The organism is Nocardia brasiliensis (assembly GCF_011801125.1).
Taxonomy (GTDB): domain Bacteria; phylum Actinomycetota; class Actinomycetes; order Mycobacteriales; family Mycobacteriaceae; genus Nocardia; species Nocardia brasiliensis_C.
On the sequence record NZ_CP046171.1, the window covers coordinates 5,844,474 to 6,075,159 of the forward strand.

Sequence of the window (230,686 nt, forward strand, 5' to 3'; positions counted from 1 at the left end):
GGCCTGCACCTGGGCCGGATCGTCGGGGTCACCCGCGCCGCCGTAGCCGGTCGCGAGCTCCGCGTGCCGGACGCGGAACCCCGCCTCATCGAATTCGGCTTGCGGTACCGGACTTTCGTGTTCGTCCCGGATTCCGGCCACACATTCCGGGATGCCCGACATCACTCCACCTTGATCGTCAACGAAAACGTCTGCGCCGGTGCGATGCCCTGCTCCCACGGGCGCATGTAGTCCATCGTGAGCTGGGTGACGCCCGCGCCCGCACCGACGAAGGTCCACTCCGAGGTGCCGCCCGCACCGGGCGCCACCGGCACCGAGGGGTCCTGCTTGAACGTCGGTTCGCCTTGCGCCCGAACCACATTCGGATCCAGGCCGGAAATCTGCCAGGAGAAGCCGGTGGACGGGTTCGCGGGCAGGCTCAGCACCAGCGACTGCCCGATGGTGAGCCTGCGCTCCTGACCGTTGGCCTCCTGCGTCGCGTTCATCACCGCGTACGCGGCGCCGGAGCTCGGCGTCGCCGCGGTGGTGGGCGTCGCGTCGGACGAGTCGTCCTTGCCGCATCCGACGACGGACAGTCCGACTAACAGCACCAGCAGTGTCTTGCGCACCGAAAGCTCCGATCGCCTGATGATCATGGTCGGCGTCAGCCTACCGACGACGCCGACCGGACCGCTCCATCGACACCGCCTCTTCGGCGCTCAGCTCAACGGCACGCGACGCAGCAGGCCGTCGCGCGCGTCGGCGGCCTCCACCTCGTGCCGGGTGACGCCGAGGACGTACAGCACCGCGTCCAGGAAGGGGTGCGACAGCGCCGCGTCGGCGACCTCGCGCAGCGCGGGCTTGGCGTTGAACGCGACTCCGAGCCCCGCGGCGTTGAGCATGTCGATGTCGTTGGCGCCGTCGCCGACCGCGACGGTCTGCTCCATCGGCACCCCCGCCTCGGCGGCGAACTTGCGCAGCGCGGTCGCCTTGGCGGCCCGGTCGACGATCTCACCGACCACGCGACCGGTGAGCTTGCCCCCGACGATCTCCAGGGTGTTGGCCTGCACGAAGTCCAGTTCCAGCTCGTGCGCGAGCGGTTCGATGACCTGCCGGAACCCGCCCGACACCACGCCGCAGCGGAAGCCGAGCCTGCGCAGGGTGCGGATGGTGGTGCGGGCACCGGGAGTCAGCTCGATCCGATCGGCCACCGCGTCGATCACCGACTCGTCCAGACCGGCCAGCGTCGCGACGCGCTGACGCAGCGACTCGGCGAAATCGATCTCGCCCGCCATCGCGGATTCGGTGACCTTGCGGACCTCCTCCTCGACGCCGGCGTGCGCGGCGAGCATCTCGATCACCTCACCTTGGATCAGGGTGGAGTCGACGTCGAAGACAATGAGGCGCTTGGCCCGTCGGGCCAGCCCGGCCCGCTCCACCGCGACGTCGATCTGCTCGGCCACGGCGATCTCGGCCAGCGCGGTGCGCAGCCGCGAGTCGGTGTCCGCGCCGGTGTCGGTCGCGGTGACCAGCAGTTCCATTCCGGTGACCGGATAGTCGGCGATGCCGCGGATGGTGTCGATGTTGGCCCCGAGCGCGGCGAGCTGCCGCGACACCGAACTGAACGCGTGCGCGGTGACCGGGGCGCCGAGCACGACCACCGCGTGGGTGGACATCGGCTGGCGGCCGATCTCCGCGTCCACCTCGACATCGACGTGCATGCCGACGGTGTTCATCGCTTCTTCGAGTTCGTCCTGCAGTGACTCGGCGTCACCCGGGCAGGTGACCAGCACGCCGAGCGTCAGCCGGCCGCGGATCACCACCTGCTCGACGTCGAGCAGGTCGACGTGGTGCCGCGACATCGCGGCGAGCAGCACGGACGTCACACCGGGACGGTCCGGTCCGGTGACGGTGACGAGAACGGTGGTGTCGGTCAACTGATGTGCTCCAGGGTCGTGGTACGCCGTCGCTGTGCTTGACCTCGTTGTCACGTCGCTCCGGGCGATAGTGCCCTGCGAAGAGCGTAGGCCGCTCCCGCAGAAACGAGCGTGCACCCGCTGGTGACCAGCAGGTGCACACTCTCGTCGTCGTAATTCTCCGGCGTCTACTACTTGGTCGCGACCGCGCCCTCGTGGACGTCGTGGGCGTGCTTGCCCGAGCCCCAGCCCACGTGCGCCTCGGCCCGCATGCGCTCGACCATGTGCGGGTAGTGCAGCTCGAAGGCCGGACGCTCGGACCGGATGCGCGGCAGCTCGTAGAAGTTGTGCCGCGGCGGCGGGCAGGTGGTGGCCCATTCGAGGGAGTTGCCATAGCCCCACGGATCGTCCACGGTGACGACCTCGCCGTAACGGAAGCTCTTGAAGACGTTCCACACGAACGGGAGCATCGAGGCGCCGAGGATGAACGCGCCGATGGTGGAAATCGTGTTCAGCGTGGTGAATCCGTCGCTGGGCAGGTAGTCGGCGTAGCGACGCGGCATGCCCTCGGCGCCCAGCCAGTGCTGGACGAGGAAGGTGGTGTGGAAGCCGACGAAGGTGGTCCAGAAGTGCCACTTGCCAAGGCGCTCGTCCATCATCCGGCCGGTGATCTTCGGGAACCAGAAATAGATACCGGCGAAGGTGGCGAACACGATGGTGCCGAAGAGCACGTAGTGGAAGTGCGCGACCACGAAGTACGAGTCGGTGACGTGGAAGTCCAGCGGCGGCGAGGCCAGGATGACGCCCGAGAGACCACCGAAGAGGAAGGTCACCAGGAAGCCGATCGACCACAGCATCGGGGACTCGAAGGTCAGCTGGCCGCGCCACATGGTGCCGATCCAGTTGAAGAACTTCACACCGGTCGGGACGGCGATCAGGAAGGTCATGAACGAGAAGTACGGCAGCAGCACGGCGCCGGTGGCGTACATGTGGTGAGCCCACACCGCGATCGAGAGCGCGGCGATACCGAGCGTCGCGTAGACCAGGGTGGTGTAACCGAAGATCGGCTTGCGCGAGAAGACCGGGAAGATCTCGGACACGATGCCGAAGAACGGCAGCGCGATGATGTACACCTCGGGGTGGCCGAAGAACCAGAACAGGTGCTGGTAGAGCAGCACGCCACCGGTCGCCGGGTCGTAGATGTGGCCGCCGAGGTGGCGGTCGTAGGCCAGGCCGAACAGCGCGGCGGTCAGCAGCGGGAAGGCGAGCAGAACGAGCACGCTGGTGACGGCGATGTTCCAGGTGAAGATCGGCAGCCGGAACATGGTCATGCCGGGGGCACGCAGGCAGACGACGGTGGTCAGCATGTTGACACCACCGAGGATGGTGCCCAGACCGGAGACGGCAAGACCCAGGATCCACAGGTCGGCGCCGACGCCCGGCGAGTGCAGGATGTCGGTGAGCGGGGTGTAGGCGGTCCAGCCGAAGTCGGCGGCGCCACCCGGGGTGATGAAGCCCGCGGTCGCCATCGTGCCGCCGAACAGGTACAGCCAGTAGCTGAACGCGTTCAACCGCGGGAAGGCGACGTCAGGGGCGCCGATCTGGAGCGGCAGCACGATGTTCGCGAAGCCGAACACGATCGCGGTCGCGTAGAACAGCAGCATGATCGTGCCGTGCATGGTGAACAGCTGGTTGAACTGCTCGGGCGAGAGGAACTGCAGACCGGGGCGGGCCAGCTCGGCGCGCATCATCAGCGCCATCAGACCACCGATGAGGAAGAAGCTCATCGCGGTCACCAAGTACATGACACCGAGCACCTTGGGGTCGGTGGTGGTGACCATCTTGTAGAGAAAAGAACCCTTCGGCCCGGTCCGTGCCGGATACGGCCGAGTCGCTTCCAACTGCTGGACTGGCTGGGGCTCTACCGCAGTCACTGATCCTCCTGAAGGTGCCTTTAGGTCGCTCCGCAGGCTCCGCTGCTTGCATCCATCCCCGGGTCGGAACAGACGACAGTTCGCTTGCGCTTCTGGAATCGTAAACCGTGCTGCCGCAGCAATCCGCACGGGTCCTACTCTGTGTCGTATTTCGTTGATCGGCACAGCGGCGATCGACACGGCGCCGATCCCGTCGAACCACCACCGCATCCCACGCTACCGAGGCGTCCGCCACGCGGTGGCGGTGACCTGTCCCCCTCAGGTCCCGTGCGCGCATGTACCCTCACCCGCATGCCGCTGAGCGCCTTCGTTCGTCCCCGAAACCGCACAGCTTCTCCGGGATCCGGCACCGCCCGTGCGGCGCGGCGCCGGGTGGTCGCCGTCGCCGCGCTCGCCGCCACCGTCCTCGCGGCGGGTTGCAGTAGTAAGGGCGACGACGCGAGCTCGATCGTGCGCACCACGACCAATATCGCGGGGGCCGGCGTGGTCGGCCTGGAGCGCGACACCACGCGCGCGTGCCCGCTGCCGAGCGCACCGGACCCGGCAAGCGGCAGCACCCGCACGGTGACGCACGCCGCGGGCGTCTCGGAGGTGCCCGCCGACCCGCAGCGCATCGTCGTGCTGACCACCTCCGCACTGGACGCGACCTGCGCGGTCGGCCTGTGGGAGCGCGTGGTCGGCGCGGTGACCATCGATGGCCCGAGTCCGCAGCCCGCCTATCTCGGCACCGGCGTACTGAAGATCCCCGGCGTCGGCACGGCGGCCCAGCCGAACCCGGCCCTCATCGCCGATCTGCATCCGGATCTCATCATCGGCGATATCCCCACGGCCACAGCGAGTTTCGACGCGTTGCAGGCGATCGCACCCACCGTGCTGGTCGGCGCGAACAACAGCTGGCAGGCCGAATTCACCGCGCTCGCAGCCGGTCTGGGGCGTAGCACGGCGGCCGACGCCGCGCTGGCGGACTACCGCGGCGCCGCCACCGACACCGGTGAGATGCTCAGCTCCGGGCAGACCCAGGCCTCGGTGCTCCGCTTCACCGGCGACACCAATCAGGTGCAGGGCAGCAACAGCTTCGCGGGCCAGGTCCTCGCCGACGCCGGCGTGCAGCGCCCACAGGCCCAGCGCGGCACCACCTTCGACGTGCGGCCCGAGGAGTTCGCCGACAAGGTCGAAGGCGATCTCATCTATGTGATCCTGGCCGGTGCCGACGGAAAGAAGCACGGCGAACAGGTGATGCGCACCGATGCCTTCAAGGATCTCGGCGCCGCCACCGACAAGCGGGTCTTCGCGGTCGAGGACACCGTCTGGCACGGCAGCGGCCTCACCGCCGCGCGTGCGCTGCTCACCGATCTGAGCGGCACCCTCAACGGTTTCGTCACCGACTGACCGATACCCCGGTACCCCCTTGGGTGAAAAACACCCACCCTGGGAGGGACACCGTCCAGCGCTTGGGTCGCTGTCGAAGTTCGTCCTCGTAGCCGAGATTTAGAGGCAGGCAAGAAACCTCTGCTCACCAGACTTCGAGGACGGACACCATGAACACGCTGACCGCACCGCAGACCGACAACCTCCGCCTGCTGCCGCCGGCGCGGCCCGTCGCCGTGGTCGATCCGCAGGCGGTCGTGGCGTCCACCATCGATTGCGCGCTCACCTACGCCGAGCTGGATCGCTGGTCCAACCGCCTCGGCAGGCTGCTGCTCGGCCTCGGCGCCGGTCTCGACTCCCGCGTCGCGATCGCGATCGACGACGAGATCGAGGCGGTGGTCGCCGAGCGCGCGACCGTGAAGATCGGCGCCGTCCCGGTCCCGGCCACCGGCGACGACTCCTATGCCCTCGGCACCACGGTCGGGGTCACCACCAAGGCCCGCAGGCCCGGGCTCACCGACGCGATCGACTGGCTGGTGCTCGACGACCGCTCGACCCTGCAGCGCTACCTGGCGGGTTCCGACGCCCCGCTCACCGCCGCCGACTACCCGCTCGCGGCCTGAGCTCGACGGGCGCGTCCGACGTCGCTCGGGCGCGCCTGTCGCGTGTCCGGGTACCGCATGTCGGCAAACACCCATCGGTGTGCACCCCATCGGTTCAGAATGAACCTGTCGCGAAGCTGTGCGGCAGGTACTACCACTACCGCGGAACCCAGCGGCGGTCACAGCCGCGCAGCTGTGAGCGGTAAGAACGTAGGACTATTCATGCAACAGCCTTCCCTCGCTTCCCCCGGGACCGCCGCCGGTCTGCCCGAAGGCGCCTTCCCGCTCTCCGCGGCCCAGCGCGGCATCTGGTTCGCCCAGCACATCGCCGGCGACACTCCCATCTCGATCGCCCAGTACGTCGAGTTGCGGGGACCGATCGAACTCGACCTGCTCGCGCAGGCGGCCAGGCAGGCGGGCCGTGAGTTCGGCACCGGATACCTGCGGTTGGTCGAGGTGGACGGGCATCCGTTCCAGTTCGTCGACCCCACCCTGGACGACAACCTGATCACGCTGGACCTGCGCGCCGAGCCGGACCCGGAGGCCGCCGCGCACGCCTGGATGCGCGCGGAATACAACGCCCCGCTGGAGCTCACCCGCGATCGACTGGTCCGGGTGGTGATGCTGCGGCTCGCCGAGGACCGTTGGTTCTGGTACTCCCGCATCCACCACATCGTGCTGGACGGCATGGGCGCGTTGACCATGGTGCAGCGCACCGGGGAGTTGTACAACGCGGCCATCGCAGGCGCGCGACCGCCGCAGGCCAAGGCCGAGGATCTGCGCAAGATCGTCGAGGCCGATCTCGCCTATCGCAGCTCGGATCGGTTCGCCGCCGACCGCGAGCACTGGATGGCGCACCTGGACGGAATGGCCGACCCCGTGAGCCTGGCCGGCCGCACCGCCGAGGTCGACGCGCACCCGAGCCGGGTCGCGGGCGCCCTCCCGCCCGAGACCGCGGTGCTGCTGGAATCGGTTGCCGCGGCGGCCGATTCCGGCGTCGCGCCGACCGTGGTCGCCGCCTTCGGCGCGTACCTGGCGGCAATGACCGGCGCCGCCGAAGTGGTGCTGAGCCTGCCGGTTTCGGCCCGCACCACCGCGGTGCTGCGACGCTCCGGCGGGATGATCGCCAATGTGGTGCCGCTGCGGCTGCGGCTGGCCCCGGCCACCACGGTGGGTGCGCTGATCCGGGCCGCGCAGGGCGAGCTGACCAGCGCGCTGCGCAGACAGCGGTACCGACAGGAGGACATCTTCCGCGACCTGGGCTGGTCGATGGACGAGACCGCCTCGTTCGGCCCCTCGGTGAACCTGATGATGGTGGACACCAGGATTCAGCTCGGCACGGTGACCGGACGGTTGCACGTACTGACCTCGGGCCTGATCGATGACCTGTTCCTCAATTTCTATCCCGGCGTCGGCGGGGAAAGCACCCACATCGACTTCCAGGCCAACGCCAACCTCTACAGCGACACCGAGCTGGCGGACCAGCACGGGCGCTTCTTGCGCTTCCTGCACGAGTTCCTCAGCGCCGGAACGGATGCCGCGCTCTCGACGGTCTCGGTGGTGTCCGCGGCGGAGCGCGCCGAGCTGGCGCCTGCCACCGGCGCCGCGGGCGTCCCCGCGCGCACTCTGCCCGAGATCCTCGCCGCCGGAATGCGACTCGATCCCGACGCGGTCGCATTGCGCGCCGGGGACAGCGCACTGACCTACCGTGCGGTCGACGAGCACACGAATCGGCTCGCCCGGATTTTGATCGCCGCGGGCGCCGGGCCGGAAAGCGCGGTGGCCGTGTCGATCCCGCGCTCGGCGGAGTCGGTGCTCGCCACCATCGCGATCGCGAGGACCGGGGCGGCCTTCGTCCCGATCGACCCGACCTATCCCGCCGACCGGATCGAGCACATGATCGGCGACAGCGGGGTGGTCGCCGGGGTGACCGTCACGAGCGCGCGCGCCGCGCTGCCGGATCGGGTGCGCTGGCTGGTCCTCGACGACGCGGACACCAGCCGCATCGTGGCCGAGCAGGACCCCGGGGCCGTGACCGCCGCCGAGCGCACCGGCGCGCTGCACCTCGACCAGATCGCCTACATCATCTACACCTCGGGGTCGACCGGACTGCCCAAGGGCGTGCTTGTCTCGCATCGCGGGCTCGCCAACCTGGCAGGCGGTTCCGCCGCGGGGTTCGGTGTCACGGCCGAATCCGTGGTGGCCCACGCGGTTTCACCGAGTTTCGACATCTCGGTCGAGGAGATCCTGGTGGCGCTCGCGACAGGCGCCACCCTCGCGGTCGTACCGCCGACGGCCTACGCGGGCGAGGAACTTGCCGAGATACTGCGCGCGCATCGCGTCACGCACCTGAATGTCACACCGGCCGTGGTCGGTTCGCTGGACCCGGCGACCCTGCCCGACCTGCGCACGGTGATCGTCGGCGGCGATGCCTGTCCGCCGGAGCTGGTGGCCAAGTGGGCGGGCCGTACCCTGCTCAACGGCTACGGCCCCACCGAGACCACGGTGACCGCGACCCTGAGCGGGCCGATGGCGCCCGCCGCACCGGTCACCATCGGCGGGCCGGCGCGCGGCGTGCGCGCCGTGGTGCTCGACCCCTGGCTGCGACCGGTGCCGCCCGGCACCCTGGGCGAGCTCTATCTCGCGGGCCCCGGCCTGGCCCGCGGGTATCACCGGCGCAACGGGCTCACGGCGGGCCGGTTCATCGCCGATCCGTACGAGCCGGGTGCGCGGATGTATCGCACCGGCGACCTGGTGCGCTGGCACCGCCATGGCGACCGGCTCGAGCTGGAGTACCAGGGCCGCAGCGACTTCCAGGTCAAGGTGCGCGGCTTCCGGATCGAACTCGGCGAGATCGATGCCGCGCTGCAGCGGCTGCCCGAGATCGACTTCGCGATCACCCTCGGTGTGCAGACCGGCGCGGGCGCGACCGCCCTGGTCTCCTATGTACTGCCCGCGCCGGGGGCGCAGGTGCATCCGGAGGCGTTGAAAGCGGCGCTCGGACAAACGCTTCCGGCCTACATGGTGCCCGCCGCGGTGCTGGTGCTGGACACCGTCCCGCTCACCCCGCTCGGCAAGGTCGACCGCAAGGCCCTGCCCGCACCGGATTTCAGTGCCCGCGCCGTGGTCAGCCGGGCGCCGTCCACACCGCGCGAGGAAACGCTGGCCGCGTTGTTCGCCGAGGTACTCGGCCTCGAGCAGGTCGGGGTCGACGAGAGCTTCTTCGCGCTCGGCGGCGACAGCATCATCTCGATCCAGCTCGTGTCACGGGCGAAGGCCGCGGGCATCGGGCTCAGCGCGCGAGATGTCTTCGAGCGCAAGACCGTTGCCGCGCTGGCGGCCGTCGCCACCGAGGTGCCGACGCAGGTGGTGCACGAGCTGCCCGGCGGTGGCGTCGGCACGATCGAGGCGACCCCGATCGTGCACGCCATGCTGGCGCAGGGCGATACCTGGCCGCGCTTCGGTCAGGCGGTGCTCGTCGGCCTGCCCGCGGGCTTCACCCGGGCACAGGTCGTCACGGCGGTGCAGGCGCTGCTCGACCGGCACGATCTGCTGCGCTCCGCGCTGCGCCGGTCCGAGGACGGCTGGGCGTGGACGGTCGCCGAACCCGGCGCCGTCGACGCCGAATCGCTCGTCGAGGCGGTGCGGGCGGACGCCGACCTGGCCGCGACCACCGAGCGCGAATTGCGGCGCGCCGCGGACCTGCTCGATCCGGCGGCGGGTGTGGTGGCACGGTTCGTCCTGATCGAGGCGGACGAGCCCGTCCTCTGGCTGGTGCTGCACCATCTGGTGACCGACGGCGTCTCCTGGCGCATCCTGCTGCCCGACCTCGCGACGGCCGCCATGGGCGCCGAGCTCGCACCGGTCGGCACCTCGTTCCGGCGCTGGGCGCACGGTCAGGCCGAGCAGGCCGCGCGGCGGGTCACCGAACTGCCGCGCTGGCAGGAGATCCTGGCGACACCGGACCCGGCCATCGGCGCCGAGGCGCTGGATCCCGCCGTCGATGTCGTCGCCACCATGCGCCGGCGGCAGACCGTGCTCGCGCCGCGGCTCGCGGCCACCGTGCTCACCACCGCACCGGACCGATTCCATTGCGGCGCAGACGATGTGCTGCTTGCCGCGCTCGCGCTGGCGGTCGGCCGCTGGCGGGGCCGGTACACGGGGCTCTATACCCTCGAAGGCCACGGCCGTGCCGAGCAGATCCTGCCCGGGGCCGATATCGCGCGCACCGTCGGCTGGTTCACCAGCGTGTACCCGGTGGCCATCGATCTGACCGGGATCGACCTCGACGACGCGTTCGCCGGCGGTCCCGCCGCGGGCGCGGCCATCAAGGCGACGAAGGAGCAGCTGCGGACGGTGCCGGACAAGGGCATCGGCTTCGGCATGCTGCGCTATCTGCACGCCGAGTCCGCCGCTGCGCTCGCCGCGGCGCCGACCCCGCAGCTCAGCTTCAATTATCTGGGCCGGGCGACCACCGGAGCGGACACCGGAGCATGGCTGCCCCAGCGCTTCGAGGCCACCCAGGACGATCGCGCGCCGCTGGCCGCCGTCATCGATATCAACGCCGTGCTCACCGACTCCGGCCTCGAGGTGACCTGGGCCTACGCGTCGCGACTGCTCGCCGCCGCCGAAGTGGATCAGCTGGCCGAACTGTGGACGCAGGCGCTGCACGGGCTCGCCGCGCACGCGAGCGCCGCCGACGCGGGCGGACGCACGCCGTCCGACTTCGGTCTCGTCCCGGTCACCCAGGCCCAGATCGATACGTGGGCGGCCGACTACCGCGATCTCGTCGATGTCTGGCCGCTCTCCCCGCTGCAGTACGGACTGCTCTTCCACGCGCTCTACGACTCCGACACCGCCGACGGCTACACCGTGCAGTCGCTGCTCACCCTGGCGGGCACCGTCGACGCGGCCCGCCTGCGCGCCGCCGCACAGGCGCTGGTCACCCGGCACGAGAACCTGCGGGTCGCGTTCGTGGAAACCGACGACGGGCCGCGCCAGCTCGTGTCGGCCACGGCCGAGATCGGCTGGCACGAGGTAGATCTCACCGGTATCGCCGATCCCGAGACACGGCAGCGCGAACTCGATCGGGTGATCGCGCTGGACGCGCGCACCCGCTTCGAGCTCACTCGGCCACCGCTGATCCGCTGCACCCTGATCCGGACCGAGGCCGAGGCGTATCGGTTCGTGCTCACCAATCACCATCTGGTGCTGGACGGTTGGTCGACGCCACTGCTGGTGCGCGAGCTGCTCACGCTCTACGTCACCGCGGGCGACGCGACGGCGCTCGCGCCCGCGCACTCCTACCGTGAGTTCCTCGGCTGGTTGCGCGAACAGGACCTCGACGCCTCGCTCGCGGCGTGGCAGCAGTCGCTGGCGGGCATCGACACCCCCACCCGCGCGGTGCCCACCCTGGTCGGCATCGAGTCGACCGAGACGGGGATGGTGTCCACCGATCTGTCCGCGGACACGGTCGCCCGCGTGGAGACGACCGCGCGCGAATCCGGCGCCACCGTCAATACCGTGGTGCAGGCGAGCTGGGCCATGTTGCTGGCCATGCTCACCGGCCGCGACGATGTGGTGTTCGGCGGCACGGTGTCCGGGCGTCCGCCGGAGCTGGCCGGGGTCGAGGAGATGGTCGGCCTGTTCATCAATACGCTGCCGGTGCGGGTGCGGCTCGACCCGGCCGAGAAGGTCACCGATCTGCTCGCCCGGCTGCAAGCCGAACAGGCCCGGCTGCTCGACCATCAGCATGTCGGGCTGGCCGCCATCCACCAGGCCGTCGGCCTCGCCGAATTGTTCGACACCCTCACCGTTTTCGAGTCCTACCCGATCGACCGCGAGGCCCTCTCCCAGGCGCTCGACATCGCGGGCATGCGGGTGCTCGACGTGGCGGGCACCGATGCCACCCCGTATCCGTTGAACCTCATGGTCATTCCGCTGCGCGGCGACGACGGCCGCGACACCCTGCGAATCACGTTGAAGTTCATGGCCGATCAGCTCGATCCGGCCGCCGCCCGCCCGCTGCTCGACCGGTTCGTCCGGCTGCTCACCCAGCTCGCCGCCGAGCCGAGGGCCCTGGTCTCGCAGGTGCAGTACTGCGACGAGACCGAACGCGCGGCGCTGCTGCCGGTGCGCGGGCCCGAATCGCTGGCACTCAGCACTCTTCCGGAGATCCTCGCCGCGGGCGCGGCGATCGACCCGGACGCCATCGCGGTCAGCGCGGGCGAACTCACCATGTCCTACGGCGAACTCGACGCCTGGTCGAATCGCTTCGCGCGGCTGTTGCTCAGCCGTGGCGTCGGCCGGGAAGTGTTCGTGGTGCTGGCGCTCACTCGGTCGCTGGAATCGGTGGTCGCGGTGTGGGCACTGGCCAAATCCGGCGCGGCCTTCGCCCCGCTGGACCCCAACTACCCGGTCGAGCGGATCGAGCACATGCTCACCGATTCGAAGGCGCCCATCGGCGTCACCGTGACCGCCACCGGCGAGACGCTGCCCGGCAGCATCGACTGGCTGCTGCTCGACGACCTGAACACGATCCGCCGGGTGATGACCGTGTCCGCCGACCCGATCACCGATGCCGAGCGCGGCGGGCCGATCGACCTCGACCAGACGGCCTACCTCATCTACACCTCCGGCTCCACCGGCAAACCGAAGGCGGTGCTGCTCAGCCATCGCGGCATCGCGAATCTCGTTTCCGCCCAGCGGGAAACGCTCGCCCTCGACCCGACCGCGAGCGCACTGCAGGTGGCCTCGCCGAGCTTCGACGCCTCGGTCTTCGAACTGCTCACCGCGCACGGGGCGGGCGGCAGGCTCGTCGTCTCGCCGCACGACGTGTACGGCGGCACCGAGCTGGAACGGCTGCTGCGCACCGAACGGGTGACCCACGCGGTGATCACGCCCTCGGCGCTGGCCACCATGGAACCAGCGGGCCTTGACCACCTGCGGGTGCTCGCGGTGGCCGGTGAGGCGGCCACCCCCGAGCTCATCGAGCGCTGGGCGAGCGGGCGGCGGATGGTGAACCTGTACGGGCCGACGGAGTTCAGCATCTGGGCCACCGGACCCGCCGAACTCGTCGCGGGTGCACCGATCACCATCGGCGGCCCGATCCGCGGCGCCGCCACCATGGTGCTCGACACCTGGCTGCGCGCGGTCCCGGTCGGCGTCGCCGGCGAATTGTATTTGGCCGGACCGGCACTCGCGCGCGGCTACTTCAACCGCTTCGAGCTGACGGCCAGCCGATTCGTCGCCGACCCGTACGGCGCGCCCGGCGCCAGGATGTACCGGACCGGGGACATGGTGCGCTGGGTCAGCGGGCCGAACGGCGAGTACGAGCTGGAGTACCTGGGCCGCAGCGACTTCCAGGTCAAGATCCGCGGTCTGCGCATCGAACTCGGCGAGATCGACGCGGTGCTCGCGCGCGACGAGCAGGTCGAGTACGCGGTGACGATCGGGCGCGCCGGGCCTGCCGGCGCGACGGTGCTGGTGTCGTATGTGCTGCCCGCCGCGGGCGTGCGGCTGGACACCGAGCGGCTGCGGGCGCGGGTGGCGGGCGAGCTGCCCGGGTACATGGTGCCCGCCTACCTGGTCGTGCTCGACTCGATACCGCTCACACCGGTCGGCAAGCTGGACCGCAAAGCGCTGCCGGTGCCCGACTTCTCGGACACCAACCGTCCGTATCTGGCACCCCGCACGCCGGTGGAGCAGGCGGTGGCCGCGGTGTTCGCCGAGGTGCTCGGCAGCGAGCGGGTGGGCGTCGATCAGTCGTTCTTCGAGCTCGGCGGCAACTCGTTGAGCGCGACCAAGGTTGTCGCCCGGGTCAATTCGGCGCTCGGCTCGACCATCGCCCTGCGCGATCTCTTCGACGCACCCACCGTCGCGCAGTTGTCCGCCCGGGTCGTGCCCGCCACCGACACCGCGCGGGGCCGGTTCGCGCTCGCGCCGCGCATCCGCCCGGACCGCATCCCGCTCTCCCCCGCACAGCAGCGGATGTGGGTGCTGAACCGGCTCGATCCGGGCTCGTCGGCCTACAACATCGCCGTGGCACTGCGCCTCACCGGCACCCTCGATGTCGACGCCATGCGGCAGGCGCTGGCCGATGTGGTGCGCAGGCACGAGAGTCTGCGCACGATCTATCCGGCCGACGCGGACGGTCCGCGGCAGGTGATCATGGACGCCGACGCGGCGGCACCGGCGGTGGCCGTCGTCGACACCGAAGACGGGCGCGCCCTGCGTGATCGGATCAACGCGCTCGCGGGCACCGGGTTCGACATCAGCCGCCAACCACCGCTGCGGGTCGGATTGTTCCGCATCGCAACGGGTTCCGATGCCTCGTCCGACGGTGTGGCCGAGGCGGGCCGTCCGGTTTCCTCCGGTGCCGGAGCGGGGCTGCCCACCGTGGCACCCGGGCACGCCACCGCCCAGACGGCTACGGCCGCCCGGGATGATTCGGTGCACGTCGTCGTCCTGGTGGTGCACCACATCAGCGCGGACGGCGCGTCGATGGCACCGCTGGCCACCGATCTCGTCGCCGCCTATACCGAGCGCGCGGCGGGCGCCGACACCACGCGGGCGCCGCTGCCGGTACAGTACGCCGACTTCGCGCTGTGGCAGCGCGAGGTGCTCGGCAGCGAGTCCGACCCGGATTCGGTGGCGGCCCGCCAGATCCGCTACTGGACCGAGACCCTCGCCGACGCACCCGACGTGCTGGAGCTGCCCGCCGATCGCCCGCGCCCCGCGGTGCAGTCGATGCACAGCGCCGACGTCGAGTTCACGATCGAGGCCGAACTGCACCGGGCCCTGGTCGAATTCGCGGCCGCACACCAGGCGAGCCTGTTCATGGTCGTGCACGCGGCCCTCGCGGTGCTGCTGGCTCGGCTCGGCGGCACCGACGACGTGGTCGTCGGCACCCCCGTGGCGGGGCGCGGGGAGGCCGCGCTGGACGAGTTGGTCGGCATGTTCGTCAACACGCTCGCCCTGCGCACCACCGTCGATCCCGGTCTCGGATTCGCCGAGTTCCTCACCGCCGTGCGTGCGGCCGATCTCGACGCGTTCGCCAACGCCGACGTCTCCTTCGAACGGCTGGTGCAGGCGCTGAATCCGACCAGGTCGACGGCGCACCACCCGCTGTTCCAGGTGTCGCTGTCGTTGCAGAACTTCGTCGAGCCGATACTGGAGCTGCCGGGCCTGCGGCTCGAGGTGCAGGACTTCGACCGGCGCGCTTCGCAATTCGATCTGACCCTCGATCTGCGCGAGCGTTTCGCGGACTCCGGCCCGGCCGGCCTGTCCGGTGTGCTCACCTACGCGACGGACCTGTTCGACGCGGCGACCGCGGCCTCGTTCGCCACCCGCTGGCGCCGGGTGCTGACCGCCGTGGTGGCCAGGCCGGATGTGCGGCTTTCCGATATCGAACTGCTCGACGAGCGGGAACGCGCGCGACTGGTTCCGGTGCGCGGCTTCGACAGTGTCGGCACGACAACGCTTCCCGCCTTGCTCGCCGCCACCGTCGCGCGGCATCCGGACCGGCCCGCCGTCATCGCCGCCGGTGACACCACGACCTATCGCGAACTCGACGCCCACGCCAGCCGCCTGGCCCGGCTCCTGCTCGCGGCGGGCGCCGGGCCGGAAACCGTGGTGGCCCTCGGGCTGCCGCGCTCACCCGATCTGCTCACCGGGATGTGGGCGGCCGCGAAGATCGGCGCGGCGTTCCTGCCGGTCGACCCGAAACACCCGATCGAGCGCATCGATCACATGCTCACCGACTCCGGTGCGCGCGTAGGCCTCACGCTGCGCGCATACCGAGAGTTGTTGCCGGACAGCACCGAATGGCTGGTGCTCGACGACCTGAGCTTCGTGCAGCGGTGGTCGGCGGCGAGTGCGCGGCCGTTGCGCGAGCACGAACTGCCGCGCCCGATCCGGCTGGACAATCCCGCCTGGCTCATCTACACCTCCGGCTCGACCGGCACCCCCAAGGGCGTGTCCGTCACGCATCGCGGCGTCGCCGACTTCGTTGCGGCGCAGGGCGATCTGCTCGACCTGGACGAGGAGTCTCGGGTGCTGCATGTCGCCTCACCGAGTTTCGACGCCTCGATCCTCGAGGCGCTGATGGCGTTCGGCTGGGGTGGCGCTTCGGTCGTCTCCCCCGCCGAGGTGTTCGGCGGCGACGCGCTGGCCGAGCTGATCGACGCCGAGAAGGTCAGCCACGTGATGATCACGCCGTCCGCGCTGGCCACCCTCGATCCCGCCGAGGTGCCAGGTGTGCGGGTACTGGCGGTGGGCGGCGAGGCGGTCGGCGCCGAACTCGTCGAGCGGTGGTGCGGCCGCCGGCGCGGCCTGCGCATGGTCAACCTGTACGGTCCGACCGAGTTCACGGTGGTGGCAACGGGTTCCGCGGTGCGGGTGGGCGCGCCGGTCACCCTCGGCCCGCCCATTCGCGGCGCTGCCGCCCTGGTGCTCGACGCCGGGTTGCGGCCGGTCCCGGTCGGTGTCGCGGGCGAACTCTATCTCGCGGGGCACGCGCTGGCCCGCGGCTACCACGCCAGGCCGAGCCTGACCGCGGGCCGCTTCGTGCCGAATCCCTATGGCGCGCCGGGCGAACGGATGTACCGCACGGGCGATCTCGTGCGGTGGACGCACGCGTCGCAGGACGGGACTCCGGTGCTGGAGTACCTCGGCCGCACCGACTTCCAGGTGAAGGTGCGCGGACAGCGGATCGAGCTCGGCGAGATCGACGCGGTGCTCGGCCGCGCCGACGGCGTCGAGTTCGCGCTGACGCTCGGCGTCGCGGGCCCCGCGGGCACGACCGCGCTCGCGGCGTATCTGGTCCGGCAGCCGGACGCCGAGCTCGATATCGCGCGGATCCGCGACTTCGCCGCCGACGCGCTGCCCGGCTACATGGTGCCCTCGGCGTTCGTCGTCCTGGACACGATCCCGCTCACCGCGGTCGGCAAGCTGGACCGAAAGGCGTTGCCCGCACCGCAGTTCAGCGCCGTGGAGACCGAATATCGGGCACCGCGCACCGCGACCGAGCACGCGCTGGCCGAGATCGTCGCCACGCTGCTCGGACGCGACCGGGTCGGCATCGACGCGTCGTTCTTCGAGCTCGGCGGCGACAGCATTCTCGCGATTCAGCTGGTGTCCCAGGCGAAGCAGCGCGGCATCGAGTGCACGCCGCTGCAGGTCTTCGAGCACCGCAGCGTCGCCGCGCTGGCGGCGGCCGTGGACGCTTCCGGCGCTGTCGCACCGCTCACGGAGCTGCCCGGCGGTGGCGTCGGTGACCTGCCGTTGCCGCCCACCGTGCGGTACCTGCTGGCACAGCGCGGCGAATTCCACCGGGCCGCGCGCATCGCGACACTCGAGCTGCCGGTCGGCATCGAGCGCGCTCAGCTGATCGCCACCCTCGCGGCGGTGATCGACCGGCACGACATGCTCCGGGCACAGCTCGCGCGCGACGGTGACGACTGGCGGTTGCGGGTACGCGCACCCGGCTCGGTCGACGTCGGCGCGCTGGTGCGCCGCGTCGAACTCGACGCCGCCGCCGACCCCGTCGAGCTGCGCGAATATGTACTGGCCGAACTGGATTCACCGCTCAACCGGCTGGACCCGGCCGACGGCGTAGTGCTGCGTTTCCTCTGGTTCGATCCGGTCGGCGCGGCGGGCAAGCGGACCAGCGCCGGTCGGCTGCTGGTGCTGGCGAGCCGGCTGCTCATCGACGAGAGTTCCTGGGACATCCTGCTGCCGGATCTACTGGCGGCGTGGGCGCAGGTGCGCGCGGGCACTACGCCGGTGCTCGCCGAGACCGGCACCTCTATGCGCCGGTGGGCGCACGCCCTGACCGACGAAGCACACAGCCCCACCCGGATTGTCGAGCTCGGCTATTGGCGGGGCGTGCTCGCGGGCACGGACCCGGTACTCGGCACGCGCGCACTGGATCCCGCCGTCGATCGGTCGCGGCGGCTGCGCACGGTGCGCTGCGAAGCATCGGAGCAGGTCACCGCGCAGGTGTGCACGGAGCTGCCGCGACTGTTCGCCGCGGACACCGAGCACATCCTGCTGACCGCGCTCACCTTGGCGCTGTCGCGTTGGCGGGCAAAGCGTTCCGGAGAAGCGGCCACCGAGGCACCGCTGCTGCGGCTGGAAAGCCCCGGCAGGCAGACCGACGCCGTGCCAGGAGCCGAGTTGTCGCGCACCATCGGCCCGTTCGCCGGACACTATCCGGTGCGAATCACGCTGGCACACGACGAGATCGACGCGGCGTTCGCGGCCGGGCCCGCGATGGGAGCGGCGATCCGCGCGGTGAAGCATCAATTGATCGCGGTGCCGGACAACGGAATCGGGTTCGGGCTGCTCCGGTACCTCAACCCGGATACCGCAGCACAGCTGCGCACCACCGCGGGCGCACCGGGACAGATCAGCTTCCGCTTCGGCGGGCACAAGTCCCCCGGCACGGTCCCCGCCGGACTCGAAGGCCTGGGCTGGACGCCGACCGACGCGTTCGGCGAGCTGCCAGCGGGCGACCTCGACCTGCCCGTGCTCTCGGTGCTCGAGGTGCACACCGCCGTGCTCGACGGCAGGCTGCGGGCGGACTTCACGTTCCCGCAGACCCTGCTGCACCGCGCCGAGATCGCCGAACTCGCGGGCGGGTGGCTCGACGCCCTCGGTGCCGCCGCCGAATTCGCGCGCACTCCGGCCGCGCGGCTCGCCGCTGCCGACGAAGCGGCGGCCGTCGCGGCCGCCCGACCCGCGCCCGAGAGCGCGCTCGGGTTGGACGTGGTGTTGCCGATCCGGACCGACGGCACCGAGCCCGCGCTGTTCTGCGTCCACCCGTCGTCCGGAATCTCCTGGAGCTACCTGGGATTCGCGCAGTCGCTGCGCCAGGGGCGGCCGATCTACGCCTTGCAGGCGCCAGATCTCAGCGGTCGGGAGCCGGCGTTGCGCTCGATCGAGGAGTTCGCCGACCGGTATGTCCGCGAGATTCGCGAGCTCCAGCCGACCGGGCCGTATCACCTGCTCGGCTGGTCGTTCGGCGGGCTGATCGCGCACGCGATCGCGGCCCGGCTGCAGGCGGACGGGCACCGCGTCGGCCTTGTCGCCCTGCTCGATTCCGATACCGCCGACGTCGACAGTGCCGACGTCGAGCAGCTCACGCCGGGCGCGTTCGTGAACAGTTTCGGCGCGATCTTCGGGATCCACGATGTGCCTGCCGAGGCCACCGCGAGCGAAGCGGCCGAACGCATCCGGGCTCGGCTCGGCGGCCACACGCTCGTCGACGCGGACATGATCGAGCGGCTGACCGCGTCCTACAACGCGGCGGCCCGCTCCCGCGCCGGGTACCAACGGCCCGTCTTCGACGGTGACCTGCTGTATTTCAGTGCGACCGTGGACAGTTCCGACATCGTCGGCCCGGACGGCTGGCGGCCGTACGCGACCGGCACGGTCGTCAATCACGACATCGAGGTCACCCACAACGAGCTGACCGCACCACACGTGCTGCCGATCATCGCGCGCGTGCTCGACGAACATCTGGAAGGACGACAATGAATTCCGAACAGGGAGTCGTGGTCGAGGGCATCGAGAAGGCGTTCGGTGCGGTGACGGCATTGCGCGGCGTCGACTTCGTCGCGGCGCCGGGCGAGATCCTCGGCATCCTCGGGCCCAACGGCGCGGGCAAGACCACCACGGTGAACATCCTGTCCACGCTCATCGCGCCGGACCGGGGCCGCGCCCTCGTCGCCGGGCACGACGTGGTCACCGACCCGGCGGCCGTGCGCCGCTCGATCATGCTGACCGGGCAGTACGCCGCGCTCGACGACATGCTCAGCGGCTACGAGAATCTCGTGATGTTCGGCAGGTTGATGGGGCTGCGCAAACGCGCCGCGCGGGCCCGCGCCGACGAACTGCTCGCCGAGTTCGATCTGGTCGGCGCGGCGGACCGACGGGTCGGCACGTATTCCGGCGGCATGCGCCGGCGCATCGATATCGCGTGCGGCCTCGTCGTGCGGCCGGACGTGGTGTTCCTCGACGAGCCGACGACCGGCCTGGATCCGCGCAGCAGGCAGGGGGTGTGGGATCTGGTGCGCAGCTTCAAGAAGGCGGGCATCACGACCCTGCTCACCACCCAATACCTCGAGGAAGCCGACGCACTGAGCGACCGGATCATCGTGATCGACCACGGCGTGGTGATCGCGCAGGGCACCGCGGACGAGCTGAAATCCCGGACCGGCGGCAGCTATTGCGAGGTGGTGCCGCTCGATCTGACCGATCTCGACCTCATCGCCGCCGCCCTCGGCCCGCTGCTACCCGCCGAGCACCGGGCCGCGCTGACCCCGGATTCGGACCGCATCACCATCCCGGCGCCCGACGGGGCGAAGACACTCGCCGAGGCGCTGCGCCGGTTGGACGGCGCCGACGTGGAACTGGTCGACATCGCGTTGCGCAGGCCCTCGCTCGACGATGTGTTCCTGCGCCTGACCGGACATCTCGCGACCACCGACGCCACTGTGGCGAAACCCGTTGCCGCGGAGGTGGTCTCATGACGACCGGGGCCTGGCTGGCCGAGGCGGGCGCGACACCGGCGCGCGCCAGGCAGTGGTGGGTGCTCACGTCGCGGTTGATCGTGCCCTCGGTCAAGACCGGCGAGGTGCTGACCTCGATCCTCGCGCCCGCGACCTTCACCGCGGGCTTCTACATTCCGCTGAAAACGGTGATGACGTTCGCGGGCACCGGATTCAGCAGCTACGCGCAGTTCATGATGCCGCTCGTCGTGCTCCAGGCCGCCGCCTTCACCGCCATCTCGGCGGCCTTCCGGGCGGCCACCGACTCCGTGGCCGGACTCAACCGGCGCTTCGGCTCGATGCCCGTCGGCAGACTGGTGCCGGTCTCGGCGCGGATGTCCGGCAACATCTTCCGGCTGGCGCTGTCGCTGTGCGCGGCCATCGTCTGCGGGCACGTCATCGGGTTCCGGTTCTATCTGGACACCGCGCACACCGTCGGGTTTCTGGCCTTGTCGATGCTCATCGGCACCGCGTTGACGCTCGGCGCGGACGTGATCGGCACGCTGTCGCGCAGTCCGGAGGCGACCACGCAGGCATTGGTGTTGCCGCCCTTGATCTTCGGCATGCTGTCGACGGGATTGGCTCCGGCACACCAGTTTCCGTCCTGGGTGCAACCGTTCGTCCGCAACCAGCCCGTCTCGCAGTTCGTCATCGGCCTGCGCGCGCTGGCCGGCGACACGCTGGGCAACGCGGGCCAGGTCAGCTGGGCGCTGCTGGGGCCGTCGCTGGCCTGGACCGCCGCGATGCTGCTGGTGTGCATACCGCTGACCATCCGGTTGAGCGCGGGGAGGGCATGATGGCGCTGCTGGCCGATCGACTCGAACACGTCCGCGACTCGGAGGTGTCCGCCGCAGCGCTGGTGCGGCACACGCTGATTCAGACTCAGCGGTTGTTGCTGCGCTGGGCGCGCAACCCGGTCACACTACTGGAGGCGCTGATCATCCCGTGCCTGTTGCTGATCATGCTGGAAACGGTGGTGGGCGGGCAGATTCGACGGTTCACCGGTGAGAGCGCGCTCTACGGTTCGGTGCCGATGGTCACCATCGCCGGTGCCGTCTCCGGGGCGGTGGCGTGCGGCGTGCTGCTCGGGCGGGAACGCGAAGCGGGTCTGCTCGCGCGCTTCTGGGTGCTGCCGGTGCACCGGGCCTCGGGACTCGCCTCCCGCATCATCGCCGAGGGCTGCCGGATCTTCGTGGGCACCATGGCCATCATCCTGGTCGGGTTCCTGCTCGGCTTCCGCTTCCATCATGGCGTGCTCGCCACCCTCGTATTCCTGCTCATCCCGGTGCTTTTCGGCCTCGCCTTCGCCACCGTGGTCACCGCGGTCGCCGTCTTCAACGCCAAGGCCGCACTGGTAGAAGGGATCACCATCCTCACCTCGCTGATGATGTTCTTCAGCACGGGCTTCGTCCCCCTCGCCGCCTACCCCACCTGGATCCAACCGGTGGTGCGCAACCAGCCGATGTCGGTCGCCGTAGACGCCATGAAAGCCCTCGCGCTCGACGGCCCCCTCGCCCGCCCCCTCACTCTCACCCTCACCTGGTCCCTCGCCACCATCCTCCTCTTCGCCATCCCCGCCACCCTCGGCTACCGCCGAGCCAGCCGCCGCTGACCCAAGCCGAGGCGGAACGAGAAACGGCGGCAGAGTGTGCTCTGCCGCCGTTCGGGTGGGGTGGGTCAGAACTCCCAGTCTTCGTCTTCGGTGTTGACGGCCTTGCCGATCACGTAGCTGGAGCCGGAGCCGGAGAAGAAGTCGTGGTTCTCGTCGGCGTTGGGGGAAAGTGCCGACAGGATGGCCGGATTCACCTCGGTTTCGTCCTTCGGGAACAGTCCCTCGTAGCCGAGGTTCATCAGCGCCTTGTTGGCGTTGTAGCGCAGGAACTTCTTGACGTCCTCGGTGAGTCCGACCTCGTCGTAGAGGTCCTGGGTGTATTCGACCTCGTTGTCGTACAGCTCGAAGAGCAGCTCGAAGGTGTAGTTCTTCAGCTCGTCGCGCTCGGCCTGGCCGACCAGCTCCAGACCCTTCTGGTACTTGTAGCCGATGTAGTAGCCGTGCACGGCCTCGTCCCGGATGATCAGCCGGATCAGGTCGGCGGTGTTGGTGAGCTTGGCCCGCGAGGACCAGTACATCGGCAGGTAGAAGCCGGAGTAGAACAGGAAGCTCTCCAGCAGGGTCGAGGCGACCTTGCGCTTGAGCGGATCGTCGCCGTTGTAGAACTCCAGCACGATCTCGGCCTTGCGCTGCAGGTTGCGGTTCTCCTCCGACCAGCGGAACGCGTCGTCGATCTCGCGGGTGGAGCACAGGGTGGAGAAGATCGAGCTGTAGCTCTTGGCGTGCACCGACTCCATGAACGCGATGTTGGTGTACACCGCCTCCTCATGCGGGGTCAGCGCGTCCGGGATCAAGCTCACCGCGCCGACGGTGCCCTGAATGGTGTCCAGCAGCGTCAGGCCGGTGAAGACCCGCATGGTCAACTGCTTCTCTTCGGTGGTCAACGTGCCCCACGAGGGGATGTCGTTGGACACCGGAACCTTCTCGGGCAGCCAGAAGTTGCCGGTCAGCCGATCCCAGACCTCGGCATCCTTCTCGTCGGGCACCCGATTCCAGTTGATGGCCGATACCCGATCGATCAGTTTCATGCTGCCTCCACACCTTTCCCGAGCCCGCGGCCGTCACGGAATTCCTCTCCCCTGGACACTACTCCTTGGGGGTGACAAGTCCGTGCAGCACAACACCTTGTGTCGCAGCGATGTGAGTCACCCGAGCCGGAACCGTCGGGAGCCACCGCGCGCGGCCCCTATTGTGCGCCACCGGCAACCGAACGACCACATCGATGCTGGCGCGCCGCACGAGATCGCCGAAAGTTTGCCACCGCACGTCGAATCCGCCGATCGCGTCGGTTTCGCCTGATCAGGGGCTACGTTGCACCGAGAGGCGGACCACGCGTTTCGGGCTTCGGCCGCGTCACCGGCCGCACCTGGGGTTACCTGGCGGACATCGCCGTTGCGACGATCAGCATTCTCGACAACTTCCTGTTCGCTCCCATCGAGCCGTTCTGGGCCCTGGTGATCATCGCGAGCGACGTCCTGGTGATCCGAGCGCTGGCCCGGCAGCTCGCCGCGCAGTGGACCCGACGTCCCGCGACCCCGGCATTCCCCCGCGAATGCCGGGGTCGCGACGTTTCGGCATGGCACGTGCGTGGCCCACAGCGGGTTTCGCGACAGGCGCAATAGCGATAGGAATGGCCGCATTGGAACGTTCCGCCTACGTACCGACTTTCGGCTGAACATTTATCCATAGACAGCGATAAACGCGGTTACCGCGCCTCGACCCCGCACAGCAAATGCTGGCAATAACCTATCCCGGGGCAGGAATCGCCATTCTGGAATGTTCCAGTTGGAACGCGATTCTTCCGTCCCGGCGGGGTCGATTCAGTTGACGCACTGAGCAATTCGGCCAAATGGCAATCCTCCTATACAGTCGCCTGGTTGGATGTGTACGGAAACCGAAACGGGATGGCGGGCCGATCGAGTTTCCGCGAGCACCAGCAATGCAACAGCACAGCCACTTGAACGGAACCTCGCACCACCGAGTTCGTCGGTACTTTTCGGCAAGGTTCCACAGTCGGCGCCCTATTCAGGTTCCAAAACGGACCCAATCCATTAGCAACCCTTCGGAGATGCTGCCCATGACGACTGGCTCGACCCTGCCCCGCCGGCTACTGGCCCGCGAGCTCCGCCGCGCACGCCTGCAGGCATGCGTGACCGCGGAGGTCGCGCGAAACGAAATCGGCGTCAGCAAACAGACCTTCTGGCGGATGGAGAACGGCATCCAGATCCGCCTGAACCCGCTGTACATCAAGCGGTTGTGCGAGATCTACGAGTTGCCGCCGAACCTGGCCAGAATGCTGCTCGGTCTGATGGAGGAGTCGCAGGCCAAGGCATGGTGGCATGCCTGCGACGACGCGCCGCCGTCCCACGCCGGACTGTTCGCCGGGCTGGAAGAGGCCGCCCATCACGCGGTTTCGTACCAGCCGAACCTGCTGCCCGGACTGGTGCAGACCGCCGAGTACCGCCGCGCGATGACCTGGATGCGGCACCCCAACTGGCCGACCGTCGACGTCGAGACCAACGTCGAGGTCATGGCGCGGCGGCAGGCGAGACTCACCGACAGCGCCGACCCGCTCGCGTTCGACGCGTTCATCGACGAGATGGCCCTGCGCCGGTTGACCGGCAGCACCAGCGTGATGGCCGACCAGCTGACCCACCTCGCCGAACTGGCCCAGCTGCCCACGGTTTCGGTGCGGGTCCTGCCCCGCTCGGCGGGCGCCTACCGGGGCCTGCAGGTCGGCGCGTTCGTGCTGCTGGAGTTTCCGCCGCATCCGACCTCGTACCTGTCCGAGCCGCCGGTCGTCTACGTGCACGGACTCACCGGCGACCTGTATCTGGAACGGCCCGAACAGATCGCCGCGTACCGGATGGTGTGCACCGACCTCAAGCGCCTTGCCATGAGCGAGACGGCCAGCCGTGCGCACATCCTCGACGTCGCCAAGGAGTTCGCCGAGTGACCCACTGACTCCCGACCCCGATTCCCGTCCTGGACAACCGATCACCAGGTAATGGTGGCGTTGGCCTCTCGACCGATGCCGCCACCATCACCTGGTGATCAGTTGACCAGGTCCGTCCGTCGCCCGCGCTCGCTAGCCTGACCGGTATGGAACTGGTTGTCCGTGCTTACGACAGTCCGGATGCGCGGAAGCTGATCGCGGAGGTCCAGCAGGAATACGTCGTGCGCTACGGCGGGCCGGACGAGAGCCCGACCGATCCGGCCCAGTTCGCGCCGCCGCTGGGCGCGTTCCTGGTCGGATACGTCGACGGCACCGCGGTGGCCTGTGCCGGCTGGCGGGCGCGCGACGGCGCGGACCCCGAATTCCGCGACGGCGACGCCGAACTCAAGCGCATGTACGTGGCACCGCAGGTGCGCGGCCGCGGGCTCGCCCGGCTGCTGCTGGCCGCGATCGAAGACAGCGCCAGGGCCGCCGGACGCAGGCGCATGGTGCTGGAAACCGGAACACGGCAACCGGAAGCCATCGCCCTCTACCACTCGGCGGGCTATCAGCCCATCCCGGCCTTCGGCCTGTACCGCGACGAGTCCGGCAGCCGCCACTACGCCCGCGACCTGGTCTGACCCTCATCATCGATCAGACGCAGCCGCCGCGCGAGGTCGGAGACGAAGACCCGTTCCGGATCGACGGCATCGCGCACCCTGCGCCACGCGTCGAGCCGGGGGTACATGGCGTGCACCACCTCCGGTGTCGCGCGCGAGTCCTTGGCGAAGTAGAGGCGACCACCCGCGTCCAGTGCGCGCCGGTCCAATTCGACACAGAGCCGGTCGAGTCCGGGCGTGAGCACGAAGTCGAGGCTGAGCATGAACCCCGGATGCGGCCAGGACAGCGGCGCCTGGCTTCCCGGCCCCATCCGCTTGAAGACGTTGAGGAACGACCGATGCCCGGAATGCGCGATCAACCGAACCGCCTCAGCGAGTTGGTCTTCGGCACCGAACGGCATCGAGAACTGGTACTGCAGGAACCCGCTGCCGCCGTAGCCGCGATTCCATTCGCCGAGCAGATCCAGGGGGTGCAGGAACTGGGTGATGTTCTGGATCAGGCCGCGGCCCCGCTTGGCGAACGTGCGGTGGGTGACCGCACCGCCGATCCGGGTGGTCAGGTTGTTCACCCTGCCCGCCGGGACGATGTCGGGCACCGTGAACAGCTGTGGCGCACGGAATCCCAGCGGATCGCGGCGCAGCTTGGCCGGTAGCTGCTCGACCGTCGCGAGGTTCCCGCGACTGAACCCGGCCCGTCCCAGCTTGGCGTCGGTGCTGATCGTGTCGGGGACCGCCACCGAGTACTCGTAGCCCTCGTCGGACCCACCGGTCAGCAGTGCCATCGTCGCGTCGAGGTCGCCGGTGCGGTCGCTGTCGACCAGGAAGTACGCGGTTTCGGTGCGCTTCATCGCGATCCGGGCCCGCACCACGATCCCGGTCAACCCCATGCCGCCGACCGTGGCCCAGAACAGTTCCGCGTCAACGCCTTCCGGCGTCAGGGTACGCACCGTGCCGTCCGCGGTCAGCAGGTCCATCGACAGCACGTGGTTGCCGAAGCTGCCCCGCGCGTGATGGTTCTTGCCGTGGATGTCGGAGGCGATCGCGCCGCCGACCGTGACCTGCCTGGTGCCGGGCAGCACCGGAACCCACAGACCGTGCGGTAGCACCGCGCGCATCAACGCGTCCAGACTCACCCCGGCGTCCACGTCGACCACGGCGTTGTCGGGATCGATGGTGTGGATGCGGTCGAACGCGGTCATGTCGACGACGAGGCCGCCGCCGTTCTGCGCCGGATCGCCGTAACTGCGGCCGAGCCCGCGCGCGATGACCCCCCGCGTGGCCCTGCCGTTCGCACACTTTCGGCCACGATGCCCAGGTCCGGTGTCGAAAGCACCTGCGCGACAGTCGGTGCGGTACGGCCCCAACCGGTCAACGAGCGCTGGGCGAGCACGGATCCCCCTCTGGTGATTTGCACTCGGCCACGGTAGCGACCGATTGCTGAGGAGAGCCTGTGAAAGCCCGTAGGGTGCTGAGATGCGGGAGATCGGGGAACGAGCGCGCCAGCTGCCCGCACCGCCTCGGGTGGTGTGGGCGTCGTTGGCCGGACCGCGGCGACCGTGGTTGCGGCTGCTCGCGGACGAGGTCGAGCCGGTCGTGCTGGCGGCCGAGGAACCGAGGTTGGTGGTGTGGTCGTCGCTGTGGCCGAGCAGGCCCGACGACCAGGTGCGTATCGAGTTGACGGCCACCACGGGCGGGGCGACGGTGCTGCGCTTCGTGCTGCGCACTCCGAGCGAGGTGCCCGACCCGAGCAAGCTCGGGCATCTGCGGCGGCGGCTGAACACCATTCTGTTCGCTGACCTGCGGTTCTCCTACGGGCAATAGACGAGCGCGCGTTGCGTGTGCGAGTATGCTGAGGTCATATATAAGTTGAAACTTATTAAGGAGAGCGCGCATGGCCCTGCTGACCGATCCCGTCACCCTCGCCGGACTCGTGACCCGCGAGATCCGCACCGGCGCGCGCGACGGCGCGCCTACCAAGATCGCCGTGGCCCGGCGCACCTACCCGACCGATCAGGCCGACCTGTGGCAGGCGCTGACCGATCCGGAACGGATCGCGCGCTGGTTTCTGCCGATCCGCGGCGAGCTGACACTCGGCGGCCACTACCAGCTGGAAGGCAACGCGGGCGGGGTGGTCGAGGCATGCGACGAGCCGAAGCGTTTCGCGGTGACCTGGGAGATGGGTCCGCAGCTGTCCTGGGTTCAGGTCGGCCTCACCGCGACACCCGAGGGCACCCAGCTCGAACTCACCCACGAGGCGCCCGTCGATCCCGGCTTCTGGGCGCAGTACGGCCCCGGCGCTGTCGGCGTCGGCTGGGATCTCGCGTTCGTCGGTCTCGGGAACTACCTGTCGAGCGGGGAACCGGTCGACCAGAACGAGGCACTCACTCTGCACACCACGCCGGAGGGCCGGGAATTCATCGGCACGACCGCGGCGGGCTGGGCCGAAGCCGCGATCGGCGACGGGGACGATCCCGACGCAGCGCGCGCGGCGGCGGCGAATACGGTGATCTTCTACACCACCACCGAGGAGAACCCCGAGTCCTGATGGACCGTTGCACCGCACGTATTTTCGAGGCCCTCGGCGACCCGATCCGCCGCTACATCCTGGAGCTGGTGGCGACCGGCGAACAACCGGCGGGCGTGATCGTCGCCGCGGTGCAGGACCATGCGCGGATCTCCCAGCCCGGGGTCTCCCAGCATCTCAAGGTGCTGCGGGACGCCGGGCTGGTGCGGGTACGCGCTGCGGGCACCCGGCGCTTCTACACGCTGGACGAGACAGGCCTGCTCGCCGCCAAGGCCTGGCTGAGCACACTCGCCGACCCACTGCACCAACTCGCGCAACCGCTGGACGCCCTCGCCACCGAGATCGCCCGCGGCAAGCGCGCCCGGCGCACCGCCCGCCCGCACGACGGCAGGGAGCTCGACGGCGGGGAACGCGACGCCCGGCACGCCTGAAACCTCAGCCGACGACGGCCAGGTACTCACCGTAGAAGAGCATCAGCCCGACCGCGGCGGCGATGCCGGCGAGCAACCAGAACCGAATGATGACAGTGGTTTCGGCCCACTTGCCCAGCTCGAAGTGATGATGGAACGGCGCCATCCGGAACAACCGATTACGCGTGGTCCGGAATACGACGATCTGCAACAGCACCGAGAGGATCTCGGCGAAGAACAGCGCGCCGACGACCGCCATCAGCAGCTCGGTGCGGGTGGTGATGGACAACCCGGCCAGCAGTCCGCCGAGTGCGAGCGACCCGGTGTCGCCCATGAAGATCTTGGCGGGGGCCGCGTTCCACCACAGGAATCCGATGCACGCGCCCGCGCCCGCCGCACAGACCACGGCCAGATCCAGCGGGTCACGCACGGTGTAGCAGCCGGCGACCGGTGTGGTCACGCACGAGTTGGTGTACTGCCAGAAGGTGATGATCACGTAGGCGCCGAGCGCGAAACTCATCGACCCGGCGGCCAGCCCGTCGAGGCCGTCGGTGATGTTCACCGCGTTCGACCAGGCCACCACCAGGAACCCGACGACGATCAGGAACCCGATCACGCCGAACGACACGGTGGTCACGTCACGGACATACGACATGTGCCTGCTGGCGGGCGTGAGTCCCATATCGCCGGGAAAACGCAGGGCGAGCACGCCGAAGATGACCGCGGCGAGCAGCTGCCCGATGTACTTGCCGGTCGCGGTCAGGCCGAGATTGCGCTGCTTGCGGATCTTGATGAAATCGTCGAGGAACCCGACGACCCCGAGCGCGGTGGCCAAGCCCAGCACCAGCAGACCGGAGACCGAGATCCCGGCTTCGTCGCGTCGGCTGCCGAGCAGATGCGCCCCGAGGTACCCGGCCCACATGCCGATCAGGATGGCGATGCCACCCATCGTCGGGGTGCCGCGCTTGGACTGGTGGCTGGCCGGACCGTCGACCCGGATCTCCTGGCCGACATTGCGTCGCGTGAAAAGCTTGATCAGCAATGGCGTCAACGTGATCGACACCACGAGCGCGATCATCGCCGAGAACAAGATCTGTCTCATTCGCCCCTCATGTTGTTGTTCGAGCGCTCCGACGTTAGCAAGCTCGCGGGGGCAGTGCGGTAACGAGCGGTTGCGGTTACGCGACGATGCCGCGGCCACTCGCCGGGTGGCCGCGGCATCGTCGCGCCGAATCACCTGTTCCAGATGGCGGCGACGAACACCTGCCCCTTCACCGGGTACCGGTACTCGTGCACGAGCCGGTAGCCCTGCGCGGCCAGTTGGGCCGCGGTGCTGTTGTAGGCCGGTACCGAAATGTCGTGGCGCGCTTGCCAAGCCCGGCCGTCGTTGCGCTCCCAGATGCCGACGAAGCGGGAGGCGCCGTTGACCTCGTAACCGCGGACCAGGGTCAGGCGGTAGCCCTGCGCCAGCAGCTTGTCGAATTCGCTCTGGTAGGTCCTGGAGTCCAGGCCGTGCCGCGCCTGCCACGCGCGACCGTCGTTGCGGACCCAGGTGCTGGCGTAGCGCGGATCGTTGCCGCCGGTGACCCGGATATCGCTGATCCGGTAGCCCTGGGCCACCAGCTTGTCGAACTCGGCCTGGTGCTGTGCACCGTTCAGGTTGTCCCGGGTGACGGTCGCGGGCAGGACGGGCGGCGCGGTGGTGTTGTCGGTGGCGAAGGTGACCGTCCAGTGGCGGCGGTCGCCCTGGTAGATCACCGCGACGCCGACCTTGTTCAGCTTGCCGTCGAGGATGATCGCCCGGTGCCCAGGCGAATTCGACCAGAACCGCATGGCGTCGGCGGGTTCGACATTCGTGCCGTAGAAGTTGATCTCGGCGATTTTGGGCGCGTCGGCCGGGACCCCGCACTGCGCGAACCGGGTCTTGATGTCGCGGCCGAGGGTGTCGACGTGATTCGCGGGCGAACTGCCGCGGCGCGCGCTGTCGTTGCTTGCCCACTCCGCGGGGCGGGCCAGCACCTCGCTGTGCGCGACCGGGACGAGCCCGGAGTCCTTGCGCAGCTTGTTGATCTGGTCGAGTACCACGCCCTCCTCGCCGCGCAGGGCGAGCGCGGCGGGTTCCACATCGCAGTTGGTGTAGGTCGTCGCGGCGGCGGTGGGCAACGCGAAAAGGCAGGCGCCCGCGGCGATCGCGAGGGTGGCGGCGGTGGATTTGACGTTCATGGTGGGCTCCGTGTGCTGGTGTCCGGGTGGTGGCACACAGGGTCGCGTCGAGCCCTAACCGGAAATCAACGAAGCACTAACGAAGCCCACCCCGCGCCGAGCGGTGCCGCGGCTCAGATGCCGAGCACCAGCTTCGCGGTGGTGAAGTAGATGACCAGGCCGGTGGCGTCCACCAGAGTGGTGACCATCGGGGCCGACACCACAGCGGGGTCGATCCGCAGCTTCTTGGCGAGCAGGGGCATGGTGCCGCCGATCGTCGCGGCCCAGCCGCAGATCAGCACCAGGGTGATGCCGACGACCACCGCGACGCGCGGACCGACGAACAGCCCGCCGATCACCAGGCCCGCCGCGGCCAGCATGGCGCCGAGCACCAGCCCGACCCGGCACTCCCGCCAGATCACCTTGAACAGATCGGAGACCCGGACCTCGCCGACGGCGAGTGCGCGCACACACGCGGTGGCGGCCTGCGCCCCGGCGTTGCCGCCCGCGCCGATCAGCAGCGGGATGAACAGCGCCAGGTGCGCGGCCTGCTGGAGGGTGCCCTCGAACATGTCGGTGACGCTGACCGTCAGGGTCGCGGCGAGCAGCAACAGCACCAGCCACATCGCGCGATACCGGGCCAGCTGGAACACGCCCGCGGCCATGTAGTGGCCGGCCCACGGCGCCGAACCCGCCTGCCGGGCCACGTCCTCGCTGTCGGCGGCCTCGATCACCTCGACGGCGTCATCGATGGTGAGTAGCCCGACGAGCCGGTCCTCGCTGTCCACGACGGGCAGGTTGAGGTCGTTGGTCTCGCGCATCAGCCGGGCCGCCTTCTCCGCGGAGTCGGTCGCGCGCGCGAAAGCCGGTTCGGTGACGACCAATTCGTCGATCATCGTCTCCGGCTTGCTGAGCACCAGCTCGCGCAGTTCGACGATGCCGGTCAGCCGCCTGCCCGCGTCGACCACGGGCAGCGTGTAGACGGTTTCGGCGTCGGTGCCCTTGGCGCGCACCATGGTGAGCGCCTCGGCGACGGTGAGGTTGCGGGGCAGCGCCACCAGCGCGGGCGTCATGTACTGCCCGGCCGACCCTTCCGGGTAGCCGAGCAGCGTGGCGGTCATCCGGCGCTCGCGCGGGCTCAGCCCGGCCAGCACCTTCTTGGCCACCTTCGCGGGCGCCTCGCGCAGCATGCGGGCGCGGTCGTCCGGGGCCATGCCCTCGACCAGGTCGCGAAAGCTCTGGTCGCGCAGGCCCTGCAGGATCTGCTGCTGGTCGACCGGCTCGAGTTCCTCGAAGACGGCCAGCGCCAGATCCTTGTCGAGCAGCCGGAACGCCATGCCCGCCTGGACTGCGTCCATGCGGGCCAGCTGATCGGCGATGACATGCGGCGGGCGCTGGTCGAGCCAGGCCAGCGCGGCGTCGACCCGATGGGTGTCGACGACGTCCTGCAGGGACTCCGACAGCGTCGGACGAACTTCGATTACGTCGGTCTGCGACATGGGGGATCCTCAGCAAATACGCGTGAGTGAACAAGAGCGGGCGCGAAGAGTCACACCGCGGGCGCCTGCCCCAACCGTCGCTGACTACTCAGAAAGGCGAAGGGGCGGCGCCGCGCGGCCTTCGACTGGGAGGTTCGCTGCGCATGGCAACCCCACCTCCTCTTCGTCGCGGCCGCAGACCGGGGCGTCTACGCCAGTCTCACCATTGATCGGACGCGAATGCATCCCTGCGAAAGGATACAGGCATCCGTCCAGATTCTTCACCATCGGAGGCCGCGGTCGCCACTCGGGCGAGCGTCGCTGTGACCGCCGTCTCCGCGTCCGGCACCCAGCGGCCGCGGCATGGGCGCCGCGGCGGCGGACCAAAGCGGGGGGCGCCACCGCAGGACTCGCGTCGTCGCGCGAATTACGCTCGCGGGCAACGGGTCACACGGGCGGGGCGGGGTCGTACTGGATCGTGTGGCGCACCTGGCGGGCGCGCTCGGAGCCGGCCAGGCGGCGCACCAGATGCAGCGCCATGTCGATACCCGCGGAGACACCCGAGGACGTGACGATGTCGCCGTCGTCGACGAAGCGCTCGTCGCCGCTGACCGTGATGGTGGGATCCAGTTCGCGCAGGTGCTCGAGCGAGGCCCAGTGCGTGGTCGCCGGGCGATCGGCCAGCAGTCCCGCGGCGGCGAGCACCAGGGCGCCGGTGCAGACGCTGGCGATCAACGGCGTGCTCGCCCGCTGCGCGCGCACCCAGCCGAGGGTGGCCTCGTCCTTCAGCATCGGCCTGGTGCCCATGCCGCCGGGAATGATCAACACGTCCCGCCGCGGTGCGGTGTCGTAGGAGTACTGCGCCTCGATCCGCATCCCCTTCGCGCACTCGACCGGACCACCGTTCTCGGCGAAGGTGAACACGGTGTATCCGTCGTCGGGGAAGTACTGCGTCCACACCGAGAGCACCTCCCAGGGACCGACCGCGTCCAGTTCTTCGACGCCGGGAAACAACAGCAGGCCGATGGCGCTCGTCATGGTTCTTGCTTAGCACAACCGCAGCACCATCGATTTGCTCCATGATTGCGAATGGAACGTCAGCGGTTCATACCGAAGGCTTGTCCTTGTTGAACTTTCCAGTCGAAATGACCGGTAAGTACCGCCGCAACGGCCTCGACCTGAGGAAATATCGCGCAACACCGGTCAACCATCCACGTTCCGGCCGTGAGTAACGGTTCACCAACACCCTCTGCGCCGCTATTTGCTATAGGTTAGCGTGGGGCATGACCAAGATACTGGCCTTCACCTCACCGGCAAAGGGACATCTGTATCCGGTCGCGCCTGTTCTGTCCGAGCTGGTTTCCCGCGGCCATGCCGTCACCGCGCTGACGCTCCCCGGCAGCGAGCGGGAGCTCGGCCCCCTCGGCCTCACGGTGCGCGAGCTGCCACCGGCCCTGGCGCCGAACACGCTCGACGACTGGGCCACCACCACCGAGATCACGACCCTGCGCGCCGCGCTGCGCGCACTCGTCGCCCGCATCCCCGACGAGATCCAGGCGCTGCGCGGCGCGATCATCGCCGAACGCCCCGATGCCCTGCTGATCGACATCACGGCACCGGGCGCACAGATCCTCGCCGCGGCCAGCGGACTGCCGTGGGCCTCGTGGGCGCCGAAACTGCTGCCGCTCCCCTCGCCCGGCACACCACCGTTCGGACCGGGGCTGCGGCCGCGGACCGACCGGCTCGGCCGGATCCGCGACAACACCATGCACTGGTTCCTGGAGCGAAGAGCCAACGAGGTGCTGCCCGAGTTCAACCACATGCGCCGGTACTACGGCCTCGAGGCCCTGGACAGCATCGTCGACTATCTGCGCGTGCCCCCGTTGACCCTCAACTTCACCGCGGCGCCGTTCGACGACGCGCACCCGGACTGGCCGGAATCGGTCGCGCGGGTCGGCCCCGGCCTGTGGGATCCGGACGCCGAGCCGCCCGCCTGGCTCGCCGCGATCGATCGGCCGCTGGCCCTGGTCACCTGCTCGACCGCATTCCACGACGACGGCAGGATCGCCCAGCTGGCCATGGACGCGCTGGCCGACAGCGGGTACTACACCGTGGTCACCTCGGGCGCCATCGACCCCGAAACCCTCACCGCCGCACCGAATGCGCGAGTCGAACGGTTCATCCCGCATCACCTGCTGCTCGACCGCGCCGCCGTGGTGGTATCGCACGGTGGCATGGGTATCGTGCAAAAGGCCTTGGCCGCTGGGGTTCCCGTGTGTGTCGTGCCGTCCGGCCGGGACCATTTCGAGGTCGCGCGCCGGGTGGTCGGCAACAACGCGGGCAGCCGCGTCGCGGCGAAACGGCTCACCGCCGCGAAACTGCGCGCCGGGATCGAGCAGGCGGTGGCGTGCCGCGCGGGCGCCGCCCACGTTGCCACCGGCTTCCGCGCGGCCACGGGCACACTGCACGCGGCCAACCTGCTCGAACATCATTTCGCGGGAGTGGAGACCGGACACCCGGCCCGCTTCGGCTCCGTGCCGGTCTACGAGGCACACCACTACCCGACCAACGAGGTCGCCCCGGAGATCGTGCCCGGCGAGCCGGACCCCGTGGTGCTTCCGCCGAAATCCGCTCCGGCGCAAGAAGAACAGCGGCGACACGAGCGTTGACGAACTCCGGCGCGGATTAGAAGCACGCGGCGCGGAAGGGTTGTCCGGCGCGCGGCGGCACGCGAGAGTGTGTGGCAGTTCGATCGAGACAGCCAGGAGGGTTCGATGGCTTCCGCCGATCAGCCGCGTTCGGGATCTCAGGCCGTCGAGCGGGCGGTCCACCTGCTGAACTGCTTCGAAGGCGACGACCCCGAGTTCTCGATCAGCGAGCTGGCGCATCTGGCCGGGGTGCCGGTCAGCACCGGGCATCGCCTCGCCCAGGCGCTGGTCCGCGGCAGGCTGCTCGAACAGGACCCCACCACCGACCGGTACCGGATCGGGCAGGGCCTGGCCACGCTGGCCCGGCCCGCGCTGAGCAGGCTCGGCATGGATTCGGCCGCACCGCACCTGTACGCGCTCGCCGCGGGCATCAAGATCACGACGAGCCTCAGCGTCGTCGCAGAACGGGAAGCGCTCACGGTGCTGCAAGCGCGCCCGCCGGTGCACTTCTGTCACCATCAGCTGCCGCCCCCGCGCCAGCCGCTGCGGTCGAGTGCCGCGGGCCGCGCGCTGCTCGCCCATCTGCCCGCCGCGCCCTATCTCGAAACAGACCTGGATCTGGTGCGGCGCAAGGGTTTCGCGCTCGAGGAGTTCAAGGGAGAGGACGATCCGATCCGCTCGGTCGCGGTGCCGGTCTTCGGTGCCGACCGCCAGGTGTGGGGCGCGCTCGGGGTGCAGGCCAGAGCGGCGCGGCTGAACGACGAACTGGTCCGCGAGATACTGCCCGCCATGCGACAGATCGCGGTACGCATCGGCGGCATCGTATCGGCGAGCCCGACCACGGAGATGTCCACGCCGTAATTGAAATCACGGCGATTTTCACAATGTGGAATGCCTGTTGTCTGCCGCCGCGTGCGCCAAGACCATGGAGAACCACGGGAGCCACATTCGGTTCACACCACCGGCACGGAAGTCTCGAAGAGTTGATACCCACCATGCTGATCCGCCGCAGGGCGATCGATTTGATGCGGGTGCCGCACGGCATCTGTCGGCGCTGATCCCCGCACATTTCTCGCCAGCTCTTTTCTCGCCAAAGGACATCCTCCATGCCCTCGTCCGCTCCCCCGCGGCGTTCCCTTCGCGTGTTCGCCACCGCTCTCGCCCTGGTCACCAGCGTTTCGGCGCTGACGGGCTGCGGCAGGTCCGAACCGGGTAGTACCGCCGACGGAAAGACCGTGCTCCGCTATCAAGGCAGCACCGGTCAGGTCTCCCCCTTCGAATTGGCCGAGGATCTCGGCTATTTCAGCAAGATCGCACTGCGCTGGGAAGGCGACACCACCAGCGGTCCGGCCAACATTCAAGCCGCGGCGACGAATCAGGTCGAATTCGGTAGCGCGTTCAACGGCGCGGTCGTGAAATTGATCGCGGGCGGTGCGAAAGTCACTTCGGTCCTGAGCTCCTACGGCTCGGACGAACAATCGTTCAACGGCTATTTCGTGCGCGACGACTCCGGCATCACCTCGGCCCGCGACCTGATCGGCAAGAAGGTCGCCGTGAACACCCTCGGCGCGCACCACGAGTTCATCACCCGGGAGTGGCTGCATCAACAGGGACTGTCGGACAAGGAGATCGAGCAGGTCGAATTGACCGTGGTGCCACCGGCCAGCACCGAGGACGCGCTGCGCAAGGGACAGACCGACGTCGGCACCCTGGGCAGCGTCTTCCGGGAGACCGCGGTCGAGCGTGGCGGCATCCACCCGCTCTACACCGACAAGGCCATCTACGGCGCGCTCAACTACGGCACCTATGTCTTTCGCGACGACTTCATCGCCAAGAACCCCGAAGCCGTCAAGGATTTCGTGCAGGGCACCGCACGGGCCACCCGCTGGCTGCAACTCACCCCGCGCGCTGAGGTGCAGGCCCGATTCACCTCGATCATCGACAAACGCGGCCGGGCCGAGAACACCGGCCTGATCAAGTACTGGCGCAGCTCCGGGCTCCCGACGCCGGGCGGGGTCATCGCCGAGCGAGAAATCCAGATCTGGATCGACTGGCTGGTCCGCAACGGCGAGTTGAAGCAGGGCCGGCTGCGGGCCGCGGATCTGTTCACCAACAAGGACAACCCGTACGCCAACGGAACATACCCGCCCGAGAGCGGCCCGACCGGCGAGGCGGTGGCCGCGAAATGACCGCCAAACTCTCGCTCACCCAGGTACGCAAGCAGTTCCCGATTCGTGGAAAGCGCGAGGCGTTCACCGCCATCGAGGATATTTCGCTCGAGCTGCACGACGGGGAGTTCCTGGTCTTGGTCGGGCCGAGCGGCTCGGGCAAGTCGACACTGCTCGATCTGCTCGGCGGGCTGACCGAGCCGACCTCCGGCGCGATCCTGCTGGACGGCCGACCGATCACCGGGCCAGGGCTCGACCGCGGCATCGTGTTCCAGCAGTACGCGCTGCTGCCGTGGCGTACCGCGCGCGGCAACATCGAATTCGGTCTGGAGGCCAAGGGTTTACGCCGCAAGGAGCGGCGTGACGTCGCCGAGCACTACTTGGATCTGGTGGGGCTCAACGGTTTCGGTGAACGTTATCCGCACGAGCTGTCCGGAGGCATGAAGCAGCGCGTCGCGATCGCGCGCAGCCTGGCCTTCGATCCGGAGGTACTGCTGATGGACGAACCGTTCGCCGCGCTCGACGCGCAGACCCGGGAATCGTTGCAGGACGAGCTGTTACGGATCTGGCGCGCCACCGGCAAGACGGTGCTGTTCATCACGCACGGCATCGACGAGGCCGTCTATCTCGGGCAGCGGGTGGCGGTGCTGACCTCGCGCCCGGGCCGGGTCAAGGCGGTGGTCGACGTGGCCATCGATCGGAGCTCCGACCACGACATCCGCTCCTCGCAGCGGTTCCGGGACTACCGCCACGAGATCTGGACCCTGTTGCAGAGCGAGGTGCGGCGCGCGGCCTCGCTGGAACGAGAGTCGTTGTCCGACAGCGCCGAAACACCCACCGAGAGGCTGACCCATGTCTAGTGCAGTGGATCTGCAGCAGCGTCCGATCCCGGTACCGGCGAGCCTGCCCGACCCGAAGACGGCCGGTCGGATCCGGGTCACGGGCGCGCAGGCCGCGCGCGGCGTCGGCCGGTTCGTCTGGCGGGCCGTCAAACCCACCGTGGTGATCGCGCTGTTCCTGCTGCTCTGGCAGTTCGCGCCGACCCTCGGCCTGGTCGACGAGGTGTTCCTGCCACCGTTCTCGGTGGTCGCGCGGGCTTTTCTGGACCTGGCGGCCAGTGGGGAGCTGTGGACCCACGTCTCGGCCAGCCTGAGCCGCTCGCTGGCAGGCTTCGCCATCGCCCTTGCGGTGGCGGTCCCGCTCGGCATCGCGATCGCCTGGTACCGGCCGGTCGCCGAGTTCCTCAATCCGGTACTGGAGCTGTTCCGCAATACCGCCGCGCTGGCGCTGCTGCCGGTGTTCATCCTGATCCTCGGCATCGGCGAGACCTCGAAGGTGGCGCTTGTGGTGTACGCGAGCGCCTTCCCGATCCTGCTGAACACCATCACCGGCGTCCGCACGGTGGACCCGCTGCTGGTCAAATCAGCGGTCTCGCTGGGGCTTTCGCCGCTGCGGCTGTTCCAGAAGGTGATCCTGCCCGCCGCCATACCGTCCATTTTCACGGGGCTGCGCATGGCCGCGGCCAGCTCGATCCTGGTCTTGCTCGCCGCCGAGATGTTCGGTGCCCGAGCCGGACTCGGCTATCTCATCACCGCGGCGCAACAGAACTTCCAGATCCCGAACATGTACGCGGGCATCATCGCCATCTCGCTGCTCGGCCTCGCCTGCAACGGCCTGCTCGTCGCCCTCGAACGCCGGTGCTCGCGCTGGCGCGCCGAGCCGAATGCCTGACCGTCCCGCACCGACCAAGGAACCCACAATGGCTGGAAAACAGTTTCACCTCAACGCCTTTCTGATGGGCGTCGGACATCACGAGGCCGCGTGGCGGCATCCGCGCACCGAGGCGCACCGGGTGCTCGACGTCCGCCATTTCCAGGAGCTCGGCCGGATCGCCGAGCGCGGCAAACTCGACTCGGTGTTCTTCGCCGACGGACTCGCGGTCGGCCCGCGGATCAAGCGCAACACCCTCGCGGTCTTCGAGCCGATCACCCTGCTGTCCGCGATCGCCGCGGCCACCACCCACGTGGGGCTGATCGCGACCGCGTCGACCACCTATCACGAGCCGTTCAACCTGGCCCGCAAGTTCGCCTCGCTCGACCACATCAGCGGTGGCCGCGCCGGGTGGAACATCGTCACCTCGGCGGGCGAGGACGAGGCGTTCAACTTCGGCTACGACGGGGTGCCCGAGCACGCGCGTCGCTATGAACGGGCGAACGAGTTCGTCGACGTGGTCAACCAGCTGTGGGACAGCTGGGCGCACGACGCGATCGTGCTCGATACCGCGGCGGGCGTGTTCGCCGACCCGGACAAGGTGCACACCATCGACTTCGCCGGACCGCGCTTCAAGGTGCGCGGCCCGCTGAACTCACCACGCACCCCGCAGGGCAGGCCGCTGCTGGTGCAGGCCGGATCCTCGGAGAGCGGAAAGGAATTCGCGGCCCGGCACGCCGAGGCGGTGTTCACCGCGCAGCGCACGCTGGCCGAGGGCCAGGCGTTCTATCGCGACCTGAAATCGCGGCTGCCGAAGTACGGCCGCGGTGCGGACGAGCTGAAAGTGCTGCCGGGACTGGTGCCGTTCATCGCCGACACCGAGGCCGAGGCGCGCGCGCTCGAGCAGGAGTTCACCGAGCTGATCTCACCGGACTACGCGCTGCGCCAGCTGTCCACGATGCTCGGTGTCGATCTCACCGCGCACGCGCTCGACGCCCCGCTGCCGCCGCTGCCCGCCGAGAGCGAAATCGAAACGCACAAGAGCCGATTCACGCTGGTCAAGGAGCTGGCGACGAACGAGAACCTGACCGTGCGCCAGCTGATCGGCAAGCTCGGCGGCGGACGCGGGCACCGCACCTTCGCGGGCACGCCCACCCAGATCGCCGACGAACTGCAGAGCTGGTTCGACAACGGCGCCGCCGACGGGTTCAACATCATGCCGCCGTATCTGCCCGGCGGGCTCACCGACTTCGTCGACCGTGTGGTGCCGATCCTGCAGGAGCGCGGCCTGTTTCGCACCGACTACACCGCGGACACACTGCGCGGACACTACGGGCTCGGGCCGGTGCCGAGCAGCCACACCGGGCCCGCTGCCGAAGCGACCGCATGACGGTCGACGTCCTGGTGCTCGGCGGCGGTCCGGCGGGTACCTGGGCCGCGTTGCAGGCGGCGGCGAGCGGCACCTCGGTCGCCTTGGCCGACAAGGGTTTCTGTGGGAGCAGCGGGGAGCGGGCGATGGCGAGCCGGGAGGCTGGGCCGCTGGGCGCCGCGTCGCGATCGGCCCCGAGCTGCCGTGCGGCACGCCGCGCGATGATTGGTTAGGTTTGAGGGCAAACATACGAAGGAGAGATCTGTGCGCTTCGGCATCTTCATCCCGCAGGGTTGGCGGCTCGACCTCGTCGGTATCGACCCAGCCGACCAGTGGCGGGTGATGCGGGATCTCGCGCGACGCGCGGACGCCGCCGAACTCTGGGAATCAGTGTGGGTCTACGACCACTTCCACACCATCCCGGTGCCCACCGAGGAGGCGACGCACGAGGCGTGGACGCTGATGTCGGCGTTCGCGGCGTCCACCTCGCGGGTGCGGCTCGGGCAGATGTGTACCGCCATGAGCTACCGCAACCCCGCGTATCTGGCGAAGGTCGCGGCGACAGTGGACCTGATCTCCGGCGGCCGCGCGGAGATGGGCATCGGCGGCGGCTGGTACGAACACGAATGGCGCGCCTACGGTTATGGTTTCCCGTCGGCCGGTGAGCGGCTCGGCAGGCTCGACGAGGGCGTGCAGATCTTCCGCCAGGCGTGGACCACGGGCAAGGCGACGCTGGACGGCAAGTACTATCAGGTCGACGGCGCGATCGTGCAACCGCTTCCGTTGCAGCGCAACGGCATCCCGCTGTGGATCGCCGGTGGCGGGGAGAAGAAGACCCTGCGGATCGCGGCGAAGTACGCCCAGTACACCAACTTCAGCGGCGCGCCGGAGGAATTCACGGCGAAGTCGGAGATCCTGCGCGCGCACTGCGCCGACGTCGGCACCGATTTCGATGCCATCGTGCGCTCCTCGAACTTCAACGCGATCATCGCGAGCACCGAAACCGAAGTCGAGGAACGTCTTTCGGCGATCCAAGCCAAGATAGCGACCGTGACCGGCGACGATCATGCCAAGAGCTTCGTGGACGGCATGTTCCGCACCTCCGCGGCCGTCGGCACCCCCGAACAGGTCGCCGAACGGCTCTCCGCCGTGCGCGAACTCGGCCTCGGCTACGCCATCCTCAACTTCCCCGAGGCCGCCTACGACACCGCGGGCATCGACCTCTTCGAACGCGAAGTGGCCCCCGCGCTCGCCTGAGCGGATCGGACCGACCGCACGCGAAAGCCCCAGCGCCGTTGGGCGGCACTGGGGCTTTCGCGTCTTTCGGGGTCTTTCGATGCGCGGTCCTACAGCATGCAGGACACGCAGCCTTCGACCTCGGTTCCCTCCAGCGCCATTTGGCGCAGGCGGATGTAGTACAGGGTCTTGATGCCCTTGCGCCAGGCGTAGATCTGGGCGCGGTTGAGATCGCGGGTGGTGACGGTGTCCTTGAAGAACAGGGTCAGCGACAGGCCCTGGTCCACGTGCTGGGTGGCCGCGGCGTAGGTGTCGATGATCTTCTCGTAGCCGATCTCGTAGGCGTCGTCGTAGTACTCGAGGTTGTCGTTGTCCAGGTAGGGCGCCGGGTAGTAGACGCGGCCGATCTTGCCTTCCTTGCGGATCTCGATCTTCGACGCCACCGGGTGGATGGAACTGGTGGAGTGGTTGATGTAGGAGATCGACCCGGTCGGCGGCACCGCCTGCAGGTTCTGGTTGTAGATGCCGTGCTCCATGACCGAGGCCTTCAGCGCCCGCCAGTCGTCCTGGGTCGGGATGTGCACGCCCGCGTCGGCGAACAGCCGCGCGACCCGTTCGGTCTTGGGCTCCCACACCTGCTCGGTGTACTTGTCGAAGTACTCACCGCTGGCGTACTTCGACTCGGGGAAGCCGCCGAAGTAGGTGCCACGCTCCCGCGCGATCAGGTTCGACGCCCGGATCGCGTGGTAGACCACGGTGTAGAAGTAGATGTTGGTGAAGTCGATGCCCTCCTCGGAGCCGTAGTGCACCCGCTCGCGAGCCAGATATCCGTGCAGGTTCATCTGGCCGAGACCGATCGCGTGGGACTCGTTGTTGCCCTGCTCGATCGAGGGCACCGAGTAGATGTGCGTCTGATCGGACACGGCGGTGAGCGCCCGGATGGCGGTCTCGATGGTCTGCGCGAAATCGGGTGAGTCCATCGTCTTCGCGATGTTCAGCGACCCGAGGTTGCACGAGATGTCCTTGCCCACCTTGGCGTAGGACAGATCGTCGTTGAACACCGACGGCGTAGAGACCTGCAGGATCTCCGAGCACAGGTTCGAGTGGGTGATCTTGCCCGCGATCGGGTTGGCCCGGTTCACCGTGTCCTCGAACATGATGTACGGGTAGCCGGATTCGAACTGCAGCTCGGCGATGGTCTGGAAGAACTCGCGCGCCTTGATCTTCGACTTGCGGATCCGCTTGTCGTCGACCATCTCGTAGTACTTCTCGGTGACGTCGATATCGGCGAACGGCTTGCCGTAGATGCGCTCCACGTCGTACGGCGAGAACAGGTACATGTCCTCGTTCTTCTTCGCCAGTTCGAAGGTGATGTCGGGGATGACCACACCCAGCGAGAGGGTTTTGATGCGGATCTTCTCGTCCGCGTTCTCCCGCTTGGTGTCGAGGAACCGGTAGATGTCGGGGTGGTGCGCGTGCAGGTACACCGCGCCCGCGCCCTGCCGCGCGCCGAGCTGGTTGGCGTAGGAGAACGAGTCCTCCAGCAGCTTCATGATCGGGATGACGCCCGAGCTCTGGTTCTCGATCTTCTTGATCGGCGCGCCGTGCTCACGAATGTTGGTGAGCAGCAGGGCGACACCGCCGCCGCGCTTGGACAGCTGCAGCGCGGAGTTGATCGAACGCCCGATGGACTCCATGTTGTCCTCGATGCGCAGCAGGAAGCACGACACCGGCTCGCCGCGCTGCTTCTTGCCCGAGTTGAGGAAGGTCGGGGTGGCCGGCTGGAAGCGACCGTCGATGATCTCGTCGACCAGCTTGCTCGCGAGCACCTCGTCGCCCGCGGCGAGGGTGAGCGCGACCATGCAGACCCGGTCCTCGAACCGCTCCAGGTAGCGCTTGCCGTCGAAGGTCTTCAGCGTGTACGAGGTGTAGTACTTGAACGCGCCGAGGAAGGTGGGAAACCGGAACTTCTTCGCGTAGGCCTGCTGGAACAGCTTCTTGATGAACCCGCGGCTGTACTGCTCGAGCACCTCGGGCTCGTAGTAGTTCTCGGCGAGCAGGTAGTCCAGCTTCTCGTCCAGGTTGTGGAAGAAGACGGTGTTCTGATTGACGTGCTGCAGGAAGTACTGGTGCGCCGCCTCCCGGTCCTTGTCGAACTGGATCTCACCGTTCGGGCCGTACAGGTTCAGCATCGCATTGAGGGCGTGGTAGTCGAGTACCTCGCCTGTCTCGGCATTGCGGACCGGCGCCTGCTCTAGGCGAGCTGCTTTTCCGGTCGGTGCTGTCGTCGTTGTTGCCAAAACAATCCCAATCCCTCTCGGACGCGCTCGACGTCCTCGGCGGTTCCCATGAGTTCGAAGCGGTACAGGTAAGGCACCCCGCACTTACGCGAGATCACCTCACCCGCATAGCAAAAGGTGTCGCCGAAGTTCGTGTTCCCCGCCGCGACCACGCCACGCAGCAGCGCGCGGTTGTGCGGATCGTTGAGGAACTTGGCGACCTGGCGCGGCACGAAATCCTTGTCGGATCGGTGGCCGCTGATGCTGTTCGGCCGTTGCGCGTCGAGCACGTGCCGACCGCCCCCGTAGGTGGGGACGATCAGCACGTAGGGCTCCTCGACGCGCAGCGAGTCGGCGGTATGCAAAGGAATGCGAGTCGCCGGGATACCCAGCTTCTCGACGAAACGATGCGTGTTCTCCGAGGCGCTGGAGAAGTAGACCAGTGCGCCGGGCTCGGTGCTCGAGCGATCGTCGTTGTCGGACACGCTCACCTCACCTCTGTCGGAGGAACGGCGGCCTCAGGCCGCGACGGTCGCGAGCGACTTGATGCGGTCGGGCCGGAAGCCGGACCAGTGATCCTCACCGGCCACCACGACCGGGGCCTGCAGGTAACCGAGCGCCATGACGTAGTCACGGGCCTCGTCGTTCTCCGAGATGTCGATGACCTCGTACTCCACCCCGGCCTTGTCGAGGGCCTTGTAGGTGGCATTGCACTGGACGCAAGCGGGCTTGGTGTACACGGTGACGGTCATTGAGGTCCCTCTCTCCTTGTGCCTGATCCACAGCCTGTGATCCGTATGCCGGCCATTTCGGCCGACCTGCAATGCACGATCCGCGTTGCTGCGCAAACTCCTGGATCTGGCCTCGAACCCCCTGCTCAGCCCCTTCGGGCCGAGGAACGCAAGGCGGGATGTCATGCCGTGTTCCAGTAACGGAGACACTACACCTAGTGGCCGACAGATTCATCCAACACGACATGTTGCGAGTCACAAGGATGAAATTCGAAGGCGGTAAGTACCTGGACACTCGATTCGCAACCCGACACGTCCGTGGCGCAGATCACAATTTCGTACCGTAGCTGATCTTCAGCAAACTCCAGGGACAAGCGAAGAGGGCCACCTCTACCGGGAGAGATGACCCTCTTCGAGACCGGACGGGAAGCTTACACGGTGGCGAGTTCACCACGGGACGCCTCCACCAACTCGTGCACCGAGGCGCCGAGCTGAGTCAGCGCTTCCGCATCCTCGCGCGGGTGTGTCGCGGCGAACCGCTCGCCGATCGTCGCGAAGCTCAGATGCGCCGCCTCCACCACCTCGGCACCGGCGACGCCGAGCGACTTGACCGCGTCGCCGTGCGCCCACTGCGCGGCGCGCGGGCTGATCGACGCGCTGATCACGGCCGTCGGCTTACCCTTGATCGCGCCGACACCGTACGGGCGCGAGGTCCAGTCGATGGCGTTCTTCAGTACACCGGGCAGCGTGCCGTTGTACTCGGGCGTGACGATCAACAGCCCGTCGGCCGCGGCGACCGCGTCGCGCAAGGCCTGCGCCCGCGCGGGCACGGCACCCTCGACATCGAGGTCCTCGTTGTAGAACGGAATATCGGCAAGACCTTCGTACAGGGTGATCTCCACACCCTCGGGAGCGGTGAGGACGGCGGTCTCCGCCAGCCGCCGATTGATCGAGGCGGCACGCAGGCTACCGACGAGAGCGAGGATGCGGGTCTGTCCCATGACAACTCCTGGTGTACTGAGTGTGGTGTCCGAACTTTCACCTGAGACTAACCGGACTATGGTCCGATTACTTCCCGCGGAGACTGCGTGAGCGCTGTGAGCTACCCCACTTCGGACCGGCCGACGCCGGGACAACGACCGCTGCTCGGCATCGGCGCTCCGCTTCCCGGCACCGCCGAGCCCACCGAGCGCGCCGACGCCGCGCGCAATCGGCAGCTGCTGCTCGACGCCGCGCAGCAGCTGGTGCGCGAGCAGGACGTCGACAGCCTCACCATGGACGCGCTGGCCAAGCGCGCGGGCGTCGGCAAGGGGACCGTCTTCCGCCGGTTCGGCAGCCGGGCCGGACTGCTGCTGGCTCTGCTCGACCATTCGGAGCGAAAGTTCCAGCACGCGTTCATGTTCGGCCCGCCCCCGCTCGGTCCCGGCGCGCCACCGGTCGAGCGGCTCGTCGCGTTCGGCCGGGCCCGGCTGCTCGACATCGAGGTGGAAGGCGAGTTGTATCGCGCGGCCGAGGTCGGCGAGGCCGGTGACCGGTTCTCCGGCGCGCCCTATGGACTGCTCAAGGCGCACGTGGCGATGCTGTTGCGGGAGGCGAACGAACCGGGCGAGATCCCGTTGCTCGCCGACAGTCTGGTCGCCGCGTTGAATTCCCCGCTGGTCATGCATCAGATGCACGTCCAGGGGTACAGCACCGAACAGCTCGGGGACAACTGGGAGACGTTGATTCGCCGCGTTGTCTCGAGCTGAACAGTCAGTAGAGTGGGCTGCCATGCGGAACCTGCGCGAACAGATCATTGCGGAATTGGGCGTCCAGCCGAGCATCGAACCGAAGACCGAGGTGCGGCGCCGGGTCGATTTCCTGAAGGATTATCTGAACGCCACTCCCGCAAAGGGTTTCGTGCTCGGTATCAGCGGCGGCCAGGACAGCACGCTGGCCGGGCGGCTGTGCCAGCTGGCTGTCGAGGAACTGCGGGCCGAGGGTGGCGACGCCACCTTCCTCGCGGTGCGGCTGCCCTACGGCGTGCAGGCCGACGAGGCCGACGCACGCACGGCACTGCGCTTCATCCAGCCGGACAAGTCCGTGTCGGTGAACGTGCGCCCGAGCGCGAACGCGGCCGCCGGTGAGGTGGCCTCCGCGCTGAAGATCGACAAGCTGCGCGACTTCGTGCGCGGCAACATCAAGGCGCGCGAGCGGATGGTGATCCAATACGCCCTCGCCGGGCAGGAGAATCTGCTCGTGATCGGCACCGATCACGCGGCAGAGGCGGTCACCGGCTTCTTCACCAAGTACGGCGACGGCGGCGTCGACCTGACCCCGCTCACCGGCCTCACCAAGCGCCAGGGCGCGGCGCTGCTGCAGGAGCTGGGCGCCCCGGCCAGCGTCTGGTCCAAGGTGCCGACCGCGGACCTGGAGGACGACCGCCCCGCCCTGCCCGACGAGGAGGCGCTCGGCCTCACCTACCGCGAGATCGACGACTATCTCGAAGGCAAGGACGTCACCGCCGAGGTCGCCGAGCGGATCGAATCCCTGTTCCGCAACACCCGCCACAAGCGCGCCGTCCCGGTAACCCCCCTCGACGACTGGTGGCGCGCATAGGGCCGCCGGCCACGGGATTCCGCATTGGCGGACCAGTTCGGTGCGCTCGGCGGCATCGACGCCGACCCGCCCCGACTCCCCCCATGGCGTGCTGGGCGAAAACGGTGCTCACGAGCCCGGCGAGATCGCCATCCTTCCTCGACTGGTACCCCTCTATTCAGACGACGAAGAACTCGGTCCGTTCGCTACCTTGCTCAGCCGCCTGCGAACGGTGGCAGCACATCGACTCGCGGGGTCAGGGCGGTGGCGGGGTCGCGGGTGAGCTCGTCACCGACCAGGTAGGCGCACACCGACAGCATCTTGTCCAGATCGGGCCCGTACGACGCGGACAGGGTCGAGCGCAGGTCGCCGACCGTGGCGCCGACCGGAAAGTCCAGGTGCTCGCGGTCCTTGCCGACCGCGTCCGCGATCGCGGCGAAGTAGCGGATCTCAACCACCGATGGCTCCCATCGTGCGTTCGGGCGGGACGAACCCCTCGGCGTCGATGCCGTGGCCCGCCCACTTGTTCCACATCGCACCGCGCCACAGCGTGGCAAGCTCGTGGTCGTCGGCACCCGAGCGCAGCACCCGGCGCAGATCGTATTCCTGATCGCTGAACAGGCAGGACCGCAGCATGCCGTCGGCGGTGAGCCGGGTGCGGTCGCAGGTGTCGCAGAACTTGCGGGTGACCGAGGCGATGATGCCGACGGTGGCGGGCCCACCGTTCACCAGCCAGGTCTCGGCGGGCGCGGACGGGTCCGCGCGCCCGGCGGCGGTGAGCGCGAAGCGCGTGCCGAGCACCTCGAGCAGCTCGGCGGCGGTCACCATGTTGGCGCGGGCCCACTCGTGGTCGGCGTCGAGCGGCATCTCCTCGATGAAGCGCAGCTCGCACTGTTCGTCGAGGCACCATTGCAGCAGATCAGCAGCGCCGGAGAGGGTTTCGCGCATCAGCACGGCATTGATCTTCACCGGCGCGAGCCCGGCGTCGCGCGCGGCGCGGATGCCTGCCAGTGCGGACCCGAGCCGATCACGGCGGGTCAGCGTGGCGAAACCGGCGCGGTCGACGGTGTCCAGCGAGACGTTGACGCGGTGCAGCCCGGCGGCGGCGAGCCCGCGCGCGCGGTGCTCCAGCCCGACCCCGTTGGTGGTCATCGCCAGCGGCACGTGCGGCACCTGTTCGTGACAGCCCGCGATGATCTGCTCCAGATCCCGCCGCATCAGCGGCTCACCGCCGGTGAATCGGACCTCCTGCACGCCGAGTTCGCGCACCGCCAGCCGCACCAGGCGGACGATCTCCGCGACGGTCAGCAGTTCGTCCTGCGGGATCGCGGGCAGCCCTTCCTCCGGCATGCAGTAGGTACAGCGCAGCGAACACTTCTCGGTGATGGACACACGCAGATCGCGCGCCACCCGTCCGAAACGGTCCAGCAGCACGGGCGTGTCGGGGCGTCCGTCGAGCGAGGGACGCCCGGAACGCACGGCAGGTATCCCCATCTCGACCAGAGTCACCTGTCCATTATGACCTCCTGGCATCGATGGTCAGCAGCCGAAGGTACGGAAACTCCCGCTGAGCACCGGACATTTTTCTGAGCTTCGTACAAGCGGGACGGGCGCCTGGCGCCGCGGGGCACCGATTACGCTGGCTCGCATGAATCCAAGGCCCGCCAGCGTCTCGGCCCGGCCGGTCGACGAGTACCGCGACAGCATCGAGCAGCTGTTGCGGCCGTTGGCCGCGCGGGCAGTCGAGGATCTCGCGGTGCCGCACGCGTTGGGCAGACAGCTGGCCGACGATGTCCGCGCGCCCGTCGACCTGCCGGTGTTCCGCAACTCGGCGATGGACGGCTACGCGGTGCGCGCCGAGTCGGTCGCGGTCGCGCCGGTGACGCTGCCGCTGGCCGGCGTGGTCGCCGCGGGCAACGCGGGCCGGACCCCGCTGCCGCAGGGCGCGGCGATGAAGGTGATGACCGGCGCGCCGATCCCGCCGGGGGCGGACTGCGTGGTGCCGGTCGAGGACGTGCGGGCGGGCGATGGCACGGTGACCGTCGAACGTGGCCGCGGCGCAGGCGAATTCGTCCGCGAACCGGGCACCGACGTGCGGGCCGGAGATCTGCTGGTCGGTGCGGGCACCACGCTCGCGCCGCGGCACATCGCCGCGCTCGCCGCGGTCGGGCTGCCCACCGTCTCGGTGCTGCGCCCGGTGCTCGCCGCGGTGATCACCACCGGTGACGAACTGGTCCCGGCGGGCACCGAGCTGCGGCCGGGACAGATCTACAACTCCAATGGGATCGCGCTCGCCGCCGCGCTCACCGCGAACGGCGTCACCGTCGTCTCGGTCGAGCACAGCACCGACGATCCGGCGCAGTTCCGCAAGCTGCTGGCCGTCGCGACCGGCTCGGCCGATGTCGTGTTCACCTCTGGCGGGGTGTCCAAGGGCGACTTCGAGGTGGTCAAGGACGTGCTGGCGCCGCTGGGCGGGCAGTTCGGCGCGGTGGCCGTGCAGCCAGGCGGACCGCAGGGACACACCGTGGTCGACGGGGTGCCGGTGCTCAGCTTCCCCGGCAATCCGGTCAGCACCATGGTGTCGTTCGAGGTGTTCGCCCGGCCGATCCTGCGTCGGCTCGCGGGGCTGCCCCCGGCGCAGAGCTACGAACTGCCACTGCGCAACGCGGTGGCCCGCTCACCGCAGGGCAGGCGGCAGTTCCTGCGCGGCAAGCTGATTCACCCGGAATCCGCCGATCCCGCTGCGCCGCAACAGCTTCCGGTGGCGGTGGAGGTGGTTTCCGGCCCCGGGTCGCATCTGATCGCGAGCATGGCCTGGGCCGAGGTCCTGATCGATGTCCCGGCCGAGGTCACCACGCTGCCCGAGGGCACCGTGGTACGAGTGTGGACGCTGTGATACCCGTTGTCGCACAGCAGAGTTACCCGAGGAGTGGCGATGAGTGAGTTGTCCCATGTGGACGGCGACGGCCGGGCCCGCATGGTCGATGTGAGCGCGAAGACCGACACCACCCGGGTCGCGGTCGCGGCGGGCGAGCTGCGCACCACCGCCGAGGTGATCGCGCTGGTGCGCGCCGACGACATGCCCAAGGCCGATGTGCTGTCCACCGCGCGGATCGCGGGCATCGCCGGAGCGAAGAGGACTTCGGAGCTGATCCCCCTGTGCCATCAGCTGGCGCTGTCCTCGGTCAAGGTGGAGTTCGGTTTCACCGACACCGCCATCACCATCGAGGCGACCGCGAAAACCAAGGGGCCCACCGGCGTCGAGATGGAGGCGCTCACCGCGGTGGCAGTGGCGGGGCTGACGCTGCACGACATGGTGAAGGCGGTCGATCCGGCGGCCACCTTGACCGAAGTCCGTCTGCTCACCAAAGACGGTGGCAAACGCGGACATTGGGAGCGATCGGCGGCCACTGCCGCTCCGACTCCCGCGCCCGTCGCCAACGGCATCGAGCCCGAGTCCCGCTCCGCGGTGGTCGTGGTCGCCTCCACCGGCGCGGCCGCGGGCACCAGGGTCGACACGACCGGTCCGGTGCTCACGCAATGGCTTGCCGGACTCGGCTTTTCGGTGCGCGGCCCGCTGGTCTACGCCGATGCCGAGATCGCCGTCGGCCTGGCGGACGCGCTGCGGCTACAGCCGTCGCTGGTGATCAGCACCGGCGGCACCGGCGCCTCCCCCACCGACGCGACCCCCGAGGCCACCCTCGCGCTGCTCGATCGCGAGCTGCCCGGCGTCGCGGAGGCCATCCGCCAGCGCGGCACCGCGAAGTTCCCGCTGGCGGCGCTGAGTCGCGGCGTGGCCGGGCTGTCCGGCCGATCGGTCATCGTGAACCTGCCGGGCTCCCCCGGCGGCGTCAAGGACGGCATCGCGGTGCTCGAACCGCTGCTCGATCATCTGCTCGCGCAAGTAGCCGGAGGCGGCAACCATGACGACAACTGAACCCACCGTCCGGCTCGCGCGGATCAGCGACCAGCCGCTCGACGCGGCCGAGGTCGAGGCCGCGGTGACCGGACCGCACTACGGCGCGGTCGTGGTGTTCACCGGGAAGGTGCGCGACCACGACGGCGGCCAGGCGGTCTCCGCGCTCGAATACTCGGCGCACCCGGAGGCCGAGCGCTTCCTGCGCAAGGTCTGCGCCGAACTGGCCGCGGCGTCGGACCTGCCCGTGGCCGCCGTGCATCGGGTCGGCGAGTTGGGCATCGGCGACGACGCGATCGTCGTCGCCGTCGCCGCGGCCCATCGGGCGCAGGCCTTCACCGCGTGCGCGGAACTGGTGGATCGGATCAAACACGAGGTGCCGATCTGGAAACGGCAACTGTTCGCCGACGGGTTGTCCGAATGGGTCAATGCCTGTGGGGCGTAACCAGCCCGTGACGTGAATCCTATGACGAATCAACACACCGGGGTTAGCGTTTTCGCGCGCGCGGCGCATCGGCGGCGAATTCGGCCCGCCGAGCCCGCGTAGCGCCGCCGTTCAGCACAGCACCGGGGTTGCGGGGAGCCCGGCGAGACACGGGAGGACGCGTTGAGCACCGACCAGGTTTTGCTGCACCGTTTCGTCATCTCTCAACTCAGCGCGGCCGGGCTCGATCGCGACCGGCTGATCCGCGAGACCGGCCTACCGGAATGGGCGATGGCGGGCGAGGACGTGCATCTGCCCAGTCACACCTTCTCCCGGCTCTGGGAACTCGGCGAGCACGGCCTCGGCGACCCGGATGTCGCGTTGCACGTGGCCCGGCGCTACCAACTGTCCTCGCTCGGCCTCTACGACTACCTGTTCTCCACCGCGCCGACACTCGGCGCGGGCCTGGCCACCTGTGGGCCCTACGTCACCGCGGTCACCACCAATCACCGCTTCGACCTGGTCGCGGAGAACGACGAGGAGGTCACCCTTTACCTCGACATGATCAGGGGCGAGGGCCGTGGCCGCGACCTCACCCAGCTGTGGGGCCTGACCGCGGTGCTCAGCCGGGCCCGCCGGGTGGTCCGCGGCCCCCTTGCGCCGCTGCGGGTCTCGCTGCGCCAGTCGGCGCCCGCACAGGTGCGCACGTTCGTCGAGGTGTTCGGCACGACAGCAATCGAGTTCGACGCCCCGGTGGACGCGATGGTCTTTCGCGCCTCCGACATGGACCTGCCGCTCACCACCAGCGACCCGGTGCTCGCGGAGATCCTGCGACCGCTGGCCGAGGCGCTGCCACCGCCGCCCCCGCTGGCCAGCGCCTGGCCCGAGCGCGTCGCGGCGGCGCTGGCCGACGCGCTCGAATCCGGTGACGTGTCCCTGGATCGGGTGGCGCGCAGGCTGGCCACCAGCCCACGGACCCTGCAGCGGCGCCTGATGGAGGCCGGCACGACCTGGCGGCAGGAATTGGACCGGGCGCGCACCGCCCGGCTCGAAGCCGTGACGGCGACGGGCCGGGTGAGCCGAGCGCGCCAAGCCGAACTGCTCGGCTACTCGGACGCGGGCTCGATGCGGCGCGCCGCGCGCCGGTGGTCGGTCACGACTTGAGGAAACGCGCCACGATCGCCCAGAACGTGGCGTCCTCTATCCCGCGGAAATCCCAGCTGTTGGCGACGGCATGCGACTCGGCCACAATGCCGGGCACGTCGAAGTCGTAGCGCGTGGCGGTGCCTTTGGCCTCCAGCGCTTCGATCACATAAGCGGTGGCGCTCTCCTGCGAATTCAACACGGAAAACTCCCATCGGTCGCCTAACGAAACTGCTCGATCGTCAATCGGTGCGCCGACCTCGACACGTCGCGCGGCATGCTCGCTCCCTTGCGCACGTGCCGACGCGGCGGGCACCAGGACAGTCTCGTGTCCGCCCGACGCCGCCGCCACAACCGAACGCGCCAGTTTCGGGCCGAACGCGCCAACTGTCGCCGAATCGGCACCGCGCGGCGCGCGAACCGTGCCTACTCGCGCCGTAGGGCCTGGATCAGTGCGGCGTATAGCGCCAGACGCCGAGCAACGACTGCGGATCGAGCCAGTCTTCGACGGTGTGCACGGTGTCGTCGAGCCGTTTGCGCACCAGCTCGGCATCCATGCCGGCGCCGATCAGCACCAACCGCGTCACACGCGCCTCGCCGCGCGCCCAGTTCTGCGGCTCGAACACCAGGTGCCGCCCGACCAGATGCATGACGAACTTGCGGCGCTCCTCGGCGACGGCGAACGTGGCGAAGCCCTTGGCCCGGAACAGTCCGGGCGGCGGGTCCTCCAGGAATTCGATCAACCGGCGCGGGTCCAGTTCCCGCTCGCTGGTGAACGACACGCTGACGTAGTCGTCGTGCAGGTGCCGGTGCTCGGCCCCGCCGTGCTCGTGTTCGTGTTCGTGCAGCAGCTCGTCGAAGCTCAATTGCTCGGCGACGCGCGGTGTTTCGCGCATCGGTTCGTCGAACAGCAGGCCTGCTTCCAGCCTGCCGTGCGTGGTCGCGTACACCGGGACCTGCCCGACCAGCGTCGCGATCTCCGCTCGCAGCGCGGTCAGTGCGGTCTCGGGCACCCGATCGGCCTTGTTCACGACCACCAGATCGGCCAGCCGCAGGTGCGTGGTCAGCTCAGGATGCCGCGCGCTGCTCGCCGGGAACTGCTCGGCGTCGACGACCTCGACCAGACCGCCGTAGCGGATGCGCGGATTGTCGCTGCCGACCACCATGCGGATGAGATTGCGCGGCTCGGCCAGACCGCTGGCCTCCACCACGATCACGTCGATCTTGGCGCGCGGCTGCGCCAGGCGGGTGAACATCTCGTCGAGTTCGCTGACGTCGACGGCGCAGCAGACACAGCCGTTGCCGAGCGAGACCATCGCGTCGACCTGCCCGGCGACCAGCATCGAGTCGATGTTGATCGCGCCGAAGTCGTTGACAACCACCCCGATCCGGGTGCCGCGGCTGTTGCGCAGCAGATGGTTGAGCAGCGTTGTCTTTCCGGAGCCGAGAAACCCCGCGACGATCACAACAGGTATCCGGTCAGCCACGCCGACCACCATACTGCGCGGCGCGAGCCCCGCCGAAGCGCCGAACGGCACCCTCGTCGAGGGTGCCGTTCGATCGAGTCGAGGCCGCGCTAGTTGGCCGGTGCCAGGAACTTGGCCGCGAGCGCGTAGGCCAGATTGATCAGTTCCGCGGTGACCATGTTGTTGTCCACACCGAGCGCCTTGGCCAGCGGCATCACCAGTTCGAGCACCATGTCCATGATCTCACGCACGGCCGCCATATCGCTCGGCGTGTCTGTGGACGGGCTGGTGCCCGGCAGGCTCGGGGTCTGCTGTGTCCCCGGCGACTGCTGGGTCCGTCCCGGCGGGGTGAACGGCGAGGTCTGCCCCTGCGGCGCGGACTGCGCGTTCGGGGCCGTCTGCGCGTTCGGCGCGGTCTGGGCCTGCGGGTCCGGCGCGGTCTGGGCCTGCGGCACGCTCTGCGCCTGCGGTGCGGTCTGCGCCGGAAGCGGGGTCAGCGTCTGCGGCGCCGCCTGCCCCCCGGGCGGGTCGATCGAGGCCGGACGCGGTGCCAGCGGTGCGGGCGCCGCTGGGGCGGGGGCCGGATTCGGCTGCGCGGCAGGGGTGATCGCCTCGTTCGCCACCCCGGCCGGCGCGGGCGTGCTGCCCGGCGCACCGAGCAGGTACCCGACCAACCCGGTGGTGATGGTGATGGCGTGCTTCAGCTGGCCCTGCTGGCTTTCCAGCTGGTCCGCGTCATCGACGTTGGCCCCGTTGCCCATTTCGATGAACACGGCGGGGATCCTGGTGAGCGCGGGACCGGCGATGTCCCTGCGCGTCATGAGACCGTCGGCGCTCGCGTACGGCGCGGGCACGAAGCCCGACTGGATGTACGCGTCACGCATCGCCCTGGACGCCGCGAGACCCGCGCCCGACTGGACCTGATCGATCGTCGCGTCCGGAATCGGCAGTTCGGGCACGATCAGATGGAAGCCGCGCTGCTCGGCGGGGGCGCTGTCGGCGTGGATACTGACCGCGACATCGGCACCCGAGTTGTTGGCGGCGGCGGCCCGTTCAGTGATACAGCCACCCCAGCCCTGGTCGTCCTGCCTGCTCAGCACCACCCGCGCGCCGAGACTCTCCAACGAGGTCCGCACCAGCTGCGCGACATTCCAATTGATGGTGTGCTCAGGAACGCCGTGCACCGTGGTCATGCCGGTGGTCTGGCAGTCCTTCATGCCGCCGCGACCGTCGCTGACCTGTTTGGCCACGTTCTCACTGTGTCCTGGACCCTGATGGCCCGGATCGAGGAACACCGTTTTGCCCGTGAGCTTCTTCGCCATCTCCGGAAAGGCCGGTCCGGCTGTCGCGGTGACCGGTACGAGTCCGGCCAGCGTCACCGTGACCGCGGCCGTGACGGCGGAGGCTACTCCGGCCCTGATGATGCTTGGCTGCTTCATGTTCGGTCGGCACCCTGGGACCGGGCACCTCTCCCTTCCCATTAGTAACACCAAACCCAGTGGTTCACTCTGGCAACGCAAGCCTCAGGATAGCAACACCAGTTACTGAACCGTTATCCCCGAAGAGGTGTGTTCATAGTTGGTCATCCGCCCGATAGCGGGCGGTTCAGCAACTGGTCAGCCGGGCCGATCGATCGCGTGCGTCAAGCGCTGCGGGGCAGCCCGCGCAGCGAGCGCAGGGCGTAGTGCACCCGGGTTTTCACCGTGCCGACGGGGACGCCGATATCGTCGGCCACCTCCTGGTAGCCCCGGTCGCGCAGGATCACCTCGACCACCGCTTCGCGCTGCGCGGCGGGCAACCGGGACAGCAGCTCGGCGACCAGGAGTCCGTCGACGAGGCCGTCGGAGAAATCGGGATGCGCGTAGCGGACGTCGCTGAGCTCGCCGACCTCGTCCCACCCGGTGTCGCCGGGACGCGCGGCCCGCGACCGGACCATGTCGATGACGACGTTGCGCAGGATGGTCGAGAGCCAGGTACGGACACTGCCCTTGCTCGCGTCGAAGTACGCGCACGAACGCCAGGCCCGCAGCAGCGACTCCTGCACGGCCTGTTCGGCCAGGCCGCTGTCCCCCAGGGTCCGCATCGCGCGCCACTGCAACAGCGCCCGATCATTCGCCAAGACCGCCGCGAGCCCCGCGTCGGTACACAGCCCAGCACAGTGGGCGCCACAGGGGGCCGGCCGTCGAACGATCCGGCCGGAGTCGAGCCGAGCACACGTCATATCCGGGATATCGCGGCGGCCGGGACCGATGACAACAGCGGGGGCCGATCAGTCATGCACCACGACAAGAAAAAGCGAAACGCGCCACATCCGCACCGGAGCTCTGGTAGATCTTGGCCTCGGAGACTCGCCGATCTCCCAGGTCAAACGCTGCGCGGCAGTCGGAGCACGATTCGAGGAGAACATCACCATGCGTGCAGGCACGCTACTTGTCGCGGGTGCCATGGCGTCCGCGCTCACCCTGCTCGGCGCGGCGACGGCCGCCGCGGAACCCGCGAACACCATGCCGGAGGACGGCCTCTACCTGGTGGGCGTCGACATCTTCCCCGGCTGGTGGGAGGCCCCTGGCGCGCCCGACCGCGACCATCCGTGCGATTGGCGCAGGCTGCTGAAGGTCGAGGGCGACAACACCGACATGCGCAACATCATCGGCAACGACTACACCCGCGCCGGGCGCGCGCTCGCGGAGATCAAGCCGACCGATGTCGCGTTCAAGACGAAGAACTGCGGACCGTGGCGGCTGGTCCCCGCGCCGCCGCGCTCGGGATCCTTCGGCGGCTGAGCGCCCGGCTCCCGTTATCGTCGGCCCATGACGCGGACGAAGATTCTGATCACCGGGGCCAGCGCCGGACTCGGCGCGGCGATGGCCCGTGATTTCGCGAGCAAGGGCCGCGATCTGGCGCTGTGCGCTCGCCGGCTGGACGCGCTGACCGAGTTGCGCGACGAGCTACGCTCGGCACATCCCGGCATCACCGTCGCCGTGCGCGCGCTCGACGTCGACGATCATCAGGCGGTGCCCCGCGTGTTCGGCGAGCTGCGCGACGAGCTCGGCGGCCTGGACCGGGTGATCGTGAACGCCGGCATCGGCAAGGGCGCGGTGTTCGGCACCGGCCGCGCGAACGCCAACATCGCCACGGCGACAACGAATTTCGTGAGCGCGCTGGCCCAGGCCGAGGCAGCACTGGAGATCTTTCACGCGCAGCGGGCCGGACACCTGGTGCTGGTGTCCTCGATGAGCGCGGTCCGCGGCCTGCCGGGCAAGAAGGCCGCGTACTCGGCGAGCAAGGCCGGTCTCGCCGCGCTCGGCCAGGCCCTGTCCACCGAACTGGCGAAATCGCCGATCGCCGTCACCACGCTGCTGCCCGGATTCATCGCCACCGACATGGCGGCCAAGGCCGGTGACGCGCGCCTGGTGGCGCCGCTGGCGAAGGGTGTCGCGGCCATGGTCGGCGCGATCGAGAAGGAACAGCGCCGGGCGTGCGTGCCCGCATGGCCGTGGCGGTTGATCGATCTGCTGCTGCCGCGGCTGCCCGGCGCGCTCGTCACCCGCATCAGCTGAGTCGCCGCTGAAAAAGTGCTGTGTGCCACATAAATGGACACTGAGAGTTAACTGGATGTCCGAATTAATTTTTCTTTAACACGCTTCGCCGCTATTTGACGATTCCTTTGCAGTAGTTGTTACCTTCACGTAATAAACCCAGACGAACCTTTTGCGAAGGTTCGTATCTATGAGCCGCGCCGGCTCGAGCCCCGAGGGGGCCGAAGGTGCTCCTGCTGAGGAAAGTGTTTGAGGTATATGAGGGTCAAGAAGCTCGCTGCCGCGTCCACCCTGGTCATCGCCGCCATCGGGATCACGAGCGGTACCGCGTACGCGGCGCCCGCCGCCCCGGCGCCCGCCCCGGGGACGACCGTCCAGACCGACATTCTGCCCGGCATCCACTACACCGCGAACGTGGTGGACAACTCGGTCGTGTTGAAGACCGACGCCGGTTCGTTGACCACCCAGGGCACCCAATTCCAGGTGCTGGACAATCAAGGCAACCTGGTTGCGGGGATGCCGCTGACCTATCTCAAGGACGGCATGGAATGGCCGATCGCGACCCAGATCGACGGCAACACCGCCACTTTCACGCCGAGCACTGACGCGGCGGCGGCACGCCCGGCCACCATGCTGAAGCCGGCCGAGGCCAAGGACATCGCGGGCGCCGACTTCGACAGTGCCCTGAGCACCGCCGCCACCCAGTTCGGCCTGGCGACCGCGGTCGGCACCCTGATCGGCACGATCGTCGGCGGCGTGCTCGGCTGTGTCGCGGGCGCGATCATCGGCGCACCGCTCGTGGTGCCGACGTTCTTCGCGGGCCCGATCGGCCTGTGCCTCGCGGGCGCGGGCGTCGGCATCGCCCTCGGCGCCGCCGCGGGCATGGTGCTGCTCGGCGTTCCGGTCGGCATCGCCAGCGCGATCCAGTTCTTCAGCGCCGTCTACGGATAGTCCACGCTCCAGGGACAATTCCACAGCCCTTCCGATGCCCGGTACGGGACGCTCCCCGCGTCCCCTACCGGGCATCGTCGTCTTTCCGTGTGATGTGATCGCGCGGCGCCGGGAATACCAGTGCGCCCCAGGTCGTTGGCCATAATGTGCAAACCACCCTTGCGTGGTAAAGATCGGCCGGGTACTCTCGGCCAGGTCTTCCCCTTGTGGACGTAGGTAGCTCCTCCCACAGGAATTCCGAGATCCCTTTCCGAATCCGGCATGTATCGCCGTTGCGGTATCTCGAGGAATCAGTTTCCAGCGACCCCTCTCTCGTCGTCGCTCATCCGGCGTTCGCCGCACTCACTAATCCATCACCTGAAGGAAAACCCAATGAACACCAACACTTCTGAACAACACCCCGTCGATGACAGAGCGGCGGGACCGAGCGCGGAGCGCGCGGTCACCGGCATCCTCGACATCCTGGGAAACCGTGCCACGCTCCGCGTCGAGGGATACGCACCGAGCCCGCTCGACCTCACCGTGCCGCAGCGCCTGTTGCGCGCCCACCGCCTGCGCCGCGGCGACTTCCTCACCGGCACAGCGCAATCGGTGAGTTCGAACGACAAGCCACCGCTGCTGCTCACGGTCGGTACGGTCAACGGGCAGACACCGGGCAAACTCGCCGACCGCCCCGCCTTCGCCGACCTGGTGCCCATCCACCCCAACGAGCGCCTGCGCCTGGAAACCGAGCGGCACGCCCTCACCACCCGGGTGACCGACCTGATCACGCCGATCGGCAAAGGTCAGCGCGCGCTCATCGTCGCACCGCCCAAGGCGGGCAAAACCTCTGTGCTGCAAGCGATCGCGTTTGGCATCGCGAAGAATCACCCCGAATGCGAACTCATGCTCGTGCTGGTCGGTGAGCGCCCCGAAGAGGTCACCGATCTGAGCCGGACGGTGCCCGCCGACGTCGCCTCGTCCACGTTCGACCAGCCGGCCAAGGAGCACGTCGCGGTCGCCGAGCTCGCCATCGAGCACGCCAAACGCCTGGCCGAAATGGGCCGCGACGTCGTGGTGCTGCTCGATTCGCTGACCCGGCTCGCCCGCGCCTACAACCTGGCCAGCCCGTCCTCGGGCCGCGTGCTCTCCGGCGGCGTGGAAGCCGCCGCCCTCGCCCCGCCCAAGCGCTTCCTCGGCGCCGCACGCAATTTCGAGCACGGCGGATCGCTCACCATCATCGCCACCGCCCTGGTGGAGACCGGTTCGGTCGCCGACACGGTGATCTTCGAGGAGTACAAGGGCACCGGCAACGCCGAACTGAAGCTCGATCGCGCCGCGGCGAGCCGACGCGTCTTCCCCGCCGTCGACGTCGGCCAATCCAGCACCCGGCACGACGAATTGCTGTTCACCCCCGACGAGAAGGCCGCGGTCGACACGCTGCGCCGCACGCTCAGCACGCTCGACGGGCAGCAGGCGCTCGACCTGCTGCTGGAAGGCCTGCGCAAGACCGAGACCAACGCCGAGTTCCTCGCCCCCATGCGCGCCTGAGCGGATTCTCGCCCTCGATACGCTCCCGGCCGGAACCCGCCGGACCGGCGCGCCGCCCGCTGGTGCACTGGGCGATGTGTCCACGATTTCGCCAACTCCCGCAACGACATCCGCGCCTGAGGTGCGATCCGGAAGGCTCGCCGTCAGCGCGGTGACGATCGCCATCTTCTCGTTCGTCACCACCGAGATCCTGCCGGTCGGCCTGCTCACCGCGATCGGCGCCGACTTCACCGTCTCCGACGGCAACGCCGGGCTGATGATGGCCGCGCCGGGGCTGGTCGCCGCCGTCGCCGCACCGGTAGTGACCACCGCGACCGCCCGCATCGATCGACGAATCATATTGTGCCTCTGCATGTTTCTGCTCGTCGCGGCGAACGTGTTGATGGTCGCGGCACCCGCCTACCCACTGGTACTGGTGTCCAGGGTGCTCGTCGGCATCACCATCGGCGGCTTCTGGTCCATTGCGGCCGGGCTGGCCGCGCGCCTGGTGCCCGCCGCCGCGGCGGCGCGGGCCAACGCGGTCATCTTCGCCGCGGTGCCGCTCGGCTCGGTGCTCGGCGTGCCCGCGGGCACGCTGCTCGGCGAGATCGCGGGCTGGCGTGCCACTTTCGCGACGCTCGGCGTGCTCACCGCCGTGGTGCTCGGCATGCTGGTCGCGTTCGTGCCGCCGCTGCCCGCCCACCGGGCCACCGACACCGCCGTGCTCGGCACCCTGCTGCGCGGCACCACCCTCCGATTCGCGCTGCTGACAACGGTTCTCGTCGTCTTCGCGCACTTCGGCACCTACACCTATGTGACGCCGTTCCTCGAACAGGTGACTCGGCTCGATCCCGGCCCGATCACCCTCGTCCTGCTGAGTTACGGCACCGCGGGCATTCTCGGCAACTTCCTCGGCGGCGCCGCGATCGTCCGGTATCCGCACGCCACATTCGCGGGCGCGGCGGCGGTCATCGCGCTCGCCACCCTGCTGCTGCCGATACTCGGCCATACGCTGCCGGGCGCGCTGGGGCTGCTCGTGGTCTGGGGCATCGGCTACGGCGCTGCGCCCGTGTCCGCGCAGACCTGGTTCGCCGAGGCCGCGCCCGCGGCACCGGAAGCCGCCGCGGTGCTGTTCACCGCGGCGTTCCAGGCGAGCTTCGCCCTCGGCGCCCTGACCGGCGGCGCCGTGGTCGACCGGAGCTCGCCCGGCACCGTCTTGCTGCTCGGCGGGTTGATCGCGGCCTTCGTGCTCGCCCCAGTGACCGCGCACGCCCGCCGCCGCGCCGGGGTGGCCCCGGCGCCTTTACCTCGCGGGTAATCGCCGTGCCGTCGCGGCCCTGGGATGATCATCGCCATGAGTGACGAGGTGGGTACCGCGCTGTTCCATAAGACCATGCCGTTCACCGAGCGGCTCGGCATCGAGGTGCTCGAGCACGGCCCCGCCCTGGTGCGCAGCCGCATCGCCTGGGACGAATCCCTGTGTACCCTGGGCGGTGTCGTGCACGGCGGGGTGCTGATGTCACTGGCCGACGCGACCGGCGCCGTCTGCGCCTACCTCAATCTTCCGGAGGGCAAGCAGGGCACGACCACGGTCGAATCGAAGACCAATTTCGTGCGCGCCGTGCGTTCCGGTTACGCCACCGCCACGGCGACACCACTGCACGTCGGTCGCTCGTTCATCGTCGTCGAGACCGAAATCCGGGACGACGCCGGGAAACTCGCGGCCAAGGTGACCCAAACCCAAGCGGTGCTGTAACCCACGCGGCGGTCTGCGCTGTCGACGTGGCGCGGCCGTTCCTGCGTCGCACCGTCGGAGGCCCGCGCCCCCGACCGGCCCGTGAAAACAGCGAAGGCCCGTTCGCACACCGCCTTTCGAGGTGCGAACGGGCCTTCGCCGTACTCAGCCGAAGAGCACCGCGCTCAACGCGCCGATGAAGATCACCTGAACCACCGCGCGCAGCGGCAGCGGCATGGTCTTGATTCCGTTGCCCGCCTTCGCCGCCCGGATGTTGGCCGGGAACATCAGAACCATCATCGCGATCAGCGCCGCAGCGGCCAGAGCAGCGGTCGCCGGGATGAGCAGTCCGACGGCGCCGAGCACCTCCAGCACGCCGGTCAGGGTGACCAGGGCGGGCGCACCGGGCAGCCGCGGCGGCACCATGGCGATCAGGGCCTCGCGGCGCGGGGACAGAAAGTGCGCGCTCGCGGTGAGCAGGAACATCGCCGCAAGGCCGAGCGCGGTGGCATGCGGCCACGAGTCCAGCCACTGCGGCCCGGCCAGCAGGCCGATGAGCCGAGCCACCGCGGTGACGACGACGAGAACGATCAGCGGTGCCATCAAATCTCCTACACCTCTCGCACGGGCGCAGGCCCGCACCAAATCTTGACAGTGGAAAGATTAGGTCGATCCCGCAAACTTGTCAATGACTAGATTCTCGGGCACCATCGAACCATGGCGAAAACCGGCTACCACCACGGCGATCTGCGGGCCACCATCCTGACCGCGGCCGCCGCACAGATCGCGAGCGACGGCGTCGACGCGGTATCGCTGCGCGCACTGGCCCGCCGGGCCGGGGTCTCGCACGCCGCGCCCGCGCATCACTTCGGTGACCGCGCGGGGGTGCTGACCGCGCTGGCCGTCGAGGGCTTCGAATTGCTCGCCACCGCACTGGAAGCCGCGGGTCCGGACTTTCGCGAGGTCGCCGTCGCCTACATCCGCTTCGCGCGCGAGCACCCCGGCCACTTCGACGTGATGTTCCGCCACACCCTGTTACGCGGCGACGACCCGCGCCTGGACGAGGCACGACTGCGCGCGGCCGCGGCGCTGCGGGCCGGTGGCGTGAGCATCCATCCGGGCAACGTCGACCAGCAGCAGGCGACCCAGCTCGCGGCCTGGTCCCTGGTGCACGGCTTCGCCTCGCTGTGGCGGGAAGGGGCGCTGGACAATTCGAGCCTGGCCGCCGGTGCCGACCCCGAGACGCTGGCCCGCCGGATGCTGGCCACCGTGCGCTTCGACTGACCGGCAAACATCCCGGCGCGACAGCAAATCCCGGACAACGTGAACAACCACCGCGCCCGTACGGCACAGTGGGGCACCAGGATTGCGGAAAGGAGCTGGCGCCACACCGGTGGCCGCCGTCGACACGATGGACATCCATGCTTATCCGACCGAGTGCACCACCCCGGTGACCCCCGCCGAGGCAGAGCGACTCGCCGAGCGCTACCTGGCCTTCGACGAGGACACCGGGCCCGGTATCGCCAACCGGATCACCGAGTTCGACAGCTGTTTCGTCGTCGTCGCCGTCTTCGCGCCCCCGGCGCCCACCGAATCCGACACCGCGCCGAGCCCGCTGCCCATCGGCGGCACCGTGAGCACCATCGACAAGGCGTCCGGCGCCATCACCCTCTGGCCGACCTACCCGGTCGACGTGGTCGCCGGGCACCACGCCACCGCGGTCCACAACGGCACGCTCATCATCGAGGACACCTGGCCGAGCTGATCGGCGCGATGCCCCGAGCCGGGCGCTGTCGCGGCGCGGGAGTGCCGCGGCCTCATCCGTAAGGGTGAGGCGCGGATCAATCCGGAGGGTGAGGCGGCGCGGTCCGGTGCCGGGTGACACTGACCGCTGTGCACAGCAACGCGAGGGCCGCTGTCGTGCGGACGACGCGGCGGATGGTCGGGCGGATCGATCGGTTGCCGCCCGGCGTGGCCGATTTCGTCCTGACCGCAGTGGTCACCGGGGCGAGTGTCGGACCGGCCGTGCTGGCGGGCCTGCCCTGGTGGATCGTCGCGCTCGCGGCCGTGGCCTCCGTTCCGGTGTGGTGGCGCCGCCGCGCGCCCGTCACGACCTTTCTCGTCGTCGGCCCGGCGATCACGCTGCTCGCCTGCGCGCACGCGATGCCCGCGCTGCCCTACGGCACCATCGTCTGCGCCTACACGATCGCCGCCTACAGTCCGCCGCGCCGAAGGCACGCCGCCCTCGTGGCCGGCGCGGCAGGCATCCTCCTGTCGCTGATCATCCCCAACGAGAGCCCGGACTCCTACGCCTACGCGGCCATGTCCTTCCTCACCGCGTGGACGCTCGGCACCGGGGTGCGGGCGCGCCGGGACCGAATCGAGATGCTCGAGGAGCGCGCACGCAGGCTGGCGGAGGAACGCGGCGCGGCGTTGGATCGGGAACGCCTGCGCATCGCGCGGGACCTGCACGACATCATCACCCACTCGGTGGGCGCGATGATCGTGCAGGCCGAGACCGGTCCCCTGTTCACCGGCGCCGACCCGGCGCGCGCGGACGCGGTCTTCGCCGAGATCGCCGAAACCGGTCGCGGTGCGGTACAACAGCTTCGGCGCTCGCTCGGCACGCTGCGCGGCGAATCCGCCGACCCACCCCATCAACCCGGCATCGAGGCGATCGCCGACCTGGTCGCCCGGTCCGAGCGCACCGGGCTCAGCACCGAGTGGGAAGAACAAGGCCCGCGCAGGCCGGTGTCCGAGGAGATCGGGGTCACCGCGTACCGGGTGGTGCAGGAGGCGCTGACCAACGCGGCCAAGCACGCGCGCGCCTGCCAGGTCCGGGTGCTGCTGCGCTGGTCGGATCACGCACTCACCGTGCGGGTTTCGGACAACGGCACCGGTCCCGCCGCGCCGACGCGAGCCGGTTACGGACTACTCGGCATGCGCGAGCGGGTCACCGGCTCCGGCGGTACGTTGCGGCACGGCCGCGACCGGGACGGCTTCACCGTCGCCGCCGAACTTCCCCTAGGACAACGGAGTTGAGCGTGCGCGTACTGGTGGTCGACGACCAGGACCTGTTCCGCGCGGCGTTCGGCCTGATCCTCGCCGCGGCCCCGGACATCACCGTCGTCGGCGAGGCGGCCGACGGACTGGAGGCGGTCGACAAGGCGCGCACGCTCGCCCCCGACGTGGTCGTCATGGACGTGCGCATGCCGCGACTCGACGGCGTCACCGCCACCAGGCGCATCCGTACCGAAACCACAGCGAAAGTGTTGGTGCTCACCATGTTCGATCTCGACGAGTTTGTCTACGACGCCCTCCAGGCAGGCGCAGGTGGATTCCTGCTGAAGGACCTGCGCCGCGAGGAACTGGTCGACGCGGTCCGGGTCGTGCACGCCGGCGAGGCGCTGCTCGCACCCAGCGTGACCCGCCGCCTGATCGCCGAGTTGAGCCGGCGTGGCAGTCCGCGTCCCGAGCTGGCGCGCCGTCTCGACGAGTTGACCGAGCGCGAACGGGACACGTTGCGCGAGCTCGCGCGTGGTCTGTCGAACGCGGAATTGGCCGCGACACTGACCGTCAGCGAGCACACGGTGAAGACACACATCAGTTCGGTGCTGTCGAAGCTCGGCCTGCGCGATCGCGCGCAGGCGGTGGTGTTCGCCTACGAGGCCGGACTGGTGGTGCCGGGCGCTCGCCACTGCACGCCTCAGCCGTAGGAGCGAGTCGAGGACCGCTCCTATCGGCGATGTGCCCGCCCCCCTGGAGCTCGAATATCGAAGGGGTGAAACGCTTTTTCCTCGCCGCCGCGGCGCTCTCGACCTCGGCGCTGCTGTGGCATCTCGGCACCGGCCTGCGGCCGGCGCCGGTCCTGGCGATCCTCGCGCCGCTGCCGGTCCTGCTGCTCGTGCCTCGGGTTTCGGCCGCGACCGCATTTGTCGCCGGAGCACTGTCCTGGCTCGGCGTGGTGGCCCAGCTGTGGCCGTACTTCACCGCGACGCTGGAACAGCCGGTATCCGCGACGGTGCTGCTGCTCGGCGGGACCACCGTGCTGTTCGGCGGCGCCGTCCTGCTGACCCGCGCACTGCTGCGCCGCGCCCGCCCCGGCTTCGCGGTGCTTGCCCTGCCCGCGGTGTGGGTCAGCGTGGAATTCCTGCTGGCGGTGGCGGGTCCGTTCGGCGCCTGGTGGAGCATCGCCTATAGCCAGGCCGCCCTGCTGCCATTGATCCAGACCGCCTCGCTCACCGGCGTATGGGGCATCACGTTCCTGATGCTGCTGATGCCATCCGCGGTCGCGGTCCTCTTCGCACCGGAACTCACTCGGGCGCAACGTCTTCGCCCGACCGCGGCGGCCGCGGCCGGGGTGGTGGTGCTGCTCGCGTTCGGCTGCTGGCGACTGGCCGCCCCGGCCGAAAAGGGCACGGTCACCGTCGGATTGGTCGCGGTGGCACAGCCACCGGAGTATGTGCCGGTGGACTCCGCCGCAGGCCGCGATATGGTCACTCGCGTCGTCCACGAGATCGAGCGGCTCGCCGATCGCGGCGCCGATGTCGTCGTGCTCCCCGAAAAGTCTTGGCGTGCCGAGGAAACCACGGTGGCGCTGCTCGCCGAGCCACTGACCGATGTGGCGCGGCGGCGCGGGATCCACGTGGTCGCCGGCCTGATCCTGCGCACCGGCGCCGCCAGCTACAACGCCGCTATCGAATTCCCGTCCGGCGTGCGGTATGCCAAACACTTCCTGATCCCCGGTCTGGAGGACGAACACGTGCCGGGCACGCAGTGGCGACAGGTGCCCGGCCTGCCGTGGGCCTTGGCGATCTGTTACGACCTCGATCATCCCGACCTGGTCCGCGAGAACCAACGCCAGGGGGCACGGTTACTGCTGGTGCCCGCGCTCGACTTCACCGACGACTACTGGCTGCACAGCCGGATGGCCGTGCTGCGCGGCGTCGAGTCCGGACTCGGCGTCGCTCGCGCGCCGCAGCTCGGCGAGTTGGTCGCCAGCGACAGTCGCGGCCGGGTGCACGCCGCGGCGCGCACCGGCCTCGACCACACCGGGACCGCTCTCGCCCGGATACCGCTGACCGAGGACGCCACCGCCTACGCCCGGTTCGGCAACTGGTTCGGCTGGGTCTGTGTCGCCGCGGGTGCGGCCGTGCTCGTGGCGGCGATCCGACCTCGTCGGACGGGTCCGACGAGGGTCGCCCGGGAAACTGGCACGCGCCGCGAGACGGCAGTAGCCGTCGAACATAAACCCAACAATCAGAGACCGTTATAACTCTGTGACCATCTGCACAATTTCCCTCTTCGTCGCAGGTCACACCCCTCACAGCGCGAATTCGCGCGCGGCACTGCCTGTTTGCGCTGATTGAAACCTGGGTATCGGTCTAATTCGTGCCCAGTCTCTGGTGTCAGGACCCGGAGGTTGGAAGCGAGGTCAACGTCCGCGCGCGGACCGGAGAGGATATGCAGTGACTGATCAAAAACCGGAGAGTTTTCCGTTACGGCGATCGGTCGCCGCGTCCGCGATGGGCAACGCCACCGAATGGTTCGACTACGGCGTCTACGCGGCCACCGCCACCTACCTCACCGACGCGTTCTTCCCCGGCGAACTCGGCACCCTCGGCACCATGCTCGGCTTCGCGGTCTCGTTCGTGCTGCGCCCGCTCGGCGGCATGGTGTGGGGTCCGCTCGGCGACCGGATCGGCCGCAAGGCCGTACTGGCCACGACGATCCTGCTGATGGCCGCGGCCACCGGCGCCATCGGCCTGCTGCCCACGCACAGCAGCATCGGCGTGTTCGCCCCGATCCTGCTCATCAGCCTGCGGGTGGTGCAAGGCTTCTCGACCGGCGGCGAATACGGCGGCGCCGCGACCTATCTGGCCGAATGCGCCTCCGACAAGCGGCGCGGTTTCCTCGGCAGCTTCCTCGAATTCGGCACCCTGGCCGGCTTCGTCGGCGGCTCGGCGACCGTGCTCGCCTGCCAGCTCGCCATCGGTTCCGACGCGATGCACGACTGGGGCTGGCGCATTCCGTTCCTGCTGGCCGTCCCGCTCGGGCTGGTCGGCTGGTATCTGCGCTCGCGCCTGGACGAGAGCCCGGTGTTCACCGAGGTCGCCGAGCACAACGATGCCGAGCATCGGCCCGGCGGCCTGCACGGCCTGCGCGAACTGGTCACCACCTACCGGCGCGAACTGCTCACGCTGGGCGGGCTGGTCGTCGCACTCAACGTCGTCAACTACACGCTGCTCACCTACCAGCCGACCTACCTGCAGAAGACCATCGGCATCAGCGAATCCGGCACGACCGCGATGATGCTGATCGGACAGACGGTCATGATGGTGACGCTGCCGTTCTTCGGCCGCCTGTCCGACCGCGTCGGCCGCCGCCCGATGTGGCTGTTCTCGCTGGTCGGCCTCGCGGTGCTGGCGCTGCCCATGTATTGGCTGATGGGCCAGGGCACCGCATGGGCGATCATCGGCTTCATCGTACTCGGCCTGCTGTACGTCCCACAGCTGTCGACGATCAGCTCGACCTTCCCCGCCATCTTCCCGACCCAGGTCCGTTACGCCGGTTTCGCGCTGGCCTACAACGTTTCCACCGCGGCCTTCGGCGGTACCGCACCGCTGGTCAACGAGGCCGCCATCGAGTCGACCGGTTGGTCGCTGTTCCCGGCCGCCTACATGATCGGGGCCAGCCTGATCGGCCTGGTCGCCTGGTGCTACCTGCGCGAAACCGCGGGCACCTCGCTGCGCGGTACCGAGGTGCCCGACGCGGGCGAGGACGACCCGACCGTGCTGCCCGCCGGACCCACCGGCCCAGCGGGAGCCGCCCTGGCGCCCTAGCGCATCCGGCGAACGGCGCCCGGCCTAGGCGATTCCCGAATATCGCCTAGGTCATGCGTCGTTTCTCATGCTATTTCCGCAAAGGCGATTCCCCGTCGGCGGCGAATATTTGTTCGAATTCACCCGTCGCCGAAAAGCCGGTATTTCAGCGAATTTCGAGAAAATCGGACTTGCCAGCGTCACCGGCGGTGACGACATATTGCGAGCGACCCGCACTAGCGTGAGGCGAGTTGGATATCGACACAGATGTACCACTTCATCAGAGAAGGGGCTACACATGATCTACAAGCTAGGAACCGCGGTCGCCGCCGGAATGACCGCGGCATTGCTGTGCGCGGGCGGCGCCGGTGCGTACACGTTCGCACCCGACAACCCGTCCACGAACCCGCAGTGCGAGAAGAGCACCCCGTCGCAGGACCAGAACGGGCACGCTCAGCCCGGCACCCAGCAGAACGGTACTTCCGGTCCCCTCGACGGCATGCTCGACTCAGGCAGCTCGGGAGGCCCGGTCGCCGCGCCCGGCGGGACCAGCCCGAAGACGCAAGAGTGCGAGGACCAACAGAGCAACCAGGGCGACCTCGGCAACGGCAACGGCAACGGCAACGGCAACGGCAAACAGTCGACCCCCGAGGGCAACGGCAGCACACCGCAAGACCCCGGCACCGGCAACGGCACCTCCCAGGGCGCCGGCAACGGCGACACACGGACGAACCCTGGCGCCTCCAACGGCGCCCAGACCGACTCTGACCGCTCGGGTGTGCCCGACAGGGACGGCGACAACTAGGCCCACGAGCAAGTAGGCCCACGACCGGACCGCGGTGTCGCCGAGCTCAGCTCGGCGACACCGCCTTTTTGCACCGATTCGGCGACTTTTCCGCGTTTCATACCGACCAGTTTTGCCCAGAGTGATCTGAGCCACTATCGTGTTGAACGTTTGATCAGCAGTACGCATGTACCACTTCGCTACGAGAAGGGGCTTTACATGAAACGCATGATCGGATCGGCGGCCGCCGCTGGTGTAGCCGTATCACTCCTCTTCACCGGCGTCGCCGCAGCCGACACACCCCCAACCGGAGGCACGCCCAACGGCGGCGGCACCCAAGCGCCCAGCCTGGGCATGCAGGGCGGCGCCCAGGCCGGACCCGGCGGCGCGGGCGCAGGCGGTGGCCTGCAGGGACCCGGCGGCGCAGGCGCACAAGGCAACACTCAAGTCGGACCCGGCGGCGCGGGCGCAGGCGGTGACGTACAGGTGCCCGGCGGCGCAGGCGCACAAGGCAACACCCAGGTCGGGCCCGGCGGCGCGGGCGCAGGCGGCGGCCTACAGGGACCCGGCGGCGCAGGCGCACAAGGCAACACTCAAGTCGGACCCGGCGGCGCAGGCGCAGGCGGCGGCGTACAGGTGCCCGGCGGCGCAGGCGCACAAGGCAACACCCAGGTCGGACCCGGCGGCGCAGGCGCAGGCGGCGGCGTGCAGACTCCGGGCGGCAACTTCGGCGGCGACGGTCAGATCGGCCCGGACGGCCCGAAGGCAGAATTGGAGACTCCTTTCGGCAACTTCGCCGCGCCCGATATTCCAGGACTATCGGGCCCCGGCGACCTGCCGATACCCGGCGTCAGCGGCGGGGCTGCGCTGCCGAGCATGCCGGACCTGGGCCTGAAGCTGCCGTTCTGACTTCGGCAGCCAGGTGTCCCATCTGGGCGGTGCGGACCGCCCGACGGTTCCGCTGACGGTCGCCATGCGGCTCGCCCGGTAGCCGCGCCCTTGTCGGCGATCAGGGGCACGGATCGATAGCGGACCGGAGTCGTTCGGCGTCGTCGCCGGGCTCATCGCTCGGTGACGACGCCGTACGACGCACGTTCGGCAATGGCGCGAGAATGCCGACGGCCGCGCTTGTCACACACCGCGAAGGTGCAGCAAGACAGGTCTTTTTGCGCAATGTGCCGACCCGGTGGCGAGTTGAGCGTTTGATGTTCGAGTACGCATGTACCACTTCGAGGCGAGACATCGAGACGAGAAGGGGCTACACATGAAGCGCACGATCGGGATCGCGGCCGCCACCGGGCTGGCCGCGACACTCTTGACCGCGGGTATCGCCGCAGGCGCGCCCGACTCGGCCGCACCGGCCGCCCCCGCGCAGGCCGCACCCGCACAGACGGCACCGGCACCCGGCGCGACGCAAGCCGCACCAGGCGCGGCGACTCCGGCCGCACCGGGCGGCACGACACCCGCCGCCCCGGGCGGAACGGACACCCCCGGTGCGGCAACGCCGGGTGGCGACTCGAGCACCCTGGCATCCCCCAGCGGCACGGGGACGCAGAGCGACCAGAGCGCCAAACGCGACGCCATCCCGCAGGACAAGGGCCTGACCGGCAACCTGCGGGACTTCACCGACGCCATGTCCCAGCTGAACGAGTTGCTGAGGCCGCCCCAGCCGGCAGCACCCCCGGCGGAAGCCCCCGCGGCACCACAGCCCGACACCACCGCCCCCTGACCGCACGGGCACTGAATGCCGAACTCCCGCACCCACTTCGGCGAAAGGGCGCGGGAGTTCGGCGTCACCGGTCTACAGCGGCGTCACATAGGCACCGGAGATCCCGCCGTCCACCAGGAACTGCGACGCGGTGATGAACGAGGCGTCGTCGCTGGCCAAGAACGCTACGGCGGCGGCGATTTCCTCGGGTTCGGCGAAGCGCCCGGCCGGGATGTGCACCAGGCGCCGGGCCGCGCGCTCGGGGTCCTTGGCGAACAGCTCCTGCAGCAGCGGGGTGTTCACCGGCCCCGGGCACAGTGCGTTGACCCGAATCCCGTTGCGGGCAAATTGGACTCCGAGCTCACGGCTCATCGAGAGCACGCCGCCCTTGGACGCGGTGTAGGAGATCTGCGAGGTGGCCGCGCCCATCACCGCGACGAACGAGGCGGTGTTGATGATCGATCCCTTGCCGCGTTCCAGCATGTGCTCGATGGCGTACTTGCTGCACAGGTAGACCGAGGTCAGGTTCACCTCCTGGACGCGCTTCCAGGCGTCGAGGCCGGTGGTGCGGATCGAATCGTCCTCCGGCGGTGAGATTCCCGCGTTGTTGAACGCGATGTCGAGCCCGCCATAGGTGTCGACCGCGGTCTGGAACAGCGCCTCGACCTGGGCCTCGTCGGTCACATCGACCTTGACGTACAAGCCGCCGACCTCGGCGGCGGCCGCCTCGCCGCTGGTCGCGTCGATATCGGCGACGACCACCTTCGCCCCCTCGGCGGCGAAGCGACGGACCGTGGCGAGGCCGATGCCGCTCCCGCCGCCGGTGACGACGGCGACTCGATCCTGTAAGCGCTGCAAGGTATCTCCAATCAGGTATTGACGGTCGCTACTGGGTGGCGAGGAAGACGTTCTTGGTCTCGGTGAACGCGAGCGCGGCGTCGGGCCCGAGTTCCCGGCCGAGACCGGACTGCTTGAATCCGCCGAACGGCGTCCAATACCGCACCGAGGAATGCGAATTCACCGAGAGGTTGCCCGCCTCGACACCGCGGGACACGCGCAGCGCCCGGCCGACGTCGTTGGTCCAGATGGAGCCGGACAACCCGTACTCGGTGTCGTTGGCGATCCGGATCGCGTCGGCCTCGTCCTCGAACGGCACCACCGCGACCACCGGGCCGAACACCTCCTCGGTGAGCACCCGGTCGGTGGGCGAGTCCGGCAGCACCACCGTCGGCGGATACCAGAATCCGGGTCCGTCGGGGTGGGTACCGGTGAACGCCACCTTGGTCGACGGCTCTACGAACCCGGCCACCCGCTCGCGATGCGCGGCCGAGATCAGCGGGCCCATCTCGGTGGCCGCCGCGGTCGGATCACCGACCACCACCCCGCGCACGGCGGGCTCGAGCAGCTCGAGGAAGCGGTCGAACACTGTGCGCTGCACCAGAATCCGGGATCGCGCACAGCAGTCCTGGCCCGCGTTGTCGAAGACGCCGTAGGGCGCGGTGGCGGCCGCGCGGTCCAGATCCGCGTCGGCGAACACGATATTGGCGCTCTTGCCGCCCAATTCGAGCGTCACCCGCTTCACCTGCGCGGCACAGCCCGCCATGATCCGGGTGCCGACCTCGGTCGAACCGGTGAACACCACCTTGCGCACCGCGGGATGGGTGACGAAGCGCTGCCCGACGATCGCACCCTTGCCCGGCAGCACCTGGAAGACGTCCGCGGGCAGCCCGGCTTCGACGGCCAACTCCCCCAGGCGAATCGCGGTCAACGGCGTGAGCTCGGCGGGCTTGAGCACCACCGTATTGCCCGCCGCGAGCGCGGGGGCGAAGCCCCAGGCCGCGATCGGCATCGGGAAGTTCCACGGCACGATCACACCGACCACGCCGAGCGGTTCATGGAAGGTGATGTCGACCCCGCCCGCGACCGGAATCTGCTGGCCGAGCAGCCGTTCCGGGATACCGGCCGCGTAGTGCAGCACGTCGCGGACATTGCCCGCCTCCCACCGCGCGTTGCCGATGGTGTGCCCGGAGTTGGCGACCTCGAGTTGGGCGAGCTGCTCCAGATTCGCGTCGACGGCCTCGGCGAAGCGGCGCAGCAGCCGGGCGCGATCCCCCGGCGCCATCGCACGCCAGGCCACCGCGGCGCGCTGAGCCCGCTCGATCGCGGCGTCGGTCTCGGCGGCGCCTGCCAGCTCGACCGTCGCCACCACCTGCTCGGTGGCCGGGTTGAGCACCTGGGCTGTCGTCACGAATTCCGCTCCCTTCGATAGTCTTCGGCCGCGGCGACGAGTGCCCCGATCAGCCTGCGGTCCACCGCATCCACCTCCGGATGCCATTGCACGCCGACCAGGAACGGGCCGTCGGTCGTCTCGACCGCCTCGATCGTCCCGTCCGCGGCGTGCGCGCTGACCACCAGCCCCGGCGCCAGTCGGTCGATCGCCTGATGATGGTGGCAGTTGGCCTTCACGTGCGCGCCGGCGATCGCGGCGACCCGGCTGCCCGCCACCGGCACCACATCAGTGACGGTGAACCCGCCGGTCGTGCCCGAATGCTCGGCGTGCCCGAGCACCTCGGGCAGGTGCTGGACCAGCGTGCCGCCCAACGCGACGTTGACCACCTGCATGCCCCGGCACACCGCGAGCACCGGCAGTTCGGCCGCGCGGGCCAGCGCGAACAGCCCGAACTCCGACTCGTCGCGATCGGGCCTGGTATAGGTGTCCGGATGCGGCAGCGCGCCGTAGCGCTGCGGGGTGACGTCGGCGCCGCCGGTGAGCACCAACCCGTCTAGGCGGGACACCAGTTCCGCGCGGGCCACGCCGCCGGGCGGCAGCAGGACCGGGATGCCGCCCGCGGCCACCACCATTTGCACGTAGCTGTACTGCAATACGGCGCTGTCGACGTCCCATGAGCCGAACCGCGCGCGCTCGACATAGGTCGGCAGCCCGATCACCGGACGCAGCCGCGGTACGGCCGCGGCGGGCCCGGCGTCAGAGTCGTTCGAAGCCACGAATTCGCTCCCAGTCGGTGACGGCAGCGTCGAAGGCGTCCAGTTCCACCTGCGCCGCGTTGCGGTAGTGCTCCACTACATCATCACCGAACGCGGCCCGCGCCACCTTGCTGTCCCCGAACAGGCCCGCCGCCTCACGCAGCGTGCGCGGCACCCGCGGCCGCTCCGAGCGGTAGGCGTTGCCGTGGAACTCCGGCTCCAGCGGCAGCCGCTGCTCGATGCCGTGCAGCCCGGCCGCGATGGCTGCGGCCACGGCGAGGTACGGGTTCACGTCGCCACCTGGCACCCGGTTCTCCAGCCGCAGCGACGGCCCGTGCCCGACCACGCGCAGGGCGCAGGTCCGGTTGTCGCGGCCCCAGGCGACCGCGGTCGGCGCGAAGCTGCCCGAGACGAATCGCTTGTAGGAGTTGATGTTCGGCGCAAGCAGGTAGGTGAACTCGCGCAGGCAGTCCAGCTGTCCCGCGACGAAATGCCGCATCAACGGCGACCAGCCGCCCGGCTCGTTGCCCGCCAGCACCGGCTCGTCCGACTCACCGCGCAGGCTGATATGAATATGGCACGAGTTCCCCTCGCGCTCATTGTATTTCGCCATGAAGGTGAGGCTGCGCCCCTCCTGCGCGGCGATCTCCTTCGCGCCGGTCTTGTAGATGCTGTGGTTGTCACAGGTGGTCAGCGCGTCGTCGTAGCGGAAGGTGATCTCGTGCTGCCCGGGGTTGCACTCCCCCTTCGCCGACTCGCAATACATGCCCGCGCCGTCCATTTCGGTGCGGATGCGGCGCAGCAGCGGCTCGAGCCGGGCGGTGCCGAGCATCGAATAGTCGACGTTGTACTGGTTGGCCGGGCGCAACTCCCGATAGCCCGCCGACCACGCGGCCTCGTAACTGTCGTCGAACACCAGGAATTCGAGCTCGGTGCCGACGAACGCGCGCAGTCCGTGCTCGGCCAGCCGGGCGAGCTGCGCGCGCAACACCTGACGCGGCGAGACGGTGACCGGTTTGCCCGCAGGCTCCACCTGCTCGACATCGCACAGCACCAGCGCGGTTCCCGGCCACCACGGCACCAGCCGCAGCGTGTGCAGATCCGGCCGCAGCACGAAGTCCCCGTATCCGGTGTCCCAGGACGACATCCGGTATCCGTCCACCGTCGTCATGTCCACGTCGACGGCGAGCAGGTAGTTGCACGCCTCGGTCGCGTGCTCCACCACCTCATCCAGGAAATACCTTGCCGCACACCGCTTTCCCTGTAACCGACCTTGCATGTCGGTCATCGCGACCAGCACCGTATCGATGCGACCGGCCTCGACCTGCTCCCGCAACTGCGTCAGACTCAACATCCCGCTACGCATCAACAGCCCCTCTCGGCACCAACCGTGCTCACGCTAGAGCAAACTCGGCGGTTTTGTGATCGGACACACAAACCTGCTGGGTGCCGACCGGCCTCAGCGCGCACAGGACGGGATCGAGCCGCCGGGCAGAACCTCGACGGTAGGGACGAATCGTGGCCGATCCACCGACGGCGGCGCCGGGCACAGCCGCACGACGCGTGGCCCGGGTCCGGTGCGATTGCCGCTGTTGTCGAAGATGATCGGCCCACCGGCACCGGGCACCGCGATATCCGGCGCGGAGAACCCGCTGATGGTCGCGTTCACCTGGCTGCGCTGCACGGGCATGGTCGCGGGCAGGGCGCGCAGCGCGGTATCGATGGTGGTCACCGCGTCATAGGCGTTGACCGCCCAGCCGTCGCCGATATGCTCGAGCTCGAAACCCGCGGCACGGAAATGCTCTTCGAACACGGCCCAGTTGGGATTGCCCTGCTGCGGCCCGTCCGCGCCTGCCACCAGCGTGAAGAGCAGGCGCACCCGGCCGTCGGTGAAGCTTGGCGAGGACACGGCCTTGGTCCGCAGGTCTTCCAGCGACCGATCCGCCTCCCCGGTGCGCAGTCTGTTGCCGTCCGAGGTGCTCAGCACCGTGACCGAGTGCGCGGCGCACTGGCCGTTGACGTACGCCTCGTCGAGGCTGTACAGCAGCCTGCCCAGGTCGCGACCGCGCGCGATATAGGCGATCGTCACGTCCTTCGGCGTCGAGCACACCCGCCGCGCGGTCTGCGGCACGGTACTCGGTTCGCTGGTGTCGAACTTGACCTCCAGCACGTTGCCGCCGTATTCGCGCTGCAGGAACGGCAGGGTGGTGCAGGTGTAGGGGTCCGAGCCGCCGATCGGCACCATGATGAAGTCGGGGCGGGCCGGTGACACCGCACCGAGCGCGCGCACCTGCACCGCGACGCGGAAGGCGACGCGATAGAAGTAGTCCCGCGCGATCCCGCGCGGATAGGTGATGTTCTGGTCGCAGCCGTCGAACTCGGGCTCGTCGGCGCGCGAACCGTGCTGGTCGAACCCCTCGGCGGTCACCACGTCGGACACCATCGGGATCTTCGCCGCGGCAAGCACTTCCGCGACCTCGGCGGTGGTCTGATCGCTGAGGCCGATGCCCGCCACCGCGACCACGTCGGCGCGGTCCGCCATCGCGCGCGCCACGCCGAGCGGGTCACCGTCGCCTGCGTAGTCGCCGAGCTGGCCGACGACCAGCCGCATAGGGTGCAGGCAACCGGTCGCGTTGGCCCGGTGCTGGCCGGTCGCCATACCCTCCAGCTCGTGCACCGCCCGACTTCCCGCCAGCTCGTCGGTCATGGTGAGCAGCACCCCGACGGTCGCGGGCGTGCCGGGACACTGCTCGCCCGCCGCGCGGTTCTGCCGATCGATCTGGGCCAGCACCGGCGCGAACTCGTCGAGCCCGAAAGCGTAAGGGCCCTCGGACAATCCGACGCAATGCGCACCCACCTGCCAGGCGGCGCGGTCCGGCGTCCAGCCCGCGTTGCAGGTGAACCCGCGCCGCAGGTCCTCGCGCAGCACCAACCCGGCCCCGCCGCACACCAGCAGCGCGACGACGAGTCCCAGCCGCACCCAGTCGGTCCACGGGCGCGGGAACGACCGGTCCGGTTTGGGATAGAGGCCTAGCCGATATCGCGATGCCACTGGGGTCTCCTTCTGCCGCGCAGGTCACTCGAATTGGTCCGCGAGTCTGCGATAGCGGTTGGCGCGCAACAGGAACGGGCCGTCCGCCGTGACGTGCTCGGCCAATTGCTCGTAGCTGTGCGCGATGCGGCGGCACAGCTCGGCCTTCAGCTCCACCGGGGTGGCGATGTCGGACTCGAACGCGGGCACCAGCGCGACCAATGCCCCGATGTGCGCGCTCGGCGTGCGGGCGCGCGCCGAGCTGTCGACCAGCGCCCCGTCCCGTCGTGCCGGATCCGGTAGTTCGACCACGGCGTCGAACAACGTCAGCCACCGCGCGGACAGCTCCGGCAACAGCGCGGTGAGCTCGTCCACCACCGCCGCCGGGCCGTTGAGCAGGCGGACGTGCGCCAGCCTGCCCGCCCGGTCGTCGGCGGCGACCTGCGCGAGCAGCTCGCCGAGGACGCGCTGGAGGCCCGGCCCCTGATCGGAGCGGGTCCTGGCGGCCAGCGCGCGCAGCCCGAGCAGGCGCAGCAGCGCGGGCAGCCGTAGCTCACCCCCCGGTGTGTCCGCCGTCCACAGCGAGCGCGATTTGAACAGGACCGAATCGTGTTCGACGCCGGGCGGCAGCAAACCGACGAGGCCGAGCGCCTCGCTCTTGTGCCGCGCGGCCGACACCGTGACCAGCGCGGTCGCCAGCTCACGGCGGACCAGTTTGCGCGCACTCAAACCACGGCCGAAGATCCGCAGCAGGTGCTGCTCGACCGAAACGCCGGGCTCCGGGCCCGGACCGCGCAACAGCGCGTCGAGGTTCCCCAGCTGACCGGGCTCCTCCTTGATCAGCCGCAGCACCAGGTCGGTGGCCGCCGGGTGCCCTCGGGTGAGCCGATACACGATGTGCCCGATGTGCTCGGACTGGTACAGGTCGACATCCTTGGCCATCAGCCGGACATCGCTCTCGCTCAACTCGGGCAGCCGCACCCGCAGCCAGCGCGGTCCGACGAGTGACCGCGCCGCCGCATCGAACGGCGCCGACCACACCGCGGGGACGGGCACCAGCCCGGCCAGTTCGTCGACGAGCGCGCCGGAACTGGCGGCCACGATCGTCAACGGATCGGGCAGCTCCGCGCCGGTGGCCGCGATCGAACGCCGCACGCGCAGCACGGAACTCAGAAACGGCGTGGCGGCAAGTGCGTCGGCGTCGTCGATCAGCACGACGACGTTCGAGGTCCGCCGCTTGACCTTGGCGACGCTGTGTCGCAGGTCGGCAAGCAGCGCGCCGACCAGCACGTCGTCCACGTCCCGGCGCACCCGCGGGTCCACGCTTCGCGCGTTGTTGCTGAGCCCGATCAGCGCGCGCTCGGCGTCGAGGCGCAGGCCGAGATCCTGATGACCGAACCACGCGGCCTTCGGGCCCCACGTGACGCGGCCGAGCAGCCGGCCGCTCTGCAAACGGCCGACCACCGCGTCGGAAACCGTGTCGGCCACCGCCGGCGCGATGACGTCGACGCCGGGCACCTTGATATTGGCGGCCAGCGAACCAGCCAGCCTGATCATGTTCCGGACGAAGCCGATCAGCGCGGCGCGGCGTTGATATTTGTTGAGCAGCAACCGAAGCCGGGTCAATTGCTCGTCCGGGGGCAGGCCGTCGAAGTTCTCCGCGATGACGATCTGCGCGATCACCAGCCGGGGAAACGCGACCGCATAGCCGGGAATGTCGACACTGAGCCCGAGCATGACGGCGGCCAGCACAGTCCGCACCGGATTGTTCAGATCGAACGGCTGCTCCAGTGGCCGGACCAGCACCGAAGGGGTGTGCCCCTGCCATTTCGCCAGCGTCCTGCCCAGCACGGCACTGCGGCCGGATCCACCACAGCCTTCCAGCACCAGAACAGGTTTCGGCGGCGCCGTCGCTTCCGCGGCGCTTACTTCTACCAATCGGTCGATGAGCTCGAGTAGATCGGTGCGCCCCACGAACACCAAATATCGCCTCCCACGGCTGAATTGCCACCATAACAATCGTCCCAGGCGACAACCACCGTATTCAGCTCTTGGACAACGCAATTAGGGGACAAGTACAAACCGGCGGCAGGTATCGAAGCCGGAAGTGCCGACCGGTCGCTATCTTCGGACCGCCGCGATCGGGCGCGCGAAGAGCATACGGCCGAGCAGGCGGGCGAAACCGAGGTGCCCGGCCAGTGCTCGGCGCGAGAGCACCAGCGACCAGGTGGTTTCGGTACTCGCCGCGGGCAATTCGCGCCGCGCGAGCCGGTCGCCGAGCCAGTCGAGCATCACCGGCATGGCCGAGAACTGCAGCAGAAGATGGGTGCTCAGCCGGTCGCGCAGGTATCGGACGTGCGTGCCCGCCGCAGCGTAGCGGGTGACGAGCGCGTCGACGTCGGCGACGGCGATGACCTCGTCGTAGACGCCCTGCACCACCAGCAGCGGCATGGCGGGCGCGTGCGCGCCCGGTTCGATGTCGGCGAGCACCGCGCGCAGCGCGGGCGCGGCCAGCAGCGCCGCGAGCCCGCCGCGGCAATGCTCGTCGATATCGCGGCGGGCGAAGCGGTACAGCAGCGGGAAGGTCGCGGTGGTCTCGGTCGCCGCGAGCCATGCCAGGTACCGCGCGTCCAGGTGGGCGCGCAGCAGGCGGTCGAGGTCGGGGTAGGCACGGCGCAGTCCCGCGGTGAAAACCGCGGCGAAGCCGGCGAACCACCCGCCGTTGAGCCGGACGAACGCGGCCGCCGGATCGCCGACCGGCGAGGCGGCGACCGCACCGACCAGTGCCAACTCCGGCGCGTAGGCGGCGGCCAGCTCGGCGGCCCACGCCGTGGCCAGTCCGCCGCCCGAGTATCCCCACAGCGCGACCGGCGTAGCCGCCGAGAGGCCGAGCGGCCCGAACGCCAGCGCGGCCCGAATCCCGTCGAGCGCACGGTAACCAGGCTCGCGAGCCACCCCGAAGCGTCCGGCGGTACCGCCGTGATCGGGCACCGAGACCGCCCAGCCCCTGGTCAGCGCGGCGGCGATGAGCGGTAGTTCCAGTTGCGGAATCGAACCGGCGGCTCGGGCGCCATGGCGTAACGCGTAGGAGGGCAGGCACTTCGAGGCGACGGCGTCGATGGCGCACTGGAACGAGACCAGCGGCCGCGCCCCGTCCGGGGTGGCGTCCCACGGCAACAGCACCGTGGTGACCGCGACCTCGGGCACGCCGTGCAGATCACCGGTCCGGTAGAGCAGCTGCCAGGCCGAAATGCGCTGCCGGACAAGGCCGAACAGCCCGAGCTCCACCGTCCTGGCGCGCACCACCGCACCGAGCGGCAGCTCGTCCAGCCCCGGAGGCGGTGCGTAGAACGGATCCACCTCGGGCAGTAGCGGAGAACCGTCGCGCGGCGCGACGACCGGATCGGTCGCGCCGTGCACGGGATCGGCACTCATGGGCCTGTGTTCCTTTCGATCGCTCGTCGCGCCGCCGGCGCCGCGCCACGTCTGCGGCCACCATAACTACGGTGCGATTCGGAAAAGAATTGGTGCGGAGAACAATTCACCCGCCCACACTTTCTCCGCCGCGGATAGTGACAGCACGGCCAGAAGCTGCCACCGCCGCCGATCAGCCAGGGGTTGAACGTGCAATCCAACCTCGGCGCGGCGACCGGGTCGAGGGCGTGAGGTAGGCGAAGCTGTCGTAGGCATCGAGCCAGGTGCCGTGCGAAAGCACCACCGACTGTGCATGCGCGGCGCTCGAATCCAGGGTCGGCGCCGCGGCGGTGTCACTGCACGCCGGCGAGAACAATCGCACGGTGAAGTTGTCGCGCGCACCAAAGTTCGCGCCGATGTGCCGGTTACCTTGCCGCGCAACCTGTCGTTGGAAACAATCGGCACATGTCCGCCGCGCCTTCACCGACCGACCGCGCTCCACTGGTCACCCGGTTGCTCACCCACTGGCCGCAGATCTCCGAACGCATGCTGGCCGCCGGACTCGGCAGCACCGCGCCCACCGCGGATCTGCCGGAGGGCCACTTCACCGCCGAGGTGCTGCCCGCGATCTACGCGTGCGGCCGGGCGGTCCTGCAGGCCATCGGCGAACAGCGCGCGTTCACCAGAGCCGAGGTGGCGGGGTTCGTCGCGCCGGTCGCGCAGCGGCACGCGGAGGACCGTATTCCGTTGCCGCTGTTGATCGAAGCCATGCACGGCTCCGCGCAGTCGGTGCTCCAGGAGGCGGCGGCCATGGCGGGCCACACCGAGATGGACGAGTTGGTCGTCGTCGGCGGCAGGCTGCTCGAGCTGCTGATGCATATCGACATCACGGTGGTCGAGACCTACGCCGAGGTCGAGCAGTCCATCTACAACACCGAACGGGAGGCACGACGCGCACTGTGCGCGGCACTGCTCGGCGGGCTACCGGCCGAGGAACTCGCCGCGCGCGCCGATACCGCGCTGGCGGAGCGCTATACGGTGCTGGCGATCCACATCCGCCATGAGGACCGCCCAGGCACCGTCGCCGCCCTCATCAGCAGGCGGCGGATCAGAATCCTGCAGCGCACCCTGGACGCGCTGGCGGGCACGACGGCGCTGGCCACCTTCGACGGCTCGACCGGAATCGCCTTGTTGCCCACCGGCACCGAGCCCGACCCCACCGATCGACCGCACGAGCAGCTCGCGGCAGAGCTCGCCGCGCAGTTCGGGGTAGCCGTGTTCGTCACCGAATATCTCGGTGTCGCCAGGGAATCGGTGCCGCAGACCGCCCGCGACGCCACCGAACTCGCCGAATTGGCGCGCCTGCTCGGCAAACCCGCCGGCTGCTACCGCCTGGACGATTTGTTACTCGAATACCAGCTCACCCGGCCCGGACCGGCGCGGGATCGCCTCGCCGAACGGATCACGCCGATCCTGGACAGTCCCCACCTGATCGAAGCCCTCGACGCGCACCTGCGCCACGGCGCCGACCGCAAGACCGCGGCCGCGGGCATCCACATCCACCCCAATACCTTCAGTTACCGTCTGCGCCGCGTCGCCGAACTCACCGGCATCGATCCCGCAGAACCGAACGGATCCCGGCTGCTCGCCGCAGCGATGCTGATCCATCGGCTGTACCCGGCGGCCGCCGCGAACGCCGCGACGCCGCCGGGACAGCAGCTCACCTAGATCACGTGCCAGGCCTGCAGCAGGTAGGTGATGTTGGCGGCAATGGACGTGACAACGTTCGCCAGATTCAGCACGGACGAACCCAGATCGATAAGCGGCACCGAAATTCCTCCATCAGATGGGACTGCGAAATCCTCTTCAATGTAGTGATCGCCAGTGGCATCCGCGCTGCTCGAGCGGCCTGAGCCGGTCGGCGTTACCCGCGGTCCTCCCATGAAAAGTCGTGCCCGGACGACGGTTTCGGCGCCGGTGGCGCGAATCCGCCACCCACCCGCTGTGAGGGAGTTCACCGCGCCGCCGCCACAGCAACCCCAGCAGACCCATTCCGAAGCTGTCGGTCGCGGCCAGATTCCGGGCAATTGACCCTTGATTTCCGCAGATGCGGCAATAGACTGCGATTCATGTCGGATTTGCGGATCAGCGAGGTGGCGGTGCTGGCCGGTGTCAGCGACGACACCGTGCGCCGGTGGATCGATCAGGGCAAGCTGACCGCGATTCAGCTCGGCAACGGCCGCAAGGGGGTACGCGGCCGCGAACTCGCCGAATTCCTGCAGGCCACCGCCGAGACACCGGAAACCGGGGCCACGGTGGCGGCCTCGGCGCGCAACCGCATGCGCGGCATCGTGACGCGGGTACTCAAGGACACCGTGATGGCGCAGGTCGAGCTGCAGGCCGGGCCATTCCGGCTGGTCTCGCTGCTGAGCCGGGAATCGGTCGACGAACTCGGGCTCGAGGTCGGCAGCGTGGCGGTGGCCTCGGTCAAATCCACCCACGTCGTCGTCGAGATCCCGGAAAGCTGATGAGGTCGAACATGATTCGTTCGTTGCGTAGTGCCGCCATCGTCGGCGTCACCACGGTGGGTCTGGTCGGCTGCGGGCCGGGCGAGCAGAGCGCGCCCACACAGCCGGGCACGATCGGCGGCACCGTCACGGTGTTCGCCGCGGCCTCGCTGACCGAGACCTTCACCGAACTGGGCAAGCAGTTCGAGGCCGCGCACCCCGGCGTCAAGGTGGTCTACAGCTTCGGCGGAAGTTCGGCGCTGGCCGAGCAGATCAACCAGGGCGCCCCTGCCGACGTCTTCGCCTCGGCCGCGCCGAAGAACATGCGGCAGGTCCAGGACAAGGGCGAGGTGACCGTCGCGCCGATCACGTTCGTGCGCAACCGGCTCGAGATCGCGGTGCCCAAGGGGAATCCAGGCCACATCACCGGCCTGGCCGACTTCGGCAAGACCGAACCGAAGCTCGCGCTGTGCGCCGAGCAGGTGCCGTGCGGCGCGGCCGCGAAGACCGTGTTCGAGGCCGCGGGGGTCACGCCACGGCCCGACACCCGCGAAGCCGATGTGAAAGCCGTGCTGACCAAGGTCAAGCTCGGCGAGGTGGACGCGGCGCTGGTCTATCGCACCGATGTGCGGGCCGCGGGCGACCAGGTGGAGGGTATCGATTTCGCGGAATCGGGCAAGGCGATCAACGACTATCCGGTCGCCCCGCTCGCCCACGCCCCGAACGCGGCCGCCGCGGCGGCGTTCGTCGAGTTCGTACGCTCGTCGCAGGCCCGAGCGGTGTTCACCGCGGCGGGATTCGACAACCCGTGACCCGGACGGCACGGCGGTCGGCGACCGGGCGGCGACCGCTCGTGCTGCTGCTGCCCGCGCTGTGCGCGCTCGCCTTCCTGCTGGTTCCGCTGCTCGGGCTGCTGTGGCGCACACCGTGGCGCGGCCTGCCCGAGCGCCTGTTCAATGCCGAAGTCGGTCAGGCGCTTCAGCTTTCGCTGGTGTGCGCGAGTCTGGCGACGCTGCTGTGCCTGCTGTTCGGCGTGCCGCTGGCGTGGCTGCTCGCCCGTGGTGACCTGCCGGGACGCGGGGTGCTGCGCGCGCTGGTCACCGTGCCGCTGGTGCTGCCGCCCGTGGTCGGCGGTGTCGCGCTGCTGCTCGTGCTGGGCAGGCGCGGGTTGATCGGGCGGTATCTGTACGAATGGTTCGGCATCGCACTGCCTTTCACGACCGCCGGGGTGGTGCTCGCGGAGGCGTTCGTCGCCATGCCGTTTCTGGTGATCTCGGTGGAAGGCGCACTGCGGGCGGCGGATCCGCGCTTCGAGGAGGCGGCGGCGACGCTGGGCGCCTCGCGCTGGCTGACCTTCCGGCGCGTCACGCTGCCCGCGGTGCTGCCCGGCGTGGTCGCGGGCGGGGTGCTGTGCTGGGCGCGGGCCCTCGGCGAGTTCGGGGCCACGATCACGTTCGCGGGCAACTTCCCCGGCAAGACGACCACCATGCCGCTCGCGGTCTACCTGGCCCTGGAATCCGACCCCGAGGACGCGATCGTGCTCAGCCTGGTGCTGCTGACCGTGTCGGTGACGGTGCTGGTCGCCTTGCGCGAGCGGTGGATGCGCGGTGCGGTATGAGCCTGCACGCCGAATTGCGGGTCACCCGAGGACAATTCGAACTCGACCTGCCGTTGTCCGTGGCGCCGGGCACGGTCGTCGCCCTGCTCGGACCCAACGGCGCGGGGAAGACCACCGCCCTGCGGGCGCTCGCCGGGCTCACCCCGCTGACCAGCGGCGAGCTGCGGATCGGGGAGCACGTCTGGGACGCGCCACCGAAGGTGTTCGTGCCCGCGCAACGTCGCGAGGTCGGCGTGGTGTTCCAGGACTATCTGCTGTTCGGTCACCTCAGCGCGGTGGACAACGTCGCGTTCGGGCTGCGGGCGCGCGGGGTGGGCCGGGCCGCTGCCCGGGAGCGGGCCGCGCGGTGGCTGGACCGGGTCGGGCTCGCCGAGCAGGCCCAGGCCAAACCGCGCGCCCTCTCCGGCGGGCAGGCACAGCGCGTCGCGCTGGCACGGGCACTGGCCACCGAGCCCGCCCTGCTACTCCTGGACGAGCCGCTGGCCGCGCTCGACGCGAGCACCCGGCTGCGGGTGCGCGCCGACCTCGCCGGGCACCTCGCCGACTACCCCGGCCACACCGTGCTCGTCACACACGACCCGCTCGACGCCATGGTGCTCGCCGACCGGCTGGTCATCCTGGAGCACGGCCGGGTCGTGCAGGAGGGCGCGCCGAGCGAGGTCGCCCGGCGGCCGCGCTCGGACTATGTGGCAAACCTGGTCGGCCTCAACCTGTATCGCGGCCGGGCGCACGGCACCACCGTCGAGTTGGACGCGGGCGGCACCCTCACCGTCGCCGAGCCCGGCGCCGGCGCGGTGCATGTGGCGTTCTCACCGACCGCCGTCAGCCTGCATCCCGAACAACCCACCGGCAGCCAGCGCAACACCTGGCCGGTCACCATCGCGGGCCTGGAACAGCACGCCCACACCACCCGCGTCCGGCTCGACGGCGCACCGCCGGTCCTCGCCGACGTCACCCCCGCCACCGTCGCCGACCTGCGGCTGCATCCCGGCACCCAGCTCTGGGCGGCCGTGAAAGCCACCGAAACCCACACCTACCCGGCCTGATCGGTTACCCCACCCGGCCACACCCGGTCGGCCAGTTCCGGATCAAGGGCGGCACCGATGCGAATCCGTGTTAACTTAGACGAGAATCGCAGGTAACTTAAGCTGATCGGAGAGGGCTATGGGGTCCGCCGTAATCGTTGATGTGGTGCGCACACCGTCCGGGAAGGGCAAGGCCGGGGGCGGACTTTCCGAAGTACATCCGGCGACGCTGCTGGCCGGGGTGCTGCGCGAGCTGGTGGCGCGCAACGACCTCGATCCGGCGCTGATCGACGACGTGATCGGCGGCTGCGTGACGCAGAGCGGCGAGCAGGCGTTCAACATCAGCAGGACGGCCGCGCTGGCCGCGGGTCTGCCGGAGTCGGTCCCCGCCACGACGGTGGACCGGCAGTGCGGGTCGAGCCAGCAGGCGGCGCATTTCGCGGCGCAAGGGGTGATCTCGGGGGCCTATGACATCGCGATCGCCTGCGGCGTGGAGTCGATGAGCCGTGCCCCGATGTTCTCCAACGCCCAGGGCAAGGATCCGAATCAGGGCCCGCTGGCCCATCGGTACCCGGAAGGCCTTGTGCAGCAAGGAATCGCGGCGGAGGTGATCAGCGCGCGCTGGAAGTTCGACCGCGCCGCGCTCGACGAGTTCTCCGCGCGCTCGCACCGGCTGGCCGCCGCCACGGCCGCGGCGGGCGGGTTCGACAACGAGCTGGTCGCGGCGGGCACGCTGAGCGCGGACGAGACGATCCGCCCCAGCACCACCGCCGCGGGGCTGGCCGGGCTGCGCCCCGCGTTCGCCGATGACCGGTTCACCCAGCGCTTTCCGGAGATCGAGTGGTCGATCACGCCGGGCAACTCCTCGCCGCTGACCGACGGCGCCTCGGCCGCGTTGATCATGAGCGAGGAGACCGCGAGCAAGCTGGGCCTGCGCCCGCGCGCCCGGTTCCACTCCTTCGCCGTGGTCGGCGACGATCCGCTGCTGATGCTGACCGCGGTCATCCCCGCCACCCGCAAGGCACTCGCGCGTGCCGCGCTGACCATCGACGATATCGACGCCTACGAGGTGAACGAGGCGTTCGCCCCCGTGCCGCTGGTGTGGCAGCACGAGCTCGGCGCCGACCTCGCCAAGCTGAACCCGCGCGGCGGCGCGATCGCCCTCGGGCACCCGCTCGGCGCCTCGGGCACCCGCATCCTGGCCACCCTGGTGAACCATCTGGAACAGACCGGGGGCCGCTTCGGCCTGCAGACCATGTGTGAGGCGGGCGGACTGGCCAACGCCACCATCATCGAGCGCCTCGGATGACGCCCGCCGGCCTCGATCTCCCTGCGCTGCAACGCTATTTCGACAAGCACGTGCCCGCCACCGCGGGCCCGCTGACCGCGACGCTGCTCAAAGGCGGCAAGTCGAATCTCACCTACCGGCTGAGCGACGGTACGCACGACTGGGTGCTGCGCCGACCGCCGCTCGGGCCGCTGACGCCGACCGCGCACGACATGGCCCGCGAATACCGGATCGTCGCGGCGCTGCACGCGACAGAGGTCCCGGTCGCGCAGGCCATCGCGCTGTGCGAGGACACCGAGGTGATCGGGGTGCCGTTCGCGGTGGTCTCGTTCGTGGACGGGCTCGTGCTGCAGGACGGCGACCAGACGGCCACACTCACCGCCGAGCAGGCCAGGGCGACCGGCAACGCCCTCGTCGACACCCTCGCCGCCTTGCACGCGGTCGACTACCCGGCCGTCGGCCTCGCCGAATTCGGCCGTCCCGCAGGCTATCTGGGTCGTCAGGTGAAACGCTGGCGGGGCCAGTGGGACCGCGTCGCCACCCGGGAGCTCGACGCGCTCGACCGGCTCACCGAGGCGCTGCGCCGCGCGCTGCCCGAGCAGGCGGCCGAAACCATCGTGCACGGCGATTATCGCCTGGACAATACGATCGTGGATCGCACCGACCCGGGCCGCATCGCCGCGGTCGTCGACTGGGAGATGGCCACCCTCGGCGACCCGCTCGCCGATCTGGGCCTGCTGCAGGTCTATTGGGACAACCGCTGCGAGCCGGTGCTCGGCGTCCGGCACGCCCCGAGCGCGAATCCTGGCTTCCCGAGCAGCGACGAGGTCGCCGAACGCTACGCGGCCGCAACCGGTTTCGCGCTCGACCAGCTCCCGTTCTATCGGGCGCTCGGCTACTTCAAGCTGGCCGTGATCGCCGAGGGCATCCATCAGCGTTTCCTGGCGGGCAAGACCGTCGGCGACGGCTTCGCCACGATCGGCGCGGCCGTTCCGCTGCTGCTCGACATCGGTCTGGCGACCCTCGGATGACCGAGCAGACAATCGTGCGCAGCGCGCTGGTCACCGGCGGTTCGCGTGGGATCGGCGCCGAGGTGGCCCGCCGCTTGGCCGCCGAGGGCTACCGGTTGACCATCGCGGCGCGGAACCGGGACGTGCTAGAGGAGACGGCGCGACGCTTGCGGGCGGAAACGGGCACCGAGGTGAATCCCGTTGTCGCCCAGATGAACGACCCTGAACAGGTGCGGGACCTGGTGCAAGCGCACGCGCGGCGCTTCGACGGCCTGCACGCGCTGGTGCTCAGCGCGGGCACCGGCACCGCGGGCACGGTCGCCGACATGCCGGTGAAGACCTATGAGCGGATGCTGGACGTGAATTTCCGCGCGCCCATCACGCTAATCCAGGCCGCGCTCCCCTTGCTCCGCAAGAGCGCGGCCGACGAGCCGCGGCGTGGCGCGAAGATCATCGCACTCGCCTCGATCACCGGCGTCGCAGGCGAGGCGGGCCTGGCCGCGTACGGCGCGACCAAGGCCGCCTTGATCTCGCTCTGCGAGACCGTCTCGCTCGAGGAGTCCACCCATGGCGTCAGCGCGACCGCGATCTCACCGGGCTACGTCGACACCGAGATGACCGCGTGGAAACACGATGTGCTCGCGCCGTCGGCGATGCTGAGCACCGCCGACATCGCCGAACTGGTGCTGGCCGTCACGCGACTTTCACGTAATGCCGTGGTGCCCAACATCGTCGTCGCCCGCGCGGGCGCGCAGCTCTGGCGGGCGTAGCGGCGGCGTGATCTGGGCCTCAGCGGTCCGAGCGGGCGCTGTCGCGGCGTTACGCTCAGCGGGAGTTCGGTCGTGGGACGACCAGGAAGGAGCCGATGATGGCGAAGGTCTTCTCGCATCTGGACGACGCGCTGCGCAAGTTCATCGACGAGCAGTCGATGTTCTTCGTGGCGACCGCACCGTCGGAGGGCGGCCGGGTCAACCTCTCCCCCAAGGGGTATCGCGACACCTTCGCGGTGCTCGACGACCACACCTTCGCCTACCTCGATCTCTACGGCAGCGGTGCGGAGACCATCGCGCATCTGCGCGACAACGGCCGGATCACCATCATGTTCTGCTCGTTCGCCCGCACCTCGAAGATCCTGCGGCTCTTCGGCACCGGTCGCCTCGTGCGGCCGGACTCCGCCGAATTCGACACGCTGCGACCGCATTTCGGGCTCCAGCATCCTGGGCTGCGCGGGGTCATCGTGGTCAGCATCGACCGGATCGCCGACTCGTGCGGCTATTCGGTCCCCTATCTGGAACTCGTCGACGAACGCCCGGTGCTCGACGCCCTGCACGACCGCCGCGGTGACGACGAGTTCGCCCAACGCATCGTCGGCGACAACGCGACCAGCATCGACGGACTACCGGCCCTGGAACCGGACCACCCGCTGCCGTCCGCGATTCCGCGCTAGCGCGGTACGGACCGACCGACCGGCGCCGCCGCACCTGCTCGGCGGATTCGATGCCGGTCGATGACGGGTGTCACGACCGGCAGCGATTCGCGGTACGAGACCCGAACATGGCCCGGCTCGGCCGGTGCAACGAGATATCGGAATGCCCGCTACGCACACCCTGATTCGATATCGGGTAATGCGGCGACGCCGCGCTGATATCTCCGAAAGGGGCGGAACTTTCACCGCGCATCGCGGTCGCCCCGAAATAGCCCGGCGCCTACCGCGTTTCGCGGCAGGCGCCGGATCGACCTCAGAGGTGCGCGCCGCAGACCGGCCACGCGCCGGGGCCCTGGGTGGCGAGCACGTTCTCGGCCACCCGGATCTGCTCGGCCCGGCTCGCGTTGCTCGGCCGACCGGTACCGCCGTTGGCCTCCCAGGTGCTCTGGGTGAACTGCAGGCCGCCGGAGTACCCGTTGCCGGTCTCGATCGACCAGTTGCCGCCGCTCTCGCACTGTGCGACGGCGTCCCAGTTGTGCGCGGACGCGGTGGCGGTGGACAGGCCGAACGGGACGACGACCAGTGCGCCGAGCGCGGCGGTGAAGCCGAGGGCACGTGCGCGGAACTTGTGGTTGAACGACATAGGGAGTTTTCCTGCCCGCGCCCACCGGCACGACACGGATGTCGCGTCCCTGTCCCCAGGTCAGGTCGGGGATCCTCGGACCGCGGGACAGGGTTTCCGGCGTTCAACGATCCGAGTTCGAGCCCGTCTTCGATCGGGCTTCGGCGACGGTAGCGAAGAATTCGCTGCAAATCACGCGGCGATCACAGGGGAATTGCCGAGACGCATTGAGAGTGCCTTGCTATTTGCCGTTCCGAGCAGCTGGAAAGGTTCATACGGTCGTTCAGTTATCGTTACGTGATGTGCCTGAGATCACAGCGAAATTGTGTTTCGGCTCGCATCGACTCGCGGCGCGTCCCGGCGCGCGGGATGCCGCCGGGCCGACCGGAGTCGGTGCGGCGGGAAACGCGGGTGGCGCCGTCGCTGCCCTCGGCCCGCGCGCAGGCCCGCAGCGGGCCCGTCAGCGGCCCGGAATCGCCTTACTTGCCGTGGGCACGCAACTGGTAGAGACCCTCGGTCTCCGCGACGACCACCCCGGCCGCGTCGGTGACCACGGCCCGCAGCGTGAAGTCGGACTTCCCGTTCGCCGCGGCCTCGGCCTCGATCCGGGTGATCTCGGCCTCGGACAGGCTCGCCTCGGCACGGACGTCGGTCTTGGCCGGCTTGCGGAAGTACACGTGCAGGTCTTTCACCAGCGGGTAGTAGGCGGAGTTGTCGAAGGTGGCGATCGCGATCGCGCCGCCGAGGATCTCCGCGACGGTGAACAGGACCCCGGCGTACATCGCCCCGAAGTGGTTGCCGTTGCCCTCGACCGGCACCGTCGTCGCCGCGAAACCGCGGCGCACCTCGGTCGCCGTGACGCCCATCCGGTGCGCGACCGGAATGCTGAACTCCAGCGCTCCGTTGATGATCTCGGTGAACGGCGGGGTCGTCACGTCGTCGCTCATATCGCACCAGTCCCTTCACACGCCGGGCGCGACGCGCCCGGTCGCCGCTATCCGGCCTCAGAAAAGGGTAAACCGGACCTGGCGCGCCACCACCACCGACATTGCCCCCGCGCCCCGCGTGCCAGGCGCATACTGCGCAAGGTGTGGCCGACGGAGGACCGCACCGACGCACCCGTTGCGAGAGGGAGACCATGAGCGATCCGCGCAAGGCGGCGATGGCGTTGGCGGCGATGGCGTTCGCCGCGGCGTCCGCGGTGGCCGCGCCCGCGGCCGCTGCCGCACCGGTGTGCCAGGGCGCCGGCCAGCCGACCATTCCCGCCGCCACAGTGCCCGGCGCGCTCGAGGGACTGACCGTCGACCAGCGCGGCCGGGCCTACACCACCGACCTGGTCAGCGGCCGGGTCTACCGGATCGAGGCACCCGGCGCGGCGCCGGTGCCGATCGCCACCGTGCCGAGCGGCGGCGCGGGCGCGCTCGCCTGGACCCCGGAAGGCAAGCTGCTCGTCGGCTACGGCGCGGATGCCCGGGTGCTCGCCGGTGACGCGCTGCGGCACGCGGGCATCGTCGAACTCGATCCGGACACCGGCGCGCTCACCCCGTTCGCCGCCGGGCTCAGCGCGGCCAACGGCATGGACGTCGCGCGGGACGGCACGGTCTACGCCACCAACGATTTCGGCGCGCTGATCGGGCGGGTGGATCCGAACCGCTTCGTGCGGCCCGACTGGGCGTCGTTCCCGAGCGCGAACGGCGCGGTCCTCGGCACCGACGACGAATACCTGTATGTCAGCAGGACATTCGCCAACCCAGGGGTGAGCCGGATGCCGACCGCGAATCCGGGAGCCCCGCAGTCACTGCTCGACCTGGGCGGTGCCGACGCGCTCGCCGCACCGGACGGGCTGACGCTGGATTCGCTGGACCGGCCGGTGGTTCCGCTCAATACCGCGGGCCAGGTGATCCGCATCGACGCGCCGAATCAGTACTGCGTGCTCGGCGGTGGCAACCCGCTGACGAGCGTGCTCACCTATGGCCGTGGCACGACGGGCTTCTCGGCGGGCCGGTTGTTCGGCGCCACGTTCACCGGCGTGATCTACGAGATCCCCGGCGGTTTCGACCCGGACGCCACCACCGCGACCCCCTGACCCCGTTCGTCCGGACCGCCGCGGACGGACCCGCTCCTTGGCGCGACACTACGATGGGCCCCGTATCGCCGAGCACCACACGATCGTCCATGCGGCACATGGAGGTACGGGTTTTGGCTGCGCGCACCAGGTTCCTGATCGTCACCGCGTTCCTCGCCGCGGTACTCCTCGTGGTCTGCGGTGTGCGTTACGCCGTGCGGCACGGCGGCGACGCCGCGACCGCGCACGTGTGTCCCGGTGACGCGGCCGCCGCCGACCCCGGTTGGATGTCCGCGCATACCGAGGTGGACGCCGCGTTCGACATGCACCCGTTCGTCGGCAACGGCTATCTCGGGCTGCGCGTCCCGCCCCGAGGCGCGGGCTACGCGCTGACCGGCGAGCCGTCCGGTTGGCCGCTGTACACCCCGCGCTACGACGGCGCGTTCGTGGCCGGGCTCTACGGGCACACGCCCGGCCTGGCCGACGACAGAGAAGTCGCGGCGGCGATCCCGAACTGGTCTGCGCTGACCGTCGGGGTGGGCGCGGAGACGTTCTCCGCCGCGACGCCAGCCGCGCGGATCACCGCGTTCGCCCAGACCCGCTACCTGCGCTGTGGGCTGGTGCGCACCACGCTCACCTGGACCACCCGCGACGGCAAGGCCACCGATCTGGTGTACGACGTGCTCACCGACCGCGTCGACCAGCACGTCGGCGCGGTCCGGCTCACCCTGGTACCGCGCTGGTCCGGCGAGCTCACGGTGACCGACCTGCTCGACGGCGCGGGCGCGCGCAGGCTGACCCCCGTCGACAGCGGCGCGCGCGGTGCGGGCATCGGCGTCGGCTTCCGTACCGAGGGCACCGGGGTGACCGGCGAGGTCGCCTCCGTGCTGCGCACCGGGCACCCGACGCAACCGGGACCGGCCGACGCACTCACCGCACAACAGCAGAGCAGGTTCCCGGTCGAATCCGGGAAGTCTTACGAGATAACCAAATTCGTCGGCGTCGACACCCAGCTCAGCTCGCCCGACCCCGCCGCGGCGGCGCGCGACGCGGCCGCACGGGCCGCGGCCAAGGGCTGGGCGGACCTGCTCGCGGGCACGGCCGCGGCCTGGCGCGAACTGTGGCGCGGAGACATCGAGACGCCAGGGGCGCCCGAGGTGCAGAACTGGGTGCGCGGCGCGCTCTATTCGCTGTACGCGAGCACGAATCCCGCACAGGACAACAGCATTTCGCCGGTCGGGTTGAGCAGCGACGGCTACGCGGGCGCGGTGTTCTGGGACGCCGATATCTGGATGTTCCCCGCCCTGCTGCACTTCGCGCCGCAACTGGCGAAATCCGTGGTCGACTACCGCTACAAGACATTGCCCGCCGCGCGGGCCAACGCCGCGCAGCTCGGCTTGCGCGGCGCCTTCTATCCCTGGACCAGCGCGAGCCGGGGCGCACTCGCCGAATGCCACAGCTGGGATCCGCCGCACTGCCTGACCCAGATCCATCTGCAGGGCGATATCTCGCTCGCGGCGTGGCAGTACTATCTGGCCACCGCCGACACCGGCTACCTGCGCGAGCGCGGCTGGCCGATCATGCGAGATCTCGCCGAGTTCTGGGCATCCCGGGTGACACCGAACGACGACGGCAGCTATTCCATCGACAATGTCGCGGGCCCCGACGAATACAGCAACGGCGTGCGCGACGGTGCGTACACCAACGCGGTGGCCGCCTCCGCGTTACGCAATGCCACCCGCGCCGCCGAGCTCCTCGGCGCGCCCGCACCGCCCGAGTGGGTCGCCATCGCCGATCATCTGCGCATACCGTTCGACGCCGAACGGCAGATCTTCGCCCAGTACGACGGCTATCGCGGCACACCGATCAAGCAGGCGGACACCGTACTGCTCATCTATCCCCTCGAATGGCCGATGTCGCAGAAGGTTTCGGCCAAGACGCTGGAGTACTACGCCGAGCACACCGATCCGGACGGTCCGGCGATGACCGATTCGGTGCACGCCATCGACGCCGCGACCATCGGCGTTCCCGGCTGCACCACCAATACCTATCTCGAACGCGCCGTCCGGCCGTTCGTGCGGGCGCCGTTCGGGCAGTTCGCCGAGGCCCGCGGCACCAAGGCCGGCGTCGAGGACGCACTGGCGGGCGCGCCCGCGTTCACCTTCGTCACGGCCGCGGGCGGATTCCTGCAGACCTTCACCAGCGGGCTGCTCGGCCTGCGCCAGCGCGCCGAGGAGCTACGCGTCGACCCGATGCTGCCGCCGGAGCTGAGCACCGGGGTGCGGCTGCGCGGAATGAACTGGCAGGGAAGGACTTTCGACGCCGAACTGGGGCCGGAGCAGACCAGGATCGTGCTGCGGGACGGTGCGGCAATGCGTGTGCGGACCCCGACCGGCGTCGTGACGGTCGGCCGCGACGAGCCGCTGACCCTGCCGACCCGCCGCCCGGATCGCGCACCCACCGACAATCTCGCCCGCTGCACATCCGTCACGGCCAGCGCCGAGGAACCCGGCCGCTACGCCGACGCCGCGGTCGACGGCAGCGTCGGCACCGGCTGGTCGCCCGGTGCCGGACCCGCCGACCTCACCGTCGATCTCGGCGCCGAAACATCGATCGGCCGGGTGCTGCCGCGCTGGTCCGGCCCGGTGCCGACGAGCACCGTCGCGGCATCGCCGGACAATCACACGTGGACCACGGTGCCGCTCGATCCGGCCACCGGGGCGCCGACCCGCCCGGTCACCACCCGCTATCTGCGATTGACGTTGGCCCCCGCCGACCCGGCGGCCCGAGCGGATCTGCGCGAGCTCGAGATCTATGCCGCACCACGGTGAGCGGCGGCGCGTCCATTCGGTCGTTCGGCGGAAACCGACCATAGTGGAGGGCGATGGCTAACGATACAAAGAAGACATCGACCACGCCGGATCTGCGACTCATCGGCATCGGCGTCACCACGGTGGTGGCGGGCGTCGGATGGGCGGCCCTGGGCAAGGACAGTTTCGGCACCGCCTCCAAGACCGCACTGGACTGGGTGCTCGGCAACTTCGACTGGCTGTTCGTGGTGTCCGCCGACATTTTCCTGGTGCTCTGCGTGGTGATCGCGGTCAGCCGGTTCGGCCGGATCCGGCTCGGCAGCGACGACGCCGAACCGGAATTCAGCAACCTCGCCTGGATCGCGATGATGTTCAGCGCGGGCATGGGCATCGGCCTGATGTTCTACGGGGTCGGGGAACCGCTGCAGCATTTCGTCGCGCCGCCGCCGTCGACCGGCATCGCGCCGCAGAGCACCGCGGCCGCGGGCACCGCACTGCAATATTCGCTGTTCCACTGGACGCTCACGCCGTGGGCGATCTACGGCATCGTCGGGCTGGCCCTGGCCTACGCGGGTTTCCGGAAGGGGCGCGGCAATCGGCTCTCCGCCGCCTTCGTTCCCCTGCTCGGCGCCCGCAGGGCCGCGGGGTGGCAGGGGCAGGCGATCGATCTGCTCGCGGTGTTCGCCACCGTGTTCGGCACCGCGACCAGCCTCGGGCTGGGCGCGCTCCAAGTGGCCAAGGGCCTGCAGCTCACCGCTAACGCGCCGGACACGGTGACCGTGCAACTGATCATCATCGGCGCGCTGAGCGCCGCGTTCGTCCTGTCCGCCTTCTCCGGCCTGCACAAGGGCGTCAAATGGTTGTCCACGGTGAACATCGCGCTGGCCGCGCTGCTGATGGTGTTCGTCTTCGTGCTCGGCCCGACCGTCTATGTGCTGGACAGCATTCCGTCGAGCATCGGCAACTACCTGACCAACCTGCTGCCGATGGCCACCAGGACCGGCGCGTACGCCGACTCCGCCTGGCTCGGCAAGTGGACGATCTTCTATTGGGCCTGGTGGTTGTCCTGGGCACCGTTCGTCGGCACCTTCATCGCGCGGATCTCGCGCGGGCGCACCATCCGTGAGTTCCTGATCGGCGTGCTGCTGGTACCCAGCGGCGTCACCATCGTGTGGTTCTGCATCATGGGCGGCAGCGCCATTCGCCTGAGCAGCACCGGCATCGCCGACCTGGCCGCGAACGCCGCCGACGCGGAGGCGTCGTTGTTCGACATGCTGGACGCGCTGCCGCTGGGCACCGTCACCTCCTGGCTGTCGATGATCCTGGTGATGACCTACTTCGTCACCAGCGCCGATTCGGCCTCCCTGGTGATGGGCTCGCTGACCAGCCGCGGCGCGCTCAATCCGCCGTCCTGGCTGGTCGTCACCTGGGGCATCCTGATGGGTGCGGTCGCCGCCGTGCTGCTGGTCGAGGGCGGGCTCGGCTCCCTGCAAACCGCGACGATCCTCGTCGCGCTCCCCTTCGTCCTGGTGATGCTCGCCCTCTGCTGGGCCCTGCTGAAGGAACTACGCGAGGACCCCGGCGCCGGCCCCGCCGCCCACCACCCCCTCTACGGCCTCCGCGACGCGGTACGCGCCATGGTCGGCGAGGCGATCGACGACCACGACCGCAAACCCCGCCGCCGCACCCCACCCCCGTAGCCGGGCCGGGTATCCCGGGCGGGCGTTCAGTCGCGGAGGGCTTGTTCGCGCAGGGTGCTGAGGGTTTTGGCGAGGATGCGGGAGACCTGCATCTGAGAGACGCCCAGGTGGGCGGCGATCTGGTCCTGGGTTTTGGACTCGAAGAAGCGCATCACCAGCACCTGGCGTTCCCGCTCGGGCAGGGCCGCGATGAGCGGCCGCACCGCGAGGTAGTCCTCGACCGTGCGGTACCGCGGCTCCTCGGCGCCCAGGCTGTCCAGCGGTGAACGCGGCGCGTTCTCGTCGTCGCTGTCGGAGCCGGCATCGATCGAGGAGGTCTGGTAGGCGTTGCGCGCGATCAGCGCCTGGGTCACCTCGACGAGGTCGACGCCGAGTTCCTCGGCGATCTCGCGCGCCTTGGGCATCCGGCCGAGCCGCTGCGCGAGCGTTTCGATCGCGGGCGCGATGGTCTGCTGAATCTCCTTGAGCCGCCGGGGAACCCGGACCGACCAGGTGTAATCCCGGAAGTGCCTGCGCACCTCGCCCATGATGGTCGGCACCGCGAACGCCAGGAACGGCGAACCCTGGGTGGGATCGAACCGGTCCACCGCGGCGACCATGCCGACCCGCGCGATCTGCAGCAGATCATCGAAGTTCTCACCGCGCCCGGTGAACTTGCGGGCGATGTGCTCGGCCAGCGGCAGGCAGCGCTCGATCAGTTCCTCGCGCAGTGCCGCGCGCGCTGGATCGTCGGCGTCGAGCGCGGCCAGCTCCAGGAACTGCGGCTCGATATTGTCGTAGCTGTCGCCACCGCGTCGCCGCGGCTGCTGGCCCACACCGGACCGGGGCGCTTCATTGCTCATCGAGTGCGCCCCGGGCCCAGACGAATTCGACGACGGTCGGGTAGCCCGCCACCGCGGCATCGAACGGCGCCCTGGTCGCGGTGACCGAGTCGGTCAGTGTCTGCACGATGTGCCAGCCGAAACTGCCTGTGCCGACCTCGGTTTCGGAGCTGCCCACCGCGCGGATAGCGGCGTTGAGCACGCCATCGCGATAGGTGAAGGCGCAGGAGATGGTCGAGCCGGGCACCGCGTCCTGCAGCAGCACGGTCGCGATCTCGTCGAGCGCGAGCCGGATGTCGGTCACCTCGTCCAACCCGAAGTCCGCGATCAGCAGCACGGTTTCGGCGAGCGCGCGCAGCATGGTCAGCTGCTCCGGTGTCGCGGGAACGGTCACGGCGACCGTCGTCGTCTCCGTCACGGATTCCGATACCCGTTCACTCATTCCGCCACCACCCTCGTGCGCTACGTGCTCGACCGACGCGTCAGCCTACCCGGGGCGGGGTGGCCACCGCAGAGCCGCGCCGACATTATCCGACGGCGCGGCTCGCACGGGGGTTACTTCTCGATGTTCTCGAAGTCGAATTGGCCGTTCCAGGTGAGTTCGGCCTTCTTCACCTTCTCTCCGAGACCTGCGGTGGCGATGAAGTCGAGCACCGGGATGTCGGCCATGTCGCGCAACAGCAGGGTCTGCGCCTGCGCGACGAACTTGTAGGACTCCTCGAGCGACGGCGCGGCGAGCGCGGCATCGATGAGACGGTCGAATTCGGGGTTGCTGTAGTCGATGTTGTTGGTGCCCGCACCGGTGTAGTACTGCGCCGTCAGGAATTGCAGCATGGTCGGGTAGTCACCCTGCCAGCCGTAACGGAACGCCTTGCCGATGGTCCGCGCGGTGATCGCGCTGCGGATGTCCTTGAATGTCGGGTAGGGCGCGCCGATCGCCTCGATGCCGAGGGTGTTCTTGATGCTGTTGGCGACCGCCTCGATCCAGGCCTGGTGCCCGCCGTCGGAGTTGTAGGCGATCTCGTAGCGACCCGACCACGGGGACATGGCATCGGCCTGGGCCCACAGCTTCTTGGCCTCTTCCGGGTTGTACTTCAGGAACTCCGAGCCGGGCAGGTTCCCGTCGAAGCCGGGCAGCGTGATCGCGGTGAAGTCGCGTGAGGGCACCCTGGTGCCGTGGAAGATGTTCTCGCAGATCTGTTCCCGGTTGATCGCCATGGACAGCGCCTTGCGGCGCAGCACGCCCTCCGCACCGGACAGATGCGGGATATTGGACTGGCTGCTCACATGCTGGTTCTGCGCGGTCGGCTTGGTGATCGCCCGGTCGCCGAGGTCCTGTTTGTAGGAGGCCAGCGCGCTGTCCGGGATGGTGTCGAGCGCGTCGAGGTTGCCCGCGATCAGGTCCGCGTACGCGGTGTCGAAGGACTGGTACATGACGAACCGGATGCCTTTGTTCTTGGCCGGGCGCGCGCCCTTGTAGTCCGGATTCGCGACCAGATCGACCTTGACGTTGTGCTCCCAGGCGCCAGTGCGCGCGAACTTGTAGGGCCCGTTGCCGATCGGGTTCTCGCCGAAGGCCTTCATGTCCTTGAACGCGGCCTCGGGCAGCGGATAGAACGGGGTGAACGCGAGCGCCAGCTCGAAGTCGATGGACGGCCGGGACAACTCCACCGTGAAGGTGTGCTCGTCGACCACCTTCAGGCCCGACATCGTCTGCGCGGTGGGCTTTTCCGCGGCCACGGCGTCGTACCCGACGATCGGCGCGAAGACATAGCCCTGCAATTGCGCGTTGGTGCTGAGCGCGCCGTAGTTCCAGGCGTCGACGAAGGACTTCGCGGTCACCGGTGTGCCGTCGGTGAACTTCCAGTCCGGCTTGATGGTGATCCGGTAGTTCTTCCGGTCGGTGGTCTCGATGGACTGCGCCATGTCGTTGTGCGCTTCACCGTCGGCGTCGTAATACTTCAGACCCGCGAATATCCGGTCGGCGATCCGGCTGCCGTTGTTGTCGTTCGTGCTGGCCGGCTGGATCGGGTTCTGTGGCTCGGTGATATTGGTCGTCACGATGCCAGCGTCGGTGCTGTCCTCGGACGAGCACGCGGACAGCCCGAGGCTCGCCGCCAACAACAACGCCGCCGTCAACGCACCAGCTCTTGTGAATCTCACTGCGTTTCTCCCCATGTCGAGAAATGGAGGGAACCCGTGACACGCGTGAGGTCACCAGCGCGTGCCGACACGATCCGCCTTGAATGTCCTCGGACAGTAGCGATTCCGGCAAGCGCTGTCATCAGATCCACAACTTGCGGCCCACGGCGTGTTTTACAGCCAGTCCTTCTTGCGGAACAGCACCTGCAGGAATACCGCGAGCACGGCCATCGCGGCGAGCGCGACCGGATACCCGTACACCCAGGTCAGTTCGGGCATCGTCGCGAAGTTCATCCCGTAGATCCCGGCGATCAGCGCGGGCCCCGCGGCGGTGGCGACCCAGGCCGCGATCCTGCGGATGTCCTGCGCCTGCCGCAGCCCGACCTGGGTCAGATTGACGTCGAGCACGCCGTCGAGCAGGGCGCGGCGGCCGCGGACCCGGCTGTCGAGGTAGCGCACCTGCCGATCGATCTCGTGCAGCGCCTGCTCACCGACACTCGCGGCGCACGGGTCCATGCCGACCCAGCGCGGCAGGCGGCGGCGGATGAGCCGTTCCAGCGGTTCGTCGACCAACCGGCCGGTGGTCTGCTCCACCTCGAGCAGCAGCCTGCGCAGCCGATAGATCTCGGCGACCAGGTTGGTGCCGCGGCCCGCGAAGACCTCGCGTTCGAGCAGCCTGATCTCGCGATCGATGTCCTCGATCAAGGTCGCGAAGCTGTCGATCACCAGCTCGAGCATCCCGTGCAAGAGCGCGAGCGGACCGCCGCGCAACTCGGTCCTGCCGTCTTCCACTTCCGCACGCAGCGCGGCGAATCCGGGCAGGTCCGCGTCGCTGAGGGTGACCACGTAGTCGGGTCCGACCACCAGCACCAGGTCGGTGAGGTCGACCGTCATGCTCTCGGGACGGTAGTGGCCGGTGGTCAGGGCGAGCAGCACCGTGTCCCCGACCACCTGCATGCCGGGTCGTTGCAGATCGTCGTGTGCGGCCGAGATGGCCTGCGGGGCAACGCCCACCGTTTCGTGCAGGCGCGCGAGGTCGCCGTCGTCGGGCTCGCGCACGCTGACCCATGCGAAGGCGCCCGGTTGGCGCCAGTTCGGACCGTAGCCCGTCATCCCCACCTGGGTCACGCCGTCGAGATACACAGCAGCTTCGGTGATCATTGCGGCATCATGCGCAGGACAACCAACCGGTCCGGATGTTGCCGGCGTCGGGACAGCGACCACTGGGCGAACAGCGCGGCAACGGAGTTCAGTTTTCCCATTGTTTTCGCGGGGTCGCGCTAATCACCGGGCCCCGAAACCGAATCCCGCGCCGGCTGCGGCCGCGGCCGCGCTCGGTAACCTGCCCAAACGAGCTGTGCACCCGGCCGAATATCGAGTTTCCAGCGATATCAGGGCAACTCGGGAAATGGCGGCAGGAACCCCTGCGCTGCTGGCCATTTCGCGGTGTGACGCATCGGATTTCGTTGCGCGGAATTCGCGGAATCGATCACTCGGTTCCGGCCACCGCGCGAGAATGAAGACGGCCTGATCCGCTTTCACGCCGAACTACCGACCGTCGTGGCCGAGCAGAACATGTGGGGAAACACGATGAAAATCAAGGGATTTGCCACCGCGGTTCTCGCGGTAGGAGCTACCGGAATCACCGCGGGAACCGTCGCCGCCGAACCGCTGGCGACACCATCGGCCGAGGTCAGCGCGTACGGCGTCGATCATGGCATCGGCTTCACCACGACCACCGACGGGCGCGCGGTGCGCACCACAGTCGACGCGGGTGCGTTCACGCTGACCCGCGACGGCGCGGCGGTCACGCTGACCGACGACGCGGGCACCGTGATCGCCACGCTGCCCAGCTCGTTCGCGGCCAACGGCGCGCCGGTCGCGCTGCGGCCACAGCTGAGCGACGCGGGCCGCACCGTGACGCTGACTCCGATCAGCGCGCCCGAAACCAGCGCGCACCTGGCCCAACTCGTCGATCAGGCAGACGACACCATCGCGCGCAAGCAGTACAACGCGGGCATCGGCGCCCTGATCGGCGCGGGCATCGGCGCGGTGATCGGGTTCTTCCTCGGCGGCGTCGGCGCCCTGGTCACCATTCCGATCGGCGCGGGCATCGGCGCCCTGATCGGTTACTCCACACCGTAATTCGCGCACGGCGCGGCCGACGCGGCAGACCCCGCGTCGGCGCGCCGTTGCCGCACGCGCGGGTATCGCCCCGCCACCGCTGGGCATGATGGTCGCCATGACCGACCATGTGCTAGCGCTCGATCTCGGTAAGACCGGCTGCCGCGCCTCGCTGCGGCGCGACGGCCGCGAGATCGACTCCGCCACCGGTACCGGCGCGCCCGGCCTGGCCAATGCGGGCGGCGTCGAGGCGGCGCAACGAACGATCCGCGCCGTTGTCGCGCGCCTCACCCCGCCCGCCACCGGATTCGCGCTGCTGGTCGGGGCGGCGGGCGCGGTCGCCGCCCCGCAGGCCGCCGCGCTGCTGGCCCGCGCGCTGGTCGAGCTGCCCGGCGCGCGATCGGTCGCGGTCACCTCCGACGCGGTCACCGCGCACGCCGGCGCGCTCGGCGGCGGGCCGGGTGTCGTGCTCGCGGCGGGCACCGGCGCGGTGGCCACCGCGGTCGACCACGCGGGCCGCTTCACCAGGACCGACGGCTGGGGCCCGCTGCTCGGCGACGAAGGCAGCGGCGCTTGGATCGGCACCGAGGGATTGCGTGCGGCCCTGCGCGCGCACGATGGCCGCGCCGTGTGCACGGCGCTCGCCGCCGCGGCCGTCGAGACCTACGGGGTCCCGCTCGACGAACTGCCCAGGCACCTCGGCGAGCACGAGAACCCCGCGCTCCTCGCCGCACGCTTCGCCCCGGTCGTCGCGGCGGCGGCCGCCACCGACGACACCGCCGCGGCCGTCATGACCGCGGCGGGCCGGGCGCTGGGCCGCACCGTGCGCGCGGCCGTCGCGCGCTCGGGTCTGCGGCCGCCGGTCCCCTATGCGATCACCGGCGGACTGGTCAATCTCGGTGCGGCCCTGCTCGATCCGCTCGATCACGAGATCGCGCAGCTCATCGAGCGGCGGACCGCGCTGGGCGGCCCGATCGACGGCGCCGCCCTCCTGGCCGCCGACCCGGCTACGGTGTTGGAGAAATTGGTGGTACGAATCAGCTGACAATCATTGACAGAGACGATGTGACGGCTGACACTAAGTTGCAATCAGCACGCCGCGTCACCTAGGAGCTGCGATGAACGCACTCAACGTCGCCGTCATCGTCGTCTATCTGATCACCGTGGCGTGGATCGGCCTACGGCTGTCCGGCAAACAGAAGTCCAGCAGCGATTACTTCGTCGGCGAGGGCCGGATGCCCTGGTGGACGGTGTGCTTCTCGGTGGTGGCCACCGAGACCAGCGTGCTCACGGTCATCTCGGTGCCCGGTGGCGCGTACACCGACCAGGCCTTCGGCAACGTCGAGCTGGCACTCGGGTACATCATCGGCCGCACGATCGTGGCGACCGCCCTGATCCCGCTGTACAAGCGCGGCGGATTCGTCAGCGCCTATCAATACCTGGAGCTGCGATTCGGCCGCTATCTGCAGGGCGTGGCCTCGGTGACGTTCGTGTTCACCCGGTTGCTCGCCGAGGGCGTGCGGCTGTTCGCCTCCGCCATTCCGATCAAGCTGCTGCTCAGCGAGTTCGGTATCGACCTCGGTTACGACGTGATCATCATCGCGCTGACCCTGCTGACGGTCGTCTACACCTACCTCGGCGGCATCAAGGCCGTCATTTGGACCGACGCGCTACAGATGGGCCTGTATCTGTCCGGCGCGCTCATCGCCATCGGCGTGCTCACCGGTCACGTCGGCGCATCGGGGTGGGCCGATGCCCTGCACGCGGGCAAGTTCACCGTCTTCGACACCGATTTCGGCCTGGCGCACATCCTGACCAGCCCCTTCGCCATGCCGACCGCGATCGTCGGCGGCGCCATCTTCGCCATGGCCTCGCACGGTTCCGACCAGCTGATCGTGCAACGCATCCTGGCCACCCGCTCGCTGCGCGACAGCCAGAAGGCGATGATCGGCTCCGGCGTCTTCGTCGCCATCCAGTTCGCCGCCTTCTCCCTGGTCGGCGCGCTGCTGTGGTCCTACAACGACGGCAAGACACCCAAAGAACTCGGCCTCGCCACCACCGACAACATCTACCCGCATTTCATCCTGCACGGCCTGCCGGTGGTGATCTCCGGGCTGCTCGTCGCCGGAATCCTCGGCGCCGCAATGGGTTCGCTGTCCTCGGCGCTGAACTCGATGGCGAACTCGACGGTCGCCGACATCATCCGCAGCTTCGCCAAGCGCGAGATCTCCGACCAGGCCATGCTGAAGCTGGCCCGCTACATGACCCTCGCCTGGGCGGTGCTGATGGCGGTGTTCGCGATGGGCTTCAGCGCGACCACCGGCAACGTCTACCTGACCGCGCTCACCATCGCCGGATACACCTACGGCGCGCTGCTCGGCGCGTTCCTGCTGGGCCGGCTGGTCAAGCGGGCCAACCAGTTCGACGCCATCGTCGCCTTCGTGGTCACGGTGATCGTGATGACCTTCGTGGTGCGGGTGGTCAAGATCGACGTCATGGTGGCGGGCGTGGCCACCCCGAAGGGCATCGCCGCGCAGTGGCTGGTACCGATCGGCGTGCTCGTCACGCTGGTGGTCGGCGGCGTGAGCAGCCTGTCCCATCCCGCGCCTGAGCCGAAACCCGAGCCGGTCGAGGCGGTGGTCTAGTGCGCGTCGTCGGGTTGATGTCGGGCACCTCGCACGACGCCATCGACGCGGTCGCCGCGGCGATATCCCTGCGGGACAATACGATCGAGGTCCAACTCGCCGGCCTGCTGAGCCGCCCCTACCCCGCCGAGCTGCGGGCCGAACTCATCGCCGCGCTGCCGCCCGGCTCGATCGACCTGGCGACGGTGTGCAGGCTCGATACCGCGATCGGCCAGGAGTTCGCCGCGGCGGCCGACGCCGCGGTGCACGAATTCTTCGGTGGCGCCGCCGATCTCATCGTTTCGCACGGTCAGACGATGTACCACTGGGTGACCGATGGCCGCGCGCACGGCACCCTGCAGCTCGGCCAACCGGCCTGGATCGCCGAACACACCGGGCTGCCGGTGGTCAGCGACCTGCGCCCGCGCGATATCGCCGCGGGCGGGCAGGGCGCTCCGCTGGTCGCCCTGTTCGATCTGCTGTGGCTGGCCGGACGCGCAGGTCGGGCGGCCGCGCTGAACATCGGCGGTATCGCCAACGCGACCGTGACGGGCACGCCCGCGGTGGCCTTCGACACCGGACCGGGCAACGCGCTCATCGACGCCGCCGTCGCCGCGGCGACCGACGGCGCGGAACTGTTCGATCGCGACGGACGCCGCGCCGCGCGCGGCACGGTGGACGAGGCGCTGCTGAAAGCCCTTCTCGCCGAACCCTACTACCGGGCGGCCGCGCCGAAGACGACGGGCAAAGAGCTGTTCAACAGCGCCTACCTCGCACGCGTGTTGCGGGACCACCCGTTGTCCGGTGACGATATCGTCGCCACCGTGACCGCCCTGACCGCGCGCACCATCGCCGACGCGCTGGCCCCGTTCGCGCCGGACGAGGTGATCGTCTCCGGCGGCGGCACGCTGAACCCGACGCTGCTGGCGATGCTGCGCGCCCAACTGGGCTCGACTACGCTGCGCACCTCCGACGAACTCGGATTGCCTTCGGCCGCCAAGGAAGCCGCGGCCTTCGCCGTCCTCGGCTTCCTGACCGTGCACGGGCTCGCCGGCACCGATCCCGCGACCACCGGCGCGCGCCACGCGCGGGTGCTCGGCTCGATCACGCCCGGCGCGCGGCCGCTCGTACTTCCCGCCGCACCGGGTACCCCACCCCGGCGGCTGACGGTGGTGCCGCGATGACCGAAGCAACACAGCGCGTTTCGACGAAGGGTGGTGTCCGGGTGCCGGGTGGTCCGGAAGGTGACGACGTACGCACGCGATTACTGGGGGCGCTGCCCAGCCTCACCCCTGCCGGACTGCGGCTGGCCAGGGTGATCCGCGACGATCCCGCCGGGGTCGCGCACCTGACCGTGAGCGAGCTGGCCGCACGCGCCGAGACCAGCACCTCCGCGGTCGTCCGGCTGGCAAAAGCGCTCGGCTACGAGGGTTATCCACAGCTGCGTCTGGCCCTGGCGGCCACCGCCAAGGACGACGGGCAACCCGTGTTCGCCACCGACATCGATGCCGAGGACCCGCTGTCGAAGGTGTTGCAGAAGCTCACCGCCTTCGAAACCGAGGGCATGCTGGCCACCGCCGAGCTCGCCGATCCGGCGACGATGCTCGCGGTGGTCGAAGCCCTGGTGCACGCGCGCCGGGTGGAACTCATCGGCATCGGCGCGTCCGGACTGGTCGCGACGGACATGGCACAGAAGCTCGCCCGGATCGGAATGTGGTGCGACGCCTGCACCTCCGAGGACGAGGCGCTGGTGCTTGGCAGCCTGCTCGGGGCGGGCGATGTGCTCATCGCCTTCTCACATTCCGGGGAGACCGCCGCGATCGTCGATGCCCTCGAGCACGCCCGCGGCAGGCAGGCCACGACCGTGGCCGTCACGGCGGGCCCGCAGTCCAAGCTCGCCAGGGCCGCCGCGCACACGGTGCTGGTGGCCGGGCGCGAGGACGGCTTCCGCTCCGCCGCGATGGCGAGCCGGATGAGTCAGCTGCTCGTCGTCGACGCGCTCTACGTCGGTGTGCTGCAACGCACTCCGACGGCCGCGGCGGCGTTGCGGCGCACCTACGACGCGGTCGCCGACCGCAGGATCCCACGCGCACTCCGGAAATCTCCGTGAGCTCGGCTTTCGCTCGACCCCCGGAGTTGGCGGACCAGCAGGACAGAGGAGGCGAAGTGAACGAGATCAGCGCACTGACCACCGAGGAGGCCAATCCGCATACCGCCGCACTCGACGCCATGTCGGTCGAGGACATGCTGGGCATCATGAACGCCGAGGACGCGGGCGTGGCCACCGCGGTGGCACAGGCGCTGCCGCAGATCGCGCAGGCCGTGCACCGGATCGTCGCGGCCCGCGCGCAGGGCGGCCGTTTGGTCTACATCGGGGCGGGCACCAGCGGCAGGCTCGGCGTGCTCGACGCGGTGGAATGCCCGCCGACCTTCGGCACCGACCCCGGTGAGGTGCTCGGCCTGATGGCCGGTGGCACCCAGGCGTTCACCCGGGCGATCGAAGGCGCCGAGGACGATCCGGAACGCGGCAGGCAGGATCTGTCGGCCATCGCGCTCACCGCGCGCGATGTCGTCGTCGCGCTCGCCGCCAGCGGCCGCACGCCGTACGCGATCGGCGCGCTGCGCTACGGCAGGCAGCTCGGTGCGACGACCGTCGCGGTCTCCTGCAACCGCGGCGCCGAACTCAGCGCGCACGCCGACATCGGCATCGAAATCGACACGGGCCCCGAGGTTTTGACCGGATCGACGCGGCTGAAGGCGGGCACCGCGCAGAAGATGGTCTGCAACATGCTCTCGACCGCGACCATGGTCAAGTCCGGCAAGGTCTACGGCAACCTCATGGTGGACGTGCGGCCGACCAACGCCAAGCTGGTCGACCGGGCCTGCCGGATCGTCGCCGACGCCACCGGCGCCGACCTCGCCACCGCCGCCGCGCTGCTCGACGACGCGGGCGGACACCCGAAGACCGCGATCGTCATGCGGCTGGCCGGTGTCGACGCGGACGCGGCCCGCGCCCTGCTCGCCGGTGCGGGCGGATTCGTCCGGGCCGCGGTCGGCGACAACGGCTAAGAATTACGTAGGTGCCGCGCCGGAATTCCGGCGCGGCGCCCTTCGTTTACGAGCCGGTCGAACCCAGGGCAACCTTTTTCATCGTGAATGTGCCCAGATCGGTGTGTCGTTTGTCGGTGCCCGTACTGGTCACCGCGGCCACGAAACTACTCGGCTTGCCACCGTCACAGATCAGCCCGGAAATGGTGGCGTGCACCGTGCTGCCGTCGCCGATCAACTGCGTGCCGCTCCACCCGGTGAGCACATTCTTCGCGTCGACCACGAATTGTCCTAGATAGACCACGGGTTCCGCGCCCGCCCTGGTGTATTTCGTTTCCACGAAGTTGATCAGCCCACCGAATCCGCCGACCAGGGTATCGTCCTCACCGCCCTTCCACGCGCCGTCGTACGCGCTGCGGTCCGCCACCGAAGCACAGGTCGCGGCGTGTGCGACGGGCGCGACACCGGTCAAGACCCCGGCACCGAGCAGCCCCGCGCACAGCAGCACGACACCGTCAACCACCCACCTGGACATCCCCCTGGCAATACCTGGTCGCACAGTTTCGCATCCCTTCGATTTCGGTAGCCGACACCATCGACCAGCCAGTATCGCAAGGGAAATACGATTACTTCGCGCGGGCACGCGGAGGAAATTCCGGTATTGCCGTGCCGCGTCAGGAATCCGGGGTGGAATTCGTCCGGCGGGCGCGGGCGCGGCGTTTACCCTCGTGCATTGCCTGGACCCGGGCGATCGGGATGGTGTGGCCCTCGACGATGAGATCGGCGGGCAGGGATTGGGGCGCGGGCATTTCTTCGGCCCATGGGTCGCGGTCGCCGAGTTGCGCGACGGCATTGCGCACGGTGAAATCCTGCGGGGTGATCTGCTCGAGGTCCGACCAGGCGAGCGGGAAGGACACCGTAGTTCCCGGCCGGATGCGCGGGCTGTAGGCGGCGACGACGGTCGCGCCGCCGGCCCGGGTGGAGTCGAGGAATACCCGCCCGCCCCGGTCCTCCCGGATGAACGCGGTGGTCGCCAACGCCGGATCGATCCGCTCGGCGCGGGCGGCGATGGCCCGGGTCGCCGCCGCGACGTCGTCGATGGCAAGCCCCGGCGCCAGCGGCACGAAGACGTGCACCCCTTTGGCGCCACTGGTTTTCACCGCACCGGCGAGCCCGTCGTTGCCGAGGGCTTCGCGGATCAGCTGTGCGGCGCGCACCGCCTGCCCGAACGGCTGCTCCGGCGCGGGATCGATGTCGAGCACCAGGTGGGTCGGCCCCCTGTCGTGCTCGGCGGGCAGCAATGTCGTGTGGTACTCGATGGCGCGCTGGTTGCCGAACCACACCAGCGTGCGGACGTCATCGGCCAGCGCGTAGGTGACCTCGCGCCGCGAGCTCTCGGCCCACATCGTCACCCGGTGCATCCACCCCGGGGTGTACTTGGGCAGATTCTTTTGCATGAACGGGTCCTGCCCCGGCCGCACCCGAAGCACCGACAGCGGCCGGTCCCGCAGCTGGCGCACCATCCGTTCACCGACCGCCGCCAGGTAGTCGATCAGATCGCGCTTGGTCGCCTCGGCGCCGTCGAAGAGCGGTTTGTCGAGGTTGGTCAGCGTAATCCCCGCACGGACCTCCGCACTGCCCATCGGCCAACCATGCCCGTCGCACGCACCGGGGTCAACCCGGATGCTTCCCGGTCTGTACCGCAGCGAACGCGTCCGCCACGGTGCGGGCCTGCTGCCGTTCCCGCCCGCTCAGCGCAGGGTGACCGAGGTGGGCAAGGACGCGAAGCCGCGGTTGTTCGACGCGTGGATGCGGCGCACGCCGGCCGGGTCGATCTCGTACTCGGCGACCTTGCCCGCGATCTCGGTCAGCGCGACGCGCAGCTCCAGCTGGCCGAGGTTGGCGCCGAGGCAGTGGTGCCTGCCGCTGCCGAAGACCAGGGCGTCGCTGGTGTCGCGGTCCAGATCGAACGTGTCCGGCGCGGGGAAAACGTCCGGGTCACGGTTGGCCGAGCCGAGCAGCAGCAGCATCCGCGCGCCCGCGGGCACCTTGGTGTCGTGCAGGTCGAATTCCTCGGTGGCGGTGCGCAACACGGTCTGGGTGGCCGGGTCATAGCGCATCCCCTCGGCGATCCAGTCGTCGATGCGCCCGTCGAAGGCCTTGCGCCGCTGGTCCGGATGCCGCCACGCGGCGTGCCAGAGGTTGCCGAGGGTGAGCATGGTGGTCTCGATGCCCGCACCGATGAGCAGGATGAGCACACCGACGATCTCCTCCGGGGTGAGCCGGTCGGTGCCGTCGGCCGCGTCGAGCAGGCCGGAGAGCAGATCGTCGCGCCGGTCCTTGCTGCGTTCGATGGTCAGTTCGGTGTAGTAGCCGATGAGGGTGCCGATCGCCTGGATCGCCTCGGGCCGCAGGTCGGTGGACTGCTCGTCGGAATACATGATCTCCATGCCGAGCTTGCGCAGCATCTCGCGGTCGCGCTCGGGCACGCCGACCAGCTCGGCGACCACCTCCGTCGGGTACGGGCCGGCGAACTCGGCGATCAGATCGAATTCACCGCGCTCGAGCAGCGGCGCCAGCAGCCCGCGAGCGATCTCGCGCAGCCGCGGTTCCAGCGCCTGTACCCGGTGCTGGGTGAACGCCCGGACCACCAGCCCGCGCATGCGGGTGTGCCGGGGCGGGTCCATCGCGACGAAGGAGAACATCTGCTCGGCCTGCGGCCCCCAGAACGCGGGCTCCATCCGGATGGCACCGTTGGCGCTCGAGAATCGATCCGAATCCCGCAGCGCGGCAAGAATATCCGCGTGCCGGGAGAGCGCCCAGAAGTCGTCGGTCTCGTTCCGGTAGACCGGCGCCTCGGCGCGCAGCCTGGCGTAGGCCGGATACGGGTCCTCGTGGACGGCGAAGTCGTACGGGCTGTAGTGCAGTGGCATGATGGAGCCTCCCGGGGCGGCACGATGTCACCCTCGCTACTGGTTCGCAACTCGAGCTGACATGATGACCATAGTCGAGATGAATTGAGGGCGTTGTGGACTCGGAATCGACGGCGGCGAGAATCGATATCTCGAAGCCGCATCCGGCGCGTCGGTACGACTACTGGCTCGGCGGCAAGGACAACTTCCCGGCCGACCGCGAGTCCGCCGACATGGTCGCGCAGGCCTTTCCTACCATCCGGCTGGCCGCGCTGGAGAACCGCAATTTCCTGCGTCGCGCGGTCGGCTACCTGGCCGATGCCGGCGTCCGGCAGTTCCTCGACATCGGCGCGGGCCTGCCCACCGCGGGCAACGTGCACGAGATCGCGCAGGGCATCGCCCCCGAGTCCCGCATCGTCTACGTGGACAACGACCCGATCGTGCTCGTGCACGCCCGTGCGCTGCTGAACAGCTCTCCCGAGGGCGCGACCGCCTACCTCGACGCCGACATCCGCGACCCCGACCGCATCCTGACCCACCCCGACCTGCGACGGGTGCTCGACATGGACCAGCCGGTCGCCCTGATGCTGGTGGCCATCATGCACTTCATGACCGACGACGACGGCCCCTACGAGCTGGTCGGCAAGCTGTGTTCGGCGCTGCCCTCCGGCAGCTACCTGGTGATGACGCACGCGACCAGCGACCATCTCTCCCCCGACGAGCTCGCCGAGACCAACGCGGCCAACAAGCGCAGCGGCGTCCCGTTCCGCCTGCGCACCAGCGAGGAGTTCGCCCGCTTCTTCACCGACCTCGAGCTCGTCGCGCCCGGTATCGCGTCGGTGACCGCGTGGCGGCCAGAGGAGTACCGGCCGCACCCGAGGGCCGAGGCGGTCTCCATGCTCAGCGCGGTCGCCCGCATCCCCTGACCCGCGCGCCGGGGCCCGAAACCCTTGTGCGCTCGGCATTCCCGCTCCTGATCGACCGACCGGACGCGGGCGGCGACCGGCGCACGCGGTACCGTCCTCGCCATGACGCCACCACCGTCCGGACAGCAGTTCTCCATCGGCCACGGCGAGCAGCGGGCGGTGATCGTCGAGGTCGGCGGGGGCATTCGGCAGTTCCGGGTGGGCGATCGTGACGTGCTCGAGCCCTACCACGTCGCGGCGATGCCGGACGGCGGCCGCGGCGCGGCGCTGATCCCGTGGCCGAACCGGCTGGCCGACGGCAAGTACCGCTTCGACGGCGTCGACCACCAACTCGCGCTGTCCGAACCGGCCAAGCAGAACGCGATCCACGGGTTGCTGCGCTGGCGGCCCTGGTGCGCGACCGAGCACAAGCAGGACGAGGTCACCATGCGGACCACGCTGCATCCGCGCAAGGGCTATCCGTTCCACCTCGACGTCGCGATCCGCTACGCGCTCTCCGACGCGGGCCTGACGGTGACCACCACGGCGACCAATCTCGGCGACACTGCGGCGCCGTACGGCTGCGGCCACCACCCGTACCTTTCGCCGGGTACCGGACCGATCGATGCGGCCGTGCTGCGCTTCGACGCCGCGACCCGGATCATCGGCGACCCCGACCGGCAGTTGCCGATCGGCACCGAATCGGTCCGCGGCACCCCGTTCGACTTCGCCGCGGCGAAACCGCTCGGCACGGTCTCGATCGATCACCCGTTCACCGATCTGGCGCGCGCGGACGACGGGCGGGCCTGGGTCCGGCTGACCGGCGCCGACGCGGCGGTCGCCGAATTGTGGGTCGACGACTCCTATCCGGTGATCCAGCTGTTCACCGGGGACACGCTGGCGCCGGCACGGCGCAGGACGGGGCTGGCCGTGGAGCCGATGACGTGCCCGCCCAACGCTTTTCAGAGCGGCGACCGGCTCATCCGGCTGGCCCCCGGCGCTACCGTCGCGACCCGATGGGGCGCACGACTGACCCGGGCCTGACCGCGGCCCGCGTGGGCACCGCGCGTTCAGCTCTCGACGAACGCGGCGAGACCGCGCGGTCGGCAACGGGTAGCCTCGACGGGGCCCGCGCCGGGCGGAGGCACCGTGCGCACCGCGCCCACGAGGATGGTCTCTGTGAAGTACGTGCCCCGCGTTGCCCTGTTCCTGGCGATCCCCGCCGTGCTGTTCCTGCTGCCGTGGTGGACGCTGGTCGCCGCGCCGACCACCGGCGCCGGGCCGCTGTTCTGGCTCGGCACCGCGGTGTTCGGGCTCGGCTTCGCCGTCCTGCCCGCGTCGATGCTTCTCGGTCACGGCCCCGCGCAATCGGATGCCGCCTCGATCGTGGGCGACACCCTGCTCGGCGTGATGTGGGTGGTGTTCAGTTGGTCGGTGCTCGGCAATGTCGCGGGCCTGGCGCTGGCCGCGGGCGGGGTGCAGGATCCGGCGCGCTCGCGCGGGGTCGCGCTCGGCGTGTTCGTGATCGCGGCGGCGCTGGTCGCGTGGGGTGTGTACGAGGCGCGCCGGGTACCGCGGGTGCGCACGGTCGAGGTGCCGATCCGCGGCCTCGGGCCGGGGCTCGACGGGTTGCGCCTGGTGGTCGTCACCGACACGCACTTCGCCGCGCTCGATCGGCTGCGCTGGTCGGAGCGGGTGGTCGAGGTCGTCAACGCGCAGCGCCCCGATATCGCCTGCCACGCCGGCGATCTCGCGGACGGTTCGGTCGCGAAGCGGCACCCGCAGGTCGATCCGCTCGGCAAGGTGGACGCGCCGCTCGGCCGGTTCTACATCACCGGCAACCACGAATACTTCGGCGACGCGCAGGGCTGGATCGAGCACATGACCTCGATCGGCTGGCAGCCCCTGCACAACCAGCACGAGACGGTGACCCGCGGCGGCGACCGGCTGGTGATCGCGGGCATCGACGACCCGACCGGTGTCGGCCTGCCCGGGCACGGCCCGGATCTGGCCACCGCGCTGGCCGGCGCGGATCGCGAGCTGCCGGTGGTGCTGCTCGCCCATCAGCCCAAGCAGATCACCGACACCGCGGCGGCGGGCATCGATCTGCAGATCTCCGGCCACACCCACGGCGGCCAGATCTGGCCGTTCCACTACCTGGTCCGGTTGGATCAGCCGGTGGTCGCGGGTCTGACCAGGCATGGCGAGAAGACCCAGCTCTACACCAGTCGCGGCACCGGATTCTGGGGTCCGCAGCTGCGCGTGTTCGCCCCAAGCGAGATCACCGTGCTGGTGCTGCGCGCCGCCGCGACCGCCGGATAGCCGCGGCCGCCGCCCCCGCCGCGAAGATCCGCGATACCGCGCCAAGATCGGTTTCGCGGCCTAAACTCCTCCCACCACCGCAGTCCTCGGCAGGTTCGGTGAGTTGGGTTGCGGGGTATCGCGTTTCAGGAGGCAAGAATGGGCAGGTCGCTACGCACCCTCACCGCCGCCGGTGTGCTCGTGCTGACTGTCGGTGCGTGCGGTAGTCCGCCCGCCGAACAGGACAGCGCCGGTGCTCCCGGTGCCAAGGACTTCAAGGCGTGCATGGTCTCGGACTCCGGCAAATTCGACGACAAGTCGTTCAACCAGACCTCCTTCAAAGGCGTCTCCGACGCGGTCGCCGAACTCGGCATCTCGAAGGCGCAGCTGGAATCCAAATCCGACAACGACTACCCGACCAACATCAACACGATGGTCCGGCAGAAGTGCGACATCATCGTCACGATCGGGTTCAAGCAGGGCGATGCGACCTACGCCGCCGCGAAGGCCAATCCGGACATCGATTTCGCGATCGTGGACTACGCCTACACCGATACGCAGAAGAACCCGCCGCTGCCCAACCTGCAGGGCCTGACCTTCAACGCGGCCCAACCGGCGTTCCTGGCGGGCTATCTGGCCGCGGCGCAGACCAAGACCGGCAAGGTCGGCACCTTCGGCGGCATCAACATCCCCACCGTGGCGATCTTCATGGACGGCTTCGCCGAGGGCGTCGCGCACTACAACAAGGTGAAGAACAAGCAGGTGCAATTGCTCGGCTGGGACGAGGCGACCCAGCAGGGCGTGATCACCAACGACTTCCAGGACAAGAACATCGGCAAGACCAAGGCCAACGATCTGATCAGCCAGGGCGCCGACATCGTGCTGCCGGTGGCCGGTCCGGCCGGTCTCGGCGCGCTCGAGGCGGCGCATTCCTCGGGCGGCAAGGTACTGGCGATCTGGGTCGACACCGATGGGTGCGTCAGCGCCGCCGAGTACTGTTCCTCGCTGCTCACCAGCGTCGAGAAGGCGATGGACGTCGCGGTGCAGAAGGCGATCACCGACGCGTTCCACCAGCGGTTCACCAACCAGGCCTACGTCGGCACGCTGGCCAACAAGGGCGTCGGCCTCGCCCCGTACCACGAGTTCGACGCCACCATTCCCGCCGAACTCAAGAGCGAGATCACCGCGCTGTCCGAGGACATCGCGAGCGGAAAGATCACGCTGGCATCGAAGGCACAGCCCGCAGCCAAGTGAGCCGCGGCCGTCACAACGGGGAGCGATATGCGGCTCGAATTACGCGGTCTCACCAAAAGATTCGGTTCACCCTTACCCACCCCGCCGACTGCGTCGGCTGCCGTCCCCCTGGTGGCCAACGACCACATCGACCTCGTGGTCGAGCCCGGTGAGATCCACTGCCTGCTCGGGGAGAACGGCGCGGGCAAGAGCACGCTGATGAACATGCTCTACGGCCTGCTGCAGCCGGACGAGGGCGAGATCCTGCTGGACGGCGAGGCCGTGGTCTTCTCGTCCCCCAGCGACGCGATCGACGCCGGGATCGGCATGGTGCATCAGCACTTCATGCTCGTTCCGGTGTTCACCGTCGCGGAGAACATCATCCTCGGCCGGGAGCCGACCAAGGGCCCCGCGGTGCTCGACCGCGCGGCCGCCCGGCGGCAGGTGCGCGAACTGTCCGAGCGCTACGGGTTTCCGGTGCGACCGGACGCGCTGGTCGCCGATCTCTCGGTCGGCGAGCAGCAGCGGGTGGAGATCCTGAAGGCGCTGGCCAACAACGTCGAGGTCTTGATTCTCGACGAGCCGACCGCGGTGCTCACCCCGCAGGAGATCGACGAGCTGATCGAGGTGCTGCGCGCCATCGCGGCCGAGGGCACCTCGATCATCTTCATCACGCACAAGCTGAAAGAGGTCACCAGGATCGCCGACCGGATCACCGTCATCCGGCGCGGCAAGGTGGTCGGCACGGTCGAACCCGGCACTGCCGAAACCGATCTCGCGGAACTGATGGTCGGCCGATCGGTGGAGTTGGTGGTCGCCAAGTCACCCGCCGCGCCGACCGGGCCCACCCTGGTCGTCGACGGGCTGTCCGTGCTCGACGCGGCGGGCTCTGTCGTGGTCGACGACGTGTCGTTCCAGGCGGACGGGGGCGAGATCGTCGGCATCGCCGGCGTGGTCGGCAACGGTCAGTCCGAATTGGTCAGCGCGCTGCTCGGGCTGCGCACCCCGGCGGCGGGCACCGTGACCGTCGGCGGCTGGCAGGTGACCGGGCGCTCCCCGCGCAGGCACCTGGCGGCCGGGATCGGCTATGTCCCCGAGGATCGTTCGCACGACGGGGTCATCGGCACGTTCAGTGTCGCCGAGAACCTGGTGCTCGATCTGATCGACCGCCCGGAGTTCTCCCGGCACGGCGTGCTCTCCATCGCCGCGGTGAAACGCAACGCAGCCAAGCGGATCGAGGAGTTCGACATCCGCACCGCAACCATCGCCGATCCGGTGCGCACGCTCTCTGGCGGCAACCAGCAGAAGGTAGTACTGGCCAGGGAGTTGTCCCGGCCGCTCGAGGTGCTGATCGCCGGTCAGCCGACCCGCGGCCTCGACGTCGGGTCGATCGAGTTCGTGCACAAACGCATTGTCCGCGAACGGGATCAGGGCACCGCGGTGCTGATCGTCTCGACCGAGCTGGACGAGATCTACGCGCTCTCCGACCGCATCATCGTCATGTATCGGGGCCGCATCGTCGGCATCGTCGGCCCCGACACCCCGCGCGATCGACTCGGCCTGATGATGACGGGCGCCGCACCGGAGGTCGACGCATGAAGGCGGCGCCCACCGGCCGGACGGCGAGCCGCGCCTGGGTCCGCGAGGTGATCGTCAGCGCGCTGGCGCTGGTGCTCGCGCTGGCCGTCGGCGCGGTGCTGATCATCGTCAGCGATCCGAACGTGACCGCCGCACTGGGCTATTTCTTCGCGCGACCGATGGATACGGTGTCGGCGTCGGGCACCGCGGTCGGCGAGGCGTACCGGGCGCTGTTCCTCGGGGCGTTCGGCGGCACCCATCAGATCGCCGAAACCCTCGTCGCCGCAACGCCGTTGATCTGCACCGGGCTCGCGGTCACGCTGGCGTTCCGTACCGGCCTGTTCAACATCGGGGCGCAGGGGCAGCTCATCGCCGGGGCGTTGTTCGCCGGCTGGGTCGGCTTCGCGCTGCATCTGCCGCCGGTGCTGCACGTGGTGGTCGCACTGCTCGCGGGGGTCGCGGGCGGCGCGCTGTGGGGCGGTCTGGCCGGGCTGCTGAAGGCGCGCACCGGCGCGCACGAGGTGATCACCACGATCATGGGCAACTACGTCGCGCTCTACGCGCTCACCTGGTTGCTCACCACATCGACGTTGCAGCGCCCCGGGCGCAACGAGCCGATCAGCCCGGTGGTCGACGAGACCGCGCAGTTGCCCCGCTTCGGCGACACCAGACTGCATCTCGGCCTGCTCGTCGCGCTCGGCGCGGCCGCGCTGGTGTGGTGGCTGCTGTCGCGATCGACGCTCGGCTTCCGCCTGCGGGCCGTCGGCGCCAATCACGACGCCGCACGCACCGCGGGGATGAGCGTCGGCAAGGCCTATACCCTCGCGATGCTCATCGCGGGCGGCCTGGCCGGGCTCGCCGGAGCGCAACAGGTGCTCGGCACCGCGCTGCCGCTGACCAACGGCATCGCCGGATCGTTCGGCTTCGACGGCATCACCGTCGCGCTGCTCGGGCGCGGCAGTCCGATCGGGACTGTCTACGCCGCACTGCTGTTCGGCGCGCTGAACGCGGGCGGCAACGAGATGCAGGCCGCGACCGGTACCCCGCTCACCCTGGTCACCGTGCTGCAGGCGGTGATCGTCGTGCTGGTGGCGGCGCCCGCGGTGGTGCGCAGCGTGTTCCGGATCAAGGCCGAGCGCGCGGACGCCGTCCTCGCGAAAGGGTGGAACTGATGGTGACAACCGCGTCCGAGACCACCGCGACCGCGCTGGAATCACCGGAGAAACGCAATCGCCGACTGCGCCTCGGCATACTGCTGCTGGTGCTCGCGCTCACCGCGGTGGCACTGGCGCTGTACACGCGCTCGGGCATCGTCGACTTTCGTTTGGCCGCACCGGAGGCCGCGGGGCCTTCGGATATCGAGGTGCCCGCCAAACCGACGGCCCTGGTGCTGTCGGTGCTCGCGCTCGCCATCGCGGTCGCGCAGCTGTGGCGCGGTTTGTCCGGGCGCTGGGCGGCCCTGGCGTTCACCGTGTTCGGCTTCGCGTTCGTGGTGACGTTCGTCTGCTGGGCGGCCTCGGGCAAGATCTTTCCGCTCACCAATCAGATCCAGGGCACGCTGGCGCTGTCCACCCCGCTGATCCTCGGCGCGCTGGCCGGCGTGCTGTGTGAGCGCGCGGGCGTCATCAATATCGCCATCGAGGGTCAGCTGCTTGCGGGCGCGTTCGCCGCCGCGACCATCGCCACGGTCAGCGGCAGCTTCGTCGTCGGCGCGGTGGCCGCCGTGCTGGCCGGGGTGTTCGTCGCCTGGCTGCTCGCGGTGTTCTCGATCCGCTACCTGGTCAATCAGATCGTGCTCGGCGTGGTGCTGGTGGTGTTCGCCACTGGCATCACCGGCTTCCTGTTCGATCAGCTCGGCGATCTGTCGAACGGACCGGCGCGGTTCAACAACCCGGGTACCTTGCAGCCCATCGCGATTCCGGTGCTGTCCGCCATTCCGATCATCGGTCCGACCGTGTTCGACCAGACCGCGCTGGTGTACGCGATGGTCGTCGCGGTCGTGCTGATCGGCTACGTGCTGTACCGGACGCGCTGGGGGCTGCGGGTCCGGGCGGTCGGCGAGCACCCGCGCGCCGCCGCCACCGTGGGGATCAAGGTGCTGCGCGTCCGGTATCAGGCCGTGCTGCTCGCGGGCGCGGTGGCCGGCCTCGGCGGCGCCTACTTCACCATCGGCTCGACCGGCGGTTTCACCAAAGAGATGACCGCGGGCAACGGCTTCATCGCGCTCGCCGCGGTGATCATGGGCCGCTGGCATCCGATCGGCGCGACCTGCGCCGCACTGTTTTTCGGCTTCACCAAGGCGTTGCAGGGACAGCTGCAGGTGCTCGCGACGCCCATCCCGACCGAGGTGCTGCAGATGACGCCGTATCTGCTCACGGTGATCGCCGTGGCGGGTGCGGTCGGGCAGGTGCGGCCGCCGAAGGCCGACGGCGAGCCCTACATTCCGGGCTGATCAGCGGCCGAACAGCACCGACGGCACCGCGACGGCGGCAGCCGGCTTCGGCATGCGCCCGCTACCTCAGTTCCCGGTCAAGGCAGGGAGATCCCTGCATTACCGCCCTGTTTGAATCCGAGTTCTTCCTACAGGTAGTCTCCGGCAGCAAGTTTTCAGCAGCCGTAAATTCGGACAAAACGGACTTAAAAACTAAAAAGGACAAATGGCAACGGGCGGTGACACGTCACCGTTCAGTAAGCGAACACGAACTGTCGTGTTGCCATCGATTTACCCTTTGATGGCGTACTCTTGGCCAGCCGGTGACCGCCCGCCCGATCGCGCAGGACCCGGCTCCACGATCTCCGGAAAACGCGCAGTTCAACACGTTTCACGAAAGAAGAAGAGGCCCCGCCGGAATGGCGTCGGGTCCTTCTTCTGTGCACTTGCATTACAACGCGTTTGGTAACCAGAGGATATCTAGAACGCTTTTCAAGATCACCGGAATGCAAGATCAAAAACCTTGGTACGCAAGCAGGTTGAGATGTGTATGCTGTGGATCAATCACGACCCCCACTACAAGGTGGGCCGATGGACGAAGGCGGTGTCTGTGTGGACGTGAATAGGCTCCAGATACGGCGTTCGGCCATTGTCGCGATCGCTCTGGGTGTGCTGGCATTGGCCATAACCGGGATGATCGATCGACTACTGCTCGGCACATTCATCTGCGCCGGATTGTTCGTCGGTTGGCTGAACGCGCAGCTCACTCTCTGGGCCATCACCCGAATAGCCAACTCGACCGCACCGAGTAAGCAGCGCCTGGTAGGTTCTTCCGCCGTGCGACTGCTCGGCATCACGGCCGTAGCGATCCTGGTGGCTTTCCTCGCGCGCCCCAATGGCGTCGGGATCTTCTTCGGCCTGGCCCTCTTTCAAGTCGCCCTGGTCTTCAATACCGTTGTGCCTGAATTGAAAGGGCTCCGCCAAACGCCATGACGATCTCAGCCATTTCGTTTACCCAGATGGCCTCGAGCGTCACCTTGCTCGCCGAAGAGGCTCCCGCCGGTGAAGAACCGAAGATCAAGGTCGGCCACCACGCCGTGGCCCATGTCTTCGGCATGGACTTCAACGTCGACACCATCGTGTCCACGTCGGTCGCGGCGATCATCGTGCTCGTGCTCGCGTTCCTCCTGCGCCTGAAGCTGACCTCCGGCGTGCCGAACGGCGTGCAACTGTTCTTCGAGGCCGTCACGATCCAGATGCGCGGCCAGGTGGAAAGCGCCATCGGCATGAAGGTGGCGCCGTTCGCGCTGCCGCTGGCCGTGACCCTGTTCGTCTTCATCTTGTTGTCGAACTGGTTGTCCGTACTGCCGGTCCAGGTCGGCGACGGCGAATTGATCGCGCCACCCGCCTCCGACGTCAACTTCGTCTACGCGCTCGCGCTGTTCGTCTTCGTCGCCTATCAGTCGGCGGGTATCGCGCGCCGCGGTCCGTTCGGTCACGCCAAGCAGTTGTTGAAGGGCCATACCGGCTGGGGACCGATGGTGTTCATCAACATCATCGAGGAAGTGGCCAAGCCGCTCTCGCTCTCGTTGCGACTGTTCGGAAACATGTTCGCCGGCGGCGTCATGCTCTCGGTGATCACGCTGTTCCCCTTCTGGATCAGCTGGGGCCCCAACGCCGTCTGGAAGCTGTTCGATTTGTTCGTCGGCGCCATTCAAGCGTTTATCTTCTCGCTGCTGACCGTGCTGTATTTCAGTCAGTCGATGTCCCTCGAGCACGAAAATCACTGATCGGCAAGCGCCGAATCATACGCACACATCCGAGAATAGGAAGCAGAACATGGCAGACCCAACCACCGCGTCCATCGTCCAGGGCGCGCTCATCGGCGGCGGCATCATCATGGCGGGCGGCGCCATCGGTGCGGGTATCGGTGACGGCCTCGCCGGTGCCGCGCTGATCAATGGCGTCACGCGTCAGCCCGAGGCCGAAGGCCGGTTGCGCGGTATCTTCTTCCTGACCGTCGGTCTGGTCGAGGCGGCGTACTTCATCAATCTAGCCTTCATGGCTCTCTTCGTATTCGCGACTCCCGGCAAGTAACCGGGCATGTCTCCGAGAACAGATGTGGTGGCCGAGGGGAACTTCCTCATCCCCAATGGCACCTTCTTCGTCGAGCTGCTGATCTTTCTGATCGTGCTCGGAGTCATCTGGTTCTTCGTCGTTCCGCCGATCCGCAAGGTATTGGCGGAACGCGAAGAGCGCGTTGCCGAGACCTTGACGAGGACCAAGGAGGCTCGGCAGCTGTTCGCCGAGGCCGAGGCCAAACATCAGGCGGCGCTGGAAAAGGCGCGGACCGAGGCGGCCGCGATCCGGAATCAGGCGCGCGCCGAGGGCCGCGCCATTCTCGAACAGATGCGCGGCGAGGCGCAGCAGGAGGCCAACGCGATCGTCGCGGAGGCCGAGGCGCAACTGCGGGCACAGGCCGATCAGGTCGCCGCGGACTTGCGTGAGGCTGTCGAGCCGCTGGCCCAATCACTGGCCACCCGCATGGTCGGCGTCAACGATCGGCGCGCCGGCACCGGCCACGGCCATCAGACAGGACGGGCGTCGTCATGACCTACCGCAGCACCGACATCCTCGCCGAGGGCATCTATCAGATCAAGTTCGAATGGCCGGTCTTCGTCAGCCAGCTGTTCGGCTTCGTGGTTATCGTCTGGGTCATCGTCAAATACGTTGTGCCGCCGGTCAAACGGATGATGGCCAAGTCACAGGACACGATCCGCAAGCAGCTGGAGGAGAACCAGGAGGCCGCGGATCGGCTGACCAAGGCCAAAGAGGTCTACGACAACGGCATGGCCGACGCGCGCGCCGAACTCGCCCAGCTGGTCGAGGACGCGCACGCCGACGCCGAGGCCATCGTCGTGCAGATGCGCGAGGCCGCGGCCGCCGAGGTCGAGCGGGTGCGCAAGCAGGGACGCGACCAGATCGAGCTGGCCCGTAGGCAACTGATCCGCGACCTGAAAGACGACTTCACCGAACTGGTGCTGGTCCGCACGACCGAAGACGTCCGCGAACAGGTCCGCTCGCCCGAGATCAAGGCGGATGCGGTCGAGAAGTTCCTGGACGAGCTCGAAACCATGGCGAACGCGGGCGCCGAACTCCGGGCCCGCAGCCAATCACAGTGGAACTGATTGCTTTTCAGGTGAACTGAGCCCTGCCCCACAGGCAGGGCCCTCACTGTTTCTCCGATGTCGCTGTCCCCCGCGGGATTTCGCCCACGGCGAAGTGCGCACGGGCCGGTATACCCGATAGTCTGACGCTGTTCGAATCACAGCTTGTCGGATCGGAGTCGGCACAATGACGGAGGCAACTGGGGCGGCGGAGCAGACCGCCGATGCGGTGCCCACCCTGTACGAATGGGCCGGGGGCACTGCGGCTTTCGAGTCGCTGACCGAGGTCTTCTATCGACAGGTGCTGCAGGACGACCTGATCGGGCCGCTGTTTCGCGGCATGGATCCAGGGCATCCGAAGTACGTCGCGATGTGGCTCGCCGAGGTATTCGGCGGCCCGGAAACCTACAGCACCGAGCGCGGCGGCTACGCGCACATGGTCCGCCAGCATCTGGGCAGGGCGATCACCGAACCGCAGCGGCGGCGCTGGGTGAATCTGCTGATGGACGCCGCCGACGAGGTCGGGCTGCCCGACGACCCGGAGTTCCGCGCCGCCTTCGCCTCCTACATCGAATGGGGCACCCGGCTGGCCCACGCCAACTCGCAGCCGGACGCCACCCCGCCGCTGGAAGCGCCTATGCCGCACTGGGGTTGGGGCGTCGCGCCGCCCTATCGCCCGTAGGCATCGGCCGGTCCCGCCGCCGCGGGTGGCGGCGGGAAGTAGTCCTTGAACAGGATCTCGCCCACCTTGGTCACGGTCTTGCGGCCGACCTGGTAGCCGTTCTCGATCACCCGGGTGTTGTTCATGATCGCGACGGTGAACTGCTCCCGGGGACCGACGAAGCCCACCGAGTTCATCAGCCAGGAGCCGTCGTCGTTGTCGTCGGCCCAGCCGTTCTTGTTGCCGGGCAACGCGTCCGCACCCGCACCCCACACGCCCCACTGCTGGTTGGTGTCCTCGGAATCGCTGCCGTCGACCGAGCGCATCTCGCGCACGAGGTAGGCCCGATCGCGGGCGGGCAGATTCTCCAGCGCGTAATTCATCAGGCGTTCGAGGTCGTTCGCGGTGACCATCATCCATCCCCACGAGTCGGGGTGGCCCGGGGAGAAGCTGAACTCCGTCATGCCGAAGGAACGGAACCGTGGCGCGAACACCCGCTCACCGCCGTATCGCTCCCACAGCGTGGTGGCGGCGTCGTTGTCGCTGCTGTGCAGCATGCGGTGCATCAGCTCGCGATCGTCGGCACTCAGCGTCACGGTGCCCGCGTCGGCGCGCAGCAGCAGATCGACCACCATCGCCAGCTTCGGCGTCGAACACGCCGAAATCGGCGTCGCCGCATCGGCATTGCGCCACACCGCGCCGGTGCGCCGATCCCGGACGACGATCGCGGTGAAGCCGGGCCGCTGCGCGACGTAGGCCTCGGCCTGCGCGATCCGCGCGGTGAAGGCCGGATCGAAGCCGAGCGGGGCGCCGATGTCCGGCGGCGACGGCGGGGCAGGCCGCTCGGGTTGCGGCGGATCGTAGAGCAGGGCCGCGGCGAACACCGACGCGACGATCAGCACGCCGGACGTCACTATGGGAAACCGTCTCCTGACCAACCGCACGCGTTCATCCCTCGCTTCATATCGCAAAGGTCCTGCTCGGCGCTCTGCATCTTGCCCAGCCCGCGCCACGCGGGCAACCCGACACCCGGCACCGGCGCCGATTGATTGCCTGGCCCACCCGCGCGCCGCCCCGAGACCTGGGGGCACTATTTTTGAGGTGGACGAACATGTGTGAAACTTTGTAACAGCATTCGGGCGGCCGCCGATCTCCAGATGTCTCCCGAGCGCGCGGGAGTGGAGGCTTGCGCGCACTGACCCGGAACCGGGGCAGCGGAAGCACGCCATGATCCACCAACCGATTTCGGGGGTTTCGAATGAACGTCAAATCGTGGGGTTTCGCCGCACTGGCCGCGAGCGTGGTGCTCGGCGCGACCGGCTGTACCGACTCGAGCCCGGCGCCCCAGGCCACCAGAACGCCGATCCCGTCGCAAGCACCGTCGGCACCGGGCGGGACCACGCAGGCCTCCGCCGACCACAAGCCGCCCGCCGAACCGGCCGCGCCACAGCCGAGTCCGCCGCCTGCACCGGCACCGGCGCCGGCGCCGAACGATGCACCGCCCGCGGCCGATCCGCCCGCCTCGGATCAGGGGCCCAACGGCAGCGGGAACGGCCTGTGCTTCGACTCCGGTTCCGATCTCGCCCGCTCCGCGGTCGCCGGGCTGGCGCCCAACAAAGAGGGCTACCCGTGGGTGATCCGGGAGGCGAGCAGCGATCCGATCGCCGCGGGCTGCGCCGGCGTGCTGTCCTGGATGCTGGTGGACTGGAACGGCAGCCACCCCGGCTACCACGTCCTGTTCTTCACCAACGGCGCCTACCTCGGCACCGCGACCTCGAAGTACTACGGCTACACCACGGTGCTCGGCAAGACCAGGAACACGGTGTCGGTGCAGTACCGCTGGGTGAAACCACAGGACGCGCTGTGCTGCCCCTCCGGCGGCCCGAACGTGGTGACCTACACGCTGACCGACAACACGGTCCGGGCCAAGGGCGAATTCCCGCCGGATCCGGACAAATAGACCGAGCCACGAGTCCGGCCGACTGCCCCCGACCGGACTCCACCGGGCGTCGGTGCCCGCGCGGCCCGCTGAGCACGCCGCGCACCGACCCACCCGCGAAGCCCCTGTGCCTCCCCCTGCTCCGAAGCACGGGGGCTTCGTCTTGTCGCTGCCTTACGACTCAGCGGGCCAGGGCCGCAACCGCTTTCGGCGCTGCCAGCCATTCGCGAAGGTTGTTGCGCACCTTCGTGCGGCGGCGGCAGACGCAGCCCGCGGTGACGCCGTCGGCATCGATCCCCGCCGCGCGGCACAGGGCGACGGCCCGCGGCACGTGCCGGTACTGGGTGACCACGAGCGCCCGGTCTATGCCGAACAACCGCCTGGCCCGCTCCCCCGTCGCCCTGGTCGACAACCCGGCGCCGTCGGTGCGCACGACCGCGGGATCGACCCCGTGGTCCACTAGATACCTTGTCATCGAGGCGATTTCGTCACCAGACGTGCCCGACGCGTCGCCGGAGACCAGGATCTCGCGCACCGTGCCCGCGCGCAGCAGTTCGATCGCGACGTCCAGCCGCCCGCGTAGATACGGCATGGGCGTGCCGTCCGGGGCGACCTTCGCGCCCGGCACGATCACCACGGGCGCGCCGGGTGCCGTCGCCGCGTCGAACCGATGCCCGGCCGAGAGCCGCCACAGCCGGAGGTTCGCACCGGCCACCACGACCATCAGACCCGTCGCGGTCGCGGCCAGCAGACCGGATGCCCGCCATGACTGCACGCCGACCGCCCGCTTCGCATCACCCGGCACCGTCATCTCTTTCCGTCGACCTCCGCGCGCCCCGCATCCACACGGCGACCATCGTAGTGTCGTGCCCGCCGCACCGAGCCCGCGCTACCGTGCCGCCGGTTGCCCGCGAGCCACCTCGGCACACCGGTGGGAACCCACAGGTGCCGCGCTGCGCCGCTAGGCGATCCGCGCGTTGCTGCCCAGATCGCCCTCGAGCAGGGCAACGCCGAGGGTGGTGAGTTCGTGGCGCATGGCATTGCGGTGCCGCCAGCTCTCGATCAGCCCGGCCTCGCGCAGGATCGACGCGTGCTCGCTCGCCGTGGCGGGCGAAACCCCCAGGCTGCGTGCGAGTTCGGTGGTACTGCACCCTTCGGCGATGACCTGCAGCGCGGCCGCCCTGGTGCGGCCGAGCAACGCGGTGAGCGCTTCGTTAGTGCCGCGCGGTCCCCATGCGGCGGCGAAGTCGCCGATATTCCGCAATACCGGAACGACCAGCATCATCGGCGCCGCCTCGTCGACAGTGGAGTGCAGGGTGATCGGCTCGGGCCAGGCGAACAGCGACGGCACGATGAGCAGCCCGCGTCCGCCGAGATGCTCGTCGTGGCAATGCTTCGCGCGCAGCACCTCGAGCACCGGCGCACGCCAGCGCGCGTGCGGCATGAGCCCGGACAGCAGTCGTTCCACGCCCTCGGCCGCCATCGTGCGGGCCATCCGCTCGGCGGCGACCTCCAGGTAGGTCTGGATGTGCGTCCAGCGACCGGCGAAGGCCACCGAGTGGAACGCCTCGACGGCGCTCGCGACGCTCTGCCTGGTGCCGCTGTCGCGTTCGAAGAGTTCGGCGGTCCAGGCGGGCAGCGGGGACTCGCCGCCGATCGCACGGCGACGCACCACGGTCTCCACCTCGTTGCGCAACTCCACGCGGGAGGCCAGATGCAGCGCCTCGACGCCGCCGGACATCGTGCGCGCGCCGCGGGTCGGCGTGATCAGATCGAGGAAGTTCTCGTCGGCGGGGAAGATCTCGGCGATCCTGCCGAAATCGGCCGGGATCGCGGCGCTGACCTGCTGCCGCCAGCCGGCGTAGACGGCGACGTTCGAGCGTTGCAAGGCCCGAGTGGCAAGCATCGTCTCGCCGAGGGCGCCGAGCGGGGCCCCGATCCTGATCCGGATGAGATCCTCGGGCGTGAAGATGATCCGCTTCATGGGCGACTACCTCGTTTCGCTCGATCCGCCGCGGGACTCATCGAACCCCTTGCCACCGCACGGCCATGAAGGGATCGACTCCCTCCCACAGTTCCTCGCTGGTGGCCGGACGAGGCACGTCCCGGCGCGCCGGCTCGCCCCTGCGCGACCACATGATCTGCCACCGCCGCCTGCCCCGATTCCACTCCGTCGCCACCCCGTCCGCGCACCGCGCCACCACCAGCGCGACCTCGCCACCGCCGGGCGCCGCTACATCCTTCATCATCGCTGCACTCCTCATAGTTACTGCTCGGCAGCCTATGAAGCAGAGGGGAGGCGCCGCATCATGTTTCGGCCCAGGCCGAAACACCCCACGAATTCGGGGCTCAGGGCGCAGACGCGGCGATCAGCGCTTGTGCGCGATGTCGTACCACTGGTGCGGCACCGACCAATCCCACTCGTCGGTACCGAATTCGACCGGCTCCCCGGCGCGGGCCGCCTCGATCCGCTCGGCTTCGATGAAGCAGCGCACCGACCCGCCGACGCAGGCGCCGTACAAGAGCAAACCCCGGACGATATGCCGCCGGAACACCTGCCACGAGATGCGCCTGTGCATCGGTACCTCCTCGCCGAAGGTGCTTGCGGTACTACGGATTCCGAGCCTGAACCACCGCGCTGAGCAGGCTGGATCCAGTCACGATACCTCCGAGGTCGGCGATTTCGGACCGAAATCGGAACCGAATCCGGACGAACCGCAACGGTGGACCCGCAGCCCCGATGTCTCGGAAAAGATGCGGGCCCGGCGTCTTCCGACACCGGGCCCGCGTCCAGGCTCACGCGTGGGTGCGCACCGGTTCGCCGCGATAGCGCGACCGCGGACCATCGATCCGCAGTGCCCGCCAAGCCAGCTTGGCCACCGGATTCATCAGCCCGATCTCCTCGGCCAGCATCCTGGCCTCACCGAAGAAGTCACGCCGCCGGGCCCTGGCCTCGGCACTGCGCCAGAACAGTTCGCGCCGAATGCCCTTCGGGATGTCGAACTCGCGGAACAGCGAGCGCGGCGGTTTCACGATCAGGTCGCAGGCGATGAACATGATGACCGGGTAGGCCAGCGAGAGGGTCGCCCGCTGCACCGGATGCTGCCGCGGCACCCGGTGGCGCAGGTATTCGTGCGCGAAGGCGATGTGGCGGGCCTCCTCGGCGATGTGGATCCGCATCACGTCGCGCAAGATCGGATGCACGTCCTCGCCCGCGCGCAGCACCTGCTTCTGCACGTGGTCGATCGGTTCCTCACCGGCGAGCACCGCGACGAAGAAGGTGGTCGGGAAGAAGCGGCCGAGCAGCGGCACCAGCGGGCCGAGCACCCGCATGATCGAGCCCATGCCCGGCACGTCCGCGCCGATCCGGTTGACCATCTCCTGGAACATCTGTGTGTGGTTGACCTCCTCGGCGACCTCGTGATTGAGGTAGCGGAACTCGGCCGAACCGTTGGGCACCTTGGCGAACAGATAGTTCATCACGCCGCCGATCAGCAGCTGCTCGAACTGCAAGCCGACCTTCGCGACATTGGCCTGCCGCCACATGCCGATCTCGATCTTGCGGCTTTCCGGCAGGGCGAGATACCAGGGATGCGCACCGAGCGGATCGGTGGCGGGCGGGAGGATCCAGCGCGGGTCGTTCGAGATCACCGCCCATTCGGCGGACTCCCAGTCGATCTCGGTATACGGATCGAAGTGGCGATTGACCGAGCCTTCGGACAGCGTGGTCAGGATCGCGGTGTACTCGCCCTTTGCCGCGGTGCGAGACGGCGCCGTTGCCGACTGTGTTGCCATGACGTCTACCTCATATCGGGTCGAGGTTAATGTGACACATGTTTACAGTAACATCCCGTCTCACTCATTTCTAGATTGATCCGACCGCCGAGCAAACCGCTCGGCCGCGCTGCGCCCCCTGAACAAGGCCGCACACGCGAATCGCCCCCGAGCGGTAGCGCACTACCGCTCGGGGGCGATTCGGGAGCTGCGAGTCAGGCGCAGTTGCTCGGCGCCGGCTTGCCCGCGAAGCGGCCGTCGAGCCAGTTCATCATCGAGGGCAGCCCGAGTTCGGCGGCCGTCAGATGATCGGGCGTGGGGTACAGCTCCGCCTGCACCTTGACACCCGCGCGGCAGTATCGGTGCACTGTGTTGGTGATCGCGTCCAGCGGGATCAGCCCGTCCTGCGGCGAGTGCCATTCGAAGATCGGCGCGTCCGGCACACCGTCGTAGAGCTCGACGCTGTTCTCGTCCGCCACCGCCCAGGCCTTCGGATCATGGGCGAGCACAATGTCTTTCGCGTAGTCGTCGAAGCTGTGCCCGACCCCGCGCGCAATGAGATCGTTGGTGCAGCTGTTCGCCATACCCCTGGCCGCGGCGAGACCGCGGTCGTTCAGCGCGCTGGTGATCGGCAGCCGGTCCGGGTACTCCCGCTCCAGGCCGAGCACGGCGGCGAAGCCGAGCCCGAAGGCCGGATGCTGGTTGTGCCCGATCGCCCAGCCCATGGTGGTCAGGTTCATCGGCACCCCACCCTCGGCGGCGCCGACGAGATTCAGTTCCGGCGCGTACTTCGGGGCCAGCGCGGCGGCCCAGGCGGTCGCCATGCCGCCGCCGGAGTAACCGGCCACCGCGGCCGGGCTCTTGCCGAGGCCGAGCTGCGGCAGCCGCTGCGCGGCGCGGATCCCGTCGAGGGTGATCCGGCCGCCCAACTTCGCCGCGCCGTAGGCACTGGTCGGACCGAGGTGGTCGGGCAGCGCGACGCTCCAGCCGCGAGCCAGCGCGACGTTGAGCACCGGCGCGAACGGCACGATGAAGTTGGTGTCGTTGGCGTAGAGCCCGTGCGAGATCGCGCACTGGGTGCCGAGCCCGTTGATGATGTGCTGGAACGACAGCAGCGGGGCGTCCGGGCGGTGACCCAGCGGCGTGAGCACCGTCGTGGTCGCCGCGATCGGCTCGCCCTGCGAGTTGGTGGAACGGAACTTGATCAGCGTGACCGCGGCGCCGGGGAAGTAGAACAGCGGCGGCATCGGCCTGCTGTCGAGCACGTCACCGGGGGCCTTGCTCGCGATATCGGCGGGCGCGGCATAGAACGGATCCGGGTCCGCGACCGGCCAGATCGGCTCGGCGCTCGCGGTCGTCGTCCCGGTCGAGCCCATGGCCACGCTGATCGCCAGCGCACCGAGGATCGCGCGGATCGGTCTGATTTTCCGGCCACCGTCCGACCGGAAGAAACGTCTGCCCACTGGTGCTTTACCTCCACTGCTTCACAAGAATTGTCGGGCGATCGGCATTCAGCTGCTTCTACCGTAGTATTTCAGCTGCGCTTCACTCTTTTAAGTAATGCCTTGCAAATTGTGCACACTGCCGATCACCGGCCGATAGTAGCGCGATTCCGGTGAATTATCGCCGCGTACCGAACCGACGTTCCCGATCCGACAACGACCCGGCGGAGCATCGCCGTACCAGCACTGAACATGTTGCTATACAACGGTGTTCGAGCACGTCAAGGACGCGGCACACCACTGTCGGTTGGCCGGATCACCGAAGCGGATGCCCGATCATCAACCGGGCCGACCGCACTCGGCGAGTCTATCTCTTCGTTTCCTTCGCCCGGACAGCGTAATAGCGGCAACCATATCGGTCCATTCATAGGTCCGGCGTCACAGAGAATTCACACCAGCCTAACGAGGTACACCGAAGGAATTCATCGGGCGGGCGGCGCAGGCCGGCGCGGGAATAATGTACGGCCCGCGCGCGATGGACCCGGCATGACCAGTGCTGAGTTGTTGATCGATGCCTTCGGCCGCGTCCAGGAGAACGTGCACGGCGCCGTCGCCGACCTCACCCCCGACGAGCTGGGTGTGCGCCTGGATCCCGGCGCCAACTCCATCGCCTGGCTGCTGTGGCACCTGACCCGGGTCCAGGACGATCACATCGCCGATGTCGCGCAGCGGGACCAGGTGTGGACGACCGCGGGCTGGGCCGATCGGTTCGGTCTGCCCTTCGCCGACGCGGCGACCGGCTACGGGCACAGCTCGGCCGATATCGAGCAGCTCGGGCGGGTATCCGTCGAGCTGCTGCTCGGGTACTACGACGCGGTGCACGCGCAGACGATCGACTACCTGCGCGACCTCACCGACGCCGATCTTCCCCGCATCGTCGACACCCGCTGGGATCCGCCGGTCACCCTCGGCGTCCGGCTGGTCAGCGTCGTCGACGACGACATCCAACACGCCGGACAGGCGGCGTTCATCCGCGGAATTCTGTTGCGCCGCCGATGATCAGGCTCTACACACAGTGCTGAGCAACGTGTGGGTGGCTGTCGTAGCAGAGCGCGGATAACCGGGTACGCAACGCGGTGGGAGACCCGTGAGCGGTTCGATGCCGCGTCGGCCGAACTCGCCGCGCTGTTCCCGGAAACCGCGCGTCGCACCCGCGCCGGACCGCCCGAGCGCGCCTCGACCGCAGTAAGGACCAGCAATGCCCGACTGGATCACGACCCCGATCGAACCACTGATACACGGCGCGCTCGACGTCGAGCACACGGCCAACGGCCTGGTCCCGCACCGGCTTCCAGCCCGGGCCCGCAAGCAGTTCCCCGACGACTATCTCGCCTCGGTCGAGGCACAGCCCGCAGGCGTGCGGTTGCTGTTGCGCACCGAAGCGACCGACATCGCGCTGGACGTGCTCTCGACCCGGGCGTGCTATCCCGGTGTCCCGGCACCGTGCGCCGGAATCTACGAGTTGCTCATCGACGGCCGCCCGGCCGGCCAGGCGAGCGCGCCGGGCACCGGCCGCCTCGTCGACATGACGACCCAGGCGACCGTCACCGAGAGCCTCGCCCCCGACACTGTCCGGTTCACCGGCTTGCCCACCGGTGTCAAAGACGTCGAGATCTGGTTGCCGCACACCGAGATCACCGAGTTGGTGGCGCTGCGTACCAACGCTCCCGTCCGGCCGACACCGCAGCGCGACCGGAAAGTCTGGTTGCACCACGGCAGTTCGATCAGTCACGGCTCGAACGCCGACCGCCCGAGGGCGAGCTGGCCCGCGGTGGCGGCCGAGCACGGTGACGTCGCACTGCTCAACCTGAGCCTGCGCGGCAACTGCCTGCTCGATCCCTTTGTCGCCCGAACCATCCGGGACACACCGGCGGATCTGATCAGCCTCGAGCTCGGCATCAACCTGGTCAGCGGCGACGTGCTGCGCCTGCGCGCGTTCCTCCCGGCGGTGCACGGATTCCTCGACACTATCCGCGACGGCCACCCCGGCACGCCGCTGCTGGTGGTCTCGTCCATCCTGTGCCCCATCCACGAGGACACCCCCGGTCCCGGCGCGCTCGAATTCGACGGTGCGCAGGTGCGTTTCCGCGCGCTCGGGGATCCGGCGGATCGGGCGAACGGCCGACTGACCCTCAACGTCGTGCGCGACGAGCTCGTCGGCATCGTCAAACAGCGCGCGGCCGACGACCCGAACCTGCACTACCTCGACGGTCGATGCCTTTACGGCGAACAGGATTTCGCCGAGCTGCCGCTGCCGGATCGACTGCACCCGGACACCGCGACGCACCATCGCATCGGCACCCGCTTCGCCGAGTTCGCCTTCGGCGCGGCCGGGCCACTGGCCACAGCGGGCCGAACGCACCCGTGAATGGCGGATGCCGCCGGACACGTCATCGGTCCGGCGGCACCCTCGCGTGCTGATGCGAAGCCCCCGCGGGGTGCGGCCCTACCCGCGAAGACCCGGTAAACCGCCAAGCGAGTTTGGTGGCTTACCTAACGAATCAGCGAAGACTTGTCCGAGCAGCCAACTGCTCGAAGACATTTCGCACCGGAGCGTCGAACCCATCGCGCCACGGATCCCACGACGACGGCACACTGTCGCCCGAATCCCAAGGATCCCAAGACGATTCACCCCACGGATCCCAGGAGTCACCGGTGTCCTCGGCACCGTCGCCCCACGGATCCCACGAATCGCCGCCACCATCGGAGCCGTCACCCCACGGATCCCACGAATCGCCGATGCCATTGAACCAATCGCGCCACGAATCCCAGGGCGAGCCACCACCGGGCGTACTCCCACAGTCACCGTCGGACGGATCCCCGCCACCGGGTTGACCGGGCCGGCCGGGCTCGGGGCGGCCGGGCTGCTCGGGTTCACCCGGCTGCCCGGGTTGACCCGGCTGCCCGGGTTGACCTGGTTGATCGGGTTTTCCGGGCTGGTCGGGCTTGCCTGGCTGGTCGGGCTTGCCGTAATCCGGCGTGCTCGAGGTGCCGAAATTCTGCGTCCAGTAGGGAGTTCCGTTGCGCGCCTTCGCATACCCGACACCGATGTCACGCAGGCCGCAGTTCAGGATGTTGGCGCGGTGGCCGGGGCTGTTCATCCAGCCGTCGACCACCTCCGACGCGCTGCGATACCCGGCGGCGATATTCTCCGCCCAGGTCTGCGGCTTGTAGCCCGCCGCGCGAATCCGCGCGCCCGGATCACCCTTGGACGAGTTGTGGTCCATGAATCCGCCGGCGGCCATGTCCTCCGAATGCCCCTGAGCGGCTCGGGTGAGATGGGTTTCCGCCTTCAGGGCGGGGCAACCTGCCTTGGCCCGTTCATTGTTGGTGAGGGTGATCACCGAATCGGCGGGGGATTCGGCCGATGGCGCGGCGTGCGCCGCGGGGGCTCCGGCAAGGGCGGCCACGGCGATCGCCGAGGCGCCGACAGCGGTGGACAGAGACAGCATGGTCGCTGGCGAGAAACGCACAATTTCCTTCGTTAAGTTGTTGATTACCTTGCTATTCGGTTGTCAGCCGACGCTCGGCCCGAGGGCGAGCGGAAGCCACTCGGCATCGTCGTCGGTCACGTAGGCCGAATCGTCGGCCGCATAGGCCGAGTCCTCGGTCCGCGCTGCCGAGTCGTCCTCGGCGTCGGGCGAGTCCTCGGTCTCGTACGCCGAGTCCTCGGTCTCGTCGGCCGAATCGTCGGCCTCGTATGCCGATTCCTCGACGTCGTCGACCGATTCTTCGGTCTCATACGCCCACTCCTCGGTGTCGTCGGCAGCTTCCCCCGGGTCGGCCTCGTCGTCCGGCACGACGGCCGCGTGCCTAGGCGCCGGAGTGGGCGCGGCCGGTCGCGGTACGGCACGCGCGAGCAGCTGATCGATCCCCTTGGCCACCTCCGGACCGATCGTGGCGCCACTGGCGTTCAGCGCCGTCCGCAGTGCCTCGAGCACCACGCGCATCGGCTCCTGCAAAGCCGTGCCACCCAGGTCGAGCAACTGCTGAGCACTCTCGATCAGCGCCGTGGTGCCGCCGGCCACCGGCGCGTCCGGCTCGGCGCGCCGCGACCCGGGACGGTGCGGCTGCCGAGCGGGCGCACCGATCTCCGGCTGCTGCGTCCGCGAGTGTCGAGCGGCCACCGGAGTCGCCGAATGAGGCAGGGCCGCTAGCGGTTTCGGCGCGGTAGCGGCGCCATCGCCCACCGTTCCCCCTTGGTGCGGCACCGGCGCACCGGCACCCGCGTTGGCCGAGACCGCCATGCCGATCAGCGTCACCGTGGACAGCATCGCCATCCGGGCGGGGACATAGGTATTTCTCGGTGCGCTGTGCTTACCCAAGACGTGTTCCTTCGAAAAATCGCCGATCGTCCGTCGGAGCGGCCGAGTCGAATTGATCGCCGACACCGACCGGCCGCGACGCTGCGACCGGCCGGACCGGCTAGCCGCGACTCTGCGGTCTAGTACACGGTTCCAGTGTGCTGGCTTCCGATTCGAAGCCTACGAGCGCCACGGACCCGCAACAAGGCCGCTCGAGCATTCTTACAGCGAATCAAGATCCCAATTAACAGGGACTGGATCGGCGATCACAGACAGATCACGCCCGACGTGAAAACGGACATTTCCCCGATCACGACCGGATCACGCCGGACCGGCCGATTCATAGCCGTTCCGCTATATCACGAGAGTTGTCGAAAAGAACAAGCTCGATTGTCATCCGGCACAAGCTGTACATCGGTTGTTAGCGGGTCTAACATTGCGTTAAGTTTCGATTGAATAAGCACCCCACAACCCATACTTCGAGACCGACGCGGTTACGATCCAGTATCCGATGAGCACGGCGCAGGGGCGCGCTCGACGGACCCAGAAGGCGGTTCAGCAGCCATCACTCCAGGTAGCGAGAGCAAGCGAGTCAGTGTGCGAAGTGGCAAGGTGATCCAGATAACAGAACGATAAATACTTCCACGTTGACGTATCCTGCACCCGCGTAGATACTGACTCCGCGCAAGTCGGCACGATCTCCGAGTTAGTTCTTTCCCGGCCATCGCCGAACCATTCGAGAAATGAACGTACGGTAAACGGAAAGAGCTCGAAGTCGCCGCCGATCGACGCTGATCGGCAACTGCCACGACTCGGCGACGGATGCTCACTTAATTTTCAGTGATGGACCGCAAGTGCGGTAGATGAGCCGAAGGCTCGATATGAAGGTTGCCGATGTCTGATTATCCCTTGCTCACTTCCAACACGATCACGTTGCGGCAGTTCGATTACTTTGTGAACACGGTGCAACTGGGTTCGCTGTCCGCGGCGGCACGAAGGTTCGGAATAACGCCGTCCGCGATGTCGCAGCAGATCGACTCGCTGGAGAGTTCGCTCGGCCGGAAACTGTTCGACCCGCGATCTCGAAGATCCAGGCTCACCAAGTTCGGCCGCGAGTTCTTCACCCAGGCCTCCGATGTCGTCGACTCGGTCCGGCAGGCGATGGCCATGGGCCAGACGTTCGGCGACGGCGTCATGACCGTCGGCACGACGCCGACGATCGCCCAGAAACTGTTGCCGCCGCTGATCTATCGAATGCGCCTGGAACGCAATATCGACAATATCGAGGTCCGCTCGTTCACCGATATCCGCGAACTGCACTCCACGCTCGACGAGGGCGCGCTCGATCTCGCCGTCGGTCCGCTGGAGCGCTCGACCGCGAAGGTCTTCCACTGCTTCGGCGAGGAAGAGCTCGTCGTCGTGTGCCACCACAGCCACCGCAACAGCTTCGACGGTTCCTGGAAACAGCTGATCGAGGCGCCCTGGATTCGCTGCGGCGCGAATTCCGATCTCACCGATATCCTTTCGCGCGAGGCGGGCCGGGCCGGTGTGCATATCCGCTTCGCGGTGCGCGCCCCCGACGTGTCCACCGCGTTGAGCCTGGTGGAGCACGGTGTCGGCGTGGCGCTGGTGCCGCGCATGGCCCTGCACGGTTCCTCGCGCCTGGTGTCCATCGTCCGGCTGCCCCGCCCGATCCGGCGTGAGCTGACGGTGCATGCCAGGGACAAGTCTCCGTATGTGGAGAAGTTCCTGGACGCGATCACCGACACCGAGCTCGTCCGAAAGTTCGGGGCCGCAGGGTTGTTCGATATCCGGCGGCCGAAATTGGAATCGGCGTCGCGACCGCAGGTGCCTGCCCAGATCGGCGCCCGGGACGCGACGTTCATCCCGGAGGCCAAGGCGCAGTGAGGCGTTACGGCCGCACCATCGAGTTCGCCCAATCGATGACGGCCGCTTGGTAGTCGCGAGCGTTGCGCGCCAGATTGACCGAGTGCCCGCTACCGGGCAGTACGAAGGCGCGCAACTTCGCGGCCGGGCCGAAGTACGGGGACTCCGCGGCCAGCAGGGTGGCCGAGTCCGCGCAGATCGAATAGCCGGTGCCGCAGGACAACCGATCCTTGCCGCCGTTGACGAGCAGCACCGGTGCGGTGATGAGGCTGGACATGCCCGGCAGCGTGGAGGTCAGGCCGTCGGGGTACTCGGTGAGCGAGAAGACCTCCTTGTTCTGCTCATCGATGGCGAGGACCTGCGGGTCGACATTGTCCGGGTCGAAGAAGTCGTGCAGGCGGGTACCCGGTCGCGACACCAGGTACCCGGAGTCGAGGCCGCGCCCGGCGAACTTGGGGTCGTTGACCGCCGGGTAGTAGGTGGAGATCACGCCGAGGGTCTCCGGGATGTTCAGCGAGTGGGAATATCCGGTGAGCACAACGCCGTCCACGTCGTGGTGCGCGGTCGCCTCGATCACCGCGGTGCCCGAGGTCAGCGAGTGTCCGACGCTGATCACCTTCGCGAACGGCTGCGCGCCGGCGAGTCCGGCGCGCAGCGCCTGGACGATCTCGTGCAGCGCGTCCGCGGTGGCCGTCGCGGTGAGCGACAGACTCGGCGGATGCGTGCTGGCGCCGTTGCCGAGCCGATCGACCACCAGGGTCGCGAAGCCCGCCGCGTTCATCGCCCGCCGGAAGTTGTAGGTCTGTGGTTCGTACTGGAAATCCCAATAGGTGCCGTTGTAATTGGAGCCCGACATGAGCACCATGACCGTGTCGGCCGCGCCACCCGCGGGCATGCACAGGGTCGAGGCCAGCTGACCCCGGGCTACGTCGAAGGGAAACGATCGGCAATTGTCCGAGGCGGGCGCGGGATCAGCCTGCGCCGCCGCCGGAACAACGCTGAGCAATGCCGCTGCCGCCAACGCGGCCAATGTTCGAACCGAGATCCGCACGCGCCGAGCTCCTCGAAGTGAGATGCGAAGAACGCCCAACCGGCGTCCCTGTCCAGCCACTAGTCAGGCAGGCTATCGCCAGCGGCGAGCAGACCGCAAGACTTACCGCGGATTCGTGCGCCTCGACCGGGCAATTCGGCAGCCACCACCGTAATGCGCTCTCCGCCAAGCTGATCACGGCCGGCCACGGCGCGTCCCGATCCGGCACCGACCAGTTTGGAACGCGCATGTTTCGAGCCATGTTGCGGCGCAGATCCATCACGACGCACGGCACGGAAACCCTTGCGGGACAAGCTTCCCCGCACACCGGTCGCGAAAACGAACGAACCGCCCCCGAGCGACGGGGACGGTTCGTGTTCGACCTGGACCGAGTACTACTTGGCCGGGTTGAACGGCTGGTTGATCGTGGTGAAGTACTGGATCACCGCACCGATCGTCACCGGCGCGGTGATGAAGATCTGGCCGGCGACGGTGCCGAGCGCGCCCATGGCGGCCGCGCCACCGAGGCAACCCGCGGCGATGCCGCCGAGGAACGGACCGAACAGGCCGACGATGGTGCCACCGACCACGGCGCCACCGACGATGCCGCCGAGGACACAGCCGACGGCCGCGCCGCCGAGCCCGCCGACCAGGGTCGCGATGCTGGCGCCGAGGCTGATCGTGCCCGTCATGCGCGCCCAGGCGGCCTGCTCACGGTCGTATTCGCTCTTCCACGGGGCCTTGTCCTCGAACGGCAGCGCGACCGGCTTGTAGACGGCCTTGCTCATGTCCAGCTGCGGGGTCAGGGTCGCGGTGCGGCCCGCGATGTCGGCCGCGATGGGGAACTCGAAATCGTCGAGCCGGAACTTCAGCGGGGTGCCCGCCACGACATTTCCGTTGGCGGCCTTGATCTTCAGCGCGTCGTCCTCGACGACGATCGAGCCGGCGTCCAGGGAGACGATGGCCTGGGTGTCGGTGCTCTCGGCGGTGAAATTGATCGGCGCGTCGGCAGCGACCGGGTCGGCGGCCGCGGTGCCCGCGGCGACACCGAGTGCGGCGATCAGCATGGTGGCTGTCGCGGCGAGGTTCCTCATCAGCATTCTTCGAAGTCCTTCGTAGGGTGTGGTCGGGATGCCGAGAGCTTAGGATAGCCACACCTTATTTTGTCAACATGTTCGTTGTCACTGTTCAGTTTTGCTTAACTGCGCGCGAGCAGCCCGAATGCCAAGTCCGACATCGGGTTTCGTCTACGCCGCCAGACGGCACCGAGAACGCCGCGACTACCTCCCCGCGCGGTCGGCCGTGCGATCGGTCCGCGCACCAGTCCTCGCTCGAGCGACCGAGCGCACGATCTCGCCGGTGCGCACCGCGATATTGGACAGCAGCGACGAGGAGAGGCCGTGCGTGTGCTCGGTACCGCCCTGCAGATAGATGTCGCCGGGCAGCGGCGCGGTCGGCACCAGCTGATAGTCCCTGGTCACCTGCACCTGCCCGGCCTCGAACGCGACCGATTCGGCCAGTTCGCCGAGCACGGCGCGAACGTCGCCGGGCCGGAAGCCGGTGGCGCACACCACCGCATCGCACAGCAGGGTCTCGGTGAGGCCGGTCGGCCCGTGCGTCACGTCGACCCGCACCCCACTGCCGGAATCCTCGATGCCCGCGACCGTCGAGGCCCCGTGCATGAACAACCGCCGATCACCGGCGACCCGCTCGGCATACTCCTGCGCGTAGAGTCGCTCGATCAGCGAGGGCTCCACCGCGGAATAGTTGGTGCCGCGATGGTAGGTCAGCAACTGCTGCCGCAACTGCGGTGAGGCCGCGTAGAAGTCGTCCACGGCGGCCGGGTCGAAGATCCGGTTGGCGTACGGGCTGTCGTCGGCCGGGCTGAGCCCGTACTTGCCGAACACCGCGTGCACCCGCGCGTCCGGGTAGCTCTGATGCAGATGCCCGACCACCTCGGCCGCGCTCTGCCCCGCGCCGAGCACCACGAACCGGTGGTGGCGCGACCGCGGCAGCGCTTGCAGGCTCGGCAGCAGGCGATGACTGTGGAACACCCGCGTACTGGCCGTCACCCCCTCCGGCAATCGTGCCGAAAGGCCAACGGCCACCACGATGTTGCGGGCGCGCAGCACGCCGGGCGCGGCTCCGTCGAGCTGGATCTCGAAACAATCGCCCGCGGCCGCCACCGACACCGCGGTGGTACCGAAGGACACCTCGGCCGCCACCGTGCGCGCCGCCCACCGCAGATAGTCCTGGAACTCGAGCCGGGTGGGCCGGAAGGTGGACAGGTTGATGAAGTCGGTCAGCCGGTCGTGCTCTTTGAGATAGTTCAGAAAGCTGTACCTGCTGCGCACATTGCGCTGCGTGACAAGGTCTTTCAGGAACGAGATCTGCATCGTTGCGCCGGGCAGCAGCATGCCGGGATGCCACTCGAAGCGCGGTTTGGTCTCGACGAACCGGGCGCTCAGCCGCCCGTGCTCGCGGCCCTGGTTGTGCTCCTCCAGGGCGATCGCCAACGCGAGATTCGAAGGCCCGAAACCGATCCCGGCGATATCGACGATCTCGTCACCGGCGCCGCCCGTCATGCCCGATCCGCGTGACCGGGCACCAGGACATCGAGCCAGGCATCGAGCACCGGCTCGGCGGCCAGGGTGGCGAAGTCCGCCTCCGTCGCGCCGTTGGCCCGCCACTTCTCCACCAGCGACATCAACCGCACCGAATCCAGGCCCGCGTCGGTGAGATCGCCGTCCGCCGGCACCTCGTGCGGTGCGACACCCAGCGCCGCCGCGATATCGGCGATCACATCCTGACGGCCGATGGTAACCGGCTCGGTCATAACAACTCCTCCAACTTGTCCAGAGCCCGGGTCAGGCCGCATTCGATTGCCGCAGCGCGTAATCGAGCGCTTCGGTGGTGGTCACCGCGCCACAGCGGCGGGCGACGTAGTCCATGGCCATCACATGCTCGTCACGGCCGAAGTCGGCGGTCGCGTCCAGCACCAGGAACGGCTGGATGTCGTTCATGAACGCCTCGGCGGCGCTGAGCATGCAGCCCATGTGCGCGTAGACGCCGGTGATGATCAGCTGGTCGCGGTTGTAGTGGTTCAGCAACTCGCGCAGATCGGTGCGCTGGAACGCGGAGTAGCGCCACTTGGTGACCTGGATATCGGAGGGGCCGGGCGCCAGTTCGGCGACGACGTCGGCCTCGGGGCCCTCGCGCAGGCCGCTGCCCCAGAAATCGGCGAGAATGCCGCGCCGCGAAGGGTGCTGGTCACCGGGCTGCATGGTGAACACGACCGGAACACCGGCCGCGGCGCACTGCCCGCGCAGGCGTTTGATGTTCGCGACGGCGGTCGAGATCGGCTCCTGGTCGAGCTGGTAGGCGTCGATGAAGTACCGCTGCATGTCGTGGATCAGCAGCGCGGCGCGCGAGGGATCCAGCGACCATGGCACTCGATTGCTGGCGACGTCTTCGCGCGCCGGAATCGAATACGGTGCGATCGGCGGGATGGCCAACAGTTATCTCCTTTTGGGTCAGAACAACAGCTGTCATGCGTCGAACGTCGCGCCGCCATCCACCCGCAGATCGTGCATGGTGATATGCCGGGCGCGCGGTGAGGTCAGGAAGTAGATGCCCTCGGCGACATCCTCGGGCTGGGCGACGCGGCGCAGCGGGATGCCGAGCCGGAACCGCTCCGGGTCGCCGGCGAGCACCTGATCGCGTGCGGCGGCGGGCAATTCGGTCGCGGCGTGGTCCCACATGCCGCGCAGCATGGCGGTGTCGGTGGAACCGGGCGACACCATGTTCACCCGCACGCCCGCGGCGGCCACCTCGAGTCCGAGCGCCATCGCGAACGCGGCCGCAGCGGCCTTGGACGCGCTGTAGGCGGCCATGCCGACCCTAGGGGTGTTGGCGGCGTTGGAGGTGACGACGACGATCGAGCCGCCGCCACGCTCGGCGAGCAGCGCGGCGGCCCGGCGGGTGACGTTCATCGTGCCGGTGGCGTTCACGGCAAGGCACCGATCCCATTGGTCCCCGGTCAATTCCGCGATCGCGCCGGTCTCGAGCACGCCCGCGGCGTGCACCACCGACTCGAGCGGGCCGATCCGCGCGACGGCGGCGAAGGCGCGGTCGACGGACGCGGCATCGGTCACGTCGACCTGCTCGGCGTGCGCGTCGACCCCGTTCCGGCAGGCCCGGATCTCGTCCGCCGTGCGGTGCACCGCGGGATCGTGGTCCCATAGCACCACGGGCGCCGCGGACCTGGCCGCGAAAATCTGCGCCGCGGCCCGCCCGATGCCACCAGCAGCACCGGTGATGATCACACCGCCACCACTTTTACCATCTCGAGACATATGCTTAGCCTAACCTTAATTCTTGATGAAAGTAAACCAGGTGTGATCAGCACGTAAGGAGCTCGTCTTGTCCACGCAATCCGACCTAACCCCTTGGCCGGCAAACGAAGTCGAAACCTATCGGGCCCTGGGCTACTGGTCCGGAGAAACCTTCGGTGACATGCTCACCAGCCGCGCGGCCGCCACCCCGCAGGCCATCGCGGTGCTCGATGACCACAACCGCTGGACCTACGCCGAGCTCGAACACCGGGCCAGGTCGCTGGCCTCGGGTTTTCTCGATCTCGGTATCCAGCGCGGCGATCGGGTGCTCGTGCAGCTGCCCAATATCGCCGAGTTCGTCGAAGTGATCTTCGGCCTGTTCTACGCGGGCGCGCTGCCGGTCTTCTGCCTGCCCGCGCACCGGCAGGCCGAGCTGCTCCCGATCGCGCAGGCGAGCGGAGCGATCGCGATGATCACCTGCCATCACCACCAGGGCTTCAATCACGCCACGCTCGGCGCGGTGCTGCGCGACAGCGCACCCGAGCTGCGGCATCTGATCCTGGTGCCGGAACACCGCAAGCCCGCCGTGCCGCCGGGCGGCACCCACGGGCTCGACGACCTGCGCGCCACGCCGCGGCAGCTGCCCGAGGTCGACCCGTCCGGCGTCGCGTTCCTGCAGCTGTCCGGCGGCAGCACCGGCACGCCGAAGCTCATCCCGCGCACCCACGACGACTACCTGTACAGCGTGCGGCGCAGCGTCGAGATCTGCGGACTCGACGAGACCAGCGTCTACCTGGCGGTGCTGCCGGTCGCGCACAACTTCCCGATGAGCTCGCCCGGCATCCTCGGCGTGCTGTACGCGGGCGGCACCGTGGCGATGGCCATCGAGCCCTCCCCCACCACCGCGTTCGGCGCGATCCAGCGTTTCGGCGTGACCATCACCGGCCTGGTGCCGCCGCTGGCCCGGCTGTGGGTCGAACGCGCGGAAGCCGGGACCGACTACGACATTTCGAGCCTGCGGGTGCTGCTGGTCGGCGGCGCTCGCTGCCCCGACGAGTTGGCGCGGCGGATCGGACCCGCGCTCGGGGTCACCCTGCAGCAGGTGTTCGGCATGGCCGAGGGACTGGTCTGCTACACCCGTCTCGACGATCCCGAGGACGTGGTCCTGGCCACCCAGGGCCGCCCGATGTCGGACCACGACCGGATCGCCGTGGTCGACGAGCAGGGTGAGCCGGTGCCGCCCGGCACCGACGGCCTGCTGATCACCAAGGGCCCGTACACGATTCGCGGGTACTACCGCAATCCCGAGGCCAACGCGTCGTCGTTCACCGAGGACGGCTGGTACCGCACCGGTGACGTGGTCAACCTGCGCCCGGACGGCAACCTGGTGGTGAAGGGCAGGCTGGGCGATCGGGTCAACCGCGGCGGCGAGAAGATCTCGGCCGAGGAGATCGAGGCACATCTGCTGGACCATCCGTTGATTCGGGACGCGATCGTCGTTTCGGTGCCGGACGAGCGGCTCGGCGAACGCAGTTGCGTGTTCGTGCTGGCGACCGATCCGGCGACCCCGCCCGCGCTCGGCCAGATTCGTCAGTTCGTGCGCGAGCGCGGCGTGGCGACCTGGAAGATCCCGGACCTGCTCGAGGTGGTCGAGAGCTTCCCGGAGACCGGGGTCGGCAAGATCAGTCGCCGGTCCCTGCGTGCCGCGCTCACCGCGCAGGCGGCGCGGTCCGCCTGAGTCCTGGCCCGTCGGGGCGAGCTCGCCTGCTCGCCCCGACGGGCCCGCGGCGCTAACGGGATTCGGCGGCCTGTTGCTCGGCCGCCGAGGTGGCCAGCCACACCGGACGCGAGAGCGCGCACAGCAGCAGTCCGAAAACCGCCGCACCGCAGCCATAGACGAGCAGGGCGGTGTCGGGCGCGAAGTACTGCCCGAGCACGCCCGCGACCAGCGAACCGACGGCGGTGCCGGAAACCGCCTGCACCAGCCACAGACTCGATACCCGGCCGCGCAGCTCGTCAGGTGTGTGCTGCTGGAGCACCGCGAAGCGGAAGGTGTCGTTCACCGCGCGCCCCAGGCCGAAGCCGGCCAGGCCGAGCACCGCGAAAACGACTGTGCCGCCGAGCCCGACGACGATCAACGCGACCGGCAGCACCACCACCGAGGCGAGCAACGCCCGTCCGTTGCGGTGTACCCGCCCGGTCCAGCCGCTGGTGAACAGCCCGACGAGCGCGCCAGCCGCCGGCGCGCCGTACAGCCAGCCGAGCACGGCCGGGCCCGCACCGAGCACCGTGTCCGCGTACGCGGGCAACAGCACCAGCGGACCACTGACCAGCATCACGGCCAGCCCGACGAGCAGTGTGCCGCGCACGATCTGATGGCCGAGCGCGAAGCGCAGGCCGGTGCGCAGCGCCCGCAGCGGTGGCTCGTGTACCGAACCGCTCGGCGGGTGCGCGCCCACCTCTTGGAACAGCGTCACGGTGAGCGCCGTGGCGGCAGCGGCGACGAAATAGGTCACCGAAACCCCACTGGCGGCGATGATCACGCCCGCAATACCGGGCGTGACCACGGTGCCCAGCTCCGTGGTGAGCGTCATCAGCGCGCCCGCCGCGGCCAGCCGCTGCCTGCCGACCAGCGCCGGGGTCAGCGCCATCAGCGCCGAACTGCTCACCCCGCCCGCCACCCCGTCCAGCGCCGCGGCGCCGTAGATGACCCACAGCAGCGGATGATCCAGCAGCGAGTTCGCGCCGAGCACGAGGAAGCCGAGCCCGGCCAGCGACCGCGCCAGCTGGATGGTGCGCCTGCGATCGTGCCGGTCGGCCAGCACTCCGCCGGACAGGCTGCCCACGAACATCGCGACCGCGGTGACCACCGAGACGCCCGCGACGTGCAGGCTCGACCCGGTGAGCTGATAGACCTGCACCGGCAGGGCCACCATCAGCAACCCGATGCCGAGCAGCGAGATCAGCCGGGCCGCGAAGACATAGCGAAACGCCCGGCTGTCCCGCAACGGCGAGACATCGATGACGAGGCGACGCAGCACGCTCATCCGAACGCTTTCGCGATGCTGTCGAGCGTGGTCAACGCGCCGTGGTAGTCCGGGCGGTAGCTGGTCGCGGGCAGCTCGTAGACCTTGCCGTCACGGAACGCGGGCAGCCGCGCGTACAGCGGGTTCTGACCGAGTTCGGCCGCGCTCGGCCCGCCGACCGGGATGACCACGGCCACCGGCGCGTCGGCGACCTTGTCCAGCAGCTCGAGGCTGACCTGGAAGGAGTCACCCGAGCCGTACAGCGCCGGGTTGCCCGCCTTGGTCAGCACATCGTCGGCGACGAAACCCAATTCGCCCAGCTGGCTGGGCAGTGCCGCGGTCTGCGGCACCACGAACGGCTCCTTGTTCGCGACCGAGAGCAGGTAGACCACCTTGCCGGTCGGCACCTTGCTCGACGCCTTCACCCGGGCGGCCTTGTCCTGGTAGGCGCTCAGCAGCGCGGGCACCCGGTCGGCGCGGCCGGACGCGTCCGCGACCATCCGCAGCTGCTCCTGCCAGTCGGTCACCTTCGTCGGGACCAGCACGGTCGGGGCGATCGCGGTGAGCTTGTCGAACAGCTCCCCCGCCTGCACCGCGGTGATGCCCTGCCCGCCGCCGATGATCAGGTCCGGGTTCGCCTCGGCGACGGCCTCGATGTTCAGCTCCGCACCGGCCGGTAATTGCTTGGTGCCCTGGGCTTTCGCCTTGTCCGCCCAGTGCGGTGGGAAGCCGCCGTCGAGGTTGGTGATGCCGATGACCCTGGTGTCGGTGGCCACCACCGGCGCGTCCAGCGCGTAGAGGTAGTCGGCCAGGCTGCCGCTGAGCACCACGATGCGCTTCGCCTCGTGCGGCACGGCGACCGCGCCGCGGTCGGTGGTGATCGTCCTGGTCTGCTCGCTGTCCGCGACGGTGTCCGCCGTGGACGAGCAGCCGACCACGAGGCCGAGCGCCATGGTCAGTCCGGCGAGCAGGGCCCCTGCCCGCCGCATGCGGCCGGTGCGGCCGGACGTTCGGGTCGACATCATCGGTCTCCTTGTGTTGAACGGACTTTCTTCCCCAACTCCTGCTCGAGCAGCGGGGTGAGCTGTGCCCAGCCCGCCGTGGTGACGAGCCCGGCATGGTCGAAGGGCAGATGGTGCACCACCGGATCGAGCCCGAGCCCGCGCCAGCCCTCTGCCAGCGCCCGGCCGGGCGCCGCGCAGGCACCGCTCGGTCGATCGGCGGTGAACAGGGTCAGCGGGCCGGAGTAGTCCGGAACCGTGGACGCCGCGAGCAATCGCACGCACTCGGCGAATCCGGCACGCAACGCGGCCCGCAGTTCTGGGTCCGCGGCGCCGAGCCGCGGTGCGAGCACGGCCAGTAGTTCGTCGGCCTCCGCGTCGGCCTCGGGCGCGCCACCGGCCCGACGGCCGAGCGGCGCGCTATCGATCAACCCCGCGAAGGCGATCTCCTCGCCTGCCGCGCTGAGCTGAGCGGCCATGGCGTGCACGACATTTCCGCCGAACGAGTAGCCGAGCAGGTGATACGGCCCGCTCGGCTGGTGCGCGCGCACGGTCTCGACGTATTGCGCGGCGAGCTCATCGATCGTCGAGGCGGTCGACGGCGCTCCGCTCAGCGTGGGCAACTGCAAGCCGAGCACCGCGCGCCCCGCGGACAGCCGCGTCGCCAACGGCAGGAACTGCCAAGCGAATCCGCCTGCCGGATGCACGCAGAACAGCGGAGCCTCGGCACCGCCTTCGCGCAGCGCGAGCACGTGCTCGCGGCCGAACACCGGTGCTTGCGGCTCAGGCGCGACGCCCGACGTCTCGTCCAGATAGGCGGCCAGCTCGGCCACGGTCGGCCGCGCGGTCAGCGCGGCGAGCGAAATGGTCACGCCGAGTGCGCTGTCCAGCGCGCCGAGCAGGCGCATCGCGCGCAGCGAGTCGCCGCCCAGGTCGAAGAAGCTGTCCTCGATGTCCACCTCGGCGAGCTCGAGCACCTGCTCGAACACCGCGCACACCGCGCGCTCGCGCGCCGTGCGCGGCGCCCGCCGCACTGTGCGGTGAGCCGGTTGCGGCAGTGCCGCCCGGTCCAGCTTTCCGTTCGGAGTCAACGGGATCGCGTCGATCACCACGATCTGCGCGGGCACCAGCGCCGCAGGCACCTTCGCCCGCACCTCGGGACGCAGGTCCCGCGGCGGGCAGTCCGGGTCTAGAACCACGTAGCCGAACAGCCGTGCGGTGCCCGCGGCGTCGGCGCGCACCGTCGCGGCGGCGCGGCGGACACCGGGCAGCGCGGCCAGGGCGGTCTCCACCTCGGCCAGCTCGATGCGCACGCCGCGGATCTTGACCTGGTGATCGACCCGGCCGAGGTATTCCAGTTCACCATCGGCCCTGCGGCGCACCAGATCTCCGGTCCGGTACATCCGGCCGCCATCGGGCGCGAACGGATCCGCGACGAACGTGCCCGCGGTCAGACCCGACCGATCTCGATAGCCGATCGCGATGCCGTCGCCGGACAGGTAGAGCTCGCCCTGCGCGCCGACCGGCACCTCGGCCAGACCCGAATCGAGCACCCGTACTTTCGCATTGCGCACCGGCCGCCCCAAACAGGGTGTGGCGCTGCCGGATACCGGGGAGCCGAGCGCGTTGATGGTGAATTCGGTCGGCCCGTAGAGGTCGTAACCGGTGGCGACGGGATGCTCACGCAGCAGAGTCCACAGATCCGGCGGCACCGCCTCGCCGCCGAGCAGCACGAGGGCGGGCACGTGCGCCCCGGTGAGCAGGCCCGCCGCGAGCAATTCCCTTGCGTAGGAGGGAGTCACGTTGACCGCGTCGATGCCGACGTCCTGATAGTGCGCGACCAGCGCGGTGGGCTCCAGCCGAGCCTGTTCGTCGATGACGTGCACCTCGTGCCCGGCCAGCAGCCAGAACAGCTCCTCCCACGACATGTCGAACGAGAACGAGACGGTGTGCGCCACACGCAGCCTGCCCCGGTTCGCCCTGCGGTCGGTCGGACCGAAGATCTCGTCGAGGTGGTTGTGGTACATCGTGGTCAGGCCGCGATGCCCGATCATCACGCCCTTCGGGCGGCCGGTCGAACCCGAGGTGTAGATGACGTAGGCGGGTTGATCGGCATGACTCGGGCCGGCCACCGCGGGCGCGGCCACCACGGGCGGCGCCACCGCGCCGTCGAGCACGCTCGCCACCTCGGGCCGATCGATCAGCAGTTGCACCCGCGGCCCGCCGTCGCCCACGATCACGCTTTCCCGATGGACACCGGTGCTGATCAAACCAGACGCGGCGCTGTCGGCGAGCAGCTCACGCAACCGCGCCGGTGGATGCGTCAGATCCAGTGGCAGATAGGCCGCCCCGGTCCGCATGACCGCGAAGATCGCCACCACGTGATCGGCGATGCGCGGCAGCGCGAGGGCGACCACGTCCGAGACCCCGATACCCTCGCTCGCGAGCAACCGCGCCATCCGGTCGACCCGATCGTCGAGTTCCCGCACGGTCAGTGCGACCGGCCCGCATACCAGCGCACAGGCGTCCGGGGTCGCCGCCGCACGTTCGCGCAGCAGCGCGTCGACGCTGCCGCCGGGCTCGCCGGGCAGCGGCACGTGCACCCGCTCCGGGGTGAACTCCGGCGAAGCGGCAACCGGCACAGCGGTATCCGCGACGACGCCGCGCCCCGCCGCGGTCTCCGGCGCGGCGAGCTGTTCGAGGATCGCGACCAATCGCGCGAGCATGTCCTCGGCCAGTCCGTCCGGGATCAGATCCGTCCGGTGCTCGAGCGTGATCCGCAGCGGATCGGCCCCGACGCCGGGATCGACATCCAGCGTCAACGCGTAGTGCGTGCCGTCGACCGCTTCCCGGCCCACCACGCCGGTGCGGGCAAAGACATCCGCGGCGCCGCTCTCGTCGCGCGGCAGGTTGCGGAAGACGTAGAGCGTGTCGAACAGCGTCGGATACCCGGCCGCCCGCTGGATGCGGCCGAGGCCGAGCTGCTGATGGGCGAGCAGCCCGCCCTGCTCCCGCAGCATCCGGCGCAGCAGTTCCAGCAGCGACTCCCCCGGGCGCACCCGCACGCGCACCGGAATCGTGTTGAGCACCAGGCCGATCATCCGTTCCGCGCCGGGCACCTCGGGCGAGCGCGCGGACACGGTCGAGCCGAACACCACGTCGTCGAGCCCGGTGCTCGCGCGCAACGTCAAGCCCCACGCGGTGGACACCACCGTCGACAAGGTCACTTGGCCGTGAACGGCCAGCGCACGCAGCGCGGCGGAGGTCCGCGCGTCGAGTTCGATCCGGGTCCGGCCGGGCAGCGGGGACCGGTCCGTCGCGCCGGTACCGATCAGGGTCGGCTGACGCAGCTCGGACAGGTATGTCCGCCAAGCTTTTTCGGCGGCGCCGTGGTCCAAGCCGGCCAACCAGCGCAGTTGGTCGCGGAAGTCCGCGGCGGGCTCGAGCGTCGCGTCGAGTTCGGCGGCGACGCCTGCTTCGGCCCGCTCGTAAAGGGTGAACAGTTCGGTGAACAGCAGGGCCAGCGACCAGCCATCGATCAGCAGGTGATGCAGCGTGAAGACGGCGCGGCTGGTGCCGTCCGGCAACCGCACCAGCACCACCCGGATCAGCGGAGGCGCGCCGAAATCGAACGGCGTGCGGTACTCCTCGTCCGCCAGCGCCGCCACCGCGGCCGCGGCGTCCTCGGCCGCGCTCAGATCCACTTCCCGGCAAGGGGTTTCCCAGGTGCCCGGAATGAACTGCACGGGTGCGGCGAAGCCCGCGTTGGTGAATCCCGCGCGCAGATTGGCGTGCCTGCGCAGCACCGTGTCCAGCGCTACCCGCAGCAGGTCGGCGCGCGCCGGCCGGGCGGCCTCGAACACGAAGCTCACCTGCATGTGATACGCGTCGGAGCCGGCGGCGCGGTCGACCACGGACTGGAAGTACATGCCCTCCTGCAGCGGACCGAGCGGCAGCACCTCCTGCCACGCCGGGCACAGCGCGTCCAGTCGGGAGCGCTGTTCGGCGTCCACGGTGACGAGGTCAGCGGTGGCGGCCAACGGTGCTGTGGTGTCCTGGCGTGTCGCGGCAGCGGCCAGCTCGCCGAGGGTCGCGTGTTCGAAGACGTCCGCGACGGTGAGCACCAGGCCGTGCCGCCGGGCCCCGGTGACCAGCCGCACCGAGGAGATGCTGTCGCCGCCGAGCGCGAAGAAGGCGTCGTCCGGGCCCGGCATCGCGATGCCCAGCACCTCGGCGGCCAACCCGCACAGCGTTTGTTCGGCGGCCGTGCGCGGCGCGCGGCGCGCGGTGTCGGCGCGTGTCGGTTCGGGCAGCGCGGCCCGATCCACCTTGCCGTTGAGGGTCAGCGGCAATGCGTCGAGCACCGCGATCGCCTGCGGCACCATGTATTCGGGCAGCAGCGCCGCGACCGCGGCACGCACCGCGGCCGGGTCGAGCGTCCCGCCCGGCGCGGCGACGACGTAACCGAACAGCCTGCCGGTGCCCGCGCTGTCCGCACGAACGGTGGCCGCAGCTCTGGCGACCCCCGGCACCGCGCGCAACGCGGTCTCGACATCGCCGAGCTCGATCCGGAAACCGCGCACCTTCACCTGATCGTCGCCGCGACGCAGGTACTCCAGCCGTCCGGCCCGCTGCCGGACCACGTCTCCGGTGCGGTACAGCCGCAGGCCCGGTCGCTGCGGATCCGGCACGAAGCGCGCGGCGGTCAGTCCGGGCTTGCCGAGATAGCCGCGAACTACCTGGGCCCCACCGAGATACAGCTCGCCCGCGACACCAGGTGGCACCGGGCGCAGGTGCTCGTCCAGCACCCGGGTGTGCACATCGGTCCACGGCGCGCCGATGGTGACCTGATCACCGGGCCGCAAATCGCTTGCCGTCGCCCACACGGTGGCCTCGGTGGGCCCGTACACGTTGCGCACCGATCGGCAACTGGCGACCAGCGCCACCGCGAGGTCCGCGGGCAGCGCTTCACCGCCGACCAGCGCGCGCACGGCGGCGAGCCGTGCGGCGTCCTCGTGTTCGACCAGCACCCGCCACAGCGAGGGCGTCGCCTGCACGACGGTCGCGCCGCTGTCGGCGATCAAGGCGTGCAACGCGTCCGGATCACGCACGGTGGCCCGGTCGGCCAGCACCACGGTCGCACCGACGGTCAACGGCAGCAGCAATTCCAGAACGGCGATGTCGAACGAGACCGTCGTCACGGCGACGATCCGGTCGCCACGACCGAGCCAGCCCTCGCCGCCAACGGTTTCGGCGAACGCGGCGAGATTGGCCGCGCTGACCATGACGCCTTTGGGTTTACCGGTCGAGCCGGAGGTGTGGATGACGTAGGCCAGGCGCTGATCGGCCGGGCGCGGCTGCGGCAGGGCCGGTGGGTTCGGTTGCGCCGCGGCATCGGTCAGCACCGCGGGCGGACCGCCCGCGGGCAGCCGATCGGCGAGCTCGGAGCTGGTCAGCACGCACACCGGTGCGGCGTCGGCGAGCATGTACGCCAGCCGATCCGCCGGGTAGTCCACATCGAGCGGCAGGTAGGCGGCGCCGAGGCGCAGCACGGCGAGCAGACCGGCGACCAGATCCGTCGAGCGGGCCAGCGCGACACCGACCACCTGCTCCGGCCCCGCACCGGCCGCCAGCAGCCGGGTGGCGAGATCGTCTGCCCGGCTGGCGAGTTCGGCATAGGTGACCGTCTCCGCGCCACAGCGCAGGGCGATCGCGTCGGGGGCATGGCGCACCTGCTCGGCGAAGCGCACCGCGACACCGGGCGGCGTGGTCGCGCGACGCGCCGGATCACGCGCCGGATCCGGTGCGGCGAGGGCGGTTTCGAAGATACCCGCCGCAGGCTCGCGCACGACGCGGTCGAGCACGGCGATCAGTCCGTCGACGAGCGCGGCCGCGGTGGCCGGATCGAAGAGGTCGGCGTCGACCACCAGGCGCAGGTTCGCCGTGTCCGGCGTCGCGGCATCGGCCAGCCACACCGCCGCGTCGAAGCGCGCGGCGGTGGTGACCGGCGGCACCGGCTCGCCCGCGAGCCCACCGAGGGTCGGTGCGGCCGTGGCCGGTTCGTAGGCGACCATGGTCTGGAAGAGCGGGTGCCTGGCCAGCGAACGAGGCGGGGCGACGGCGTCGACGACCCGCTCGAACGGCACGTCCTGGTGTGCCAGTGCGGCCAGCGCGGCGGCCCGCACCCGCCCGAGCAGCTCCACGAAGCTCGGACGTCCGGTCAGATCGCAACGGATGACCAGCGTGTTGACGAAATACCCTACGGTGTCGCCATATTCGCCCGCGTCGTCGTCCAGCGCGCTGTCGCGATGGGACACGGTGCTGCCGAGCGGGATGTCGCGACCGGCGCCGAAGGCCGACCAGGTGGTGGCCACCGCCGCCTGCACCACCATCAACGGGCTGACGCCGTAGGCGGTGCACAGCTCGGTGATCGCCGCGCGCAGCCCGGCGGGCAGTGCCCTGAGCACCGTGTGGCCGCGGTAGGCGGCCCGCGCCGGGCGCGGCCGATCGAACGGCAGCTCCAGCTCGGCGGGCAGACCCGCGAGCGTTTCGCGCCAGTACGTCAATTGCTCGGCGTAGGCATCCTCCTGCTGCCTGCGGCGTTCGCGCGCCGCGTACTCGCGGTAGTCGGCGCGCACCGGACCCCGTTGCGGTGCTTCACCTTTCACCCGCGCTTGGTACGCGATGTCCAGATCGTCGAACAGCGGACGCAGCGAGGTGGCGTCGAAGGCGATGTGGTGCACCACGATGACCAGGACGTGGTCCGCCGGGGCGACCTCGAGCAGCGTGGCCCGCGCCGGCGCGGCGGCGGTGATGTCCACCGGCCGCGCGAGGCAGGACGCGATGGCCGCGTCGAGGCCCGCCGCACCGACCGCGTGCCGATCCAGCCCTGCCGCCGCATCGGCCGAAAGCAGCCGCAGCGTGGCCGATCCGGCCGCGTCCTGCGGATAGGTGGTGCGCAGCACCGGATGTCGATCCAGCACGTCGCGCCAGGCGGCGGCGAGGGCGGCGTAGTCGAGCGCACCGCGCAGCCGCACGACCACGGGCACGTCATAGGTGGTGGACGGGCCCTCCAGCCGGTGCAGGAACCACAGGCGCTCCTGGGCGGGTGACAACGGCGCCGCGGTACCCGCGCGGTCGAGCACGGCGGGGATGAACTCCGCTGGGGCCGTTGCCACTTCGCCGGTCTCGGCTGATCCTTCGACGCGCTCGGCTACCTCGCGCCCGAAACGCCGGGGATCGATCTGTGCTCGCGTGGCGAGAGTACGCGCCGTCGGCGCGTCGAACACGTCGGTGATCGCGACCCGCACACCGAGCCTGCGCAGCCTGCCCACCAGCCGCATGGCCGTCAGCGAATGCCCGCCCAGCGCGAAGAAGTCGTCGTCGGGGCCGATCGAATCGAGCTCCAGCACACCGGCCGCGCCCGCGCGAATCGCCGCGAGCACCGCCGCGTCGGCGGTGTCGGGAGCGGCGAGCGCCCGCGGCCGCTCCGGCGTGCGAGCCCGCGGCGCAGGCGCGACCCAGCCGGACATGTCGAGCAGCGCGCCGGCGCGGACGTCCTCGTCCTCGACCACCGCGCGCAGCACCCGCGTGATCCGATCGATGATCCGGCAGACCGTCGCGTCCGGGACAGCGGCCCGGTTGTGGTAGACCACCAGCTCCAACCGGTCGCCGGGCGGCGCGAGCAGCGTGACCGGGTAGTGCGTGAGCCCGTGGTTGTGGAAGCCCGCGACCCGCAGCTCGTGCGATTCGGGCTGGTGCGCACCGGAATTCGGGAAGTTCTCGAAAACGACCAGGGTGTTGAACAGCTGGCCGAGCCCGGCGGCGCGCTCGATCTCGGCCAGGCTCGCCTGCTCGAACTCCTGCATGGCGAACTGCGTTTCCTGCAGCGCGGCGAACAGGTCGAGCAGCGCGCGCTCGGGCGTGATCGCGCACCGCACCGGGATGGTGTTGGTGAACAGCCCGACCATCGTCTCGACGCCGGGCAACTGGGCGGGCCGCCCGGACACGGTCGCGCCGAAGACCACATCGGCCTGCTCGGTGAGTTCGGCGAGCACGATCGCCCATGCGCCCTGCACCAGGGTGTTCGGCGTCAGCCCGCGACGGCGGCCGAGCGCGACGAGGTCGGCGGACTGCGCCGCCGACAGCGGCACCGGCACCTGCCGGAACTCCGGCGTGCCGGTCGATGTCGTGGGGATCAGGCTGGGCGCGGCCAGCCCGGCCAGCCGGTCGGCCCACGCGGCGCGCACCGCGTCCCGGTCCTGCTGGGCGATCCACGCCAGGTAGTCGCGGTACGCGGCGGGCGTGGGCAGTTCGGCGCCGTGATAGAGCGCGAGCAGCTCGCGCAGCACGATCGGCGTCGACCAGCCGTCGGTGAGCAGGTGGTGCGCGTTGAGCACCAGCCGGTGTCGCGCGTCCGGCAGATGAATCAGCAAGGCGCGCAACAGCGGTGACCGGTCGACCACGAAATGATGTGCGGCGGCCTCGGTTTCGAGCCGGTCGGCCGCGGCAACCGCGGCGCGCACGGGCAGCGCCGACAGGTCGGCGTAGCGCCACGGCAGCCGCGGCGTCCGGGGAATGGCCTGCACCGGCCGGTCCAGCGCGGTGTAGTGGAACGCGGCGCCCAGGTTGGGATGCCGGGCGAGCACGGCGTCGAAGGCGCTCGCCAGCCGGGTTTCGTCGAGCGGGCCGGTGAGGTCGATCCGCGCGGTCAAGGTGTACACGTCGGCGGCGCCGTCGCGAATCGCGTGGAACAGCAGGCCCTCTTGCAGCGGCGAGAGCGGCAGCAGCGCGGCCAGCGGACCGTGCACGGCCTCCAGCTCGTCGATCCCGTCCTGCGTGGCCGAGACCTCGGGACAGTCCGATGGCGTCAGCCCGCCCTCGAACAGCACCGCGTGCGCGGCGAACGCCTCCAGGGCGAGTTCCCAATGGTGCTGCAGCGCGGTCACGGTGGCGGCGTCGAGCACCTCGCCCGCCGCCGTCCATTCCACGGCGAGCCGGGGCGCGCCCTGCTCGTGCACGAAGGCGTTGAGCGCGAGCACCTCCGAAAGGGCTTTACTCGCGGGCTCGCACACCGCGAACGGATCCTCGTGCGGCAGTTGCCAATCGCCGCCCGCCGACGCGGCGAACCGGCCGAGATAGTTGAGCAGCAGCTCCGGAGCGGGCCGGGCCGCGAGATCGGGTGCGGACGTCGGATCCAGGTGCCGCAGCACGCCGTAGCCGACACCGCCGTCGGGAACAGCGCGCTTGGCCTCCTTCACCGCACGCAGCAACCGGCCCGCCGCGGCGCCACCGGCGAGCGCCTCGGTTAGCCCGGCCGCGGTGTCGATGCCCTCGGCCGGAGCCCAGACCGGGTATTCGCTGGTGAACCAGCCCACGGTGCCCGCGAAGTCGGTATCCGCCGCCAGCGCGTCCCGCCCGTGTCCCTCGACCGTGATCGGCCTGCCCGCCTCCAACGCCTCGCCGCGGCTGTACCGCCACGAGTTCACCGCGAGGAGCAGGGCGGCGAGCAGCACGTCGTCGGCGCCGGCCCGATACGCCGCGGGCAGGGTGGTGAGCACTGCCTCGGTGAGCGTCGCGGACGCGAATGTCCTGGTGCGCACCGCGCTTCGCGCGTGATCGCGGGCCGGGTCGAGTGCCCGAGCACCCAGCGGCTCGGTCGCCTGGCCGAGCGCCGAGCGCCAGTGTTCGGCCTGCGCCGCGTAGCTGCCTTCGGCACCGGCTGCGGCGAGCATCGTGGCATGACGGCGCCACGAGCTGCCCTTCGACACCAGGTGAGCAGGCTGACCGTCGCGCGCCGCCCGGCATGCCGCATGGAGTTCGGGTAGCAGCACGCGCCAGGAAACCCCGTCGACCACAAGGTGATTGGCCACCACGAGCAGTCGATCCGGTGCGCCCGCCGGGGTCCTGGCCAGGGCGAGGGCCAAGCACCGGCCCGCACGCGGGCTCAGCCGATCCGCGAGATCCTGTGCCAGGGCGGGGATCCGGGCGGCGTCCTCGACGACCAGCTCGGTCAGCAGGTCCGCGGCCCGGACCGATCCGGGGACGCCGATGGTGAGCGTCGGCGGGGTCGCCCGCTGGTCGAGCACCGCGCGCAGCGCGTCGTGCCGATCGAGTATTACCTGTAGTCCGGTGCGCAGGTGCTCGAGTTCCACGTTCTCGTGCAGCCCGAGCACGGTCCACTGGGCGTACCCGGCGATCGCCGCCTCGTCCTGGTTCGCGGCGAGTAGCGCGCGCACGATCGGCGGCAGCGGGACGACGCCGACGGGCTCGTCCTCGGCCACCGTGTGCTCGGTGTCGACGAGACGGTCGGCGGTCGCGGCGATGGTGCCCAGATCGCCCTGGGCCAGTATCGCTTTCGGCTGGACGAGCAGGCCGTGCGCGCGCAGCCTGCTGCTGACACTGATCGCGGTGATGCTGTCGCCGCCGAGCCCGAAGAATTCGTCGTCGATACTCACCGCGGGCCTGCCGAGCACCTCGGCGACCACGGCGCACACTGCCCGCTCCCGGTCGGTGCGCGGGGTACGCCCACTCGAAACCAGTTGCGGCGCGGGCAGGGCCGCGCGATCCAGCTTGCCGTTCACCGTGGTCGGCAGGGCCTCGAGCACCACGAGCACGGCGGGAACCAGATGGTCGGGAACGGTTTTCGCGAGCCGATGGCGGATCTCGTCGACGCCGTCGAGCCGCTGCCCGGACGCGGGCACCAGATAGCCGATCAGCTGTGCCGAACCCGCGGTGCTGCGGATCACCGCCGCCGCGGCGGCCACACCGGGCACCGTGGCGAGAATCGCCTCGACCTCGCCCAGCTCGACCCGGTGACCGCGGATCTTCACCTGATTGTCGCCTCGGCCCAGGAATTCGTAGCCGTGGCCGGCCCGCCACCTGGCGCGGTCGCCGCTGCGATACATCCGCTCGCCGGGCGCGCCGAACGGATCGGCGACGAACCGCTCCGCCGTCACCAACTGACGGCCGAGGTAGCCACGCGCCAATTGCGGTCCGGCAAGGTACAACTCGCCGATCTCGCCGTCAGGGACCGGCTGGAGGGCGCTGTCGAGCAGGTAGGCGCGTGTGCCGGCCAGCGGGCCGCCCAGGTGCGGGATCGACCCGGTCACCGGCGTGCTCAGCGCGTCGACGGTGGCCTCGGTGGGGCCGTACATGTTTCGCGCGAACACCCCGGAGGCGACGATGGTCTCCCAGAGCGCGGGCGAGGCCGCCTCGCCGCCGAAGAGCAACAGCTGCGGGCGATGTCGCACACCGAGCATGCCGTTGTCGATCAGCGCCGCGGCCATCGACGGCGTGGTGTCGACCACGTCGATCCGGTCGGCGGCGAACGCGGCCACCTGTGCCGCGGCGTCGCGCTGCACCTCGGTGTCGTAGAGGTGTACGCGATGCCCGCACAGCAGCCACAGCAGCTGATCGAGCGCGGCGTCGAAGGCGAAGGAGGCGGTGTGGGCGGTGTGTAATTGCCTGCCGCCCACCTGATCCGCCGCCTCGGCGTAGATGGTCGAGCGGTGGTGGTGCAGCAGATGCGCCGCGCCGCCGGAGCGGACCAGGACGCCCTTGGGCCGCCCGGTGGAGCCGGAGGTGTAGACCACATAGGCCAGATGCTCGGGATCGCGCGGCGCCGCCAGTTCCGCCGCGGCAAGCGGTCCGTCCGCTTCGCTCTCGATCAGATCTCGAATGGCGCGGTCCGACAACCGGATCGGGGTCGGGCGGCCGTCGCCTGCGAGCACCTCGGCCAGGGCGTCGGCCGCGAGTACCTGCGCCGGGCGGGCGTCGTCGACGATATCGCGCAGCCGTTCGATCGGATGCTCGGGATCAAGCACCAGGTGTGCTGCGCCCGCCTGCTGCACGGCGAGCATCGCCACCACGATCTCGGTGGTTCGCGGCAGCGCGAGACCGACGATGTCGTCCGGACCGACGCCCCTGCCCCGCAGGTAGCGAGCCAGCCGATGTACCTGTCTACCGAGTTCCGCCGCGCTGAGCCGGGTTTCGCCGCCGACCAGGACGGTGCGCTCCGGGTGCGCCGCGAGCATGCGATCGAATGCCGTGGACAGGTCTTCCGGTGTACCGGGCAGCGCCGCGCCCGCCCGCTCGGCGAGTATCCGCGCCGCGGCCGGGTAGGGCGTGACGCGCCCGACCGCGCGATCTTGCCCGTCGGTGAGCCCGTCGATCATCCGGACCAGCCCGGCCATCCGCCGCCGCACCGTGTCCGCGTCGAGCGAGCGCGCGTCGACCTCGAAGCCGAGCTGGATCCGCCCGCCCGACAGCGGCGTCACGGTGAGCCCCAGGTCCTCGGGCGGGCCACCGGCCACATTCCGCAAAGTGCCGACGGCACCGGCGAAGTCGAGGGCGACGTCGAACGCCTTGAGGTTGATGCCGATGCCGTGCAGCAGCGCGCCGGTCTGCGCGGCGCCGAACTCGCGCGCCAGGTTCTCGCCGCGGTAGCGCTGATGGGCGCGCAGCCCGCGCAGGGCCTCGGCGACCCGCCTGCTCAACGCGCCGATGCGGTCGTGGCCGGACACGGCCAGCCGCAGCGGCAGCACGTTGACCGCCATGGACGGGGTGGTCAGGGCGGTGCGCCCGACCCGGGCCATCACCGGAAGCGCGATCACCACGTCGGTCTCGCCGAGCAGCCGGTGCACGAATCCCGCGTAGCAGCCGACCAATACGTCCGCCCAGGTGGTGCCGGTCGCCTCGGCCACCGCACCGATCGCGGCCATGGCATCGGCGTCCAGCACGGCGCGCGCCTGATGCGTCAGCTCCGCGGGACCGTCCGGCCGGCCGCCCCGCCCGTCCAGCGACGGCAGCGGGGTGAGCAGATCGCGCCAGTACGCGCGGTCCTTTTCGAACTCGGGGCCCGCCAGATACGCGGCGTCCTCGGCGACCAGCGTCGCCATCGCGCCCCAGCGCACCGGCGCGACGGTGGTACCGCGCACCAGCGCGGTGTAGTGCGCGGCGACCCGGCGCGACACCAGCGCCGCACTGTAGCCGTCGATGATCAGGTGGTGGTACAGCTGGATACACCACACCTCGGTGTCCGACAGGCGCAACAGGGTGTAGTTGAACAGTTGCCGGTCGACCATCCCCCGGCACGCCCGCGCGGCCCGCACCCGCTCCGCCTCGACCGCCAGATGCGCGGCGGCCGTCGGGTCCGCCTCCCCGCGCAGGTCGACGACAGGGCGCAGCTGCGCGGGGGCATTGGTGATCCGTTGCCGCGGCCCGTCCGGTCCCTCGCTGAAACGCAAACGCATGGTGTCGGATTCGGCGACGGTGCGGCGGATCGCGGTGTCAAGCAGATCGAGATCGATGGGCTCCGGTCCGGCGATCTCGAGCACCTCGCCGACCAGATAGCCGAGCGTGTCGGGATCGAGGCGTTGGGCGTTCCAGATCCCGAGTTGCGCTCCGGTCAAAGCAAGTTCAGCGTGCCCGTCCACCGCCGGGAGATCCGTCACAACCCATCCTCAATCTCTAGCCACACACGTTCAACGCCTGCCGCATACGAGACTCGGCGGCAGGCGGGTAAAGCCGAAACCGACGACCGCCGTTATCCGGCGTCGGCCTCGTGGTCCTCGTCGAAGTCCGCGTGCCCGCGCTTCCAGTAGGCCGTGACATCGGAATCACCGGGCTTGGCGCGCAACACTTCTCGTACCCAGCGACGCAGCGGGCGCACCACGCCCGCCTCGGCGGCGATCCAGGCGTAGATCCGTTCGCCCTCGGGCAGGGCCACCGCGCGGACCGCGCGCTCGAGCAGGTCCGAACACCCCGGCGCGACATCGCCCCGGTACAACCAGTGCACCTCGACACCGGCGGGCGCGCTCAGCTCGATCTGCTCCGACTCGTCGGTCACCTCGATGAAGGCCCAGCCCGCCGCGTCGGCGGGCAGCGCCTCCAGCCAGCGGGCGATCGCGGGCAGCGCGGTGATGTCCCCCGCCATCAGGTACCGGTCGTAGGTGAACGGCACCACCAGTCCGCCGGGCGGACCCGCGATGTACACCCGCGTCCCCGGCGTCGCCGCCGCGGCCCACTCGGCCGCGTGACCACCGGGATGCAGCGCGAAGTCGATATCGAGCTCACCGGCCGTCGCGTCGTAGCGCCGCACCGTGTACTCGCGTGAAATCGGCAGCGGGCGCGGCCATTTCAGGGCCAGATCGACCTGCTCGGGCAGGCGCAGCGTGCCGTCGGGATCGGGGTAGATCAGCCGGACGTGTTCGGTCGGGGCATGACTTTCGAAACCGGCCAGCTCGGGGCCGCCGAAGGTCAATCGCCGCAGCCCGGACCCGACCATCCTGGCGTCGAGCACGGCCACTTCGCGCAGTCCGATCGGGTACGGCACCTTGGCGCCGCCCGCCTCGCCGTCGAGCACCTCGGCGATCCGTTCGAGATGAGCCGCCCGGTTCATGCGAGCGCGCCGATATTCGTCATTGTTGCGACATCCCTTGCGTTCCATGGAGATCCATCGGCCGATCGGGCCGACGTGCACCACCTCCGGCGCAAAGTCTGAGGTTAGCCTAACTTAATATTCGGAGCAACACCAGCGTTTCAGATCGGCCGTAGCGGGCGCTAGCGGGCGTCCTGCAACAGGTGGTCGACCACAAGACGGCCGAGCGTGTAGCCGTTGTCCAGCGCCAGCCGGAACCCGGCGGACTGCTGCTCGATGTGGTCGAGGACGCTCTGCCCCGGATAGGGCTGATCGAAGTTGCTGACGGTGCGCAACGACAGATACCGATCCAGCTTGCCGTGCCGCCGCAGCACCGCGGCGGTGGCGTTGTCCTCCATCTGCGTCGTGCAGTAGACGCCGCGGCCCTCGGTGCGCACGCCCATGATGTGGCGCGCGGTGTCGGAGAGCTGTTTGCCGGAGTACCAGTCGTCACCGGTCATGGTGTCGCACATGGCGACCGCGGGCGTACGCCCTTCCTGCCCCGGGAATTGCGCGCGCTCGGCGGCGGCCTCGGGGCTGTCGGCGAGCGCGGCGTGTTCGGTCAACCGGAACGCGGTCTCCACCAGCGACTCGTTCAAGTGGTAGGCGGCGGTGTCGTAGTTCTCGACGGGCCGGTAGCCGTACGGCAGATCCGGCGCCTCCGCGGGCACGAGGTGGTTACCGAGATCGAAGTCCACCACCCAGCGTGCCCAGGCGGCGCCGCCGAGCGTGCCCTGGTCCGGCGGCGCGCCCGCGGTGCCGACGGTGAGGAAGTAGGCATCGCGGAAATCGAGCTTCGGGCTGTCCAGCAGCGCCATCATGGTCGATGCGGCATTGGTCTTGCCCTGCCCGGTCTGCGCGACGCAGAGGCCGGTGTCGTTGCAGCGCACCGGCTTGTACGCGGTGGGCAGGTCCACGGTGACCGGCAACGTTTCGCGTTGCAACCACGGCTCGGTCTCCGGGTCGAACATGGTGATCACCAGCACCCCGACCTTGACCGGCTTCGCCTCGTCCGAGCCCGCGCATCCGGCGAGCGACGCGGCGAGGGCGAACACGATGCAGGCGACGACCCAGCGACGGAGCGGCATCGGATGATCCTATGTTATTCCGGCACCGCATCGGGGCCGCCCGCCGCGCAGCACACCGATGAACCGGCCCGAGCACCGATGCGATCCAGGCCGAGCGCCGTGCCGCTCACCCCGCCCATGTAGGTTGGTCGGCAGGTTTCTCTTGTGGCACATGCGGCACCACCGGGCCCACCGACCTGCGGTTACGGTGCGCCCACCGCATCGAGCGAACTAGGCGCGCAGGTGCCGACAGTCGGTTGAGCGCGGCCGGGTCCGCGCCGAGTGAAAGGCCAAGCAGCATGACGTCATCGGCGGGATCGAACGCACGCGCCCACATCGGGGTCACCGGCCTCGCGGTGATGGGAAGCAATATCGCGCGCAACTTCGCCCGTCACGGACACACCGTGGCACTGCACAACCGCAGCATCGCCAAGACCGACGCGTTGCTCGCGGCGCACGGTGCCGAGGGCGATTTCGTGCGCACCGAGACGATCGAGGAGTTCGTCGGCGCGCTGCAGCGGCCGCGCCGCGTGCTGATCATGGTCAAGGCAGGCGCACCCACCGACGCGGTGATCGAGGAGCTCGCCGCCGCGATGGACGAGGGCGACATCATCATCGACGGCGGCAACGCGCTGTTCACCGACACCATCCGCCGGGAGAAGGCGCTGCGTGAGCGCGGCCTGCACTTCGTCGGCGCCGGCATCTCCGGCGGCGAAGAGGGCGCGCTGAACGGCCCCGCCATCATGCCGGGCGGGCCGAAGGAGTCCTACGAAACGCTCGGTCCGCTGCTGGAGTCGATCGCCGCCCAGGTGGACGGGACGCCCTGCTGCACCCACATCGGGCCGGACGGCTCTGGTCACTTCGTGAAGATGGTGCACAACGGCATCGAGTACGCCGACATGCAGCTCATCGGCGAGGCCTACCACCTGCTGCGCGACGCGCTCGGCTTGGGCGCCGAGCAGATCGCCGACGTCTTCACCGGCTGGAACCAGGGCGAGCTGGAAAGCTACCTGGTCGAGATCACCGCCGAGGTGCTGAACCAGACCGACGCCAAGACCGGCACCCCGCTCGTCGACGTCATCCTCGACGCCGCCGAGCAGAAGGGCACCGGCCGCTGGACCGTCAAGGCGGCGCTGGATCTCGGGGTGCCGGTGACCGGCATCGCCGAGGCGGTCTTCGCGCGCGCCCTCTCCGGCGCCGCCGCACAGCGCGCGGCCGCGGGTGGTCTCGCCGCCGGGCAGCTGGCCGCCAAGCCCACCGACGTCGAGCAGTTCACCGCCGACATCGAAAGCGCGCTCTACGCCTCCAAAGTGGTGGCCTACGCCCAGGGCTTCGACCAGATCGCCGCCGCCAGTGTCGAATACGACTGGAACCTGAAGCCGGGCGATCTCGCGACCATCTGGCGCGGCGGCTGCATCATCCGCGCCCGCTTCCTCAACCGCATCAAGGACGCCTACGACACCAACCCCCAGCTGCCCAGCCTGATCCTCGATCCGTTCTTCCAGTCGGCCATCGAGAACGCCATCGACAGCTGGCGGCGGGTGGTGGCCACCGCGGTGCGGCTCGGCATCCCCGTGCCCGCCTTCGCCTCCTCGCTCGCCTACTACGACGGCCTGCGCGCCAAGCGTCTGCCCGCCGCGCTCACCCAGGCACAGCGGGACTACTTCGGCGCGCACACCTACGAGCGCATCGACATGCCGGGCAAGTTCCACACCCTGTGGAGCGGCGACCGCAGCGAGGTCGCGGCCGACTGATCCCGCATCCGCACCCCGGCCACGCGGCCGGGGTGCGTTGGCGATGGAAACGAATCTCAAAGGATTTGAACGGCAGGTTCCACATCACGGTGTCCTTGCCGGCGCGGATGCGGTCCTCGCGGCGGGCGCGGCGGCGGTGGCGCAGTTCCGATCCGGGGGTTGGCCGCGGCGGGTATTGGTGACGAAGGCGGTCAACCGCAGCCCGTCGACGTCGGTGAATCGCAGCTGCGCGCCGGGGTGTGGGCGTTCCTTGCGCACGATAGTCGCATCTCGGCGGGCCAGCCGAAAAGATCGACCAGACCGGTGATCTCGGCGAACCAGGCGTCCTCGTGCACGTGCCCGTCGGCGTCGTAGGCCGGGGTCCGCACCTTCTTCGGTACCTTGTCGACTGCTTCGACGAGGGTGTCGGTGAGGGCGAACCCGTGTGAGTACTGCACCGCCCTTTGTGGCAGTAGTCCACGAATTCGTGGCTGCCGCCACCGGGGTCGGTGCGCACCAGCACTTGACGGCCAACGCGCCACGATGGCTGCCACGGCAGCTGGGTGAGTGCTTGGGCGAGAACGGTTTTGTGGTCGGCGGCGGTGTTGGAGCCGGAATGCCGGGGCGCAGCAGGATCGCGGCGGGCTCACCGGTGCCATCGGGTCCGTGGTCGATGAACGCGCACAACGGATGGAACCAAGTCCTTTTTCCAGGTCGGGTGGCGTTCTCCTTCTCGGAATGGGCGTCGAGCAGGGTGGCGTCCAGATCGATGATCAACGGATTCTCGGCGTCGATCCCGTGATCGGGGGTCGTGGGCTCCGGCGGGTTTCCATACCGCAGCCCGCGCCTGGCCGCGAGCTTTGGCTATGGCGGACAACGCTTTCGGCGCATCGGCGGCCCGCGTCGTGATCAGTCGTGACACGGTTGGATCGGAGGCGACCTGACCGAACATCACCGAACATCCCCAGCTGAGTACGCAACAGCGACACATCCGCCGCGCAGTCGGCTCCGGCCGCGACCGCGATCGCCAAATCCAGCACGATCTTGCCCGGATTATGCGACGCCATGGGCTTGCGCCACGGCGCCAACGCTTCCGACAAGCCTTGACCAGGCCGATCTTCTCCGCGGTCCGCACCAACAGCAGCGTCCCGGCCTGCGCCACCAACCCCGACCCCGCTCACGCTGTGATGCCCATCGCCGCCAGCGCGGCCGCGGGTTCCGGCATCGAGACAGTGACCATTCGACCGCTGGTCAAGGTCAAACGCAACGCAGGGCCCCAAGTCGGGGTCAGGAACCAACCGCGTTTACGCGTCCAGTACACACCCAAGCGACTCCAAAACGTGACCGGCACATCGATGATCTCGGCGCGGGCGATGCTCGCTCGGGCAACGGAAACGCGAGGAAAGCCAAAGGCACTTAAAATCACCGTCAGGCCACCGGGCCCCACGCTGACACGCTGGCTGGTCCCGATTATCACCCTCACTAACACGATGATCCAGAGCGCGGTGAAAAGAACCCTCAGTACCGCAGAATGTAACACCGAACTGACGAAGATCGCGGAAACGAAACCTATGACATAGATCCACAACATCGGCCAATTGGTGACGCGGCAGGTGTAGACCATCGCAGCGGGCATCACATCAACTCCTCGATCAAGCCGAGCACCTCGGCCTTGCTGTAACCATTCACGCGCGCGGACTCGATCAACTGGTGAACGGCCTGCTCCACCGGCGCCGAGGTGGGGGCAGTCGCGGTGACCCGAACGCCACGCCCACGTCGGAAATCCACGACCCCCTCCTCCCGCAGCCGCCGATACGCCGCCAGTACCGTATTACGATCGACAGCCAACGCGTGCGCCAATTCCGTTGCGGGCGGGAGCTGTTCGTTGACCACCAACTCCCCGGCGGTGACCGCACGCCGGACGCAAGCCGCGATCTGGTCTTGCAGCGACACCCTGGAAGACTGATCAATACGCCACAACATGGTGCCAATAAGACTAGCACTACTTCCGGAATCTGGCGACGCCAACGGCACGGTGCGAGCACCCCTGATGACGCCGTTATCAAAGACCCTCACACCCAATTCGCGTAGTGCCGTGGGGGTCATGAGCGGGCACTGCCGGTGGCCTATGACGCTCGGCGTCCAGTGATCCTTCGAGTGCCCGCACGCACCGATGCGGAATGAACGGGTCGCGGCATGCGGGCGCACTGCTTGGGGGACGACCTCTTCACCGGACGCCCTAGCACTCTCACTGCAGCTTCAACGCTGGGGCCCTGGAGTCCACAGAGGCCAACCGGGGGGTCTATATATATCCGAGGAACCGTCCTTGTTTTTGCCCAGTACAATCGCGCCAACCTGAATCCCGACTAGTGCAGCGGCTATCCCCGTCGGTATCGCCGCCGCCGGATTGACCGCAGCCAAAAGGCCAAGTACTGACATACTTAACAGCCCCCCGCCCTCCAGTTTGCTAACAATCCCGGACTCCAGGTGCAGATGTTCGAAGATCAAAACTCTCTCATAGTAGCTGCCGTCGCCGAATTCCCACCGTGACGAACCGATCTCGTCACCTCGCTCGCTGCCAGATGGTTGAGTACCGAATATTTCGCCGATCATCGCTCCGATTTCAGCGACCGCGGACACCACATCCTGTATGGCACGCTCGATATCTTGTTGGGCCGTCGTGCCCGTGAGGTCGAAGGTGTTGATGGGGTCGGCGTTGACGTAGTCATAGCTGTTCGCGGATCCTCCAAGGACTGGGTCTACCTGAAGGAATCGACCAAGGATGGGCAAGTAGGTGCGTGCGCCCATTTCCAGTGCTTGCTGGCTGGCGACGTGCTCGACCGGGACTGTGTTTTGGCCGAGCCACCCGAAGTCCATGCCGCCCTCGGCAGTGGCTGGTTCCGGGATGTCGCCGAAGGCGCCGGTGGCCGGGTCGATGTTTCGACCGTATGGGTCATATAAGCGGATGGCGCCGGTACGGACGGCGGCTCCATCTGTGGTGAACAGGATGTCGCCGTGGATGTTGGGATAGGACCAGTTGGTTGCCTTGTCCTGGCTGTAGTTCTTGGTAAATACCGCCCCACCAGGCAGTTTCAGTACTCGTTGGCGAAGGTTGCTTGAGCTGTCGAGAATGAGATCGGGGCCACCTTCGTCGGAAGTGAAACCGTAACGGGTGACTTGTGCGGGGTTGCTACCGTCTTTGACCGTCCGCGCCACGATGCGGTCGTCGACCCCGCGCGTGTAGGTGACCTTGCGGCCAGCGGCTGTACTGGTGGATACGTGCCGAAGAGTGGAATCGTAACCAAGGGTGTCAGTGCCGACCATGGTTGCGTTGCCATAGCTGTCGTAGGTGAACGACAGGTCAGTGGCGCCTGTGGTGGACAGGAGGCGGTCGGCGTCGTCGTAGCAGTAGTTGGTGGTGACTGCGGGGGCGCCGTTGAAGCTGTCGGTGAAGGAGGTGCGGTTGGTGTTCAATCCCGCCTTCTTGTTCGGCCCACAGCCGTTATCGCCATCGAAACGGAAGGTCAACTGATGGAACGGCACGTTGGCCGCGACCAGGCGTCCCACACCGTCGTAGGTGTAGCTGTAGTCGTACGGTTTGCCGGGATTGGCTGTGTCAGTGACCTTTTCGTCGATGATGCGTTGGTCACGCAATCGGGTGACCGTGCTGGCGAGGGTGGAGCCCGATACCTTCCATGACAGGCCTGTCGTTGAGCCGGCGTCGTTGTGGGTGATCGCGAGGTTGGATCGGTTGCCGTAGACGACCCTGTCCAGGATTCCCGCGTTGTAGCCCGGGGTTGCGACCCGGGCCCCGTCGAGGTCTAGGCCGGTCAGCCGCGACGCGTCGTCCCAGTGGTAGTTCAGGGTGGAGGTAGCCGTCTTGACTGCGGTGGTTTCACTGATCTTGCGACCTGCACCGTCGTAGGTGGTGGTGGTGACCCCGCTTGCGTCGGTGTAGGCCACGGTCTGGCCGAGTAGGTCGATCATGGTGGTGGTCGATCCGCTGTTGTCGCTGACCTTCAGCTTGAGCGGGTTGCCGCCGACAGCATGGTCATATGTGACGGTCCGTGCCGGTTGGTCCCCCATCGCCGGGAACGACTTCTTGACAATGCGTCCGCGGGCGTCATAACTGACGCACGACCAGGGCTCGTTGTTGGTACGAGTGGCAACCATCAAGCCACGAGCGTCGTAGACCGTCTCGATGACATTCGCCGCTCCATCTGAGTTTTTGGCTCCAGTGGCTGTTTTCAGCTGGCCGCCCTGATAGACGGCTGCGGATTTGGCGTCACACGGATTAGCGCGGGATTCGTTGTCGCCGTAGTAGACCGAAGTGCCACGCTTGTCGGGGTTGGCGAGGTCGCCAGCCGGCAGGTTAGCGGCGAGTTCCCGCAGGAACCCCTGACCGGGCTTCTCGAACAACTTGCGGCCCGTCAGGTTGACTCCGCCCGGGTCGCCGGTGGTGGAAACGGCCAGACCGAACACCGGGTCGATCCCGTTTTTCGGGTCTGAAAAGTCGGTCGATATCTTCTTCGAGGGTGCGCGTTCTGAACCGTTATGGCTGATGTTGCTTGTCTCCAACCCGTAACGGGGCTGGAGGTTCTGGCCCGGCACGGTCACTGCGCTACCGGAACCTGGTGGTGTCCAGGTGAAGTCGAGTGCTCCGGTTTTGCCGCCGCGGTTGTAATAGTCGACGCGGATCCGATGCCAGCTGTCGGCGGTCTTGTTCGTGTAGGTGCGCGCGACTGCGGTGCTGCGTTTGTCGGTCCAGCTGTCCACGATCAGCACGTCGTCGATCCACAATCGGGCTCCGTCGACGACGGTGAATCCGAGCTTGTACTCACCGGTCGCGGGGAATTTGACCTCGCCCATGAATCGGCCCGACCAGCCGTCCTTGTTCGCGATCGGCGGGGCCGATCCCCAGTTGCGTTTCAGGGTGCCGTCAGGGCTGCCGACACCGGTGCCCCACTCCTTCGGGACACCCGCGGTGAACGGGTTGTCGTAGAACGCGGACTCCAACCCGACCAGATTCTCGTCATAGCTCTTGCTGACGTGCGGCATGGTTCGAGCGCACTCTGGTTTGGGCAATTGCCCGTTGAAGCAATGCTCGGGGGCCGGACCGTACTCGCTAGACGGGCGATCGGCATGATCGTAGATCACCGTCGAACGCCGACCGGTCGTATCGACCGAGGCTGTCTGCTTGTCTTTGGCGTTCCATTCGGCGCGGACGGTGTCCCCGACGGCGTCGGTCGAGGCGAGCAAGCGTCCGGCATCGTCCCAGGTGACGGTGCGGTCCGGTGGCGAGTTGAGTCCGCCGGTCCCGTCGATGTTGACGATCGATTTCCGGTTGCGTAGGTCGTAGCCGTAGTAGTGGGTGGGCCGCTTTCCCAGGTTGCCGCCATCGGGGGACGGTCCGGTGACAGCGACGGCGCGCAGGCGCTCGGGCACCCCGGGTTCTTCGACGAACTTTTTGTACTGGATTGCCGTGTGTACGAGCGCCTGGGAGGGGAACTGTTGGATCGAAGCCCAGTCGTGGCCCAGGTTGCCGCGGACAAAGCTCAATGGCCCGATACTGGCGAGCAGTTCCTGGCGTTTGATTTCGCTGCTGGTCTCGCGATATTCCTGCTGAACGTCGGCCAGGTTGAGGTAGCTGAAGTCCTGGATGGCCGCGCCCGGGTTCTCGATCCGAGCCAGCACGTTCAGCAGATACCACAACCGTGTTTCGGTGCCATCCCAATAGGTGATGCGGCACAACTGCTGTAAGGGAGCGGAATTGGCGCCCGGCGGTAGCGACGCCCCGCCGTAGCAGGCGTTACTGCCGTCCGTGTTGTAGTACAGCTTGTGCGAGCGGCCCGATACCGGATCGACGATCTCGGTCAGCCGTGACGGGGACCCGTTGTAGCGGTACTGCAACGACGCGGGTCTCTTGCTGTCGAGCACGGTCGAGACTTCGGCGAGGGTGCCGTCGGCATGAAACAGCGACACCACACCGTTCTCCGAAACCGACAGTCGGCCCTTGGTATCGAAGGCCACCACACCATCGCGGCCCGGCGGTGCGCGATAACCACCGGCAGTCTTGGCCCAGCTGTGTTTGCCGCCCGCACCGTCGGTGAGCACCACCGCACCATCGAGCATCGCGGCGTGGCTGTAGGCACTGGCCGGCATCGCCAACGTCCAGCCCGCAGGCAACGGCGCCGGATCAGCGGGATACAGCCACTGTGACGGCACGATCCGCGGCACCAGATTATGTATGCGCAGACTCGGCGCGCCCTGAGTGCTCTTGACCCACAACACCATCGCCGGTGGGTCAGCGGAATGGTGATACAGCTCGACCTTGATCGGCACCCGCTGACCAGCGGCCAACGTCACCTCGTCGTCACGTTTCGGACCAGCCTCGGTAAATTTGTCATGGAAGATGCCCCCGGCCTCAGGGTTGTTGTAGACCAGTCGATCGCCGACCCAGATCTTCGCTCCAGGGGTGTGCGCTCCGGCGAAGCGATAGTCGCCGGCGACCGGGGCCTGGAAGTAGCCCTCCCACCGGATCACGTACCAGTCATCGACCAGCCCGGGCGGCAGCGGGTCCCGGTTGGTCTCGTCATTCCACTTGTTGCCCCAATGCAGATCCACCTGAGATTCGGTGCGCACCAGCACCGGAACGTCACCGGGGACCCCGTTGTGGGCGGGATCGTTGAAATAGGACGCCCGCACACCCCCGGGCGCACTTTGGCGGGAGTTGTAGGCGAACGTCACCCCCGCGTGCCCACCCAACGCCGAGAAAATCGGTCCCGGGGCATCGAAACGGACATTGCCGTTGAACAGGTTCACCGTCACCGGCCCCAGCGAATCGGTCGGGGTCGGACCCGGATCACCCGTGCGCTGATCGATGGTGAAATGACCGACCCAATCCGCCGGTGTCGGTATCTGCGCATCCTTGGCTACGGTCTCGACGGTCCAGGTGTACCGGCCGCCGTTCGCCACCACATTTCGAGGCACCGTCCACTGCGGATCCGGCAGACACCCCGACTGCGCCACACTGCCCGTACGGCCGTCGAAACCGGTCGAGACCTTGAAGCAATACTTCGTGCCCTCCGCAGCACCGGTCACGGCGACCTTCAACATGGGTGTCTCGGAAGCCAGAATGGCGTCATCGGCGGGAGCGACCAGCACCGTCTTCGGGCCCTCCTGTGCCCGCTGCCTCGGACCCACACCAGGACTGTCGACCGTCCCAGCGCGCGCCAACGGCACGAAATCGGCATCGAGCAGAGGGGTATCCGGCTCGAGCTCGAGCTTCGAGGACGGGCTGTCCCCCGAGGCCAACAACGGCACAGCCCGCGGCGTCAACGGAGCCGCCGTACCCGGCGGCGACACCATTATCTGCGCCAACGTCGCGACCAGCAGAACTGACAGCGCCACCGCGCTCGAGCGATACCAATTAGCAGGGAACCAACGCACCGAGGCGTTGCCCTGACGGCGAAGATTCATCACACTCCACAATCCCCGAGCCCATAGACGGGCAGCGTAAATCCGACAGAACAGCAGCAACAGGATCAATCCATTCCAGACGGCATTCGTGATGCCAGAGCTACACGTGCCGCGACTCGCGGCACAGTCGCGGAATTCAGTGCCTTACTTCAAGCTCCCGTTCAGAACTGATTCTCCAATTCACTACCGGGCCAGCATGTTGGAATCGACGTACCGATCAGTCTGCGGCGCACTCGAAATAAACATGCAGTCCATGCCGATTCGACACACCGGGCAGCCACCGACGCAGCAAACAGAAGAGACCGGACGTCAAATAGCCTGATCAGCAGGACATCCCACAGACTCGGCCGTCGTGCCGATCAAGCACGCTCGAAGTGCAGGCGTACAACGTTGCTGCGCAACTGTTTGAAGACCTTTAAGGCGCTATTCATCTATGCACGCTCCCCCGACACGGGATTGACTGATACCGAACGACATTAGGACGAATACCCCGCCCTCCGAATAACGGTACAGTTAGATCAAATGGGGAACCAGCGTCCATGCCGACTGGGGAGCCGGACACAGCAGCCGCGGCGACGTCCGGCGCCCTGGCGCACAGCCACCTACCGTCGGATGCCAAGATAGAACGAACCAGTGTCTCGTGGTTCTGTTTATCTTACAGGGTGATTGGGTGTGGTGTTTACTGTCGGAGTGGAGTTGGCGACGGATCAAGTGGCGGAGTTACGCGGGCTGGTGAAAAACCCGGATATACCTGCGTCGGTGGGTACTCGGGCACGGATCGTGTTGTGACGCGGAGAGAATCGGACGAAGACCGAGATCGCGGCGCTGGCCGGGGTGTCGCGGCCGACGGTCGATGCATGGCTGGCCCGCTACGAAGCGGACAGGATCGCCGGGCTGCTTGACCGCAAGCGCGGGGCTGGGCGTGAGCAGGTGCCCGCCCGGATCCGGGCTCGGATTCTGGCGGCGACGCGGACCAGCCCGCCGGCCGGTTGTCGCAGTGGTCGAGCCGGGAGATGGTGAAGTTCATCGCCCGCACCGAGGGCGTGACGGTGTCGCGGCATTACGTGGCCAAACTCTGGGGCGAGACCGGGCTGAAACCGCATCGCCAGGGCACGTTCAAACTCTGTCGCGACCCGGCCTTCGCCGACAAGGCCGCCGACGCCGTCGAGTTCTACCTGGACCCGCCCGGCGGGGCAGTGGTACTCACTGCATGGACGAGAACCCCAGGTCCAGGCCCTCGACAGGACCCAGCCGGGTGCTGCCGATCTGCTTCGAGATGACCGAGAAACGCACCCACGACAACATGACACTAGGCGGCAAGTCAATGGTCCTGCTGTGATCCCGGACACGCTCCGGCCGGCGAAATTGCCCAGAGCTTGCGCTTTGCCTGCGGGGTCGATCGCCAGCGCATAGCGACAGCGGCCGTCTGGCGTGCCCGACGCGAACTTCCCGGCCGCGACCGGCAGTATGTCGGCCATGCGCGTACTCATCCAGCTTCGCCCATCCGTCGATGTGATTACCGCAGTGGCCGATCGCGCCGTTCCGGTCGCCACGGCCGATGTCGCCGGACACCTGTCCGGCATCACGCTCGACCAGTCCTACGCCCCGGTCGCGGTGCCGAAGCCGGTGCCCGCCGCGGCCGCCATCGAGCGACTTAGCTACTCACTGGACCCGGTGGACGCCACGGTGGTGGTGCGCGGCGAGATCGCCGACGACGACCTCGTCCGGGGCCTTACCGCGTTGACCGAAACCCGCGGCGTCACCGGGGTTTTCGCGGATCCGGTGATCGAAACCAATCTCACCTGCGGCGACACGCCCGCGGTCGGGAACTGGCACGACGTCGAAACCCTGGTGCGCCGTGCCGATTTGGCCGCCGCCGGGTTGGACGGCACGAACGTGGCGCTGGCCATCGTCGACACCGGAATCAACGCCGCCCACGTGCAGCAGGCGCGCGGCGCGGCCGTGCGCATCGACCCGGCGCGCAGCTGGAATCCCGCCGGGGTCAACGGAACCGCGGGCGAGTTCCCGGTGGCGCACGGCAGCATGTGCGCCTTCGACGCACTCATCGCCGCGCCGCAGGCCACCCTGCTCGACCTCCCGGTGCTGCAGAGCACCCGGCAGGGCGGCAGCACAATGGACGGGCTGCTCTCGGACGCACTGGCCGGCTACGCGCACCTGCGCACCGTGCTCACCGATCAGCCCGCGGCCACGCGCGCACTGGTGATCAGCAACAGCTGGGGCTCGTTCGCCCCGAACTGGGACTTCCCGGTCGGGCGGCCGGGCAACTACTCCGACAATCCGTCCCATCCATTCAACGTGATCGTCGGGTCGCTGGAGGCCGCGGGCGCCGATATCGTTTTCGCCGCGGGCAATTGCGGTCGCGACTGCCCCGACGGCCGCTGCGCCTACCGGGAACGCCCGATCGGTGGCGCCAACTCCCATCCCGCGGTGCTGTCCATCGCGGGGGTCGACACCAAGAACCAGCGGGTCGGCTATTCCTCGCAGGGGCCGGGCCGATTGACCGAACGCAAGCCCGACATCTGCTCCTACACCCACTTTCTCGGCTCGAAGGCCTTCGGCGCGACCGAGCCCGACACCGGCACCTCCGCCGCCTGCCCGGTGGCTGCCGGGCTGGTCGCCGCGGTGCGGACCCAGTGGTCGGCGACCGCACTGCCACCGGCTCAACTGCGAACGTTGTTGCAGCGCACCGCGACCGCGCAAGCAGGCGGCTACAACTACGACTACGGTTACGGCATCACCGACACGGCCGCACTGCTCGCGGAACTGAACAAATCGGCCTCCCGCGCGTAACGTGGGGGCATGCCGTTGCTCACGATTCGGCTTCCCGCGAACGCGACCCTGGCGGTGGCGCTGCGCGAGCTGAAGCTCACGGTCGACGACGTCGATACCGCGTACGGCCTCATTCCCGTCGACCCCGCCCAGGGCCTCTACGCCCTGCGGGTGACCGACTCGGCGGCCGCGCGGCTGGACCCCGATCGGGTCCAGATCTTCGCGGATTCCCGGATCGAGGCGATCGACGAGCCGAAACCACCCGTCTGAGAAGCCGATTCGACCGCGCCCCGCTCGGCGGTGCGCGGCTCGAATCGGCCCCGGCCGACCGTCCGATCGATTGATTGCCCAGTGCTTGCTCTCAGATGGCCAGGTGGCCGCTGCCGGTCTGCCCACGTGGCGCCGAACCGCCTATCGGCCAATTCTGTGATCCACCACAATGATTCAGTCCCCCGTCTGGTACGGCGTCCGACAGACCGAACGCGGGTTGTCTCGAAAACACAACATTCCGTGTGGGAACCCGACATCCGTACACACGGGAACCGCCCGGTCTAAGATCCGCCCCATGGGTACGCGAGCGGTGCACTTCGTTGGAAGTTTTCCGGCCGAGAGCACCGATACCGCGATGCGCGCCATGCTCGACACGTCCTGGCCGCTGCTACGCACGCTGCCCACCGGCGAGACCCGACGCTATGAGTTCTACATCAAACCGATAATCGAGGATCTGGTCGCCCAGGGCGTCTTGGCATCGAAGAGGGCGGGTGAGTGGGATACCAGTCGGCAGCGCACCATTTACCGCCCCGCACGCGGCAAACGACTCACCGCCGACCTGATGGATCTGGGCTATCTGCACGAGACCGCGGAGGCACTTCCGGTCTTCCGGGCGTTGTGCGAGCAGCGCGGACTCTCCGGCCTCACCCTGCAGATGGGCATGCCCACCGACTTCACCCTCGCGTTCATCGCGATGGGCGGCACCGGCGTGCTGCGGCATCGGCGGGCGTTCAGCGCGGCCGCGGTGCGCGAGATCGCCGCGATCCAGGAGCTCACCGACGGCGAGGTAGTCATCCAGTTGGAAGCCACCGCGGAACTGGTGCTGATGGCCAAGACCCAGCCGCTGCACCGGGTGGTGAACAGGGCGCTCGGCCTGAGCAAGGGCATCGCCGCGCTGGCCGCGAGCGCGCCCGCGGGTACCCGATTCGGTGTGCACCTGTGCCTCGGCAGCATGAACAACAAGGCAAGGGCCACCCTGCGCGACACTCGACCGCTCGTCTATTTCGCCAATTCCCTTGCCCGGCAGTGGCCTTCGGATCGCCCCCTGGAGTTCATCCACGCGCCGTTCGCGGCTGGGGACACCCCGCCTGCCACCGAACCCGGGTTCTACCGGGCGTTGGCGGGTCTGCGGCTGCACGAGGACACCAATTTCTACGCCGGCCTGGTGCACGACATCCCCACCGAGGCAGCGCAATCGCAGACGTTGCGACAGATCGAGCAGGCGCTGGGCAGGCCGGTCGACGGGGTCGCCACCGCGTGCGGCCTCGGCCGCCGACCACGTTCGTTCGCCGATGAACTGATGGCACGGGCCAGGCGGCTGGCCGAGCGGGACTGACCGTGGTCGGCCGCCCGATTCCGGTGGCCGCATCGAGAATTTCAACGCGATGTCGCGCACAATGACTCCCGGCAGCGCACAGGCAACGGTGCTCGATCGCTACGCTGGTGATCGAGCAGAGACAAGCCACGTCGGGAGGAACCCTTGTCGGGGATGGACCGAGAGCCTGGACTCAACCCCAAAGTGCCGAGTTCCGCGCGCATCTATGACTACATGCTCGGCGGTAAGGACAACTACGAGGTCGACCGCGAGGTCGCCCGCCGCATGCTCGCGATCGCCCCGGACACCAAGGCCCTTGCCTGGTTCATCCGCCAATTCCTGGTCCAGGCAGTCGGATCGGCCGCCAAGGCGGGGGTCAAGCAGTTCATCGACCTCGGCGCCGGCATCCCCACTTCCCCCAACGTGCACGAGGTCGCACGCAAAATCGAGCCGTCGGCCCGAGTCGTCTATATCGATAACGACCCCGTGGTCCGCGCGCACTGCGACGCGTTGCTGGCCAACTCCCCCGGCCTCGCGGTCGTGCAGGCCGACATCCGAAGCCCGCACGAGATCATCGACCGGCTCAAAACCGACTCGCTCATCGACTTCAGCGAACCGGTCGCCGTGCTCATCATCGGCGTGCTGCACTACGTGATGGACGAGGAGAACCCGGGCGGGATCCTCGCCGCGTTCCGCGACGCCATGGCGCCGGGCAGCTACCTGGCCCTCACCCACGGATCCAACGAGACCAACCCGGACTTCATCAGCCAATCCCAGTCCGACACCGACAACACCCCCTCCCAGGTGCGCTACCGCTCGGCCGCGGAGGTCGAGGAACTCATGGCGGGCTTCGAACTGCTCGGGCCCGGCGTCGCACCCGCGCAAGAGTTCCTCGATGCCGAACTGCCCGCGACCCGGCTGGTGATCTACGGCGGCCTCGGCCGCAAGTCAGCCGACTAGCCGCTTACGCCGGGGCGAATCGGATGTCGCCGCAGGCGGCAGTCGAAAACCGACGCGGGCACCCGGGCCCGGCTCGGCGAACACCGTGCCGTGGTGCGCGGTGACGATGTTGTCGACAATCGCCAGACCCAGACCGGACCCCGGGATACCCTGCGTATTCGCGGCACGGTAGAAGCGACCGAAGACCGCGGTGGTGTCGGCGGCCGCAATTCCGGGACCATGGTCACGCACCGCCAGTTCCGTGCCGTCGACGTGCACCTCGATCGGCGTATCCGCCGGGCTGAATTTGATCGCGTTACCGAGCAGATTGTCGATACACCGCTCGAGCGCGCGCAACCGGCCGCGCACCGGCAGTGGCTGCCGCACGGTGATCGTGATGGTGCGCCCGCTACGGTGCCGGAAACGCTGTGCACAGTCCTCGGCCAGGGTCGCCAGATCCAGTGCCGTGACGTCCTCGTCCGTGCGCTGGTCGGTAGCCAGCTCGACCAGTTCGGCGACGAGCCCGTCCAGCGCGACCGATTCCTGCACCAGGGTGTGCAGCACCTTGGCCTCGTCCTCGGGCGCCAGCCTGCCCTTGGCACGGTGCAGGAGCTCGGCGCTGCCACGAATGGAGGTCAGCGGAGTCCGCAGCTCGTGACTGGCGTCCTGGACGAGCCGGTGCTGCTGCGCGCGGGAGCGGCGCAGCGCGACCAGCATGGTCGCGAAACTGCCGGTGAGCCTGCCGATTTCGTCACGGCCGGTGGGCGGAAGTGGCACCGAGAGATCCTGGGTGGAGCTGATGTGCTCGGTCGCGGCGAGCAACCGCCGCACCGGTCGCAGGATACGCCCGATCGCCAGCCAGCTGAGCAGCGCCGACACCGCCACCGCGAGCGCGGTGATACCGCCGGTGCGCCAGAGGAACTCCTTGTCGACCTGATCGGGCTTCTCATACCGCTGGGCCACCATCACCGCGCCGCCGCCCGGCCGGGGCTTGGTCAGGATGCCGTACGGCTTGCCGTTCAGGTCGATGTTGTATTCGGCTGTGCCGCTGCCGGTTCGGGCGACCACACGGTCGGCCTCGGCGACCGGCAGCACCATCCGGCCCGCCGCGATCGGTTCGGCGGTGCCGTCGGCGCGCACGAGTTGTTCGGTGGTGTCGGGCCGTTGCGGCAACACCGCGGGCAGCACCGCGATGACCGCGTCGGCCCGATCGTTGAGGCTGTGGTCGAACTGCGTGCTGATCAGGCTCACCACCCCGCGATAGGACAGCGTGAGCGTGACGAGGATGGCGGCTACCACCGCGACCACGACGACCAGGGTGAGCCGCGCCCGCAACATCACGCGGGCCGCACGGAGTAGCCGACATTGCGGACCGTGTGGATCAGCCGGGGTTCGCCCGCCTCCTCGGTCTTACGCCGCAGATACCCGATGTAGACATCGAGCGAGCGGGAGTCGGTGTCGAAGTCGAAACCCCAGATGTGCTCGTAGATCCGGCTGCGGCTCAACACGATTCGCGCGTTGCGCAGCAGCAGTTCCAGCACGTCGAACTCGGTCTTGGTGAGCTCGATCGCCCGCGCGCCGCGGTGCACCTGCCTGGTCGCGGTGTCGAGCGTCAGGTCATCGACCGTGAGCACGGTGCCGTCGTCCTCGCCGAAGGTGCTGCGGCGCAGCAGGGCACGTAACCGGGCGAGCAGTTCGTCGGTGGCGAACGGTTTGGGCAGGTAGTCGTCGGCGCCCGCGTCGAGCCCGGCCACCCGGTCGCCGATCTGGTGTCGGGCGGTGAGCACCAGTATCGGCAGCCGGTCGCCCTGCCTGCGCAGCAACCGGCACAGCGACAGTCCGTCCAGGCGCGGCATCACGACGTCGACCACGGCCAGGTCCGGCCGCTGTCGCGCCAGCAGGTCGAGGGCCTCCTGCCCGTCGGCGGCCAGCAGCACCTGATAGCCCTCGAAGCGCAGCAGTTGGTCCAGCGTGCTGCGCACATGCGGATCGTCCTCGACGACGAGGACCGACGCGGCGGGCACAGACGAGCTCGTGGAGTTCACCCGGTCATTGTTGCTGGTGAGTAGCGATGCCGCCGGGGTCAGGCCGCCCATTTCGTGACTACGGTCACCCCATAGCGACCCGGGCTCGCGATTCTTACCTGTTTCTTTCGCGGCCCTCGCAATCCACTGACATCGGCCGCACAGGATCTTCCCCATACCGCAGCCGAATGCGGGAAGTGTTTTCGACAAAGGGGTTTCGACGATGCGCAAGAGTATGCGGGTAGTCGCGGGTGCGCTGGCGGCGCTCGCCGCGGCGACCATGATCACGGCGTGCGCCGACGGCGCGACGCCGCCGGGACCGGACTGGTGCCCGAGCGTGCCGGGCCATCGGGTCGAGTGCGGGGTGCAGTCCCGGCCGCTGATCGCCGATCAGCCCGAATCAGGCACCGTCGCAGTGAGTTACGCGCTCATTCGGCGCAGCAAGCTGGACGCGCCCGCGCTGGGCACCATCGCCCCGAATCCCGGTGGGCCCGGCGTGCCGCTGATCGCCCACGCCGAGCAGGCGGTCCAGCTGTCCGCGCGCATGCTGGAGGACCACGACCTGCTGCTGGTCGATCCACGCGGCACCGGGCTGTCCAGCCCGTTGGACTGCGGCGCGGACGAGATCGACTACCAACTCGGCACCCGCGACCAGCAGCAGCGCATGGTGGCCCGCTGTGCCGAGCAGCTGGGCCCGCGCGCCGCGGGCTATACCTCGGCGGCCACCGCGGACGACTTCGACGCGGTGCGTGCCCGGCTCGGCATCCCGAAGCTGGTGCTCTACGGCATCTCCTACGGCACCTATCTGATGCCCATCTATGCCGAACGCCACCCCGACACCGTGCAGTCCATGGTGTTGACCGGCGCGTATCCGCCCGACTCCGACCCGCTGTCGCGCCCCAACGCCGAGGCCTTGTCGCTTGCCCTGCAACGGATCTGCGAACGTAGCCGGGCCTGTGACGGCGCGACCGCGGTCGCCGATCTCGCCGCGGTGTCCCAGCGCCTCGCCGTCGCCCCCGTGGCGATGAACGGCCCACGGCCATGGCAGCTCGACGAGAACAAGCTGGCCACACTGGCTTTCGAGACGGCGACCAGCAATGTCGGGGCGAATCCCGCCGAGCTGACCGCGCTCGGCATGCTGCCCGCCGCCCTGCACGCGGCCGTGCGAGGTGACGATATGCCGTTGCGGGACTTCGCCGCTCGCGCCGGCGGTGAACCGGCCACGGAGAAGATCGACCTCTATCTCACCGTCGCCTGCAACGACTACCCCACGCTCTGGTCGCGCCAGGCGCCGGTGCCCGAGCGGGCACAGCAGTACCGGCAGGTCGTCGAAACAGCGGGCGATACCGGCGCATTCAGCGCGGCAGGCTTCAACGGGGGCATCCGCGACGGCGGCGACGCCTGCCTGCGCTGGCCAGCGTTCACCGAGGCACACGCCGCGCCCGCCCGCGGCGCGCTCCCCGATGTGCCGGTGCTGGTGCTCTCCGGTGATCTCGACGCCATCACCCCGGACGCGAATGGACAGCGGGTGGCCGCCATGTTCCCGCGCGCCACGTTCCTATCCGTCCCCAACACCGGCCACATCCCCGACCTGGAGCCCAGCGGCTGTGTCGTCGGCATCGTCGACCATTTCGTCCGCACCGGCACGCCCGGCTCCACCGACTGCGTGGCCGCCGTGCCGCCGATCCAGGTCACCCCGGTACCGCGCTGAGCCAGCCGGTCACCCGCGCGGTGGGCGAGGTGTGCGCCTCGCCCACCGCGCGGCACTGTCTCGTGAGTCCACCCGGATGCACCGAATGGGCGCTATGGGACAGGGCTTAGTCCGGCAGCGTGCCGAGCAGCTGCTCGAAGGTGTCCGAGGCGAGTAACGACAGGCTGGTCTCGGTACGCCGGGTAGTGATCGCGAGCGACAGATGCCCCTCGTACCAGCGATAGATCGAGGGGCTGACCGGCCAGGGTTGCTCCGCGTAGCCGTTGACGGCGAGCTGGGCCAGAACCGCACCGGCCCGCAGCACCTCGCGATCGTTGATCGGGTAGGCGTACATGTGTTGTCTGGCGGGCAGGATCACCAGCGCGCCCGCCGCTCCGGTCACCGGGTAGTCGCCCAGCCAGCGGACGTGCGCGGTGGCGTACTCGGAGCCCGACAGCAGCGACAGCGGCAGCCCCTCGGCCAGCGGGTCGTCGAATTCGTGCACCGTGTGCTCGAGCGGACCGTCGGCGCGGACGTTGGCTTCGGCGAGCGCGAACAGGTCGTACTCGCCGATCTGCCATTCTCGGCGCATCTCGTGGGTGACCTGGGTGACGGTGTGCGCGCGGTCGAGGACGACCCGTTGCACCAGACCGGGCGCGACCATGCGGCGCACCGCGTCCTCGGCGCGCATGGCGCTGGGGTACAACCTGGTTCGGATCGAGTGGCGCACCGCGGCGAAGCTGTCGACGCCGTCCTGCGCGTCCAGTCCCAGGGTGGCGATGCCGGTGGCGAGATGGTCGGCGGCCAGCGCGAACCAGTTCGCTTGCGGCGCACCGGCGGCCACGCGACGCAGGTTGGCAAGCGAGGTCTCGAACCGTCCGCGCCCGCCGTGCAACACGATGTGATCGGCGGACACGATCTGGCAGGAAAACCCGTGCCGCCGCGCCGCTTCGACGAAAGCCTCCGACAGGAGATCGCGTTCCGACATGAACAGCCCCCTCCTCCAGCACAATCCGCGCGCCGCAACGAACCGCTCACGCGACGCCTTTCGATTCTCGCAGCTTTCGCCGCGAGAGGCGCGCTCATGCCGCCGGGCCGGATTCGCCGAAACAGCGACACTGCGACGGCCTGCGGCACACAGTTGATCACGAGCACGTCATGTGCGGGTCATCAAGTCCTGGTCCGATCACATCGTCGTATCCGACTCCGAGACGAGGTAGCGCCTTGCCGTTGACCAAGCCCACCCGGCTGAGCATCATCGCCGCACTCGCCACCACCTGTATGGCGATCCCCTTCCCGGCCGCGGCACAGCCCGCGGCCACCCCGCCGCTGCGGGTGCTGACCTACAACGCCTTCCTGTTCAGCAAGACCCTCTATCCCAACTGGGGCCAGGACCATCGCGCGGCCGAGATCCCGAAAGGCGGCTTCTTCCAGGGCAACGACGTCGTCGTGCTGCAGGAGGCGTTCGACAACGGCGCGTCCGACGCGCTGAAATCCGCTGCGGCGGGCGCGTATCCGCACCAGACGCCGGTGGTCGGCCGGTCGCGGGATGGCTGGGACGCCACGAGCGGTCAGTATTCGGCCACGACGCCGGAGGACGGCGGCGTCACCATCCTGAGCAAGTGGCCGATCCTGCGCAAGGAGCAGTTCGTCTTCGCCGACGCCTGCGGGGCCGACTGGTGGTCCAACAAGGGATTCGCCTACGTGGTGCTGTCGGTGAACGGCAGCAAGGTGCACGTGGTCGGCACCCACACGCAGTCGACCGACCCCGGCTGCGGGGCAGGGGAAGCCGCCCGCGATCGTTCTTTACAGTTCAAGGCGATCGACGCGTTTCTCGACGGCAAGAACATTCCCGCGACCGAGCAGGTGCTGGTCGCCGGCGATATGAATGTCGACTCCCGCTCCGCCGAGTACGGCTCGATGCTCGCCGACGCCGGATTGGTGGCCGCCGACTCGCGCACCGGACACCAGTACTCCTTCGACACCCAGGTCAACTCGATCGCGCACGACCGCTACCCGAACGACCCGCGCGAGGACCTCGACTACGTCCTGCATCGCGCGGGCCACGCCAAACCGTCCACCTGGCAGAATCACGTCGTCGTCGAGTCGTGTCCGCCCTGGACGGTGACCAGTCAGGGGCGGGACTACACCTACACCAATCTGTCGGATCACTACCCGGTGACCGGTAGCGCCTGAGCCGGCCCGCTCGTGCCCGCGCACCTGCGGGCACGGGCGGATTGCCGCTTTGGCGAACGATTTTCGGCTCGATCCGCTAGTTTGCTTGCTATGCGGTCACGTTGGGGTGCTCTACTAGCCATTGCCGTCTTGTCGTCGATCGGCCCGGTCGTCGGCGCCACCACGGCCACGGCGGGCCCGCCCGTGGTGACGTGCGCGTTCACGCCGACCGCACCGGACAACCCGGCCGCCCGCCCGGTGGCGCCGCCGCTGCCGGTCGCCCTCGGCATCGGCACCGTCGACGTCACGTTCCACTTCAACTACGGCCCGGTCACCATCCGGCTCGACCGGGCAGGCGCCGCACCGTGCGCGGTGCAGAACATGACAAGCCTGGTGGCGCAACGCTTCTACGATCAGAGCCAGTGCTGGCGGCTGACCGACAGCGCCCGCCTCGGCGTGCTGCAATGCGGCGATATCTTCGAAGTCGAGAAGGGCGGACCCGGCTACCAGTTCCCGGACGAGGTGGACGGTACCGAAACCTATCCGCGCGGGACCGTGGCAATGGGCAACCAGGGCCCAGGCACCAATGGCAGTGAATTCTTCATCGTCCATTCGTTCGCCAATATTCCCGCGAACTACTCGGTACTCGGCCAGGTCGTGCGGGGCATGGACGTCCTCGACCGTATGGTCGCGGCGGGAATCACGCCGACCGAACGCGGACCACGCGACGGAGTTCCGGCCGAGCCGGTCGTGATCACCAGCGCCGCGCTTTCCTGAACCGAAGAGCCGCCCCACTTTCGACGCCGAGCGGCCGACCGGTCCCCGGGCTAGACGCCGGCCGCCACCTTCTTACTCGACTTCTTCGCGGTCTTCTTGGCGGGTTCGACGAACGTGGGCACGGCGGGCTTCTTCGCACTCGCGGGCGCCTGCTCCGCGACGACCTCCGCGACGGCCGGGGCCTGCGGCGCTTCGTGCGCGGCCCGGTAGGCGGCGGTGACCTCGGCCGAGATCCGGCCGCGTGTCGAGACCCGGTGTCCATTCTCGGCCGCCCAGGTGCGGATGGCGGCGAGCTGACCGTCACCGGAGGCGGTCCTGGTGCGCGGGGCGGCGCCCGCACGCGCTCCGGCACGACCGGTCTTGCGCGCCTTTTCCGCCCACGGATCGATGAGGGCGCGCAGCTTGGCCGCGTTCGCATAGGAGAGGTCGATTTCGTACATGCGGCCATCGAAACCGAACGAGACCGTTTCATCAGCCGTCGAGCCGTCAAGGTCGTCGATCAACGCCTCGATGATTTGCCTTGCCATTCTTGATTCCCTTCGAGGAAATACGGAGCGGGTCAGCGGCGACGTTAGCACGGCGGATACCGGCGCAGGCAGTTGCATACGCCACCGGACACCGGACTCCCGATCCGGCACAATCGGTTTGGGCGCGATCGAAATGTTCGACTTTGAAAATCCGGCGGTACAGATAGCCGACCCGTATCACCGATCCACGCAATTCGTACGCATTCCCGGCACCGCGCGGCGCCGAATCCGGGTCGCGCCCTACCGGAACGGCGGCTCGTTGAACGTGCGCAGCTTGCGTGAATGCAGCCGGTCACCCTCGGCGCGCAGGAATTCCACCGCGCGGATGCCGATTTGGAGATGCTCGGAGATGGCGCCCTCGTAGAAGCGATTGGCCTGCCCCGGCAGCTTGATCTCGCCGTGCAGCGGCTTGTCCGAGACGCACAGCAGGGTGCCGTAGGGCACGCGGAACCGATAACCCTGGGCCGCGATGGTGGCGCTTTCCATGTCGACGGCAACCGCGCGGCTGAGGTTGAACCGCAGGGCGGACGCGGAATAGCGCAGCTCCCAGTTCCGGTCGTCGGTGGTGACCACGGTGCCGGTGCGCAACCGCTGCTTCACCGCTTCGCCGGGCATGCCGCTGACCGTCTTGGTCGCGTCGTAGAGCGCCCGCTGCACCTCGGCGATGCTCGGAATCGGAATATCCGGCGGCAGTACGGAATCCAGCACATGGTCGTCGCGCAGGTAGGCGTGCGCGAGCACGTAGTCGCCGATCGCCTGGCTTTCCCGCAGCCCGCCGCAGTGCCCGATCATCAGCCAGGCGTGCGGACGCAGCACCGCGAGGTGGTCGCAGATGGTCTTCGCGTTCGACGGACCGACGCCGATGTTCACCAGGGTGATGCCGCGCCGTCCCGGCGCGGTGAGATGCCAGGCGGGCATCTGATGTTTCTTCCATGCGAGATCGGAGATCAGCCCGACGCCCGCGGTCTCGGCGCTGAGCACGGTGCCGCCCGCACAGGAGAGCCGATCGTAGGGGCCGTCCGGGTCGGCGATCTGCTCGGTGGCCCAGCGCACGAACTCGTCTACGTAGCGCGAGTAATTGGTGAACAGCACGAACGACTGGAAGTGCTCGGCGGGTGTCCCCGTGTAGTGCTCCAACCGCGCCAGCGAGAAGTCGGTACGCAGCGCGTCGAAATGGCTGAGCGGGAAGGTCTCGGCGGGGTCGAGGATGCCGTCCGCGGTTTCATCACCGATCGTGGCCAGGTCGGTGGTGGGGAAATGCTTCGCCAGCGCCGCGGCCATCGACCGATCGAGCGCGAGGTCGGCGCGATCGATCACGTACGGAAACGGGATCTCCTGCCGCGACGGCGTCACCTCGATACGCACGTCGTAGTCGTGCTCGATCATGGCCAGCTGCTCGGACAGATAGTGCCGCAGCAGTTCGGGCCGGGTGACGGTGGTGGCGTAGCTGCCGGGCCTGGTGAACCGCCCCCACGCCCGGGAGCGGTTCTTCGGCGGCGCGTCACCGTTCCAGCTGATCCGCAGTTCCGGGTAGGCGAAGGCGCCTGCCGCCCTGGCGGCCTCGTCGGGCAGCGCGCCGTCCTCGACGAAGGCACGCAACGCGGTGCGCAGCGCGCTGACCGACTGCTGGTAGCGACTTTCCAGGCGGTCCAGCGCCTCGGCTCCGGTCAACCCGGCGCCTTCCTGCCTGCCTGGCATGTGTCCTCCCTGCTCACGTTCGCGAAGCCGTCGTGAGGACACCGTATTTCACGCCCGCGAAGCCTTCAAAGCGCGCTGGTGACGGCCGCCTCCCGGCAGCGCGCCGCCATCCGCTTCGCCAGCAGCAGCACCGCCTGCTCGCGCAGCAGTCCGATCCGGCCCGCACAGTTGTCGGCCAAGGCCAGCGCCATGCCGTCGTGCACGCTTTCGGGGTCACTGAGCAGCTCGTCCAGCTCCATGCCCGCCCTGGCCTGCTCGAAGGTGAGCAGGCGCTGCGGCAGCCAGCTGAGGCACCAGGCCTTGTCGCCGTGGTCGGCGGTGCGCGAGGCGTATTCCGGGGTGGTGTCGCTGGTCATCGACCACGCGGTGATGTAGAGGGCCATGTCGAAACTCCTTCTGCGCCCGATCCCGCGGGCTACCAGCCCCCGCCAGGACCACCGGCGGCCGCGAAGCCACCGAGCGCGTCACCGACCCCGCCGAGTCCGCCGAGCGCGTCGCCGAGCCCGCCGAATTCCGCACCGAAGTCACCGAAATCGCCGAAGACGTCGCCGAGCCCGCCGAACGCGTCACCGAGCCCGCCGTAGGCGTCCCCGCCGCCGGTCAGGTCGCCGAGTCCGTCATCGAAGCCGTTGCTCCATGGATCGAACGCGTCACCGCTGTCCTGCGTCGCACTGTCGTCGGCGAAGTCGTCGAAGCCGTTGCTCCATGGATCGAACGCATCGCCGCTGTCTGCTGTCGTGCTGTCTTCTGTCGCGTCGGCATCCTCGCTCCATGGATCACCGAACGTGTCGCCGTCGTCGGAACTTTCGTCCCACGGGTCCGCCGCGGTATCGGATTCGCCCTCGGCCGCATCGTCGTCGCCGAACCAATCATCGTCCTCGTCCGCGGAATCCGAGCCCTCGTCGGTGGTGTCGCCGAAGCCGTCTTCGCCGTCCTCCCACCAGCCGTCCTCGCCGCTCGCCGATTCGTCGTCGCCGCTGCCGGACTCGTCCTGATCGCCGCCGGACGGCTTGTCCTGATCACCGCCGCCGGGTTTTTCGTCACCGCCGCCGGGCTTTTCGTCACCACCTCCCGGCTTCTTCTTGTCACCTCCGCCGGGCTTGTCCTTGTCGCCGCCCGATGGCTTGTCCTTATCACCGCCCGATGGCTTGTCTTTGTCACCACCTGAGGGCTTCCCCTTGTCCTTCTCCTTGTCCTTGCCCTTACCCTTGTCGTCCTTGTCCTTATCCTTGTCGTCTTCCTTGCCGGAGCCGTTCGAGGTGCCGAAATCCTGTGTCCAGTACGGCGTTCCGTTGCTGCTCTTGGCGTAGCCCACCCCGATGTCCTGTAGTCCGCAATCGAGGATGTTCGCCCGGTGCCCCTCGCTGTTCATCCACGCGTCGACGACCTCGGAGGCACTCGTCTGCCCCTCGGCGATGTTCTCGGCCCAGCCCTTGGCCTCGTACCCCGCCGCGCTGATCCGCTCGCCGGGATCACCCTTGGACGAGTTGTGGTCCAGGAAACCGTTGTCCGCCATGTCTTTCGTGTGCGCCTGCGCGGCGTCGGTGAGCTTCTCGTCCGACTTCAGGTCCGCACAGCCTGCCTCGGCCCGTGCGGCGTTGGCCAGGCTGATCACCTGGTCGGCAGGCGACCCCGAATCGGGACTCGCTGCGGCCCTCGCAGTTCCGGCGAGGGTGACGGCGAACGCCGACACCCCGAAAGCGGTGGACAATGTGAGCATGGTCGCGGGCGAAAAGCGGTTCTTCCGCGGTGCGCTGTGCTTCCCCATCGAATGCCTTCTCGTCGCTCGTTGGCCGTGACCTCGCTACACCGGGCCTAGGCGCTGCCGGAGAGCAGGCCGAGCAGCGGGGCGAGCCCGCCGAGGCCGGCGCTGCCACTGCTCGCGCTGCCCGAGACCGCCGAGCTGCCGGTGCTGAGCGCCTTGCCCAGTGGCGCGATCGCCGAGCTACCGGTGTTCAGGCTCTTCGCCAGTCCACTCAGCGCGGCACTGCCGGAGTTCAACAGCTCCAACGGATCCGGCGCCGCCTTCGGCTTGTCCGCGGCGGGCTTCGGCTTGCCTGCGGAGGGCTTCGGCTTGCGCTTCTTCGGCGGTACCGCGTTACGGCTCACCTGACCGGTGTGGTGGCTGACCGTCTGCGCCGCCGCGCCACCGATCCGCTTCGTCGGCGCGGGCGCCGCGTTGTCGACCCGGTGCGTCGCGGTGATCGACGCGTCCGCCGACGCCTGACCCGCACCGCTGTGCGCCGAGACCCCGAGGCCGATCAGCGTGGCCGTCGACAGAATTGCCAATTGCGCCGGAACGTGGTTTTTACGAGGTGCGCTGTGCTTGCCCATGAAATTCTTTCCTTAGGAATGGTCGGTGACACACCGAATCGCCTGTCCGCCAAGGGTTCAGGCTGGTCGCCGCCGAGGTGGATCCGCATGTCGGAACCCGCCGATCGCCATTGGTCGGTGGCCTCGTTCCCGGTTGCACCGGATTGTCGAGCACTGCACCGACAGTAGAACGCCACCCACCCAGCGACGAGATCTACGCCGAATTCTAAAAGCGAGTTGAGGCGCGATTAAAAGGCAATCGGATCAATCACGACACAATCACGGCCGGATCACACCGGATCACGACGCAGGTCGTGGCGGCGGCCCGGCGCACCCAACCACCTTGGGCGACAGCGGCTCTCGCCGGTGCGCCGCGAGACCACCGCGACCGCGCACCGCGGCGACAGCGGCGCTCACACCGAGATCGCGGCGAGGTCGATGCCGCGCAGTGGTGCCGCGGCGACCCCGTGCACCCGCGGTGCCCACACCGCGTGGCCGTGGCCGGACCACAGCGGAGCCAGCGGAAGATCGCGGAGCAGTTGGTTTTCGGCGAGCCGATACAGTTGGGCGCCCTCGTCCGTGGCAGCCGCGGCGTCGGCGGCCGCGAGCAGTTCGGTGAAACCGCCGTCGGTGTATCCGGCCGCACCGGCCAGCGCGGCCAGCACCTCGTGCGGACTGAACGTGTACCACGTGCGCGACACCACGAACGGTCCGTCGACGGGCGCGCGCACCGCATCGTCGCGTTGCCGCGCGGTGGCCTCGACCGCGAGCGCGCCCTGCCATTGCTCGGCCAGCATGCGAACCCAACCCTGCTGCCCGGCAGCGGCATACAGCGTGACCGGCCCGGTGAACGAAACCTGTCCGAGCATCGCCTTCGCCGCGGCCCCGTCGTGGTGACACGGACGGCAGGTGGCCGACCGATCGCCCGGCGCGATGCCGGGCGGCAGCATGGCGTTCGCGGGATCGACCTGGCGCGCCAGCGGGCCCGCGGCCAACGCCGGGCGGTCCACCGCCATGGCGAACGCGAAGCGCGCTGCCGCGTCCTCGAACCGCTTGTCCGGCACCGGGAACGCCAGATAGTCGGCCTCGGGTAGCGGCCACATCACGTGCCGGTCGGCGAAATCGCGGTGCATCGCGTCGTGCCGCGCACCGGGGACCTCCGCGACCAGATCGAGCGTGCCCGCCTGCACTTGGTCGTACTGTGCCGCGGGCGTACCGACCCGCACCTCGATCGCCTCGACCTTGCCCGCGGCCTCGTCGACCCGCACGAGTCGGCCGCCCGACCCCGGCCGCCACGGCGCGGCCAGCCGGAACGGCCCGTTGCCGATCGGCTGCGCGGTGAAACCGGCCCAGTCCCGGGAGGCCAGGACCGAGGCGGGCAACGGGACCAGCGCCTGCGCCGCGAGCACGGCAGGCACCTGGCCGAATGGCCGGTCGAGCACGATACGCACGGTGTAGTCGCTCGGTGCGCTGATCTCCTTCGCGCGCAGCACCTCGGTGAGCGCGGTAGCGCCCGCCCACCGCTCCTCGACCACGGTGCGCCAGGTGTCCACATAGGTTTTCGCGGTCACGGGCGTCCCGTCGTGGAAGCGCCCGTCGGTGCGCAGGGTGATTTCCCAGGTGATCCGGTCCGCGGTGGTGATCGCCGCGGCGGCCCGAGGGGTAGTGCGCCCGGTGGCCGCGTCGTAGTCCACCAGCGGTGTCCACAGCGCGCCGACCAGCAGGCGGCCTGCCTGGTCCCGCACGTCGCCGGGGAGCAGGTTCGCCGGTTCGGTGATGCCGACGGTCAGGACACCGGGCCGCGCCGCTTCGCGCGTTTCGGCGCAGCCGGTACCGCAGACCAGCAGCGCGGTGCACAGGACTGCGAGCGGACCGCACCAGCCCTGCCGCTTCGACACCCGAGCGGCCAGTGCCCTTCGCATCTGTATGGCGAGAAGTACCAGCATCATTCACCCTCCGCCGCGCGAATCACACACCTGCACCAGGCATCATGTGTCGCGCCGCGCGGAAGTTGCTCCCCAGTTGGGCCGTGACGATGTGGGTATCGCGAATTCGTCACGGCGGCACTTACAGTGAGGCTTCCCCGTGGCCGAGCATCCCCGGCCACGGGGGTGATCATTGGCCCGCTGGGAGGTAGTCGTGCGCCGCTGGTTGCTCCGGTCGTCTCTGCTGTTGGTCACCCTCACCGCGACGCTCGCCGCGACCACGGTGCCCGCGATGGCCTGCGGTGCGGAGGAGACGCACGGCAGGCTTGCCGCGCCGACGGGCACGCCCGGCGCGCAGAAGAACGTCAAGGCGGTCGGCAATGTCCCCGACGCACAGGGCGCGATCGCGTTGCAGTTCCTCCAGTACGGCACCCGGGACGTCATGGTCGTCTCGGGCGAGTTCGGGTTGAAAACCTATGACCTGACCGCGAATCCGGCGGCGCCGAAGCTCATCGGCAAGCTGGACCTGCCCGGCATGTGGGAGACCGAGGACACCGAGGTCGACCCGGTGCGCAAGCGCGTCTTCCTCTCCCGCGATCCCCGTGCCTTCGGCGGCAATGTGCGCACGGGTGAGTCCGGCGTCTACATCGTGGATCTGGCGAACCCGGAGAAGCCGGCCGTGCTGAGCTACGTCAAGGTGCCGGCGGGTCACACCACCAGTTGCGTCAACGACTGCCAGTATCTATGGACCGGCGGGCCCGCCAAGGCCGACAGCCAGCCCGCCGAGTGGGGCGGTCGCCCGATCTGGGTCACCGACATCCGAGATCCGCGGCGGCCGAAGGTCTTTCCGCAACCGATCGAGCTGGCGCGCAACGACGGCAAGACCGACTATGTGCACGACGTGCAGATCGATGCGGCCGGCGTCGCCTGGGCCTCTGGCCGCGGCGGCGTGCGCGGCTACTGGACCGAAGGCATGCACAAGGACCCGGTGACCGGCAAGCTCCGCACGGCATCGGCGACCGACCCGGTCCCCTACGCAGGCGGCGGGATCAACGAGACGGCCGCGCCGTCGAGGTTCATGCACAACAGCTTTCGACCGGTCGGCGGCCGGGCGCAGGACGGTGGCGGTGCCGGGCGCTGGGGCGACGGGAACCTGATCTTCGCCACCGAGGAGAGCTTCCTCGACGGCTGTGCCGGTGACGGCGTGCTGGTGATCGCGTCGCTGAAGGGGTCCTACGGCGGCGAGGGCTGGCGGTCCACCCCGCAGAAACCCTATCGACTCGAGACCGTCGGCACCTGGGGCGTCGCGGGCCAGGAGGGCAGCGACCCGGCCTCGGGCGACTGCTCGGCGCACTACTTCGACGTCCGCGGCACGGTGCTGGTGCAGTCGTTCTACGCCCAGGGCACGCGGTTCCTCGATATCAGCGACCCGACCAACCCGAAGCAGATCGCCTACTACCGTCCCGCCGACGCCGCCGCCTGGGCGCCCTACTGGCACCGCGGTTTCGCCTACGTGGCCGACAACAACCGCGGCATCGACATCCTCCAGCTCACCGTCTGAGCGCACCGGCGCACAACGCACAAAAGCCGCCCCGCACACGAAAACGTATGCGGGGCGGCGTAAGTGGGCTCAGCGGTCGATGACCTGGTCGAGCAGGGTCGGCGCGATACCGAGATAGTTCCGCGGCCGTAGCAGCTCGCGGATCTGCTCGGCGTCCAGATGCGCGCTGACCGTCGGCGAGGCGGACAGTACCTCGGCCAGCGACGCGCCGGACTCCTCGGCCTCGAAGGCGGCGGCCTGCAACACCTTCTTCGCCTGCACGCGACCGAGCAGCGGCGTCAGGCGGATGGACAGTCGCTCCGAGACCAGCTGGCCGTGGCTCATGGCGAGGATCTCGCTCATCCGCGCGGTGTCGGCACGCAAACCGTCGGCCAGTTCGGCGGCGGTGTGCGCGCTGCCGCCGACCAGCAGCAGGCATTCCCGCAGCGGCTGCCACTCGGCGTGCCAGGCGCCGGGCGAGCGTTCGTCCTCGGCGAGCATCGCGGTGAACAGCGTGGACGCCAGCGCGGGCACCTGGAGCGAGGCGGACCGGATCATGGTGGCGAGCACGGGATTACGCTTCTGCGGCATCGCCGAGGACTCGCCGCGCCCGGCCGCGGCCGGCTCGTACACCTCCATGACCTCGGTCCTGGCCTGCGAGAGCACGTCGACCGCGAACTTGCCGAGCGCGCCCGAGGTGGTGGCCAGCGCCGCGGCGAGATCGGCGAGCGGGGTCCGGACGCTGTGCCATGGCGCCGCGCTGGCAGTGAGCGAGAGTTCCGCGGCGAACTCCTCGGTCAGCCTGGCATAGATCTGTCCGGGGCTCGCGTCCGCGAGCGGGCCGCCGCTGCGCCGGGCGCACTCCACGTAGGACGCGAAAGTCCCCGCCGCACCGCCCAGTTGAACGGGCAAGCCCTGCGCCCGCAGCTGCCGCAGCCGCGCGGCAGCGGCGAGCAACCCCTGGATCCAGGTGGTGACCCTGGCGCCGAAGGTCGTCGGAACCGCGTGCATGCCAAGGGTTCTCGCGGCGATGACGGTATCGCGATGCTGATCGGCCAGCCGGGACAGCGAGTCGATGCTCGCCTCCACATCCGCGCTGATCACCGTCAGCGCCCGCGCCGCGACCAGCATCGACGCGGTGTCGAAGATGTCCTGACTGGTCGAGCCCCAGTGCACGTGGTCGGCTGCGGCCGGGTCGATTTCGCCGACCACGCGCTGCAACTGCTGCACGAACGACACCACCGGGTTCGCGGCGCCGCGCGCGGCCGTGGCGATCGCGCGGGCATCGAAGCGATGGGCGCCGACCGCCGCGGTGATCTGTCCTACGGCGTCGACCGGAATCAGGCCGAGCCGTGCCTGCGCGCGGGCCAGCGCCAGCTCGACCTCGAGCATCGCCTCGAGCCAGGCATCGTCGGACACCACCGACTCCACCGGCACGCCCGCCCGCACCGGAGCGAGCAGTCCCCTATCGATGACCATCGGCGTAATCCTTTCGCGGCAGCGGGCCTGCCGCTGTCCGATATGCGTCGAGAATGGTGCGCGCGACGCTGTCGCTGTCGGACAGCGTCACCGAGTTCACTCCGGGCCGCGGTCCGGCCGCGGTGACCCAGTGCACGGCCTCGGTGGGCACACCGACGGCGAAGCGGCGCGGATGCGGGCGACCGGTGGCATCGAGCACCGCGTGCGAGTCACGGGCCACCTCTAGCCCCCCGGTGCGGTAGTGACTGCCGTCGGGGTTCGTCAGCGTGAAGCCGCGAATATCCTTCGACCGCAGCAGGTTACGCAGCAGCACGTCGCCGGTGGCCCGCAGGTCCGGCTCGGGCAGTCTGGCGTCGATGAGCACGCTTCCGGTGACCGTCGAGCCCGCCACCATGGGCGAACTCGCGACGAAGCACCCCGCCTCGGCGTCGAGCCGGACCCGCATGCCGGGACCGACGATCCGCACGACGCCCGCTCTGATCAGCGCCGCGAGTTCGGCGATCCGCGCGGTGGGCGGGCCGATCGAGAGGAAGGCGTTCAACGGCGTGTACCAGCCGTCGAGGTCGTCGCGGTAGGACTCGCCGGTGATGCCGCCGTGGTCGACGATCAGCCGGACCTCGTTGCGCAGGTCGCGCAGCACGTCCAGGGTCGCCTTGACCGGGCCGCGCACATTGCCGAGCCGGGCATTGCGCACGTCGGCGTCGAGGTAGTCGACCAGCCAGCGGTGGAATTCGGCGACGTCGCCGAACCGGCGGCCCGCGGTCGGATCACCGAGCAGCTCCCAATCCCAGCGCTGCTGCGGCGTGATCCCGTATTCGTCGAGGATCGACGCGGCCGCCCGCTCGGTCGGCGCCGCGAGATAGCGCGCGCGGAAACCACGCAGTTCGCGCGGGCTGATTCGGTCGTCGATCACCAGCGAGTAGTAGACCGTCTCCACCTCGCGCGCGACCAGCGGCCATACGTCGCGGCGAAACGAGATATCGCCGAAACGATCGGCCCTGCTGCGCAATTCGGCGATCCGCACCGGGTCGAGCAGGGTGGGAATGTGGCGCTCGTCGATGCCCTTCTGGTTCTCCCCGCGCGCGTGGTGCGGCACGCCGCGACGGCAGCCGGCCACGATCAACGGCTCGCGCCCGGACGGAATGTACTCCAGCACCCCGTCCACGTCGGACTGCTTGAAGCGGCCGTCGCGGCCGACCGTCAGCAGGGCCATGTAGTCGAAGAAGGTGAGGCCGAGCCCGCGGATGATGGTGGTCGCGCGCTCCGGGACCTGATCGATGTCGACATCGGCGGCGTTGACCGGGGCGATGTGCAGCAGTCCCAGCTGTCGCACCTGTTCGGCGGGCCAGCCGGGATCGACCGGCTGGCGCGGCGACACGTGGCCCTGCGCGAGCACGACGGCGTCCAGCGACTCGATGCGCTCGCCCGTATTCAGCGTGAGCTCTTGGCGACCCGTCGGGTCGTCACGCAGATCGGTCGCGGTGGCGGTGAGTTCGTGGGTGCGCACCCAGCCCGCGTACCGGTCGCGGATGTGCTCGTAGGCCCAGCGCAGGTAGTAGCCGTAGATGGCGCGGGTGGGATAGGTGTTGGGCGCGGTGCGGCAGGCCTCGGCGTAGAACTCGTCGGGCAGGTCGGCGAAATTGCCGACCTTCGCCAGGAAGCTCGTCCATTCGTAGAGGCTCGGCCCCGGCACCACGGGACCTTCCATCGCGACGCTGTCGTCGGTGAAGATCGTCACCTGGGAGGCGACCGTATTCATCAGCAGATGCCGGGATTGGTCGGTGCGCCAGACCGATCCGGTGCCGACCTTGGTCGAATCGATGAGAAAGATCTCGGTGGCGAAGCGCTCGCCGTTGCGCACGATATTGGCGCAGATCCGCTCGTAGCAGCTCAGCCCGCGCGGGCCGACCCCGACCACCGCGATGCGCAGTGCCTCCGGTGCGCCGGAGCGCTCGGGACGCGGGTATCTTCGCAGCGTCTCGGGAAAGAGCACCACGGCCGAGTGCGCACCGTCGTCGAGATCTTCGCCGCCGGTGGCAGTTGTCAGTTCACGGGTTCCTAGCTGGTGGCTGGACACGGTGTCACCTTCATCAGTTCGCCCTTGGCGATGCGGGTTACAGACACGGACCTGGCCATGTCCTGATACAGCTGTGCGCACAGCGCTAGATGGTCACCTTTTCGGGGCGCGATTCCACTACGGCGTCCGCCTCTTCGCCGCGGGTGTTGACCGTGCGCAGTGCGGTCAGCGCGCCGACCACCGCGAAGATCGCGGCGACCAGCAGCGCGCGCCGGAATCCGGCGGTCGTCGCGTCCAGCGGCAGCGCACCGTGCCCGAGTTCGGTGTTGGTGTGCGAGATGGAGATCGCGGTGAGCACGGCGACACCGATGGCGACACCGAGTTGCTGTGCGGTGCTGAGCAATGCGGCCGCCAGACCCGCCTTGTCCGCGGGCACGCCCGCGTTGGCCGCGGTGGTGTTGGCGACGAACACCGCGGCCGAGCCGGCGGCCGTGATCATCAGGCCGGGCAGCAGATCCGACAGATAAGCTCCGTCGGTCGGGATCTGCGCCAGCAGGAAGATGCCGATGCCGGTGACGATCGAGCCGACGATGATCACCGGGCGGGTTCCGGTGCGCGGCACGATCTTCGTCGTCACACCCGAGACCACCACGATGGTCGCGCTGAACGGCAGGTAGGCCAGGCCGGCCTTGATCTCGCCCCAGCCGAGCACTTCCTGGGTGTAGAGGGTGATGAAGAAGAACAGCGACATCATGCCCGCGGCGACCAGCATCTGCGTGACATCGGCGGCGCCGAGACCACGGATGCGGAAGATCGTCAGCGGCACCAGCGGATTCGAGATCTTGTGCTCGTTGACCACGAACCCGACCAGCAGCGCGGCCGCCGCCGCCAGCACGAGCACCGTGCGGGCACTGCCCCAGCCGTGCTCCGGTGCCTCGACCAGGCCGTAGACCAGGGTCATCAGACCACCGGTGCCGAGCGCGGTGCCCAGGATGTCGAAGCTGCCGCGGATGTCGTTGCGCCGGTCGCTGGGCACCAGCAGCGGCAGCACGATCAGGATCAGGACGCAGACCGGAACGTTGACGTAGAACACCCAGCGCCAGCCGGGCCCCTGGGTGATCAGACCACCGAGCAGCAGCCCGGATGCCGCGCCGAGACCGGCGATGCCTGCCCACACACCGAGCGCGGTACTGCGATCGGTGCCGCTGCGGAAGCTGGTGGTCAGGATCGACAGCGCGGCGGGCAGCATGAGCGCGGCGCCGATGCCCTGGGTGAACCGGGCGCCGATCAGCAGTTCGCTGTTCTGCGCCACACCCGCGGCGGCCGAGGAGATCCCGATGATGGCGGTGCCCGCGATCAGGATGCGACGCCGCCCGAGCAGGTCGGCCAGGCGCCCGCCGAGCAGCATGAGCCCGCCGTAGGTCAGCAGGTAACCGGTGGTGATCCATTGCAGTGTCGACACCGACAGACCCATCTCGCCCTGGATGGCAGGGAGCGCGAGATTGACGATCGAACTGTCGACGAAGTCGAGAAACGCGGCCGTGCACAGCAGCACCAGCGTGAGCTTGCCGCGGCGGGTCGCGAGAAATGACGGTGACTCGGTAGGTGCACTCACTACGCTGTCTCTCTTTCCGGGATGAATGAAGTCGTAATTCGGATATGCGGCCGGGTCACCACTCGACGAGGGTGAGTCCCACCGCCATTCCGCCCCCGAAACCGACGAGCAGAACCTTGTCGCCGGAGCGAATTCCACCCGTGCGTACCGCATTGTCGAGGGTTATCGGTATCGACGCGGCTCCGGTGTTCCCGTAATAGCGAACCGTCGTGTGCATAGTGGCGTTGACCAGGCCGAGTTCCTCCGCGAGTTCAGCCAGCATGACGCCGTTGGCCTGGTGCGGGATCAGGTGCGTGATGTCGTCCGGATTCACCCCGGCGTCGTGCAGGAATTGCTTGACCAGCACCGGCAGCGAGCCGTTGACGAACGCCCGGACACCGCGGCCGTCCATGGTGAAGTACTGCGCGCCGAGTTCGTGCGCGGCCGGGTCGTACGGCCTGCGGCTACCGCCGGCAGGCACCTGGATCAGCGAGGTCATCTCGCCGAAGGTGTGCAGGCCGAACCGGCGCAGCCCGCCGGACTCGGACGGCCCGAGCACCACCGCGCCCGCACCGTCACCGAACAGGACCACCGTGCGGCGGTCGGCCGGGTTGAGGATCCTGGAGTAGACGTCGGCGCCCACGACCAGCCCGTATCCCCCGCCGGCGCGGGCGAGGGCGGCCTCGACGGTGGACAGCGCGAAGACGAAGCCGGAGCACACCGCGTTCACGTCGAACGCCGATGCGCCGCGGGCGCCCAGGCTGTGCTGGACGAACGCGGCGGTGGGTGGTTGCGGATGATCCGGCGTCGAGGTCGCGACCACGATCGCGCTCACCTCGTCCGCGCCGATCCCCGCGGCCGCCAGCGCCGCCGCGGCCGCCCGTGTCGCCAGGTCGGAGCTCGCCTGGTCCGGCAGCGCCCAGCGCCGCTCGCGGATAGCGGTCTTGCGGATGATCCAGGCGCTGTCGACGCCGGCGCCGGACCCGACCTCGTCGTTCGACACGATGCGCTGCGGCAGATAGGACCCGGTGCCGAGCACGGCGATGTTGTTCACGTGCGGTTCCTCCTGGCATGAATGGCGTCGACGGCGGCCGAATATTCGGCCGCGGCGCATCCGCAATAGCACGGCGTGCGCTGGTCCGCGCAGCTGGAATTCGCTGCCGGATATGCTGGTTTCCGCGGCCGTTCCGCGAGATCTTGGCGCATGATGATCCACCGTTGTTTCTGCTCGAATAAAACAGGCACCGGCCGCCGGAGGTGCTATTTCCGGACGGCCGGTGCATCAGGGGTGGCAGGTCAACGAACGGGGGAATTCACTGTCTGCGATTCACTCGGACTCGCCACCACGGGCTTCGGTTCGCTCGACACCACCAGGGTTTTCGATTTCTCCTCCGCTGACGGCGCGGCGCGGCGACGACCGGAGAACCGGGTCATCAAGGGGAGATCGATCCAGTGGTACATGGCCGCACCCGCCACGGTCGAGACGACCATGGACAGCAGCGCCCAGCCCAGCCAGCCCGCCCAGCCGAACTGGTGTCCGCCGATGAACAGCCTGGTGATCAACACCATCACCGGGAACTGGATCAGGTAGAAGGCGAACGAGACGTTGCCGAGCCACACCATCGGCTTGGACGAATTCAATCCGGGAATGCCTTGCAGATCCCGGGCGGCGAGCGTGGCGACCACCGCGGTCATCGGCGCCAGCAGCAGCGCCGACATCTTGTAGTTCACCGGCAGCACCCAGGTGGCCGCGTACGCGAGCACGAGCAGCGCCAGCGGCGGACCCATCTTGACATTGCGCCACCGGCCCTCGAGCACCATCCGGGCCGCGAGCACGCCGAGGAAGAACTCGGGCAGCCGCGACAGGGGGAAGTTGTAACTCAGCCAGTACGACAGCGCGACCGGAATGTCGTCGCGAGCGAACCACGCTGGTGAGGCGTGCAATTCGTACATCGGCGATGCGTCACCGGGCACCAGTCGCGGGGCGAAGGCGTTCTCGATGCCCTTCGGTCCGTCGACGAACAGGAAGTACGCGGTGTGCAACGCGAGGATGAACAGGAACAGCACCACCATCGCCCGCACCAGATGTTCGGTGCGGATCCGCCGGACCAGCGGCAGCACCAGCGGGAAGCTCAGGTAGAACAGCATCTCCGAGGCCAGCGACCAGGACGGCACATTGAGCCCACCGACGGTGGTGGACTTCGGAATCCAGGTGTGCACCAGCAGCAGGTTCGGCACCCAGACCACCAGCCGGTGCAGCGGCACGCTGGCGACCACGATGAAGGCCAGCGCCGCGAACAGATGCGACGGATAGATCTTCAGTACGCGGCGCCAATAGAACCGCAGCACCGAGGCGCCTGGCTTGAACGACCAGTAGATGATGAATCCGGAGAGCACGAAGAAGAACGTGACGCCGGCCGCCCCGAGCTGCATGGGCACGAAGAAGTGGATCTTGCGGAACAGTTCCGATTTCTGGAACGGATAGACCGGAAGAAACACCAGGGCATGAAGGACAAAGACGGCGAATGCCGCCCACCACCTGGCCCCCGTCAGCGACGGCAGGGCCGGGCGGCTTTGCGCGATCTCGGACGACACCGCGGGGTTCGCCCGCGGTGTCGATCGGGTGTCGGTCACGGCGACCTCGTTCTATCGTGTGCTCAGTAGCCGGCCTTGGGATCGAAGCCGGGGTCCGGCAGTTCCGGCGCCGGCTTGGGCGCGGGCTTCGGCGCGGGGGCGGGCGCGGGAGCCGGCTTGGGCGCGGGTGCGGGGGCCGGCTTCGGAGCGGGTGCGGGGGCAGGCGCCGGTTCCGGTGCGGGCGCGGGTGCCGGGGCAGGCGCGGGTTCGGGCGCGGGAGCCGGGGCCGGGGCGGGTTCCGGAGCAGGCGCGGGCGCCTGCGACGAGCTGGCGACCGGCGCAGGCGCCACGGCCGAGGTGCTCGGCGTCGTGGTCGACGAATCGGAGTCGCTGCCGCAGGCCGCGGTCGCGGTCACGATGGCCGCACTACCGAGAACCGCCAGAGCAACACGAATTGGCAGCAGGGTTTTCATCACGTCAACACCTCAATCGGATACATTCGGCGATCAGATACATAGACGGGATCGGTTGCCGGGTAAGGCCTTCCGACCCCGGTTCGACTACTTGCGGGCGGCGGCGGGCTTGGCCGCGCCCGCGGACGCACCACCGGCGGCGGGCTTGGCCCCGCCCTTCGCCGCGGCGGTCTCCTTCGCCTTCCAGGCGGCGGCCTTCGCCTTACCCGCGGCGAACGCCTTGTCCGCCTCGGAGCCCACGTTCTCGCGCGGGACACACACGACGACCGGAATGTCACGGTCGGTGCGGGTCTGGTACACCGCGAAACCGTGGTACGCCTTGACGATTCGCGGCCACAGCTCGGCCTTCTCCTCGGCATCGGCGGTGTGCGCCAGCCACGGCGTGGTGACGCCGTCGATGGTGAGCTCCACCTCGGGCGTGGCGACCAGGTTCTTGTACCACTCGGGATCGCGGTCGTCGCCCTCCTTGGAGGCCACCAGCACTACCCGGCCGGGCTCCATGACCGGCACCCACAGCACGGCGGTGCGCCGCGCCTTCGACTTACGGCCGAGGACATGCAATTCGATGGCGGCCATGCCGAACTGCTTGTTGCCCCACTTGCCGCCGCTGACCTTCAGCATCAGGTGATGAATGTTGCGGATCAGCTTGAGCACCTGGTCGAAGACATAGTTGCGCGGCTTGGCGAGCCAGCCCTGGCGGGTGATCTGCTGCGCCTTGCGCGGCGAGGTGATCGCGACCTCGGCGGTCTTCAGCACGCTGCGGTAGCCGGCCGCCAGCACCGGGAATCCGAAAGTGCGCGTGGCGAAGTCGGCGCCGAACGGAATCGCGGCCTCGGCGGTGGTGGTCAGCACCACCCGGGTACCGCCCGCCACCTCGCTGAAGTTCAGCTCGGCGCCCTGGTGCCGGATGGCAGGGAAGCCGCTCTCGATCACCCAGCCGATTTTGTGCGGGGCGTCGTAGGCGGTGATCCGCTCGGTGTAGCGGCCGAAGAACCAGGTGACCTTGCGGACCGCCCCGACACCGTAGGGCACGTCGGCGGCGGGCTGAATCAGCTTGTTCTGCAACACAGCCTGGGAAGCCGAGTAGTTCTCGGTATCGGCGAACCAGTTGAAGACCTTGTCGATCGGAGCCGCGATGACGCGCTCCACCGTGAGTTTCTGCATTGTCAATCCTGTCGGGTCTTGGTGATCGAACTAGCCGAGCTTGCGCAGCCGGGGCGCGAGATCCCTGGCGAACAGCTCGAGGAAGCGGGACTGGTCGTGTCCGGGTGCGTGGAAGACCAAGTGCCGCATACCGGCATCGATGTAGGGCTCGATACGCGAGACCACTTCGTCGGGGTCGGTGCCGACGATCCAGCGCTTGGCGATCTGCTCGATCGGCAGCGCGTCGGCGGCGGCCTCCATCTCGATCGGATCGGAGATGCTGTGCTTCTGCTCCGGTGTCAGCGACAGCGGCGCCCAGAACCGCGTGTTCTGCAGGGCCAGGTCGTAATCCGTCTCGTAGGAGAGTTTGATTTCGATCATGGTGTCGACGTCGGCGACGGTGCGGCCCGCCTTCTCGGCACCCTCGGCGACCGCGGGCATCAGCTTCTCGGTGTAGAGCTCCATGCCCTTGCCCGAGGTGCAGATGAAGCCGTCGCCGACGCGGCCCGCGTACCGCGCGACCAGCGGCCCGCCCGCGGCGATATACACCGGAACACCTTCGGCCGGAACGTCGTAGATGGACGCGCCGACAGTCTTGTAGTACTCGCCGTCGAAGTCGACCCGGTCGCCGGTCCACAGCGCCCGCATCAGCTCGACCGATTCCCGCAGCCGCGCGTAGCGCTCCTTGAACTCCGGCCATTCGCCGATGAAGCCGGTGGCGATCTCGTTGAGCGCCTCACCGGACCCGACGCCGAGCATCACGCGTCCCGGGTACAGGCAGGCCATCGTCGCGAACGCCTGCGCGATCACGGCCGGGTTGTAGCGGAAGGTCGGCGTCAGCACCGAGGTGCCGATCTGAATTCGGTTGGTGCGCTCACCGACCGCGGCCAGCCACGCCAACGAGAATGGCGCGTGCCCGCCGTTGAAGCGCCACGGCTGAAAGTGATCGCTGATCATTGCGCTGTCGAAACCGTTTTCCTCGGCCGACACCGTGAGCTCGACAAGTTCACGCGGAGCGAATTGTTCCGCCGATGCCTTGTATCCGAGTCGAAGTTCCGTCACGATTAATCCCTCGATTGCGTTTTTGCGGATTCACCAGAGCCTATCGCCGACTCCGGACTGGAAAAATAACAAGCCCCTGTCAGGAATGACCTGCCATGGCGTGGGGATCTTGTTCGCCTTTCACCACCAAGGCGACGTGCAGCCTGGATGGGCACTCCAGCTTGGACATCACCAGCCGGAGATGATTGATCACCGTCCATTCGGCGATGCCGAGCTCGCTGGCGATCATGCGATTCGTCATGCCGTTGGCGACCAGTAATGCGATTTCCCGCTGCCTTTTCGTCAAGCTGGCCAGCGGTGAGCCGGAGCCGACCGGAATCGCCGGACCGGACAGCGCCCGGTCGACGATATCTCGCAGATTTCCGGCCGTTTCCGGTCGAAGGAGATGCGCCGCCCTCGCATTTTCGCCGCCGATATCCTCCGGCAGCGGAATCGCATAGGCGTTGCGCAATTGATGCACCGCGCCGAACAGGGTTGCCGCGGCCTCGCCGAATTCGGCGTCGGCCATGCGGTAGGCGCTCGCGCAGCCCTCCACCGCGTCGAGTGTCTCGAGCAGGTGCCGCCCGCTCTGCGGAATCCGCAGGGCGGACCGGAACAGCTCGAGCGCCCGGTGCGCGGTCTCGGCGCTGAGCTGGGTGTGCGCCAGCACGTTGAGCACGCGCATTCGATCCACCTCACCGAGCCGCTGGACGCGGTGCCGGATCGAGGCCCAGTCCTCGTCCCGTTGGCTCAGCGGGTCGGGCAGCGCGAGCACCTCCAGGTAGATCTCGGCCAGGTGGCGCCATGATTCGCCGCCCGTGCCCGCCTTGCGCAGTGCCCGCATCAGCTGCTCCCTGGCTCGCACCGGTTGACCGGTCGCGAGCTGAGCGGCGCTGAGCCGCACCGTGGCCCGGCCGACACCGGCGGTGTCACCGATCCGGTGATAGGTCGCCGCGGCACGGGCGAACAGGTCCACCGCACGGGCGCTGCGACCCGACCGCAGTGCCAAGTCACCGAGCAGCTCCATCGCCGAAGGCATTGCCGGATCGACGGTTTCGAGCCGGTCCGCCGGGTCGTCGAGGAAGCGCAGCAGCGTCCGTTCCAGCTCGGGCAGGCAGCCGAACTGCACCCAGACGTCCTCGAGCAGCGCGGCGAGCTCGACGGCGCGTTCGGCCCTACCGAGCTCGATCAGGCGGGCGACGGTGGCCAGGAAATCGGGCACCCGCTGCTCGGCGATCTTCAGCGCCGCCGCCCGCCGCTGCGGCCTGCCCAGCTCGTCGGCGATCCGAACGGCCAACTCGCACAGTCGATCAGCGTGGTTGCGCCGAATCCGCTCGCCGCGCGCGGCGTCGGTCCGCAGCAGCCGATGGCAGTAGGCACGCACCGTGGCGATCAGCTCGTAGCTGGGATGGCCTGCGTCGGTGACCGTGCGCTGCAACAGGCTGTGCCCGATCAGCGTGCTCAGGGTGCCGCCGACGAACGTCTCCTCCAGATCGACCATCAGCGAGACGGTGTCGGGGTCCACCGCCGATTCGCACAGCGAAAGATGCAGCAGGACATCGACGGTGCTCTCGTCGAGCCGATCGATGCCCCACGCGACCGCGTCGTGCAGCGAACGATGCCGCAGCGGGATGTCCACGAACGGCAGCGGAGTGAGCCCCTCGCCGGATCGGATCAGCTGCAATGTCTGCGCGGACCCGATCCGGTTGATCGTGATCGCGGCCAGCTCCAGCGCCAGCGGCACCCCGTCCACCTCGTGCGCGATCTCGTCGAGGACCAGCCGATTCGCCGCCGAGCTCCGATAGCGGCTGTCGATGCCGGCCAGCAGCAGTTGCGCGGCGGCCGAGGACGCGGGCCGGTTGGGCCCGGAATCGGATCGGGTGCGCAGCGGGCGCACCGAGACGACGTACTCCCGGTGCAGGTTCAGCACCACCCGACTGGTCGCCACGACAGACAGGTTCGAGCAGCGCTGCAGCAGTCGGGAGACGTCGCGGGCGATGACGCCCGAGACCAGGTCGCAGTTGTCCAGCAGCAGGATGGTCCGGTCGGGACCGATCTCGGCTTCGAGCGACGCCAATATCGTTTCGGCGTCGACCTTTTCGTGCTCGTCGGTGCACGGCCCGACTGCGGCACGGATCGCCCGCCAGGCCTCGCGACGGTTGCGCATCTCCGCGAGATCCACGGTGGTGGTCGTCGCGGAGCGGAACTCATTGAACGCCAATGCTTCCTGCGCCACCCGGCTCTTGCCCACGCCGGCCGGTCCGGTCAGCGTGAGCAGATGAACCCTGGGATCATCGATCAGGCAACGGATTTCGTTGACTTCCTTGTCGCGTCCGACGAGACCGGGCAGCCGGAAGCTGTCGATGTCCGCGTCGTCGTCGGTGATCAGGCCCAACCCCGCGGTCGGCCACTGCAGATTGGTACTACTCGGCACGTTGTCCTCCTCACTGGTGGCCAACCATGGCCCATGGCGCCGTGCGACCCGTGCTGCGTGACGGCAGCGCCATGGGCCCAAAGCTGTTGATCTAGCGCGATATCGGCTACGCCGGGAGCCTGGTGCCGATCGAGCGCGCGTGCCTGCGGCGGGTGGCGACCGCGGCGGCGAGCCGATCGAGCTGCGCGGCGGTGGCGTACCAGCCCAGGCAGGCGTCGGTGATGGACTGCCCGTAGGCGAGCGTGCCCGCCGCGCCGAGGGTGAGATCCTGGCGACCGCCGACCAGGAAGCTCTCCAGCATCACCCCGACCACACCGCGCTCGCCCGCGGCCAACCGGGCCGCGATATCGGTCACCACGTCGACCTGCTTGTTGTGGTCCTTGTCGCTGTTTCCGTGGCTGGCGTCGACCACCAACCGCGGCGGCAGCCCCGCCCGCTCCAACCGCAGGCAGGCCTCGGCCACCGAGGCGGCGTCGTAGTTCGGGCCGCTGCTGCCGCCGCGCAGAATCACGTGGCAGTCGGTGTTCCCTGTGGTCTGGATCAGCGCGCAGTGGCCGTCCAGGTCGATACCGGGAAAGACGTGCCCGGCCGCCGCGGCGCGCACGCCGTCGACCGCCACCTGCACGTCACCGTCGGTGCCGTTCTTGATGCCGACCGGCATGGACAGCGAGCTGGCGAGCTGGCGGTGCACCTGACTCGCGGCCGTGCGCGCGCCGATGGCGCCGTAGGACACCAGATCCGCGATGTACTGCGGGGTGATCGGATCGAGGAACTCACACGCCACCGGCAGCCCGAGCGCGGTGATCTCCACCAGCAGTTGCCTGCCGAGCCGCAGCCCGGTGTCGATGTCGAAGGAGCCGTCCAGGTGCGGATCGTTGATCAGGCCCTTCCAGCCGAGCGTGGTGCGCGGCTTCTCGAAGTACACCCGCATCACCACGTGCAGCCGATCGTCGAGTTCGGCGGCCTTGACCGCCAGCCTGCGCGCGTAGTCCAGCGCGGCCTCCGGGTCGTGCACCGAGCACGGCCCGACGATCACCATCAGCCGATCGTCGGCCCCGGAGAGCACGTCCACGGTGGCCCAGCGGCCCGCGTGCACCATCGCGGCGAGCGTCTCGTCGATCGGGTGCGCGTGGCGCACCTCGGCGGGCGAGCGCAGCGGGCTGACACTCAGCGTGCGCCGATCCTCCAGGTCGGCCCGCGGGGTGGCGATCGCGATATCAGTATTCATTCCAGTAACCTTTCGGCCTGCAGGTGAAAAGTCAGGCCCCGGTCATGGAACAGCTGCCGCCGCCGGGTGCCCGTGAGGTGCATTTCTCGGCGGCGTCGAACTCGCTGAACAACCGCACCACATCGTCGTTGAGGCCTGAGTCGATCCGGGCCCGCGATCAATGTGCTGCGCATGTTTTCTCCTTCGCGAAGGGTGGAAATCCTCGGGTCGGACCCGCGTTTCGCCGCAGCGGTGGAGATCGACCCTGGTCCCCGGCCGACATGCGACGACGGCGGCCATAATTCCTATGACCACCGGATAACCTGAATTCTCGGTGTAGAGAATGCGCACCGAACGCGCGAACAACAGCGGGAGTAAATCACGCGCGACATTCCGCGCGAGATGTGCTGAATTCGGATACGGACACAACTGTGCCGCCCCAATAGCGTGACACCCCGAAAACGGACGGTCAAGTGTGACGCCCGTCACGTCGATTTACGAATTATCCGAACACTTTCTTTTCACTATTGCCGGTCGATAGGCCGGAAATTACGGACGCGATATCGCGGGGTCGTGCGCCGCAACGCACGCCGACCGCAGCGTGCGGACAGGCACGCTGCGGTCGGGTACGACTGGAGAACTCGATATCGGTCGGCGGGCACAGCTGTGCCGCCCAGAAAGCGTGACACGGCGCGCCATCGGCGCACGATCGCGCGGCTGTCGTTTCGCTATCGTCAGCGATCCCGCCGGGCGTAGCCGCCCGGATCGATACCGCGCAGCCGGCAGAACTCGGCGAGGTTGCCGCTCAGCAGCACGTCCGTGCGCGCCAGGTCAGGCACCGTCTGCGCGCCGAGCACCACCATCAGCTGCCGGATCTGGGTGAGCCAGTCGACGATGGTCGAGACCAGCGCGTCGACACCGGCGCTCTGCAGCACGGACAGGAAGTAGCCCGACACCCCGACCGCACGCGCGCCGAGCGCGAGCGCCCGCACCACGTCGAGCGGATGGCGCACGCCACCGGAGGCGAGCAGGCTCAGATCGCGCTGCTGGGCGACGCCGGCGGCATCGATCAGGCAGGCGGGCGCGGACTGCCCCCAGTCCCGCATGTAGGCGAAGTCCTCGTGCGGGCGGCGGGCGTTCTCGATGGTGGCGAAATTAGTGCCACCACGGCCGGATACGTCGACGATCGAGACCCCGAGCTCGGCCGCGCGCCGCACTGCGGCCGCGCTCATCCCGAACCCGACCTCCTTGACGATCACCGGCACGTCCAACGCCGCCACGATCCTGGCGATATGGCGCGGCCAGGCGGAGAAGTCCCGATCACCCTCGGGCATCACGATCTCCTGGATCGTGTTGATGTGGATCTGCAGCGCGTCGGCCGCGATCAGATCGACTGCGCGCTGGGCCATTTCGGGCGTCGCGTTGGCGTTGACGTTGGCGATGACGAACCCGTCCGGATTCTCCTCGCGCAGCACCCGATAGGTCGGCGCGACCGCGGGCTCGGCGAGATAGGCGCTCATCGAGCCGGAGGCGATCGGCACCCCGGTCTGCCTGGCCGCGATGGCGAGGCCACGGTTGATCTCCCCCGTGCCCGCGCTGCCCCCGGTCATCGCGTTGATGTACAACGGTACGTCCCAAGCGATTCCGGCGACCTGGGTGCCGAGCGACACCGCCGACTCGGCGCTGCCCGCCAGCGCGTGGTGCACGAAACGCACCTCGTCGAACTGGTTCGGCTCCAGGCCCGCGCTGCGCAGGTGATGCTGCTCCACCGCGAGACGGACATGGTCGTCTTTACGGCTGCCGTAGATCTCCGACACTGATGTCACTGGACTTGCCTTTCGCTGAAAACGGTTGATGCACACGCAGTTCGAGCGGCGTGATGCCGACCGCTCGCCACTGCGCGCGCAAGTTCGGGACGCCAGAGGGGGCGAGCAGCGCGATGCCGCAGTCGCCGCCGCCCGCGCCGGAGCTCTTCGCGACCGCGCCGAGCGCCTCGGCGGTGGTGCGCAGCGCGGCCAGCTCCGCGGTCTCGATCGCCACGCCCGCCAGCGCGCTCACCGCGCGCAGCAGCGCGCCCGCGCTGGCCACGGCCGTGCCGACGGACGCGTCGTCGCCGGCCTCCAGTGCCGCGACAAGGGCCGCGACACAGGCATTGCTGGCGACGACGAACCGGCTGTAGGCCGCCGAATCGCCCGCGATGCCGTTGCGCAGCAGCTCGACCAGCCCACTGGAGACCGCGGGCCGCCCCGACCAGCCCACCTCGAGACTCATCGTCCGTGGTGCGGGCACGCGCCGGGCGGACAGCTCCGGCCACGGCTGCCAGAGCAGATCGGTGATCTTGGTGTCGGGCGCGGCGAACTGCGCGGCCACCTGTGTCCGATCCGGCGCGCGGTAGGCGACCCAGCCGCCGAGCAGCGACGCCGCGACGTCGCCGCCCGAACACCGCGGATCCACCGCGAAGGCGGTCAGCAGGGCCAGCCGCAACAGTGCGTCCTCGTCCAGGTCGAACCGGTAGGCCCGCACCAGCGCGCGCACCACGCCGACGGTCACCGCGCCCGAGGAGCCGAGCCCGAACTTGCGCCCGGTCGCCGCGTCGTCCAGCGCCGAACTGATGTCGAGGTGAAAGCCGACCCACTGCTCACCGCGTTCCACGGCGAGCCGCTCGACCAGATCGACCGCGGTGAGCACGTGCCGCAGGGCAGCGGCGTCGGCCGGATCCGCCACCGCCGCACCGGTTGTCGCACCGCGGCGGAGCAGCTCGACCGGATGGGCCCCGGTGTGTGCGGTGGTGACGGTCCGGCGCGACGGCGCGTCGGCGGGCGCCGGGCCGACCGCGACGGTCAGGTAGCGATCCACCGCGATGAGCACCGCCGCGCCGCCCGGCTCCAGCACCGCGTATTCACCGGCGATGTACAGCTTGCCCGGAACGTCAACGGTGTACATGGGCACTCGATTCGGCCGAGCCGCCGAGCGCCGCGCCGGGGCCTGGTGTGGCCACGATGACCCGCATCGCCGGGTCGGTCTCAGCCAGTGCCGCGGCAACCACGGCGCTGTCGCGCTGATCGCAGAGCACCTTGACGTTGGGGCCCGCGTCCATCGTCGCGTACGCCGCGACGCCATCGGCGCGCAGCGCGACCACCCGGTCGAGCACCCGCATCGACCCCGGCGCGAAGTAACGCACGGCCGGGCGGGCGCCCAGCATCGTGGCGTGCATGCCGAGCGCGTTGCGTTCGGCGATCTCACCCACCGCCGCCAGATCGCCTGCCGCGATGGCGGTGTGCATATCGCGCAGATCCTGTTCGCTGGAGCGCACCCACGGCTGATAGAACGGCGAGGTGTCGACGGTGCGCCGCATCGCCGCCCGGCTCGTGATGGACTTCTCGCCGGCATCGACCAGCGCGACGACCAACGCGGGGTCGAGCAGCGGCGCCTCGATCGGTTCGGCGTAGCTGCTGAGATCGCCTGCGGCGCCGACGCCTTCGCCGCGATGCCACTGGGCGAAGCCGCCGAAGATCGAGCGCGAGGCACTGCCGGAGCCGCGCCGGGCCAGCCGCGACAGCGCGCGCTCGTCCAGGTCGAGACCATAGGCGGCGGCCGCCGCCACCGCGAGCGCGGCGAACCCCGAGGCCGAGGAGGCAAGGCCGGCCCCGGTCGGCCCGGTATTGACGGTGTGCACCCGGGCGCGACGCCGATCGCCCGCCAAATCCCTTACCAGGTCCAGGAATCCGACGACCTTGGCGGCGAAGGCCTGCGCCGCGGGACCGTCGGCCACGGTGACACTGTCGGCCGGGAGGTCCTCCGCGATCGTCACGGTGGTGACGGTCGCGAAGACGCCGAGGGTCAACGACAGGCTGCTGGTGACCGGAAGATGAAGTGCCTCATCACGTTTGCCCCAGTATTTGATCAGGGCGATGTTCGGGTACGCGGTCGCGGTGACGCCCTCGGCGCCGACGCGCGCCGCCGCCTCCGGTGTACTCACGAGCGCGCTCCGTCCGCGCGCAACGCGACGGTGTGGCAGCGGTCCGCGCCCGCGGCCAGCAGCACACCGTGCAGGTGCGCGGCGGCGGCCTCGTCCTCGGCGAGGGCGATGACACAGCCGCCAAGACCGCCGCCGGACAGCTTGGCGCCCAAGGCGCCCGCCTCCAGCGCGGCACCGACCAGCGTCTCGATCTCGGGGCAGCTCACGCCGAGCCGGTCGAGGATGAAATGGGTCGCGGTCATCTTCGCGCCCACCTCGGCGAAGCGGCCCTCGGCCAGGTCGGCCGCGGCGGCGCTGGTCATCGCCCCCGCCCGCGCCAGCAGGTCGGTGCCCGCCGCGCCGAGGGTGACGAGATTGCGGTGCACGGTCGAAACCGCCTGCCTGGTACTGCCGTTCACCCCGGTATCGGCCACCACCAGCACCGGCCGCGCCGCGCCCTCGGCCACCGGGAGCGCCGCGACCGCGCCGTCCTGGAACCACATCGGGCCGCCCCTGCTGATCACCGTGCGCGCGTCCACGCCGCTGGCCTTGCCGTGCGCGAATGATTCGGACTGCTGGATCAGGGCGAACATGGTGTCGCCGTCCAGTTCTCGGCCCCACAGCGCGGCCACCGCCTCGATGATGGCGGCCGAACTCGCGGCGCTGGAGCCGAAGCCACGTCCCGCCGGGATACCGCTGTCGACCGTGACGAACAGCCCGTCGTCCGGGCGGTCGAGGTACTCGCAGACCGCGGAGACGGCCAGCCGGGGCACCGCGGAGGCGTCGAGATGGGAGGCCGCCGAGAGTTCCCGTCGGCCGGAGTCGAGGGTCGACGATTCGATCGCGACCGGGCCGGGCCTGCGGCGGGCACGCGCGGTCACCGGCAGCGACGGCACCGGCAGCGAGATCGCGGGCTTGCCGTACAGCACGACGTGCTCACCGAACAAGATCAGCTTGGCGCTCGCGCGCCCGGTGCCGACCTCGCCGTCGGCGCGCTCGGGCGCCGCGTGCCCGCGTGCCGCCAGCACACTGCGTTGGGGCCACATTCCGTTCTCCATCAGCGCATTTCACTCTCGGTGTGGATCGGTCCGCACCCGCATCACTGCGCGCGGGCCGCCCCGTAGATTCTCGAATGTCCCGCGATCGCCGTCAGCCGGAACGGACTGCCGCTCGTCTCGTCGAGCACCAGCTCCGTGCCGTCCTCGGGCAGCGCGACATTGCGCAGGGCACGATATTTTTCGTACGAGATGGGCTCACGACGTGCGATCGCCGCCCGGTTCTCCGCGGTCCGCAGGTGTTCGCGGTACCCAGGAACCATTGTGACCGAAAACAACTCGGCGACACAGCCCGACCCGTAACTGAACAGCGCCACCGACTTGCCGTCGAGATCCTCGCAGTGGTCGAGCAGCGAGATCAGCCCGACGAACAGCGAGGCGGTGTAGCTGTTGCCGATCGCCCGGTTGTAGATCGTGGTCGGCGCCAGATCCGCGTACAGGCGGGCCGTGCTCGCCTCGATGCCCTTGAGCTCGAGCAGCCGGGTGTGCGCCTTGTAGGCCATCTTGGTGAACGGCTGGTGGTAGCAGAAGCCGGCGAACTCGGTGACGCCGCGCCCGCCCCTGGCCTCGTAGTCCTTCCATGCCTGCTCGACGGCCTCGAGGTAGGCCCCGACCGAGAGCTTGCCGTCCACCAGCGGGGTGGAGCGGTAGTTGGGGCGCCAGAAGTCCTGGACGTTCGCGGTGTAGAGCCCGACCGTCTCGTCGACGACCGCGAGATCCGGGTTCGCCGAGATCAGCATCGCGACCGCCGCGGCGCCCTGGGTGCCCTCGCCGCCGGAGTCGACGTCGTATTTGGCGATGTCGCTGGCGATCACGAGCACGCGCTGCGCGGGATCGCGGGCGACGATGCCCACCGCGAGCTGCAGCGCGGAGGTGCCGCCGTAGCAGGCCTGCTTCAACTCGACGGCGCGGGTCGCCGCGGGCAGCCCGATCAGATCCTGCACGTAGACCGCGGCGGCCTTCGACTGGTCGATCCCGGTCTCGGTGGCGAACAGGATCGTCCTGATGCCATCGACACCGTGTTTGGCGACAATCTGTTTGGCCGCGGCCGCCGCCATGGTGACGATGTCCTCGTCGGTGGCGGGCACGGTCTGCGAGGTCTGCCCCAGGCCGATGTAGTACTTGTTGACGTCCACGCCGTTGTGCCTGGCCAGTTCGGCGAGATCCATCGCGTAGTGGCCGGTGGCCATGGCGATGTCGTGGATTCCGATAGCCACTGTCATTGGCCCGTTCCTTCTCCTGATGCCGAGCGCTCGAAGCGGATGTGCGTCCGCATCAATTCGCCCGGGTTTGTCTGCGCCGCAAGCAGAGACAGTTCTCCGCAGAGCACGGCGGCGGCGGTGAGCACGGCGAGCCGCCGTGCGTTACCGCCGACTTCCCTGCTCTCGCGGCACCCCATCCGGGCCAGGTTCGCCTCGACGAAGTCCAGCCCCTTGCCGTTGCCGACGGTGCCGACGATGAGATTCGGTAGCGCGCAGGAGAAATAGAGGTCCCCGTCGCGATCCTCGACATGGGTGATCCCCTGCGAGCCCTCCACGATGTTCGCCGCGTCCTGCCCGGTCGCCAGGTAGACCCCGAGCAGCATGTTCGCGTAATGCGCGTTCGCCGTGCGGATTCCGCCCGCGATCGTGGTGCCGATCAGGTTCTTGCGCACGTTCAGATCGGCCACCTGCGCGGCGGTGGTGTGCAGCCGCTTGGTCACGATCTCGCGCGGGATCAGTATCTCGGCGACGACGTTCTTGCCCCGGCCGAGGATCCCGTTGACCGCGGAGGCCTTCTTGTCGGTGCAGAAGTTCCCCGACACCGACCCGTAGCGGACACCGGGCACGGTGTTCACGATGTGACCGAGCAGGGTGTCGGCCGCCAGGGTCACCATGTTGTGCCCCGAGGCGTCGCCGGTGGTGAACTCGAAGCGCAGGAACAGCAGGTTGCCGACGATCTGGTGGTGCAGGTCGATCAGGTCGGCGAAGCGGCTGCACTCGCTGACGATCCGGCGCAGCTGCGGCAGTTCGGCGGCGAGCTGGCGGGCCGCTGCGAGCGCGGTTCCCGCGTCGTCGGCCTCCAGCAGCACCGACCTGGTCATCCGCTCGTCCACCAGCGTGGCAACGATGCCGCGTTCGCACAGGGTGGAGATCTTGGCACCGCGCCCCACCGAAGGCCACAGGGGCGATTCGTAGGTGGCCAGCGGGACCTCGACCAGGCCCTCGGCGACGTTGCCGGAGATCTTGAGCGGTCCGACCCAGCGCATCGGCACCGTAGCTGCCGCGAAAGTATCCTCAGTCATCACAATCCGAACTGTTCCTTGATGCCGGTGGCCGTGACCGTGTCACCGTGCTGGGTCGGGTGGAACGGGATGCCCAGGAACTCACCGGTGGGGTTGAAGTACCCGTTGATCCACGAATCCGCGGCGCAGCTGCCGTGGCCCGCGGTGGCCGCCCTGGTGTCGTAGAAGCCGACGTTCAGTGCCGCGGCGGCGCCGCGCTGCGCGTCGTCGACCTTGTCCAGGAACTCGGTCATCGCGCCGGCACGCGGTTGCGACATCCGGCCCACCGGGGTCTCCCAGCACCACTGCGGGTTACCGCGCTCGCCGATCGTCGGGTAGCCGACGAAGACGATCTGCGCGTTCGGCGCGTAGTAGCGCACGTAGTCCACGACCGGCTTGATCCAGGCCACGTACTGCTCGGCGTTCACCCCGCGCGCGTCGGGCGCCCGGCCGTCCAGCCCGGCGTCGGGACCGCAGCCCTGGATGAAGTTCGGCAGGCAGGTGACCTCGGCGTCGAGCGCGCGCTGACGGTTGGCGCTGTTCCAGATGTCGTTCTGGCCCAACTGGATCGTGACCAGTCGGGTCTTCGAACCGAACGCGCCGGCCGAGGCGGCCAGCTTGGCCATGTGGGTCGCGGTGTAGTGCGGCGGGGTGGCCAGGGACGCGCCGAGGCAGGAGACGTCCTCCAGATCGTCCGCGGCCAGGTTCATCTGCGCGGCCAGCTGCTTGGGCCACGAGGTGTCCGAACGCTGGCAGGACTTGTCGCCGCCGTAGCCGAAGCCGAGCGAGTAGATGATGTTGCCGTTGGTGGTGTAGGAATCGCCGATCGCCACGAAGGATTTTCCGTCGGCGCTCTCGTCGGCGGCGGCCGGCGCGGCGGTGCCGAGCAGGGCGGACGCGGCGCACAGCGAGGCGGCGGCGAGGAGTCGGATGGAGGTGGAAGTCTTCACGATTCGAATCTCTCTTCGGGGATGTTCAGTCCGTTTCGGAGTCGGCGGCCCCGAACCTTGTCGGGGCCGCCGCTGGCAGACAGCGGGGCGCTCGCGCCCAGCGAGTGCTAGAGCCCGTTCACCTTCGTGAGCGTGGCGAGCACACCGTCGATGGCTCCCCACGTGGCGTTGATCGCGGTGGTGGTGATGCCGCGGGTCGCCGGGTTGGCCAGGCCGACGCCGTTGGCCAGGTTGGTGGCGTTCACGCTGGCGAGCGCGCTGCGCAGCAGCATGGTCGAGCCGACGCCCTCGCCGGTGATCCGATCGAGGCCCTCACCGAAGAAATAGAACCGCCACAGCGGACCGACATCGGCGTTGTAGGTCTGCTTGGTGCGGCTGACCAACGTCGGATTGTTGACGGCGATGGCGTCCATCAACTTGAAGTAATCGGCCGAGTTGTCCGGGCCGATGCCGGTCGAGGCGAGCGCCTGCGGGATATCAACGCTCATATGCGCGTTGTAGCCGACCATGGCCACATATGCGCCGGACTCCGCGCAATTACCGGCCAGCCCGAAATAGGGCGCCCACTGCCAGGCGATCGGCACGCCGGTGAATTCGGCGTGCACGGCGCGCAACCACGCTTCGTAACCCTCGAAGAAGAATTGCGCGTCGCGCTGCGGGTCGGTGAGCCCGGCGCCGGAACGAATCATCGGCAGCACCGTCGCGCGGTCCGCGGTATCGTTCATCAACGCGAAGAGGCCGCGTCGATCACCGTGTGCGACAAGGATTTCCATGATCTGGGCGTTGCGCTCGCCGACCTCGACGAGGCGCTGCACACCGTCGGCGCCAGCGATGGTGTCCATGTCGGAGAGCTCGGTGATCGTGGCGATTTCGGCGGCATCGAGCGGCGTGCCGCAGGCCGTGGCGGAGACCGGGGATTCCGCGGCGGCGGGGCCGGCGAATCCGGGCCAGAGCGCTGCCGCGCAAGCCATTGTTGCGACCATGAGTCGCCCATTGCGTAGCATCACGATGATGCCCTTTCTGAATAATCCACGGGATTTACCGGTAGATATTTGCCGGTGTATACACAAAGACTAATCGGATTGTCGGTCGCCATTCCATGGCAGCTCCTTGTCACCGGCACGCCGACCTGGGGATTCGCCGCTCACCCGAACCGCAGCAGCAACCTGCCCACCGCGCGCGGACCCGACAGCCGCAATGCCCACAGCACCGGCACATACCGCGGAATCACCTGTACCGGCCGGTGCCGAATCGCGGTCAAAATCCACGCCGCGGCCTGCTCGGGGGTCAGGCCGGGCAGCTTGCGATACTCCGGGGTCGGCGCGCTCATCGCGGTGTGCACCAGCGGGTAGTGGACCGAGGTCACCGCGACCCCGCGACCGGACAGCTCGGCGTCCACGCAGCGACCGAACGCGGTCAGCGCCGTCTTGGAGCTCTGGTATGCCGCGAAACGGGGCGAGGTGCCGGTGGGCACGGTCCAGGTGCCGACATTGACGATGTGGCCGCGGCCGGACTCCAGCATGCCGGGCAGCAGACCGAGGCTGAGCCGGACCGGGCCGAAGTAGTTGATGCCCATGGTGCGCCGGAAGTCGTGCATGCGGTCGAACGACTCCGTGATCGGGCGGCGGATGGACCGGCCCGCGTTGTTGACCAGGACGTCCACCCGGCCGACCGAGGTACGCACCCAGTCGAGCAGCGCGTCGACCTCACCGTCATCGGTGAGGTCGCAGGCCCGGTACACGGCCTTCCCGCCCGCGGCCCGGATCTGCTCGGACAGCGCAAGGAGTTCGGGCTCCCGCCGCGCCACCAGCACGACCTCGGCCCCGGCCGCGGCGGCTGCCACCGCCGCGGCCCGGCCGATGCCGGCGGACGCGCCGGTGATCAGGATCCGTTTGCCGCCGATCGGCTCGGGGTCCTTGGCCCGCCGCACCGGAACGGGCTGGTTCACCGCATCCGCGATGCGGCCGAGCACGCGGCGCACCAGCCGCCTAGCCACGGACGCTCACCCGGTCCCCGGCCAGCACCGCGGGCGGGGCGATCAGCCTGCTCGCGATGGCCGCGAGCACGGCCGGACCGTCCTGGGACAGCACCGATTCCGCGTGGAACTGCACCGAGGCGAACCGCTCGCCCTGCAGCGCGTACACCTCCCCGGTCGCCGGATCGCGACTGACCTCGACCCGGCCGAGCACGGAGTCGAAGGCGTCGACCGCGCTGCGGGCCACGAAGGTGTTGTAGAACCCGGCACGCACCGGGGTGCCGTACAGCGAGATCACGCGGCTCACACCCTGATTCGGCTTGTCCAGCCTAGTGATCTCCAAACCCAGTGCCGAGCACAGGATCTGGTGGCTCAGGCAGACCGCCGCGAACGGCTGATCAGCCGCCGTGAGCTGCTTGATCCGCCGCCGCATCGCCAGCACCCGCGGATCGTGCAGCGCGCCGGGATCACCGGGGCCGGGGCCGAGCACGACCAGGTCGTAGTCGGCGAGTTCCACCTCGGCGTCCCAGCTCACGATCGTCAGGTCGAAGCCGAGCGAGCGCAGCATGCTGGCCAGCATCGTGGTGAAGTTGTCGGCCGCGTCGATCAGCAACACCGAACCGCCGACCAGCGATGCCGTGCCGATCTGCCGGTTGTCGGCCTCGGCGAACCAGAACTGTGAGGCGATCGAGTTGCGGCTCTGCAGCGCGGCAGTGACCGCGGGCAGCGCGGCCAGCCGCGGCCACCGCGCGGTGACCGAGCCGTTGATCAAAGCCGCTGCCTTGGCATAGGTTTCGTGCATCTCGCCGACCGGATCCGAGTCCCGGACCAGCGTCGAGCCCACCGTGATCCTGGCCCGGCCGACGGCGTCGACGACGGCGGTACGGATCAGGATGGCCGAGTCGAGCCGGACCGCTCCGCCCGCCCCGCGATCGATGTAGGCGATGGCGCCGCTGTAGTAGCCGCGCCCGACCGACTCGTAGCGGGCGATGACGTGGGTGGCGCTCTCCAGCGGCGAGCCGACCACGGTCGGTGCGAACATCGTCTCGCGCAGCACCTCGGCGACGCCGAGCTCGGTGCGGCCGCGCAGCAGGTACTCGGTATGGGCCAGGTGCGCCATCTCCTTGAGAAACGGTCCGGTCACCGTCCCGCCCGCCGGGCAGAGCGCCGACATCATCTTGAGCTCCTCGTCGACGACCATGAACAGTTCGTCGTTCTCTTTCTGATCGGCGAGGAAATGCAGCAGGCCCGACTCGGTCGGCCCCTCCGGCGGGTACCGGTAGGTACCGCTGATCGGGTTCATCGACACTGTGCGGTTGTCGAAGTGCGCGTGCGCCTCCGGGCTGGCGCCGACGAAGGTCTGCGTGCCGGTGTGCACCAGATAGGTCCAGTACGCACCGCGTTCGCCGCTGAGCAGCCTGCGGAACAGCCCGAGCGAGACGTCGAGATGATCCGGCCCGAACGACCCGATCAGTGAGCGGCTGATCACGAAGTTGGAGCCCTCGCCGGTGCCGATCTCGTCGGTGATGACCGACTGCACGATGCGGCGGTACTCCTCGTCGGAGACGTCGAAGCGGAAGCCCGCGGCATCGATCGAGTCCGGGCCGAGCCGGTCCGGGCCGATCGCCGCGAGCACCGTCTCCCGCTCGGTGCGCTCGTGCTCGCGCACCGCCATCGCGAGCAGGGGCGTGCCGTCGTCGTTGCACGGGAAGCCGCGCTCGGCGATCTGCCGATACGGCACCAGCACGAGCAGCCCCGAATCCTGTTCGGCCAACCGCACCTCGTCCAGGCCTGCCAATTCGGCGAACTCGCCGACCATGATGTCCACCGTGCCCGGCGCCTCGGCACCCGAGCGCTGCACCATCGCGAAGGGCTGACGCGGCTCGGCGAGCAGCCGATCCAGCAGCGCCCGGCCGTACTCGGCCGATCCGCCGGCCATCACACACCCACCCTGGAGCCGACGTCCGTGCCGGACTGCACGGCCGCCACCAGATCCGCGGTGGTCCGCACCATCGCGCAGCGTGCCGCCGCGTAGTCCAGCGTCATCCGATGGTCCTCGCGGGTGAAGTCGGCGATGGCATCGGCGGCGAGGAAGGTCTCGATGTCGTTGGAGTAGGACTCACACGCCGTCACCAGCACCCCGACGTGCGCGTACACCCCGCTGATGATCAGCTGGTCACGACCCATCGCCCGGAACCGGTCGAGCAGACCGGAGCCGTGGAACGCACTGTAGCGCCACTTCGTGGACACCAGATCGGCTGGGCCCGGGGTCAATTCGGACACCACCGCGCGATCGGTCTCGTCCGTGGTCATGCCGGGGCCCCAGACATCGCGCAGCAACCCGCGCTCGGCCGGGGTCATCCCGCCGGGTTGGGCGGTGTAGACGACGGCCACCCCGGCCCGCACGCAGGTCTCGCGCAGCAGCGCGAGGTTGGCGACCAGCTCGGTGTAGGGCGAGCCGCCGGCGCGCAGCGGACGCAGAAAATAATTCTGCATATCGTGGATCAACAGCACCGACCGACGGGGTTCGATTTTCCAGTCGACAATATTCTCCGGCAACTCGTCCGGTACCGGCATTTCATACGAAATGACGTCGGGTATTCCACCGAACATCATGACTCCTCTGATCGATCGAAGTTCTGCGCACTCAGCTGCCGAGTGTCGCGCCACCGTCCACGGTGAGTTCCTGCATCGTGATGTGCCGGGCTCGGTCGGACAGCAAGAATTCCACGGCGTCGACAATGTCGTCGGGATCGGCTATGCGGCCGAGCGGGATGCCGAGCCGGAATTTCTCCGGCACGCCCGCGATGGTGGCCTCGGTACGGTCCTCGTCCTCCCAGGTCGCTTTCAGCATTTCAGTCCTGGTGGAGCCGGGCGAGACGACGTTGCACCGAATTCCGTATTTCGCTACCTCCAGCGCGGCGCATTTGGCGAGCATCGTCGCCGCCGCTTTGGAAGCCGAATACGCGGACATGGAAGCGCGCGGTGTACGCGCGGCATTGGAGGAGACCGTGACCACCGCGCCGCGGCGTCGGGAGATCATGCGGGTCAGCACCGCCTTGGTCACCCGGAAGACACCGGTCGTATTGACCGAGAAGGTCTCGGCCCAGTCGTCCTCGGAGAGTTCGACGATCTCGCCGAAGCGCATGATGCCCGCCGCGTTCACCAGGTAGTCGAGCGGGCCGATATCGCGCTCGACATCGCCGACGATGCGTTCGACGTCCACCGGGTCGGTCACGTCACCCTGCACGATCGTCACCTGCCCCGGCATGGCACGCAGCTCTTTCGACGCGTCCGCCGCCCGGTCGACCGCGACGACCACCATGCCCTGAGCGGCGAGCCGGTACACGATGCGATGACCGATGCCACCCGCGGCGCCGGTCACCAGCGCGATCCGCTGTGCCCCGGAATCCGAGGCCTGCTGCGGTCCGATCATTATGTTCACCACACTTACGTCATGAATCCTGAACAAAGACCTTGCGGACTCGCCGCATATCTTCGAAGGCCAATTGAAGTCTGCTGCGCGTGACTGCGGGCAGGCCTATCCATAAACCCGGCGCACAGCCGAGTCGGTGGTAAATTTATCCCGCGTCGCCACGACCCCGGTATAGCAGGGAGTTGCCAACAGGCCGGACTGGCAGGGTGTTGTCAATATTCGCCCGGAACTTGTCAGCGCCGGATCGTTGCCGGTGCCGGAAATCGAACCATATACTCTCACCTGTAGTGCAGTCGGGAGTACTCAGCGCAGCGTATCGCCCCCACTGACTCATGCGATGAAAACCCTCTGGAAACAAACGGGCACACGGTTTCACGCCGTCCCGATCCTGTCCGGGTGCAAACCTCAGCCCCGCTCGATCCGGAGCTACCGGTTTATTCCGGGAACGCCGGCCGACACGAAACATTGAGTGACGCTATGACTCGAAATCACAATCTCATCTACGATCAGTTGATCGAGATCGCGCCGGATGCCCGGCCCTGGATCAGCGACCATTCCTCGGTCGCGGTGCCGGTGGTCGACAACCAGGTGGCACTGACCGATGTCGCCGACGCGGCCAGCCGCGCCGCGACGCTGTTCGAGAGCACCGGCATCAAGCCCGGCGACTACTGCGCGGTATGGCTGGACGCACCGCTGGACATCATGGTCGTCATCGCGGCGCTCACAGCGGTCGGCGGCGTGCCGGTGCTGCTCAGCCCGGCGCTCGACGTCGAGACCCTCGGCCGCATGCTGGCGCCGGTGACGATCGAACGCATCGTCACCACCGCCGATCGCCGCGCCAAGGTCGAACAGCTCGAGGCGCTGCGGCAGGTCGACGACTGGGCCGAGCTCGCCGCGCGATTGCCCGATACCGCCCCGCGCCGCACCACCGCCGTGTCGATGCCGGGTACCGCGCCCTACATCGTCACGCACACCTCGGGCACGACCGGCGTGCCGAAGCTGGTGCAGTACACCCGCCGCGGCACCGACCACCAAGGCTACGCCCAGGAGGTGCCCGCGATCCTCGGCCGGCTGCGCGGTTACGCGGCCGTTGCGGTCTCCCCCGTGCACTACCGCACCGTGACCGGTCTGCTCTGCGCGCTGCGCCGCAACGTGCCGCTGGTCATCCTGTCCGATCACGCGGGCGAGGCGGTGGCGCCGTTCATCAAGCGCTATCAGCCGATCTATCTCGAGGCGCACCCGAACACCCTCATGCAGTGGGAGTACCTAGCTGACAACGGAACCCTGGCCTCGGTGCGGCACTACGTGAGCACCTTCGACGTGATCCACCCCGGCACCGTGCGGCGGCTGCTGGCAGGCTCGAAGTACCGGATCGCGACCTTCTTCGAGGCCTACGGCCAATCCGAGCTCGGCGGCATCGCGGCCAAGGTGCACTTCAAGGGCTTCACCGGGCGCAAGCACCGCAACAAGGTGAACCGCCTGCCGGAAGGACATTCCGCGGGCTGGACCGCGCCCGGCTACTCGCGCGCCCGGATCGTCGGCCCCGACGGCAAGCGGGTACCCAACGGCACCGCGGGCCGGATCCAGGTCACCTCCGCTGGCCAGTTCCAGACCTACATCAACCGGCGGGAGGCGGCCGAGGCCAACACCAGCGCCGACGGCTGGTGGGACACCGGCGATTACGGCAAGCGGACCCGCTTCGGCAAGCTGATCCTGATCGATCGGCAGGTCGAACGGATGAAGCGGCTGCCGAGCGCCATCGCGATGGAGGACGTGCTGCTCGCCCGCATGCCGTGGCTACTGGAAGCCATTGTGCTGGAACAGGATCACGGCGTCGTGCCGGTAATCGCCCTGCGCGACCGCCCGTTCGACGAGGCCGCGTGGCGCGCGGCGGTGGCGGACCTGCCGCTGATGGCCGACCCGGTCGTCGTCGACTTCCACGACTTCCCGCGCACCGCCACCGGCAAGATCCAGCGCCCCGCCCTGTCGCAGCTGATCACGCAGCAGAGCTGACCATCAGCCCCTCACTCCACAGGACTCGACATGACCACTGAGACTATTCAGTCCACCGGAATCTCCTTCGGCGAGAAGGCCGGTGCCTATTTCCGCCTGGGGAAGCTCCGGGTGTACCACCACTTCTACGCCTGGCTGCTCGCGGTGTTGCTGCTCGCGCACGAGTCGATCAGCAAGCCGGGCATGGCCGTCGCGCTCGGCCTGATCCTGGTCGGCATGATCGCGATGAAGGTCGCCACCTGTGCCGCCGACGACGTCGTCGGCTACCGCGACGGCAGCGACGCCAAGAACTACGCCACCGGCGGGCATCTGCCCAAGTCCAACAAGCCGCTGCTGTCGGGCATGCTGTCCGAGCGCGAGGCCATCACCTTCGGCATCATCACCGGGCTGATCGCGTTCGGGACCGGTCTCGCCCTACTCATCCCGCTCGACGGTGATGTGCCGCTCCCGTTCCTGATCGGGTACTTCGTGGTGATCGCCGTCGCCGTGCAGTACTCGTGGCTGTTCAAGTTCAGCTACCGCCCCACCGGCCTGGAGTTCGTGATCTTCCTGGTCAACACCGCCGAGGTGCTCGGCCCGTACTGGATCATCGCCCGGCACTGGTCCACCGACGCCGTGCTGATCGGCCTGCTGATCGGCGTGTGCATGCTGCTGGTGGTCTCGTACGCGAATTTCGGTGACCGCGAAGGGGATGCGGCCTCCGGCCGGCGCACGCTCGCCGCCGTCATCTCCCCCACCATCTACCGCGGCCTGATCGCCGCGCTGTCCGCGCTCAGCCTCGCGCTGCTGGTGGCGCCGTTCGTCATCGGCTCGCTGAACCCGTGGCTGGTGGTGTGCGTGGTACCCGCGATCGTGTTGCGCGCCATGCAGATCCGCGCCGGGCTGTTCCAGGATCAGGTGCAGCGCGCCGTCATCCTCGGGTTCCGCAGCACCGACGCCGTCGGTCTCGGCCTGGCCGCGGCCCTGGTGCTGTCATGATGCTGCAGCGCACCGCGCAGGTGCTCCGATCGCTGGCCGTGCTCGGCAAGCGTGGTTTCATCCATCCCCGCCATCTGTCCGCTGACGTGCGTTCGGCGAAGATCGCCGCGCACTGCGGCCCGTTCCCCGCCATGATCAGCTACATGGCGCGCTACGAGCCCGACCGCGCCGCCGTCGTCGACGCCCGCGGCAGTGTCAGCTTCGGTGAGCTGGAACGACAGTCGAACGCGCTGGCCCGTGGCCTGGCCGCGGCCGGGATCGGCCCCGGCGACGTCGCGGGCGTGCTGGCCCGCGACCATCGCGGCATGGTCGCGACCATGATCGCGACCGGCAAGCTCGGCGTCCGGCTGGTCATCATGAACACCGGTTTCGCGGGACCGCAACTGCGCGACGTCGCCGAGCGCGAGGGCGTCACCGTGCTGTTCCACGATGCCGAGTTCAGCGGCCCGACCACCGCGCTGCCCGACTCGGTGCGGCTGTTCGAGACCTGGCACGACGGGCCGCGCGCCGCGGACGCGCCCGCGCTGATCGATGACCTGATCGCCGCCAACTCCACCACCCCGCCCCCGCTGCCCGCCGAACCCGGTGGCCTGGTGCTGCTCACCAGCGGCACCACGGGCACACCGAAAGGCGCGGTCCGCAAACGCATTTCGCCGCTGCAATCGGCGCAGCTGCTCGACCGGGTGCCGCTCAGCCGGGGCGGGGTCATGGTGATCGCCGCGCCGCTGTTCCACGCCACCGGCCTTGGGCAGTTCACCCTCGCCATGGCGCTGGGCAAGACCGTGGTGTTCGGCAAGGGCAAGTTCGACGCCGAGGCCACCCTCGCGAGCGTCGCGAAGCACCGGGCCGACACCCTCATCGTGGTGCCGACCATGCTTGGCCGCATCCTCGATCTCGGCCCGGAAGTGCTTGCCCGGTACGACGTTTCCGCGCTGCGCATCATCGCCAGCGGCGGTTCCGCCATCTCGCCCGGGCTCAGCGCACGCACCGCCGCCGCGTTCGGCGACGTGCTCTACAACAACTACGGCGCCACCGAGGTCGCCGCCGTGTCGGTGGCGACGCCGGCCGAGCTGCGGCAGGCGCCGGGCACCGTGGGCAGGCCGCCGGTCGGCGTGCGGGTCGCGCTGTTCGACCGCGACGACCGGGAGATCACCGAACCCGACACCCCCGGCATCATCTTCGTCGCCAACGGCCTGAGCTTCGGCGGCTACACCGACGGCCGGGACAAGGACCGCAACGGCGGGATGATCTCGACCGGCGACATCGGTCACTTCGATCGTTCCGGTCTGCTGTTCCTCGACGGCCGCAGCGACGACATGATCGTCTCCGGCGGCGAGAACGTCTACCCCGGCGAGGTGGAGAACCTGCTCGCCGACCGGGCCGACATCGCCGACGCCGCCGCCATCGGCGTGGACGACCCGGACTTCGGCCAGCGGCTGCGGGCCTTCGTCGTGCCGCAGGCGGGCGCCGAACTCGATCCGGAGGAAATTCGCGGCTACGTCAAATCCCAGCTGGCTCGGTACAAAGTCCCGCGCGATGTCGTCATCGTCGCCGAGATTCCGCGCAACGGCTCCGGAAAGATCGTGCGCGCTCAATTGGCCGGAATTCCGTAGCCACCTCGGGCTATGTCATTCCTCTATCTCCGAAGGGTGGTACTGCGACCATGTGCGCGGCAACCGGAATCTACTCCGTACAAGACACCAGAAACGACATGATGAAGCGTGCCGAACAACTGGCACTCGAGTTCCTGGAAAAAGAGCACAAGCGCTGGTTCGCATTGGACAGCGAGGCGGGTGCGACGATCGAGTCGATTGCCGAACTGATGCGGGCGGGCGGTAAACGGATCAGGCCCGAGTTCTGCATCAGTGGATATCTCGCGGCAGGCGGTGATCCGGACGGTAGTTCGATCGTCTCCGCGGCGGTAGCCACGGAGTTCCTGCACGCGAGCGCGCTCATCCACGACGACGTGTTCGACGAGTCGGCGATGCGCCGCGGCGCCCCTTCGGTGCACGAGAAGTACGCGGCCCGGCATCGGGCGCACGGCTGGCAGGGCGGGTCGAGCCGGTTCGGCGAGAGCGTCGCGATCCTGGCCGGCGACCTGGCCCTGGTCTACGCCGACATCTTCATGGCCGAGGCGATGCCCGCGGTCACGGCGGCCTGGGGTGAGCTGCGGGCCGAGCTGATGATCGGTCAGCACCTGGATGTGGTCGCGGCGGCTCGGTTCGCGGGCAACCCGCAGCTCTCGCGCACCATCGCGCAGCTGAAGTCGGGCAACTACACGATCCACCGGCCGCTGTTGGTCGGGGCGATCCTGGCCGGGCGGCCCGACCTGGCGCAGCCGTTCGAAGCCTACGGTCTCGCGGTCGGCGAGGCCTTCCAGCTGCGCGACGATCTGCTCGACATGTTCGGTGACACCGACACCCTCGGCAAGCCCGCCCAGCTGGATCTCGAACGACACAAGATGACCCTGCTGCTCTCGCTCGCGATCGAGCGGGACGAGCAGGTCAGGGCGTTGATCGAGGCGCCGGGCACGACCTCGGCGCAGCTGCGCGAGCGGCTGCTCGAATCCGGGATAGCTGCCGCGGTCGAGCAGCACATCGGCGAGCTGGTCGAGCGGGGCAGCGCCGCCCTCGCCGACGTCGGTCTGGAACCGGGCTGGCGGGACGAGCTGATCGCCATGGCCCACGGTGTCGCCTATCGGAACAAGTGAGCCGGTGCCGAGGCACTGTCGTCGCGGTCGGCAAGGATGCGACCGCACGGCAGTGCCTCAGCGCACGCCGGCGAGCAGCAGGGTGGCCAGCACCGCGATGTGCACGGCGTACTGGGTGACCATGAAGGCGCGGTACGGCAGGCGGCGTTCGGTGCGGGAGGCGGCGCCGCGGGTCGTCGCGGCCAGCACACCGACGGCCCCCGCGCCGACGACCAGTGCGCAGGCTGATGGCACCAGCATCGGCGCGAAAAGCACGGCGCTCGCGCCGTAGCCGGCGGCGATGAGCACGGCGTTCACCGTCACCAGCAGCCGGACCCGGCCGTCACCCCACTTGATGACCGGCGTCTGACGCCCGCCCGCCGCGTCGCCCTCGGCGTCGGACAGGTCCTTGACCAGTGCGCCGACACCGGCCATCCACAGCGACATCGCGGTACCGAGCACCAGCACCGGCAGCCCGCCCTGCTGACCGGCCGCCTGCCAGCCCGCGGCGTAGGTCAGCACGCCCATGCCGAGCACGAGCAGCGCGGCCGTGCTGCCGCGGCGCTTACCGTAGAACGGCGCGCCGGAATAGGCGTAACCGCAGGCCAGATGGGCCAGGATGAACAGCGGCAGCCATCCGCCCGCGTCGACGACGCCACCGATGGCCAGCGCCAGCGCGCCCGCCGCGATCACCCCGCCCGCGGCCACCGACACCGGCAGCGATCCCCGGCTGATCGGCCGGGTCGAGCCGTTCGCCCGGTCCTCGGTGACGTCCATGACGCCGTTGAACACGTAGGCCGCCAGCGTCGCGAGCACCCAGGCCACCGCGGCCAGCAGTACCTGGCCGCCCAGCGCCGCGGTGCCGAGCACCGCCGCGGTGCCGAAACGCATCAGGAAGATGATCTGGACCGAAATCCGAGATTCCTGTAGGAATTCTTTCGAAAGCCGTACCAATACTGCGCCCGCCGTAGTATCGGCCGGGAATTGAATTGACGCCGCACCCATATTCATGTCGCATTACGCTATGCCGGTGCCGACATATCGGATATTCCCCGAATGCGGTACTCCTCTCGATGCTAAAAGGTGAACCTCAGTGTATTGAAAGGAGCAATCCGGCGTCTCCGGAATACTACTTTCGCAGCATCCGGGCCATGGCGGACTCACCCGCTGCCTACGATCGCGTAGGGTGGGCGCTCACGTGGGGACAGTCGGGCGCTTCGAACCAGCCCGACACGGTGCGAAATCCTGAAAGGAGCGTTGCCATGGTGGATAGCCGGCACCGCGTGGCCATCGTGACCGGGGCGGGTAGCGGCCTCGGCGCGGCAGTCGTGCGAAAGCTGGCGGCCCGAAAGTTCGCCATAGCCCTGGTGGACCTGCGGGCATCGTGGTGCGACACCTCCCTGGACTCGATCGGCCCCGACCGGGCCGGGCTGTGGGCGTTCGGCGCTGACCTGCGCTATCTGCACGAGGCGGAGGCAACGGTGCTACGGGTCGCCGAGACATTGGGGCCACCCACGGTGGTCGTTAACGCGCCGTTCCCCGGCCGCGCGGACAGCGCGCCGGAGCTACCGGACTGGGAGTCGGTGGTGCACGCTCGGCTGCGGGCGCCGCTGCTGGTCAGTCGCGCGGCCGAGCGCTACCTCGCCGAGTCGGGCGCAGGCCGGATCGTGAACGTGGCCCAGGTCGACTCCTCGGCGCCCAAGCGCCCGGACGATCTGGTGATCCGGGAAACCGTGCACGCGTTGACCGAAACGCTCTCGCGCGAACTCAGTCCGCGCGGCGTACGGGTGAATACCGTTGTCGCCGATATAGGTTGCGCGACAAGGCCGGCCGAGACCGCAGCGCGGTCCAGGCCGGAATGCTGCCGCGCCGCAGAAGAGGACACCGCGGCGCTGGTGGACTATCTGGTCTGCGACGCGGCCGGAAATGTTTCCGGGCGCATGATCGAGTCCCGCCACCCGGTCACCGGGTCACCGCCAGCCGCGGGCACCCTGCGCTGACTCGGTGTGCTGGGGCGAGATCAGCGCGCGCTCGACCGCCCGGTTGACCGCGTCGATCCGGGACACGGCCTCCAGCTTGGTGAAGATGTTGCGCAGGTGCCGCTTCACCGTGGCCTCGGCGACGCCGAGGCGGGTGGCGATCTGGCGATTGCTGAGCGCCTCGGACACCAGCACGAGCACCTCGCGCTCGCGGGTCGACAGCGTGCTCGGATCCTCGGGCTCCTCGGCGCGGGCGCGCAGGCTCTCCGGCGACACCGAAAGGGTCACCGTCTGCGGGCCTTCGCCGACGGACTGCTGAATCGCCGAGACCAGGGTGTGGCGGCGGGCGCCCTTGTGCAGATATCCGCGGACGCCGAGGGAGAGCAGCTGCTGCACGAGTTGCTGCGCGTCGTGCATGCTCAGCACGATGATCCGCAGCGTGGGGTCCTGCTCGAGCAGCCTGCGTACCGTGTCCGGCGGATTGCTCTCCGGCATCTCGAGATCCAGCAGCAGCACATCGGGGCGGTGCTCGGCGGCGAGTTGAATCGCCGCGGTCCCGGTGCCCGCCTGCGCCACGATCTCGAAATCTGGTTCGGCCCGGAGCAGATCGCACAGTGCCTCTCGCAACAGGGTGTGGTCGTCTGCCACGAGGATGCGGATCTGATTCTGGCTCATAGGTTCTGGTGCTCCTGGGCGATCGGGATCCATAGGGTTACCCGGGTGCCGCGACCCGGGGACGAGTCGATGTGCACCGTGCCGCCGACCAGGTCGGAACGCTCCTGCAGGATCAGCAGACCGTTGCCACGGCCGCTGGCACGCAGCGCCTGGACATCGAAACCCTTGCCGTTGTCGATGATCTCGGCATGGACCTCGTGCGGCGCGATATCGATGTGCACGACGACATTGGCCGCACCCGCGTGCGTGTACGCGTTGCGCAGACACTCACGGACCATGATGAACAGCTCCTCGGTGACCGCACCGGGTATCCACCGGTCGCTGCCGCGCACCCACATCTGCAGCGGCGCCCCCGACTGCCCCAGCGAGCCCGCGAAGCCGCGCAGCGCGGTTTCCAGCGACCCGTTCACCCCGGGCTGGCGCAGTTCGCTGACCAGCTCGCGGCTGCGGGTAATCGTCTCCAGGATGGCATCTTTGGCCAACTGCACGTGGCGAGATCCCGAATCATCGCCCGCGCGTTCGCATTCCAGCTCATAGAGCTCGATCTGACGCAGCGCCAGGCTGACCGAGTTGCCGATGTGGTCGTGGATCTCCCTGGCCAGCCTGCGCTGCCCCTGCTCGTGCGCCTCACGCACGCGCTGCAGCAAAAACGCGTCGTAGCCGATGGAACCGGACTCCAGCCGCAATCCGATCCCCTGCTGCAGCGCCCGTACGGCGGCGACCAGGTCGGTCTGCGGTGCGCCGAGTTGGGCCGCGCATTCGGCGAGCACGGTCATGGCCAGGTCGGCGATGATGCCGCCCGCACGCACCGAGTGGGTGATGTGGGCGCCCTGACGCACGCGCTCGGTGCCGAGGTCGAAGACGTCGGTCACGTGACTGACCATCGGGCTGCCCGCCGCGAGGCTGCTGGCACAGTCCTCGAAAATCCGGGTGGCTTGCACTGCGCACTGCTCCCAGGCCTCGTCGCTGGAAACGAGTGGGCTGCCGACCTCTTCGAGGCGAGCACGATATTGCGCGAGCAGCGCGGGAATTCGGGCCGCGAAGAGTTCCGCGAAATCAGCTGACAAAGTGTCTGACGGATCGGCCTCGATGCTTGGATTTGGCACTGATCTTCCTGTAGTATCTCTGCCGATCACATCCACCCGCCCTTCTCGCACTGCCCCGCCGCGCAGCCCGGCCGGCAGCCGGGCTCAGCGTAGAACTAGATCGAATCCTACCCCGGCGTCGAGGGGCCTTCCAGCGTAATACATTGAAACGGCGTGCCGTTCAATGCGTTCGACCTGCGGAAGGGTTCCACGTCGGGGTCATTCCCTCCAGCAGCGTAGACCACCGGCTCCGATCTCGGATCAAACTTACCGGTCTGATTATCCCTTCGGCGCAGTCGGTATCTCTTAGGGCGCAGCTCCATTGCCCGGGCCGAGACACCGTGTTGCTATCGAGACAGCGGCATTCGAACGCCGTGACTCGCGCACATTCGAAGGTTGTTCAGCTGATGGAAGTATCGAGACCACGCCCGCGGAACATGTTGCGGTTCACCGTACTCGGCCCGCTACAGGTGAACACCGCCGAGCGCGCCTACGCGGTACCGGGCGCGAAGGTCAAGACCATCCTGGCCGCCCTGCTGGCCAGGGCCGATCATCCGGTCAGCGTGGCCGCCCTCGGCACCGAGCTCTGGGGCGGACGACCGCCGGGACATCCGGAAACCACTGTCCGCGTGCACATCTACCATCTCCGCCGCGCGCTCGGCCGCCGCCTCGGCGTGCCCGGCGAGCAGGTCGTGCGGACCGAGCCGAGCGGCTATCGGCTAGTGGCCCGTCCCGATCAGATCGACGCAGGACAGTTCGACGAGTGGGGCGAGCGCAGCGTGCGGCTGCTGCGTCGCGGCCTGCCCGAGGCCGCCGCGGCGCTGGCACAGGACGCGCTGCGGCTCTGGCAGGGCGGCGGCGCGCTGCCCCACGTAACGCCGGGGCCGATCATCAGCGGCTACGTCGACTACCTCGACGAACGACGGTCGCGGGTACTGGGCTGCCACGCGGACGCGCTGATGACGCTGGGGCGATACGCGGATCTCGTTCCGACACTGCGCAATCTGGTCGCCGACCGTCCGCTCGACGAGTCCTTCCACGTGCGTCTGATCACGGCACTGCACCGATCCGGCCGGCGGGCCGACGCGCTGCGCGCCTGTCACCAACTGCGCCGCGTTCTCGATCGCGAGCTCGGCCTCGGCCCCTCGGCCCAGGTGCTCGAATTGGAGCGGGAGATTCTGCGGGCACCCGAGACGGCGAGCGTGTAACACGTCCACGCCCGGTCATCGCGTCCTATTTGTCCGGATACCCGAACATTATCGCCGCCCACGCCCGGGAAGCACAGCGAGTCGCGACAGCTACGCCAATTCACGCCTTTTATCCACGCACTCGAACATCGCTAATATCGGAAGACAACGGAAGGGGGAAGCCATGCGATCCGTGACACCAACGGAAACCACTGCACCGCAAGACTATTCGACGAAGGAGCCGACATGATCTGCGCTGCGGGACCATTCGACAAGGGAACCGACATGACGTCGAACGACGCCCGGGCCGACGACGCCCCGGACGAAGATGACCGCACCGTCCTGGTCGAGGAAGACGGCGTGACCTGCTGGATGGAGCGGATACCACCGGACCGGTGCGGCACCCTGCACCACGACCCGCTCTCCTCGATCACCGTGGTGCTCTCCGGCGGCCAGGTCGAGGTGATCGATGAGCATGATCATGTGCGCAGCCGGACCACGCTGACCACCGGTCAGATCATCCGCGGCGGCGGCCTGCCCGCGCCGTATCGGCTCTACAATCTCGCCGACCAAGCTCTGGTCCTGGTGGTCATCGAACTACCCGACCCGCCCACGTCGCCCTGACGATTCCCCTTATAGCACAAAGAGTTTCGAACGGCCCGCGGTCATCGGAGGCATTCGCCCCGGACCGCGGGCCGTTCCACGTACCGCGATGCCACGATGCGACAGGCCGCTGAACCGATGGCTGATAAACAACGCCGAAAACGGGGTCACGCCCCGATTATCGAGGGCACGAATACGACGTTTGTGTGACCCCGCTACTCCTTTCGACGCAGTGCGCTCCCACAGGACGGATTGGCGGGCCGGTTGCCGTCGGTTTTGATATTGGAAGTAGGGATGCAACAACGGATTCGCGCGACGAGTCCGGTTGAGATGGATGGACACAGAATGGTTGAGATCAGAATTCTCGGTCCGCTGGAGATCGAAGGTGATACGGGAATGCCTCGGCTCGACTCGTACCGGCAGCGAGCCGTCCTCGGCCTGCTCGCGCTGGAGGCAAACCGCGTCACCTCGATCGAAAGCCTGACCGATGCGGTGTGGGACGGTGCGCCCCCGGCGACGGCGCGATCGCAGATCCAGATCTGCATCTCGGTGCTGCGCCGGGTGCTCGCCGACAGCGGTTGCCCGGCCGCGATCGAGACTCGCGCGCCCGGGTATCGGCTGGTCTTCGACAGATCCAACCTGGACAGCGCGCAATTCGACGACCTGCTCGCCCAGGCCAGGGCCGAGGAGCACGACGGAAACCTCACGGGCGCGCTGGTCGCGCTGCGGATGGCGCTGCGGCTGTGGCGCGGGCCGGTGCTCGCGGACGTGCCGAGCAGCCGGATCCAACGCATCGCCTACCCACTCACCGAACGGCGGGTGGCCGCCGAACTGTCCCGGTTCCGGATCGAGCTCGCGCTCGGCCGGGCCTGGGAGATCGTGCCCGACCTGCAGGCACACGTCGACGCACATCCGCTGTGGGAGGAAACCTACGGCTATCTGATGCTCGCGCTGTACCGCTGCGGCCGCACGGCCGAAGCACTCGAGGTCTATCAGCGCGCGCGTGCCACGCTGATCCAGCAGGTCGGCCTGGAACCCTCCGACGAGCTGCGCAAGCTGGAGCGCGACATCCTGGCCGGCGGGGACAACCTGGCGCGACCCGCGCTGTTCGAACCGGAGCGGCGCGCCGGGTGAGCGGGATCGCCGCGGGCACAGCGACAGCCTGAGCAAAGCTGTTGCCGTGCCCGCGTTCTCGCTATCGGACCGGTTCCGGGCCGAGTAGCACCAGGATCTCGGACAGGTCGTATTCGGCGCGACCTGGCCTGCCGTACCTGGTCAGCTTGCCGCGACTGGCCCACTTGCGGATCGTCTCCTGTTTGACGCCCGCGGCGAGCGCGGCGAGTTCGGTCGGCACCAGCCGTCGGCTGGACATCTGCATGGTCACGCCACCGCCTCCCCACGCCGCACGGCATGGCGCTGCGGGCGGCCGACCCGCTGCCGCAACGCCAGCCACTGATGCGGCTGCCAGCTGTGCCCCGCCGGGCAGCTCACCAGACTGTCGCCGGGACCGGCCGCGGCCAACTGGGCATACACCTTCTGATCGCATCCCGGTCGATCGCATCGGCCGACCTCGATCTGGTTCGGCACCGGATCTATCACCTGCTTGGCCATGGCGTGCACCTCGGCGAACTCGTCCATCGCGTCGATGATCGCCGGATGCGCGGCCAGCCAATCCCCGTACTGCAGCAGGAAATCCACGAGCGTGGTGATGTCTCGGCGCGGTCGCCGCGGCGGCCTCGCCTCGTCCACCACCATGGCCGCCCACGAGGCCGCCAGCGTCAGCATCTCGGTGCGGGCCTCGACCAACTGGTCCTTCAACACGATGCCCTGACGCAGCCCGCCCCGGGCCGGGGGCATCCTGCGGTTGCGCTCGCCCTGCAGTAACTCGCCGCACCGCGCGTACAGCACCGGCAATTGCCGCAATGTCTCGAAAAAGCGAGTCAGGCAATCGGGGCACACGCGCACATCGTCGGCCGGTGGCGTGGATCGCAATGTTTCGATCGCCACGGCGCTGCGGCAGGTCGGATTTTCGCATAATGCCTCGGACATCTGTCTGCTCCTTCGGGCGCTGTCGTCTTGGCACTGCCCACGGTCGCAGAGGCGCGT

The 230,686-nt window shown here is 68.8% G+C and carries 187 protein-coding genes and 5 pseudogenes (1 of these 192 running past the window's edge); 95 read left to right on the forward strand and 97 right to left on the reverse strand.

The window, feature by feature from the left end; all coding sequences use genetic code 11:
• The 4 genes from F5X71_RS26530 to ctaD form a co-directional block, all read right to left on the reverse strand.
• A protein-coding gene (locus F5X71_RS26530; protein ID WP_238815481.1) for an aminoacyl-tRNA hydrolase crosses the window boundary here: on the reverse strand, window positions 1-162 show its start. The gene continues 645 nt to the left of window position 1, outside the view; 162 of the gene's 807 nt are visible here — the first part of the coding sequence; its start codon is at window positions 160-162; its stop codon lies beyond the left edge, outside the window.
• Window positions 162-608 (reverse strand): protease inhibitor I42 family protein, encoded by a 447-nt coding sequence (locus F5X71_RS26535; RefSeq protein WP_238815482.1) that lies wholly within the window; start codon window positions 606-608, stop codon window positions 162-164. Before F5X71_RS26535 ends, F5X71_RS26530 begins: the two co-directional genes overlap by 1 nt.
• 90 nt (window positions 609-698) lie before the next feature.
• Window positions 699-1,916 (reverse strand): phosphoserine phosphatase SerB, encoded by a 1,218-nt coding sequence (gene serB / locus F5X71_RS26540; RefSeq protein WP_167464459.1) that lies wholly within the window; start codon window positions 1,914-1,916, stop codon window positions 699-701.
• 170 nt (window positions 1,917-2,086) lie between these two features.
• Window positions 2,087-3,829, reverse strand: a complete 1,743-nt coding sequence (ctaD, locus tag F5X71_RS26545) for an aa3-type cytochrome oxidase subunit I (protein WP_167464460.1) — start codon at window positions 3,827-3,829, stop codon at window positions 2,087-2,089.
• Between the two features lie 291 nt (window positions 3,830-4,120).
• On the opposite strand from ctaD, the gene F5X71_RS26550 reads away from it, so the two are divergent.
• From F5X71_RS26550 to F5X71_RS26575, 6 genes are all read left to right on the forward strand, one after another.
• Window positions 4,121-5,218: an ABC transporter substrate-binding protein gene (locus F5X71_RS26550; RefSeq protein ID WP_167464461.1), complete on the forward strand. Its 1,098-nt coding sequence runs from the start codon at window positions 4,121-4,123 to the stop codon at window positions 5,216-5,218.
• A gap of 149 nt (window positions 5,219-5,367) precedes the next feature.
• A complete protein-coding gene (locus F5X71_RS26555) occupies window positions 5,368-5,820 on the forward strand; it encodes an AMP-binding protein (protein ID WP_167464462.1) in 453 nt (150 codons plus the stop codon).
• A 201-nt stretch (window positions 5,821-6,021) separates the two neighbouring features.
• On the forward strand, window positions 6,022-19,338 hold the full coding sequence (locus F5X71_RS26560; RefSeq protein WP_167464463.1) for a non-ribosomal peptide synthetase: 13,317 nt from the start codon (window positions 6,022-6,024) through the stop codon (window positions 19,336-19,338).
• Window positions 19,335-20,333: an ATP-binding cassette domain-containing protein gene (locus F5X71_RS26565; RefSeq protein ID WP_167464464.1), complete on the forward strand. Its 999-nt coding sequence runs from the start codon at window positions 19,335-19,337 to the stop codon at window positions 20,331-20,333. Before F5X71_RS26560 ends, F5X71_RS26565 begins: the two co-directional genes overlap by 4 nt.
• Complete coding sequence (locus F5X71_RS26570) at window positions 20,330-21,148, forward strand: ABC transporter permease (protein WP_167464465.1); 819 nt, start codon at window positions 20,330-20,332, stop codon at window positions 21,146-21,148. Before F5X71_RS26565 ends, F5X71_RS26570 begins: the two co-directional genes overlap by 4 nt.
• Window positions 21,148-21,963, forward strand: a complete 816-nt coding sequence (locus tag F5X71_RS26575; RefSeq protein ID WP_167466762.1) for an ABC transporter permease — start codon at window positions 21,148-21,150, stop codon at window positions 21,961-21,963. Before F5X71_RS26570 ends, F5X71_RS26575 begins: the two co-directional genes overlap by 1 nt.
• A gap of 65 nt (window positions 21,964-22,028) precedes the next feature.
• On the opposite strand, the gene nrdF is transcribed toward F5X71_RS26575, so the two are convergent.
• Complete coding sequence (gene nrdF, locus F5X71_RS26580) at window positions 22,029-22,991, reverse strand: class 1b ribonucleoside-diphosphate reductase subunit beta (RefSeq protein WP_167464466.1); 963 nt, start codon at window positions 22,989-22,991, stop codon at window positions 22,029-22,031.
• A 99-nt stretch (window positions 22,992-23,090) separates the two neighbouring features.
• Between nrdF and F5X71_RS37805 the strand changes: the two genes are divergently transcribed.
• From F5X71_RS37805 to F5X71_RS26590, 3 genes are all read left to right on the forward strand, one after another.
• Window positions 23,091-23,585 (forward strand): DUF7144 family membrane protein, encoded by a 495-nt coding sequence (locus F5X71_RS37805; RefSeq protein ID WP_428981398.1) that lies wholly within the window; start codon window positions 23,091-23,093, stop codon window positions 23,583-23,585.
• Window positions 23,586-24,040: 455 nt separating this feature from the next.
• Complete coding sequence (locus tag F5X71_RS26585) at window positions 24,041-24,919, forward strand: DUF5753 domain-containing protein (protein WP_167464467.1); 879 nt, start codon at window positions 24,041-24,043, stop codon at window positions 24,917-24,919.
• Between the two features lie 146 nt (window positions 24,920-25,065).
• Window positions 25,066-25,539, forward strand: a complete 474-nt coding sequence (locus tag F5X71_RS26590) for a GNAT family N-acetyltransferase (RefSeq protein WP_167464468.1) — start codon at window positions 25,066-25,068, stop codon at window positions 25,537-25,539.
• Here the strand turns inward: F5X71_RS26590 and F5X71_RS26595 are convergent.
• Window positions 25,518-26,908 (reverse strand): annotated as a pseudogene (locus F5X71_RS26595) (FAD-binding protein). The gene F5X71_RS26590 and the pseudogene F5X71_RS26595 sit on opposite strands and share 22 nt — an antisense overlap.
• A gap of 83 nt (window positions 26,909-26,991) precedes the next feature.
• Between F5X71_RS26595 and F5X71_RS26600 the strand changes: the two are divergent.
• From F5X71_RS26600 to F5X71_RS26610, 3 genes are all read left to right on the forward strand, one after another.
• On the forward strand, window positions 26,992-27,339 hold the full coding sequence (locus tag F5X71_RS26600) for a hypothetical protein (RefSeq protein ID WP_167464469.1): 348 nt from the start codon (window positions 26,992-26,994) through the stop codon (window positions 27,337-27,339).
• A gap of 70 nt (window positions 27,340-27,409) precedes the next feature.
• Window positions 27,410-28,063, forward strand: a complete 654-nt coding sequence (locus tag F5X71_RS26605; RefSeq protein WP_167464470.1) for an SRPBCC family protein — start codon at window positions 27,410-27,412, stop codon at window positions 28,061-28,063.
• Window positions 28,063-28,473 carry an ArsR/SmtB family transcription factor gene (locus F5X71_RS26610; RefSeq protein WP_167464471.1) on the forward strand — a complete coding sequence of 137 codons (411 nt, stop codon included), beginning with the start codon at window positions 28,063-28,065 and terminating at the stop codon, window positions 28,471-28,473. Before F5X71_RS26605 ends, F5X71_RS26610 begins: the two co-directional genes overlap by 1 nt.
• A 4-nt stretch (window positions 28,474-28,477) precedes the next feature.
• Here F5X71_RS26610 and mraY read toward each other — a convergent pair whose 3' ends face one another.
• From mraY to F5X71_RS26630, 4 genes are all read right to left on the reverse strand, one after another.
• A complete protein-coding gene (gene mraY, locus F5X71_RS26615; protein WP_167464472.1) occupies window positions 28,478-29,554 on the reverse strand; it encodes a phospho-N-acetylmuramoyl-pentapeptide-transferase in 1,077 nt (358 codons plus the stop codon).
• 131 nt (window positions 29,555-29,685) lie between these two features.
• Window positions 29,686-30,675 (reverse strand): CAP domain-containing protein, encoded by a 990-nt coding sequence (locus F5X71_RS26620; RefSeq protein WP_167464473.1) that lies wholly within the window; start codon window positions 30,673-30,675, stop codon window positions 29,686-29,688.
• A gap of 113 nt (window positions 30,676-30,788) precedes the next feature.
• Window positions 30,789-32,153 (reverse strand): magnesium transporter, encoded by a 1,365-nt coding sequence (mgtE, locus tag F5X71_RS26625; RefSeq protein ID WP_167464474.1) that lies wholly within the window; start codon window positions 32,151-32,153, stop codon window positions 30,789-30,791.
• Between the two features lie 426 nt (window positions 32,154-32,579).
• Window positions 32,580-33,170 (reverse strand): DJ-1/PfpI family protein, encoded by a 591-nt coding sequence (locus tag F5X71_RS26630; RefSeq protein WP_167464475.1) that lies wholly within the window; start codon window positions 33,168-33,170, stop codon window positions 32,580-32,582.
• 245 nt (window positions 33,171-33,415) lie between these two features.
• Here F5X71_RS26630 and F5X71_RS26635 point away from each other — a divergent pair, with 245 nt between their 5' ends.
• From F5X71_RS26635 to F5X71_RS26670, 8 genes are all read left to right on the forward strand, one after another.
• Window positions 33,416-34,801 carry a glycosyltransferase gene (locus F5X71_RS26635; RefSeq protein ID WP_167464476.1) on the forward strand — a complete coding sequence of 462 codons (1,386 nt, stop codon included), beginning with the start codon at window positions 33,416-33,418 and terminating at the stop codon, window positions 34,799-34,801.
• A 105-nt stretch (window positions 34,802-34,906) separates the two neighbouring features.
• A complete protein-coding gene (locus tag F5X71_RS26640; protein WP_167464477.1) occupies window positions 34,907-35,641 on the forward strand; it encodes an IclR family transcriptional regulator in 735 nt (244 codons plus the stop codon).
• Window positions 35,642-35,886: 245 nt separating this feature from the next.
• Window positions 35,887-36,969: an ABC transporter substrate-binding protein gene (locus F5X71_RS26645; RefSeq protein ID WP_167464478.1), complete on the forward strand. Its 1,083-nt coding sequence runs from the start codon at window positions 35,887-35,889 to the stop codon at window positions 36,967-36,969.
• Window positions 36,966-37,808 (forward strand): ABC transporter ATP-binding protein, encoded by an 843-nt coding sequence (locus tag F5X71_RS26650; protein ID WP_167464479.1) that lies wholly within the window; start codon window positions 36,966-36,968, stop codon window positions 37,806-37,808. Before F5X71_RS26645 ends, F5X71_RS26650 begins: the two co-directional genes overlap by 4 nt.
• Window positions 37,801-38,679, forward strand: a complete 879-nt coding sequence (locus F5X71_RS26655) for an ABC transporter permease (RefSeq protein ID WP_167464480.1) — start codon at window positions 37,801-37,803, stop codon at window positions 38,677-38,679. Before F5X71_RS26650 ends, F5X71_RS26655 begins: the two co-directional genes overlap by 8 nt.
• Window positions 38,680-38,707: 28 nt before the next feature.
• Window positions 38,708-40,048, forward strand: coding sequence for an LLM class flavin-dependent oxidoreductase (locus F5X71_RS26660; RefSeq protein WP_167464481.1), 1,341 nt, complete (start codon window positions 38,708-38,710; stop codon window positions 40,046-40,048).
• The gene (locus F5X71_RS37810) at window positions 40,045-40,260 is read left to right on the forward strand and encodes an FAD-dependent oxidoreductase (protein WP_428981399.1); all 216 of its coding nucleotides are present in this window, start codon (window positions 40,045-40,047) and stop codon (window positions 40,258-40,260) included. The genes F5X71_RS26660 and F5X71_RS37810 overlap by 4 nt, the downstream gene beginning before the upstream one ends.
• Window positions 40,261-40,291: 31 nt before the next feature.
• Entirely contained in the window at window positions 40,292-41,284 is a 993-nt protein-coding gene (locus tag F5X71_RS26670; RefSeq protein WP_167464482.1) for an LLM class F420-dependent oxidoreductase, read from the forward strand.
• Window positions 41,285-41,373: 89 nt separating this feature from the next.
• On the opposite strand, the gene nrdE is transcribed toward F5X71_RS26670, so the two are convergent.
• The 4 genes from nrdE to F5X71_RS26690 form a co-directional block, all read right to left on the reverse strand.
• Window positions 41,374-43,455 carry a class 1b ribonucleoside-diphosphate reductase subunit alpha gene (gene nrdE / locus F5X71_RS26675; RefSeq protein WP_238816040.1) on the reverse strand — a complete coding sequence of 694 codons (2,082 nt, stop codon included), beginning with the start codon at window positions 43,453-43,455 and terminating at the stop codon, window positions 41,374-41,376.
• Window positions 43,456-43,517: 62 nt separating this feature from the next.
• Window positions 43,518-44,027 (reverse strand): class Ib ribonucleoside-diphosphate reductase assembly flavoprotein NrdI, encoded by a 510-nt coding sequence (nrdI, locus tag F5X71_RS26680; protein WP_194250736.1) that lies wholly within the window; start codon window positions 44,025-44,027, stop codon window positions 43,518-43,520.
• A gap of 33 nt (window positions 44,028-44,060) precedes the next feature.
• Window positions 44,061-44,294 (reverse strand): glutaredoxin-like protein NrdH, encoded by a 234-nt coding sequence (gene nrdH, locus F5X71_RS26685; RefSeq protein WP_167464484.1) that lies wholly within the window; start codon window positions 44,292-44,294, stop codon window positions 44,061-44,063.
• Between the two features lie 410 nt (window positions 44,295-44,704).
• On the reverse strand, window positions 44,705-45,274 hold the full coding sequence (locus F5X71_RS26690; protein ID WP_167464485.1) for an NAD(P)H-dependent oxidoreductase: 570 nt from the start codon (window positions 45,272-45,274) through the stop codon (window positions 44,705-44,707).
• Between the two features lie 141 nt (window positions 45,275-45,415).
• Between F5X71_RS26690 and F5X71_RS26695 the strand changes: the two genes are divergently transcribed.
• Entirely contained in the window at window positions 45,416-46,021 is a 606-nt protein-coding gene (locus F5X71_RS26695; protein WP_167466763.1) for a TetR/AcrR family transcriptional regulator, read from the forward strand.
• 22 nt (window positions 46,022-46,043) lie between these two features.
• The gene (nadE, locus tag F5X71_RS26700) at window positions 46,044-46,871 is read left to right on the forward strand and encodes an ammonia-dependent NAD(+) synthetase (RefSeq protein WP_167464486.1); all 828 of its coding nucleotides are present in this window, start codon (window positions 46,044-46,046) and stop codon (window positions 46,869-46,871) included.
• Between the two features lie 194 nt (window positions 46,872-47,065).
• Here nadE and F5X71_RS26705 read toward each other — a convergent pair whose 3' ends face one another.
• Both F5X71_RS26705 and moaA read right to left on the reverse strand, forming a co-directional pair.
• Window positions 47,066-47,308: a MoaD/ThiS family protein gene (locus F5X71_RS26705; protein WP_167464487.1), complete on the reverse strand. Its 243-nt coding sequence runs from the start codon at window positions 47,306-47,308 to the stop codon at window positions 47,066-47,068.
• Window positions 47,301-48,359 (reverse strand): GTP 3',8-cyclase MoaA, encoded by a 1,059-nt coding sequence (moaA, locus tag F5X71_RS26710; protein WP_238815483.1) that lies wholly within the window; start codon window positions 48,357-48,359, stop codon window positions 47,301-47,303. The genes F5X71_RS26705 and moaA overlap by 8 nt, the downstream gene beginning before the upstream one ends.
• 139 nt (window positions 48,360-48,498) lie before the next feature.
• Between moaA and F5X71_RS26715 the strand changes: the two genes are divergently transcribed.
• The 4 genes from F5X71_RS26715 to F5X71_RS26730 all read left to right on the forward strand — a co-directional run bounded on the left by F5X71_RS26715 (window position 48,499) and on the right by F5X71_RS26730 (window position 52,354).
• Window positions 48,499-49,746, forward strand: a complete 1,248-nt coding sequence (locus F5X71_RS26715) for a molybdopterin molybdotransferase MoeA (protein ID WP_167464489.1) — start codon at window positions 48,499-48,501, stop codon at window positions 49,744-49,746.
• A gap of 39 nt (window positions 49,747-49,785) precedes the next feature.
• A complete protein-coding gene (gene moaCB, locus F5X71_RS26720; RefSeq protein WP_167464490.1) occupies window positions 49,786-50,787 on the forward strand; it encodes a bifunctional molybdenum cofactor biosynthesis protein MoaC/MoaB in 1,002 nt (333 codons plus the stop codon).
• Window positions 50,774-51,211 (forward strand): molybdenum cofactor biosynthesis protein MoaE, encoded by a 438-nt coding sequence (locus tag F5X71_RS26725; RefSeq protein WP_167464491.1) that lies wholly within the window; start codon window positions 50,774-50,776, stop codon window positions 51,209-51,211. Before moaCB ends, F5X71_RS26725 begins: the two co-directional genes overlap by 14 nt.
• A 162-nt stretch (window positions 51,212-51,373) precedes the next feature.
• Window positions 51,374-52,354, forward strand: a complete 981-nt coding sequence (locus tag F5X71_RS26730; RefSeq protein ID WP_167464492.1) for an AraC family transcriptional regulator — start codon at window positions 51,374-51,376, stop codon at window positions 52,352-52,354.
• Here F5X71_RS26730 and F5X71_RS37180 read toward each other — a convergent pair.
• The 4 genes from F5X71_RS37180 to F5X71_RS26750 form a co-directional block, all read right to left on the reverse strand.
• A complete protein-coding gene (locus tag F5X71_RS37180; protein WP_238815484.1) occupies window positions 52,344-52,649 on the reverse strand; it encodes a hypothetical protein in 306 nt (101 codons plus the stop codon). The genes F5X71_RS26730 and F5X71_RS37180 overlap by 11 nt on opposite strands.
• Window positions 52,650-52,782: 133 nt before the next feature.
• Entirely contained in the window at window positions 52,783-53,832 is a 1,050-nt protein-coding gene (locus F5X71_RS26740; protein ID WP_167466765.1) for a CobW family GTP-binding protein, read from the reverse strand.
• 77 nt (window positions 53,833-53,909) lie between these two features.
• Entirely contained in the window at window positions 53,910-55,238 is a 1,329-nt protein-coding gene (locus F5X71_RS37610) for an N-acetylmuramoyl-L-alanine amidase (RefSeq protein ID WP_167464493.1), read from the reverse strand.
• Between the two features lie 203 nt (window positions 55,239-55,441).
• Window positions 55,442-56,020: a sigma-70 family RNA polymerase sigma factor gene (locus F5X71_RS26750; RefSeq protein ID WP_167464494.1), complete on the reverse strand. Its 579-nt coding sequence runs from the start codon at window positions 56,018-56,020 to the stop codon at window positions 55,442-55,444.
• A gap of 190 nt (window positions 56,021-56,210) precedes the next feature.
• On the opposite strand from F5X71_RS26750, the gene F5X71_RS26755 reads away from it, so the two are divergent.
• The 6 genes and pseudogenes from F5X71_RS26755 (at window position 56,211) to F5X71_RS26780 (ending at window position 61,554) form a co-directional block, all read left to right on the forward strand.
• The gene (locus F5X71_RS26755; RefSeq protein ID WP_238815486.1) at window positions 56,211-56,582 is read left to right on the forward strand and encodes a hypothetical protein; all 372 of its coding nucleotides are present in this window, start codon (window positions 56,211-56,213) and stop codon (window positions 56,580-56,582) included.
• Between the two features lie 27 nt (window positions 56,583-56,609).
• Complete coding sequence (locus F5X71_RS26760) at window positions 56,610-57,359, forward strand: SDR family oxidoreductase (RefSeq protein WP_167464495.1); 750 nt, start codon at window positions 56,610-56,612, stop codon at window positions 57,357-57,359.
• A 237-nt stretch (window positions 57,360-57,596) separates the two neighbouring features.
• Window positions 57,597-58,289, forward strand: a complete 693-nt coding sequence (locus F5X71_RS26765) for a hypothetical protein (protein ID WP_203218377.1) — start codon at window positions 57,597-57,599, stop codon at window positions 58,287-58,289.
• A 441-nt stretch (window positions 58,290-58,730) separates the two neighbouring features.
• Window positions 58,731-59,819: pseudogene (locus tag F5X71_RS26770) on the forward strand (transcription termination factor Rho, short form); the annotation flags it as partial.
• Between the two features lie 151 nt (window positions 59,820-59,970).
• The gene (locus tag F5X71_RS26775; RefSeq protein ID WP_238815487.1) at window positions 59,971-61,116 is read left to right on the forward strand and encodes an MFS transporter; all 1,146 of its coding nucleotides are present in this window, start codon (window positions 59,971-59,973) and stop codon (window positions 61,114-61,116) included.
• 36 nt (window positions 61,117-61,152) lie between these two features.
• On the forward strand, window positions 61,153-61,554 hold the full coding sequence (locus F5X71_RS26780) for a PaaI family thioesterase (RefSeq protein ID WP_167464499.1): 402 nt from the start codon (window positions 61,153-61,155) through the stop codon (window positions 61,552-61,554).
• 144 nt (window positions 61,555-61,698) lie between these two features.
• Here the strand turns inward: F5X71_RS26780 and F5X71_RS26785 are convergent, their stop codons facing one another.
• On the reverse strand, window positions 61,699-62,136 hold the full coding sequence (locus tag F5X71_RS26785; RefSeq protein WP_167464500.1) for a DoxX family protein: 438 nt from the start codon (window positions 62,134-62,136) through the stop codon (window positions 61,699-61,701).
• A gap of 114 nt (window positions 62,137-62,250) precedes the next feature.
• On the opposite strand from F5X71_RS26785, the gene F5X71_RS26790 reads away from it, so the two are divergent.
• The 9 genes from F5X71_RS26790 (at window position 62,251) to F5X71_RS26830 (ending at window position 70,867) form a co-directional block, all read left to right on the forward strand.
• Window positions 62,251-62,817: a TetR/AcrR family transcriptional regulator gene (locus F5X71_RS26790; protein ID WP_167464501.1), complete on the forward strand. Its 567-nt coding sequence runs from the start codon at window positions 62,251-62,253 to the stop codon at window positions 62,815-62,817.
• A gap of 109 nt (window positions 62,818-62,926) precedes the next feature.
• Window positions 62,927-63,298 (forward strand): hypothetical protein, encoded by a 372-nt coding sequence (locus F5X71_RS26795; protein WP_167464502.1) that lies wholly within the window; start codon window positions 62,927-62,929, stop codon window positions 63,296-63,298.
• Between the two features lie 128 nt (window positions 63,299-63,426).
• The gene (locus F5X71_RS26800; protein ID WP_203218213.1) at window positions 63,427-64,575 is read left to right on the forward strand and encodes a sensor histidine kinase; all 1,149 of its coding nucleotides are present in this window, start codon (window positions 63,427-63,429) and stop codon (window positions 64,573-64,575) included.
• On the forward strand, window positions 64,572-65,249 hold the full coding sequence (locus F5X71_RS26805) for a response regulator (protein WP_167464503.1): 678 nt from the start codon (window positions 64,572-64,574) through the stop codon (window positions 65,247-65,249). Before F5X71_RS26800 ends, F5X71_RS26805 begins: the two co-directional genes overlap by 4 nt.
• 65 nt (window positions 65,250-65,314) lie before the next feature.
• Window positions 65,315-66,808, forward strand: a complete 1,494-nt coding sequence (locus F5X71_RS26810) for a nitrilase-related carbon-nitrogen hydrolase (RefSeq protein WP_167464504.1) — start codon at window positions 65,315-65,317, stop codon at window positions 66,806-66,808.
• A 250-nt stretch (window positions 66,809-67,058) separates the two neighbouring features.
• Window positions 67,059-68,375: an MFS transporter gene (locus tag F5X71_RS26815; RefSeq protein WP_167466768.1), complete on the forward strand. Its 1,317-nt coding sequence runs from the start codon at window positions 67,059-67,061 to the stop codon at window positions 68,373-68,375.
• Between the two features lie 277 nt (window positions 68,376-68,652).
• Complete coding sequence (locus tag F5X71_RS26820; protein WP_167464505.1) at window positions 68,653-69,159, forward strand: hypothetical protein; 507 nt, start codon at window positions 68,653-68,655, stop codon at window positions 69,157-69,159.
• A 198-nt stretch (window positions 69,160-69,357) separates the two neighbouring features.
• Entirely contained in the window at window positions 69,358-70,047 is a 690-nt protein-coding gene (locus tag F5X71_RS26825; protein WP_167464506.1) for a hypothetical protein, read from the forward strand.
• Between the two features lie 355 nt (window positions 70,048-70,402).
• Window positions 70,403-70,867 (forward strand): hypothetical protein, encoded by a 465-nt coding sequence (locus tag F5X71_RS26830; RefSeq protein ID WP_167464507.1) that lies wholly within the window; start codon window positions 70,403-70,405, stop codon window positions 70,865-70,867.
• Between the two features lie 72 nt (window positions 70,868-70,939).
• On the opposite strand, the gene F5X71_RS26835 is transcribed toward F5X71_RS26830, so the two are convergent.
• From F5X71_RS26835 to F5X71_RS26865, 7 genes are all read right to left on the reverse strand, one after another.
• Window positions 70,940-71,716, reverse strand: a complete 777-nt coding sequence (locus tag F5X71_RS26835; protein ID WP_203218378.1) for a 3-oxoacyl-ACP reductase — start codon at window positions 71,714-71,716, stop codon at window positions 70,940-70,942.
• Window positions 71,717-71,732: 16 nt separating this feature from the next.
• Window positions 71,733-73,094: an aldehyde dehydrogenase family protein gene (locus F5X71_RS26840; RefSeq protein ID WP_167464509.1), complete on the reverse strand. Its 1,362-nt coding sequence runs from the start codon at window positions 73,092-73,094 to the stop codon at window positions 71,733-71,735.
• The gene (locus F5X71_RS26845; RefSeq protein ID WP_167464510.1) at window positions 73,091-73,852 is read right to left on the reverse strand and encodes a gamma-glutamyl-gamma-aminobutyrate hydrolase family protein; all 762 of its coding nucleotides are present in this window, start codon (window positions 73,850-73,852) and stop codon (window positions 73,091-73,093) included. The genes F5X71_RS26840 and F5X71_RS26845 overlap by 4 nt, the downstream gene beginning before the upstream one ends.
• On the reverse strand, window positions 73,833-75,197 hold the full coding sequence (locus tag F5X71_RS26850) for a glutamine synthetase family protein (protein ID WP_203218214.1): 1,365 nt from the start codon (window positions 75,195-75,197) through the stop codon (window positions 73,833-73,835). The genes F5X71_RS26845 and F5X71_RS26850 overlap by 20 nt, the downstream gene beginning before the upstream one ends.
• A gap of 93 nt (window positions 75,198-75,290) precedes the next feature.
• Window positions 75,291-76,883 carry an ABC transporter substrate-binding protein gene (locus tag F5X71_RS26855; protein WP_167464511.1) on the reverse strand — a complete coding sequence of 531 codons (1,593 nt, stop codon included), beginning with the start codon at window positions 76,881-76,883 and terminating at the stop codon, window positions 75,291-75,293.
• A 24-nt stretch (window positions 76,884-76,907) separates the two neighbouring features.
• Entirely contained in the window at window positions 76,908-78,845 is a 1,938-nt protein-coding gene (locus F5X71_RS26860) for a hypothetical protein (RefSeq protein ID WP_167464512.1), read from the reverse strand.
• Between the two features lie 138 nt (window positions 78,846-78,983).
• Window positions 78,984-80,297 carry a lipase family protein gene (locus F5X71_RS26865; RefSeq protein WP_167464513.1) on the reverse strand — a complete coding sequence of 438 codons (1,314 nt, stop codon included), beginning with the start codon at window positions 80,295-80,297 and terminating at the stop codon, window positions 78,984-78,986.
• Window positions 80,298-80,741: 444 nt separating this feature from the next.
• Between F5X71_RS26865 and F5X71_RS26870 the strand changes: the two genes are divergently transcribed.
• The 9 genes from F5X71_RS26870 (at window position 80,742) to F5X71_RS26910 (ending at window position 89,171) form a co-directional block, all read left to right on the forward strand.
• Complete coding sequence (locus tag F5X71_RS26870) at window positions 80,742-82,004, forward strand: PucR family transcriptional regulator (protein WP_167464514.1); 1,263 nt, start codon at window positions 80,742-80,744, stop codon at window positions 82,002-82,004.
• Window positions 82,005-82,405: 401 nt separating this feature from the next.
• Window positions 82,406-82,804 (forward strand): TOBE domain-containing protein, encoded by a 399-nt coding sequence (locus tag F5X71_RS26875; protein WP_167464515.1) that lies wholly within the window; start codon window positions 82,406-82,408, stop codon window positions 82,802-82,804.
• Complete coding sequence (gene modA / locus F5X71_RS26880) at window positions 82,804-83,595, forward strand: molybdate ABC transporter substrate-binding protein (protein ID WP_238815488.1); 792 nt, start codon at window positions 82,804-82,806, stop codon at window positions 83,593-83,595. The genes F5X71_RS26875 and modA overlap by 1 nt, the downstream gene beginning before the upstream one ends.
• Entirely contained in the window at window positions 83,592-84,401 is an 810-nt protein-coding gene (gene modB, locus F5X71_RS26885) for a molybdate ABC transporter permease subunit (RefSeq protein WP_167464516.1), read from the forward strand. Before modA ends, modB begins: the two co-directional genes overlap by 4 nt.
• Window positions 84,398-85,447 (forward strand): ABC transporter ATP-binding protein, encoded by a 1,050-nt coding sequence (locus F5X71_RS26890; RefSeq protein WP_167464517.1) that lies wholly within the window; start codon window positions 84,398-84,400, stop codon window positions 85,445-85,447. The genes modB and F5X71_RS26890 overlap by 4 nt, the downstream gene beginning before the upstream one ends.
• A 118-nt stretch (window positions 85,448-85,565) precedes the next feature.
• A complete protein-coding gene (locus tag F5X71_RS26895) occupies window positions 85,566-86,735 on the forward strand; it encodes a thiolase family protein (RefSeq protein ID WP_167464518.1) in 1,170 nt (389 codons plus the stop codon).
• A complete protein-coding gene (locus tag F5X71_RS26900; RefSeq protein WP_167464519.1) occupies window positions 86,732-87,745 on the forward strand; it encodes a phosphotransferase family protein in 1,014 nt (337 codons plus the stop codon). The genes F5X71_RS26895 and F5X71_RS26900 overlap by 4 nt, the downstream gene beginning before the upstream one ends.
• Window positions 87,742-88,494 carry an SDR family NAD(P)-dependent oxidoreductase gene (locus tag F5X71_RS26905; RefSeq protein ID WP_203218215.1) on the forward strand — a complete coding sequence of 251 codons (753 nt, stop codon included), beginning with the start codon at window positions 87,742-87,744 and terminating at the stop codon, window positions 88,492-88,494. Before F5X71_RS26900 ends, F5X71_RS26905 begins: the two co-directional genes overlap by 4 nt.
• Window positions 88,495-88,592: 98 nt before the next feature.
• Window positions 88,593-89,171 (forward strand): pyridoxamine 5'-phosphate oxidase family protein, encoded by a 579-nt coding sequence (locus tag F5X71_RS26910; protein WP_167464520.1) that lies wholly within the window; start codon window positions 88,593-88,595, stop codon window positions 89,169-89,171.
• Window positions 89,172-89,466: 295 nt separating this feature from the next.
• Here the strand turns inward: F5X71_RS26910 and F5X71_RS26915 are convergent.
• A pseudogene (locus F5X71_RS26915) lies at window positions 89,467-89,793 on the reverse strand (transglycosylase family protein); the annotation flags it as partial.
• Between the two features lie 458 nt (window positions 89,794-90,251).
• Entirely contained in the window at window positions 90,252-90,719 is a 468-nt protein-coding gene (locus tag F5X71_RS26920; RefSeq protein ID WP_167464522.1) for a PaaI family thioesterase, read from the reverse strand.
• 191 nt (window positions 90,720-90,910) lie between these two features.
• Between F5X71_RS26920 and F5X71_RS26925 the strand changes: the two genes are divergently transcribed.
• From F5X71_RS26925 to F5X71_RS26935, 3 genes are all read left to right on the forward strand, one after another.
• Window positions 90,911-91,858 (forward strand): SMP-30/gluconolactonase/LRE family protein, encoded by a 948-nt coding sequence (locus tag F5X71_RS26925; RefSeq protein ID WP_428981400.1) that lies wholly within the window; start codon window positions 90,911-90,913, stop codon window positions 91,856-91,858.
• Window positions 91,859-91,956: 98 nt separating this feature from the next.
• On the forward strand, window positions 91,957-94,668 hold the full coding sequence (locus F5X71_RS26930) for a discoidin domain-containing protein (protein ID WP_238815489.1): 2,712 nt from the start codon (window positions 91,957-91,959) through the stop codon (window positions 94,666-94,668).
• 53 nt (window positions 94,669-94,721) lie between these two features.
• On the forward strand, window positions 94,722-96,347 hold the full coding sequence (locus F5X71_RS26935; RefSeq protein WP_167464523.1) for a BCCT family transporter: 1,626 nt from the start codon (window positions 94,722-94,724) through the stop codon (window positions 96,345-96,347).
• A 26-nt stretch (window positions 96,348-96,373) separates the two neighbouring features.
• On the opposite strand, the gene F5X71_RS26940 is transcribed toward F5X71_RS26935, so the two are convergent.
• The 4 genes from F5X71_RS26940 to F5X71_RS26955 all read right to left on the reverse strand — a co-directional run bounded on the left by F5X71_RS26940 (window position 96,374) and on the right by F5X71_RS26955 (window position 100,471).
• Window positions 96,374-97,189 carry an RNA polymerase sigma factor SigF gene (locus F5X71_RS26940; RefSeq protein ID WP_167464524.1) on the reverse strand — a complete coding sequence of 272 codons (816 nt, stop codon included), beginning with the start codon at window positions 97,187-97,189 and terminating at the stop codon, window positions 96,374-96,376.
• The gene (locus tag F5X71_RS26945) at window positions 97,179-97,610 is read right to left on the reverse strand and encodes an ATP-binding protein (RefSeq protein WP_167464525.1); all 432 of its coding nucleotides are present in this window, start codon (window positions 97,608-97,610) and stop codon (window positions 97,179-97,181) included. Before F5X71_RS26945 ends, F5X71_RS26940 begins: the two co-directional genes overlap by 11 nt.
• A gap of 113 nt (window positions 97,611-97,723) precedes the next feature.
• Window positions 97,724-99,346, reverse strand: coding sequence for an ABC transporter substrate-binding protein (locus tag F5X71_RS26950; protein WP_167464526.1), 1,623 nt, complete (start codon window positions 99,344-99,346; stop codon window positions 97,724-97,726).
• 138 nt (window positions 99,347-99,484) lie between these two features.
• On the reverse strand, window positions 99,485-100,471 hold the full coding sequence (locus tag F5X71_RS26955; RefSeq protein WP_167464527.1) for a CorA family divalent cation transporter: 987 nt from the start codon (window positions 100,469-100,471) through the stop codon (window positions 99,485-99,487).
• Window positions 100,472-100,900: 429 nt separating this feature from the next.
• Between F5X71_RS26955 and F5X71_RS26960 the strand changes: the two genes are divergently transcribed.
• The 6 genes from F5X71_RS26960 (at window position 100,901) to murQ (ending at window position 107,127) form a co-directional block, all read left to right on the forward strand.
• Window positions 100,901-101,455: a hypothetical protein gene (locus F5X71_RS26960; RefSeq protein ID WP_238815491.1), complete on the forward strand. Its 555-nt coding sequence runs from the start codon at window positions 100,901-100,903 to the stop codon at window positions 101,453-101,455.
• Window positions 101,456-101,552: 97 nt separating this feature from the next.
• Window positions 101,553-102,479: a BadF/BadG/BcrA/BcrD ATPase family protein gene (locus tag F5X71_RS26965; protein ID WP_167464529.1), complete on the forward strand. Its 927-nt coding sequence runs from the start codon at window positions 101,553-101,555 to the stop codon at window positions 102,477-102,479.
• A gap of 73 nt (window positions 102,480-102,552) precedes the next feature.
• Window positions 102,553-104,079, forward strand: coding sequence for a sodium:solute symporter (locus F5X71_RS26970; RefSeq protein ID WP_167464530.1), 1,527 nt, complete (start codon window positions 102,553-102,555; stop codon window positions 104,077-104,079).
• Window positions 104,079-105,242: an anhydro-N-acetylmuramic acid kinase gene (locus F5X71_RS26975; RefSeq protein ID WP_167464531.1), complete on the forward strand. Its 1,164-nt coding sequence runs from the start codon at window positions 104,079-104,081 to the stop codon at window positions 105,240-105,242. The genes F5X71_RS26970 and F5X71_RS26975 overlap by 1 nt, the downstream gene beginning before the upstream one ends.
• Entirely contained in the window at window positions 105,239-106,168 is a 930-nt protein-coding gene (locus F5X71_RS26980; protein ID WP_167464532.1) for a MurR/RpiR family transcriptional regulator, read from the forward strand. The genes F5X71_RS26975 and F5X71_RS26980 overlap by 4 nt, the downstream gene beginning before the upstream one ends.
• A gap of 56 nt (window positions 106,169-106,224) precedes the next feature.
• Window positions 106,225-107,127 carry an N-acetylmuramic acid 6-phosphate etherase gene (murQ, locus tag F5X71_RS26985; RefSeq protein WP_167464533.1) on the forward strand — a complete coding sequence of 301 codons (903 nt, stop codon included), beginning with the start codon at window positions 106,225-106,227 and terminating at the stop codon, window positions 107,125-107,127.
• A gap of 46 nt (window positions 107,128-107,173) precedes the next feature.
• Here murQ and F5X71_RS26990 read toward each other — a convergent pair whose 3' ends face one another.
• The 3 genes from F5X71_RS26990 to F5X71_RS27000 all read right to left on the reverse strand — a co-directional run bounded on the left by F5X71_RS26990 (window position 107,174) and on the right by F5X71_RS27000 (window position 110,039).
• The gene (locus F5X71_RS26990; protein ID WP_167464534.1) at window positions 107,174-107,641 is read right to left on the reverse strand and encodes a hypothetical protein; all 468 of its coding nucleotides are present in this window, start codon (window positions 107,639-107,641) and stop codon (window positions 107,174-107,176) included.
• Between the two features lie 139 nt (window positions 107,642-107,780).
• The gene (locus F5X71_RS26995) at window positions 107,781-108,749 is read right to left on the reverse strand and encodes a DNA polymerase domain-containing protein (RefSeq protein ID WP_167464535.1); all 969 of its coding nucleotides are present in this window, start codon (window positions 108,747-108,749) and stop codon (window positions 107,781-107,783) included.
• 108 nt (window positions 108,750-108,857) lie between these two features.
• Window positions 108,858-110,039 (reverse strand): cytochrome P450, encoded by a 1,182-nt coding sequence (locus F5X71_RS27000; protein WP_167464536.1) that lies wholly within the window; start codon window positions 110,037-110,039, stop codon window positions 108,858-108,860.
• A gap of 95 nt (window positions 110,040-110,134) precedes the next feature.
• Between F5X71_RS27000 and F5X71_RS27005 the strand changes: the two genes are divergently transcribed.
• The 13 genes from F5X71_RS27005 to F5X71_RS27065 all read left to right on the forward strand — a co-directional run bounded on the left by F5X71_RS27005 (window position 110,135) and on the right by F5X71_RS27065 (window position 122,315).
• Window positions 110,135-110,944, forward strand: a complete 810-nt coding sequence (locus tag F5X71_RS27005; protein ID WP_167464537.1) for an SAM-dependent methyltransferase — start codon at window positions 110,135-110,137, stop codon at window positions 110,942-110,944.
• Window positions 110,945-111,046: 102 nt separating this feature from the next.
• On the forward strand, window positions 111,047-111,967 hold the full coding sequence (locus F5X71_RS27010; protein ID WP_167464538.1) for an aldose 1-epimerase family protein: 921 nt from the start codon (window positions 111,047-111,049) through the stop codon (window positions 111,965-111,967).
• A gap of 135 nt (window positions 111,968-112,102) precedes the next feature.
• Window positions 112,103-113,245 (forward strand): metallophosphoesterase, encoded by a 1,143-nt coding sequence (locus tag F5X71_RS27015; RefSeq protein ID WP_203218216.1) that lies wholly within the window; start codon window positions 112,103-112,105, stop codon window positions 113,243-113,245.
• 138 nt (window positions 113,246-113,383) lie between these two features.
• On the forward strand, window positions 113,384-114,478 hold the full coding sequence (locus F5X71_RS27020; RefSeq protein WP_167464539.1) for a BMP family lipoprotein: 1,095 nt from the start codon (window positions 113,384-113,386) through the stop codon (window positions 114,476-114,478).
• Between the two features lie 111 nt (window positions 114,479-114,589).
• Window positions 114,590-116,056 carry an ABC transporter ATP-binding protein gene (locus F5X71_RS27025; protein ID WP_238815492.1) on the forward strand — a complete coding sequence of 489 codons (1,467 nt, stop codon included), beginning with the start codon at window positions 114,590-114,592 and terminating at the stop codon, window positions 116,054-116,056.
• A complete protein-coding gene (locus F5X71_RS27030) occupies window positions 116,053-117,207 on the forward strand; it encodes an ABC transporter permease (protein WP_167464541.1) in 1,155 nt (384 codons plus the stop codon). Before F5X71_RS27025 ends, F5X71_RS27030 begins: the two co-directional genes overlap by 4 nt.
• Window positions 117,207-118,487 carry an ABC transporter permease gene (locus F5X71_RS27035; RefSeq protein ID WP_238815493.1) on the forward strand — a complete coding sequence of 427 codons (1,281 nt, stop codon included), beginning with the start codon at window positions 117,207-117,209 and terminating at the stop codon, window positions 118,485-118,487. Before F5X71_RS27030 ends, F5X71_RS27035 begins: the two co-directional genes overlap by 1 nt.
• A 570-nt stretch (window positions 118,488-119,057) precedes the next feature.
• Window positions 119,058-119,459 (forward strand): hypothetical protein, encoded by a 402-nt coding sequence (locus F5X71_RS27040; RefSeq protein ID WP_167464543.1) that lies wholly within the window; start codon window positions 119,058-119,060, stop codon window positions 119,457-119,459.
• Window positions 119,460-119,485: 26 nt separating this feature from the next.
• Entirely contained in the window at window positions 119,486-120,256 is a 771-nt protein-coding gene (gene atpB, locus F5X71_RS27045) for a F0F1 ATP synthase subunit A (RefSeq protein WP_167464544.1), read from the forward strand.
• Between the two features lie 49 nt (window positions 120,257-120,305).
• Window positions 120,306-120,563 (forward strand): F0F1 ATP synthase subunit C, encoded by a 258-nt coding sequence (locus F5X71_RS27050; RefSeq protein WP_014987379.1) that lies wholly within the window; start codon window positions 120,306-120,308, stop codon window positions 120,561-120,563.
• Between the two features lie 6 nt (window positions 120,564-120,569).
• Window positions 120,570-121,079 carry a F0F1 ATP synthase subunit B gene (locus F5X71_RS27055; RefSeq protein WP_167464545.1) on the forward strand — a complete coding sequence of 170 codons (510 nt, stop codon included), beginning with the start codon at window positions 120,570-120,572 and terminating at the stop codon, window positions 121,077-121,079.
• Window positions 121,076-121,654 carry a hypothetical protein gene (locus F5X71_RS27060; RefSeq protein ID WP_167464546.1) on the forward strand — a complete coding sequence of 193 codons (579 nt, stop codon included), beginning with the start codon at window positions 121,076-121,078 and terminating at the stop codon, window positions 121,652-121,654. Before F5X71_RS27055 ends, F5X71_RS27060 begins: the two co-directional genes overlap by 4 nt.
• Before the next feature lie 166 nt (window positions 121,655-121,820).
• Window positions 121,821-122,315, forward strand: coding sequence for a group II truncated hemoglobin (locus F5X71_RS27065; protein WP_167464547.1), 495 nt, complete (start codon window positions 121,821-121,823; stop codon window positions 122,313-122,315).
• Here the strand turns inward: F5X71_RS27065 and F5X71_RS27070 are convergent.
• Window positions 122,303-123,208 (reverse strand): tat pathway signal sequence, encoded by a 906-nt coding sequence (locus tag F5X71_RS27070; protein ID WP_174817146.1) that lies wholly within the window; start codon window positions 123,206-123,208, stop codon window positions 122,303-122,305. The two genes, F5X71_RS27065 and F5X71_RS27070, sit on opposite strands and share 13 nt — an antisense overlap.
• Before the next feature lie 344 nt (window positions 123,209-123,552).
• On the opposite strand from F5X71_RS27070, the gene F5X71_RS37190 reads away from it, so the two are divergent.
• A complete protein-coding gene (locus F5X71_RS37190; protein ID WP_238815494.1) occupies window positions 123,553-124,254 on the forward strand; it encodes an LppP/LprE family lipoprotein in 702 nt (233 codons plus the stop codon).
• A gap of 160 nt (window positions 124,255-124,414) precedes the next feature.
• Here the strand turns inward: F5X71_RS37190 and F5X71_RS27080 are convergent, their stop codons facing one another.
• The 6 genes from F5X71_RS27080 to F5X71_RS27105 form a co-directional block, all read right to left on the reverse strand.
• The gene (locus tag F5X71_RS27080) at window positions 124,415-125,038 is read right to left on the reverse strand and encodes a SanA/YdcF family protein (RefSeq protein WP_167464548.1); all 624 of its coding nucleotides are present in this window, start codon (window positions 125,036-125,038) and stop codon (window positions 124,415-124,417) included.
• Window positions 125,039-125,194: 156 nt separating this feature from the next.
• Window positions 125,195-126,217 carry an ArsR/SmtB family transcription factor gene (locus F5X71_RS27085; RefSeq protein ID WP_167464549.1) on the reverse strand — a complete coding sequence of 341 codons (1,023 nt, stop codon included), beginning with the start codon at window positions 126,215-126,217 and terminating at the stop codon, window positions 125,195-125,197.
• A gap of 37 nt (window positions 126,218-126,254) precedes the next feature.
• The gene (locus F5X71_RS27090; RefSeq protein WP_167464550.1) at window positions 126,255-126,482 is read right to left on the reverse strand and encodes a hypothetical protein; all 228 of its coding nucleotides are present in this window, start codon (window positions 126,480-126,482) and stop codon (window positions 126,255-126,257) included.
• Between the two features lie 120 nt (window positions 126,483-126,602).
• A complete protein-coding gene (locus tag F5X71_RS27095) occupies window positions 126,603-126,812 on the reverse strand; it encodes a hypothetical protein (RefSeq protein WP_167464551.1) in 210 nt (69 codons plus the stop codon).
• A 217-nt stretch (window positions 126,813-127,029) separates the two neighbouring features.
• Window positions 127,030-128,028 (reverse strand): AurF N-oxygenase family protein, encoded by a 999-nt coding sequence (locus F5X71_RS27100; RefSeq protein ID WP_167464552.1) that lies wholly within the window; start codon window positions 128,026-128,028, stop codon window positions 127,030-127,032.
• A 194-nt stretch (window positions 128,029-128,222) separates the two neighbouring features.
• Entirely contained in the window at window positions 128,223-129,470 is a 1,248-nt protein-coding gene (locus tag F5X71_RS27105) for a lipase family protein (RefSeq protein WP_428981401.1), read from the reverse strand.
• Window positions 129,471-129,995: 525 nt separating this feature from the next.
• Here F5X71_RS27105 and F5X71_RS27110 point away from each other — a divergent pair.
• Both F5X71_RS27110 and F5X71_RS27115 read left to right on the forward strand, forming a co-directional pair.
• Window positions 129,996-130,508: a mycothiol transferase gene (locus F5X71_RS27110; RefSeq protein WP_167464553.1), complete on the forward strand. Its 513-nt coding sequence runs from the start codon at window positions 129,996-129,998 to the stop codon at window positions 130,506-130,508.
• Between the two features lie 199 nt (window positions 130,509-130,707).
• Window positions 130,708-131,877, forward strand: a complete 1,170-nt coding sequence (locus tag F5X71_RS27115; RefSeq protein WP_167464554.1) for a GDSL-type esterase/lipase family protein — start codon at window positions 130,708-130,710, stop codon at window positions 131,875-131,877.
• Between the two features lie 133 nt (window positions 131,878-132,010).
• Here F5X71_RS27115 and F5X71_RS36550 read toward each other — a convergent pair whose 3' ends face one another.
• The gene (locus tag F5X71_RS36550; RefSeq protein ID WP_194250737.1) at window positions 132,011-132,961 is read right to left on the reverse strand and encodes a CAP domain-containing protein; all 951 of its coding nucleotides are present in this window, start codon (window positions 132,959-132,961) and stop codon (window positions 132,011-132,013) included.
• Window positions 132,962-133,024: 63 nt separating this feature from the next.
• Complete coding sequence (locus F5X71_RS27125) at window positions 133,025-133,834, reverse strand: hypothetical protein (RefSeq protein ID WP_167464555.1); 810 nt, start codon at window positions 133,832-133,834, stop codon at window positions 133,025-133,027.
• A gap of 873 nt (window positions 133,835-134,707) precedes the next feature.
• Between F5X71_RS27125 and F5X71_RS27130 the strand changes: the two genes are divergently transcribed.
• A complete protein-coding gene (locus tag F5X71_RS27130) occupies window positions 134,708-135,721 on the forward strand; it encodes a LysR family transcriptional regulator (protein WP_167464556.1) in 1,014 nt (337 codons plus the stop codon).
• Window positions 135,722-135,725: 4 nt separating this feature from the next.
• Here the strand turns inward: F5X71_RS27130 and F5X71_RS27135 are convergent, their stop codons facing one another.
• The 6 genes from F5X71_RS27135 to F5X71_RS27160 all read right to left on the reverse strand — a co-directional run bounded on the left by F5X71_RS27135 (window position 135,726) and on the right by F5X71_RS27160 (window position 141,055).
• Entirely contained in the window at window positions 135,726-136,751 is a 1,026-nt protein-coding gene (locus F5X71_RS27135; protein WP_238815495.1) for an alpha/beta hydrolase, read from the reverse strand.
• A 374-nt stretch (window positions 136,752-137,125) separates the two neighbouring features.
• Window positions 137,126-137,830, reverse strand: a complete 705-nt coding sequence (locus F5X71_RS27140) for a hypothetical protein (RefSeq protein ID WP_167464557.1) — start codon at window positions 137,828-137,830, stop codon at window positions 137,126-137,128.
• A gap of 180 nt (window positions 137,831-138,010) precedes the next feature.
• Complete coding sequence (locus F5X71_RS27145) at window positions 138,011-139,315, reverse strand: lysine N(6)-hydroxylase/L-ornithine N(5)-oxygenase family protein (RefSeq protein ID WP_167464558.1); 1,305 nt, start codon at window positions 139,313-139,315, stop codon at window positions 138,011-138,013.
• Window positions 139,312-139,566, reverse strand: a complete 255-nt coding sequence (locus tag F5X71_RS27150; protein WP_167464559.1) for a phosphopantetheine-binding protein — start codon at window positions 139,564-139,566, stop codon at window positions 139,312-139,314. The genes F5X71_RS27145 and F5X71_RS27150 overlap by 4 nt, the downstream gene beginning before the upstream one ends.
• 31 nt (window positions 139,567-139,597) lie before the next feature.
• A complete protein-coding gene (locus F5X71_RS27155; RefSeq protein ID WP_167464560.1) occupies window positions 139,598-140,245 on the reverse strand; it encodes an isochorismatase family protein in 648 nt (215 codons plus the stop codon).
• Window positions 140,246-140,278: 33 nt separating this feature from the next.
• The gene (locus F5X71_RS27160; RefSeq protein WP_238815496.1) at window positions 140,279-141,055 is read right to left on the reverse strand and encodes an SDR family NAD(P)-dependent oxidoreductase; all 777 of its coding nucleotides are present in this window, start codon (window positions 141,053-141,055) and stop codon (window positions 140,279-140,281) included.
• Between the two features lie 190 nt (window positions 141,056-141,245).
• Between F5X71_RS27160 and F5X71_RS27165 the strand changes: the two genes are divergently transcribed.
• Window positions 141,246-142,802: a (2,3-dihydroxybenzoyl)adenylate synthase gene (locus tag F5X71_RS27165; RefSeq protein WP_238816043.1), complete on the forward strand. Its 1,557-nt coding sequence runs from the start codon at window positions 141,246-141,248 to the stop codon at window positions 142,800-142,802.
• Between the two features lie 52 nt (window positions 142,803-142,854).
• Here F5X71_RS27165 and entS read toward each other — a convergent pair whose 3' ends face one another.
• The 5 genes from entS to F5X71_RS27190 all read right to left on the reverse strand — a co-directional run bounded on the left by entS (window position 142,855) and on the right by F5X71_RS27190 (window position 160,598).
• Window positions 142,855-144,111 carry an enterobactin transporter EntS gene (entS, locus tag F5X71_RS27170; RefSeq protein ID WP_167464563.1) on the reverse strand — a complete coding sequence of 419 codons (1,257 nt, stop codon included), beginning with the start codon at window positions 144,109-144,111 and terminating at the stop codon, window positions 142,855-142,857.
• Entirely contained in the window at window positions 144,108-145,112 is a 1,005-nt protein-coding gene (locus F5X71_RS27175) for a Fe2+-enterobactin ABC transporter substrate-binding protein (protein WP_238815497.1), read from the reverse strand. Before F5X71_RS27175 ends, entS begins: the two co-directional genes overlap by 4 nt.
• Window positions 145,112-158,545: a non-ribosomal peptide synthetase gene (locus F5X71_RS27180; RefSeq protein WP_167464565.1), complete on the reverse strand. Its 13,434-nt coding sequence runs from the start codon at window positions 158,543-158,545 to the stop codon at window positions 145,112-145,114. Before F5X71_RS27180 ends, F5X71_RS27175 begins: the two co-directional genes overlap by 1 nt.
• Before the next feature lie 92 nt (window positions 158,546-158,637).
• Window positions 158,638-159,492, reverse strand: coding sequence for a siderophore-interacting protein (locus F5X71_RS27185; RefSeq protein WP_167464566.1), 855 nt, complete (start codon window positions 159,490-159,492; stop codon window positions 158,638-158,640).
• 161 nt (window positions 159,493-159,653) lie between these two features.
• Window positions 159,654-160,598, reverse strand: coding sequence for a purine-nucleoside phosphorylase (locus F5X71_RS27190; RefSeq protein WP_167464567.1), 945 nt, complete (start codon window positions 160,596-160,598; stop codon window positions 159,654-159,656).
• Window positions 160,599-160,876: 278 nt separating this feature from the next.
• Here F5X71_RS27190 and gndA point away from each other — a divergent pair, with 278 nt between their 5' ends.
• Entirely contained in the window at window positions 160,877-162,331 is a 1,455-nt protein-coding gene (gene gndA, locus F5X71_RS27195; RefSeq protein ID WP_167464568.1) for an NADP-dependent phosphogluconate dehydrogenase, read from the forward strand.
• 55 nt (window positions 162,332-162,386) lie between these two features.
• On the opposite strand, the pseudogene F5X71_RS37195 reads toward gndA, so the two are convergent.
• The 4 genes and pseudogenes from F5X71_RS37195 to F5X71_RS27215 form a co-directional block, all read right to left on the reverse strand.
• Window positions 162,387-163,475: pseudogene (locus F5X71_RS37195) on the reverse strand (IS1380 family transposase); the annotation flags it as partial.
• A gap of 12 nt (window positions 163,476-163,487) precedes the next feature.
• A complete protein-coding gene (locus F5X71_RS27205; protein WP_167464570.1) occupies window positions 163,488-163,946 on the reverse strand; it encodes a hypothetical protein in 459 nt (152 codons plus the stop codon).
• Window positions 163,946-164,263 (reverse strand): GntR family transcriptional regulator, encoded by a 318-nt coding sequence (locus tag F5X71_RS27210; protein ID WP_203218217.1) that lies wholly within the window; start codon window positions 164,261-164,263, stop codon window positions 163,946-163,948. The genes F5X71_RS27205 and F5X71_RS27210 overlap by 1 nt, the downstream gene beginning before the upstream one ends.
• Before the next feature lie 306 nt (window positions 164,264-164,569).
• Window positions 164,570-169,789: a PA14 domain-containing protein gene (locus F5X71_RS27215; RefSeq protein WP_167464571.1), complete on the reverse strand. Its 5,220-nt coding sequence runs from the start codon at window positions 169,787-169,789 to the stop codon at window positions 164,570-164,572.
• Window positions 169,790-170,599: 810 nt separating this feature from the next.
• Between F5X71_RS27215 and F5X71_RS37815 the strand changes: the two are divergent.
• The 5 genes and pseudogenes from F5X71_RS37815 to F5X71_RS27240 form a co-directional block, all read left to right on the forward strand.
• Window positions 170,600-170,809: pseudogene (locus tag F5X71_RS37815) on the forward strand (helix-turn-helix domain-containing protein); the annotation flags it as partial.
• 456 nt (window positions 170,810-171,265) lie between these two features.
• The gene (locus F5X71_RS27225; protein WP_167464572.1) at window positions 171,266-172,600 is read left to right on the forward strand and encodes a S8 family serine peptidase; all 1,335 of its coding nucleotides are present in this window, start codon (window positions 171,266-171,268) and stop codon (window positions 172,598-172,600) included.
• A 9-nt stretch (window positions 172,601-172,609) separates the two neighbouring features.
• Entirely contained in the window at window positions 172,610-172,849 is a 240-nt protein-coding gene (locus tag F5X71_RS27230; RefSeq protein WP_167460075.1) for a hypothetical protein, read from the forward strand.
• A 295-nt stretch (window positions 172,850-173,144) separates the two neighbouring features.
• Window positions 173,145-174,185: a hypothetical protein gene (locus tag F5X71_RS27235; protein ID WP_167464573.1), complete on the forward strand. Its 1,041-nt coding sequence runs from the start codon at window positions 173,145-173,147 to the stop codon at window positions 174,183-174,185.
• Window positions 174,186-174,338: 153 nt separating this feature from the next.
• A complete protein-coding gene (locus F5X71_RS27240; protein WP_167464574.1) occupies window positions 174,339-175,124 on the forward strand; it encodes an SAM-dependent methyltransferase in 786 nt (261 codons plus the stop codon).
• On the opposite strand, the gene F5X71_RS27245 is transcribed toward F5X71_RS27240, so the two are convergent.
• A complete protein-coding gene (locus F5X71_RS27245) occupies window positions 175,113-176,441 on the reverse strand; it encodes a HAMP domain-containing sensor histidine kinase (RefSeq protein WP_238816044.1) in 1,329 nt (442 codons plus the stop codon). The two genes, F5X71_RS27240 and F5X71_RS27245, sit on opposite strands and share 12 nt — an antisense overlap.
• Entirely contained in the window at window positions 176,441-177,199 is a 759-nt protein-coding gene (locus tag F5X71_RS27250; protein WP_238815498.1) for a response regulator transcription factor, read from the reverse strand. Before F5X71_RS27250 ends, F5X71_RS27245 begins: the two co-directional genes overlap by 1 nt.
• 151 nt (window positions 177,200-177,350) lie before the next feature.
• On the opposite strand from F5X71_RS27250, the gene F5X71_RS27255 reads away from it, so the two are divergent.
• Complete coding sequence (locus tag F5X71_RS27255; protein WP_167464576.1) at window positions 177,351-178,838, forward strand: alpha/beta fold hydrolase; 1,488 nt, start codon at window positions 177,351-177,353, stop codon at window positions 178,836-178,838.
• A gap of 106 nt (window positions 178,839-178,944) precedes the next feature.
• On the opposite strand, the gene F5X71_RS27260 is transcribed toward F5X71_RS27255, so the two are convergent.
• Entirely contained in the window at window positions 178,945-179,805 is an 861-nt protein-coding gene (locus F5X71_RS27260) for a hypothetical protein (protein WP_167464577.1), read from the reverse strand.
• A 236-nt stretch (window positions 179,806-180,041) separates the two neighbouring features.
• Between F5X71_RS27260 and sph the strand changes: the two genes are divergently transcribed.
• Window positions 180,042-181,013: a sphingomyelin phosphodiesterase gene (gene sph / locus F5X71_RS27265; protein WP_203218220.1), complete on the forward strand. Its 972-nt coding sequence runs from the start codon at window positions 180,042-180,044 to the stop codon at window positions 181,011-181,013.
• A 129-nt stretch (window positions 181,014-181,142) separates the two neighbouring features.
• Window positions 181,143-181,769 carry a peptidylprolyl isomerase gene (locus tag F5X71_RS27270; protein ID WP_238815499.1) on the forward strand — a complete coding sequence of 209 codons (627 nt, stop codon included), beginning with the start codon at window positions 181,143-181,145 and terminating at the stop codon, window positions 181,767-181,769.
• Between the two features lie 50 nt (window positions 181,770-181,819).
• Here F5X71_RS27270 and F5X71_RS27275 read toward each other — a convergent pair whose 3' ends face one another.
• The 6 genes from F5X71_RS27275 to F5X71_RS27300 all read right to left on the reverse strand — a co-directional run bounded on the left by F5X71_RS27275 (window position 181,820) and on the right by F5X71_RS27300 (window position 188,256).
• On the reverse strand, window positions 181,820-182,296 hold the full coding sequence (locus F5X71_RS27275) for a histone-like nucleoid-structuring protein Lsr2 (protein ID WP_167464580.1): 477 nt from the start codon (window positions 182,294-182,296) through the stop codon (window positions 181,820-181,822).
• A 240-nt stretch (window positions 182,297-182,536) separates the two neighbouring features.
• On the reverse strand, window positions 182,537-183,994 hold the full coding sequence (locus F5X71_RS27280; RefSeq protein WP_167464581.1) for an AMP nucleosidase: 1,458 nt from the start codon (window positions 183,992-183,994) through the stop codon (window positions 182,537-182,539).
• A gap of 65 nt (window positions 183,995-184,059) precedes the next feature.
• Window positions 184,060-184,377, reverse strand: coding sequence for a hypothetical protein (locus F5X71_RS27285; RefSeq protein ID WP_167464582.1), 318 nt, complete (start codon window positions 184,375-184,377; stop codon window positions 184,060-184,062).
• 32 nt (window positions 184,378-184,409) lie between these two features.
• Entirely contained in the window at window positions 184,410-185,762 is a 1,353-nt protein-coding gene (locus tag F5X71_RS27290; RefSeq protein ID WP_167464583.1) for a CAP domain-containing protein, read from the reverse strand.
• Window positions 185,763-185,809: 47 nt separating this feature from the next.
• Window positions 185,810-186,328 carry a hypothetical protein gene (locus F5X71_RS27295; RefSeq protein ID WP_167464584.1) on the reverse strand — a complete coding sequence of 173 codons (519 nt, stop codon included), beginning with the start codon at window positions 186,326-186,328 and terminating at the stop codon, window positions 185,810-185,812.
• Between the two features lie 392 nt (window positions 186,329-186,720).
• Complete coding sequence (locus tag F5X71_RS27300; RefSeq protein ID WP_174817147.1) at window positions 186,721-188,256, reverse strand: peptide ABC transporter substrate-binding protein; 1,536 nt, start codon at window positions 188,254-188,256, stop codon at window positions 186,721-186,723.
• A 190-nt stretch (window positions 188,257-188,446) separates the two neighbouring features.
• Here F5X71_RS27300 and F5X71_RS27305 point away from each other — a divergent pair, with 190 nt between their 5' ends.
• On the forward strand, window positions 188,447-189,793 hold the full coding sequence (locus F5X71_RS27305) for an LVIVD repeat-containing protein (RefSeq protein WP_167464585.1): 1,347 nt from the start codon (window positions 188,447-188,449) through the stop codon (window positions 189,791-189,793).
• A gap of 69 nt (window positions 189,794-189,862) precedes the next feature.
• On the opposite strand, the gene F5X71_RS27310 is transcribed toward F5X71_RS27305, so the two are convergent.
• From F5X71_RS27310 to F5X71_RS27415, 22 genes are all read right to left on the reverse strand, one after another.
• Window positions 189,863-191,251 carry a class-II fumarase/aspartase family protein gene (locus tag F5X71_RS27310; RefSeq protein ID WP_167464586.1) on the reverse strand — a complete coding sequence of 463 codons (1,389 nt, stop codon included), beginning with the start codon at window positions 191,249-191,251 and terminating at the stop codon, window positions 189,863-189,865.
• The gene (locus tag F5X71_RS27315; protein ID WP_167464587.1) at window positions 191,238-193,328 is read right to left on the reverse strand and encodes an FAD/NAD(P)-binding protein; all 2,091 of its coding nucleotides are present in this window, start codon (window positions 193,326-193,328) and stop codon (window positions 191,238-191,240) included. Before F5X71_RS27315 ends, F5X71_RS27310 begins: the two co-directional genes overlap by 14 nt.
• A gap of 85 nt (window positions 193,329-193,413) precedes the next feature.
• Window positions 193,414-194,883 (reverse strand): MFS transporter, encoded by a 1,470-nt coding sequence (locus F5X71_RS27320; protein WP_167464588.1) that lies wholly within the window; start codon window positions 194,881-194,883, stop codon window positions 193,414-193,416.
• A gap of 55 nt (window positions 194,884-194,938) precedes the next feature.
• Window positions 194,939-195,916, reverse strand: coding sequence for a 3-oxoacyl-ACP synthase III family protein (locus F5X71_RS27325; RefSeq protein WP_167464589.1), 978 nt, complete (start codon window positions 195,914-195,916; stop codon window positions 194,939-194,941).
• Between the two features lie 242 nt (window positions 195,917-196,158).
• On the reverse strand, window positions 196,159-197,496 hold the full coding sequence (locus F5X71_RS27330) for an acyltransferase family protein (RefSeq protein ID WP_167464590.1): 1,338 nt from the start codon (window positions 197,494-197,496) through the stop codon (window positions 196,159-196,161).
• 23 nt (window positions 197,497-197,519) lie between these two features.
• Complete coding sequence (locus F5X71_RS27335) at window positions 197,520-197,852, reverse strand: hypothetical protein (protein ID WP_194250738.1); 333 nt, start codon at window positions 197,850-197,852, stop codon at window positions 197,520-197,522.
• A gap of 144 nt (window positions 197,853-197,996) precedes the next feature.
• On the reverse strand, window positions 197,997-199,073 hold the full coding sequence (locus F5X71_RS37615) for a nitroreductase/quinone reductase family protein (RefSeq protein ID WP_167464591.1): 1,077 nt from the start codon (window positions 199,071-199,073) through the stop codon (window positions 197,997-197,999).
• A gap of 30 nt (window positions 199,074-199,103) precedes the next feature.
• The gene (gene fgd / locus F5X71_RS27345) at window positions 199,104-200,114 is read right to left on the reverse strand and encodes a glucose-6-phosphate dehydrogenase (coenzyme-F420) (protein ID WP_174817148.1); all 1,011 of its coding nucleotides are present in this window, start codon (window positions 200,112-200,114) and stop codon (window positions 199,104-199,106) included.
• 79 nt (window positions 200,115-200,193) lie between these two features.
• Entirely contained in the window at window positions 200,194-202,527 is a 2,334-nt protein-coding gene (locus F5X71_RS27350) for a helix-turn-helix transcriptional regulator (RefSeq protein ID WP_167464592.1), read from the reverse strand.
• A 106-nt stretch (window positions 202,528-202,633) separates the two neighbouring features.
• Window positions 202,634-203,755 carry a 3-deoxy-7-phosphoheptulonate synthase gene (locus tag F5X71_RS27355; RefSeq protein ID WP_167464593.1) on the reverse strand — a complete coding sequence of 374 codons (1,122 nt, stop codon included), beginning with the start codon at window positions 203,753-203,755 and terminating at the stop codon, window positions 202,634-202,636.
• A 713-nt stretch (window positions 203,756-204,468) separates the two neighbouring features.
• Window positions 204,469-205,551, reverse strand: a complete 1,083-nt coding sequence (gene fni / locus F5X71_RS27360) for a type 2 isopentenyl-diphosphate Delta-isomerase (protein ID WP_203218381.1) — start codon at window positions 205,549-205,551, stop codon at window positions 204,469-204,471.
• Window positions 205,526-206,677 (reverse strand): phosphomevalonate kinase, encoded by a 1,152-nt coding sequence (locus tag F5X71_RS27365; RefSeq protein ID WP_167464594.1) that lies wholly within the window; start codon window positions 206,675-206,677, stop codon window positions 205,526-205,528. Before F5X71_RS27365 ends, fni begins: the two co-directional genes overlap by 26 nt.
• Window positions 206,664-207,713 carry a diphosphomevalonate decarboxylase gene (gene mvaD / locus F5X71_RS27370; protein ID WP_167464595.1) on the reverse strand — a complete coding sequence of 350 codons (1,050 nt, stop codon included), beginning with the start codon at window positions 207,711-207,713 and terminating at the stop codon, window positions 206,664-206,666. The genes F5X71_RS27365 and mvaD overlap by 14 nt, the downstream gene beginning before the upstream one ends.
• Window positions 207,710-208,750 carry a mevalonate kinase gene (mvk, locus tag F5X71_RS27375; RefSeq protein WP_167464596.1) on the reverse strand — a complete coding sequence of 347 codons (1,041 nt, stop codon included), beginning with the start codon at window positions 208,748-208,750 and terminating at the stop codon, window positions 207,710-207,712. The genes mvaD and mvk overlap by 4 nt, the downstream gene beginning before the upstream one ends.
• A gap of 41 nt (window positions 208,751-208,791) precedes the next feature.
• Complete coding sequence (locus F5X71_RS27380) at window positions 208,792-209,970, reverse strand: hydroxymethylglutaryl-CoA synthase (protein WP_167464597.1); 1,179 nt, start codon at window positions 209,968-209,970, stop codon at window positions 208,792-208,794.
• Window positions 209,967-211,031: a hydroxymethylglutaryl-CoA reductase gene (locus F5X71_RS27385; protein ID WP_167464598.1), complete on the reverse strand. Its 1,065-nt coding sequence runs from the start codon at window positions 211,029-211,031 to the stop codon at window positions 209,967-209,969. The genes F5X71_RS27380 and F5X71_RS27385 overlap by 4 nt, the downstream gene beginning before the upstream one ends.
• A complete protein-coding gene (locus tag F5X71_RS27390) occupies window positions 211,031-211,960 on the reverse strand; it encodes an SGNH/GDSL hydrolase family protein (protein WP_167464599.1) in 930 nt (309 codons plus the stop codon). Before F5X71_RS27390 ends, F5X71_RS27385 begins: the two co-directional genes overlap by 1 nt.
• Window positions 211,961-212,067: 107 nt before the next feature.
• On the reverse strand, window positions 212,068-212,931 hold the full coding sequence (locus tag F5X71_RS27395) for a DUF5995 family protein (protein ID WP_167464600.1): 864 nt from the start codon (window positions 212,929-212,931) through the stop codon (window positions 212,068-212,070).
• 173 nt (window positions 212,932-213,104) lie between these two features.
• Complete coding sequence (locus F5X71_RS27400; RefSeq protein WP_238815500.1) at window positions 213,105-213,956, reverse strand: SDR family NAD(P)-dependent oxidoreductase; 852 nt, start codon at window positions 213,954-213,956, stop codon at window positions 213,105-213,107.
• Entirely contained in the window at window positions 213,949-215,874 is a 1,926-nt protein-coding gene (locus F5X71_RS27405; RefSeq protein ID WP_167464601.1) for an anthranilate synthase family protein, read from the reverse strand. Before F5X71_RS27405 ends, F5X71_RS27400 begins: the two co-directional genes overlap by 8 nt.
• The gene (locus F5X71_RS27410; protein WP_167464602.1) at window positions 215,874-216,551 is read right to left on the reverse strand and encodes an isochorismatase family protein; all 678 of its coding nucleotides are present in this window, start codon (window positions 216,549-216,551) and stop codon (window positions 215,874-215,876) included. Before F5X71_RS27410 ends, F5X71_RS27405 begins: the two co-directional genes overlap by 1 nt.
• Before the next feature lie 31 nt (window positions 216,552-216,582).
• The gene (locus tag F5X71_RS27415; RefSeq protein WP_167464603.1) at window positions 216,583-217,371 is read right to left on the reverse strand and encodes a 2,3-dihydro-2,3-dihydroxybenzoate dehydrogenase; all 789 of its coding nucleotides are present in this window, start codon (window positions 217,369-217,371) and stop codon (window positions 216,583-216,585) included.
• A gap of 477 nt (window positions 217,372-217,848) precedes the next feature.
• Between F5X71_RS27415 and F5X71_RS27420 the strand changes: the two genes are divergently transcribed.
• The 4 genes from F5X71_RS27420 (at window position 217,849) to F5X71_RS27435 (ending at window position 223,072) form a co-directional block, all read left to right on the forward strand.
• Window positions 217,849-219,384, forward strand: coding sequence for an AMP-binding protein (locus F5X71_RS27420; RefSeq protein WP_167464604.1), 1,536 nt, complete (start codon window positions 217,849-217,851; stop codon window positions 219,382-219,384).
• A 30-nt stretch (window positions 219,385-219,414) separates the two neighbouring features.
• A complete protein-coding gene (locus F5X71_RS27425; RefSeq protein ID WP_167464605.1) occupies window positions 219,415-220,362 on the forward strand; it encodes a UbiA family prenyltransferase in 948 nt (315 codons plus the stop codon).
• The gene (locus tag F5X71_RS27430; RefSeq protein WP_167466785.1) at window positions 220,362-221,975 is read left to right on the forward strand and encodes an AMP-binding protein; all 1,614 of its coding nucleotides are present in this window, start codon (window positions 220,362-220,364) and stop codon (window positions 221,973-221,975) included. The genes F5X71_RS27425 and F5X71_RS27430 overlap by 1 nt, the downstream gene beginning before the upstream one ends.
• Before the next feature lie 98 nt (window positions 221,976-222,073).
• A complete protein-coding gene (locus tag F5X71_RS27435) occupies window positions 222,074-223,072 on the forward strand; it encodes a polyprenyl synthetase family protein (protein WP_167464606.1) in 999 nt (332 codons plus the stop codon).
• 57 nt (window positions 223,073-223,129) lie between these two features.
• Here the strand turns inward: F5X71_RS27435 and F5X71_RS27440 are convergent, their stop codons facing one another.
• The gene (locus F5X71_RS27440; protein WP_203218221.1) at window positions 223,130-223,942 is read right to left on the reverse strand and encodes a UbiA family prenyltransferase; all 813 of its coding nucleotides are present in this window, start codon (window positions 223,940-223,942) and stop codon (window positions 223,130-223,132) included.
• Window positions 223,943-224,313: 371 nt separating this feature from the next.
• Here F5X71_RS27440 and F5X71_RS27445 point away from each other — a divergent pair, with 371 nt between their 5' ends.
• Window positions 224,314-225,051: an SDR family NAD(P)-dependent oxidoreductase gene (locus tag F5X71_RS27445; RefSeq protein WP_167464607.1), complete on the forward strand. Its 738-nt coding sequence runs from the start codon at window positions 224,314-224,316 to the stop codon at window positions 225,049-225,051.
• On the opposite strand, the gene F5X71_RS27450 is transcribed toward F5X71_RS27445, so the two are convergent.
• Both F5X71_RS27450 and F5X71_RS27455 read right to left on the reverse strand, forming a co-directional pair.
• Window positions 225,022-225,705, reverse strand: coding sequence for a response regulator (locus tag F5X71_RS27450; RefSeq protein ID WP_167464608.1), 684 nt, complete (start codon window positions 225,703-225,705; stop codon window positions 225,022-225,024). The genes F5X71_RS27445 and F5X71_RS27450 overlap by 30 nt on opposite strands.
• Window positions 225,702-226,847 (reverse strand): sensor histidine kinase, encoded by a 1,146-nt coding sequence (locus F5X71_RS27455; RefSeq protein WP_238815502.1) that lies wholly within the window; start codon window positions 226,845-226,847, stop codon window positions 225,702-225,704. The genes F5X71_RS27450 and F5X71_RS27455 overlap by 4 nt, the downstream gene beginning before the upstream one ends.
• A 350-nt stretch (window positions 226,848-227,197) precedes the next feature.
• Between F5X71_RS27455 and F5X71_RS27460 the strand changes: the two genes are divergently transcribed.
• The 3 genes from F5X71_RS27460 to F5X71_RS27470 all read left to right on the forward strand — a co-directional run bounded on the left by F5X71_RS27460 (window position 227,198) and on the right by F5X71_RS27470 (window position 229,714).
• The gene (locus F5X71_RS27460) at window positions 227,198-227,998 is read left to right on the forward strand and encodes an AfsR/SARP family transcriptional regulator (protein ID WP_167464609.1); all 801 of its coding nucleotides are present in this window, start codon (window positions 227,198-227,200) and stop codon (window positions 227,996-227,998) included.
• Between the two features lie 264 nt (window positions 227,999-228,262).
• Window positions 228,263-228,601 carry a hypothetical protein gene (locus F5X71_RS27465; RefSeq protein WP_167464610.1) on the forward strand — a complete coding sequence of 113 codons (339 nt, stop codon included), beginning with the start codon at window positions 228,263-228,265 and terminating at the stop codon, window positions 228,599-228,601.
• A gap of 324 nt (window positions 228,602-228,925) precedes the next feature.
• Window positions 228,926-229,714, forward strand: coding sequence for an AfsR/SARP family transcriptional regulator (locus tag F5X71_RS27470; RefSeq protein WP_167464611.1), 789 nt, complete (start codon window positions 228,926-228,928; stop codon window positions 229,712-229,714).
• A gap of 61 nt (window positions 229,715-229,775) precedes the next feature.
• Here F5X71_RS27470 and F5X71_RS27475 read toward each other — a convergent pair whose 3' ends face one another.
• A complete protein-coding gene (locus F5X71_RS27475) occupies window positions 229,776-229,958 on the reverse strand; it encodes a transcriptional regulator (protein WP_167466788.1) in 183 nt (60 codons plus the stop codon).
• Between the two features lie 2 nt (window positions 229,959-229,960).
• The gene (locus tag F5X71_RS27480; RefSeq protein ID WP_167464612.1) at window positions 229,961-230,629 is read right to left on the reverse strand and encodes a hypothetical protein; all 669 of its coding nucleotides are present in this window, start codon (window positions 230,627-230,629) and stop codon (window positions 229,961-229,963) included.
• Window positions 230,630-230,686 lie beyond the last annotated feature (57 nt).

Excerpts from the sequence above, each read along its gene's own strand:
- F5X71_RS26635 (WP_167464476.1), top strand. The coding sequence starts at position 33,416 with ATGACCAAGATACTGGCCTTCACCTCACCGGCAAAGGGACATCTGTAT.
- F5X71_RS27140 (WP_167464557.1), bottom strand. The coding sequence starts at position 137,830 with ATGCTGATGAGGAACCTCGCCGCGACAGCCACCATGCTGATCGCCGCA.
- F5X71_RS26850 (WP_203218214.1), bottom strand. The coding sequence starts at position 75,197 with ATGCGTAGCGGGATGTTGAGTCTGACGCAGTTGCGGGAGCAGGTCGAG.
- F5X71_RS27355 (WP_167464593.1), bottom strand. The coding sequence starts at position 203,755 with ATGAATACTGATATCGCGATCGCCACCCCGCGGGCCGACCTGGAGGAT.
- F5X71_RS27065 (WP_167464547.1), top strand. The coding sequence starts at position 121,821 with ATGACGGAGGCAACTGGGGCGGCGGAGCAGACCGCCGATGCGGTGCCC.
- F5X71_RS27250 (WP_238815498.1), bottom strand. The coding sequence starts at position 177,199 with ATGGGCGGCCTGACCCCGGCGGCATCGCTACTCACCAGCAACAATGAC.
- F5X71_RS26780 (WP_167464499.1), top strand. The coding sequence starts at position 61,153 with ATGAGTGACGAGGTGGGTACCGCGCTGTTCCATAAGACCATGCCGTTC.
- F5X71_RS26825 (WP_167464506.1), top strand. The coding sequence starts at position 69,358 with ATGAAACGCATGATCGGATCGGCGGCCGCCGCTGGTGTAGCCGTATCA.
- F5X71_RS26910 (WP_167464520.1), top strand. The coding sequence starts at position 88,593 with ATGGCGAAGGTCTTCTCGCATCTGGACGACGCGCTGCGCAAGTTCATC.
- F5X71_RS27410 (WP_167464602.1), bottom strand. The coding sequence starts at position 216,551 with ATGATGTTCGGTGGAATACCCGACGTCATTTCGTATGAAATGCCGGTA.
- F5X71_RS26990 (WP_167464534.1), bottom strand. The coding sequence starts at position 107,641 with ATGTCCAGGTGGGTGGTTGACGGTGTCGTGCTGCTGTGCGCGGGGCTG.
- F5X71_RS26980 (WP_167464532.1), top strand. The coding sequence starts at position 105,239 with ATGACCGAAGCAACACAGCGCGTTTCGACGAAGGGTGGTGTCCGGGTG.
- F5X71_RS27290 (WP_167464583.1), bottom strand. The coding sequence starts at position 185,762 with ATGGGGAAGCACAGCGCACCGCGGAAGAACCGCTTTTCGCCCGCGACC.
- F5X71_RS26875 (WP_167464515.1), top strand. The coding sequence starts at position 82,406 with ATGTCGGATTTGCGGATCAGCGAGGTGGCGGTGCTGGCCGGTGTCAGC.
- F5X71_RS27055 (WP_167464545.1), top strand. The coding sequence starts at position 120,570 with ATGTCTCCGAGAACAGATGTGGTGGCCGAGGGGAACTTCCTCATCCCC.
- F5X71_RS26970 (WP_167464530.1), top strand. The coding sequence starts at position 102,553 with ATGAACGCACTCAACGTCGCCGTCATCGTCGTCTATCTGATCACCGTG.
- entS (WP_167464563.1), bottom strand. The coding sequence starts at position 144,111 with ATGAGCGTGCTGCGTCGCCTCGTCATCGATGTCTCGCCGTTGCGGGAC.
- F5X71_RS26870 (WP_167464514.1), top strand. The coding sequence starts at position 80,742 with ATGTCCGCCGCGCCTTCACCGACCGACCGCGCTCCACTGGTCACCCGG.
- F5X71_RS26550 (WP_167464461.1), top strand. The coding sequence starts at position 4,121 with ATGCCGCTGAGCGCCTTCGTTCGTCCCCGAAACCGCACAGCTTCTCCG.
- F5X71_RS27440 (WP_203218221.1), bottom strand. The coding sequence starts at position 223,942 with ATGCGTTTCGGCACCGCGGCGGTGCTCGGCACCGCGGCGCTGGGCGGC.
- F5X71_RS26620 (WP_167464473.1), bottom strand. The coding sequence starts at position 30,675 with ATGAACGTCAAATCCACCGCCGCCACCCTCGCGATCGCCGCGGGCGCC.
- F5X71_RS26815 (WP_167466768.1), top strand. The coding sequence starts at position 67,059 with ATGGGCAACGCCACCGAATGGTTCGACTACGGCGTCTACGCGGCCACC.
- F5X71_RS27215 (WP_167464571.1), bottom strand. The coding sequence starts at position 169,789 with ATGAATCTTCGCCGTCAGGGCAACGCCTCGGTGCGTTGGTTCCCTGCT.
- F5X71_RS37610 (WP_167464493.1), bottom strand. The coding sequence starts at position 55,238 with ATGAAGCAGCCAAGCATCATCAGGGCCGGAGTAGCCTCCGCCGTCACG.
- F5X71_RS26655 (WP_167464480.1), top strand. The coding sequence starts at position 37,801 with ATGTCTAGTGCAGTGGATCTGCAGCAGCGTCCGATCCCGGTACCGGCG.
- F5X71_RS27020 (WP_167464539.1), top strand. The coding sequence starts at position 113,384 with ATGGGCAGGTCGCTACGCACCCTCACCGCCGCCGGTGTGCTCGTGCTG.
- F5X71_RS26830 (WP_167464507.1), top strand. The coding sequence starts at position 70,403 with ATGAAGCGCACGATCGGGATCGCGGCCGCCACCGGGCTGGCCGCGACA.
- F5X71_RS26905 (WP_203218215.1), top strand. The coding sequence starts at position 87,742 with ATGACCGAGCAGACAATCGTGCGCAGCGCGCTGGTCACCGGCGGTTCG.
- F5X71_RS27285 (WP_167464582.1), bottom strand. The coding sequence starts at position 184,377 with ATGGCCCTCTACATCACCGCGTGGTCGATGACCAGCGACACCACCCCG.
- F5X71_RS27090 (WP_167464550.1), bottom strand. The coding sequence starts at position 126,482 with ATGATGAAGGATGTAGCGGCGCCCGGCGGTGGCGAGGTCGCGCTGGTG.
- F5X71_RS26760 (WP_167464495.1), top strand. The coding sequence starts at position 56,610 with ATGACGCGGACGAAGATTCTGATCACCGGGGCCAGCGCCGGACTCGGC.
- F5X71_RS27100 (WP_167464552.1), bottom strand. The coding sequence starts at position 128,028 with ATGGCAACACAGTCGGCAACGGCGCCGTCTCGCACCGCGGCAAAGGGC.
- F5X71_RS27480 (WP_167464612.1), bottom strand. The coding sequence starts at position 230,629 with ATGTCCGAGGCATTATGCGAAAATCCGACCTGCCGCAGCGCCGTGGCG.
- F5X71_RS26820 (WP_167464505.1), top strand. The coding sequence starts at position 68,653 with ATGATCTACAAGCTAGGAACCGCGGTCGCCGCCGGAATGACCGCGGCA.
- F5X71_RS26900 (WP_167464519.1), top strand. The coding sequence starts at position 86,732 with ATGACGCCCGCCGGCCTCGATCTCCCTGCGCTGCAACGCTATTTCGAC.
- F5X71_RS26930 (WP_238815489.1), top strand. The coding sequence starts at position 91,957 with ATGGAGGTACGGGTTTTGGCTGCGCGCACCAGGTTCCTGATCGTCACC.
- F5X71_RS27310 (WP_167464586.1), bottom strand. The coding sequence starts at position 191,251 with ATGGTCATCGATAGGGGACTGCTCGCTCCGGTGCGGGCGGGCGTGCCG.
- F5X71_RS27260 (WP_167464577.1), bottom strand. The coding sequence starts at position 179,805 with ATGTCGGAACGCGATCTCCTGTCGGAGGCTTTCGTCGAAGCGGCGCGG.
- F5X71_RS26565 (WP_167464464.1), top strand. The coding sequence starts at position 19,335 with ATGAATTCCGAACAGGGAGTCGTGGTCGAGGGCATCGAGAAGGCGTTC.
- F5X71_RS26585 (WP_167464467.1), top strand. The coding sequence starts at position 24,041 with ATGACGACTGGCTCGACCCTGCCCCGCCGGCTACTGGCCCGCGAGCTC.
- F5X71_RS27245 (WP_238816044.1), bottom strand. The coding sequence starts at position 176,441 with ATGTTGCGGGCGCGGCTCACCCTGGTCGTCGTGGTCGCGGTGGTAGCC.
- F5X71_RS27385 (WP_167464598.1), bottom strand. The coding sequence starts at position 211,031 with ATGACTGAGGATACTTTCGCGGCAGCTACGGTGCCGATGCGCTGGGTC.
- F5X71_RS27095 (WP_167464551.1), bottom strand. The coding sequence starts at position 126,812 with ATGCACAGGCGCATCTCGTGGCAGGTGTTCCGGCGGCATATCGTCCGG.
- mvk (WP_167464596.1), bottom strand. The coding sequence starts at position 208,750 with ATGGAGAACGGAATGTGGCCCCAACGCAGTGTGCTGGCGGCACGCGGG.
- F5X71_RS27425 (WP_167464605.1), top strand. The coding sequence starts at position 219,415 with ATGACCACTGAGACTATTCAGTCCACCGGAATCTCCTTCGGCGAGAAG.
- F5X71_RS27165 (WP_238816043.1), top strand. The coding sequence starts at position 141,246 with ATGCTCACCAGCCGCGCGGCCGCCACCCCGCAGGCCATCGCGGTGCTC.
- F5X71_RS26925 (WP_428981400.1), top strand. The coding sequence starts at position 90,911 with ATGAGCGATCCGCGCAAGGCGGCGATGGCGTTGGCGGCGATGGCGTTC.
- mgtE (WP_167464474.1), bottom strand. The coding sequence starts at position 32,153 with ATGTCGCAGACCGACGTAATCGAAGTTCGTCCGACGCTGTCGGAGTCC.
- F5X71_RS27185 (WP_167464566.1), bottom strand. The coding sequence starts at position 159,492 with ATGAACCGGGCGGCTCATCTCGAACGGATCGCCGAGGTGCTCGACGGC.
- F5X71_RS27085 (WP_167464549.1), bottom strand. The coding sequence starts at position 126,217 with ATGAAGCGGATCATCTTCACGCCCGAGGATCTCATCCGGATCAGGATC.
- F5X71_RS27280 (WP_167464581.1), bottom strand. The coding sequence starts at position 183,994 with ATGCCAGGCAGGCAGGAAGGCGCCGGGTTGACCGGAGCCGAGGCGCTG.
- F5X71_RS26945 (WP_167464525.1), bottom strand. The coding sequence starts at position 97,610 with ATGAGTGAACGGGTATCGGAATCCGTGACGGAGACGACGACGGTCGCC.
- F5X71_RS26560 (WP_167464463.1), top strand. The coding sequence starts at position 6,022 with ATGCAACAGCCTTCCCTCGCTTCCCCCGGGACCGCCGCCGGTCTGCCC.
- F5X71_RS27420 (WP_167464604.1), top strand. The coding sequence starts at position 217,849 with ATGACTCGAAATCACAATCTCATCTACGATCAGTTGATCGAGATCGCG.
- F5X71_RS26940 (WP_167464524.1), bottom strand. The coding sequence starts at position 97,189 with ATGAGCAATGAAGCGCCCCGGTCCGGTGTGGGCCAGCAGCCGCGGCGA.
- F5X71_RS26755 (WP_238815486.1), top strand. The coding sequence starts at position 56,211 with ATGCGTGCAGGCACGCTACTTGTCGCGGGTGCCATGGCGTCCGCGCTC.
- F5X71_RS27300 (WP_174817147.1), bottom strand. The coding sequence starts at position 188,256 with ATGATGCTGGTACTTCTCGCCATACAGATGCGAAGGGCACTGGCCGCT.
- F5X71_RS27380 (WP_167464597.1), bottom strand. The coding sequence starts at position 209,970 with ATGACAGTGGCTATCGGAATCCACGACATCGCCATGGCCACCGGCCAC.
- F5X71_RS27430 (WP_167466785.1), top strand. The coding sequence starts at position 220,362 with ATGCTGCAGCGCACCGCGCAGGTGCTCCGATCGCTGGCCGTGCTCGGC.
- F5X71_RS26790 (WP_167464501.1), top strand. The coding sequence starts at position 62,251 with ATGGCGAAAACCGGCTACCACCACGGCGATCTGCGGGCCACCATCCTG.
- F5X71_RS26715 (WP_167464489.1), top strand. The coding sequence starts at position 48,499 with ATGAATCCAAGGCCCGCCAGCGTCTCGGCCCGGCCGGTCGACGAGTAC.
- F5X71_RS27450 (WP_167464608.1), bottom strand. The coding sequence starts at position 225,705 with ATGAGCCAGAATCAGATCCGCATCCTCGTGGCAGACGACCACACCCTG.
- F5X71_RS27470 (WP_167464611.1), top strand. The coding sequence starts at position 228,926 with ATGGTTGAGATCAGAATTCTCGGTCCGCTGGAGATCGAAGGTGATACG.
- F5X71_RS37810 (WP_428981399.1), top strand. The coding sequence starts at position 40,045 with ATGACGGTCGACGTCCTGGTGCTCGGCGGCGGTCCGGCGGGTACCTGG.
- F5X71_RS26865 (WP_167464513.1), bottom strand. The coding sequence starts at position 80,297 with ATGAGTGCCGATCCCGTGCACGGCGCGACCGATCCGGTCGTCGCGCCG.
- F5X71_RS26995 (WP_167464535.1), bottom strand. The coding sequence starts at position 108,749 with ATGGGCAGTGCGGAGGTCCGTGCGGGGATTACGCTGACCAACCTCGAC.
- F5X71_RS26590 (WP_167464468.1), top strand. The coding sequence starts at position 25,066 with ATGGAACTGGTTGTCCGTGCTTACGACAGTCCGGATGCGCGGAAGCTG.
- F5X71_RS27465 (WP_167464610.1), top strand. The coding sequence starts at position 228,263 with ATGACGTCGAACGACGCCCGGGCCGACGACGCCCCGGACGAAGATGAC.
- F5X71_RS27050 (WP_014987379.1), top strand. The coding sequence starts at position 120,306 with ATGGCAGACCCAACCACCGCGTCCATCGTCCAGGGCGCGCTCATCGGC.
- F5X71_RS27000 (WP_167464536.1), bottom strand. The coding sequence starts at position 110,039 with ATGCCACTGCACTACAGCCCGTACGACTTCGCCGTCCACGAGGACCCG.
- F5X71_RS26690 (WP_167464485.1), bottom strand. The coding sequence starts at position 45,274 with ATGGGACAGACCCGCATCCTCGCTCTCGTCGGTAGCCTGCGTGCCGCC.
- F5X71_RS26570 (WP_167464465.1), top strand. The coding sequence starts at position 20,330 with ATGACGACCGGGGCCTGGCTGGCCGAGGCGGGCGCGACACCGGCGCGC.
- F5X71_RS26785 (WP_167464500.1), bottom strand. The coding sequence starts at position 62,136 with ATGGCACCGCTGATCGTTCTCGTCGTCGTCACCGCGGTGGCTCGGCTC.
- F5X71_RS27190 (WP_167464567.1), bottom strand. The coding sequence starts at position 160,598 with ATGCCGCTCCGTCGCTGGGTCGTCGCCTGCATCGTGTTCGCCCTCGCC.
- F5X71_RS27145 (WP_167464558.1), bottom strand. The coding sequence starts at position 139,315 with ATGACGGGCGGCGCCGGTGACGAGATCGTCGATATCGCCGGGATCGGT.
- F5X71_RS26610 (WP_167464471.1), top strand. The coding sequence starts at position 28,063 with ATGGACCGTTGCACCGCACGTATTTTCGAGGCCCTCGGCGACCCGATC.
- F5X71_RS36550 (WP_194250737.1), bottom strand. The coding sequence starts at position 132,961 with ATGCTGTCTCTGTCCACCGCTGTCGGCGCCTCGGCGATCGCCGTGGCC.
- F5X71_RS26660 (WP_167464481.1), top strand. The coding sequence starts at position 38,708 with ATGGCTGGAAAACAGTTTCACCTCAACGCCTTTCTGATGGGCGTCGGA.
- nrdE (WP_238816040.1), bottom strand. The coding sequence starts at position 43,455 with ATGCTGAACCTGTACGGCCCGAACGGTGAGATCCAGTTCGACAAGGAC.
- F5X71_RS26765 (WP_203218377.1), top strand. The coding sequence starts at position 57,597 with ATGAGGGTCAAGAAGCTCGCTGCCGCGTCCACCCTGGTCATCGCCGCC.
- F5X71_RS26920 (WP_167464522.1), bottom strand. The coding sequence starts at position 90,719 with ATGAGCGACGACGTGACGACCCCGCCGTTCACCGAGATCATCAACGGA.
- F5X71_RS27060 (WP_167464546.1), top strand. The coding sequence starts at position 121,076 with ATGACCTACCGCAGCACCGACATCCTCGCCGAGGGCATCTATCAGATC.
- F5X71_RS27445 (WP_167464607.1), top strand. The coding sequence starts at position 224,314 with ATGGTGGATAGCCGGCACCGCGTGGCCATCGTGACCGGGGCGGGTAGC.
- moaCB (WP_167464490.1), top strand. The coding sequence starts at position 49,786 with ATGAGTGAGTTGTCCCATGTGGACGGCGACGGCCGGGCCCGCATGGTC.
- F5X71_RS27435 (WP_167464606.1), top strand. The coding sequence starts at position 222,074 with ATGATGAAGCGTGCCGAACAACTGGCACTCGAGTTCCTGGAAAAAGAG.
- F5X71_RS26645 (WP_167464478.1), top strand. The coding sequence starts at position 35,887 with ATGCCCTCGTCCGCTCCCCCGCGGCGTTCCCTTCGCGTGTTCGCCACC.
- F5X71_RS26965 (WP_167464529.1), top strand. The coding sequence starts at position 101,553 with ATGACCGACCATGTGCTAGCGCTCGATCTCGGTAAGACCGGCTGCCGC.
- F5X71_RS26605 (WP_167464470.1), top strand. The coding sequence starts at position 27,410 with ATGGCCCTGCTGACCGATCCCGTCACCCTCGCCGGACTCGTGACCCGC.
- gndA (WP_167464568.1), top strand. The coding sequence starts at position 160,877 with ATGACGTCATCGGCGGGATCGAACGCACGCGCCCACATCGGGGTCACC.
- F5X71_RS27115 (WP_167464554.1), top strand. The coding sequence starts at position 130,708 with ATGCCCGACTGGATCACGACCCCGATCGAACCACTGATACACGGCGCG.
- F5X71_RS27365 (WP_167464594.1), bottom strand. The coding sequence starts at position 206,677 with ATGTACACCGTTGACGTTCCGGGCAAGCTGTACATCGCCGGTGAATAC.
- F5X71_RS26750 (WP_167464494.1), bottom strand. The coding sequence starts at position 56,020 with ATGACGTGTGCTCGGCTCGACTCCGGCCGGATCGTTCGACGGCCGGCC.
- F5X71_RS27415 (WP_167464603.1), bottom strand. The coding sequence starts at position 217,371 with ATGATCGGACCGCAGCAGGCCTCGGATTCCGGGGCACAGCGGATCGCG.
- modA (WP_238815488.1), top strand. The coding sequence starts at position 82,804 with ATGAGGTCGAACATGATTCGTTCGTTGCGTAGTGCCGCCATCGTCGGC.
- F5X71_RS27205 (WP_167464570.1), bottom strand. The coding sequence starts at position 163,946 with ATGCCCGCTGCGATGGTCTACACCTGCCGCGTCACCAATTGGCCGATG.
- F5X71_RS27040 (WP_167464543.1), top strand. The coding sequence starts at position 119,058 with ATGGACGAAGGCGGTGTCTGTGTGGACGTGAATAGGCTCCAGATACGG.
- F5X71_RS27175 (WP_238815497.1), bottom strand. The coding sequence starts at position 145,112 with ATGTCGACCCGAACGTCCGGCCGCACCGGCCGCATGCGGCGGGCAGGG.
- F5X71_RS27255 (WP_167464576.1), top strand. The coding sequence starts at position 177,351 with ATGCGCAAGAGTATGCGGGTAGTCGCGGGTGCGCTGGCGGCGCTCGCC.
- nrdH (WP_167464484.1), bottom strand. The coding sequence starts at position 44,294 with ATGACCGTCACCGTGTACACCAAGCCCGCTTGCGTCCAGTGCAATGCC.
- F5X71_RS27010 (WP_167464538.1), top strand. The coding sequence starts at position 111,047 with ATGACGCCACCACCGTCCGGACAGCAGTTCTCCATCGGCCACGGCGAG.
- F5X71_RS27130 (WP_167464556.1), top strand. The coding sequence starts at position 134,708 with ATGTCTGATTATCCCTTGCTCACTTCCAACACGATCACGTTGCGGCAG.
- F5X71_RS26630 (WP_167464475.1), bottom strand. The coding sequence starts at position 33,170 with ATGACGAGCGCCATCGGCCTGCTGTTGTTTCCCGGCGTCGAAGAACTG.
- F5X71_RS26555 (WP_167464462.1), top strand. The coding sequence starts at position 5,368 with ATGAACACGCTGACCGCACCGCAGACCGACAACCTCCGCCTGCTGCCG.
- F5X71_RS26890 (WP_167464517.1), top strand. The coding sequence starts at position 84,398 with ATGAGCCTGCACGCCGAATTGCGGGTCACCCGAGGACAATTCGAACTC.
- F5X71_RS26955 (WP_167464527.1), bottom strand. The coding sequence starts at position 100,471 with ATGATCACCGAAGCTGCTGTGTATCTCGACGGCGTGACCCAGGTGGGG.
- F5X71_RS27225 (WP_167464572.1), top strand. The coding sequence starts at position 171,266 with ATGCGCGTACTCATCCAGCTTCGCCCATCCGTCGATGTGATTACCGCA.
- F5X71_RS27240 (WP_167464574.1), top strand. The coding sequence starts at position 174,339 with ATGGACCGAGAGCCTGGACTCAACCCCAAAGTGCCGAGTTCCGCGCGC.
- F5X71_RS27295 (WP_167464584.1), bottom strand. The coding sequence starts at position 186,328 with ATGGGCAAGCACAGCGCACCTCGTAAAAACCACGTTCCGGCGCAATTG.
- F5X71_RS26950 (WP_167464526.1), bottom strand. The coding sequence starts at position 99,346 with ATGGGGAGAAACGCAGTGAGATTCACAAGAGCTGGTGCGTTGACGGCG.
- F5X71_RS27110 (WP_167464553.1), top strand. The coding sequence starts at position 129,996 with ATGACCAGTGCTGAGTTGTTGATCGATGCCTTCGGCCGCGTCCAGGAG.
- F5X71_RS26935 (WP_167464523.1), top strand. The coding sequence starts at position 94,722 with ATGGCTAACGATACAAAGAAGACATCGACCACGCCGGATCTGCGACTC.
- nadE (WP_167464486.1), top strand. The coding sequence starts at position 46,044 with ATGCGGAACCTGCGCGAACAGATCATTGCGGAATTGGGCGTCCAGCCG.
- F5X71_RS27235 (WP_167464573.1), top strand. The coding sequence starts at position 173,145 with ATGGGTACGCGAGCGGTGCACTTCGTTGGAAGTTTTCCGGCCGAGAGC.
- nrdF (WP_167464466.1), bottom strand. The coding sequence starts at position 22,991 with ATGAAACTGATCGATCGGGTATCGGCCATCAACTGGAATCGGGTGCCC.
- F5X71_RS26640 (WP_167464477.1), top strand. The coding sequence starts at position 34,907 with ATGGCTTCCGCCGATCAGCCGCGTTCGGGATCTCAGGCCGTCGAGCGG.
- F5X71_RS26960 (WP_238815491.1), top strand. The coding sequence starts at position 100,901 with ATGAAAATCAAGGGATTTGCCACCGCGGTTCTCGCGGTAGGAGCTACC.
- F5X71_RS27275 (WP_167464580.1), bottom strand. The coding sequence starts at position 182,296 with ATGGCAAGGCAAATCATCGAGGCGTTGATCGACGACCTTGACGGCTCG.
- F5X71_RS27395 (WP_167464600.1), bottom strand. The coding sequence starts at position 212,931 with ATGGCTTGCGCGGCAGCGCTCTGGCCCGGATTCGCCGGCCCCGCCGCC.
- F5X71_RS26895 (WP_167464518.1), top strand. The coding sequence starts at position 85,566 with ATGGGGTCCGCCGTAATCGTTGATGTGGTGCGCACACCGTCCGGGAAG.
- F5X71_RS26600 (WP_167464469.1), top strand. The coding sequence starts at position 26,992 with ATGCGGGAGATCGGGGAACGAGCGCGCCAGCTGCCCGCACCGCCTCGG.
- F5X71_RS26725 (WP_167464491.1), top strand. The coding sequence starts at position 50,774 with ATGACGACAACTGAACCCACCGTCCGGCTCGCGCGGATCAGCGACCAG.
- F5X71_RS27230 (WP_167460075.1), top strand. The coding sequence starts at position 172,610 with ATGCCGTTGCTCACGATTCGGCTTCCCGCGAACGCGACCCTGGCGGTG.
- F5X71_RS27035 (WP_238815493.1), top strand. The coding sequence starts at position 117,207 with ATGGTGACAACCGCGTCCGAGACCACCGCGACCGCGCTGGAATCACCG.
- F5X71_RS27405 (WP_167464601.1), bottom strand. The coding sequence starts at position 215,874 with ATGGCCGGCGGATCGGCCGAGTACGGCCGGGCGCTGCTGGATCGGCTG.
- mraY (WP_167464472.1), bottom strand. The coding sequence starts at position 29,554 with ATGAGACAGATCTTGTTCTCGGCGATGATCGCGCTCGTGGTGTCGATC.
- F5X71_RS26650 (WP_167464479.1), top strand. The coding sequence starts at position 36,966 with ATGACCGCCAAACTCTCGCTCACCCAGGTACGCAAGCAGTTCCCGATT.
- F5X71_RS27030 (WP_167464541.1), top strand. The coding sequence starts at position 116,053 with ATGAAGGCGGCGCCCACCGGCCGGACGGCGAGCCGCGCCTGGGTCCGC.
- F5X71_RS27475 (WP_167466788.1), bottom strand. The coding sequence starts at position 229,958 with ATGCAGATGTCCAGCCGACGGCTGGTGCCGACCGAACTCGCCGCGCTC.
- F5X71_RS37615 (WP_167464591.1), bottom strand. The coding sequence starts at position 199,073 with ATGCAGAAACTCACGGTGGAGCGCGTCATCGCGGCTCCGATCGACAAG.
- atpB (WP_167464544.1), top strand. The coding sequence starts at position 119,486 with ATGGCCTCGAGCGTCACCTTGCTCGCCGAAGAGGCTCCCGCCGGTGAA.
- F5X71_RS26740 (WP_167466765.1), bottom strand. The coding sequence starts at position 53,832 with ATGGTGGTCGGCGTGGCTGACCGGATACCTGTTGTGATCGTCGCGGGG.
- F5X71_RS27150 (WP_167464559.1), bottom strand. The coding sequence starts at position 139,566 with ATGACCGAGCCGGTTACCATCGGCCGTCAGGATGTGATCGCCGATATC.
- F5X71_RS27460 (WP_167464609.1), top strand. The coding sequence starts at position 227,198 with ATGGAAGTATCGAGACCACGCCCGCGGAACATGTTGCGGTTCACCGTA.
- F5X71_RS26575 (WP_167466762.1), top strand. The coding sequence starts at position 21,148 with ATGGCGCTGCTGGCCGATCGACTCGAACACGTCCGCGACTCGGAGGTG.
- F5X71_RS37190 (WP_238815494.1), top strand. The coding sequence starts at position 123,553 with ATGAACGTCAAATCGTGGGGTTTCGCCGCACTGGCCGCGAGCGTGGTG.